Source organism: Burkholderia sp. MSHR3999 (assembly GCF_000833595.1).
Lineage (GTDB): Bacteria > Pseudomonadota > Gammaproteobacteria > Burkholderiales > Burkholderiaceae > Burkholderia > Burkholderia ubonensis.
On the sequence record NZ_JRFO01000001.1, the window covers coordinates 507,991 to 732,798 of the forward strand.

The window sequence follows — 224,808 nt, forward strand, 5'->3', positions numbered from 1 at the left end:
GTGCGCGTCGCGCTGCCGTAGATCGCGTCAGTGTCGAGGCGCGCGCCGGCCGCGACGAGCTGGCGCTGCAGGTAGCCAACGTCCGCGCCACGGTCGCCCAGGCGAAGGGTCTTATACATGGCGCCCCCACAGCTTGAACTGCAGCACGCGCGCGATCAGGGAGTCGCGCGGGTTGCCCCGGTGGAACAGCTCGACGACGTTGCCGCGCACGCCGTACACGGCGAGGCACAGGACCCCAGCCAGCACCGTGTCGGCGAGGCTCGCCGGCGGCAGCGTGCCGAACGCAGCGCGGATCGGCGCAGCGCCGGCGGCGACGGCCAACGCATAGGCCAGGCACGACGCGAGCGGCCGGTGCGCGCCGGCGCCGCGGCGGAACGTCACGAGGCGCAGCGCGAGCGCCGCGCACAGCAGCACGTAGACGGTCGTGAGCATCACTTTTCCCTCCCCTTGAACACGTTCAGCAGCCGGTCGGGCGCGTCGGCCTGGGCGATCAGCCACAGCAGCAGCTTCACGACGAGCGCGGAGGCGATCAGCGCGCCGATGCCGGCATGGACCTCGACGCGCGCCGGCAGCACGGCATCGAGCGCGGCCGCGAACAGCTCGGCGGTCAGGCAGCCAGCGACGAACGAGATCACGAAGAACGCGACGCGCTTCGGGATCGACGGGTCAGCCGCGGTCATCACGAACAGCAGGGAGCCGGCAAAGGCGCCCATGACGACGTTGGCGTCGACGCCGGGAAACAGCGACAGCGTTGCGACGCCGAGCGCCGCGACCGTCGCGGACGACGTGGAAATAGGTTCAGCCATCTTCAGTCCCATAACTGGAGCCGCTCGGCGCCGGATTGCGCCGCTTGCGGTACTTCGTCGGGCAGCTCGACGAGCAGCCCGTGAGGCAGGACCGGGCCGTATTGCGCCAGGTCCCGGTTGAGGTCGAGCACGGCCTCGACGACGCCGCGCGTGCGGCCGAGCACGCGCCAGCACAGCGCGTCGAGGGTTTCGCCCTGCAGCGCGCGGACCTCCATCAGATCAGCTCCACCGTTACGCGCGGCCGGCCGACGATGTCGCTGATTGCCCAGCGTGCATCGCGGCGCAGCTCGTCGCCCTGCGGCTCGAGCTCGTCGGCCCGACGCGCACCGTCGCCCGTCGTGTCGTAATCGCGGTACCGCTCGATGAGCGTCGCCTTCGCCAAGCAGTACACGGCGCGCCGGTAGTGCTGCAGCCGCACGCTTTCGTCGTCGAGCTGGTCGGCCGGCACGTCGGCGAGCCGCACGATGCCGGCATCGCGCCACGCCGCGCGGGCGCTGCGCAGCTCGTCGTTCACGCTCGCGACCGCGGCGAGCAGCTCGTGCCGCAGGCGGGCATCGGTGACGGAACCGTCGAGGCGCATCGTGTCGCGTGCATGCTCGAGCGACACGTCCGGGTAGAACGGATCGTTCTTGATCGGCTTGGCTGGTTCAGCTTCCGCCGGCGCGCGCGGCAGCGGCGGGGTCGAGACAAAGGACATGATCAGGTTTGTGTCGGTGATTGGTAGAGGCGGTGGACGGGGCTTTCGCGCGGACAGTGCCGGCTACGGCCCCGTGCCGCCTGGTGCGCGGGGTACGCTCGGTGTCAGCCATCGGAGCCGGACTGGCCCCCGCTGGCGGAGTTCTTCAGCTCGCGCTCGAGCCGCTCGATGTCCTTCTTCACGCCCACGTTCGCGAAGAGTTGCAATGCGCGGCGCAGGTGGTCGAGTGCGGTCGCGGGATACACGGCGGTGAGGCCGTAGCCGATCGCCTTGTGCAGCTTCGCGCGCACCTCGTCGGGCATGTCGGCCGCGGCCGTGAGCTGCTCGATGTCCATCAGCGGCTCGACCTGGATCGACTCGCCGGCCCGGTTCGCGCGCAGCGCCGCGTCGGCGAATTCCTCGACAAGCAGGCAGGGCGTGCTGCGCTTGAACTGGTCGGGCAGCGTGAGGCCGTGCCGCAGTGCATACGCGCCGATCTCGAGCGCGCCCTGGTAGTTGCCGACGTCGACGCGCCAGACCATGATCGTCATCAGCACGTCGTCCTGGGCGCCGGCCGCGCCGTCGAGCACGCCCGCGACCCACGCGTCGTATGCGGGCAGAAACTGCCGCTTCAGATCGGCCTTGCGCTCGAGCGACTCGACGGCCTTCAGCGCACGGCGGTGTTCGTCGAGCTGCGCGAGCATCAGCGTATATGCCGAGTCGTCGCGCAGCCCGCCGACACTCGCCGGCGCGCCGCGCGCGGCCGTCGCCGCGACGGTGCGCTGGAAGTGTTGGCGGAACGGGTTCGTCATGCGCCACCCTGCGGAGCGGGCGGGGCAGCGTCGACGAGCTGGATGTTCTCGACCACGCAGCCGGCGCCGTACTGCTCGATCACGTACGCATCGTTCGAGCTTTCATAGTTCTCGATACGGTCGCGCTCGGGCACTTCCTTCAGCGAGCGCCGGCGCGCGCTCGTTTGCCAGTAAATCGACAGGTTGTCCAGGCGCGTGACCATCAGCGCATGAGCTGGGAAGTACGGGACGCTGACGGCCGGCAGGTTGCCGACGCGCTTCTGCGAGACGACGATGTCGGTTGCGAGCGTTTCGGTCGACGGCTGCGCCTGGTTGATGAGCGGGAAATACTTGTCCTGGAGCAGCTCGCGGCCGCAGATCACGACGAGATTCGGGTCTTCGGCGTACCACGGGTCGAGGAACTCGTTGCGCGCGAGCGAAACGACAGCGTCGAGATTCTTGAATTCCTCGCCCTTGCCGATCTTCACGCCCGAGAACACGCGTTGCTTTGCGTTATTGCGGTACTGCTGCAGCCAGCCGATGTTCACGTCCTGAAGCAGCGGGTTCGCGGCGAGATCGGTATCGTCCGCAACCTTTACGCCGTTCCATCCGATCATGATGCGATCGAGTGCCTGGCGCACGACGATGGAATCGCGCAGGCGCGCCTGGAAGTCCGGGAACTTCGCCCACGCGTCGAGCTGCTGGTAGCGAATATGGTGGTCGTAGTTCGTCTTCTCGCAGCGGTATTTCTGGCTATCGAGTGCCGACAGGTCGCGCGTCTCGCGCGCTCGCTTGGTCGTATCGGTGCGGCTCGCGATAGGGCCGGTTACGCCAAGGCCGATCTTCTCGCCTTCCATTTCCTCGACGCCGTGGATGTTGATCCGGCCGAGGAATGCGCTCGACTCCTGAATCTTGGTTTCGAGCGTTTGCTGCACGCTCGGCGCGACCGAAAACTTCTTCGTCGCATCGCTGACGCCGTTCAGTTCCTGGATGCGGCCCAGGTACCGGTTGTACTGCTCGCGGGTGGTGTTCCGCATGGGTTCTCCGTCTATGGGAAAAGGGATGAGGGCGGGTTAGCAGTCGGTCTGCGCCGCGTTGTCGCTGCCCGTCGACGTCGGCCGCTGTTGCGTGCTGCTGTCGGTGCGCGACAGTTTCTGGACCAGCTCGCTGTGTCGCTTGTCGCCGTCCTGCTGCGCGCGCTTCAGCTCGTCGAAATTCGCGTTGTACTTTTCGAGCTGCTCGAGCACCTGGCTCTGGCTTTCCGCGAGCGCGACGACCGATTGCGAGAGGTCGGAAAAGCGCTGGTCGTCGGTCGCTTCCTTGCGGTTCAGGAGGCCGAGCACCTTCGAGAACAGCGACTTGCCTGCATCGTTCGTGCGCACCGCGTCTTCGTCCAGCTCGATGTCAGCCTCGACCGAAGCGCTGAACAGGTTTTCCGGGCGCTGCTTGCGCTTATCGAGCGCCTTGCTCTTCGCGCTGAACTCGAGCATTTCGGTGCCGAGGCTCGCCGGGTTGTCGGTGACGGCGAGGCCAACCAGGTACGCCTCACCGGTACCGGCGAAGTCCGGGTCGACCTCCATCGACGTGTAGACCTTCTGGCGCTGCTCGGTGGTCATTGCGATCAGGTCTTTCGTCGGCGAGAGCTGCGCGAGTAGGCGCGTTTTGCCATCCTGCTCGTCGGTCTTCAGCGCGATCACGTCGCCATATGCGCGGAATGCGCTGTCCGGATACATGCCGCGAATGTGTTCCATGTTGATTCGGGCGCCGTACTTCTTCGGATCGTAGTTGCTCGCCATTTGCTCGAGCATCTTGCGGTCGATCTTTCGGCCGTCCGTGGTCGCGCCTTCCGTCGCGATGCAGAAAAATTTCGTCTTCTTTGCGTCCTGTGCCATGTGCGAATCCGCTGTGAGGGGCTGTGTTCAGGGATTCCAGTGTCGGCAGTTCGAACCCACGTCGCAACGCATGTTGGTTGTGGACGCAACCGATACAACCGTATGCAGTAGGGCCTACGCGCGCGCGTCGGTAGCCTTGCTGCATGACTGCTCTTCCCATTGATTCATCCGACGTCGATCCGCGTCGGCGCGCTCGCGACCTGTACTGGCAGGGGTATCGCATCGCGCGTATCTCCGAAATGCTCGGCGAGAAGCCGGCCACGCTCTATAGCTGGAAGCGGCGCGACCGATGGGACGACACCGAGCCGGTCGATCGCGTCAACATGACGATCGAAGCGCAGTTGATCAAGCTGGTGACGAAGGAGGCGAAGGAAGGGCGCGACTACAAGGAGATCGACCTGCTGACGCGTCAGCTCGACCGGTTGAGGCCGCGCCCGGCGAACGATGCGAAGGTGAGCGAATCCGGGAGCGCGGGTGGCACGCGCCGATCGCGCGGCTCGGACGAGCGCAATGCGTTCAGCGACGAGCAGATCGAGAAGCTCAACGACGCGTTCCTCGAATCGATCTTCGAGTATCAGCGCGGCTGGTATCGCGCGGGCTTCAAGGAACGTATCCGCAACATCCTCAAGAGCCGCCAGATCGGCGCGACCTGGTACTTCGCGCGCGAGGCGCTGCTCGACGCGCTGAACACGGGCCGCAATCAGATTTTTCTGTCGGCCAGCAAGGCGCAGGCGCACGTGTTCCGGCAGTACATCGTCCAGTTCGCGAAGGACGCGGTCGGTGTCGAGCTGCGCGGCGATCCAATCGTGCTGCCGAACGGCGCGACGCTGTACTTCCTCGGCACCAACGCACGCACCGCGCAGAGCTATCACGGCAACCTGTATTTCGACGAGTACTTCTGGGTGCCGCGCTTCCAGGACCTGCGCAAGGTCGCGTCCGGCATGGCGATCCATTCGCAGTGGCGGCAGACCTATTTTTCGACGCCGTCGAGCCTGGCGCACGACGCCTATCCGTTCTGGTCCGGCGCGCTGTTCAACAAGGGCCGCCCGAAGGATCAGCGCGTGTCGCTCGATCTCTCGAATGCGGCCCTGGCGCCGGGCCGCGCGTGCGGCGACGGCCAGTGGCGGCAGATCGTGACCGTCGAGGACGCCGTGCGCGGCGGCTGCAACCTGTTCGACCTTGATCGCCTGAAGCTCGAATACAGCGCCGACGAATACGCGAACCTGCTGCTGTGCCAGTTCATCGACGATTCGCTGTCGGTGTTTCCGCTGTCGACGATGCAGTCATGCCTGGTCGACACCTGGGAAGTGTGGGACGACTACAAACCGCTGTACCTGCGCCCGTTTGGCGACGAAGAGGTATGGATCGGCTACGACCCGTCACGCACGCGCGATAGCGCCGGCTGCGTGGTGATTGCGCCGCCGAAGTATCCGGGCGGGAAATTCCGCGTGCTCGAGCGGTTCCAGTGGCACGGCTTGGACTTCGAAGCGCAGGCAGCTCAGATCGAGGCGCTGACCAGGCGCTACCGCGTCACCTACATCGGGATCGACACGACTGGCATGGGCCAGGGCGTCTACGAGCTGGTCACCAAGTTCTTTCCGGCCGCGACGCCGATCCGCTACTCGGTCGAGGTGAAAGCCATGTTGGTGATGAAGGCGCAGAACGTGATCCGCAAGGGCCGGCTGGAGTACGACGCCGGATGGACCGACCTGACCGCCTCGTTCATGGCGATCAAGAAAACGATCACGCCCAGCGGCCTGCAGGTGACGTACACGACAACGCGCTCGGAAGAGGCGAGCCACGGCGACCTGGCCTGGGCGTGCATGCACGCGCTTGCGAACGAGCCGCTCGAGGGGGCGACTGCCACCAATACCGGATTCATGGAGATTTTTTGATGTCACGCAAGTATCGACGCGGCGCTGGGCGCCGCACGCAGGACCGCGCCGAGCCGGCAGTGGAGTCGACCGCGGCGCCGGCGCCGCGCGCGGAAGTATTCTCGTTCGGCGATCCGATCGCCGTGCTCGACCGGCGCGAGCTGCTGGACTACGTTGAATGCATGCGCATGGGGAATTGGTACGAGCCGCCGCTGCCGCTGGATGGACTCGCGCGCTCGTTCCGGGCCGCGCCGCATCACAGCTCGGCCATCTACGTGAAGCGCAATATTCTCGTACAGGCATACATCGAGCATCCGTTGCTGTCGCGTGCCGACTTCAGCCGGTTCGTGCTCGAGTACCTGGTCTTCGCGAACAGCTACCTCGAACTGCGCACGAACCAGCTCGGCACGCCGATGGCGCTGAAATCCGCGCTTGCGAAATATACGCGGGTCGGCGTCGAGGCGGATCAATACTGGTTCGTGACGAACGTGCGCGAGCCGCACGCGTTTCCGAAGGGCGCCGTCTATCATCTGTTCGAGCCGGACCTGAACCAGGAGATCTACGGGCTGCCGGAATACATGTCGGCGCTGAACTCGACCTGGTTGAACGAGAGCGCGACGCTGTTCCGTCGGCGCTACTACAAGAACGGCAGCCATGCGGGCTTCATCCTGTACATGACCGATCCGGCCGACAAGCAGGAAGACGTCGACAACCTGCGCTCGGCGCTGAAGAACGCGAAGGGGCCCGGCAACTTCCGGAACCTGTTCATGTACGCGCCGAAGGGGAAGAAGGACGGCATCCAGCTCCTGCCGATCGGCGAGGTCGCGGCGAAGGACGAGTTCTGGAACATCAAGAAGGTGACGGTCGAGGATCAGCTCGCGGCGCACCGCGTGCCGCCGCAACTGATGGGGATCATTCCGTCGAACGCGGGCGGGTTCGGGGACGTGGAGAAGGCGGCCGGGGTGTTCAATGATCTCGAGATCGAGCCGTTGAAGGCGCGGCTTCGGGAGGTGAACGACTGGCTCGGGATCGAGGTCGTGCGGTTCAGAGACTTCGAGATGCCGAAGGGCTGACGCCGAGCGCACAACCGGCAAAACAAGCCGCCGGGCACTTCGGTGCCGGCGGCTTTTTTGCGACCGTCGTCTGTGCGCGACCGAGGCGGAATAGGGCGCATCAGGGCGGCCGCCGGCGGATGGCCGTCGACAGTTGGGCCGAAGCGCAGCAGGGCCGTGGCGGGCCGCCTGACGCGCCGGCGGGGCATTTTTGGGGCCGGACCGTGACAGAGGATGCTGATCGCGACCCCGCGCGCGCAGTTGTGACCCCGCCCCACCTGCCCGCAAAAGCGAGTGGTTTTTATGCATATATGCACCGGCTATCCGTGACCGGCCGGCGCGGGGTGCGCTGCGCTCGAGGGGGCGATTTCGCTATGCAGTTTTATGCGCCTTGTTTATGCAGTCTCACCAACCCTGACGATAGTGCACAACCCCACCTGCCCGGTGATGCGGCCAGGCACGTCAATTTAAATGCGCTCCGGTTTAATGTGTTCGATAATTTTTATTTGCTGGATGAATGATGGTAAATAAGCGGCGCAATAGTTTTTAAATCGATTGTTTGTGCTGTCAAAAATGACAGGGGGGGAATATTTATTTGCGTTCCGAGTGGTTTTTGTCTAACGTTATTGAGCGCTTCTCGTTGCGTGTTGCGCTGCAAGGAGGGGTGTTATTATTTAATTTTCAAGCGGAGAGGAACATGAGCGAAAGACATCCGGAAATCTCGGTTGAGTACACTCTTACCAGTATTGCGTCGATTGCGCCGGCTCAGAATTATCCAAATAATATTTTGATCTCAATCAATTCTAGCCCGCCGACGACGAGAAAATTTTTGATTGACACAACTAATGCAAGTAACTTCGAAACTATTCGCAACATTGTTCTCAAAATTTTCCCGTCGCTCCCTGCTGCCCAGGTTGTTACCTTCCATAGCACTGGAGCCATTACCCAAGAGGGGTATGGAATTATCGGCGGCGTAACTCTCACAAATACTGGGACTTAAGGTAGGGGATCCAGAGGGGCCAGGCCGTGTATCGCCTGGCGTTAGAATGCTTCGTTTATATCAACGCTCGCTGAAAAATAATCATCAAGAATGAAAGGAGAGTGAAGGTGGCTGTTATTCAATATGCTTGGTATGGTTACCACCAGCAAGTGATCAACGTTACTGCTGCGGTGGTGAAGCTGTTCAATAGTGGGCAAAGGTCATTTCCTGCTAGCAACTCGTATGGCGGTGACCCGTCAATAGGGAATGGTAAGACCCTTTTTATTTTATGGCTAGATAATGACAACGAATATTGCGGATTCACGAGTGAGGGCGATAAAACCCCAATTACGATCGGAAAATAGCTCGTCATCGGGAGGGCTGCCTGTCGTAATGTAAAAATCGGCGACTCGAGGATAGTGGTGGTGTCGCGAAGAGTTGCTAAATTGCACCCAAGCTCAATAGTAATCCGATTCGAATTGTGTTTCCGCACGCACCTCGGCCCTTTGGGGCCGAGTGTATTTTGATCATGTCGAACATTGCAGGGATGAGCGGGAACAGGCAATTGAACACCGGAGGGTGTCAGCGGTGCATCGCGGCTAGGAACCGCCAGATTGCCGAGCATGCAGAACCCCTAGTTGACCATTTCCCGGGTTGGGACGAGGAACGCGACCGCTAGGGTGAGCAATGTATTAGACAGCGTCTAATATCGACTGGAAGGCTGCAAAGAAAAAGGGCTTAGCATTGCTGCTAAGCCCTTGAATTTTTTGGTAGGCCGTACAGGACTTGAACCTGTGACCAACGGATTAAAAGTCCGCTGCTCTACCAACTGAGCTAACGACCCAAAGAAGGAAATTATAGCTTTAGGTTGCGAACCTGTCAACAACCCTGAACATCATTATTTGATGGTCTGCAGCTTGCCTTGTGCCGTCTGCGCCGCGCTCGTCCCGTTGTACTGCGATACGACCTGTTCGAAGGTCTTCTTCGCCGCCGCCTTCTGGCCTTGCTCGAGCTGGTTCGTGCCGATCGCGATGAGCGCGTCGGCTGCACGCGGATGCTGCGGGAACTTGCTCACGATGCCCTGCCACGTCGCCGTCGAGCCGCGGTAGTCGCGCAGCGCGTACTGCGCATTGCCGAGCCAGTACTGCGCGCTCGGCTGGTAGGGGCTCTGCGGATACTTCGCGATGAAGCTGCGAAACGACGCGGCGGCAGCCTTAAAGTTGCCGTCGCGGAACTGCTGCTGCGCCGCATTGAACGCATCCGTCTCGCCCGGCTGCACGGTGCCTTCGACACCGTCGACCGTCTTCTGCTCCGGCTCGAACTTCTTGAGCCGCGTATCGAGATCGGTGTAGTACTCCTTCTGCTGACGTTCCAGCGTCGTGAGGCGGTTCGTCAGATCCTCGTTCTCGCCGCGCAGCGTCGCGACCTGCTGGTTCAGCTGGTCGAGGCGGGCGGTCTGATCGAGGATCGTGCGTTGCGCGGCCGCGAGCTGGCCCGCAAGATTGTCGCTCTTGCTGCGCAGATCGAGCACGGCGCGACGCGCCTCGTTGTCGTCGAACATGCCGGCGTGCGCCGGCGCGGCCGACCACGCCGCGCCGACGACGCACAGGGCTGCGGCCACGCGCAGCCAGGATTCACGGTGCGTCATACAGCTAACCTTCCGTCACTTACTGTTGGTAGACGAGATCCGAGCGGCGGTTCTGCGCCCACGATGCCTCGTCGTGACCCGCTGCCTGCGGCTTTTCCTTGCCGAGGCTCACGGCTTCCATTTGCGAATCGGCGACGCCGAGCAGCGCCATCGCGCGGCGGACCGCTTCCGCACGCTTCTGGCCCAGCGCGAGGTTGTACTCGCTCGTGCCGCGTTCGTCGGTGTTGCCCTGGATCAGCACGTGACGCTGCGGATGGCTCTTCAGGTACTGCGCGTGTTGCTGCATCAGCGGCTGATACTCATCCTTCACCGAGTAGCTGTCGAAATCGAAGTAGATGCTGCGCTTCGCGAGCGGGCTGTTCGGGTCGTTCAGCGGATCGACCGTCACTTGCGCGACGTTCTCGGGGTTCGGCTGGGTGCTCATCGCACCGGCGTTGGCCTTCTCGTCGAGCTTCACGCCCGACTTGCATGCTGCCAGCGCGCCGACCATCATCACGGCCAGGGCCAGACGAACTTTTTTCGACATCATGGTTACTCTCCTTGTGGTCATTGCATGAAGGGTCCCCACGACGGCTCGCGTACGGAGCCGCCCTGGACGGACAGAATCTGCGGCGGCGCACTGCCGTCGGATGGGACGGCGGCCAGCACGTTGCGCCCGCCCGACTGGGTGGCGTACAGCAGGTACTGGCCGTTCGCCGCGAAGCTGGGCGACTCGTCATGGCTGGTATTCGTGATCGCGTTCGCCGCGCCCGTCTGCAGATCCTGAACATACAGCTTGAAGCCGCCGCCCGTGCGGGAGATGTAAGCGAGCAGCTTGCCGTCCGGGCTGACGCGCGGGCTCGTGTTGTAGCTGCCGGTGAAGGTCACGCGCTGAGCCGCACCGGCGCTTTCGCCCTGGGCGGGCATCCGGTAGATTTGCGGCGCGCCGCCGCGATCGCTCGTGAAGTAGATCCAGCGGCCGTCCGGCGAGTAGAACGGCTCGGTGTCGATCGAGTTGCTCTGGGTCAGCCGATGCAGGCCGCCGCCGTTCGCGTTGACCGCGTAGATCTGCGTGTTGCCCGTCAGCGACAGCGCGACCGACAGCGTCTGGCTGTCCGGCGACCACGCCGGCGCGCTGTTGTTGCCCTTCTGGTCGGAAACGATGTAGCGGCGGCCGGTCGGCAGGTCGTGGATGTAGACGATCGGCTTCTTGCGCTCGAACGATACATAGGCGACCTTCGTGCCGTTCGGCGACCACGCCGGCGAGATGATCGGCTCGGTGCTCGACAGCGCGATGCGCGGGTTCTGGCCGTCCGAATCGGAAATCTGCAGCTGGTAGCGGTTGCCGGACTTGATCACGTACGACAGGCGCGTCGCGAACACCCCGCGCGTGCCGAGCAGCTTCTGGTAGATGTAGTCGGCGATCTTGTGGCCGGCCGTGCGCAGCGTGCCGTCGTTCGCCGTCAGCGACAGGCCGCCGAGGCTTTGCTGCTTGACGGTGTCGTACAGGATGAAGTTGACCTTGTACTGGCCGCTCGCGTCGCGGTTCACGCTGCCGGCGACGAACGCATTCGCGCCCTTGGCCTTCCATGCGCCGAGGTCGACCGATGCGGTCTCGGGCACCGGCGTGCTGCCGGCGTCGATGTTGGTGAATTTGCCGCTGCGGGCGAGGTCCGCGCGGACGATCGACGTGACCTGCTGCGGCAGGCCCGCCTCATTCGCGAAATTCGCGGTGGCGATGGGGAACTGGGTCGAACCGACGCCGGTGATCAGCACGTTGACCTGCGCGTTAGCGGCGCTGCCCGCCGCAATCAGACACGAGGCCACGAGTGCCCTGAAACCTAGCTTCGTCATCAAACTCATGCTTCTTGCTTCCCGTATGACTTGTATCGCTGCGCAACCGCAGAGACAGTAAAAATACCCGATTCGTTCCCGTCCTACAGCGACGGCGGGAGTGTAAGCGCATTTCCGTTCACTCCGCCGCCTTGAAGGTAATCGTAATGTCCGATGGAGTACGACCGTTAGAATCGGGCGGCAACGGGACCGACGCCTGGATCGCACTGACCACGGCTTGATCCCACCCCGAATTTCCGCTCGAACGGCGGATCGATACGCTCAATACGTCGCCCGACGGCGTGCAGCGGATCGCGACGACGGTCGTCAGGCTGTCGCGCTCGCCGCCCCAGACGATGTGTGGCTTGACGCGACGCCGCACCTTGTCCGGATAGCCCGGGGACGCCGCGTTGCCGCCGGAGCCCGTGCCGGTGCCGCTCTTCGCGAGACCTTCGCCACCGCCTTCGCCGCCGCCCGCCAGGCCTTGCATCTGCGCGAGGCGCACACGCCGCTCCTGGTCGAGCTTCGCCTTCGACGCCGCATCGGCCTTCGCGCGGGCCGCCGCTTCAGCCTTCGCCTTGGCCGCGGCTTCGGCTTTCGTCTTCGCCGCCTGCTGCTGCGCCTCGAGCTTTGCCTGCTTCTGCTGCTCGAGCTTCTGCTGTTCCAGTTTTTGCTGCTCGGCGAGCTGCTTCTGCCTGAGCTTGTCAGCCTGCTTCTGCTTTTCCTGCTCGGCGGCCTTCTGCGCGGCGAGCGCGGCGGCCTGCCGGGCCGCCAGCTGCGCTCGCCTGGTCTGTTCTTCCTGTTCCGCCTTGAGTTGCTGCGCGCGGCGCTGCTGTTCGAGCAGCGCTTCGCGTGCGGCGGCTTCCTGCTGACGCTTCTTCTGCTGCAGCGCGATGTCCGCTTCCTCGTTCTTCACCGGGGGAGGGGGCGGGGCGACGCGGGCGGGCGGCGTCGGAGCAGGCTGCGGCGTCTGCATGTCGGGCACCGTCGTCCACAGCTCGGCCTCGGCGCCGGCCGGGGTGCTGTTCTGCCATTGCACGCCGTGATACAGGAACAGCGCGAGCAGCACGTGCATCAACGCCGCGAGCGCGAATGCGCGCCACGTGCCGCGCTCGCGCGGCGGCATCGGCGGGTAGGCGGTGCTGCGCGGGGGTTGCCGTTTCATTGCGATTTGACGAGGAGGCCGACGCGCTTGACGCCGCGCGCCTTCAGATCCGACATCACGGTCATGACTGCATCGTACTGCACGGTCTTGTCGGCCGCGATCACGACCGGCTGGTCAGGATGATCCGCCTGGCGGGCGACGATGAAGCTGTCGAGCTCGGCCTTCGTCATCGTGTCTTCCTGCGTCGCGCCCGAGTTGCCCTTGTACTTGACGCTCATCGTGCGGTCGGCCTTGATGTTGACGACGACGGGCGGCGTCTGCTCCTGCGGCGCGGCATTGCCGACGGTCGGCAGGTTGATGATCGACGGCGCGACGAGCGGTGCGGTGACCATGAAGATCACGAGCAGCACGAGCATCACGTCGATGTACGGCACGACGTTGATGTCGGCCATCGCGCGGCGCGAGCGGCCGCCGCGCATGCTGGATCGGATGGGGGTTCCGGCCATGTCGCGCTCCTTACTGGGCCTGGCGCTGCAGGATGTTCGAGAACTCTTCGATGAAGGTCTCGAAGCGGATCGCGAGGCGGTCGATGTCGTGCGCGTAGCGGTTGTAGGCGACGACGGCCGGAATCGCGGCGAACAGGCCGATCGCGGTGGCGACGAGCGCTTCGGCGATGCCCGGCGCGACGTTCGCGAGCGTCGCCTGCTGGACGTTCGCGAGGCCGCGGAACGAGTTCATGATCCCCCAGACCGTGCCGAACAGACCGATGTACGGGCTGACCGAGCCGACCGACGCGAGGAATGCCAGGTTCGCTTCGAGCACGTCCATCTCGCGCTGGAACGACGCGCGCATCGCACGCCGCGCGCCGTCGAGCACGAGGCCCGGGTCGCTGATGCGCTTTTCCTTCGCCTTCAGGAACTCGCGCATCCCCGACTCGAAGATCCGCTCGAGCGCGCCGATCGTGTGGCGGTTGTTCGCCGCGCTCTGATACAAGGCCTGCAGGTCGCCGCCCGACCAGAAATCCCGTTCGAAACGCTCGGTCTGCGCGCGTGCGCGGCGGATCGCGAACCACTTGCGGAAGATGAAGGTCCACGACATCAGCGACAGCAGCAGCAGCAGTCCCATCACGGCCTGGGCCAGGACGCTCGCATTGAGGACGAGGGAAATGATCGACAGGTCTTGAGAAGTGTTCATAGAGGTTTGAGTAACGTCCCTTCGGGGGCGCCCGGCCAAGGGGCCCGGCTAGGCGTCCCCGGCGCGGGCGAGGCGCTGCGCGCCGGCATGCCGCTGCCGCGCCTGACGCCGAATCATGCTTAGTATCGATTCAGGAAGGCAAGTTCATAGGCATTGTCTAAACGGGGCTCACGCGAGCCTCGTTGACAACACAGTGTGCCCGGCGTCGATGACGGGCCCGCGTTGCAGCGCGTCGAGCACCGCCGGCGGGATCGCCGCGGGGCGGATGCCCGTGCGGTCGACGCAACCGATGCGGATTTGCCCGGCGACGAGCAGCGTGTCGCCACGCCACGCTTCCTGCATGAATTCCACCGATGCGCGGCCAATCCGTCCGGGCCGGCTCGTGATCGCGAGCGTATCGTCGAGCCGCGCCGGCGCGCGATAGTCGAGCGCCGTGCTGCGGACGATGAAGATCGCGCCCGTTTCGTCGGCGAGGCGCCGCTGGTCGATGCCGCAGGCGCGCAGCCACTCGGTGCGCGCTCGCTCGAAGAATTTCAGGTAGTTGGCATAGAAGACGATGCCGCCTGCGTCGGTATCCTCGTAATACACGCGAACCGGCCAGGTGAAGCCGGAAGGCGCTTCCGGGGGGCGGGTAGGCTGAGTCATGGCGCGCATTTTACCGGAAGCGGGAAGGCCGCTTCGCAACCGATTCGTAACGGAATGTTCCGGGCCGCGAGCCGGCCGCCGGGGCGGCTCGCGGCGGACCGTCAGCCGCGATGGACGGTGAGGCCGGCCGGCGCCTGGGCGACCGGCATCATCTCGATCGTGTTGATGTTCACGTGCGCGGGACGCGTCGCGATCCAGTAGATCGTGTCGGCAATGTCCTCGGCCGTGAGCGGCTGGACGTTCGCGTACACGCCGGCCGCCTTCGCGTCGTCGCCGCGGAAGCGGACGTTCGAGAATTCGGTGCCGCCGCACAGGCCCGGCTCGATGTCGGTGACGCGCAGCGGCGTGCCGATCAGGTCGGCGCGCAGGTTCAGGCTGAATTGTCGGACGAAAGCCTTGGTCGCGCCGTAGACGTTGCCGCCCGGGTACGGGTAGGTGCCGGCAACCGAGCCGAGGTTGAAGATATGGCCGCGGCCGCGCGCGATCATGCCCGGAAGCAGCGCGTGCGTGACTGTCACGAGGCCCGAGCAGTTGGTGTCGATCATCGTCTGCCATTCGTCGAGGCTGGCCTTGTGGGCAGGCTCGACGCCGAGTGCGAGACCGGCGTTGTTGACGAGCACGTCGAGCGCGGCGAACTCGGCGGGAAGGGCGGCCGGCACGGCTTCGACGGCGGCGCGGTCGCGCACGTCGAGCTCGAGCGGCAGCAGTGCGTCGCCGAGCTCGGCCGCGAGCGCGTCGAGACGATCCTGGCGGCGCGCGGTCGCAACGACGCGGTGGCCGCCGTTGACGAAGGCACGGGCGATGGCGGCGCCGAAGCCGGCGGACGCGCCTGTGACGAACACGATCATTGCTGCTCCTGGTCGGTAGGGTAGCGGGTGGGGAACCTGCAAGCGTACTGAGATTGCCGCACCGCGGCAAGGCGCAAAGCTCAGCCGGCGCGGGTGGCGCACCTCTGTCCCCGTTTGTTTGCGGTGGCCGCCGCGCGGTTGCCTATTCATGACGCATCCAATAAACTAACGCGCTCATCACCCCTGCGTGACTGGCGATAGAACCCTCGGGTTCAAGGTGGAGCATCCCACCGTGAAGCGCAGGGCGCCGTTTTTGCCGTTCGCCTGGGCAGCCGTTGTGCGCCGTCGCGTGCATCGCCGGTGGCTGTCCCTGCCTCGCGTCATACGGATTCTTCCGCCACGTCGAGCTGGTGCCGCCAGCAGCGCAATGTACTCGGCCACCCCGGTCAACCTGTACACACTTAACGGAAACCGTATGTTTGACAGAGCCCAAAGCACCATTGCGAACGTCGATCCCGAAGTCTTTGCAGCGATCGAGCAGGAAAACCGCCGCCAGGAAGATCACATCGAGCTGATCGCGTCGGAAAACTACACGAGCCCGGCCGTGATGGCCGCACAGGGCTCGCAGCTCACGAACAAGTACGCCGAGGGCTACCCGGGCAAGCGCTACTACGGCGGCTGCGAATACGTCGACATCGTCGAGCAGCTCGCGATCGACCGCGTGAAGGAACTGTTCGGCGCCGAAGCCGCGAACGTCCAGCCGAACTCGGGCTCGCAGGCGAACCAGGGCGTGTTCTTCGCGATGCTCAAGCCGGGCGACACGATCATGGGCATGAGCCTCGCGCACGGCGGCCACCTGACGCACGGCTCGCCCGTGAACATGTCGGGCAAGTGGTTCAACGTCGTCAGCTACGGCCTGAACGAAAGCGAAGACATCGACTACGAAGCGGCCGAGCAGCTTGCGCAGGAGCACAAGCCGAAGCTGATCGTCGCGGGCGCGTCGGCGTTCGCGCTGAAGATCGACTTCGAGCGTCTCGCGAAGATCGCGAAGTCGGTCGGCGCGTACCTGATGGTCGACATGGCGCACTACGCGGGCTTGATCGCCGCGGGCGTCTACCCGAACCCGGTGCCGCACGCCGATTTCGTCACGACCACGACCCACAAGAGCCTGCGCGGCCCGCGCGGCGGCGTGATCCTGATGAAGGCCGAGTACGAGAAGCAGATCAACTCGGCGATCTTCCCGGGCATCCAGGGTGGCCCGCTGATGCACGTGATCGCCGCGAAGGCGGTCGCGTTCAAGGAAGCGCTGTCGCCGGAGTTCAAGGCGTACCAGCAGAAGGTGGTCGAGAACGCGCGCGTGCTGGCCGAGACGCTGGTCAAGCGCGGCCTGCGCATCGTGTCGGGCCGCACCGAAAGCCACGTGATGCTGGTCGACCTGCGTGCGAAGCACATCACGGGCAAGGCGGCGGAAGCCGCGCTCGGCGCCGCGCACATCACGGTCAACAAGAACGCGATCCCGAACGATCCGGAAAAGCCGTTCGTGACGAGCGGCATCCGTCTCGGCTCGCCGGCGATGACGACGCGCGGCTTCGGCACGGCCGAAGCGGAGCTGGTCGGCAACCTGATCGCCGACGTGCTCGACAACCCGGAAGATGCAGCGACGATCGAGCGCGTGCGCGCGCAAGTGGCCGACCTGACCAAGCGTTTCCCGGTCTATCGCTGATCGCTCATGCGCTGCCCGTTCTGCCGCAGCGACGACACGCAGGTGGTGGATTCGCGCGTGTCCGAAGACGGCGCCGCGATTCGCCGGCGCCGTCGCTGCTCGGCCTGCGACAAGCGTTTCACGACGTACGAGCGGGTCGAGTTGGCCCTGCCGGTCGTCGTGAAGAAGGACGGCAGCCGCACGGAATTCGACCGTCGCAAGATCGTCGCCAGCATGCAACTCGCGCTGCGCAAGCGGCCGGTTGCGGCTGACGCGATCGATGCGGCGGTCGCCCGCATCGAATATCAGCTGCTCGCGACAGGCGAGCGCGAAGTGCGTAGCGAGAAGCTCGGCGAACTCGTGATGAACGAATTGCGCGGCCTCGATACGATTGCCTATGTGCGCTTTGCATCGGTGTATCGCCGGTTCGAAGACGTGTCCGAATTTGCCGACGTGATCGAAGAGTTCCGTCGCGCCTCTCCGGCTGCCAAGCCCCCGCGTAAGCGCTGACGCGCCGCGTCGTTTCATCGCATTTCCTCCGGTTCGTTCACGCTGCGCCGATTGTGGCGGGCATCGCTGCGCGCCGCCAGCTGGCCGTTCGGCAGATGGCGCGCCAGCGTGCGCGCCGCTACAGTCGTCGCATGGCGTTGACGGAGGATGGCGATGTGGCGCAGCGGAGCAGTATGGAGGGCGGGGGGATTCACGCTCGTCGAACTGATGGTCGTGGTCGCGGTGCTGGCCGGGCTCGGCCTGTACGCGGCGCCTTCGTTCGAGCAGTGGCGAATGCGCGAGCGGGTCGACGCCCGCTCGCGCGCGTTGCTCGGCGCGCTGTCGTTCGCGCGGGCCGAAGCGGCGCGCCTCGGCGTGCGCGTCACGCTATGCCGGGCCGGGAACGACGGCGCCTGTGTACGTCCCGGCCAGCGCTGCGATGACGGTGAATGGTCGTGCGGCTGGCTCGTGAGCGGACATTTCGACGAGCGGGCGCAGGTGCTGCGGCGGTATCCGCGCGATCCGGACGTGATCGTCGAGGGCGTCGCGCACGAGCTGGCCTTTGCGCCGCCGGCCGGTCAGGCAATCGGCGGCATCCTGCGGTTCGAACTGCGCCCGCGCCGCAGCGCGCACGAGGCCGATGCGCCACGCGCGTCGCGTTGCGTGCGGATCGCGGCGGGCGGCCGGGCGCGCGTTGTCGCCGGTCGTTGCGGGGCGGCCTGATGAGCGCGCGGCACACGATGCGCGGCGCGTCGCTGATCGAGGCGGCGGTGGCGGTCGCGCTGCTCGCCGTCATGATGCTCGCAGTGGCCGGCGGCCAATTCGCGATGGCGCGTGCGCAGCACTCGACGATCTGGCGCGAACGTGCATTGTGGCTGGCCGATGCACGCATCGAAAGCGCGCGCGCGGCGCCCGGTGCCGATGCGGGCCTCGCGGCGCTGGCCGTCGCGTCGTTGCCGGATGGCGTGATGACGATCGACGGCGGGCCGGGTGGCGCCTGGCTCGCGACCGTCGGCTGGCGTGACGGCGATGCCGCGGGATGCGAAACGGTCGGCCGATCGGCGCGTTCGCCGTCATGCGTGCGGATCCCGTTCCGCGAGGTGCCGGCTAATGCATATTGATCGCCGCGCTCGTGCGCATACACTCCTCGAATTGCTGATTGCGATGTCGGTCGGCCTGCTCGTGCTCGCGGCAGTCGGCGCGCTGTATCACGCGCAGCGTGTCGGGCAACGCCGGGCCGACGATGCGTTCCGGATGCGCGACGCCGCAAGCACCGCATTGACGCTGATCGGCCAGCAGATTCAGATGGCGGGCTTTCAACCGCTCGACCTGTCGACGTCGCCGCTGCCGCCGCTGCCGCCGCTGTTCGGGTGCGCATCGGCTCGCGTGCGCGGCGAAGATGCCCAAGTGCGCTGCGAACCGGCACCTGCATCGTCCGACGCGCTGCTGGTTCGCTATGTCGGCGACGCAGTGTCGACGTGGCCGACGGCAAACGGCCAGGTATCGGATTGCCTGGGGCAGGGCGTCGGCGCGCCGGCGGACCGTCCGCTCGTGTCGAACCGCTTCGACGCCCACGTCAGCCCGACGACGGGCGAGCCCGAACTGTATTGCGAAGGGAACGGGCGCCTAGGGACCGCGCAGCCGGTCGTATCGGAAATCGACCAGCTGCGCCTGCGCTTTCTGCGACGTGGCGAGACGCGATTCGTCGATGCCCGCGCGATGCGCGCGGACGACTGGCGCAACGTGATTGCCGTGCATGTCTGCGTGCGGGCGCGTGGCGAACCGATGCGGGAGCGCGTCAGTCATGTCGATTGCGACGGCCATGCCGCCGTCGCGCCGGATCGCCGCGCGCGGTTGACGCTGCATCGCGTCGTGGCATTGAGGAATGCGTCGGCCGAGCGCGACGATCGCCAGACCGAGACGCGGCGCACATCCGGAGCATCGCGTTGAGCCGGGCCGAGCAACGGGCGATGGGGCACACGCGGCCTAAGCGCGTTTGCCGCGAGGCAGGGATGGCGCTGCCGGCCGTGGTCGCGGTCGGTGCGGCGATTGCGGCGCTGACGGGCACGTGGTTCGAATCCGCATTGACGGAGGCGCGCCGCACACGCGCGCTGTCGGACCGCCTGATCGCATTTCACGCGGCCGATGCTGCGCTTGCCGCGTGTGTCGAGCGCTTGCGTCAGGGCTCGGCGCCGTACCTGATCGCGGGCCTGTCGCATGCCGAGCCTGACGCCTGGCGGCGAATGCCCGCGCTGGACATGCCCGAAGCATTCACGCCGTTTGCCGCATGGCCGGTGGCCGCGCAGCCGGCGCGTTGCCTGATCGAGGCGTGGCACATCGCACGGCCCGCCGCCGGTCGTGCGTACCTCGTCACCGCGCGCGGCGTCGGCGCGCATGCGTCCACCTCCGTCTGGCTGCAGATGCAGGTCGTGATGCACGACGGCCGGATCGTCGCGCAGCGATGGCGGCGCGTCGCCGCGCAGCCCCGATGAGCATGGGGGCACGCATGCGTCGGCGGGCTGGATTCACGTTGCTCGAATTGATGATCGTGCTGGCGATCATCGCGGTGCTGGCCGGCGTGGCGGTTCCGTCATACCGTCAACAGGCCGCGCAGGCGCATCGCACGTCGGCCGTGACCGCGCTTTACCGGGCGGCGCAGTATCTCGAGACGCTCGACGGCGCACCGCCACCCACATTGCCGGACGCACTCGCGTATGCGCCGCCGGACGGGCGGGCCGTCTATCGGCTGGCGATCCGGCGCCCGGACGACGGCGCATTCGTGTCCTATGAACTCGACGCGCGTCCGCTCGACGACGGGCCGATGCGTGATGACCGCTGCGGGGCCTTCACGTTGCGCTCGGACGGGACGAAAGGCAATGTGCTGCCGGACGGCGCGCGTGAATGGGAGCCGACGTGCTGGGGCGTGCGATGACGTGACGCGACACGCATGTCGCCGCGCCGGCGCCGGGCATCGGCTGGCGCCGGCGCGAGCCGTGCGTCAGTCGTTGCCGGTCGTCTCGCCGTCGCTTCCTTCGCGCGATTGTTGGAAGAACCGGTAGATTTCCCACGCGGCAAAGCCGAGCGAACCCCACTTCAGCACCGGGCTCGCGCTCGCCCGCAGCAGCGAGCGCACGGGTTTCGCGAGCACCAGCGACACAAGCGAGCTCAGCATCGGATACTGGTTGACGAGGTTGCTGATGCTCGCGTTGAGGTTCTTCGCGGATTGCCCGAGCGAGCCGCCCGTGAGCCCGGGCGCCAGCAGCTTGAGCCAGCGGAAGTGGGTGACGGCCTGCCGTATTTCCGTGCCGGCCTCCGCGAGTTCCAGGCGCTCGACTTCGGAGCGCAGGATCAGCAGCTCCTTGCGGATCGCGCGGTTCTGTGCGGCATTCAAGCGCGATTGCGACGAAGCCGTGCGGTATCGGTTGCCTGTGGCGGGATGGCTCATGGCGCGTCGGCGAAGTAGATGAAGGAAACGAACGCGTGCGCGCTCACGACTTGCCGCGGAACAGTTCGCGGTCTTTCTCGAATTCGGCCAGCGTGGCTTCGAACACGAACGGCGCGTTGCGCAGGCTCGCACGCACCTTCAGTGCGCAGGCGGCGCCGGCGATCGCGTACAGCGCGGTGACCACCGCGAGCGATTGCCAGCGATAGGTATCCCAGAACGCGATCGCGACGAGCGCGGTCAGGCTGATGAGAGCCATCGTCGCCAGCATCATCGCGATGAGCCCGAGGAACAGCACGCCCATCAGGCGCTCTTTCTCCTCGGCGAGCTCGATGCCTGCGAGTTCGAGGCGCGTTTGCAGCAATCCGATCACCGAGCCGATGAGACGGCGCAACGGGCCCTGGCCGGATGACTGCGAGGTGGAGTCTGTCGTCATGAATGATGTGCTTGCGCGTGCAGAAAGCGGCTAAGACAAAGCCGACCGGCATGTCGCCAGTCTCGGCTTTGGCGCCCGCGAGCCGCGTCGGGCGGCCCGCCAGGCGGTTTGGCGCTGGCCGCGCGTTACTTGCGGTTGACCAGCAGGCCGATCAGCACGCCGACACCGGCCGCGATGCCGATCGACGTCCACGGGTGCTCATGCACATAGTCGTCGGTCGCGCGCGCGGCTTTCTTGCCTTTCTCGACCACGACGACCTGGACGTCGGTTGCCTTTTCCTTGGCCTGCTTCAGGCGCGACATCGCTTTCTCGCGCAGCTCGGCAGCGCGGTCGCCCGTGCTGCTCGCGGCTTGCTTGAGCAGGTCTTCGGCGTCCGCGAGAACGGTTTTGATATCCGACATCAGTTTCTCCTTGTTGATTTCCGACATTGCAACTCCCTTCATGCTGTCATGCTGCAGTTCATATCGTAGCGAAACGCCTGCTTGCTGGCGAGCCGGGATGATGCGGCGCGGTGGCGCAAGACAACATAGTAAACGATGTGTAATGTTCAAGGGGAGCGGCAAAACGGGCGGAAACGTTTCCCGACAAGGGCGCGCGCCGGACAAAAATGACAAAAATGTATGAATATCGAACGGAATAATCGTTCGCATGGCTGTCCGCTTCCCGTAAGCTACCCGACTGTCCCGCGCGAGTGGCGCGGGGTTCACCACGCATCGTTCAAGGAGAGAACAACATGGGTCTGCGTCTTGGCGACATCGCGCCGGATTTCGAACAGGATTCGAGCCTCGGCCGCATCAAGTTCCACGAGTGGCTGGGCAACGGCTGGGGCGTGCTGTTTTCCCATCCGGCGGACTACACGCCGGTGTGCACGACGGAACTCGGGCTGACCTCGAAGCTGAAGGGCGAATTCGAGAAGCGCAACGTGAAGGTGATCGCGCTGTCGGTCGACAGCGTCGAGTCGCACAAGGGCTGGATCAACGACATCAACGACACGCAGGCGACGGTCGTCGGCTTCCCGATCATCGCGGACGCGGATCGCAAGGTTTCCGCGCTGTACGACATGATCCACCCGAACGCGAACGAGACGCTCACCGTGCGCTCGCTGTTCGTGATCGATCCGAACAAGAAGGTGCGGCTCATCATCACCTATCCGGCGAGCACCGGGCGCAACTTCGACGAAGTGCTGCGCGTGATCGACTCGCTGCAGCTGACCGACAACTACAAGGTCGCGACGCCCGGCAACTGGAAGGACGGCGACGACGTGGTGATCGTCCCGTCGCTGCAGGATCCGGAAGAGTTGAAGCTGCGCTTCCCGAAGGGCTTCAACGCAGTGCGTCCGTATCTGCGTCTCACGCCGCAGCCGAACAAGTGAGCACGGCGCGCCGCATCGCGCGGCGCGTGCTCGCGGCTGCAGGCGGTCCGCCCGCCGGCTCACGGCGAACGCAACCGCTCCGCTCATGGACAAACGGCCTGCCCGGCATCGACGCCGGGCAGGCCGTTTCGTTTGCGACGCGCGGTGATGCGCGCGTCGGTCAGTCGTCTGGCGGGCGCGTTCAGAAGAACGCCTGGATGCCCGTCTGCGCGCGGCCGAGGATCAGCGCGTGGATGTCGTGCGTGCCTTCGTACGTGTTGACCACTTCGAGGTTCACGAGATGGCGCGCGACGCAGAACTCGTCCGAGATGCCGTTGCCGCCGAGCATGTCGCGCGCGAGCCGCGCGATGTCGAGCGCCTTGCCGCATGAGTTGCGCTTCATGATCGACGTGATCTCGACGGCCGCGGTGCCTTCGTCCTTCATGCGGCCGAGCCGCAGCACGCCTTGCAGGCCGAGGGTGATTTCGGTCTGCATGTCGGCGAGCTTCTTCTGGATCAGCTGGTTCGCGGCGAGCGGCCGGCCGAACTGCTTGCGGTCGAGCACGTACTGGCGCGCGGTATGCCAGCAGGCCTCGGCGGCGCCGAGCGCGCCCCAGGCGATCCCGTAGCGCGCCGAGTTCAGGCACGTGAACGGGCCGCGCAGGCCGCCGACGTGCGGCAGCCGGTTCTCCTCGGGAACGAACACGTCGTCGAGGACGATCTCGCCGGTGATCGACGCGCGCAGCCCGACCTTGCCGTGGATCACCGGCGCGGACAGGCCCTTCCAGCCCTTCTCGAGGATGAAGCCGCGGATCGTGTCGTGGCCGTCTTCCTCGAGCTTCGCCCAGACGACGAACACGTCTGCGATCGGCGAGTTCGTGATCCACATCTTCGAGCCGGACAGCGAATAGCCGCCGGACACCTTCTTCGCGCGCGTGATCATGCTGCCCGGATCGGAGCCGTGGTTCGGCTCGGTGAGGCCGAAGCAGCCGATCCATTCGCCGGTCGCGAGCTTCGGCAGGTATTGCTCCTTCTGCGCATCGGAGCCGAACTCGTAGATCGGCACCATCACGAGCGACGATTGCACCGACATCATCGACCGGTAGCCGGAATCGACGCGCTCGACCTCGCGCGCGATGAGGCCGTAGCTCACGTAATTGAGGCCGGGGCCGCCGTACTGCTCGGGGATCGTCGGCCCGAGCAGGCCGAGCTCGCCCATTTCACGGAAGATCCCGACGTCCGTGCGTTCGTGGCGGAACGCGTCGGTCACGCGCGGCGCGAGCTTGTCCTGCGCGTAGGCGCGCGCGGCGTCGCGCACCATCCGCTCGTCCTCGGTGAGCTGCTGGTCGAGCAGCAGCGGATCGTCCCAATGAAAAGTTGCAGCGCTCATCGTGTCATCTCCTGATCCCATGCCTATGGTTCGCTTGACTTGCGTTCCGCTGTGCGGAACAATGTTTTGCAAATCGACCTCAGTGTAGCACCGGATGACGCTTTCAACCATCGACGACCAACCGATCGACGAGCGCAAGTTCGTCGTCGCGCTCGCGCGCGGCCTGGACCTGCTGCGCGCGTTCCGGCCCGGCGAGACGATGCTCGGCAACCGCGATTTCGCCGAGCGCACCGGCCTGCCGAAGGCGACGGTGAACCGGCTCGCGTACACGCTGACGGTGCTCGGCTACCTGCGCTACGACGACACGCTCGGCAAATATGCGCTCGACGCGGGCGTGCTGTCGCTCGGCTTCGCGCTGCTGTCCGGCACAGGCACGCTGGACCTCGCGCGGCCGCACATGCAGGCGCTCGCGCGCGAGATCGGCGCGGCGGTGTCGCTCGGCTGCCGCGACGGGCTCGACATGATCTATCTGGAGACGATCCGCAGCGAGACCGCGCTGACGCTCGGGCTCGCGCCCGGTTCGCGGCTGTCGATGCTGACGAGCTCGATGGGGCGCGCGTATCTGGCGGTGCAGCCGGAGGACGTGCGGCGCGCGCTGTACGCGGAGCTGCACCGGGCGGCCGGCGCCGGGCCGGACGCCGACGCGCTCGTCGGCGCTGCGCAGCAGGCGGTGGCCGAGTTCGCGTCGGGCGGCTGCTGCTACTCGTTCCGCGCGTGGCACGCGGACGTCAACGCGGCGGCCGTGCCGTTTCGGGAGTCGCGCGAGGGGCGCTGGCTGATCCTGAGCTGCAGCGGGCCCGCGTCGTCGATGGGGGAGGACGTGTTCCGGTCGCAGGTGGGGCCGCGCCTGAAGGCGCTGGCGCAGCGGCTGGGGCAGCTTGCCTGATCGCGCGGTTCCGCAGGTGGCCGGAAATCGCGCGCCGGATGCCTCTGGCAGCCGCCGGTTGCACACACGGCGAACGGCGCTCATCATTGTTTCCCTGACGCCCGAATACGACGAGGTTCGCGATGTCACAACAGGAAACGCCGCCGGAAACGCTGGAAGGCGGCTGCGCGTGCGGCGCGATCCGCTACCGGATCACGCAAATCCCGACTGACGCCGGTTTCTGCCACTGCCGGCTCTGCCAGAAGACGACGGGGGCCGCGGTGCTCGCATCGGCGTCGCTGCCGATCGACGCATTCGCGTATCTGCGCGGCGAGCCGGTCGTCTATGCATCGAGCGCATGGGGCGAGCGGCGCTTCTGCGGCCGCTGCGGTACGCAGCTCGAATATCGGCTGATCGATGCGCCGAAGAAGGTGGAGATCAATTACGCGACGCTCGACGATCCGTCGAGGATTCGCCCGGTATGGCACATCTGGTACGCGAACCGGTTTCCCGGCATCGAGATCGGTGACGATCTGCCGAAGCACGACGACGGCGGCGAGGGCTGACGCACGCCGCCGCGCGGCCTCCACCCGTCATCCGCCGCCTCAGGCCGGCACCACCTTCGCGAACACCGGCCCCTGCATGAACCGCACGTCGTGCTGGCGCAGCAGCTCGCACTGCGTCTCGTCGACGACGCCGTCGAAGATCAGCGGAATCCGCACGCGCTGCGCATACCCGACGAGCGCCTTGACCATCCCGTCGCGCAACGCGATGCCCGCGTCCATCTTGATGTAGTCCGGCCGCGCCATGTCCGATTCGACCGCGAGGATGCGGCCTGGGTCGGGCAGCTTGTCCGCGACCCTGAAGCCATGGTGCTGGTAGCTGCGCGTCAGGTAGCCGAGGAAAGTCTTGTGCGCGACCGCGGCGGCCGGCAGCTCGATCACGACCCGCTCGGGCGGCAGCCCGAAGCGCTGCAGCACCGACGAGAAGTGCTTGCCGTGGTCGTATTTCACGCTCTTCAGCAGCCGCTCGTGCACGCGCAGGAACAGCAGCCCGTGGCGCTGCGCGCCGAAGAAGTTGATCGCGTGCAGCGCGCGCGACAGGCGGTCGAGCGCGACCAGCGCCTGGTCGTCCGCGGCCGAATCGAACGGATCGGGCGCGGTGCCCGTCGCCAGCGTCACCGCCTGGAAGCCGAGTTCGTCGCCGTAGCGCTCGATCGCGTCGGCGAACGACGTCGACTGCGGTGCGCCCGGCATCGTCACGTCGTAGATCGGCTCGTACGCGCTGTTCAGCGTCAGCTCGGGCAGGCGCGCGCACGCGGTGCCGCCGTCGGCGAGCGCAACGTGATCCCGCAGGAACGGCAACTGCCCGGCGCGGGTGACCAGCTCGGGAATGGTAGGCGGAATCATGGGGAAGTCAGCATGGAAAAACGGCGGCCGAACGGGCCGCCTCGTCACTCGATAGTAGCAGCGCGCGCCGCGCTCGGCTCGGCGATTCGCTCATATGGTTATCCCGCCGGCAGCCGTTGCTTAGGGTTTACGTTGTTTTCACTATGCGTAATTGGTTTTACTATTCGTAAATCCTGGGTTTGTCGCCGATCAAGAAAGTCAGCATTCGGGCGTCGTCGGACGATGCCCTGTCCCCGATTCAACAGGAAGCAAGGAGCGAGACGTGGCGGGTGAGACGAAATGGACGTCGCAGGCGGGCACGGTGTGGCCCGCGCGACAGGGTGGAGCGCACGGATGGCGACCATGAGCATCGATTACCAGACCCTGAAGTTTGCGTACCGGCCGCGCGCGGAGCGCGGCGCGGACAGCGACGCGGCGATTCATCCGGTGATCGTCGTCGGCGCGGGCCCGGTCGGCCTGTCCGCCGCGATCGACCTCGCGCAGCAGGGCGTGCCCGTCGTGCTGCTCGACGACGACGACACGCTGTCCACCGGCTCGCGCGCGATCTGCTTCGCGAAGCGCACGCTCGAGATCTTCGACCGGCTCGGCTGCGGCGAGCGCATCGTCGACAAGGGCGTGAGCTGGCACGTCGGCAAGGTGTTCCTGCAGGACGAGCAGCTCTATGCGTTCGACCTGCTGCCCGAGGCGGGGCATGCGCGTCCGGCGTTCATCAACCTGCAGCAGTACTACGTGGAAGGCTATCTGGCCGAGCGCGCGTTCGCGCTGCCGAATCTCGACATCCGCTGGAAGCACAAGGTGACGGGCCTCGTGCAGTCGGACGCGTGCGCGGAACTGACGGTCGAGACGCCGGAAGGCGTCGAGACGCTGCGTGCGCAGTACGTGATCGCGGCGGACGGCTCGCGCAGCCCGGTGCGCACGATGATGGGGCTCGAGAGCCACGGCCGCACGTTCAAGGACCGCTTCCTGATCGCCGACGTGAAGATGAAGGCGGAGTTTCCGACCGAGCGCTGGTTCTGGTTCGATCCGCCGTTCCACCGCAACCAGTCGGTGCTGCTGCACCGCCAGCCGGACAACGTGTGGCGCATCGACTTCCAGCTCGGCTGGGACGCCGATCCGGTCGCGGAGAAGCAGCCGGAGCGCGTGATCCCGCGCGTGCGCGCGCTGCTCGGCGCGGACGTCGAGTTCGAGCTGGAGTGGGTGAGCGTCTACACGTTCCGCTGCCAGCGGATGGATGCGTTCCGCCACGGCCGCGTGCTGTTCGCCGGCGACTCGGCGCATGGCGTGTCGCCGTTCGGCGCGCGCGGCGCGAACAGCGGCGTGCAGGACGCCGACAACCTCGCGTGGAAGCTGAAGCTCGTGCTCGACGGCCGCGCGCCCGAGCGCCTGCTCGACACGTATGCGAGCGAACGCGAGTTCGCCGCCGACGAGAACATTCGCAACTCGACGCGCTCGACCGACTTCATCACGCCGAAGAGCCCTGTGTCCCGCGTGTTCCGCGACGCGACGCTGAAGCTTGCGCGCGACTGCGAATTCGCGCGCAAGCTCGTCAACAGCGGGCGCCTGTCGGTGCCCGCGGTGCTCGCCGATTCGCCGCTGAACACGCCCGACCGCAAGGGCGACGCGTTCGCGGGCGCGATGCGTCCGGGCGCGGCGGCCGCCGACGCGCCGGTGCAGGCGCACGGCGCGGCCGGCTGGCTGCTGCGGCATCTGTGCGACGGCTTCACGGGCGTGCTGTTCGGCCTGCCCGGCGACGGCGCCGCGCTCGCGCAAGCGCTCGCCGGCCATGCGCTGCCGGTGAAGCCGGTGCTCGTCGTGCCGAAAGGCCAGGCGCGCGACGTGCCGGGCGTCGACGTCGTGGAGGACGTCGACGGGCTGGCCGCGGCGCGCTACGACGCGCAGCCCGGCACGTTCTACCTGCTGCGGCCCGACCAGCACGTGTGCGCGCGGATGCGCGCGCTCGACCGGCAGGCGGTGGGCGACGCGCTCGCGCGCGCGACCTGCGCGGCCTGACCGCCAACACGACATCGGAGACACCCGTTCATGCCTCACCATCTCGACACCCGCCTGCGCCTGGCCGATCCGGACGCGTTCTACGAAGCGCTGATCGACATGCATCGCGACCTGACCGACAGCGACAGCCAGCTCGTCAATGCGAAGCTGATCCTGCTGCTCGCGAACCAGATCGGCGACCTCGGCGTGCTGCGCGAAGCGATGGCGCTCGCGCGCCAGGGCGTGACGCCGCCCGCGCATCCGGCCGCGGAGGCCGTGCAATGAGCGCCGCGCCGGGCGCGGCACGCACGCTCGAAGTCGAGCGCCTGATCGACGACACCCATCGTCCCGCGTTTCACTGGATGCTGCTCGCGCTGTGCGGGCTGTGCCTCGTGATCGACGGCTTCGACGCGCAGGCGATGGGCTACGTCGCGCCGAGCGTGATCGCCGAGTGGGGCGTGCCGAAGCAGGCGCTCGGCCCGGTGTTCAGCGCGAGCCTGTTCGGGATGCTGCTCGGCGCGCTCGGCCTGTCGGTGCTGGCCGACCGGATCGGGCGGCGGCCGGTGCTGATCGGCGCGACGCTGTTCTTCGCGCTGACGATGCTCGCGACGCCGTTCGCGGGCTCGATCCCGGTGCTGATGGCGCTGCGCTTCGTCACGGGCCTCGGCCTCGGCTGCATCATGCCGAACGCGATGGCGCTCGTCGGCGAGTTCAGCCCGGCCGCGCATCGCGTGAAGCGGATGATGATCGTGTCGTGCGGCTTCACGCTCGGCGCGGCGCTCGGCGGCTTCATCAGCGCCGCGCTGATCCCGGCGCTCGGCTGGCGCGCGGTGTTCTTCGTCGGCGGCGCGGTGCCGCTCGTGCTCGCGGTCGCGATGGCCGCGCGGCTGCCGGAGTCGCTGCAGTTCCTGGTGCTGAAGGGCCGTGACGCGCAGGCGCGCGGCTGGCTCGCGCGCTTCGCGCCCGAAGCCGTCATCGATGCCGATACGCGCATCGTCGTGCGCGAGCAGGCGGCGCGCGGCGCGCCGGTCGCGGAACTGTTCCGCGACGGCCGGCTGCCGGTCACGCTGCTGTTGTGGTCGATCAGCTTCATGAACCTGATCGACCTGTATTTCCTGTCGAACTGGCTGCCGACCGTGATGCGCGACGCGGGCTACGCACCGGGTACCGCGGTGATCGTCGGCACCGTGCTGCAGACGGGCGGCGTGGTCGGCACGCTGTCGCTCGGCTGGTTCATCGAGCGCTACGGCTTCGTGCGCGTGCTGTTCGCGTGCTTCGCGTGCGCGGCGGCGTCGGTCGGGCTGATCGGCTCGGTCGCGCATGCGCTGCCGTGGCTGCTGCTCGTCGTGTTTGCGGGCGGCTTCTGCGTGGTCGGCGGCCAGCCGGCCGTCAACGCGCTCGCGGGCCAGTACTACCCGACGTCGCTACGCTCGACGGGCATCGGCTGGAGCCTCGGCATCGGCCGGATCGGCTCCGTGCTCGGGCCGCTCGTCGGCGGACACCTGATTGCGCTCAACTGGTCGAACGGCGCGCTGTTTCATGCCGCGGCGGTGCCGGTGCTGTGTTCGGCGCTGTTCGTGCTCGGCCTTGCCAATGTGACGCGGCGTCGCGGTGCCGAGACACCGCGCGCCGTCTGAATCGAAGGAGAACTGAAACGATGACGCTTGACCTGTCGAAACCGGCGAGTGCCGGCTACCTGAGCGGATTCGCGAACGAATTCGCGACCGAAGCGCTGCCGGGCGCGTTGCCGCACGGCCGCAATTCGCCGCAGCGCGCACCGTACGGGCTGTACGCGGAGCAGCTGTCCGGCACCGCGTTTACCGCGCCGCGCAGCCACAACCGCCGCTCGTGGCTGTACCGGATCCGGCCGGCGGCCGTGCACCGGCCGTTCGAGCCGTTCGCGGGCCCGCAGCGGCTCGTCGCGGAATTCGGCGATTCGCCGGACGTGCCGCCGACGCCGCCGAACCAGCTGCGCTGGGACCCGCTGCCGATGCCGGCCGAGCCGGTCGATTTCGTCGAAGGCTGGGTGACGATGGCGGGCAACGGCTCGGCCGCCGCGATGAACGGCTGCGCGATCCACCTGTACGCGGCGAACCGCTCGATGCAGGACCGCTTCTTCTACAACACCGACGGCGAGCTGCTGATCGTCCCGCAGCAGGGGCGCCTGTTCATCGCGACCGAATTCGGCCGGCTCGACGTCGAGCCGTTCGAGATCGCGGTGATCCCGCGCGGCGTGCGCTTCACGGTCGCGCTGCCGGACGGCGACGCGCGCGGCTACATCTGCGAGAACTTCGGCGCGCAGCTGCGCCTGCCGGACCTCGGGCCGATCGGCTCGAACGGCCTCGCGAACCCGCGCGATTTCGTCACCCCGCAGGCTGCCTACGAGGATCGCGAAGGCGCGTTCGAACTGGTCACGAAGCTGAACGGCCGCCTCTGGCGCGCGGACATCGGCCATTCGCCGCTCGACGTCGTCGCGTGGCACGGCAACTACGCGCCGTACAAATACGACCTGCGCCTGTTCAACACGATCGGCTCGATCAGCTACGACCATCCCGATCCGTCGATCTTCCTCGTGCTGCAGTCGCCGAGCGACACGCCGGGCGTCGACACGATCGACTTCGTGATCTTCCCGCCGCGCTGGCTCGCGGCCGAGGACACGTTCCGCCCGCCCTGGTTCCACCGCAACGTCGCGAGCGAATTCATGGGCCTCGTGCACGGCGCGTACGACGCGAAGGCCGAAGGCTTCGTGCCGGGCGGCGCGAGCCTGCACAACTGCATGTCGGGCCACGGCCCGGACGCGGAGACGTTCGAGAAGGCGTCCGCGAGCGATACGACGAAGCCGCACAAGGTCGACGACACGATGGCGTTCATGTTCGAGACCCGCACGCTGATCCGGCCGACGCGCTTCGCGCTCGACACCGCGCAGCTGCAGGCGAACTACTTCGAATGCTGGCAAGGCATCCAGAAACACTTCAATCCGGAGCAACGATGAGCATGTCCCCCGAACTGCGCGCGACGCTCGACCCGGCGCGCAAGAGCTGGGTCGAAGCGGCGAACGATCCCGCGTGCGACTTCCCGATCCAGAACCTGCCGTTCGGCATCTTCAGCGATGCGAAGCAAACGGCGCGGCGCGCGGGCGTCGCGCTCGGCGACCAGATCGTCGATCTCGCGGCGCTGGCGCGCGCGGGCCTCGTGACGCTGCCGGCCGGCGCCGGCGACGTGTTCGCGCAGCCGACGCTGAACGCGTTCATCGCGCTCGGCCGCGACGCATGGCGCGGCGTGCGCGTGCAATTGAGCGCGCTGTTCGCGCGCGATGCCGCGCGGCTGCGCGACGACGCGGCGCTGCGCGCGCAGGCGCTGGTGCCGCAGCGCGACGCGACGCTGCATCTACCGGTCGACATCCCCGGCTATACGGATTTCTATTCGTCGAAGGAGCATGCGACCAACGTCGGCTCGATGTTCCGTGATCCGAAGAACGCGCTGCTGCCGAACTGGTCGGAGATGCCGATCGGCTACAACGGCCGCGCATCGTCGGTGGTCGTGAGCGGCACGCCGGTGCGGCGCCCGAACGGGCAGCTCAAGCTGCCCGACCAGGAGCGTCCGGTATTCGGCGCGTGCCGCAAGCTCGACATCGAGCTGGAGACGGGCTTCATCGTCGGCAAGGGCAACGCGCTCGGCGAGCCGATCGCGTGCGAGGATGCCGAGGCGCACATCTTCGGGATGGTGCTGCTGAACGACTGGAGCGCGCGCGACATCCAGCAGTGGGAATACGTGCCGCTCGGGCCGTTCAATGCGAAGACGTTCGCGACGACGATCTCGCCGTGGATCGTCACGCTCGATGCGCTCGAGCCGTTCCGCACCGCGCAGCCCGAGCAGGCGCCGCAGCCGTTGCCGTATCTGCGGCACGCGGGCAAGCATGCGTTCGACATCGCGCTCGAAGTGACGATGCGCGCGGAAGGTGCGCAGGAAGCGACGACGATCTGCCGCACCAACTTCAAGCACATGTACTGGACGATGGCCCAGCAGCTCGCGCATCACACGGTTTCGGGCTGCAACACGCGGGTGGGCGACCTGATGGGCTCGGGCACGATCAGCGGGCCGACGAAGGATTCGTTCGGCAGCCTGCTCGAGCTGACGTGGAACGGCAAGGAGCCGGTCGCGCTGACGGGCGGCGGCAGCCGCGCGTTCATCGAGGACGGCGACGAGCTCACGCTCGCGGGCTGGTGCCAGGGCGACGGCTATCGCGTCGGCTTCGGTGCTTGCGTCGGCAAGATCCTGCCGGCGGCGAAGGGGTAATGCACGCGCGATGGCGGTTCGTCAGGCACGGACCGCCATCGGGCGCACCGCTAGACCGCGCGTTGCAGCGCGGCCCGGCGTTCCCACAGCGCCGCGCAGACGAACGCGGCGACGCTGGCAATCAGCACGCCGACCAGCGCGTTGCTGCCGAGCTGCTCCATCAGCGCGCCGGCCACGAGCGGGCCGCCGAAGCTCGCGGCACTCCACGACGCGGACACGAGCGAGCTCGCGGTGACGAGCGCGGCGCCCCGGAAACGCTCGCCGCACGCGACGAGCGACAGCGTGTAGATGCTGCCCGCCGCCGCGCCGAGCACGAACAGGAGCGGCCAGCACAGCCACGGATTCGTGATGACGAACGGCAGCAGCGGCAGGCCGGCGAGCACGATCCAGCCGGCGCCGAGATGCACGCGTTCGCGGCCGAGCTTGTCCGCGAGCCAGCCGATCGGGAACTGCATCGCGGTGTCGCCGAACAGCATGATCGACGCGAGCAGCACCGCGGTCCCGCTCGCGACGCCGCGATCCATCGCATAGAGCGGCAGCAGCGACAGCGCGAGCGTGTCGAACAGCGCGAAGAACCCGGTGCCGATGATGAGCGCGGGCATGCGCGGCAGCACGCTGCGCCAGTGATCGTGGCCAGCGTGATGCGCATCGTCGCCGGCGAGCGGTGCGCGGCGGATCGACGCGAGCGACGGTAGCGCGAGCAGGAACAGTGCGCCGCACAGCGCGAAGCGGATGCCGGTGAAGCCCGAAATCTGGCTGACGAGCACCGGGCCCGCCATCTGGAACAGCGTGAAATTGGTCGCGTAGATCGCGACGACGCGGCCGCGCGTCGAATCGTCGGCGAGCTGGTTGACCCATGCCTCGCCGATCGTGAACAGCAGCATCAGCGCGGCGCCGCACAGCACGCGCAGCACGCCCCAGACGACGAGGTTAGACGTGAACTGCATCACGGCGGTCGCCGCGGCGAGCAGCAGCACCGACGCGACGATCGCGCGGCGTGCGCCGAAGCGGCGCGCGAGCGCGGTGACGAACGGCACGATCGCGAGGCCGCCGCCGGCCTGCGCGGCCGTCAGCATGCCGACGACGTTGGCGCCGTGCCCGGCTTCGGTCAGCGCGAGTGCGGTGAGGGGAAGGGTGGCGCCGGTGCCCAGGCCGACGACCGCGACGCTCAGAATGAGCGCCAGGAAATCTCGATCAAGAATGGCTTTCATCGGCCGAGATGCTACACCGGCGGGCCACGACGGTCCATGAAGGCCGTCGGGCGCGCGGGGCGTTCGGTTCCTGTGCGGCGAAACCGCCTTTGCGTTACACGTATTCGGTCGGCGCGGCGACCGGGCGGCGTTCGAGCGATGCCGACCACAGCGTGAGCGCGAGCGCCGCGACCGCCATCGCGACGCCGACCCACGGCAGGCCGACGAGCGGAATGCCGGCGCCGATCGCCGTCCCGCCGAGCCATGCGCCCGTCGCGTTGCCGAGATTGAACGCGCCCTGGTTGAGCGTCGACGCGAGATTCGGCGCGTCGCTCGCGCGATCGACGATCAGGATCTGCAGCGGCGGCACGATCGCGAACGCGAGCATTCCCCACACGAAGATCGTCGCGAGCGCGGCGAACGGCACATGCATCGTGCCGGCGAACAGCGCGAGCACGACGCCGATCAGCGCGAGCGACGCGATCAGCGACGGCATCCGGCGCCAGTCGGCGAGCTTGCCGCCGAGCGTGCCGCCGACCGTCAGGCCGAGGCCGAACAGCAGCAGCACGCAGGTGACCTGGCGCGGCGAGAAGCCGGTGACGTCCTCGAGGATCGGCGTGATGTACGTGAACACGCTGAACAGGCTCGCGGACGCGAGCACGCTGATGCCGAGCACCATCAGCACCTGCGGGTGCTTCAGCACGCTGAATTCGCGGGTGATGCTGGTGTCGGGCATCGCCAGGTTCCTCGGCAGGCAGACCGCGAGCGCGGCGGCCGCGGCGACGCCGATGCCGGTCACCGCCCAGAACGTCGCGCGCCAGCCGAACGCCTGGCCGAGCGCGGTGCCGAGCGGCACGCCGAGCACGTTCGCGAGCGTGAGGCCGGTGAACATCAGCGCGATTGCCTGCGCGCGCCGGTTCGGCGCGACGAGGTTGCTCGCGACCACCGAGCCGATGCCGAAGAACGCGCCGTGGCAGAACGCGGTGACGACGCGCGCGGCCATCAGCACCGTGTAGCCGGGCGCGATCGCGCAGAACAGGTTGCCCGCGATGAACAGGCCGATCAGCCCCATCAGCGCGCGCTTGCGCGGCATCTTCGCGGTGACGACCGCGAGGATCGGCGCGCCGATCGTCACGCCGAGCGCGTAGCCCGACACGAGCATCCCGGCGGCCGGGATCGACACGCCGAGATCGCGCGCGACGTCGGGCAACAGGCCCATGATCACGAATTCGGTGGTACCGATTCCAAATGCGGCGACGGCAAGGGCGAAAAGAGGTAAAGGCATCGCGGTGGGCCCGGGAAAAGCCGCCGGGCGCGGGATGCGCGGGGCAGGCGGAGGGAGGACGTCAGCCGCGATTCTACTTCAGTGAAAACCCCTATGTTTGGGGCCGGAACGGTTGTTGCCGGCTTGCGACGGGAGGGCCGGCGGGGGTGTGGATAACCGGGGCGCAATTACACCGTCGACGCTGTGGGCGGACGCTCAGACGGCGTTTCGTGCCTGCGTGGCGAGTTTGCCCGATTCATCGGACGTTCCGGACGCTCCGGACTCGATCGATTCGCCGGTCTCGCCTGCCGCACCGTTCCAGCCATTCTCGGACACACACGCTTCGATCGGCATCCGCGCGGCCCAGCGCTCTTCCTCGAGCATCGGTTTTGCATAGAACGCATCGACGTGCCCGAGACACAGCACCGCGATCGGTTTCGCGCCGTCGGGCATCCCGAGCAGCGCGCGCAGCGCGTCGACGTCGAACAGCGACACCCAGCCCATCCCGAGCCCTTCCGCGCGGGCCGCGAGCCACATGTTCTGGATCGCGCACGCGGCGGACGCGAGGTCCATCTCCGGCAGCGTGCGGCGGCCGAAAACGTGACGTTCGCGGCCGTCGGCGAGCGCGACGACCAGCAGTTCCCCGCATTCGCGCACGCCTTCGACCTTGAGCCGCATGAATTCGTCCTGGCGCTCGCCGAGCGCGTCGGCGGTCGCGCGGCGCTCGGCTTCGACGAGCGCGTGGATGCGCGTGCGCAGCGCGGGATCGGTGATGCGGATGAAGCGCCACGGCTGCATGAAGCCGACGCTCGGCGCGTGGTGGGCCGCGCGCAGCAGCCGGGCGAGCGTGGCCGGATCGACGGGCGCCGACGTGAAATGGCGCATGTCGCGCCGCTCGAAGATGGCGCGGTAGACAGCGGCGATGGCGGGATCGTCGAAACGCATGGGTGGCAGGCAGTGGCAGGGATGACGTCGGCGCAACGATAGCAGACTGTGCGCGGGCGGCGTTACATGAGCGGGAGCGAAGTGCTGGATTGATGCCGATCGTGAAACGATCCGGCCGCGGCGCAACGAAACGGACAGGTGAACCCGGCCGGCGCGCCGTCTGCCGTCAGCGATTCGACGTCACCACGTTCTGCGGGGCCCCCGCATGCCACGCCTCGATGTTGAGCAGCGTCGTATGCGCGATCTCCGCGAGCGCCTCGCGCGTGAAGAACGCCTGGTGCGACGTGACGATCACGTTCGGGAACGTCAGCAGCCGCGCGAGCACGTCGTCCTGCAGCGGCTGGTCCGAGTGGTCCTCGAAGAACAGCCCGCTTTCCTCCTCGTACACGTCGAGCCCCAGGTGCCCGAGCTGGCCGCTCTTGAGCGCGTCGATCAGCGCCTGCGCGTCGACGAGCCCGCCGCGGCCGGTGTTGATCAGCATCGCGCCGTGCTTCATCTGCGCGAGCGTGCGCGCGTTGATCAGGTGATGCGTCGACGGCAGCAGCGGGCAGTGCAGGCTGACGATGTCGGCGTGGCGCAGCAGCTCGTCGAGCCCGACGTAGCGGGCGCCGAACGCGATCAGCTCGTCGTTGTACGGCGGCACCGAATGCGCGAGCACGTGCATCCCGAAGCCCATCATGATCTTCGCGAACACGCTGCCGATGATCCCGGTGCCGATCACGCCGACGGTCTTGCCGTGCAGGTCGAAGCCGAGCAGGCCGTTCAGCGAGAAGTCGCCTTCGCGCGTGCGCGCGACGGCGCGCGGCAGGCGGCGGTTGAGCGCGAGGATCAGCGCGACCGCGTGCTCGGCGACCGCATGCGGCGAATAGGCGGGAACCCGCACCACCGTGATGCCGAGGCGTTCGGCGGCGGCGAGGTCGACATGGTTGAAGCCTGCAGAGCGCAGCGCGATGAGCCGCGTGCCGCCGTCCGCGAGCCGTTCGAGCACCGCCGCGTCGACGGTGTCGTTGACGAACGGGCAGACCGCCTCATAGCCGTGCGCGAGGATCGCGGTTTCGGCGTCGAGGTGCGACGACTGGAAATGCAGCCGGTAGCCGAACTGCCGGTTGGCGGCAGTAAACGAATCGTCATCGTACTGCCGGCTGCTGAACAGGATTACGCGCACGCTGCACCTCCGGAGGCCGAGGTGCGCAGTTTACTTCACTGGAGGCCCGTGACGATGTCGGAGCGCTCCTGGGTGCGCGGGTCGCGCAGGAACACGTAGCTTGCGTGCGTGCGCGCCGCCTGGGTGCTGAAATGGTCGAGCGCGTGCTCGACGAAGCTGCGGGTGCGCGCGGGCACGAACTGGCGGTTCGGGTAGACGAGCGACAGTTGCGCGTCCGGATCGTCGATCCGGTAGCCGGGCAGCAGCCGCACGAGCGTGCCGCTGTCGAGCGCGTCGGCGACGACGTTTTCCGGCAGCACGGCGATGCCCGAGCCCGCGACGGTCGCCGCCTGCACGAGCGACAGCTGGTTGACCGTGTAGACGGGGCGCACCGTCACCGGATGAACCGCGTCGTCCGGGCCGACGAACCGCCACGCGGGCGCGTGCTGGTGCGGCGCGAGCGCGACCCAGTCGTGGCGCGGCAGGTCGTCGGGCACGAGCGGTTCGCCGCGCCGCTGCAGATAGGCCGGCGCAGCACACGCGACGAGCGTGTTCGGCGACAGCGCGTGGCCGATCAGCGCCGGGTTGCCGTCGAACCGGTTGCCGGTGACGATGCCGACGTCGTAGCCCGCGTCGAGCACGTCGAGCGGACCCTCGGCGACGGTGAGCTGCACGCGCACCTGCGGGTAGCGGCGCTGGAAACCGTTGACGAGCGGCGTGAGCGCGAGCGGCGACAGCGTGCCGGACGCGACGATGCGCAGCGTGCCGACCGGCTCGCGCACCGCGTGCACGACCGACGCTTCAAGGTGATCGAATTCCTCGAGCAGCGCCCGGCACCCGTCGAGGTAGCGTACGCCGGCCTCGGTGAGCGACAGGTTGCGCGTGGTGCGGTGGATCAGCCGCGTATTCAGATGACCTTCGAGCATTGCGATCGAACGCGTGACAAGCGCGTTCGATACGCCCAGTTGGTGTGCTGCGCGCCTGAAGCTTTGCTGTTCGGCGACGCAGACGAATACACGCATTGTCTGAATCTGGTTCATAGCTTGTGTATTTTATCGGCCCGGTTGATTGATTATGGTTGTGTTTTTGCGTTGCGCAAGTCTGAAAATCGTTGCTCAACCCTATTTCGACTTCACGTCGAAAAGAACGGTTTTCGATTGCGCCACCGATTGTTCATTACCTCGGCAATATTCGTCAACCTGAGAAAAGGGGCGGGTTGCATAAAATCGGCGTCGCGCGTATCGAAAAAGCGGCCGGTGCGCCAAAGTTCGGTACGTGATGCGCAGGCCTTTTCTTGATCGCGGGAAGCGGGGTGAATTGAAATTTCATTAATAATCAATGTGTTGCTTTTCGCATGCGCGCGCGGAATACGACATTGCAAGAATGTCAGGCCAAACTGCGCCGCAATAGTGTTTTTTTGGGTCGGGCCGTCTAAATGCACCAAAAATGGATGGGTGCAATTTTTGACGCAGCGCATTTTTTCGAATGGCGCGGCGCATGCGTGGGCGGCAAGTGTTCGGCAATTGCGTCGGTACACGCGAAAAATATCGCGCGCGCGGCACTGGCGGATGGAACCGATTCACCCGGATTCGGGTGCTCGTCGAATCGTTGGCCGATTCGGCGAGCGAATTGTGCGCCGGCCGTGCGCTTGACGACCTTATCCGGCGTCGGCGGCACGTATTTTGCTGATTTAATGCACGCTCCTCTTGCGCATCGCAGCGGAACGCGGAATCATCGATGAATTCGCCGCGGTGCGCGGCGACGATTCGCGCCTTTTCGTCCTTTATCCTGTTCCAGTCATGTCCATCGATTACTCGCCGATTCCCTGCCCCGTCGTCGTGCCGCTCGACGCGATCCTGCCCGAAGAACCGCTGCTGATGATGGGGGCCGGCCCGGTTCCGATCCCGGCCGCCGTCGCGAAGGCGAACACGATCGTGATCAACCACCTCGGCGCGACGATGGCGAAGATCATCGAGCAAGTGAAGGAGATGGCGCGCTACGTGTTCCAGACCCGCACGAAGTGGGTGCTCGGCGTCGCCGGCCCCGGCTCTGCCGCGATGGAAATGGCGATGTCCAACCTCGCGTGGCGCGGCACGCGCGTGCTGTCGATCCGGAATGGTTTCTTCAGCGCGCGGATGGCCGAGATGGCCACGCGCGTCGGCGCCGACGTCGCGGTGCTCGAGGTGCCCGACCGGGCCGTCGCGAGCCTCGACGAGATCGCCGACGCGATCGCGCGCGAGCGCCCGGAGATCGTCACGATCGTCCACGGCGAAACGTCCAACACCGTGTGGAACCGCGACCTGCGCGACATCGCGGCGCTCGCGAAGGCGGCGGGCGCGCTCGTCGTGGTCGACGCGGTCTGCACGCTGTCGACGATGCCGCTCGAGATGGACGCGTGGGGCATCGACGCGGTGATCACCGGCGGGCAGAAGGGCCTGTCGTCGATCCCCGGCGTGTCGCTGATCGCGTTTTCCGACGCCGCGTGGGAGCGGATGAAGAGCCGGCCCGAGCCGAACGCGCACTGGTGCCTCGACATGGCGCTCGCGGAGAATTTCTGGCACAACGCCGGCTATCACTACACCGCGCCGGTGTCGGGCGTGCTCGCGCTGCACGAGGCGCTGCGGCTCGTCTGCGCGGAGACGCTCGAAAGCCGCTTCGCGCGCCACCAGCGCTGCTCGCTCGCGCTGCAGGCGGGCATCGAGGCGATGGGGCTCAAGCTCTACGCGCCGGAGTCGTGCCGGCTCAATTCGGTGGTCGGCATCGAGACGCCCGAAGGCCTCACGCCGGGCATGATCTGCGGGCACATCTCGAAGCAGTACCAGGTCGAGATCTCCGGCTCGTTCGGCCTGCCGATCGTGCGGATCGGCCAGATGGGCGAGCAGTGCCGCGAGCACAACCTGTTCCGCACGCTGCACGCGTTCGGCCGCACGATGATCGATCTGAAGGTGCCGGTCGAGCTGCCCGCCGGCGTCGCGGCGCTCGAGCAGGAATTGTCGCGGCGCGGCGAGTAACGCAATGGGCCGCCGGGGCGGCCTCAGCCGCCCCGCATCGCCCGCCGGTACGTGTTCGGCGTCGTGCCGTGCGCGTCGCGGAAGCGGTGGCTGAAGTGGCCGGCGTTCGCATAGCCGCATGCCGCGGCGACCTGCGCGAGCGGCAGCGACGTCGTGCGCAGCAGCAGGCGCGCCCGCGCGAGCCGCTGCTCGGCGATCCACGCGTGCGGCGCGCGGCCGAACGACAGCCGGAACATTCGCGAGAAGTGGTATTCGGACAGCGCGGCGACCTCGGCCAGCTCGCCGAGCGTCAGCGGCTGCGTCAGGCAGGCGTCGATGTAGTCGCGCACGCGGCGGCGCACGGCGGGCGCGAGGCCGCCCTTGAACGGCGCGTCGGCGCGCATCGCGCTCTGTCCGCGCAGCAGCAGGCTCAGCACGTCGTGCGCGGTTTCGTTCGCGCGCAGCCGGCCGTCGACGTCGTCCCAGCTTTCCAGCGCGAGCGAACGGCACAGCGCCGCGACGCGCGCATCCTCGAAGTAGGTGCGGTCGGCGAGCTTCAGCTCGCGCGGCTCGCGGTCGAGCTCGCGGATCGCGCGCTGCGCGAAGTGCTCGGGCAGGAAATACAGGTGGACGAAGTGCATCTCGCCGCGCACCCACCAGCGCGATTCATGATCGCCCGGCAGCGCGCACAGCAGGCTCGGCGCGCCGTAGCGCGGCACCTTCTGCCGCTCGGTCCGGTAGCCGCCGTCGAGATAGCACGACAGCGTGTGATGCCCGGGCTGGTCGTAGATCGTCTCGGCCTCTTCGGTGATCCGCGTCCATTCGGCGATCGCCAGATGGTCGCCGAGCCACGCGAAGCGCTGGAGCGTCGCGTTCGCCTCCGCGAGCGTGCGGCACACCGACTGCAGGCCGAACGGCATCTCGCCGCCGGCGGCGGCAGCGGCTGCGGCGGCCGGTGACGGCACGGCGGGCGGGGCGGAAGGCGGGACACGCATGATGACGGAGTATAAGCGCGCCTGCGCCGGCCCGTTCCGCCGGACGGCAAAAGACCGCAATTCCGGACAATCGGCGCGCGCCGCGCGACGGCATAGTCGGAGCCCCCGCATTCGTTGCGCCTTTTGTCCCGGTTTCCGTCATGAATCTTTCGCTCTACATCCTCACCGTGCTGATCTGGGGCACGACCTGGATCGCAATCAAGTGGCAGCTCGGCAGCGTGCCGCCGCCCGTGTCGATCGCGTGGCGCTTCTGGATCGCGGCGGCGGTCATGTTCATGCTGCTGCGCGCGATGCGCCGGCCGATCCTGCCGCCGCGCGACGCGTGGCGCTACCTCGCCGCGCAGGGCTTCGCACTGTTCTGCCTGAACTTCCTGTGCTTCTACTACGCGGAGCGGGTCGTGCCGAGCGGGCTCGTCGCGGTGATCTTCTCGACCGCGCCGCTCCTGAACTCGATCAACGGCCGGCTGTTCATGGGCCGCCCGCTGCGGCCGTCCGCGGTGGCCGGCGCGCTGCTCGGCCTGACCGGCATCGCGTGCCTGTTCTGGCAGCAGATGGCGGGCCATCTGGACGACCACGCGACCTGGACCGGGCTCGCGATCGCATTCGCCGGCACGCTGTGCTTCTCGGCGGGCAACCTGCTGTCGAGCCGGATGCAGTCGATGGGGCTCCATCCGTTCGCGACCAACGGCTGGGCGATGCTGATCGGCGCGGCGATCCTGACCGTCGGCAGCGCCGCGGCCGGGCTGCCGTTCGCGCTCGACCCGAGCCCGCGCTATCTCGGCGCGCTCGTCTATCTGGCCGTGCCGGGCTCGGTGATCGGCTTCACCGCCTACCTGACCCTCGTCGGCCGCATCGGGCCGGAGCGGGCCGCCTATTGCACGGTGCTGTTCCCGATCGTCGCGCTGGCCGTGTCGACGGTGTTCGAGGGCTACCAGTGGTCGCCGCTGGCGGTGGCGGGCCTGCTGCTGGTGCTGGCCGGCAACCTGGTCGCGTTCGACCTGGCGCGGCGGCTGTTCCCGCGCATGGCGTGACGGCCGCCGCGCGCCGCGCGGGCCGGTTCCGGCCCGGCCGTCCGCTGTTCGCCTGCATCCGCGCACAAATAAAAAAAACCCCGCGTTCCGGAGAACGCGGGGGTTTTGTCATCGATGCGAGCGGGCAGTGCGGTCAGGCCGCCGCGCCGCTCCCCGCGACGCGCGCCTGCCGCTGGTACAGCAGCGCCGACAGCGCGACGCCGGCCGCCGACGCGAGCGCGGCGAACAGGAACACCTGCGGATAGCCGAACGCGCCGGCGACGTAGCCCGCGAGCGGCCCGGTGATGCCGAGCGACAGGTCGAGGAACACCGAATACGCGGACAGCGCCGCGCCGCGGCTCGCGGGCGGCACGAGCGCGACCGCCTCGACGCCGAGCGCGGGGAAGATCAGCGCGAAGCCGAAGCCGGTCAGCGCGGCGCCGACCAGCGCGACGTGCGGCACCGGCGCGAGCCACAGCAGCAGCAGCCCGGCGGCTTCGAACGCGAACGACACGATCGCGACGCGGAAGCCGCCGTAGGTCTTGATCGTGTTCGCGAACAGCAGGCGCGCGCCGATGAACAGCGTGCCGAACACGGTGAGCGACAGCGCGGCGTTCGGCCAGTGGCGCGCCGCGTAGTACAGCGTGACGAACGTCGCGATCGAGCCGAAGCCGGCCGAGCCGAGCGCGAGGCCGAGGCCGTGCGGCAGCACGCGGGTGAACACGCTCGCATACGACATCCGTTCGCCGTGCACGACCGGCACCGCGGCGATCAGGCGCGCGAGAGCGTAGCCGAGCGCGGCGAGCGCGATCACGATCACACCGATCAGCGCCGGGTTCAGCGCATGCGCGATCGCCACGCCGACCGGCGCGCCGAGCGCGAGCGCGCCGTAGGTCGCGATGCCGTTCCACGAGATCACCTTCGCGTTGTGCGCGATGCCGACGCGGCCGATCCCCCACAGGATCGCGCCGGTGCCGCACAGGCTCTCGCCGACGCCCAGCACGAGCCGGCTCGCGACCAGCAGCACGAGGCTCGCCGCGGGCCAGTGCGCGAGCAGCAGCGCGACGAGCAGCAGCACGCCGGACACGCCGCAGCCGATCAGCCCGCGCATGACCGTCTGCTTCGGGCCGAGCGTATCGGCGAAGCGCCCGGCGAGCGGCCGCGACGCGAGCGTCGCGAAATACTGGACGCTGATCGCCGCGCCCGCGACGATCGCCGAGAAGCCGAGTTCGTCGTGGACGAAGCCCGGCAACACCGCGAGCGGCAGGCCGATGGTCAGGTAGCAGATGAACGTGAAGCAGACGACGGAGACGATTTGCAGCGTGACGGCGAACCCGCTGCGCGGCGTTGAGGCGGAATCGGTGGACATGTGGGGTCGGAACTGATGAGCGAAACGGCACGGAAGGCGGCCGAAAACGGAATCGGGATTTTCCCATGGAACCGGTTTTCCCGCAGGCCCTTCATCCGTCCCCATGCGGCATATCGCCTCAGTTATATGGGCCGCATGCGTGATGGGCTATGGGTTGCGGAATTTGACGGTGATAGCGTTCAAACTGTCAGAGAAGACGACGGTCCACCGCATCGGCGCGGGCCGCCTTGCCCAACTTGAAGAACGTTACGAGACATGAGTGAGCCGATCCGTTTCTATCATCGTCACGCGATCCGCGAAGTCGGCGGCGCGGACGTCACCCGCACGGTGCTGCAGTACCTGCGCGAGGACGCGCATTGCACCGGCACCAAGGAAGGCTGCGCGGAAGGCGACTGCGGCGCGTGCACGGTCGTCGTCGGCGAGCTGACCGACGCGGGCACGGTCGCGTTCAAGGCCGTCAACGCGTGCATCCAGTTCCTGCCGACGCTCGACGGCCGTGCGCTCTTGACGGTCGAGGACCTGCGACGGCCGGACGGCTCGCTGCATCCGGTGCAGCAGGCGATGGTCGATTGCCACGGCTCGCAGTGCGGCTTCTGCACGCCCGGCTTCGTGATGTCGATGTGGGCGCTGTACGAGAAGCATGGCTTCGAGGGCGGCGGCAACGCGTGCGCGAAGGCGAAGGACGTGCCGACGCGCGCCGAGATCGCCGACGCGCTGACCGGCAACCTGTGCCGCTGCACCGGCTACCGGCCGATCGTCGACGCGGCGGTGCAGATGTTCGGTGCAGCCGGCGAAGGCGCGGCCGGCGAAGGTGCAGCCGGCGAAGGCGCCGCGCCGGTCGATACCGCCGCGCTCGCGCGCACGCTTGCGTCGCTGAAGCGCGACGGCACGTTCGACTACGAGATCGACGGCGCGCGCTTCGCCGCGCCGCGCACGCTCGACGCGCTCGCCGCGCTGAAGGTGGAGCGGCCGGACGCGCGGATTCTCGCGGGCAGCACCGACATCGGCCTGTGGGTCACGAAGCAGATGCGCCGGCTCGACGACCTGATCTACATCGGCCAGGTTGCCGAACTCCAGCGCATCGTGCACGGCGAGGACTGGATCGAGATCGGCGCGGGCGTGACCGTCGAGGACGGCTACGCGGCGCTCGCCGGCACCTATCCGGAACTGACCGAGATGTGGAAGCGCTTCGCGTCGCTGCCGATCCGCAACGCGGGCACGCTCGGCGGCAACGTCGCGAACGGCTCGCCGATCGGCGACGCGATGCCGGGGCTGATCGCGCTCGGCGCGCGCGTCGTGCTGCGCGGCGGCGACGTCGTCCGCGAGCTGCCGCTCGAGGCGCTCTATACGGGCTACCAGCAGAAGGACATGGCGCCGCACGAATTCGTCGTCGGCGTGAAGGTGCCGACCCGCCGCGGCGCGCGCGCGAACCTGCGGTTTCGCACCTACAAGCTGTCGAAGCGCTTCGATTCGGACATCTCGGCCGTGTGCGCGGCGTTCGCGTTCATCGCGGACGGCGACACGATCCGCGAGCCGCGCATCGCGTTCGGCGGGATGGCCGCGACGCCGAAGCGCGCGGCGCATGCGGAAAGCCTGCTCGACGGCGCGCCGTGGCACGAGGCCACCGCGCAGGCCGCGATGCAGGCGCTCGAACGCGACTACCAGCCGCTCACCGACATGCGCGCGACGAGCGCGTATCGTCTCGAAACCGCGAAGAACCTGATGTATCGCTTCTGGCTGGAGACGCGTGCGCACGACCCGCTGCCGCCGCAGGCGCTGAACGTGCGCGAGGTCGCCGCGGTTGCGGCGCGCGCCTGACGAGGGAGGGCACACGATGAACCAGCAAGCCGAAGCATTCCTGAACACCCTCGATCCGCAGACCGACTCAGCCCAGGTGCACGTGTCGCGTCCGCACGAATCTGCGCATCTGCACGTGAGCGGGCGCGCGACCTACACCGACGACATCCCGCTCGTCGCCGGCACGCTGCACGCGGCGCTCGGCCTTTCGGCGAAAGCGCACGCAAAGATCCTGTCGATGAACTTCGACGCGGTGCGCGCGACGCCCGGCGTCGTCGCCGTGTTCACCGCCGACGACATTCCCGGCGTCAACGACTGCGGCCCGATCATCCACGACGACCCGGTGCTCGCGAAGGGCGTCGTGCAGTTCGTCGGCCAGCCGATGTTCATCGTTGTCGCGACGTCGCACGAAACCGCGCGGCTCGCCGCGCGCCGCGCGAAGGTCGACTACGAAGAACTGCCCGCGATCCTCACCGCGCAGGACGCGCGCCGCGCGCAGTCCTACGTGATACCGCCACTGAAGCTCGCGCGCGGCGACGCGGCCGCGCATCTCGCCGCCGCGCCGCATCGCCATGCGGGCGGGATGAATCTCGGCGGCCAGGAGCAGTTCTACCTCGAAGGGCAGATCGCCTACGCGGTGCCGAAGGACGACGACGGCATGCACGTGTACTGCTCGACCCAGCACCCGAGCGAGATGCAGCACCTCGTCGCGCACGTGCTCGGCGTCGCGTCGCACAACGTGCTGGTCGAATGCCGGCGGATGGGCGGCGGGTTCGGCGGCAAGGAATCGCAGTCGGGCCTGTTCGCGTGCTGCGCGGCGCTCGCCGCGTGGAAGCTGCTGTGCCCGGTGAAGCTGCGTCCGGACCGCGACGACGACATGCTGATCACCGGCAAGCGGCACGACTTCCACTATCACTTCGACGTCGGCTACGACGACGACGGCCGCCTCGACGGCGTGGCGGTCGACATGACGTCGCGCTGCGGATTTTCGGCCGACCTGTCCGGGCCGGTGATGACGCGCGCCGTGTGCCACTTCGACAACGCGTACTGGCTGCCCGACGTGTCGATCGCCGGCTACTGCGGCAAGACCAACACGCAGTCGAACACCGCGTTCCGCGGCTTCGGCGGCCCGCAGGGCGCGTTCGCGATCGAGTACATCCTCGACGACGTCGCGCGCACGCTCGGCCGCGATCCGCTCGACGTGCGCTACGCGAACCTGTACGGCAAGACCGAGCGCAACGTGACGCCTTACGGGCAGACGATCGAGGACAACGTGCTGCCCGAGCTGCTCGCCGAGCTCGAGGCGACGAGCGGCTATCGTGCACGGCGCGCCGGCGTGCGCGAATTCAACGCGCGCAACCCGGTGCTGAAGAAAGGCATCGCGCTCACGCCGGTGAAGTTCGGCATCGCGTTCAACGTCACGCACTTCAACCAGGCGGGCGCGCTCGTCCACATCTACACCGACGGCTCGGTGCTCGTGAACCACGGCGGCACGGAGATGGGGCAGGGGCTCAACACGAAGGTCGCGCAGGTCGTCGCGCACGAGCTCGGCATCCGCTTCGAGCGGATTCGCGTGACGGCGACCGACACGAGCAAGGTCGCGAACACGTCGGCGACGGCCGCCTCCACCGGCTCGGACCTGAACGGCAAGGCCGCGCAGGATGCCGCGCGGCAGTTGCGCGAGCGGCTCGCGACGTTCGCCGCGAAGCATTACGGCGGCGGCGCGCTCGACGCGGCGGCCGTCAGGTTCGGCAACGATCGCGTATGGATCGGCGAGACCGGCGTGCCGTTCGGCGAGGTGATCGCGAAGGCGTATCTCGCGCGCGTGCAGCTGTGGTCCGACGGGTTCTATGCGACACCGAAGCTGCACTGGGACCAGGCGAAGCTGCAGGGCCGGCCGTTCTTCTACTACGCGTACGGCGCGGCCGTGTCGGAAGTCGTGATCGACACGCTGACGGGCGAGATGCGCACGCTGCGCGTCGACGCGCTGCACGACGTCGGCGCGTCGCTGAACCCGGCGCTCGACATCGGCCAGGTCGAGGGCGCGTTCATCCAGGGGATGGGCTGGCTCACGACCGAGGAGCTGTGGTGGAACGCGGGCGGCAAGCTGATGACGCATGCGCCGTCGACGTACAAGATCCCGACCGTCAACGACACGCCGCCCGAATTCAACGTGCGCCTGTTCGAGAACCGCAACGCCGAGGACAGCATCCACCGCTCGAAGGCGGTCGGCGAACCGCCGCTGCTGCTGCCGTTCTCGGTGTTCTTCGCGGTGCGCGACGCGGTCGCGGCGGTCGGCGACTATCGCGTGAATCCGCCGCTCGACGCGCCGGCGACGGGCGAGTCGATCCTGCGCGCGGTGCAGGCCGTGCGCGCGGCGCGAGGCTGAGATGACGTTCGCCAAGGGCACCGGCCGGCGCAACCGCGCCACGGGCGCGCCCCCGCCGATGCACGTCGTGCTGTTCGGCGCGGGGCACGTCGGCCACGCGCTCGCGACGCTGCTCGGCGCGCTGCCGTGCGTCGTGCAGTGGGTCGACACGCGCGACGAGCTGTTCCCGGACGAATGTCCGCCGAACGTGCAGCCCGAGCCGACCGACACGCCCGAGGCGCTCGTCGACGAAGCGCCGCCGGGCGCGTACTTCCTCGTGATGACGCACAACCATGCGCTCGATTTCGCGTTGGCGGAGCGGATCATGCGGCGGCGCGACTTCGCGTACTTCGGGATGATCGGCTCGCGCACGAAGCGGGTGAAGTTCGAGCGCCGGCTCGTCGCGCGCGGCGTCGAGCCGGCGCGGATGCGCGAGATGGTGTGCCCGATCGGCATCGCCGGGATCGTCGACAAGGCGCCCGGCTCGATCGCGGTGGCCGTCTGCGCGGAGCTGCTGCAGGCGCGCGCGGGCGTGCCGGTGGCGGACGTGAAGGCCGCGGCGTCGGGGCGCCCGGCGGACGACCTGTCCTGCGTGCGGTGACGGCGCGGCGACGCACGGCCGCGCGCTTTTGCCTACACTGACGAATCGCGCGGCGCGGGGCCGCGCCTTTCCGTGCAGGTGACCATGTCCGATTCCCAGGTATTTCTCGACGCGCTCGGCGCGAGCCTCGCGGCCATCGAGCGCTGGCTGTCCGGCGCCGACACCGCGCCTGCGGCACTCGACGCGCTGATGGCGTCGTTCGCGCCTGGCTTCACGATGATCCTGACCGACGGCCGCGCGCTCGACCACGACGGCACGCGCGCGCTGTTCGCGAAGCTGGCCGGCGCGAAGCCCGGGCTGCGCATCGGGTTATCGGAAACGCACGTGCTCGTGTCGGACGACCGCCACGCGGTCATCACCTATCTCGAAGCGCAGCACGCGGCGGCGGGCGAGCTGCCCGCGCGGCGCGCGACCGCGGTGTTCGAACGCGATGCGGCGGGCGCGGTGCGCTGGACCCATCTCCAGGAAACGTTCTGCACCGCGTGAACAGGCCCTGGCTCGCAGCCGCGCGGCGTCAGCGCTTGCGCGCGCCGCGCGCGGCGGTCAGCTCGTCCGACACGCTTTGCATCAGCGCGCGCAGCCACGCGATGTCGGTCGGTCGATCGGGCTGCGGATGCGTGAGCAGATAGCTGCGGATGCGCGGAAACGGCACCGGCGGCGCGACGACGACGAGCGGCAGCAGTTGCGCATAGTGCGTCGCGAAACGCCGCGTCGTCGTGAAGATCAGGTCCGATTGCAGCAGCACCTGCGGCACGAGCCCGAAGTACGGCAGCGTCGTCACGATCCGCCGCGCGAGGCCCGCGCGCGCGAGGCCGATCTCGATCGCGTTGCGCTTGGCGCCGGTGTAGGGCGTCGGCGCGAGATGCGCGGCGGCGGCGTAGGCGTCGCGCGTGAGCGGCGCCTGCGCGAGCGGATGGGAGTCCCGCATCAGGCAGACGACGGCGTCGGAGAACAGGTCGTCGCGCGCGAAGCGCGGGTCCGGCTTCGGCCAGTTGCCGATCACGAGATCGAGCGCGCCGGATTCGAGTGCGCCCGCGTGATCGAGCGTTGGATTCAGCGAATCGATTTCCAGATGCGCGTGCGGCGCCGCGTCGCGAAAGCGCGCGATCAGCGTCGGCATGAAGAAGTCGTTCAGGTAGTCGGGCGCGGCGATGCGGAACGTGCGGCGCGCGCTTTCCGGCGCGAACTCGCCGTGCGGCGTCGCGATGAAATCGACTTCGCGCAGCGCGCGCTGCGCGGCGTCGAGCAGCGACGCGCCGTATTCGGTCGGCACCATCCCGGACTTGCCGCGCACGAGGATCGGGTCGTTCAGCGTCTCGCGCAGCTTGCGCAGCGCGGTGCTGATCGCGGGCTGGGTCTGGTTGAGCCGCAGCGCGGCCTGCGTGACGCTGCGCTCGAGCAGCAGCGTGCGCAGCACGCGCACGAGCCAGATGTCGAGCGAGGCGGTACGGTCGTCGTCTTGCATGGATGGGGGATGGCGCGGGCGACGCGTAACCTTACCGCAGGCGCGCGCGCCCGTGCATCGTGACCGGTTGATGCCCGCTATTACGCACGGACACGCGCTTACGCGCGCCCCTTCGGCAGCGCGCTGATGCGCTTCACTTCGCGCGTCTCGAGCCAGGTTGGCGTGCGCGCGCAGTACAGCACCATCGGCAGCGCGTCCTCGCCCCAGAACAGCTGCCTGTTCATCCAGAACGTCGGCACGCCGAACACGCCGAGCGCGATCGCGTCGTCGATGTGGCGGCGCAACTGCGCGGCGGTTTCCTCGAATTCGATCAGCTGGTCGCCATGCCCGACGCCGACCCGCTCGCACAGCGCCGCGAAGCCGTCCGGCGTCGACGGGTCGTTGCCGTCGCGCCAGATGAAGCGGAACATCTCGCGCACCGTCGCGAGGTCGGCGCGCAGCGCGATCGCGAGGCGCAGCGCCTTGTCGGAATCGAACGGGTGCGCGGGCGGCATCTTGAAGCGGATGCCGAGCTGCTCCGCGCGAAACAGCGCATGCCGATACGTGAAGATGCGCTTGGCCGGCACGTCCGCGCTCGGGCGCTGGCCCCAGTGGCGCTGCAGGTCGTAAAGCGACACCGCGACCGGCGCGAACGGCACGTCCGGCCAACGTTCATACTGTTCGAGCAGCAGGTAGGAGAACGGCGAGACGAAATCGAAGAACCAGGCGGGCTGGGCGGTGTCGAGGCCGGTTGTCATGACGATCTCCAGAGGATGGGGCGGCCGGTGATCCGGCGGCCGGCGCGCGGCGCCTGGCGGCGGCCTCCATGTTACGCGGCGGCCGGCCGATGCGGCAATGATCGCGGATCGCGCGCTCAGACGGAACCCGGTGTCGCCCGGGGGGGCGCGCCGTCGCCGCCGGACGCGTGCGGCGCGTCGTGCGGGCGGCCGTGCGGATCGGCTTCGTGCGCGCTCAGCCGCTCGCGCACGAAGCCGATGTGCTCGCGCAGCACGTAGAACTGCCCGGCATACGCGAGCGGCATCTTCATCCGGTTCACCGAATCCTCGATGTCGTCGAGCCGGTCGAGCAGCTCGACGCGCTCGGCGGCCGTGTGCTCGCCGAGGGCGTTGCGCTCGAGCGCGATCAGCGCGCCGTACCAGCGGTAGATCCGCGAGCGCACGCGCCAGCCGTACAGCGCCGGCACGACCCGCAACCCGGGAATCAGCACGACGATGAGCGGCACGACGATCACGAGCAGCCGGTCGACGAGGCTCGCGACCCAGAACGGCAGCCGCCGGTACAGGAAGGTCTTGCCCGACTTGTAGTAGCGCGCCGCGTCGTCCGACAGCGGGAAGCTGCGCGTGAGCGCCGACGGGAATTCGCCCGCGTGCTGCAGGATCGTCGCGTGGCCGTGCACCTCGCGCGCGGCCTCGATCAGCAGGTCGGACAGCGCCGGGTGCAGCGAGTCGCGCGCGACCAGCTCGATCGTCGGCGCGACCGTGTGGATGTCGGCGGGCGGCAGGTTCCGGCCGAGATCGTAGACCCCTTCGGGCAGCGTGATCGCGGTCAGGTACGGGAAGCGGCGCGCATAGGCTTCCGCCTGCGTGAACGAGTACACGTGCACGCCCGGCGCGCGGAACAGCTTCGCCATCACCGGGATCTGCGTCGAGTCGCCGGACAGGAACGCCGCGTCGATCTTGCCGGCGAGCAGCGCCTCGGCGGCGTCCTCGCCGGCGATCGGCAGCAGCGCGGTCGTCCCGCCCGGCGCGATGCCGTTCATCTTCAGCAGCGCGAGGCTCAGCTCGCGCGCGCCGCTGCCTTCCGGGCCGAGCGCGAGCCGCTTGCCGTTGAAGTCCGACAGCCGCGCGACGATCGGGCCGCGGTACATGATCGCGAGCGGCACGTAGCCGATGCTGCCGAGCGCGACGAGGTGCTCGTCGCGCGTCTTCGGGCCGATGCCGCTCTGCACGAAGCCGACGTCCACCGTCGCCTTCGGGTTGGACAGCCGCTCGAGGTTCTGCGCGGAGCCTTCGGACGACTCCACGTCGAGCGTCACGCCGTTCTTCGCGAGGATCGCCTTGTACTTCTGCGCGGCGTTCCAGTAGGTGCTGCCGGGCGGCCCGGACGAGATCACCAGCGTGGACGGCGGCGCGGGCTGGATCATCCTGATCGCGAGCCAGACGGCGGCGACCGCGAGCAGCACGGTCGGCCCGACCGACAGCGCGAGGTCGCGCCACGACACCGCGACGAAGCGGGCGAGGATGCGGGGCGGCCGGCGAGGGCGCAGGAGTGGCTTCATGAACGGCGATAGGCGAGTGACGCACGCATGACGGATCGATGACGCGGACGCGTCATGGATCGCATGCATTCGCGGCGATGGTAACCGGATTCGCCGCGCATGCGCGAATTCGGCGCTTCCGGCGGGCCCGGCCGGCGCCGGCGCCGCGTCAAAAGCTTTGCGCTTCCGCGGGCGCTGGATTACATTGTGCGACGCAGCCACGCCCGACTTGCGCGACCCGGCACCCGACCAGACCGGGCGCGCCCGGCCGGCGGCTGCCCGGCCCGGCCGGCCCGCCTTCGCGTGCGCCGGCCGCCGGTTACGTCCCGCCTCTCTCGCATCGCCGTGGAAATCACCGGCTGTCCCGCCGCGCTCGCGCGTGCAGGCCGGCCGCCTTTGGGGGTAGTCGGCCGCACTGTGCGCGGCCGTTTTGATTCACTAGGAGATAGCATGAAGTCGATCGTGTCGAGAGCGTTGGGAGCGTTGGGGGTGGCCGCGGTGGCCGCGTGTCTGTCCGGCAGCGTCTACGCGCAGTCGAGCGAGCCGGCGGCGCCCGAAGCGCCCGCCGCCGCGAAGAGCGCATCGAAGGCCGCCGCGAAATCCGCGAAGCAGGCGAACCGCAAGCTCGGCTATGCGGTGCGCAAGGCGATTTCGAAGGAGAACGGCGTCGACGTCGCGAACATCGTCGTGCGTTCGAAGGGCGGGGCGATCACGCTCGAGGGCTCGGTGCCCGACGCCGCACAGATCGAGAAGGCCGAAGCCGCGGCCAAGGGCGTGCCGGGCGTCACGTCCGTCAGCAACAAGCTGAGCGTCCAGCCGCAATGACGCGGGGCGGCGCGTTCGCGCCGCTCGCGCTCGCATCCAGGCGGGCCTCGGAAATCCGGGGCCCGTTTTCGCTTGGAGTCCATCCGACATAACGAGAGAGAGGGCGACAATGACGAAGCTACGGTGGGGCAGGCGGGTCGGGTTCGGAGCGGCGCTGGCCGCCGTCGTGACGCTGTTCGGGGCCTGCAACGGCAACGAGACGCGCGACGGCAACCAGCTGCCCGGTTTCATCGCGGGCAGCGTGCGCACGACGGCCTACGACGGCGCGAGCGACGATCTGCTGACGGCCGGCCTCGGCAAGAGCGGCCTCGCGAGCGCCGCGCCGCCGGCGTTCGCGAACCCGGCCCGGCCGACGGCGGCCGAGCTGCGCCGCCTCGCGATCTGGTCGAACTACCGCGCGATCGTCGACATGAGCGCGAACGGCGGCTACGGCCGCTTCTGGGGGCCGAACGTCGATCTCGACGGCAACGACACGCTCGGCGAAGGCCGGATCGCCGGCACCGAATACCTCGCTTACTCCGACGACGGCAGCGGCCGCCGGAACGTCACGCTGCTCGTGCAGGTGCCGACCAGCTTCGACCCGGCGCAGCCGTGCATCGTCACCGCGACGTCGTCCGGCTCGCGCGGCGTGTATGGCGCGATCTCGGCCGCTGGCGAGTGGGGCCTGAAGCGCGGCTGCGCGGTCGCGTACAACGACAAGGGCGGCGGCAACGGCGCGCACGAGCTCGGCTCGGACACCGTCACGCTGATCGACGGCACGCTCGCGAACGCGGTGCTCGCCGGCAACGCGAGCTTCTTCACCGCGAACGTGTCGAGCGGCGAGCTGGCCGCGTACAACGCGCAGTTCCCGAACCGCTACGCGTTCAAGCACGCGCATTCGCAGCAGAACCCGGAACAGGACTGGGGGCGCGTGACGCTGCAGGCGGTCGAGTTCGCGTACTGGGCGCTCAACGAGCAGTTCGGACCGCTGATCGACGGCACGCGCCACGGCGTGCGCTATCGCCCCGGCGACATCACAACGATCGCCGCGTCGGTCAGCAACGGCGGCGGTTCGGCGCTCGCGGCGGCCGAGCAGGACACGCGCAACTGGATTACCGCGGTCGTGGTCGGGGAGCCGCAGATCAACGTGCGGCTGGCGCCGAATGCGGTGGTGCGGCAGGGCGGCGCCCCGGTGCCGTCGTTCGGGCGGCCGCTGGCCGACTACGCGACCTTCGCGAACCTGATGCAGCCGTGCGCGGCGGCGGCGTCCGCGCTGGCCGGCGCGCCGTATCTCACCGCGCTGCCGTCGGCCGTCACGCAGTCGATTCGCGCGCAGCGCTGCGCGACGCTGGCCGCGGCCGGGCTCGTCGCGGGCGCCGACCTGCAGAGCCAGGCCGCCGACGCGCTCGCGCAGCTGCACGCGGCCGGCTATCTCGCCGATTCCGACATGCTGCATGCGCCGATGTGGGATTCGCAGGCGATACCGGCGATCGCGGTGACCTACGCGAACGCGTACACGCGCTCGCGTGTCGTCGACAACCTGTGCAATTTCAGCTTCGCGACGACGAACGCGGCCACCGGCGCGGTGGCGCCGCCCGCCGCGTCGCCGATGCCGAGCGTGTTCGGCGCGGGCAACGGCGTGCCGCCGACCAACGGCATCAATCTCGTGTTCAACACGGGGCCCGCGAGCGGCGTCGACCATCGCCTCGCGACGCCGGACGCGAGCTTCGCGGGCGCGCTGTGCCTGCGCCAGCTGTGGACCAACGGGCAGCTGAACATGCCCGCGAACGTCGACGCGGTGCGCGTGAACGCGAACCTGCAGGGCAAGCCCGCGATCATCGTGCACGGCCGCAGCGATGCGCTCGTGCCAGTCAACCACGCGTCGCGCGCGTATGTCGCGCAGAACAGCATCAGCGAAGGCGGCCGCAGCCAGCTGGCGTTCTACGAGGTGACGAATGGTCAGCACTTCGACGCATTCCTGCCGGTCGCCGGCTTCGATACGCGCTTCGTGCCCGTGCATTACTACGACCTGCAGGCGCTGAACCTGATGTGGCGGCACCTGAAGAACGGCGCGCCGCTGCCGCCGTCGCAGGTGATCCGCACCGTGCCGCGCGGCGGCACGCCGGGCGCGGCGCCGGCGCTCACGACCGCGAACCTGCCGCCGATCTCGGCCGCGCCGGGCGGCAATGTGATCACGGTCGGCGCGGGGGCGATCGACGTGCCGTTCTGAACGCGCGCCGCCGCCCGCCCGAAGCCGGACGCGCGCGTCCGGCTTTTTTTTCGACCATGCACGGGAATCGCTTCCCGGATTCGATGCCCGGCGAAACGCCCGCGCCGTAACAAATTGTTACTTTACGGCTGAAAACCCGGAATTTATTATGCGCCGGTGTTTTCATTTAATTTAATAAATTATCCGGGACACATATTCCTTTCCTTTCGTTTATATAATCCTTTCGGTTTTATTAATTCGGCCCGGGCCGCGATTGAACGCAATTTTGCGATTGATCGGCGCTCCGCCGAGAGGGATTGCTCGCCCTTTCGCAGCAAAGCGGCCTTGTCCGGCCTGGCTTTGCGGGGTGAGGCTTTGCCTTCGATCTGCATGCGGTTCGCCACGGCCGGGAATCGGGCGTGAAATCGCGAGTGATTTTGAATTGCCGTTTTCAATGGAATTGATTCCATTGGGTGCTTGCTGAATATCGGGTGGGGTAAATCATGCCGGTCGATTTGCATCGAGCCGGTAAAAAACTCGGAGTGCGTCGCATAACGAATGCGCTCCTGGTGCGGAACGCCGGATCAAATCATCCTTTGCGTCCGGCGATATTTATCGTTCTGTTCGAGAGGCAATAATGACGACACTGAAGTCCTTGAAAGACGGTTTCGCGCTATTTGGAACGACGCTGAGCGGCCCGCTCGTCGCGGCCACGGCCGCCGCGCTGCTCGTCACGGGGTGCGGCGGCGACGACGGCGCGAGCCCGTCCGCCGCCGCAGCCGCGGCGGCCACGGCCGCGAATACGCCGGCGTCCGGCGCCGCGACGAACGCCGCGCCGGCCGACCAGCCGTTCGTCGACACCGACGTCTACGGCACCGGCCCCAACGACGCGGTGACCGACGCCACCGAAGGCGCGGCGGTCGTGCACCGGCAGGTGTCGATCGGCGGCAAGGTCGTCAAGTACACGGCTACCGCCGGCCACCTGACGACGATCGATCCGGTCACGTCGCAGCCGAACGCGAAGATGTTCTACGTCGCGTACACGCAGGACAATCCCGACCCGTCGAAGCCGCGCCCGGTCACGTTCTTCTACAACGGCGGCCCGGGCTCGTCGTCGGTCTACCTGCTGCTCGGCTCGTTCGGCCCGAAGCGGCTGCAGTCGTCGTTCCCGAACTTCACGCCGCCCGCGCCGTACAAGCTGCTCGACAACCCGGACAGCCTGCTCGACCGCTCCGACCTCGTGTTTATCAACCCGGTCGGCACCGGCTACTCGGCGGCGATCGCCCCGGCGAAGAACAAGGACTTCTGGGGCGTCGACCAGGACGCGCGCTCGATCGACCGCTTCATCCAGCGCTACCTGACCAAGTACTCGCGCTGGAACTCGCCGAAGTTCCTGTTCGGCGAGTCGTACGGCACCGCGCGCAGCGCGGTCGTGTCGTGGGCGCTGCATGAGGACGGCATCGAGCTGAACGGGATCACGCTGCAGTCGTCGATCCTCGACTACGCGAACGCGCTGTCCGCGGTCGGCACGTTCCCGACGCTTGCCGCCGATGCGTTCTACTGGAAGAAGTCGACGGTCACCCCGACGCCGACCGACCTCGACGCATACATGGTGCAGGCGCGCAACTACGCGGACAACGTGCTCGCGCCGATCGCGCAGGCGCCGAATCCGCAGGACGGCGGCTTCGTCAACGTGCGGCTGAACCTGAACCTGCAGACCGCGCAGCAGATGGGCTCGTACATCGGCACCGATCCGGTCTCGCTGATCCAGACCTTCGGCAACCCGGCGGCGCTCGGCAACGTGCCGTCGTCGAACGACAACCCGCCGTACACGTTCTTCCTGACGCTCGTGCCGGGCATCCAGATCGGCCAGTACGACGGCCGCGCGAACTACACGGGCAAGGGCATCGCGCCGTACATCCTGCCGAACTCGGGCGGCAACGATCCGTCGATCAACAACATCGGCGGCGCGTACACCGTGCTGTGGAACAGCTACCTGAACACCGACCTGAAGTACACGTCGACGTCGTCGTTCGTCGACCTGAACGACCAGGTGTTCAACAACTGGGACTTCAGCCATACGGACCCGACCGGCGCGAACCGCGGCGGCGGCAACACGCTGTACACGGCGGGCGACCTGGCGTCGTCGATGAGCCTGAACCCGGACCTGAAGGTGCTGTCCGCGAACGGCTACTTCGACGCGGTGACGCCGTTCCACCAGACCGAGCTGACGCTCGCGCAGATGCCGCTCGATCCGACGATCAAGGCGCAGAACCTGACGATCAAGAACTATCCGTCGGGCCACATGATCTACCTGAACGACGCGTCGCGGACCGCGCTGAAGGGCGATCTCGGCAACTTCTACGACGGCATCCTCGCGAACCGCGCGGCGTTGCAGCGCGTGCAGAAGCTGCAGATGCGCGCGCAGCAACTGCGCCAGCAGAAGCTGGAGCAACAGCAGCAGCTCCACTGAGCGCGGGCGGCGCACGCGCCGCCTGACGCGACGTAAAAAAACGCCGCCCGGTCACGAGCCGGGCGGCGTTCTTGATTGGAGCGGCGCGCGCGTGGCGCGCCTGCCGTCACGCGAGCACGAGCCGCAGGCCGACCGCGACGAGCGTCGAGGCGAGCAGGTTGCGCAGCAGGCGCTCGGGTGCGCGCGTCGACAGCACGCTGCCGATCACGATGCCGGGCAGCGAGCCGATCAACAGCGACAGCAGCATCGACCAGTCGACCGAGCCGAGCAGCCAGTGGCCCATGCCGGCGATGAGCGTGAGCGGGACCGCGTGCGCGATGTCGGAGCCGACGATGCGGGTCGTCGCGAGCGCCGGGTACAGCAGCAGGAGCACGGTCACGCCGATCGCGCCGGCGCCCACCGACGTCATCGACACCAGCACGCCCAGCACGGCGCCCGTCAGCACGGTCGACCACAGCGTGCGCGCCGGGCTCGGCGCGAGCGGGTTGCGCGCGGCGAGCGCCGCGAGCTGCGGGCGGAAGATCAGCGCGAGCGACGTGAGCAGCAGCGCGCCGCCGAGCACGAGCTGGATCAGCCGCGCGGCGGCGGGCGTGTGCATCCCGTACGTGTGCAGGATCCACAGCGTGACGGCCGACGCCGGGACGCTGCCCGCGGCGAGCCGGCCCGTGATGCGCCAGTCGACCGAGCCCTTGAGGCCGTGGACCAGCGTGCCGGTCGCCTTGGTCGCGGCCGCGTACAGCAGGTCGGTGCCGACCGCGGTCGCCGGGTGGACGCCGAACAGCAGCACGAGGATCGGCGTCATCAGCGAACCGCCGCCGACGCCCGTCAGGCCGACGAGGATGCCGACGAACAGGCCGGACAGGGAGTACAGCAGATCGATATGAGGAAGCGACATCGGCAGCAGGCGATTGGGTGGCGTTCGGCGGCGACGCGCGGCGGCGGCGCGCGCGTCAAAGTCCGACATTGTCGCAAAACTGGCGGGGCGGTGTACGACTGCGTTAAAAATCGGCCGCCCGGCCGCTTGCAGCCAATGCCCCGGATCAGTGCATCGCGCTGCCGACCCCGCTTCCTGCCAGGGCCTGCCGCCGGATGCGCAGCGCGAGGCCGATCAGCGCGGCCGCGGCCGCGAACACCGCGCCGAACGCGAACGCGACGTGATAACCGCCGTTCAGCGCGTCGAGCGGCGCGGCCTGGCTTGCGGCGAGCGCATCGGTGCGCGCGGCCGCGAGGCTCGCGAGCACGGCGAGCCCGAGCGCGCCGCCCATCATGAACGCGGTGTTGACGATGCCGGACGCGAGGCCCGAATCCGCGGGGTCGACGTCGCCCATCGCGGCGAGCAGCACCGGATTGAACGCGACGCCCGCGCCGACGCCGAGCAGCGCCATGCCGGGCAGCACGTGCCACACGAAGCCGCCGTCGACCGGCGCGCGCGCGAACAGCGCGAGGCCGCACGCGGCGAGCAGCAGGCCGGCGGCGATCGGGCCGCGAATCCCGAAGCGCATCACGATCCGCGCCGACAGCCCGAGCGAGAACGCGGCCATGATCAGGTTGGCCGGCAGGAACGCGAGGCCGACCTCGAGCGGGCGGTAGCCGAGCACGCGCTGCATGTACAGCGCGGACAGGAAGAACCACGCGAACATCGCGGCCGCCCACAGCACGCCGATCACGTTCGCGAGCGCGACGTTGCGCTTGGCGAACAGGGTGAGCGGCATCAGCGGGTGCGCGACGCGCGCCTCGATCGCGATGAACAGCGCGAGCAGCGCGGCGGCCGCGCCGACGAGCGCGACGGTCTGCGTCGACAGCCAGCCGGCCTCGTTGCCGTTGACGATCCCGTAGACGGCGAGCATCAGCGACGCGGTCACGGTGATGGCCCCCGCGACGTCGAGCCGCGCGTCGGCGGCCGGCGCGCGCGTGCGCGGCAGCAGCGCGGTGCACAGCGCGTAGACGGCGATGCCGATCGGCAGGTTGACGAGGAAGATCCAGTGCCACGACAGCGCGCTCGTCAGCAGCCCGCCGAGCAGCACGCCGATGCTGCCGCCGCCCGCGCAGACGAAGCCGTAGACGCCCATTGCGCGCGCCCGCTCGCCGGTCTCGGTGAACAGGTTCATGATCAGCGACAGCGACACCGCCGACACGATCGCGCCGCCGAACCCCTGCACCGCGCGCGCGGCGATCAGCAGCGCCTGCGACTGCGCGACGCCGCAGGCGAGCGACGCGAGCGTGAACACCGTGAGGCCGGCGAGGAACATGCGCCGGTGTCCGTACAGGTCGCCGAGCCGGCCGCCGAGCAGCAGGCAGCCGCCGAAGGTCAGCATGTATGCGTTGACGAACCAGACGAGCGCCGTCTCGCTGAAGTGCAGGTCGGCGCTGATCGACGGAAGGGCGACGTTCACGATCGTGTTGTCCAGCACGATCATCAGCACGCCGAGGCAGAGGACGATCAGCGTGTACCAGCGCTTCTCGCCGTGGATGCCGTGGGTCATGGGGAGGCGGCCTTTTTTAGTTATTTGAAAGGCAACATTCTAGACGCCGCACGGCGCGGCTTCCTGCCGGTTTCTGGCAGCAGTGAAGCGGACCGTTACGCCGTTACGCGCGCTGCGGCAGCGCGCAGCCGTCGGGGCCGCATGCGGCCGCGTCGTCGCCGCCGATCGCGACGATGCCGTCCTGCCACGCCTGCTCGAGCGCCTGCGCGAACACGTCGGCCGGCTGTGCGCCGGACACCGCGTAGCGCCCGCCGAACACGAACAGCGGCACGCCGCGGCCGCCGATCTGCTCGGCCCGCGCGACGTCGGCGTCGACTTCGCTCCGGTACGCGTCGCTGCGCAGCACCGCTTCGACCGCCGCGCGTTCGAGCCCCGCGTCCACCGCGAGATCGGCCAGCGCGCCGTGATCGAACAGCGCGCCGTGCTCGCTGAAGTACGCGCGATACAGCCGCTCGGTCAGCGCATGCGCGCGGCCGGTGGTTTCCGCGAGCTTCACGAGCCGGTGGCCGTCGAGCGTGTCGCCGACGAGCGTGCCGGGCAGGTCGTAGCGCAGCCCGACGCTTGCGGCCGCGTCGGTCACCTGCCGCAGCATCTGGTCGACCTGCGCGGGCGCCAGCCGATACTTGCCGGCGAGCATCGCCTCGACCGGCTCGACCGGCTGGCCGGGGAACAGCCGGTACGCGCGCAGCGCGACGTCCACGCGGTCCGCGTGCGCGAACGCGGCGAGCGCCTCGTCGAAACGGCGCTTGCCGATCCAGCACCACGGGCAGATCAGGTCGGACCAGATTTCGACGGTCAGCGTCGGGGGAAGCGCGGGGGAGGAGGCGGTCGGCATGGGATGGCGGTTCGGGAAAAAATGTAACCGCGACTATATCATTTTTTGCTTCGACGCCTATGCGTCGCCCTGCGTGTCCTTCAGATGCTTGAGATGCTTGTAGACCGTCGCGCGTCCCATCCCGAGCACGTTCGCGACGTAGTTCGCCGCGCTCTTGCCGCGGAACGCGCCTTCCGCGTAGAGCGCCTCGACGAGCTCGCGCCGATGCTCGCGCGTGAGCCCGTTCAGGCCGATCTGCCGCTCGCGCAGCCAGCCGTGCAGGAACGTGTTGATGCGCTCCTGCCAGTCGTCGCGGAACAGCTCGTCCGGCTGCGCGACGACACCTGCGCCCTTGATGAACAGGTCGAGCGTCGCCCGCACGTCGTCGAACACCGCGATGTTGAAGTTGATGCACATCATCCCGGCCGGATGCCCTTCGTCGTCGAACAGGATGTTGCTGACGCAGCGCATCCGCCGGCCGTCCCAGTTGAGCTTCTCGTACGGGCCGATCACGCGCTCGCGCGCCGAGTGGTCGATTTCCTCGAGCGCGGAGTCGTCGCCGACCTCGCGCTTCGACAGATTGTTCGCGAGGTACAGCACGGTCTGGTCGTGCAGGTCGTGAATCACGACTTCCGCGTAAGGGAAGAACAGCGTCGCGATGCCGTCGGCAAGCGGCGCGTAGCGGGACAGCAGCAGGTCTTTGACGGGAGATTTCTGCTTGCGCATCGGGATCGCACTTTAGGGTCTGTTTACATGTGGAACGTACATGCGATTGCGGGCATTTCCCTGGAATGGTTTTTCAATTTGGGGTTGCCACGAGAACGGCCGCTCGCCGCGTTGCGCTCCTTGGCGATAGTCCAGTATTCGCGGCGTCGCGCGCCTCGCGAACGGCCGTTCTCGTGGCAACGCATGTACGTTCCATATGTAAACAGACCCTGGGGTGAGCCGCGCCGGGCGAGCCGGCGGGCCGGCGGGCCGGCGGCCCGTCGCTCCGGCACGCCGACGCGCGGCCGCCGCGGCGGTTGCGCCATTGTATCGGGCTCGCGTGCGCGCGCTGCTCATGCGTGCGTCAGGTGCGTGTAGAGCGCGTGCGCGATCGCGACGTCCTCGAGACCGAGGCCGATCGAGCGGAAGAACGCATGGCGCGTGCGCGACGGCGCCGTGCACGCCCGACATGCGCCCGGTGATCGGGCCGGCGCCGCGGCACCCGCGCCTGTGGTTCGCGTTCGGCCATTGCCACCACGGGCTGACGCTCGGCCCCGCGACCGGCCGCCTGCTCGCCGAGATGATGACGGGCGCGCCGACCTACATCGATCCCCATCCTTATCGGCCGGCGCGCTTCGGCTGAGCGCGCGCTTGCGCCGCGCGGACACGATTTTTCATTCGGCTGTCGTCGATATCGATACTCGCGTGATTTTCAATCGTCTGCGTAATTCGCCGGAAAGATCTCGCGTAACAGTAATAAGCGATTCGGTACGAGGTGCGCTTTTTAAATGCATTTTCATAATTGCGGAATGGGCGATGGCCAGTCAATCGGATTGACATGCCGACGTCATGAAATGCATGTTCCGGATACGCTCGGAATGTACCGGAACACGTTACCCTGAGCTTCGCAAACGTTACGTTACATCCGCGTCCGTGGTGCCCGTTTCTTCATATCATTAATCGGGGTGCGCTGAATTTTCCTTAATGAAATCAATTGGCGCGGCGCTATTTCAATGCAATAGACGAGAAATGAAAACCTGATTTTCCCGATGGCATGCTTCGTGCAGTCCGTCCCGGTGCTTCATCAACGTAGTGCCAACCGAGACGAGGTTACGATGGGAAGAAACTTTAAATTGACGGGTGCGGCGCTGTCGGTAGCGACGGTGTTCGGGGTGTTGGCATCGGGGTCCGCGGCGGCCGGGTCGCTCGATGTGCTGTCGATTCCGCAGGTGATCGTCAATCCGCCGTCGAACGGCATGTCGGCGAGCATCACCGCGGCGGGTGCGACGCCGCTGGGATCGCTCAGCGTGACCGCGTCCGGGTCGGGCGCCATCCAGACGTCGCTCGGCGATCCGGCCGGCGCACTGGCCGGTGCGGCGAATACCGTGACGGGCGCGCTCGGTGGCAGCGGCGGCACGATGAATCCGCTGGCGCCGGTGCAAGGGGCAGTGAATCAGGTCGTGGGCACGCTGGGGAGCAACAATCCGGCTGGTGCGTTGAGCGGCGCGGTCGGCACGGTCACGGGCGCACTGGGCAACGTCGGCGGTGGATCGAACCTGCTGGCGCCGGTGCAAGGCGCGGTGAATCAGGTCGTAAGCACGCTGGGCAGCAACAATCCGGCGGGCGCACTGAGCGGCGCGTTGAATACAGCGACGGGCGCACTGGGCAGCGTCGGCGGCGGTTCTAACCCGCTGGCGCCGGTGCAGGGCGCAGTGAACCAGGCCGTCGGCACACTCGGCAGCGGCAACCCGGCCGGTGCGCTCGGCAACGCGGTGAACACGATCACCGGCGCGCTGGGCAATGTCGGCGGCGGCACGAACCCGCTCGCGCCGGTGCAGGGCGCGGTGACGCAGTTGGCCGGCACGCTCGGCGGCAATGATCCGGCAGCCGCGCTGGGCAACGCCGTGCACTCGCTGACCGGCGCGCTCGGCAACCTCGGCGGGTCCAATCCGCTGGCGCCGGTGCAAGGCGCGGTGACGCAGGTCGTCAACACGCTGTCCGGCGCGGGCGGCGGCAGCCCGATCGCGCCGATCACGAACCTCGTCAACGGGTTGCAGAACGCGCTACCGACCGGCGGCAATCCGGCCGGCGCGCTGAGCGGGGCGCTCGGTTCGGTAACGGGCGCACTCGGCAATCTCGGCGGCTCGAACCCGCTCGCGCCGGTGCAAGGCGCGGTGAGCCAGGTCGCGGGCGCGTTAGGCAGCGGCAACCCGGCCGGCGCGCTGAGCAACGCCGCGAGCACGGCAACAGCCGCACTCGGCAACGCGGTGAATTCGCTGACCGGCGCGCTGGGCAATCTGGGCGGCGGCGCCAATCCGCTGGCGCCGGTCCAGGGTGCGCTGAATCAGGTCGTGAGCACGCTCGGCGGCGGTAATCCTTCCGGCGCGCTGACGGGCGCATTGGGCAGCCTCGGCGGTGGCGCGAACCCGCTGGCGCCAGTTCAGGGTGTGTTGAATCAGGCTGTGGGCACCCTCGGCGGCACGAACCCGCTGGCCCCGGTCCAGGGCGCAGTAACCCAAGTGGTGAACACGCTGACCGGCGCGGCCGGCGGCAGCCCGATCGCGCCGGTCACGAATCTCGTGAACGGTCTGACGGGCGGCGGCAATCCTTCCGGCGCGCTGACCGGTGCGCTCGGCACGGCGACGGGCGCGTTGGGCAACGCGGGCGCACCGCTGTCGCAAGCGGCCGGCGCGCTGACGGGGGCACTCGCGAACGGCCCGGCGGCACTGTCGCAGGCGGGCGGCGCGCTCGCCGGCGCGGCCGGTTCGACGGCGGCGGCGGGCGGTGGCCTGATGGGCGCGGGCGCAGGTGCGGCCGGCAGCACGGCGGGTGCGATCGGCTCGGCGCTGACGACCGGCGCGACCGCGACGGCCACGGTCGTCAACTCGGCCGGCGCCGCAGTGGGCACGGCGCTCGGCTTGACGCCGAGCGTGTCGGTCACGCCGCACTCGGGCGGCGGCTCGGCGAACAACCCGCTGGCGCCGGTGTCGTCGCTGCTGACGACGCTGACGGGCGCACTGCCGAGATAGCACAGCGGAGACCCCGGGCAGCGGCGTGCATCGCCGTTGCCCGCTGGCGGTCAAGCGAGGCGGCACGACAGCGATGTCATGCCGCCTTTTCCATTCGACCCCGTTCGCGCACCCCCGCGAACCCGGCCGTCGCTCGCCGCTTCCACACATTTGTCGGGTCGCGACGGAATAATTGGCCGCGCTCGTCCGTTTATCTACCGAGTCACGGCGCGGCCGCGCGGCGGGATAATTTCCGCGATGGCGTCGATTCTCCGGTTTCGCGCCGGCCGCGTCCGCGCCCGGCGGCGCCGTGCGCGTCGCTATGCCATGCGAAGGAGAGCGGGAATGAAACGGATGCTGCTCGTCGCCGCGTTGACGATCGGGGCGGCGATGCCCGCCGCCGCGGAGCTGCCGCAGGTCAGCGGCGGGAAGCTGGTCGACGAAGACCGGATGACGCTGTACACGTTCGATCGCGACGCGCCGGGCAAGAGCCAGTGCGATAGCGCATGCGCGGCCAGCTGGCCGCCGGCGCTCGCCGATGCCTATGACAAGGCGTCGGGCGCATGGAGTCTCGTCAAGCGCGACGACGGCAAGATGCAATGGGCGTACAAGGGACACCCGCTGTACCGGTGGAAGATGGACGGCAAGCCGGGCGACGCGGGCGGCGACGGGATGGGCGGCATGTGGCACGTTGCGCGGCCGTGACGGCGCGCCGCTGCGCGAGGCGTCCGGATGAGCTACGAATCGGACCTGCTGGTGTGGCTGCCGCGCCTGACGCGGTATGCACGCGCGCTGACGGGCGACCCGGCCTGGGCCGACGATCTCGTGCAGGACACGCTCGAACGCGCGCTGAACAAGCCGCCGCGCGTCGACGGCAACCTGTGCGCGTGGCTGCTGACGCTGCTGCGTCACCGTTTCATCGACCAGTTGCGCGCGCGGCGCGAGATCGCGGTGGATGACGCGACCGCGCCCTGGCAGACGATGGCCGCGCCCGCGGGCGAGATCAGCGGGCTGCTGCTGCGCGACGTGCAGCGCGCGCTGTACCGGCTGCCCGTCGAGCAGCGCGAGGTGCTGCTGCTGGTGGCGCTCGAGGAGCTGAGCTACCAAGAGGCCGCGCAGGTGCTGGCGGTGCCGGTGGGCACCGTGATGTCGCGGCTGGCGCGGGCGCGCGAGCACATGCGCGCGCTGTTGTCGGACGACGCGTCGGCGAGCCGGCACGCCGCGCTACGGGTGATCAGGAAGACATGATGGACGATTCGCGCAAGCCCTCGAACGAACACGACGCGGACGCGTCGGCCCGGCTGCTGTCCGCGCTGCTGGACGGCGAGCTGTCCGGGCCGGAGCGGAGCGAGGTGCTCGAACGCCTGCAGGCGAATCACGAGGATGCCGAACGATTCGCGCATTACCGTGCGCAGCGCGCTGCGCTGCAAGCGCTGTTCCCGCTGCCCGGTGCGGCGCCGGTGCTGTTCGTGCAGCGCCGAGCATCGTGGCGTCGCGCCGTCGCGGCCGGCCTCGGCGGGCTCGCGGCCGGGCTGCTGCTCGGCCTCGCGCTGCATGCCGAATGGACGACGTTCGGCGGGACGCCGGCGTTTGCCGCGCGCGCGGACGTCGCGTACGCGGTGTACGCGATCGATCGCCAGCACCCGGTCGAGATCGGCGCGAGCGAGCCCGAGCGGCTCGCGGCGTGGCTGTCGGAACGCGTCGGCCAGCCGGTGCGTGCGCCGTCGCTCGCCGAATACGGCTACACGCTGATCGGCGGGCGGCTGCTGCCCGGCGTATCGGGGCCGGCCGCGCAGTTCATGTACCAGCGCGCGGACGGCGAGCGCGTGACGCTGTACGCGACCGTCTTCAGCGGGCGCAGCGTGGCGCCGCGCGCGCTCGTCGCCGACGGCCGCCGCACCTACTTCTGGTCGGATCGCGGGATGGGCTATGCGCTGTCCGGCCGCGGCGACGAGCCGCGCCTGCGCGAGATCGCGATGGAAGCGTGCGGCGCGCTCGGCGGCTCGACCAACGCGTGGAAGGGATGACGAGCCGCGTAGCGCGGAAACGGAGGATGCGATGTGGCGAGCGGCCCGAATCATCTTGCTTGCGCTGGCGGCCGGCGCGGCCGGCATGGGCGCCGCGCGCGCCGCCGACGATGCGCCGGTGCGCGTGCCGGTCGACGCCGACGGCGTGCAGCGGGTCGCGATCGTCGGCGGCAGCTACTTCTTTCACCCGAGCCACGTGATCGTGAAGGCCCGCGTCCCGGTCGAGCTGACGGTGTCGAAGGAGGCCGGGCTGACGCCGCACAGCTTCGCGATCGACGCGCCGCAGGCCGGCATCGCGGTGCGCACCGAGTTGTCGACCACGCCGAGGACCTTCCGCTTCACGCCGACGCAGGCGGGCCGCTTCGCCTACTATTGCACGCATCGGCTGCTGTTCCTCAAGAGCCACCGCGACCGCGGCATGGAGGGCGTGCTGGAGGTCGAGGGGGCGCCGTGATTGCCGGATGGCTGGCCGCCGCCGCGTTGCTTGGAGCGAGCATGACCGCAGACCCCGTGACCGTCGCGCAGACGCATTTCGAGCAGGCGAGCTCGTACCGGGCGACGATCCGTGCGTGGCCGCGGCAGGGCGAGCACACCGAGGTCCGCTACGCGTACCGGAAGCCCGGCTACGTCCGGATGGATTTCGTTGCGCCGCATCATGGCGCGGTGCTGGTCTACGATCCGGTCAGCCGCAAGGTGCGGGTGCGGCCGTTCGGCGCGCATCTGCCGCCGGCGCTGTCGCTGGCGCCGACCAATCCGCTCGTGCGAGACCCGAGCGGCCACCGGGTCGACCAGTCCGATGTCGGCGAGCTGCTGCGCAACGTGCGCGCGCTGCAGGAAGGCGGCGTGACCGTGCTGCAGGGCGAGGAGCCGGTCGGCGGCCGGACCGCGCTGCGCGTCACCGTCACCGGCGCGCCCGCGCATGCGGTGGCGGGCGTGCATCGCTACCAGCTATGGCTCGACGCCGAGGACGGCTTTCCGCTGAAGGTGGTCAGCTTCGCGGACGGCGACGGCCGGCCGCTCGAGACCGTCACGCTCGACGATGTCGAGATCGACGTCGCGTTCCCCGATCATTTCTTCGATCCCTGATATGCCGGAGGCGGCATGGCTGAGTACCGGTTCTCGACGACGTGGCGGGTGGACGCGCCGTTGGCGGCGGTCTGGAACGCGATCTACCAGGTCGACGTGTGGCCGGACTGGTGGAAGGGGGCGGAGCGGACCGTCGAGGTCGAATGCGGCGACCCGCACGGCGTCGGCGCGCTGCACCGGTACACATGGAAGGGCGCGCTGCCGTACCGGCTGAGCTTCGACATGCGCGTGCTGCGCGTCGAGCCGATGCGCGTGCTCGAAGGCCGCGCGAGCGGCGCGGTCGAGGGCGACGGCCGCTGGTCGTTCGCCGGCGATGCCGAGCGCACGATCGTTCGCTACGACTGGCACATCCGCACGCACGTGCGCTGGATGAACTGGCTCGCGCCGCTGGCCCGTCCGCTGTTCAAATGGAATCACGACGTCGTGATGCGCGAAGGCGCGCGCGGGCTCGCGCAACTGCTCGGCGCCTGCGTCGAGGCGGACGGCCGGTCGTTCGCGCCGGTCGCCGGCGCGTGCCGCGCATGCTGTGCGGACCCGCAGGGCGGGCCGGCGGGCCGCGGCTGACGCGCGGGGCCGAAGGCGCCGCGCGGGCTGTCAGCGGCGCGCCGGCCCTGTCGGCGAATCCCTACACGACGGCCCGCGAAAATATGACGTGAAGATCAGCGTTCGATGATTTGAATCCCGCCCGCCGTTGCCGATACTTTCCTCACAACAAACGTATTCCGTTTTTCGTCCGACGTGATCGAACCTGCCCCCGACGCGGGTGCCGATATCCCCACAACGGACGCCTCCGTGCCCGGTTCAGCGATCGAACGCTGCATGAGGCTTGAGTGGCTGGCTTCCTTCTTGTCGAACCAGCAGCTTGACATCCGGTATTCAAAACCACATGGAGACCATCATGAGCCGCGCAGCCCAGGACCTGATCGAATTGCAACGCCTCGCCCAGAGCGGCGCCGGCGCGTTGACCGAGCACCTTTTACGCGAACTGGCGAAGAGCCTCATCGCCGAGGGCGTGTCGGACGTGCGCGGCGGATGCTGAACGCCGGGTATGTCCGGCGGTGCGCGTGACGGCGCGCCGCTGGAGCAAAGACGAACGGCGGGCCGGCGATGCGCGCCGGTCACACGCGGCGACCCCGCCCAACGGAGAGAGACGTGAACCATAACAACGAGACGCCGGATTCGATTCGGGACATCAACCTGTCTTATCTGATGCTCGCGCAACGCCTGCTGCGAGACGATCGCGAGGCGGGCATGTTCCGGCTCGGCCTGTCGGCGCCGCTCGCCGAGCTGCTGTCGACGCTGACGCTCGCGCAGACGACGCGGCTTGCGACCAGCTGCTGTGCGGCCTCCAGTTCGGCGATCACGCGATGCATTGAATGATCCGCATGCCGCGCGTCAGCACGGCCGGGCGCATCCGTGCGCGGATGCCGTCTCCATTGGGCGATGCAAACTTCAGATCAATCCCCTGGTCAGCGCGTTCGGACACCCGTGCTTACCCGGTGTCCGACAGGGGGCGGATCGCCGGCGAGTTGACGCGGAGGCGCCGCGGCGAGTCTGGGGTTTTGTTGTAAGTCGATGTTTTTAAATCATATTTGTGGTGCTTGGCGGTGCGCTTCGGGTCGTTCGAAAGCGCGCAAAAATCGCGCGTCCCCCCTTCTTGAATTTGTCAAAACCCGTCCATATAATTAGCACTCGCTGCACGAGAGTGCTAACAATTTTCTGCCGGGCGTCCCGCCGGGCAGATTCCCAAGCGTTCTTCAATCTCAGTCAAGAGAGGAGTGAATATGAACCTTCGTCCTTTGCACGATCGCGTGATCGTCAAGCGCCTCGATCAGGAAACCAAGACCGCCTCGGGCATCGTGATCCCCGACGCAGCCGCTGAGAAGCCGGATCAAGGCGAAGTCCTGGCCATCGGCCCGGGCAAGCGCGACGACAAGGGCGCGCCGATCGCGCTCGACGTGAAGGTCGGCGATCGCGTCCTGTTCGGCAAGTACGCTGGCCAGACCGTCAAGGTCGACGGCCAGGAACTGCTGGTGATGCGCGAAGAAGACATCATGGCCGTGGTCAACGCCAAGTAAGCGTCCACTTACGGTACATATTCCCAAGAATCCAAGGAGTTAGAAGATGGCAGCTAAAGACGTCGTATTCGGCGATTCCGCCCGCTCGAAGATGGTCGAAGGCGTGAACATTCTCGCCAACGCAGTGAAGGTCACGCTGGGTCCGAAGGGCCGCAACGTGGTGCTCGAGCGCAGCTTCGGCGGCCCGACGGTCACCAAGGACGGTGTGTCGGTCGCGAAGGAAATCGAGCTGAAGGACAAGCTCCAGAACATGGGCGCGCAAATGGTCAAGGAAGTCGCTTCCAAGACCAGCGACAACGCAGGCGACGGCACGACGACGGCAACCGTCCTCGCGCAATCGATCGTCCGCGAAGGCATGAAGTACGTCGCATCGGGCATGAACCCGATGGACCTGAAGCGCGGCATCGACAAGGCCGTCGCAGCGGCAGTCGAAGAGCTGAAGAAGATCAGCAAGCCGTGCACGACGAACAAGGAAATCGCGCAAGTCGGCTCGATTTCGGCGAACAGCGATTCGTCGATCGGCGATCGCATCGCTGAAGCGATGGACAAGGTCGGCAAGGAAGGCGTGATCACCGTCGAAGACGGCAAGTCGCTGGCCGACGAGCTGGACGTCGTCGAAGGCATGCAATTCGACCGCGGCTACCTGTCGCCGTACTTCATCAACAACCCGGACAAGCAAGTCGCCGTCCTCGAGAACCCGTTCGTGCTGCTGCACGACAAGAAGGTCTCGAACATCCGCGATCTGCTGCCGGTGCTCGAGCAAGTCGCGAAGGCAGGCCGTCCGCTGCTGATCATCGCTGAAGACGTCGAAGGCGAAGCGCTCGCAACGCTGGTCGTCAACAACATCCGCGGCATCCTGAAGACCGTTGCCGTCAAGGCGCCGGGCTTCGGCGACCGTCGCAAGGCGATGCTGGAAGACATCGCGATCCTGACCGGCGGTCAGGTCATCGCGGAAGAAACCGGCCTCACGCTCGAGAAGGCAACGCTGGCAGAACTGGGCCAGGCGAAGCGCATCGAAGTGGGCAAGGAAAACACGACGATCATCGACGGCGCAGGCGAAGCCGTGAACATCGAAGCGCGCGTCAAGCAGATCCGCACGCAGATCGAAGAAGCGACGTCGGACTACGACCGTGAGAAGCTGCAAGAGCGCGTGGCGAAGCTGGCCGGCGGTGTTGCGGTGATCAAGGTCGGCGCTGCGACCGAAGTCGAAATGAAGGAAAAGAAGGCACGTGTCGAAGACGCGCTGCACGCAACCCGCGCTGCCGTTGAAGAAGGCATCGTCCCGGGCGGCGGCGTCGCGCTGATCCGTGCACGCACCGCGATCGCAGGCCTGACCGGCGTGAACGCCGACCAGAACGCCGGCATCAAGATCGTGCTGCGCGCGATGGAAGAGCCGCTGCGCCAGATCGTCACGAACGGTGGCGAAGAAGCGAGCGTCGTGGTCGCAGCGGTTGCTGCAGGCAAGGGCAACTACGGCTACAACGCAGCTACGGGCGAGTACGTCGACATGGTCGAAGCCGGCGTCGTCGACCCGACCAAGGTCACGCGCACCGCACTGCAGAACGCGGCATCGGTCGCAGGCCTGCTGCTGACGACGGACGCAGCTGTCGCGGAACTGCCGAAGGAAGAAGCGCCGATGCCGGGCGGCATGCCGGGCGGCATGGGCGGCATGGGCATGGACATGTAATCGACTTCGGTCGATGTGTCCGGAACGCGCGGCGACGCGCGTTCCAGCCAAAAAAAGACCCGCAGCGATGCGGGTCTTTTTTTGTTTGCGCCGTTCGCCGCAGCGGGTGCGGCGGCGTCGATCGACGACTAATCGACGACTCAATGCCGATGAGTCGTCCTCGGCAGCGAGTCCGGCGTCATCGCGGGCGGCGATGCATCCTCGTCGTTGCTGCGCGCCCAGAAGAACCGGTCCGGCAGATACGCGCCCATGCCCGGCCGGAACGCGTCGCGCACGGCCTGGTACAGGTATTCCTGCGCCTCGCGCACCGCTTCGGGCGGTTCCTGCCCGTTCGCGAGCAGCGCCGCGATCGCCGCGCCGAGCGTATCGGTGAGGCCCATCAGCCGGTGCGGCGTGCGATCCCACATGTCTTCGCGGATCTGGCCTTCCTCGCCGTACAGCGTATTGACGAGCCGGTGCGAGCCGGCTTCGGACGCGAGGATGTACTCGCAGCCCTGCGACAGCAGATGCGCCAGCGCGGCGTCGAGATTCGGCGCTTCCGCGTCGCCGTCCGGCTGCGCGAGCGCGATCAGCGTCGCATGGTCGGCGACCAGCAGCGTCGTCTGCGGCGCAAGCAGGTCGGCAATCGATTCGCGCAGGTCGTCGGCGGCAAGCACGTGCTCGTCGTCGAGCGTGAAATCGGGCGCGAGCACGAGCGGCACGCCGTCATAGTCGGCGACTACCTCGGCGATCGCGCTCACGACTTCCGCGCGCGTGGTCGCGCCGATCTTGAACGCGGCGACCGGCATGTCCTCGAGCAGCATGCGCGCCTGCGCGGCGACGACGTCGGGATCGAGGCCCGTCACCTCGTCGCAGGCAGCCGAGTCGCGCACGGTGTAGCCCGTCAGGACGGACACGCCGTGACAGCCCATGCTCGCCAGGGTCATCAGATCGGCTTGGAGGCCGGAGCCGCCGGTGGGATCGGACAAGCCGAAGGTAAGGACGATCGGAGGGGCGTTGCTGGACATGGACAAATGGGGCAAGAAAAAACGGTCAAGCGGGGCGGGCTGCACCAGCGTGGTGAGCCCTTCGCAGCCATTATGCGGCGGAAAACCGGCACGCAGAACGGATTTTTTAGCGCGACGCAACGAAGGCGTGCGCCTGGAGCGCGATCGCTAGGCAGTCCGGCCCCGACACGGTACCATCATGGCTCTCGAATTTACCGACCTTCCCTACGCGGCTTAAGATGGAATACAAGAGCTGGATGTGCCTGATTTGTGGCTGGATTTACGACGAAGAAGCCGGGCTGCCCGAAGAGGGCATCGCCCCGGGCACGCGCTGGGAAGACGTCCCGATCAACTGGACGTGTCCGGAATGCGGCGCGCGCAAGGAAGACTTCGAGATGGTCCAGATCTGACCGGGCCGTCGCCCTCAGGACATTCCGCTCCGGCCTCGGTGCCGCCGGCGCTTTGGCGCCGCGGCAACGCGAGCAGCTTGCCCATGACCAGCGCGAGTGCCCTCGATGTCCGATCCGGCGGTAATCCCCGTTATTGATGCACTGCCCAACCCGCGTGGCGGGGCGGTGCGGGCGGCCGACGCGTGGCTTGCGGCGGCCGAGGCGGCGTTCGACCGCCGCGACGATGCAGCCGCGCCGTTGTCCGCGGCTGCGGCCGTGCTCGCCGAGGCCGGCTGGCTGCCCGCCGCCCGCTTCGCGGGCCAGCTGGCGCAGGCCGCCGCGCTCGTCGCCACCGAGCCGACTTCCGCCGGATGCCGGGCCGCGCTGCGCGATTTCCGGGCCGCGGTCGCGCGGCACAACCTGCGCGAGCTCGCCTGCTCGCCGATCCTGTTCGACCACTTCCGCAAGCTGCGCGCGCAGAGCGCGGCGGACCTGCGCGTGCAGGTGCCGTACGACACGCTCGCGCTCGCCGGCCGCGCGGTGCCGCCCGCCTCGCTGCGCGTGCTGCCCGCCGCAGCCGTCGTGCGCACGCGCGCACGCTACGAGCAGGCGCTGCTCGCCGCGCTGCGGGCGCACCAGGTGCCGCCCGACGCGGCGCTCGATGCGCTCGACGCCTGCATGACCGAACTCGCCGCCGACGCGCCCTATGACTTCTGGCGGCTCGCGGCCGCGTGCCTGCGCGCGCTGCGTGCAAGCGGCGCGGGCGAGTTGAAACGCTTCCTCGCGCGCACCAACCTGCTGCTCGGCGAGCATGCGCAGGGCCGCCGGTCGGCACCGCCCGACCTCGTGCGCGAGACGGTGGCGCTGCTGTGGCGCGATTTCGCGCTGTTCGGCGCGGCGGCCGAGGACGTCGCGCTCGTCGACGTGCTGCACGACTACGGATTGACGGTCGACTGGCACGTGGCGGGCACGCCGGCGTCCGAAGCGCTGTGGGAAGCCGACGCCGCGCGCGCCGAGCAGGACGCGATCGCGGCGGCGCCGACCCGCGAACTCGGCGTCGTGACCGTCAACGCGCATGCTTACGAGGATTTCCTGCAGACCGCCGACGCGTCGATGGCCGACCTCGCGGCCGATCCGGCGGCGGCCGACGCGAGCGTTGCATGGCGCGCGGCCGAAGCCGCGTACCGCGTGGGCGCGGCGGCCTGTGCGCTCGGCCTTGGCCACACGGCGCTGCTGGCCGACGCGCTCGGCCTCGCGTGGCGCCGCGCCGCGCATGGCGTGCCGGCGGCCGAAGGCGGCCTCGCGGCGCATCGGCACGCGTCGGACATGCTGCGCGCGGCGCTGCTCAAGATCGCGGCCGGCGTGGCGCCGCCGGACCTGAGCGCGGCCGGTGAAGCCCTCGGCGCCGCGCTCGGCCGCACCGGGCACGGATGATGCGTGACGCGGGCGCCCGTGCCGTGCGCCCGGCGACGCGCTGCCGCCGGCTCCCGTGTGCATGTTAGAGTGCCGTGTGATCCGTGCGCGCCGTTGCCAGCGCGGCGCGGCGTTGCTTGTTGATCGCGGCCGCCAACAGGCCGCGGTGTCTTTGCTAAAATCCAAACCATGTCAAAGCCTTCCGATCGCATCAACCTTACCAACCAGTTCCTGATCGCCATGCCGAACATGGCCGATCCGACGTTCTCGGGAACGGTGGTCTACCTTTGCGATCACAGCGAGCGCGGCGCGCTCGGCCTCGTCATCAATCGTCCGACCGACATCGACCTCGAATCCCTGTTCAACCGCATCGACCTGAAGCTCGAGATCGAGCCGCTCTTGCACATCCCCGTGTATTTCGGCGGGCCGGTGCAGACGGAGCGCGGCTTCGTGCTGCACGAGCCGGTCGAGGGCGCGAACTACAACTCGTCGATGTCCGTCGAGGGCGGGCTGGAGATGACGACGTCGAAGGACGTGCTCGAGGCGGTCGCGACGGGCACGGGCCCGAAGCGCTTCCTGTTGACGCTCGGCCATGCGGGCTGGGGCGCGGGGCAGCTCGAGGAGGAAATCTCCCGCAACGGCTGGCTGACCGTCGCCGCCGATCCGCGGATCGTGTTCGACACGCCGGCCGAGGAGCGCTTCGAGGCCGCGCTCGGCCTGCTCGGCGTCAGCTCGTCGATGCTGTCCGGCGAAGCAGGGCACGCATGAACGGCACGAGCGCGCGTGACGCGACGCTCATGGCGTTCGACTACGGCGAGAAACGCATCGGCGTCGCGATCGGCAATGCGCTGACGCGCTCGGCCCGCGCGCTCGTCGTGATTCCCAACCTGAACCGCGAGCACCGCTTCAAGGCGGTCGGCGACCTGCTGGCCGAATGGCGGCCGGACGCGCTCGTCGTCGGCCTGCCGATGCATCCGGACGGCACGCCGCACGACATGACGCAGCAGGCGAAGCGTTTCGGCAACCAGCTGAACGGCCGCTTCGGCCTGCCGGTGACCTGGGTCGACGAGCGCTATTCGTCGGTCGAGGCCGAGGCCGCGCTGCGCGCGCGGGACGTCCGCGGCCGCGTGCGCGCCGGGATGCTCGATGCCGAGGCCGCGCGCGTCATCCTTCAACAGTATCTCGACCAATTGTCCGACCATGAGCACCATTGACGCCGAGGCGCTATACCGCGTCCTGCTGGACCAGATCCGCGACGCGTACGGCGCGGCCTTCGCCGATGCGGGCGGCCCCCGGCTCGCCGGCATCCACAGCGGCGGCGCGTGGCTGGCCGAGCGGCTCGCGCGCGATCTCGGCGCGCCCGGCTTCGGCGTGGTGAACGTCGCGCTGCACCGCGACGACTACGCGAAGAAGGGGCTGCACAGCCAGGCGAGCCCGACCGCGCTGCCGTTCGACGTCGACGGCGCGCGCATCGTGCTCGTCGACGACGTGCTGTACACGGGGCGCACCGTCCGCGCGGCGCTCAACGAGCTGTTCGACTACGGCCGTCCGGCCGCGGTCGAGCTGGCGGTGCTGGCGGACCGCGGCGGCCGCGAGCTGCCGGTTGCCGCGCGGTTCGCCGGCGGCGCGATCGGCGTGCCGGCCGACGCGACCCTCGTGCTCGCGCGCGGCGACGCGGCGCGGTTCACGCTGCGCGTCGAGGCGCACGGCGGCTGAGCGCCCCGAACCAGGATCCCGGGCCGCCGGTTCGCGCCGCGGCCCGTTTGCATACGTTGGACTCACGCACATCATGACCACCGACACGACTGGCCGCACCGGCAACCCCGCTGCGGCCGCGAGCCCCGAGCGATTCCGCTACGGCTTTCTGAAGGGCAACCCGCAGCTCACGAAAAACGGCGAGCTGAAGCACCTGCTGTCGATCGAAGGGCTGCCGCGCTCGATCGTCACGCACATCCTCGATACCGCCGAGCAGTTCGTCAGCGTGACGGATCGCGAAGTGAAGAAGGTGCCGCTGTTGCGCGGCAAGTCCGTGTTCAACCTGTTCTTCGAGAACTCGACGCGCACCCGCACGACCTTCGAGATCGCCGCGACGCGCCTGTCGGCCGACGTGCTGAACCTGAACATCAACGCGTCGTCGACGAGCAAGGGCGAGTCGCTGCTCGACACGATCAACAATCTGTCGGCGATGCATGCGGACCTGTTCGTCGTGCGTCATGCGTCGAGCGGCGCGCCGTACCTGATCGCCGAGCACTGCGCGCCGCACGTGCACGTGATCAACGCCGGCGACGGCCGCCACGCGCACCCGACGCAGGGCCTGCTCGACATGTACACGATCCGCCACTACAAGCGCGACTTCACGAAGCTGCGCGTGGCGATCGTCGGCGACATCCTGCACTCGCGCGTCGCGCGCTCGGACATCCACGCGCTGACCACGCTCGGCGTGCCGGAAGTGCGCGCGATCGGCCCGCGCACGCTGCTGCCGGGCGGGCTCGAGCAGATGGGCGTGCGCGTGTTCCACAACCTCGACGAGGGGCTCAGGGACGTCGACGTGATCATCATGCTGCGCCTCCAGAACGAGCGGATGAGCGGCGCGCTGCTGCCGTCCGCGCAGGAGTACTTCAAGACCTGGGGCCTGACGCCCGAGCGCCTCGCGCTCGCAGCGCCCGACGCGATCGTGATGCACCCCGGCCCGATGAACCGCGGCGTCGAGATCGACTCGCAGGTCGCGGACGGCCCGCAGTCGGTGATCCTCAATCAGGTCACGTTCGGCATCGCCGTGCGGATGGCGGTGATGGGCATCGTCGCCGGCAACAACGACTGAGCCCGCGCGTCGCGCACCCTTACACGCATTCAACGCATTCACAGACAGCGCATGAAGATTCATATCAAAGGCGGCACGCTGATCGACCCGGTCGCCGGTACCGAACGGCAGGCCGACGTGTTCGTCGCGGCCGGCAAGATCGCCTCGGTCGGCACGGCGCCGGCCGATTTCAACGCCGCGAAGACGATCGACGCAACCGGCATGATCGTCGCGCCCGGCCTCGTCGACCTGTGCGCGCGGCTGCGCGAGCCCGGCTACGAGCACAAGGCGACGCTCCAGTCCGAGATGGCCGCCGCCGTCGCGGGCGGCGTGACGAGCCTCGTGTGCCCGCCGGACACCGACCCCGTGCTCGACGAGCCGGGCCTCGTCGAGATGCTGAAATTCCGCGCGAGCAACCTGCGCCAGGCGAACGTCTATCCGCTCGGCGCGCTGACGGTCGGCCTCAAGGGCGAAGTGATCACCGAGATGGTCGCGCTGACCGAATCGGGCTGCGTCGGCTTCACGCACGCGAACGTGCCGGTGCGCGACACGCAGGTGCTGCTGCGCGCGCTGCAATACGCGAGCACCTACGGCTTCACTACGTGGCTGCGCCCGCTCGACGCGTTCATCGGCCGCGGCGGCGTCGCGGCAAGCGGCCCGCTCGCGTCGCGGCTCGGGCTGTCCGGCGTGCCGGTCGCGGCCGAGACGATCGCGCTGCACACGATCTTCGAGCTGATGCGCGTGACGGGCGCGCGCGTGCACCTCGCGCGGCTGTCGTCGGCAGCCGGCCTCGCGCTCGTGCGCGCGGCGAAGGCCGAAGGCTTGCCGGTGACGTGTGACGTCAGCGCGAATCACCTGCACCTGATCGACGTCGACATCGGCTATTTCGATTCGCAGTTCCGCCTCGATCCGCCGCTGCGCAGCGAACGCGACCGCGAGGCGATCCGCGCGGCGCTGGCCGACGGCACGATCGACGCGATCTGCTCCGACCATACGCCCGTCGACGACGACGAGAAGCTGCTGCCGTTCGGCGAGGCGACGCCCGGCGCGACCGGCCTCGAACTGCTGCTGTCGCTGACGGTGAAGTGGGCCGACGAGACGGGCACGCCGCTCGCGCAGGCGCTCAGGCGCATCACGTCCGCGCCTGCCGACGTGCTGAAGCTGCCGGCCGGCCGCGTGACCGAAGGCGGCGCGGCCGACCTGTGCGTGTTCGATCCGCGCGCGCACTGGCGCGTCGAGCCGCGCGGGCTGAAGAGCCAGGGCCACAACTCGCCGTTCCTCGGCTACGAACTGCCGGCCCGCGTGCGTGCGACGCTCGTCGCCGGGCAGATTGCGTTCGAGAACTGAATCGCCGGACTCGCGCCATGACAGCCCTTCGCAAGTTGCGCCTCGTCTTCCACCTGCTGCGCGGCATGGCGATCGTCGCGCTGCGCTTTCCGCGCCTCGCGCCCGCGCAACGCGTCGAGATGACCCGGCGCTGGTCCGTCAAGCTGCTGCGGATCTGCGGGATGCGTCTCGTGGTCCACAACGACGGCGCGCGCCTCGATTCGAGCGCGCTCGTCGTCGGCAACCACATTTCGTGGCTCGACATCTACGCGATCAACGCGTGGCGGCCGACGCCGTTCGTGTCGAAGGCGGAGGTGCGCCAGTGGCCGGTTGTCGGCTGGCTCGCGGCGCAGCTCGACACCGTGTTCCTGCAGCGCGAGAAGCGCACCGAGGCGATGCGGATCATGCACGAGATGGCCGAGCGCCTGCGCAACGGCGGGTTGATGTGCGTGTTTCCTGAAGGGACGACCTCCGACGGGCAGGGGCTGCTGCCGTTCCATGCGAACCTGTTCCAGGCCGCGGTGTCCGCCGGCTGCGCGGTGCAGCCGGTCTGCCTGATGTACGAGGATGCGAAGGGGCGCCAGTCGGTCGCGCCGGCGTACATCGGCGAGCTGTCGCTCGGCAAGTCGCTCGACATGGTGCTGAACGGCGGCCCGCTCGTCGCGCACCTGTACGTGTGCGATCCGATCGAGCCGGGCGGCGACCGGCGCGCGACGTCCGCGGCTGCGCGGGATGCGATCGCGGCGGCGCTCGACACGCTGCAGGCCGGCGTCGGCCGGCCCACGGCCGGTGCGCTCGAGCAGCTTGCCCGGGATGCCTACCCGGCGACCGAAGTCGGCGCCGGCGCGGCCGCCGACGGCGCGGCCGACGAGCCGGTGCCGGGCCGCGAAGGCTAGGGGCGGCGCGGGCTCGCTGTCCGCTTGCACGGGCGCCGTTGCGCCCGTGCGCTTACTCTCCCGGCGTGCGGCACGCCTCGCATTGCACCTGCGTGACCGTGCGTCCGGCCGGATCGGCCGTCAGGCGCACGGCTGACAGCTGATTTCCCCATACGCACCCCGAATCGAGCGCGATGACGTTGTCGCGCAGCATCAGGCCGAGCGCGGCCCAATGTCCAAACACGACCGTCACGTCTTCGGTGCGGCGGCCGGGCACGTCGAACCACGGCAGGTAGCCGGGCGGCGCGCTGGCGGGGCCGCCGCTCGTGCGGAACTCCATCGCGCCGTCCGGCGTGCAGAAGCGGATGCGCGTGAACGCGTTGAACGCGACGCGCATCCGGTCGCGTTTTTTCAGGTTCGGATGCCATTGGTTCGGATCGTTGCCGTACAGGTGCGAGAGCGTGTCGCGCCAGTCCGGCGCGCGCAGCGCGCGCTGCAGTTCGTCGGCGAGTTCCAGCGCGAGCGTGACGTCCCATTGCGGCAGGACGCCCGCGTGGACGAGCAGCATCCCGTGCTCGAAATGCGCGAACGGGCGATGGCGGACCCATTCCAGCAAGGCCTCGGCGTCGGGCGCGTCGAGGATCTCGCCGATCGTGTCGCCGGGGCGCTCGGTGCGGATGCCGGCCGAGACGGCGAGCAGGTGGAGGTCGTGGTTGCCTAGGACGACGGTGGCGCGGGGGCCGAGGTCGACGAGTTCACGGAGCGCCGCGAGAGACGCGGGACCGCGGTTGACGACGTCGCCGGCAATCCAGAACGGGGTGTCGGGTGGGGCGGCGAGCTTTTCCGTCAGCGAGAGGAAAGCCGAATGGCAGCCTTGGATGTCGCCGATGGCGATGGGGGGAGGGGGCATGGGGGTGGGTGGTTGCGAAGCTGGGCGGTTTGGTAGAAAAGAGAACTCTACAACGGGCGGGCAATCTTCATACCACTTCAACCATTTGATCTGACAGAATTTTTCCCGATGATGCAGGGCCGGAGCGTTGTATCAAGTTGTTAGCGGCATGGCTCTTGCTTTGCACGATTTCCTATAATTATCGTTTTCCTCGCAAAAAATTAGCATTTCGTGACTTTGTCGATCATGGCGACCGGTTAAAATCCGGGCCTGATGTGGCCCGGGCATTGCCACTTGCGATATGCCATGCGGCAAGCGCCCGGCTGGGCGTACCGCACATTTCTAGAGGGAGTCTCATGATCCTGGTTACGGGCGGTGCGGGTTTTATCGGCGCCAATTTCGTTCTCGACTGGCTGCACCACAGCGACGAACCCGTGCTCAACGTCGACAAGCTGACCTATGCGGGCAATCTGCGCACGCTGCAGTCGCTGGATGGTAATCCGAAGCACGTGTTCGCGCGCGTCGACATTTGCGACCGCGCTGCGCTCGATGCGCTGTTTGCAGAGCACGCGCCGCGCGCCGTCGTGCACTTCGCCGCCGAAAGCCATGTCGACCGCTCGATCCACGGCCCCGCCGATTTCGTGCAGACGAATGTCGTCGGCACGTTTACGCTGCTCGAAGCGGCGCGCGCGCATTGGAACGGCCTGAGCGACGCCGACAAGGCCGGGTTCCGCTTCCTGCACGTGTCGACCGACGAGGTATTCGGGTCGCTGTCCGCGGCCGATCCGCAATTCTCCGAAACGACGCCGTACGCGCCGAACAGCCCGTACTCCGCGACGAAGGCCGGCTCCGATCATCTCGTGCGCGCCTATCACCATACGTACGGCTTGCCGACGCTGACCACGAACTGCTCGAACAACTACGGCCCATATCAGTTTCCCGAGAAGCTGATTCCGCTGATGATTGCGAACGCGCTCGCGGGCAAGCCGCTGCCGATCTATGGCGACGGCCAGAACGTGCGTGACTGGCTGTACGTCGGAGATCACTGCAGCGCGATCCGCGAGGTGCTCGCGCGCGGCGTACCGGGCGAGACGTATAACGTCGGCGGCTGGAACGAGAAGAAGAACCTCGACGTCGTGCATACGCTGTGCGACCTGCTCGACGATGCGCGGCCGAAGGCGACGGGCTCGTATCGCGACCAGATTACCTACGTGAAGGATCGTCCCGGTCACGACCGCCGCTACGCGATCGACGCGCGCAAGCTCGAGCGCGAACTGGGCTGGAAGCCGGCGGAGACGTTCGAGACGGGGCTGGCGAAGACCGTGAGCTGGTATCTCGACAATCAGGCGTGGGTGGACGACGTCGTGTCGGGCGAATATCGCAAGTGGGTCGAGACGAATTACGCGCAACGTACTTGAGGGCATGGTCGATGGCACGTAAAGGCATCATTCTCGCGGGCGGCTCCGGCACGCGACTTTATCCAATCACGCATGTCGTATCGAAGCAGCTCCTGCCCGTATACGACAAGCCGATGATCTACTATCCGCTGTCCACGCTGATGGTGGCGGGGATTCGCGACGTACTCATCATTTCGACGCCGCAGGATACGCCGCGCTTCGAGGCGATGCTCGGCGACGGCAGCCAGTGGGGGATGAACATCCGTTACGCGGTGCAGCCGTCGCCGGACGGGCTCGCGCAGGCGTTCATCATCGGCAGGGATTTCGTCGGCAACGATCCGTCGGCGCTGATTCTCGGCGACAACATCTTCTACGGGCACGATCTCGCGAAGCAACTGGAGCGTGCGAACGCAAAGGAGTCGGGCGCTACGGTGTTCGCTTATCACGTGCAGGATCCCGAGCGTTACGGCGTCGTCGAATTCGACAAGGAATTTCGCGCGCTGTCGATCGAGGAGAAGCCGGCCGTGCCGCGCTCGAACTATGCGGTGACCGGCCTGTACTTCTACGACAACCGGGTGTGCGACATCGCCGCCGACATCAAGCCGTCCGCGCGCGGCGAGCTCGAGATCACCGACGTGAATTCGCGCTATCTCGCCGACTCCAAGCTCGACGTCGAGATCATGGGGCGCGGCTATGCATGGCTCGATACCGGTACGCATGATTCGCTGATCGATGCGGCGACGTTCATCGCTACGTTGCAGAAGCGGCAAGGGCTCGTCGTTGCATGCCCCGAAGAGATCGCCTATCGCAGGCGGTGGATTGATGCGGATCAGTTGCGCAAGCTTGCCGTGCCGCTGGCAAAGAACAGCTACGGGCGCTATCTCGAACACATTCTTTCGGATCAGGTCGCATGGCAATCCAAGTAACCGCGACGGCGCTGCCGGAAGTCAAGATCATCGAACCGAAGGTGTTCGGTGACGCGCGTGGGTATTTCTACGAGAGTTTCAACGCGCGTGAGTTTGCGGAGCAGGTTGCTCCGGGCGTCGAGTTCGTGCAGGACAATCACTCGCGGTCGGCGAGAGGTGTGCTGCGCGGGTTGCACTACCAGATCCGGCACGCGCAGGGCAAGCTCGTGCGTGTGGTGGAGGGTGAAGTATTCGACGTCGCGGTCGACATTCGCAAGAGTTCGCCGAATTTTGGCAAGTGGGTCGGTGTCGCGCTGTCGGCCGAGAACCATCGGCAGGTGTGGGTTCCTCCCGGTTTCGCGCACGGCTTCGTCGTGCTGTCCGAAGCTGCGCAGTTCCTGTACAAGACGAACGACTACTGGTATCCCGAGCACGAGCGCTGCATCGTGTGGAACGATCCGGAGATTGGGATCGATTGGCCGGTCGATGTGGAACCGTTGCTGGCTGCCAAAGATGCCGCAGGCGCACGATTAAGCGAAGCTGAGGTCTACGCTTGAGACAGGATACAAGCCGCGAGTCGACGATTCTCGTGACGGGTGTAACCGGCCAGGTCGGTTTCGAATTGTTGCGGACGCTCCAGGGACTCGGCCGCGTGGTGCCGTGCGACCGGTCGACGCTCGATCTTTACGATCTCGATCGTGTGCGTGCTTTCGTGCGGGACCTGAAGCCGTCCCTGATCGTGAATCCGGCCGCCTATACGGCGGTGGACAAGGCGGAGACCGAAGTCGAGTTGGCGCGTCGCGTGAATGTCGACGTGCCGCGCGTATTCGCGGAAGAAGCGGCGCGCAGCGGTGGCACGCTGATTCACTACTCGACCGATTATGTGTTCGACGGTACGAAAACAGACCCGTACGCGGAAACCGATGCGCCGAATCCACTGAACGTTTATGGCGCAACGAAGCTAGAAGGCGAGCGGGCAATCGCGGCGACGGGATGCGCACACCTGATCTTGCGGACGAGCTGGGTGTACGGCCGGCGCGGCAGGAATTTCCTGCTGACGATGCTGAAGCTTGGTGCCGAGCGCCCGGAATTGCGAGTCGTCGCGGATCAGATCGGCGCGCCGACCTGGGCCAAGACGATTGCCGCCGCGACATCGCACATCGTCGCGCAGAGCGCGGCGGCGAGCGATGCCGACTGGTGGGCGCGTCGTTCCGGCGTCCACCATTTGTCGGCGGCCGGCGCCACATCCTGGCACGGTTTTGCCGAAGCGATACTGGAGATCGCGATGGGGGCGCATGCGCCGAAGGTCGTGCCGATCGCGTCGATCGACTATCCGATGCCGGCGAAGCGGCCGGCCAACTCGAGAATGGCGCTGGGCAAGCTGGGCGAGGTGTTCGGCTTGCGGATGCCGGCTTGGGATGATGCGCTTCGACTTTGTCTGGATGAATAGCTTGAGCGACACGTTGCGAGCCGCCGCTTTCGGTCTCGCCGTGGTAAGCGAAGGGGGGCAACACCTGCGCGGCGCGGGCAATGGGGCTGGCGGAAGTCCTGCTTGCGTCCGGCAAAACACATGACCGGGCATTGTTGGATCAAGCCAAAAGACGACTCGAATCGTTCGCGTTCTTCGGCATCACGAAGCGGATGCGCGACTCCATGAGTCTTTTGGCGCACGCGCGCGGGTTTTTCCCGAATTTTTCCGTTCCCAGGTTGAATGCGTCGTCCAATCGATCGGGAGCGGCCGAATTGTCGGCGGGAGAGCTTGACGCGATTCATAAGCTGATCGTGCTGGACCGGGAGCTGTATGTTTGGGCCTGCCAATTGTTAGAGGAGCGCATTGGTGAGATGTTGCGTTCGCTATTGAGGGGGCGCTATCAGCAGTCGGAAATGCTGATCAAGAGGTCCTGGCATGAGCCAATTGCGGAGCAGGCGAAGGCGGACATCGAGCTGACGATGCTGCGTGCGCCGTCGCAGGCGGTCACGAATAAGCCGTTCTCAGTCGAGATCGGATTGTGCAACCGGTCCCGTACCTCCCGTACCAAATTGCCAATCGTATGCCGAATCCGGTGCCTGTCTCGTATCACTGGCTCAACGGAGAGGGGGCGCAGGTCACGGTGCGAACGCACCTGACTCCGTGCGTCTTTGATGCAGGGCGAGGAGCAGGATGTGCAGGTATCCGTAGTAGCACCGTCGGTCGCAGGGCGTTACGTTCTGCGAGTGACCTTGGTGCAGGAAGGCGTCGCTTGACAGGATGGCGGCGTTTCCGGGGCATTCGGTGATGTCGAACTCACCGTCAAGTAATGTCCAGCCGTCGAGAGTCCGTGGATTGGCCGCCGGATTTTCGCCCGTCAGGGAGGTGCGGAGGGTGCCCGGCAAGCTTGTCGGGGCGCTGCGCAGTGGGCCGTCTGGACTCCGTCTTTTCCAGACGGCGGCAGTTCGCCAGCTATAATTCTGTCCCAGCCAAGTTGGGACCGATCGGCTGATGCTCTTGCTGGCAGCGCACGTCGAATCAAGTGGCGAGAGCGTTCTTTCGTCGGTAGAAAACTAGATCTGGAGTGAAAGTGATGTTAATTCCCGTCATCCTGTCCGGTGGTGCTGGCACACGACTTTGGCCAGTCTCCCGTGAGGGGCATCCCAAACCGTTCATGAAGCTTGCTGATGGCGAGAGCTTGCTCCTGAAAACATATCGTCGGGCAGCTGCCGTGGTCGGCAACGATGCGGAATCGCAGCGCGGAGAGGTTCTGACGGTCACGAATCGCGACTACTATTTCATGAGCAAGGACGAGTTCGCGTGCGCGAAGCTCGGCGAACTTCAGTCCGGCGTGTTCATGCTCGAACCGACCGGGCGCAACACGGCACCTGCCGTGGCGATGGCGGCGCATCATGTCGTGGAAAAGTACGGGCGCAATGCGCTGATGCTGATTCTGGCAGCCGATCATCTTGTGCAGGATTTGCAAGGCTTTTCCGCGGCGGTCGCGAGTGCCGTCCAACTGGCGAATCAAGACAAGGTGGTGACTTTCGGCATCGTGCCGACCGGGCCGGACACCGGCTTCGGCTACATCGAGGCGGGGGAAAAAGTCGGCGAGGGCCGGGTGGCATTGCGTTTCGTCGAGAAGCCGGATGCCGCGAAGGCTGCCGAATACGTTTCCACGGGCAACTATCTTTGGAACTCGGGCATGTTCTGTTTCAAGGCGGGCGTCATCCTCGACGAGATGGCCCGTCACGCCCCGGACGTCGCGGCGGCGGCCGAGGCATGCTGGGCGTCGTTGCAGGCGGACAAGTCGACTGCACAGATGCTTGAGATTCCCGCCGAGTCGTTCCAGAAGATGCCCGACATCTCGATCGACTATGCGGTGATGGAGCGCTCGTCGAACGTGGCGGTGGTGCCGTCGAGTTTTGGCTGGAGCGATATCGGTTCGTGGGGCGCGGTGCGCGACCTGACCGCGCCGGACCAGGACAGCAACCGGGCCGTTGGCGAAGCGATCTTCGTCGATAGCCGGAACACCTACGTGCAGAGCCCGGATCGTGTCGTGGCGGCGGTTGGCGTCGCCGATCTGATGATCATCGATACGCCTGACGCATTGCTGGTCGCGAGTCCCGACCGCGCGCAGGACGTGAAGCAGGTCGTGGCCCGCCTGAAGAAGCAGGATCACGACGCGTACAAGCTGCATCGCACCGTGAGCCGTCCGTGGGGCACCTACACGGTGCTGGAAGAGGGGCCGCGGTTCAAGATCAAGCGCATCGAGGTCAAGCCGGGCGCGAGCTTGAGCCTGCAGATGCACCATCACCGTAGCGAGCACTGGATCGTCGTGTCCGGGATGGCCAAGGTTGTTAACGGCGATCAGGAAATCTTCGTTGGAACCAACGAGTCCACCTACATTCCTGCCGGTCACAAGCATCGCCTTGAGAATCCGGGCGTGCTGGACCTCGTGATGATCGAGGTGCAGAGCGGCGAGTACCTGGGGGAAGACGATATCGTTCGCTTCCAAGATGTGTACGGGCGGGCTTGATGCTGGGGATGCTGAAAGCCCTGTGGGCCTATCGCGGCTTCATCCTGGGAAGCGTCAAGCGGGAATTCCAGTCCAAGTATCGTAATTCTCTGCTGGGCGCGGCGTGGACCGTCCTCAATCCGCTCGCGATGATCGTCGTCTATACGGTGATTTTTTCGCGAGTCATGCATACGAGGCTGCCCGGCGTCGACAACAGCTTCGCATACAGCATTCACCTGTGCGCGGGCATGTTGCCGTGGGGCATGTTCGTGGAAGTCGTCAGTCGCGCGCAGAACTCGTTCATCGAAAACGCGAACCTGATCAAGAAGCTGAGCTTCCCGCGGCTCTGCCTGCCGGTGATCGTGGTTGCCAATTCGCTGGTCAATTTCTCTATAGTGTTCGGGTTGTTCGTTGCGTTCCTTGTGTTGACCGGTAACTTCCCCGGCATCGTGTTTCTCGCTGTCATTCCGTTGCTGATGCTGCTGACGCTATTCGCGATCGGTCTCGGGATCACGCTTGGCGTGCTCAACGTGTTCTTCCGTGACGTCGGGCAGTTCTTCAATATCGTGCTGAATTTCTGGTTCTGGCTGACGCCGATCGTCTATTCGATCGAGATCCTGCCCAAGCCGATCCAGGCTGGCATGCAGTTCAATCCGATGGCGTCGCTGATCCAGGCGTTCCAGGTCGTGATGATGCAGGGCCGGTGGCCGGACTGGTCGCAACTCTGGTTCGTCACGGCATTGGGCGTCGGCTGGTGCTTTCTCGGTTTCAGTCTGTTCCGCAGGCACGCGGGCGAAATGGTGGATGAACTCTGATGGGCACCATTACCGTTAGCAATCTGGGCAAGGCCTACAAGCAGTATCCGACGCGCTGGTCGCGTCTCGTCGAGTGGATGGACCCGCGCCGCAAGCAGCATCACACGCTGCACTGGGTGCTGCAGGATGTGAACTTCACGGTACGCGCCGGCGAGGCGCTGGGCATCATCGGCATCAACGGCGCGGGCAAGAGCACGCTGCTGAAGATGATCGTCGGGACCACGCAGCCGACGGTCGGCAGCGTGACGATGACTGGTCGCGTCGCCGCGCTGCTGGAACTCGGGATGGGCTTTCATCCGGACTTCACAGGGCGCCAGAACGTGATGATGGCCGGGCAACTGCTCGGCTATTCCGTCGACGAATTGTTGGCGCTGATGCCGGAAATCGAGGCGTTCGCCGAAATCGGCGAATACATCGACCAGCCGGTGCGCGTGTATTCGAGTGGCATGCAGGTGCGTCTTGCGTTCAGCGTCGCGACGGCCCGCCGGCCCGACGTGCTGATCGTCGACGAGGCGTTGTCGGTCGGCGATGCGTATTTCCAGCACAAGAGCTTTGATCGTATCCGCGAGTTTCGTACGCAAGGTACGACGCTTCTGATCGTCGCGCACGACAAGGCCGCGATCCAGGCCATCTGCGATCGCGCGATCCTGCTGAACGCAGGGCGGCTCGAGATGGAAGGGCCGCCCGAGGTGGTCATGGATTACTACAACGCGATGCTGGCCGATCGCAAGGATCACGGGATCCGTCAGGAAACGCTCGAGAGCGGGGCGGTGCAAACAGTGTCCGGCACGGGCGAAGCGGTGATTGATGCGGTCGATCTGCTGGATGAGTCGGGGCAGCCCATCGAGGTCGCTGGTGTCGGGCAGCCGGTGGCGCTGCGAGTCAAGGTTCGCTGTGTCGAAGCGATCCCCGAGCTGGTGGTCGGGTACATGATCAAGGATCGGCTCGGGCAGACAGTGTTCGGAACGAACACCTATCACCTGAAGCAGGTGCTGGTCGATCTCGATGCGGGTCAGTCCGTCGAGTTGTACTTTGAATTCACGGCCAACATCGGGGTGGGCAGTTATTCGGTCGCGGTGGCGTTGCACACGGGGGACGCCCATGTTGCGAACAACTACCAGTGGCGTGATCGCGCGCTGGTATTCAACGTCGTCAACAAGAAGATGGAAACTTTCGTCGGCGTAGCGTGGCTACAGACGACGGTGAGGAGCTTGCCGTAGTGGACAGTTTTTATCGCGCGTTTGAAGATCAGCATCGCGGTTCGAGGGAGCTGATCAAAGTCCGACTGGAGAAATACCTGCCGTTCATTACGCCGCTCGCGACGCTCTACCCGGGCGGGAAGACATTCGACCTGGGTTGCGGTCGCGGTGAATGGCTGGAGCTCATGGCGGAGGCGGGCTTTTCCCCCGTCGGGGTGGACCTAGATGCCGATATGCTGGAAGCGTGCCGCGAGCGCGGTCTGCCGGTATTTCAGGGTGACGCGATTGATTACCTTGCCGCGCTCGATTCGGACAGCCACGCGCTCGTTTCGGCCTTTCACGTTGTCGAGCACGTGTCCTTCGAACAGGTACGCAGGATCGTCAGCGAAGCGCTGCGCGTGCTGAAACCTGGTGGCCTGTTGATTCTCGAGACACCGAACCCGGAAAACATCGTCGTCGCAGGCTGCAATTTCTATCTGGACCCGAGTCACAAGCAGCCGATTCCGCCCGAGTTGCTGAGTTTCGTCGGCGAATATGCCGGATTTGCGCGTGTCAAGCGGGTTCGACTGCAGGAGGCGCCCGCATTGCAGGACGAGGGCGCGCGGATCCATCTGCTCGACGTGTTGGGCGGTGTCAGCCCGGATTACGCCATTGTTGCGCAGAAATCCTGCAACCAAGAAGAGGCTGCATCATTCGACGAAGCGTTCGATACCGACTACGGTCTGGCGCTGGCTGATCTTGCCGCCCGGTTCGAGCAAGGGGTGGCGCGGGAGCATGAGCGATCCGCCGAGCAGATCCGGACGACCCGCGACGAAGTGGCGCAGGTCCGCGGCGAACTGGGCCTGGTCCTCGACGAATTGAGGCGCGCCCGCAGCGAACTGGGGCAAGTCGTCGACGAGCTTGGGCGCGTCCGTGGCGAAGTGGGGCAAGTCCAGGGTGAACTGGGGAAGGTCCGCGGCGATCTTGGACGGGTCCAGGACGCGATTGGCGAGGTCCACGGCGAGCAGGGTCTGGTGCGCGGCGAATTGGGGCGCGTCCATGACGAAGCGCAGCACACTGCCCAGAAATTGCAGGCGGTCTACGACAGTACGTCGTGGCGTATCACTGCGCCGATGCGCAGTGTCGTAACGTATGCCCGCGACGCGAAAGGAGCCTGCAAATCCGGCGCGCGACGCGCGTTGTTCCGCGGCGTCGCATACGCCAATCGCAATCCGTGGCTGCGACGACTGGCTGTGCGAGTGTTGAGCAGGATGCCCGGCGTGAAGCAGCGACTCGTCCGGATTATCGTTGGTGCGCCCGCTCAACCGGTGCACAGAAAACCGGTCGACGATGATGGTTTGACGCCCCGCGCGCGCGAAGCGTTCATGGCATTGAAGTCTGCCCTCGCGCAAGAAAATGGGAATGCTGAATAATGCGTATCGTTGTTGACATGCAAGGGGCGCAGAGCCTCAACTCGCGCAACCGTGGCGTGGGGCGTTACACCGAGTCCATCGTCAAGGCGATGATTCGGAATCGCGGCAAACACGAAATCGTCCTTGCGCTGAACGGAGCGTTCGAGGAGTCCGCGTGGATTCTGCGCGAGCAGTTCGAAGCGATGCTGTCGCCGCGCGACATTCACGTCTGGCATGCAGCGGGGCCGGCTGCCTATGTCGATAAGGCCAACCTGTGGCGTCGCCAGTCAGGTGAACTGACTTATGAGGCATTTCTGACGAGCCTGCGGCCGGATTTCATTTATAGCGCCAGCTACTTCGAAGGCTTCGGCGACGATTCGATTACCAGCATTCACGCGCTTCAAGCGAACGTTCCGGTCGCGGTCACACTGTACGACCTGATTCCGTACCTCTATGCCAAGCCCTATCTGGAGAATCCCCTTTTTAAGGATTGGTATCTGGGGAAAATTGAGCATCTGCGACGTGCAGATTTGTGGCTTGCGATATCCGAATCGTCGCGCTCGGAGGGTATTAAACATCTCGATCTCTCGCCCGAGTGGTCCGTCAACATTTCCGCCGATGTCGACGCGTGGTTTCGGCCGGAACCAATTGCTTCCGAGCGCGAAGCGGCATTGCGAGACAAGTACGGGCTGACGAAACCGTTCGTGCTTTATACGGGCGGTATCGACCATCGCAAGAACGTCGAGGGCATGATTCGCGCGTTCGCTTTGTTGCCGCCCGCGTTGCGCGAGTCGCACCAGTTAGCGATTGTTTGCTCGATTCAGCTGACCAGCCATGAAGCGCTGGAGCGCTTGGCTCGACAGGTCGGGTTGAACGCAGACGATGTAGTGTGCACGGGGTTCGTGCCGGACGAGGACCTGCTGGCGCTTTACAACCTGTGCCGGTTGTTCGTCTTTCCTTCATGGCATGAGGGTTTCGGTTTGCCCGTGCTGGAGGCGATGCGCTGCGGCGCACCCGTGATCGGCGCGAATACGTCGAGCGTTCCGGAAGTGATTGGCTGGGAGGACGCGCTGTTCGATCCCAAATCCGATGAAGCGATTGCGCGCTACATGCAGCGCGGCTTGACGGACGAGGGCTATCGTCAGGCACTGATCGAACACGGGAAGCGCCAGGCCGGAAAGTTTTCGTGGGACCAAAGCGGGCGTTGCGCGCTCGACGCAATGGAGCGGCGGCTTGAGGCCTGGTTGGCCGAGCGGCGTGCGCAGGACGTTCCACCGCGGCGTCTCCGGCTGGCCTACGTGTCGCCGTTTCCACCGGCACGGACGGGTATTGCCGACTACAGCGCGGAACTGCTGCCGGAACTAGCGCGCTTTTACGATATCGACGTCATCGTCGACCCGGATGAAGCGAGAGAAATTCAGTCCGCGCAGCATGCGCATGTTTCGGTGAAAACGCCGGCGTGGCTGCGCAAACATGCGAACTCCTACGATCGGGTGCTCTATCACTTCGGGAATTCGTCGTTTCACCAATACATGTTTCCGCTGCTAGAGGCTGTACCGGGCGTGGTCGTGCTGCACGATTTCTTTCTGTCGGGCATTCTCGCGCACATGGCCATTCACGGAAATCGTCCCGATGTCTGGTCGAGGGCGCTGTATGGCGCGCACGGGTATGTCGGCCTGAAGGCCCGCCATCAGAAGGAGGACATCGCGGATGTCATCTGGGAGTATCCGTGCAGCCTGGGTGTGATTCAGAAGGGCCTGGGCCTGATTGTTCATTCGCCCAATTCGCTGCGACTGGCGCGGCATTGGTACGGCGGGGATACGTCCGACTGGACCGTGATTCCTCTCACGCGCGATGCGACTGCCGTGTCGAGCGGCGACGCTGCGCGTGACGCGCTGGGATTCGGCAAGAACGACTTTATGGTGTGCGCATTCGGTGGGCTGGGGCCGTCCAAGCTCAATCATCGCTTGCTGCATGCATGGAGCAGGTCGTCCCTCGCGCGCGATCCGGCCTGCCATCTGATCTTTGTCGGAGAAAACCAGCCGACCGAGTATGGCGAGGAACTCGCGCGCAGCATTCGGCAAATGGGCGAGAAAGCCACGGTCCACATTACCGGTTGGGCCGATGCACAAACGTTCCGCCAGTATCTGGCGGCGGTCGACGTCGGCGTCCAACTGAGGACGCTGTCGCGCGGCGAAACGTCGGCAGCGGTGCTGGACTGCATGAATTACGGCAAGGCGACGATCGTCAACGCGAACGGAAGCATGGCCGATCTGGACCGCGAGGCGGTTTGGATGCTGCCGGACGAGTTCACCGACGAGCAATTGGTCGATGCTTTGGAGACGTTGCGTTCGGATGCGCGGCGCCGGCAACGGATGGGCGCGCGCGCGCGGGAGATCATCGCGACCGATCATGCGCCCGACGTCTGTGCCGAACAGTATCGCGATGCTATCGAGCAGTTCTACCTTCGCACCGATGCGAATCCCGTCGTACTGTCTCGCGCAATCGCGCGTCGGGCCGGCCAGGCAAGCGACGACCAGTTGCGCGCGTGGGCGCTGACCGTGGCGAGGAATTTTGTGCCGCGCAACAACAAACGGCAGTTGCTGGTCGATATTTCCGAGCTTGTTCGGGTAGACGCGAGAAGCGGGATCCAGCGTGTGGTACGCAATCTGCTGAAGGAGTGGCTGGAATCCCCGCCCGACGGCTTCCGGGTCGAACCGGTTTATGCGACCACCAAAGATTCTTATCGCTATGCGCGTGATTTCACGATGCGGCTGATGGGATTCGAGGACGGCTGGCTGCAGGACGAGCCGATCGACTATGCGGCGGGAGATGTGTTCGTCGGTCTGGATCTGCAACCCCAGGTCGTACCCGCGCAGCGGGCGTTCTATCAGAGCCTGCGATTGCAGGGTGTCCAGGTCAAGTTTGTCGTCTACGATCTGTTGTGCGTGCTGCTTCCGCAGTACTTCGTTCCCGGCGCAGCGGACAGTTTTACGGGCTGGCTCGACGTCGTGGCGGAAAATGACGGAGCATTGTGCATTTCGAAGGCGGTGGCGGCCGATCTGTCGACGTGGCTCGATGCGCGTGCCCCGCAGCGGCCGCGCTCGTTTGAAGTCGACTGGTTCCATTTGGGTGCGGATATCGAGAATTTCTCGACTTCGTCGGAGATCCCGCGCGATGGCGATAAAGTGCTGCAACGCCTGCGCAGTGTCCCGACGTTTCTGATGGTCGGGACCCTGGAGCCGCGCAAGGGCCATGTCCAGGTGTTGGATGCGTTTGAGCGGCTCTGGTGCGAGAATCAGGACATCAATCTGGTGATCGTAGGCCGGCAGGGGTGGATGGTCGAGAATTTGGTCTCGAGGTTGCGGGGGCACACGGAGCAGGGGCGTCATCTGTTCTGGCTGGAAAGCGTCTCGGACGGTTATCTGGAGAAAATCTACGGGGCAAGTTCGTGCCTGATTGCGGCATCCTATGGTGAAGGCTTTGGTTTGCCGCTGATTGAAGCCGCGCAGCACGGATTGGCAATCATCGCACGCGATCTGCCAGTGTTTCGTGAAGTGGCCGGCGAGCATGCGTTTTATTTTTCCGCGCAGAAAGGGGGGGATTTGGCGGCAGAGATCAGGGCGTGGCTCGAGCTTCGAGCGGCGCAGCAGGAGCCCTCGTCTCGCGGTATGCCTTTTCTGACCTGGGCGCAGAGTGCTCGTCATTTGGCAAAAATTCTCTCGCGCAACGAAGCGTGTTCTTAAAGCAGGTCTATTATGTCTAACAAAACTTCCATCATTACCGGCATCACTGGCCAAGACGGCGCCTATCTCGCCGAGCTCTTGCTCGACAAGGGCTACACGGTCTACGGTACCTATCGCCGCACCAGCTCGGTGAATTTCTGGCGCATCGAAGAGCTCGGCATCGCCAAGCATCCGAACCTGCATCTGGTCGAATACGACCTGACCGACCTGTCGGCGAGCATCCGCCTGCTGCAGACGACCGGCGCGACCGAGGTCTACAACCTCGCCGCGCAAAGCTTTGTCGGCGTGTCGTTCGACCAGCCCGTCACCACCGCGGAAATCACCGGCATCGGTCCGCTGAACCTGCTCGAAGCGATCCGCATCGTCAATCCGAAGATCCGCTTCTACCAGGCGAGCACATCCGAAATGTTCGGCAAGGTGCAGGCGATCCCGCAGATCGAATCGACGCCGTTCTATCCGCGCAGCCCGTATGGCGTGGCGAAGCTGTATGCGCACTGGATCACGGTGAACTACCGCGAGAGCTACGACATCTTCGGCTGCAGCGGGATCCTGTTCAATCACGAGTCGCCGCTTCGCGGCCGCGAATTCGTCACGCGCAAGATCACCGACTCCGTCGCCAAGATCAAGCTCGGCCAGCTCGATGTGCTCGAACTGGGCAACATGGATGCGAAGCGTGACTGGGGCTTTGCGAAGGAATATGTCGAAGGCATGTGGCGCATGCTGCAGGCTGACGAGCCGGACACGTTCGTGCTGGCCACGAACCGTACCGAAACCGTGCGTGACTTCGTGCGCATGGCGTTCAAGGCGACCGGCGTCGACCTCGAGTTCAAGGGCAGCAACGAGCATGAAACTGCCGTCGATGTTGCAACCGGCAAGACGGTGGTCCGCGTCAATCCGAAGTTCCATCGCCCGGCCGAAGTCGATCTGCTGATCGGCAATCCGGAGAAGGCGAAGCAGAAGCTGGGCTGGGAGCCGAAGACGACGCTCGAGCAGCTGTGCGCGATGATGGTTGAAGCGGATTTGCGTCGAAATGAACGCGGCTTCTCGTTCTGATGCCCCGCGCGCCCTGGTGACGGGGCTTGGCGGCTTTACCGGCGACTATCTTGCACAGTCGTTGCGGGCGGCCGGCTATCGCGTGTTCGGCACGGCGCACGGTTCCGAGGCGACCCGGTCCGACATGTATCGGGTGGACTTGTGCGACCGGGCGGCGCTGGCGAAAGTCGTCGCGGACGTTCAACCGGACGTGGTCGCGCATCTCGCCGCGATCGCGTTCGTCGCGCACGGCGACGCCGACGCAATCTATCGCACTAACGTGGTCGGCACGCGCAACTTGCTGGAGGCGCTTGCGAACCTGGAGAACCGTCCGAAGGCCGTTCTGCTGGCCAGCAGCGCCAACATCTACGGCAACGCGGTAGTCGAGATCATTGACGAATCGGTCGAGCCGAATCCTGCGAACGACTACGCGGTCAGCAAGCTGGCGATGGAGTATATGGCGCGCCTGTGGCGCGACAAGCTGCCGATCGTCGTCGCGCGTCCGTTCAACTACACGGGCGTCGGACAGTCGCCGCAGTTTCTGCTGCCGAAGATCGTCGGCCATTTCCAGCGCGGCGAGCGCATGATTGAGCTCGGCAACATCGACGTCGAGCGCGATTTCTCCGACGTGCGCCGCGTGGCGGATGCGTATCGACGCCTGCTGCAGCTAGCGCCTGCCGGCGGCGTGTTCAACGTCTGCTCGGGCCGAGCGGTGTCGCTGAAGGCCGTGATCGCGATGATGGAGCATATTGCCGGCTACACGATCGAGGTGCGCGTCAACCCGGCATTCGTGCGTGCGAACGAAGTGCACCGATTGCAGGGCGACGGTGCGCGGCTGCAGGCCGCCGTCGGGCCGCTCGAGGATATTCCGCTGGAAAGCACGCTACGCTGGATGTTTGACGGAGGGCGTGGGTGAGAGTCGGTTTCGGCACGACTGCTCTGGTCCGGGGTAGTGCGCATGGCGGTGTCGACGGGATCGGTTCATATGCGCGCGAACTGGGGCGGGCGCTGTTGGAGCTGGGCGGGGTCGAACTGGTTCCCGCTGATTTTGACGCGACCGTCGGCGACGACTTGTCCGGGTGCCCGGCCACCAGTGAATTTCGGCCGGCACGAGGTCGCGACGGTGCTGGGCCCTGTGACACCGTGGACGTTAGTCGACGAGAAGGCGCTGCGCGCGGAGTGCATAGACATGTTTCATGTGACGGATTACCTGATTCCGAAACTGTCCGCGACACCCGTCATCGCGACGCTGATGGACGCCATCCCACTGCCGCACCCGGAATGGACGACGATTCGGCTGGCGGCGCCGCGCCGCTGGCCGTTGCGGTGCTCGGGAACCTGGGCCGGCCGTGTGATTTCGATCTCCGACTATTCGAAGCGGGAGATCGTCGAGCATTTCGGCATCGCTCCCGAGCGGATCTTCATCGTTCTACCGGGCGTGCATCCGCGCTTCTTCGAGCGGATCGATCGCGACGAGGTGTTGAAGTGGCTCGGCCTGCCGGCGTAATTCTTCCGGTGCGTCGGGACCCTGCAGCTGCGGAAGAATTTCAAGCGGGTGGTCGACGTCCAAGCGAGCTATGCCGGCGGCATGAGAATGATCGTCGAGCAACTTGGCAAGGCCGACGCGCTTCGCGAGGCCGGACCGGCGCGGAAAAGACGCTGGCCGTCTACGAAGCCGTTCTAGGCGGAACACGGCGTTCATGAGTCAATTCGCATCGAGGAGCACCGCGTGAAGTTGGGGGTGGATATCACCTGGATGGTGGGCAACTATCGCGGCATGGGGCGGTTCGCCCGGCAACTGGTGGCGCCGGTCGGCGCGTCGGTGCTGGGCTTGACCCCGCGCGGCGTGAACTCCGACGAATGGCGGTGCGTCAGCGAGGGGCGCGGCTTCTTCCCGTGGTGGGAGCAGGTCGAGCTGCCCCGCCTGTGTCGCGAGCAGAAGCTCGATTATTTGCTGTGTCCATACAACACAGGGCCGTTGCGATCCACGGGCAGCACACGGCTGATCGTGGTCGTCCACGATCTGATCTATATGAAGCCGTGGCGCGTGCTGCCGCCGGCGAGATCGCTGTATCAGACCGCCGGGCGTGTATACCGCCGCCATGTGGTGCCTCGGCTGGCGCGCCGGGCAGACGTCGTGCTGACCATCTCGCGGTTTACCCAGCGCGAGCTGGTGGAGAATCTCGGGCTACGCGAGGAGGACGTGCACGTCATTCCGAATGCGATTTCGGACGACTGGTTCGCCGCGCCGTTGAGCCAGGCTGAGCGCCAGCCGTACCTGTTCACGGTGGCGGGCGAAGTGCCGAGCAAGAACGTCGATCGTCTCCTGCAGGCCTTCGCGGTGGCTCGGCCCGCATTGGGCGACGATGCCCGGCTGAGGATCGCCGGGATAAAGTCTGAGCATCATGCGCATTTTCTCGGGAGGGCGGACGCGCTCGGGCTCTCGGATGTCGTCGAACTGCTCGGTTATGTTTCGCGGGAGGAACTGCGCGAGCAGTACCGGCATGCCCGCGCGTTCATCTTTGCTTCGCTATTCGAAGGGTTCGGGATTCCACTACTGGAAGCCATGGCGTCCGGCACGCCTGTCGCGTGCAGCAATACGACATCGATGCCCGAAATTGTCGGCGAGTGCGGTCTGCAGTTCGATCCCTATTCGGTGAAAGACATAGCGGCACAGATCCGCAGGGTATGGAGCGACGACAAGCGGTTCGATGTGGCGACCGGAGATGGGATGGCCCGTGCACGCACCTTCTCGGAATCCGCCGTGCGTCCGTCGATCGAGGATTTCTGGGCCCGTCTGTCATGAGTCAGGACAAGAAGAAGCTGCTGGTGCTGACCCCCCGGTTTCCGTACCCGGTGATCGGCGGTGACAAGTTGCGGATCTATCACCTCTGCAGGGTGCTGTCCCGCCATTACTCGCTGACGTTGCTGAGCCTGTGCGAAACCCCGGAAGAGATGCACGCCGAATTGCCTGACGATGGCGTGTTCGATCGGGTCGAACGAGTCTTTTTGTCCAGAACGCGTTCGTACCTCAATACATTGCTCGCGTTGCCTACCCGCACGCCGTTGCAGGTTGCGTACTATCGAAGCCGCGCGTTTGCTGCGGCCGTGTCCCGGCTGCTGCCGTCGCACGACGGTGCGTTCGTTCATCTGGTGCGCTGCGCCGAGTACGTGCGCAAATCCAACAAACCGCGCGTCCTGGAAATGACCGACGCGATCTCGCTCAACTACAGCCGCGTCAAACAGCTCAGGAAGGCGCGAGGGCTCAAGTCGCGCGTGTTCGGCATCGAGGCGAAACGTCTGCTTGACTACGAGCGCACGATCGTCGACGACTTTGATCTGTCGGTGCTAGTCTCGAAGACCGATCGCGACTACCTGTTTCCCGGCGAATCGGCGAAGAAGGTGCTGGTGTGCTCGAATGGCGTGGACCTGTCGGACCTGCCGTACGTGGCGCGTAGCATGGCGAGCCGCTTGCTGGTTTTCATCGGTGACATGCGGACGGTCCAGAACCAGGACATGTGCCACTACTTCGCCGAAGCGGTGCTGCCGTTGCTGCGCAAGCGTGCCGACTATCGCTTCCGGATCGTCGGTTCCATCGCGCCCGCGCTGGCTGAGCGATTCCGCGCGTACGACGGCGTCGAGGTGACCGGCCGGGTCGCGTCGGTCGCGCAAGCCGCGTCCGACGGGGCGATTGGCGTGTGCCCGATGCGGATCGGCGCAGGCGTGCAGAACAAGATTCTCGAGTACATGGCGCTCGGGCTGCCGGTCGTCACCACGTCGCTGGGGCACGAGGGCTTGGGCGCGAAGAGCGGGCAGGATCTGCTGATCGCGGATACGCCCGAGGCATTTGTCGAGCGTATCGAGTGGCTGGTTGCGCACGCATCGGCCGCAGTGGAAATGGCCGGCCATGCCCGGCAATTCGTCGAGCAGGAGCATGGCTGGAGCGAGATGACGCAGGCGCTGGTCGAGCGCATCGACGGCCTGCTGGCTGCCGGTCCGGCATGCCCCCCGGGCGTCTGTACGCCGCTGTGACGTATCAGCTTTTGTGATATCGAAAGCTGAACGTCTTGTGTCCGGTGGCTGGATCGGATTCGACGGGTTGTAAGAGGGGGCATGACTTGCAGGCCAGTTCGGCAGGACCCTAGAGGGGCTGCTGACCGACGGCTGCAGGAAATCTCGACCCAAAGGCGCGTATAATGTCGGCGCCAACTTGCGGGCCAACGGCGCGCGCCAACAACACGAGGTTCGGATGCAGATTGTTATTCCAATGTCGGGGTTCGGGGAGCGCTTTCGCCGCGCCGGCTATGACGTGCCAAAACCGCTCATCGAGATAGACGGCAAGCCGATTATCGGCCACGTTATCGATTTATTTCCGGGCGAGACGGACTTCATATTTATCTGCAATAAGGATCATCTTGCGAGTCCGGCGTACCGGATGGAGGCCATCCTTCGGGAGCTGGCTCCGTCCGGGCGAATCGTCGCGATCGATGCCCACAAGCTCGGGCCGATACACGCGGTTCTGATGGCTGCGGAGCATATCGACCGCTCCAAACCCGTAGTGGTCAATTACTGCGATTTCACTTGTTATTGGGACTGGCGGCATTTCAAGACATTTGTCGACGAGACGCAGTGCGACGGCGCCATTCCGGCCTACAAAGGGTTCCATCCGCATACACTCGGCACGACCAACTACGCGTATATGCGAGAGTCGGGCGGTTGGGTGGAAGAAATCCAGGAAAAGAAGCCCTACACGGACAACAGGATGGAAGAGTATGCGTCCAGCGGAACATACTACTTCCGCTCTGGGGAACTCATGCTGCGCGCCTTTGAGGAGACTGAAGCAAAGGGCAGGAGCGTTGGTGGGGAGTTCTACGTGAGCCTTGCGTACCTGTCATTGCTCGAGGCGCGGTGTCCTGTTGCTGTCTATCCGCTCCAGCATTTCATGCAGTGGGGGACACCCGAAGATGTAGCCGAGTACCGCATGTGGTCGACGGCGTTCGATCGACTTGCGGCGCCCCAGCCTGATGCCGCGACCCCTCGCGGTACTGTAATCGTTCCAATGGCGGGGCTCGGCGAGCGGTTTGCCCGGGAAGGCTATACCGAAACAAAGCCGCTCATCGAGGTATCGGGATTGCCGATGGTTGTTCAGGCGGCTCGCTCCCTGCCGCCGGCCGAGCAGTATGTATTCGTCATGCGTCGTGACATGCCGGGCGCCGAGGCGGTATCGGCAACATTGCGCGATGCTTTCCCCGGCGCGATCATCGAATTCGTCGAAGGCGTGACCGACGGGCAGGCATGTACGGCCTTGATTGGATTGCAGGCTGCGCAGCGTGAACTAGGCTGTGTGCCGGAGCCTGTGACCTTCGGCGCATGTGACTTCGGTGCGCTCTATGACGAGGTTCGGTTCGATGCATTGATCGACGGTCCCGACGCGGACGTTGTGGTTTGGGCTGTCAAGGGGCACGCCAATGCGATCCGTCATCCGGAAATGTTCGGCTGGCTCGGCGCCGAAGGCGAGCGTGTCACGCAGGTATCGGTCAAGGTGCCGCTCGGCGACCCACGGAACGATCCCATCGTGCTCGGCACGTTCACGTTCAAGCGAGCCGCCGATTTTGTTCGTTGCGTCGAGCACATGATGGCTCGCGAAGCCCGCGTCAAAGGTGAGTATTACCTCGATACCTGCATCGACGATGCAATGCAGCTCGGCATGAATTGCCGGTTGCTCGAAGTCGATTCGTACTTGTCTTGGGGAACCCCTAACGACTTGCGCACCTTCGAATATTGGCAGTCGTGCTTCTCGAAGTGGCAGGGGCATCGCTACATGATCGCATCGGATTTCCGCGTCCCACGTGCCGCCGTCGATTCGCTCAATCGGCGCTACGAGAAAACGGTACCTGCATGCAGCCGGTCGATGTCGTGATCAAACGTGAAGCCCTGATATTCCTGATCGTTGGTACGTTGACGGTTGGAATCGATTTTCTCAGCTATACGCTGCTGTTGCGCGTCGGCGTGCCGTACGCGTTCGCCAAAGCGACCGGATTCGTTGTCGGCACCGTGTTCGCGTATCTTGCCAACCGGCGATGGACATTTGGTCATCGGCAGCATGCTCCGGGCAGCGTGCTCCGGTTCGCGACGCTCTATATGCTCACGCTCGTTGCCAATGTATTGGTCAACCACTTCGTCTTGCTGATTGCCGTGGAAAAATCCTGGGCAGTACGGCTCGCTTTTCTCGCTGCGACAGGGGTTTCTACGGTGCTGAATTTTCTCGGTATGAGGTTCTTCGTATTTCGCGGCCAACTTATTCGTGAGGCATAGATGCAATTTTCTCTTGTCATCCCTTGCTACAACGAGGCCAGGAACCTGCCCCTGCTCATTGAGCGTTGCAAGAACCTTTGCGCATCGAGCGGTGTCGAGGTCGTGCTAGTCGATAACGGCTCCAGTGACGATTCGCCCGCCGTGCTTCGCACTTTGCTTGCCGGTACCACAGGGCTTCGTTCTGTACGCGTCGACGTTAACCAGGGTTATGGCTTTGGAATACTGAGCGGACTACGGGCTGCCAAAGGCGAAATCCTCGGGTGGACTCACGCAGACATGCAAACGGACCCTTGCGATGCCTTGGCGGGGCTCGCGCTGTTCGAGCGCCATGGCAACAATATCTTCGTTAAGGGGCGCCGATACGGACGGCCGATTGCTGACGTGGCGTTTACCGTCGGGATGAGCATCTTCGAAACATGTCTGTTGCGCAGACCATTGTGGGACATCAATGCGCAACCGACGATGTTTTCCCGCGCGTTCTTCGAGCGTCTTGAGAATCCACCAAGCGATTTCTCGCTAGATCTCTATGTGTACTACCAGGCGCGGGTCATGGGGCTCCCTGTGCATCGCTTCCCCGTCCGTTTTGGTGAGCGTGCTCATGGTGTCTCGCATTGGAATGTCAATTGGGCTGCCAAACGAAAATTCATTCGACGCACGATCGATTTCAGTCTGTCGATGCGCAAAGCGGGAAAGTAAATGAAGATCATCGCTCATCGGCGAAACACGATTGAGGCATTGCGGGCCACGCCCGAAAAGTATGGCATCGAGGTTGACATTCGCAGCGTCGCGGACCGGCTCGTGATCCATCACGATCCGTTCGTCGAAGGCGTGTCGTTCGAGGCTTGGCTTGCGCACTATCGTCACGGAACATTGATTCTGAACGTCAAGGAAGAGGGCCTCGAAGCGAAGCTCATCGACCTGATGCATGCGTTCTCAATTTTCGATTACTTCTTTCTCGATCAGTCGTTCCCGTTCCTGGTCAAGTGGGCACGGAATGGTGAGAAGCGCTGTGCCGTTCGGGTTTCGGAATTCGAATCAATCGAGACCGCGTTGTCGTTGGCCGGAATGGTCGAGTGGGTGTGGGTCGACTGCTTTACGAAGTTTCCGCTATCGACGGTCGATGGTGCTCGATTGCGGGAGGCCGGTTTCCGATTGTGTCTCGTTTCTCCTGAATTGCAGGGAAGAACCGACGAACATGAAATAACGAAGATGCAAGGGGAACTCGCAGATCGAGGGATTGCGATCGATGCGGTGTGTACCAAGCGCCCTGACCTGTGGGAAGGTTCATTCGCTTCATGAAGCCGATTTTTGCTAAGCCGACGTTTTGGATCGGACTACTGTTGCGAGTCGCGCTCGTTGCACTCGTGATTCCCCATGCGTCGCAGGTTTGGTACGTGCCGTTCATGGAAGTGACTTCTCGGCACCTATCATGGGATCCGTGGGCCGTCTTTATTCAGGCTGGTGGCGCCGAGCGTGCATTTCCGTACGGGTATGCGATGTGGATTGCTTTTTTGCCCCTGACATGGGCGGCGAATCTCGTCCATTTGCCGACGGCGGTGGCTTACGGCTGTACGCTGGTGTTGGCCGATATCGCGTTGCTGTTCACACTGCGTGCATTGTTCGAAGTAAAGGACCGGCTCCTGCTAGCGCTGTATTGGCTGTCTCCCGTCATCATCTTCGCCGTCTATTTTCTCGGTGCCAACGACCTCGTGCCCGTGGCGTTGTTGTGCAGTTCGCTTCTCGCACTTAGAGAGCGTAGGAATCGCCTTGCCGGCGCAATTTGCGGGGCGGCCGTCTCGGCAAAGCTGAGCATGCTGCTGGCTCTGCCGCTGATCGCGATCTACTTGTACCGCAATAAATCGATGCGCCGCCATGTCGCCGAGTTCGCACTTGGTCTAGCCGCTGCTTTGCTGCTTTTGGAGGTGCCGTTTTTTCTATCGAGCAACGCCGTTGCGATGCTGATTCATAACCCGGAGCTGGCAAAGGCCCGGGAATTTGCGCTCGGCATCGGCAACGATCGAACTCTGATCGTCTTACCGGTGGCGTATTTGTTGATGCTGTATTCGTGTTGGCGAATCAGACGCATCAGCTTCGATTTGTTGCATGTGCTGCTCGGCGTCGCGTTCTTCCTCGTATTGCTGATGACCCCTGCGGCGCCGGGTTGGTTCGTGTGGGTGATGCCGTTGCTCGTCTACTACCAGGCGATGTCGGCACGTGTATCGGTCGCGCTGGTTTCGGCGTTTTCGATTGCCTACATATTCACCGCGCTGTTGACGTCGCCGCCCCCGGTCATAATGGGTGCAACGCTGGAGCAGACGGCACACCTTGGCATGGATCTGCATGCGCATCCGCAGGCGATCAACATCGTCAACAGTGTCTTGATTGCGTTCGGCCTCATTCTGGTTTGGCGGATCTGGCGCGAGGCGGTGCGCCAGAACGACTACTTCAGATTGAGCCGCAAACCGGTCGTTATCGGCATCGCTGGAGATTCCGGCGCAGGAAAGGACACGCTTGTCGATTCCATTATTGGCTTGCTGGGGCAGCATTCTGTCGTGCGAGTATCGGGCGACGACTATCACCATTGGGATCGGCATAAGCCGATGTGGCAGGTAATGACGCACCTGAACCCCCGTGCGAACAATCTCGAGCGTTTTGGGGCCGACGTCCTGTCGCTTGCCAACGGAAGGTCCGTGCAAGCGAGGCACTACGACCACGCCAGTGGCAAGATGAGCAAGCCGCATACCGTCGCGAGCAACGATTTCGTCATTGCCAGCGGGCTGCACGCCCTCTATCAACCGCTTTTGCGGGAGCGCTACGATCTGACGATCTTCCTTGACATAGACGAAGGACTGCGACGGTATTTCAAGATTCAACGCGACGTGCACAAGCGGGGGCATAGCCTCGAAGCTGTTCTAGCGTCGATCGAGAAGCGAACTGGCGACGCCGAGCGTTTTGTTCATCCTCAAGCTGCACATGCGGATTTAGTGCTTTCGCTGCAACCGATCCACCCACGCATTCTGAAGGATCCGAGCGACGACAGGCCGCTCAGATTCAAGCTCGTCGTGAGCTCGCGGCATGGCCTGCACGAGCAATCGCTCGAGCGAATGCTTGTCGGAATTTGTGGGCTACATGTCGATACGGTGCTCGTCGGAGACGAGTCCACCGTCGAGATGACTATCGAAGGTGAAACGATCGCCGACGATGTGGCTATGGCCGCGCAGCATCTGATTCCGCGTGCGGCAGTCTTGCTGGACCAGCCGCCGCGCTGGGAGGACGGCATCGCGGGGCTGATGCAATTGATGGTCCTGTCGCATCTCACGCAGGCTTTACAGAAAAGACTTAAATGAAACTTCTCGACCCTACGCGCTTCGAGCGTCTTCCTGATGCGGTGCTCTTCGATACCGACAATACGCTTTACCCGTACGATCCAGCACATAAGGCTGCTATGGACGCCGTGCGGCAAAAGGCGATGAGTACGTTCTCGATCTCCAATGCGCAGTTCGAGGTGGCATACGGCGCGGCACGCAAGGAAGTCAAGCAGAGACTCAAACATCAGGCGAGTTCGCATAGCCGGCTTCTTTATTTTCAACGGATGCTCGAGATCATCGGCTTACGCTCCCAGGTCCTGCTCGCGCTGGATTTCGAGCAGACATACTGGCGGACGTTCTTGAGCCACGCGGAGCTATTCGATGGCGTGCTGGAGTTGCTCGACGATCTTCGTCTAGCAGGCATACCGACCGCCATCGTTACCGATCTGACCGCCCAGATCCAGTTCCGCAAGATGGTCTACTTTGGCCTTGATCAAAGCTTTGATTACATTGTAACGAGCGAAGAGGCCGGTTCGGACAAGCCCGATCCCGCGCCGTTCGAGATCGCGCTCGAGAAAATGAACCCAAAGGGCGATTGCATCTGGATGATCGGGGACAACCCGTTGAACGATATCAAAGGGGCGCGGGAGACTATCCGAGCCGTTACGATCCAAAAAATTCATGGGGGAGTTGCAATCGGAGAAGGCGATCAGCGTCCCGATGCGATCGTCCACGAATTCAAACAACTGAGTGCTTTGATCGGCAGCATTGCGCAAAGGTAAGCCGTCCATGAAGCTTCGTAACACCTTGACCCGTGCCAATATTTTCGCTTCGCTTCTCACGGCACTCGTCGCATGGATCAGCCTGGAGTTGTTTTTGTCGGGCAATTTGATATTGGGGCACTTTTCGCAATTCATGCTTCCGTCGGAGATGTTTGGGTTGCCGGCACAACTCCGCGACCACGGGCTAACGGCGTTTTTTCACATTGGGCACGGCGGCTGGGATGGCCAGTTCTATTACTCGATGTCGAACGACGTTCTTGCACTTCGCGATACGGTCGCTCATCTTGACAATCCGGCCTATCGATATCAGCGAATCGGCATTCCGTTGATCGCCAAGATTGCGTCGAAGCTGATGGGGCAGACGTGGGTCAGTCCACTGATCTATTACTCGACAAACCTCGGTCTGGTGCTGTTGGCGACATTGCTGGGTTCGCGTTGGTTTCAGCGGCGCGGACGGTCTCCTTATTTGATTTTGCTCTGGTCGCTTGCCGCGGGCGTACAGATCACGATCCTCAACGGGCTACCCGACGCTGGTGCCGACGCGCTGCTGATCCTGGCGTTGGTCTGTTGGTACGAGCGTCGTACCGCCCTATATGTGCTTGCGATGTCTTTTGCGGCATTGGCTCGTGAGGCATACGTTGTCATTCCCTTCTTTGCGGGCGCAGGAGCGGTGTTGGGGTGGGTGTTGAACCGAGAGACGGCTGCGCGTCCCAATCGCTTGCCAGTGATCGCGCACGCGCTTCCGGTTGCGGTGATGCTGGCCTGGCAAGTTTACATTCGATTACACATTGGCTCGCCGCAGGCGGGCGCAGTGTTGCTCACCTGGCCTTTTGTCGATGCCTTGCGCTATATATCCCTCGGATTGCACGGACTACATCCGGTCGTGGGAGGGAGGAATGGCCATCTCGAAGCGGTTGGACTTATTCTCCATTTGCTGCTGGTCATAACGACAGGGATAGCGATGCTCGTCGTACTCCGAGCGTGCTTGCGCAGCAAGGTCAAACATTACGAAGTTGCCGGCTTCGCATTAGGGTTTGGCGCCCTTTCGGTAATGTATCTCTGTTTGAATCACATTGTCGTGAACCACTTCAGCGGTTATTTCAAAGCGTCGGACATGTTCCTGTTCGCGCTGCCGTTCATGTTGGTTGTCGTCGATAAAGTTATCCCTCGTGCGCTAACCATCGCACTCACGGTGACAGCTGCCTTTTTCTTCTTCCTGTTCGTGCGGCATCGGCTTAACAATACGCATTGGATCGAGCCGTCCCCGTCCGCTCAGGCGTCCGTAATGGATCGCGCGGCCTGCCTTAGCTCGTTCGATGCACAAACGACGCCGCTAGCGATTACAGAGGTGGGCGGGGCAAGTTGGATTGCGAGGCTCCTCGGCCGGAAATTGATGCTCGTCGAAGTCAAGCTGACCAATCGGTCGAACGTGGCATTCAGCCCAACAAAAGGCGCAGGTTCCGTGAACGTCGGCTATCAGTGGCTCGACGAAAAGACGGGCAAGGTCGTCGTCGATGGCGCACGAGCCATGTTGAGCGATCAATTGCAGCCGGGGCAGAGCGCAATTCTCACGGTGGTCGTGGATAAACCCAAATCGCCGGGCGATTATAGACTGGTGATTTCGCCGGTGCAGGAGCTGTGCGCCTGGTTCTACCAGGTAAATAAGTCGAGCGCCTTCGACATTGTTGTCCACATGAGGTGATCCATGCACAAGGCTATATCCAATTTCAGTGCGGCGCTGGGGAGCGACGCGCTTCTCGTGCAAGGTGCCGGCGGCAACATCTCGTGGAAAGACGACGATACGCTTTGGATCAAGGCGTCGGGCACTTGGCTTGCCGATGCACGGCTGCGTGACATTTTCGTTCCCCTATCGCTTGCAACGGTGCGAACGCTCATGCTTGCCGGAGAAGAGAGCTTTATGAGTGCGGTTGTAGGGAATTCGACGGCACGCCCTTCAATCGAGACGTCGCTGCACGCTGTCTTGCCGCATCGCATTGTCGTACACGTCCATCCGGTTGACGTTCTCGCGATTTGCGCTCGCAAGAGAGGCGCTGAATTGCTTGCAAAGCGGTTGGGCGATTTGTCTTGGGCACTTGTTCCGTACGCCAAGCCAGGTGCGCAACTGACTGGTGCAGTATCGGAGGTCTGCGGGCAGTATCCAGCGGCCAATGTGCTGGTCTTGGCCAATCACGGACTAGTGGTCGGCGGCGATACGGTCGAGGAGGTCGATGTATTGCTTCGAAACGTATCAATGCGTTTGCGGCTTGAGCCGCGGACCGGGACCGGGTGCGACGCGGGTTTTGCGCGCCCGAGCGACGAGGTATGGGAACAGTACGGATATGTGCCCGCGGGCGCCTCTCACTGGCACACCATGGCGCAGGACAGAAACGTTCTCGAACTCGCACGCAATCATTGGGTGATGTACCCTGACCATGCCGTTTTTTTGGGCGCTGGCGCTACAATCATCCATCCTTCGATGTTGTACAAGGATGTCGAACGAGCTGTAGCCCATCGTCCGCCATGCGTCTTTGTCGAGGGACTAGGGGTGCTCGAGCGGCGCGATATGACGAAAGCGCAACGCGCGATGCTCCAGTGCTTTTATGACGTCGCGATGCGGATTGACGATGCGTCGGATGCTCAATCGCTGTCCGATGCCGACGTTTCGGATCTGCTGAACTGGGACGCCGAGAAATATCGTCAGCAAAACTCGCAATGACTTGTGCAGGCCACCGCCCATCGCACGAAAAGCGGGCATCGATATCGTGGAGCTCGCGGGTAGGAGTGTGCGGCGGTCCGCATTAGGGCCCGGTCGTACCCACGGGTCGAATGAAAGCAGCCAGATGATCAGGCTGCTCGATGAATCCCCGCCCCCAAGTTCCGCGTTGCCGTTGTTCAGCAGTTGAAGTTCCGAGGCCATTCGTTCGACTGTGTCGGGGGATAAGCTTGGCGTGTACCAGGTCAACGATCTGTTGTCGAAATTCCGGTGCATAGGGCGCTCGGTATTTGGACATGATCCGCACCTCCTTCCTGACAGGATAGATCGTGTTCACGAAAGCGGGTCATCTCCAGGATGTTGAAATAACTTCCGCCAACGTCATTGGAGCGGAAGTGGCAAACGTTGAAACAAGGAAACGGACAATACCGAGAGCGACGCAGTGCACGGAGTCCTTTCGCGTCTCGCGCGGGGAGACCCTGGGGGCGCCTAGCCGGTATACTCCGGGCTATTTGGCATTCAAGCGTCATTCAAGCATCGAATAGGCGCAGGCGCGCGTCCATGCGGTCGCGCGTCGCGCTAATGTGCGTTCTTCAACCGCTTTGTCTGGAACATCGCTGATGCATGTTGTGGTAACGGGGGCGAGCGGCTTTGTGGGCCGAGCCCTATGCCGTGCTCTGGTCGAAAACGGTCATCGAGTGACCGGCATCGTTCGCCGCACTGGCGCGGTGCCGGCCGGCGTCGAGGAGTGGGTGCATAGCGGTCCGGAATTCGCGGATATCGGGACACATTGGCCGGCCGCGCCCGGCGCGGTCGATTGCGTCGTGCATCTCGCCGCGCGCGTGCACGTGATGAAAGACTCCGCAGCGGATCCGGACGCCGCGTTTCGCGCGATGAACGTCGAGGGCACGTTGCGTGTCGCCGAAGCCGCGCATCGGCACGGCGTGCGCCGCATCGTGTTTGTCAGCAGCGTCAAGGCCATCGCCGAAACCGATGGCGGCCAGCCGTTGAGCGAAGACAGTGCGGCTCGCCCCGAGGGTCCCTACGGCCGTTCGAAGCGTGATGCGGAAGTGCTGCTTCGGAAGTTTGGCGATTCGACCGGCCTTGAGACTGTGATCGTTCGCCCGCCACTGGTGTACGGCCCCGAGGTTCGCGCGAACTTCCTGCGGATGATGGGCGCCGTTTGGCGCGGCATGCCGCTGCCGCTCGGCGCGATCACCGCGCGTCGCAGCGTCGTCAGCGTCGATAATCTTGCGGACGCGTTGCTGCGCTGCACGATCGATCCGCGCGCGGCGCACGAATGCTTTCACGTTGCCGACGACGATGCGCCTTCAGTTACCGGGCTGCTGCGGATGGTCGGCGACGCGCTGGGGCGGCCGGCGCGGCTCTTTCCGGTGCCGCTCGCCGCGCTCCGGCTGGCTGGTCGCCTGACCGGTCGCAGCACGGCCGTCGATCGCTTGACCGGCAGCCTGCAACTCGACACGAGTCGCATCCGTCGCGTGCTCGACTGGAAACCACCCTATACGACTCGCCAGGGTCTCGAAGCGACAGCTGCGTGGTATCGTTCGCGCGATACCCAGAACTAGCCGACATGCCTTTCCTGATATCCACGTGGCCCGCCGCGATCGCGCTGGCGCTGGCCGCCGCCGTCGCGTCGACGGCCATCTTGCGCGTGCTGCTCGCGACCGGCCTCGCGTGGCGGCTCGCCACCGACATTCCAAACGACCGTTCGCTCCATACGTTGCCGACGCCGCGCGTCGGCGGATGGGGTATCGTGCCTGTGTGCATCGTGGCGCTGCTGGCGCTCGCGCCGGGGCTGTGGCTGATCGCGGCTGCGGCAGCGGGGCTCGCCGCGATGTCACAGATCGACGACCGGCGCGGGCTGCCGGCCCGTGTGCGGTTCTCCGCGCACCTCGCGGCAGTCGTTGCGCTGATCGCCGTTTATCCTGCCGCTGCACCCTGGTGGGTGCTGGCCGGTGTGGGCTTCGTGATGGTCTGGCTGACGAACCTGTACAACTTCATGGACGGCGCCGACGGCCTCGCCGGCGGGATGGCGCTGTTCGGCTTCGGCGCATACGCGGTCGCGGCGCTGACCGGCGCGCATCCGTCCCCCGATCTCGCCGTGGCTGGCGCAGCCGTGGCTGGCGCGGCCTTCGGTTTCCTGCTGCTCAACTTCCACCCGGCGAGACTGTTTCTCGGGGACGCGGGCTCGATTCCGCTCGGTTTCCTGGCCGGCGCGCTCGGCTACTGGGGATGGCGCACCGGCGTCTGGCCGATCTGGTTTCCGGCGCTGGTGTTCTCGCCCTTTATTGCAGACGCATCAGTAACACTTTTGAGACGTCTGTTACGCGGCGAAAAGTTCTGGCAAGCGCACCGAGAGCACTATTATCAAAGGATGGTCCGATCGGGCGTAGGTCACGGTCGGACCGCTCTTTATTGGTACCTCATCATGCTCGCAGGCATAATTGTCGCCTTGTGGGCGAAGGGCCGCCCGGAACTGCAGCAATGGCTGTCATTCTTCGCATGGTACGGCGTCCTGGCATGTATCGGATTGGTGATCGACATGCGTTGGCGCCGGTTTCAGTCGGCCGCCAAAAACAATTCGTGAGGTTTCCCGCCGATGTTGCGATCCAAAGCATCGTGGCTGTCGCTAAGTGCTTTTCTGTTCGACCTGACGGCGGTTGTCGCCGCATGGTTGTTCGCTTATCTCGTCCGCTTCAACGGAAGCATTCCGCCGGATTTCATGAGCGGTGGCCTGACCGCGCTCATGTGGGTGTTACCGGTCTACGCGTTGATGTTCCATGCGTTCGGGCTCTATCGCGGCCTGTGGGTGTTCGCGAGCCTGCCTGACCTGATGCGCATCTCGAAGGCGGTGATCGGCGGTGGCGTGATCGTGATGATCGGCGCCGTGATGTTCCAGCCGTCGCCGATCATCCCGCGCTCGGTGCTGCTTGTGTCGCCGCTGATGCTGTTCCTGACGATGGGCGGCGCACGCGCGCTGTACCGCGCGACGAAGGAGTTCTACCTGTACGGCGGCCTCGTCGGGCAGGGCAAGCCGGTGCTCGTGCTGGGCGCCGGCACGGCCGGCGCGAACCTCGCGCGTGAACTGTCGCGTTCGGGCGAGTGGCGTCTGGTCGGCCTGCTCGACGACGACGTCACGAAGCAGGGCAGGGAAATCTATGGCTATAAGGTGCTCGGCTCGTTCAATGACCTGAAGCACTGGACCGACGCGCTGAAAGTCGAATACGCGATCATCGCGATTCCGTCGGCGTCGGTCGAAACGCAGCGCCGGGTTGCGACGCTGTGCGTACGCGCGGGCGTGAAGGCGATGGTGCTGCCGTCGCTGACCGCGCTGATGCCGGGGCAGGGCTTCCTGTCGCAGGTGCGCAATATCGACCTCGAAGACCTCCTCGGCCGCGACGCCGTGACGATAGACACCCCGCACGTCGAAGCCCTGCTGCACGGCCGCGTCGTGATGGTGACGGGCGCCGGCGGCTCGATCGGCTCGGAGCTGTGCCGGCAGATCCTGCGTTTCGCGCCTGCACAGGTCGTCGTATTCGACATCTCCGAATATGCGATCTATCGACTCACCGAGGAACTGCGTGAACGCTTCCCGGAGCAGCCGGTCGTGCCGATCATCGGCGATGCGAAGGATTCGCTGCTGCTCGACCAGGTGATGTCGCGCCACGCGCCGCACATCGTGTTCCATGCGGCCGCATACAAGCACGTGCCGCTGATGGAGGAGCACAACGCATGGCAGGCGCTCCGCAACAACGTGCTCGGCACGTACCGCGTCGCGCGCGCGGCGATTCGCCATGACGTCCGCCATTTCGTGCTGATCTCGACGGACAAGGCCGTCAACCCGACCAACGTGATGGGTGCGAGCAAGCGCCTGGCGGAAATGGCGTGCCAGGCGCTGCAGCAGACGAGCGGCCACACGCAGTTCGAGACCGTGCGCTTCGGCAACGTGCTCGGCAGCGCGGGCAGCGTGATCCCGAAGTTCCAGCAGCAGATCGCGAAGGGCGGGCCGGTGACGGTTACGCACCCGGAGATCACGCGCTTCTTCATGACGATTCCGGAAGCGTCGCAGCTCGTGCTGCAGGCGTCGAGCATGGGGCAGGGTGGCGAAATCTTCATTCTCGACATGGGCGAGCCCGTCAAGATCGTCGATCTCGCGCGCGACCTGATCCGCTTGTACGGGTTTTCCGAGGACCAGATCCGTATCGAGTTCACTGGGTTGCGCCCGGGTGAGAAGCTCTACGAGGAATTGCTTGCCGACGACGAGACGACGACCCGCACCCCGCACCCGAAACTCCGGATCGCGCGGGCCCGCGAGGTGCCGGACCACCTGCTCGACGAGCTGCTGCCGTGGCTGATGCAGCATCGCGTGCTCAGCGACGACGAGGTGCGGCGCGACCTGCGGCGCTGGGTGCCCGAGTATCAGTCGACCGTCGCGCCCGTGCTGCACAGCGTGCCGGTGCGTGCGGCGTCGAACGGCTAAATCCCGGACCCGCCGGTAGGCGGGACGCAGCAACAAAAAAGCGCCTCGTCAGGCGCTTAATAGGATGGTCAGCCCGATCCTCACCCAGCGGACTACGCTGAGTGAGGATTTTGTCCTTCTGGAGGGCCATCATGGACACGGTATCGCTAGTCGGCATCGATCTGGGCAAGCACTGCTTCCACCTGCATGCGCAAGACGCGTCAGGCAGGATGGTGTTCCGCAAGAAGCTCACGCGCAGCCAGATGTTCGCGCTGCTGGGCAATTTTCCGAGTTGTACCGTGGTCATGGAGGCCTGCGCCGGTGCTCACTGGATCGCCCGCCGACTTCAAGCGCTGGGCCACGAGGCCAAGCTAATTTCTCCCCACTTCGTCAAGCCGTTCCGGCAAGGCAACAAGAACGACTTCGCGGATGCGCAGGCGATCTGTGAAGCCGCTTCGCGCCCGAGCATGCGCTTCGTGAGTCCGCGTAACGAAGCGCAGCAGGTCGTATCAGCCTTGCACCGCGTGCGCGAGGCGCTGGTGCGGGAGCGCACCGGTACGATCAACCAGATTCACGCATTTCTGCTGGAGTTCGGTATCAGCCTGCCGCGTGGCATGGCGGTGATCCGCAGACTGCCGGCCGTACTGGAGACGCAAGCGTTGCCGCCCAGGCTGGTGGCCGTGCTCGAACGGCTGCAGGCGCATTTCAAGTATCTGGACGAGCAGATCGGCCAGCTCGAACACGAGCTGCTCACGCAATTGCACGAGGACGAGCGCAGCGAACGGCTGCTGGAGATTCCCGGCATCGGGCCAATCACCGCCAGCGTGTTGATGTCGGAATTGGGCGACGCCCATCAATATGGTTCGGCAAGGCAGTTTGCCGCTTCGATCGGTCTGGTGCCTCGACAGTACAGCACCGGCGGCAAACCAACGCTACTGGGCATCAGCAAGCGCGGCGACAAGGAACTGCGACGGCTGCTGGTGCAATGCGCGCGGGTCATCATGCTGGGTATCGAGCGCCGAACGGATTCCTTGGGCACCTGGGTCCGCAGCCTGTTGGCGCGACGGCACTCGAACGTAGTGGCTTGCGCGCTGGCCAATAAATTGGCGAGGATCGCGTGGGCCATCCTCGCCAAAGGGACACACTACAGAAGCGCGCCGGCGGCTCTTGCGGCCTGACGCTTCCGATCGCTTACGGCTTCAGTCGTCACACCTGGTTTTGCGACGCGAGATACGTGAAGGCATAAACGACTCAACGGCCGGGCAAGTAACCTGACAACAAAAACAGCATCTCGATGCTGAGCGCTTTTTGAGGTTTGCCCGGCGCGGCTCCCATCATGGGGCGGGATCATTCCCATCCGCGACCCCGGATAGATTCGAGCAAGTCCACTTTAGGTCAACACTGCCTCGCTTGCAAAAATCGGGCTGACCATAGATTTTTGTTGCAACCGGCAGGCCGCTCAATGGTGATGCCGCCGCACCTTCCTCACAACCATCCACCGCGGCGTTTTGAATCGCACGATGCTGATGTAGAGCCACACATAAGTCAGCGCGAACAGCACCACGAACGCAAACAGATGCACCGTATGCCGCCAGAACAGCGTCGCCGGAATCACCGCGACGAGGCAAAGCAGCCACAGATACGGCGACGTCAGCGAATTGCGCCGCGTCAGGTCGTGCGCGGTCTTCGCGCCGACCGCCCAGCGCATCAGGCGCTTGTAGACGAGCATGTGCAGGTGCACGCCGTCCGGAATCCCGGGCGACATCCCGCGCACGAACTTCTTCCGGTAGATCGAGAAGCAGGTCTCGAAGATCGGATACATGAACAGCAGCACCGGGTACCACGCGGACACTTCGCGGTTGCGCATCACCAGCAGGATCGCGAGTTCGGCGAGCATGAAGCCGATGAAATACGCGCCGCCGTCGCCGAGAAAGATCAGCCCGGCCGGGAAGTTCCACACGAAGAAGCCGAGCACCGCGCCCATCATGATGAACGACGCTGACATCACGACCGGGTCGCCGACCTGGAACGCGACGTACGCGAGCGACGCGAACATCATGAAGCTGACCATCGACGCGAGCCCGTTGAAGCCGTCGATGATATTGACCGCATTCGCGAGCGCCGCGACGGCCAGCACGGTCACGAACGCGGAAATCGCGACGTAGCCGAGCAGGAAATCGAGCGGCGGCACGCTGATGCGCTTGACCGCGATGCCCAGCAGCCAGAACGCGAGCGCGGCCGCGCCCATCGTGCACAGCAGCCGCGCGCGCGGCGACACGCGCTTGGTCAGGTCCTCGACGAGCCCCGACAGGAAGGCCGGCATCCCGCAACCGGCGATGCCGAGAATGCTGCCGGCGATCGTCGGATAGCGCCGGGACAGGATCAGCGCGGCAATGACGACGCCCGCGAGGATCCCGATCCCGCCGACGCGCGGCACGGGCCGCACGTGGAATTTCTGCACGCCGGCCAGATCGCTGTCGACCGAGAACTTCTCGTGCAGATGGGCGTAGCGCACGATGAAGAGCGTGACGAGCAGGGAAACGATGAAACCGGACGCGAAGCTGAGCATGGGATTGCTCGGAAATGGGACAGCGGATTATACAAAACCGTTCGGGTTGTTTTCCTGCCAGCGCCAGTGGTCGACGCACATTTCATCGAGGCCGAACTTCGCGCGCCAGCCGATGACGTCGGCGGCGGCCTGCGGGTTCGCGTAGCACTCGGCGACGTCGCCCGGACGGCGCGCGACGAGTTCGTACGGCACCGGCCGGCCGGACGCCTTCTCGAACGCGCGCACGACTTCCAGCACGCTGTAGCCCCGGCCCGTGCCGAGGTTCACGACGAAGCTCGCATCGCGCTTCACCAGCGCGTCGAGCGCCGCGATGTGCCCTTGCGCGAGATCGACGACGTGGATGTAGTCGCGCACGCCGGTGCCGTCCGGCGTCGGATAGTCGGAGCCGAACACGCGCAGCTTCGCCAGCTTGCCGACCGCGACCTGCGCGACATATGGCATCAGGTTGTTCGGGATGCCGGCCGGATCCTCGCCGATCAGGCCGCTCGCGTGCGCGCCGACGGGGTTGAAGTAGCGCAGCGTCGCGATCCGCCACGACGGGTCGGACAGCTCGAGATCGCGCAGCATCTGCTCGGCGATCAGCTTCGACTGGCCGTAAGGGTTGGTCGCCGACAGCGGGAACGATTCGTCGATCGGCGAGCGCTCCGGCACGCCGTAGACGGTTGCCGACGAACTGAACACGAACTGCTTCACGTTGCGCTCGCGCATCACCTTGAGCACCGTCAGCAGGCCGCCGATGTTGTTGCGGTAATACTCGAGCGGCTTCGCGACGGATTCGCCGACCGCCTTCAGCGCCGCGAAGTGAATGACGCCGGTGATCGGGTGCGCGTCGAACACCTTGCCGAGCGCCGCCTCGTCGCAGACGTCGACCTGATGGAACGCGGGCGTCTTGCCGGTGATCTGCGCGACGCGCCGCACGGACTCGGCCTTGCTGTTGACGAGGTTGTCGACGATGACGACGTCGTAGCCGTGATCGAGCAACTCGACCGCGGTGTGCGAGCCGATGTAGCCCGCACCGCCCGTCACGAGAATCGTTCCCTTCGTGGTCATGGTTTCTGTTCCTTCAGAGAGAGGCGCCCGTCAAGGCGCGTATGGTGATTGTGTAGCGTTCGACGACCTTCTGCTCGTCGAACTCGGCGACGACCTTCTGCCGGCCGCGCAGTCCCATCGCCGCGCGGCCGTCGGGGCCGAGCGCGATCATCTGCATGACGCGCTCGGCGAGGCTCGCGCTGTCTCGCGCCCGGCACAGCAGGCCGGTGTCGCCGTCGGCGACGACGTCGCGGCAGCCCGGCACGTCGGTCGCGACGATCGGGCGGCCCATCGCGGACGCCTCCATCAGCGTGCGCGGCACGCCTTCGCGGTACGACGGCAGCACGACGCAGTCGGCGGCGGCGATGTGCGGGCGCACGTCGTGCGCCTCGCCGAGGTATTCGACGACGCCTTCGCGCACCCACGCGTCGACGTCGTCGCGGCCGATCGCGCTCGGGTTGTCGACGCCGAGCGGGCCGAGCAGCTGGAAGCGCGCGCGCGGATGCTGCGCGCGCACGACGCGCGCGGCCTCGACGTATTCGCGCACGCCCTTGTCCCACAGCAGCCGGCCGATCAGGATGAACACCGGTGCGTCACCGGCCGGCAGCGGCGCGGGCGCGAACTCCTCGAGATCGACGCCTTCGCCGTGCAGGAGGCGCGCACGCTCGGGGTGCGCGAGCAGCCGTTCGTCGGAGAACGTCGCGAGGTCGTCGCGGTTGAGGAACCAGACCTCGCGCGGGAAGCGGAACGCGAACCGGTAGAGCCGCTTCGCGATGCTCGCCGCGCGGCTCTTCTGGATGAACACGTAGCCGAGCCCGGTCGTCACGGCGACCGACGGCACGCGCGCGAGCCATGCGGCGACGGAGCCGTAGATGTTCGGCTTGATCGTGTAGTGGAACACGAGATGCGGCCGCAGAGCACGGTAATGGCGATACAGCGCGGCGAGCGTGCCGAGATCCTCGCGCGGGCTCGTGCCCTTCGACGCGACGGAAAGCGGCACGTAGCGGCAGCCCATCTGTTCGAGCAGCGGCACCGTGCGGTCGTCGGGCGCGGCCACGATCACCTCGGCGCCGCGCGCGACGAGCGTGCGGATCAGCCCGTGGCGATACGTATAGATCGCCCAGGCCGTGTTGCAGACCAGCACGATGCGCAGCGGGGAAGAGGCAGCCATGAAAAAAACCAAAAAATAATGCGTCGAAAAAGCCGAATATGCGTCAAGCGGACGGCCGCGCGGCGAACAGCGTCTGCTTGATCCGCTGCAGCGTGCGGTACGGCGTCACGAAATGCAGCAGGTTCTTCGCGAGGCCGGCCCAGTCGTAAGGGTTCAGCGCGTTGAAATGGCGCAGCAGCAGCGCGAGCGTCGACATCAGCTGGCGGCGCCGCCTGGTCGCGCTGATCCCGCCTTCGTTGAGCTCGTAATAGAGCCCGAGCTCCGGCAGGTTCGCGCAATCGTAGCGTTGCATTAAGCGTAAAAAAAGGTCGAGATCCTCGGCGGCGCGGTACTTCGCGCGATAGTTGCCGACCTCGCGCACGGCGTCGACGCGCAGCATCACCGACGGATGCACGAGCGGCGAGCGCAGGAAGCGCGTGCGGCGCAGCGCGCGCGGATCGGCGGGCGGCGTCAGCATGAAGCGCGGCTCGCCGGCGCGCGACACGACCTGCGTCCACATGCCGACGCAGGCGACGCGCGGATGCGCGTCGAGGTACGCGCGCTGCTTCGCGAGCCGTCTGGGCGCGGCGAGATCGCCCGCGTCGATGCGGGCGGCATAGCGGAAGCCGCGCGCGGCGAGCGCGTCGATGCCGGCCTCGAGCGCGCGCTCGATGCCGCCGTTGCGCGGCATGCGCAGCACCTCGACCGTGAGGCCGGGCAGGTCCGGCACGGCCAGCGGCGGCGTGCTGCCGTCGTCGACGACCAGCACGTGCACCGGCGCGTCCTCGCGAAACGACTCAAGGGTCCGGACGACATCGTCGTGCGCGTTGTAGGCCGGCATCAGCACGGCCACGTCGCCGAGCGGGCCGGCATCGCGCGGCGCGGAAATAGGGGGCGTCATGGGCGCAGCTTGAAACGAATGTAATAAAAATTTACCGCGGCGGCGGCAAGATAGCCGCCTGCCAGCCCGACGAGCGCGCCGTACAGGCCGAGCCGCGGAATCGCGAGCAGGTTGACGAGCGCGGCGATCGCGAGCGCGAGCGCCCATTTCGCCAGCAGGACGAATTTTGCTTGATATTTGAGAACGATAAGATTGCCTATCGCCTCGATGCCGGCCGGCACGGACAGCCAGACGGCCCAGCGGAAGATGTCGACCGACGCTTCGTAGCCGGGCCCGAACACCTTGCCGATGATGAGCGGCGCGGCGGCATCGAGCACGAGCGCGCCGGCGGTCATCAGCGCGGCGGTCATCGCGATCAGCCGGACGATGTTGCGGCGCAGCCGCGCGACGTCCTGCACGCGGTAGACGAAGGCGGGCGCGATCGTCTGCGCGAGCATCAGCGCGAGCGTGATCCAGTTCTCGTTGAGCTGCTGCGCGGCCGCATAGCGGCCGAGATCGGCGAACGACACGTGGCGCTCGAGCATCAGGCGGTCGAGCTTGAGGAACAGGTACATGCAGATGAGGCCGAGCCAGAACACCGTGCCGGCGGTCGCGAAGTGCCTGAACGTCGGCCGGTCGACGTGCCAGCCGAGCGCGCCGCCGTTGCGCTGGCGGTAATACAGCAGCAGCGCGATGCCGATCGCGGCGGCTTCGAGCGCCCACAGCCATGCGAAGCGGGCGGGGCCGGCGGCGGCGCGCACGAGCAGCCAGACGAGGAGCGCCTTGACGAGCGCCGCGGCCATGCTGGTGACGAGCTGCGGCTTGCTGTACGTCATGCTCTGCAGCCACGCGTTGACGACGCCGACGAACGGCTCGCGGAACACCATCGTCACCGCGAGGCCGGCGAGCATCGCCCCGACGAGCGGGTCGAACGCGCCGGCGGCGATCGCGGCCCAGGTCGCGGCGAGCGCGGCGGCCGACACGGCGATGCGCAGCGCAAACGCGCTGCCGAGCACCGCGCCGAGCTGTCCGGCGCTGCGCTGCACGATGGTCGGAACGAGGATTTCCGCGCCGCACACCCAGGTGAGCGGCGCCAGCACGAGGAGCAGCGTATTCGCATACTGCCATTTGCCGAACACGTCCGGCCCGAAATAACGGGCCAGGAGGCCGCTGATCGCGATCGCGACGCCGATCTGCGTGAGCCGTTCGAGCCCCAGCCAGACGAGGTTCGCGACGGCTTTCGCGACGTCCGGGTTGGCGAGGCGCTTCAGCATGGCGCGCCGCGCCGGCGCGCGCGTCGGAAGGGCGCAACGGCGCCGGCAGGCGGGCGCGTTGCGGCGGCGGGACGGCTAGGCATTAAAATGGGCGGTATCCGCGTAATCAAAACGAGCGATTATAAGTTGGTTCGGGATCGCTCCCGCCATCGCGGCCCATCCGGGCAAGCCCCGGGCGCGAGGCCCGGCGCCGGCGACGAGGCGGCCAACGTTTTCCATGCAGGCAACCGAGAGTGAATCGATGATTTCCCAATCCATCTTCAAGGCATATGACATTCGCGGCGTGATCGGCAAGACGCTCGACGCCGACACGGCGCGCGCGATCGGCCGTGCGTTCGGCAGCGAAGTGCGCGCGCAGGGCGGCGACGCGGTCGTCGTCGCGCGCGACGGCCGGCTGTCGGGGCCCGAGCTCGTCGGGGCGCTTGCCGACGGCCTGCGTGCGGCGGGCGTCGACGTCGTCGACGTCGGCATGGTGCCGACCCCGGTCGGCTATTTCGCGGCCAGCGTGCCGCTCGCGCTGAAGGGCGGCGAGCGCCGCGTCGATTCGTGCATCGTCGTCACGGGCAGCCACAATCCGCCGGACTACAACGGCTTCAAGATGGTGCTGCGCGGCGGGGCGATCTACGGCGAGCAGATCCAGGCGCTGTACCGCCGCATCGTCGACGAGCGTTTCGAAACGGGCAGCGGCACCTACGAGCAGTTCGACGTCGCGGAGCAGTACATCGCCCGCATCGCCGGCGACGTCAAGCTCGCGCGGCCGATGAAGCTCGTCGTCGATGCCGGCAACGGCGTCGCCGGACCGCTCGCGACGCGCCTGTTCAAGGCGCTCGGCTGCGAGCTGGTCGAGCTGTACACCGACATCGACGGCACGTTCCCGAATCACCATCCGGACCCCGCTCACCCGGAAAACCTGCAGGACGTGATCCGCGCGCTGAAGGAAACCGACGCCGAGCTCGGCTTCGCGTTCGACGGCGACGGCGACCGCCTCGGCGTCGTCACGAAGGACGGCCAGATCATCTTCCCGGACCGCCAGCTGATGCTGTTCGCCGAGGAAGTGCTGTCGCGCAACCCGGGCGCGCAGATCATCTACGACGTGAAGTGCACGCGCCATCTCGCGCCGTGGGTGAAGGAGAAGGGCGGCGCGCCGCTGATGTGGAAGACCGGCCATTCGCTCGTGAAGGCGAAGCTGCGCGAGACCGGCGCGCCGCTCGCGGGCGAGATGAGCGGCCACGTGTTCTTCAAGGACCGCTGGTACGGCTTCGACGACGGCCTCTACACGGGCGCGCGCCTGCTCGAGATCGTCGCGAAGTCGGCCGACCCGAGCGCGCAGCTGAACGCGCTGCCGGACGCGATGTGCACGCCGGAGCTGCAGCTGTGGCTCGACGAGGGCGAGAACTTCCGCCTGATCGAGAAGCTGCAGAAGGAAGCGAAGTTCGACGGCGCGGACGAGGTCGTGACGATCGACGGCCTGCGCGTCGAGTATCCGGACGGCTTCGGTCTCGCGCGTTCGTCGAACACGACGCCCGTCGTCGTGCTGCGCTTCGAAGCCGAGACGCAGGACGGCCTCGCCCGCATCCAGGAAGACTTCCGCCGCGTGTTGACGGCCGCGAAGCCGGACGTGAAGCTGCCGTTCTGAACGCGGGCGGCGGCGCGTTCGCCGCTTCGCGTTTCCAGGGCCGCTCCCCCGAAAAGCGGCGCACGCGCAACGCGGGCGCCGCTTTTTGCCGGTCGGGGCGGCCGGGCGCGATAAAATCGCGTCTTTATGCCTGTCGCCGGCCGTCCGCCGGCGTTTTTTCAGCGTGCAAAAGATCCTGATCGTGCGCGTGTCGTCGCTGGGCGACGTCGTGCACAACATGCCGGTGATCGCCGATATCCGGCGGCGCCATCCCGATGCGCAGATCGACTGGCTCGTCGAGGAAAGCTTCGTCGACCTCGTGCGGCTCGTCGACGGCGTGCGCGACGTGCTGCCGTTCTCGCTGCGCCGCTGGCGCAAGAAGCCGTTCTCGGGCGCGACGTGGCGCGAAATCGGCGCGTTCCGCAAGCGGCTCGCCGCCGAGCGCTACGACCTCGTGATCGACTGCCAGGGGCTCATCAAGACCGCGTGGGTCGCGAGCTGGGCGCGCGGCCCGCTCGTCGGGCTCGGCAATCGCACCGACGGCGCCGGCTACGAGTGGCCGGTGCGTTTCTTCTACGACAAGCGCGTGCCGATCGAGCCGCGCACGCACGTCGTCGAGCGTTCGCGGCAGCTCGTCGCGGCCGCGCTCGGCGACCCGGCGCCGACGCCCGCCGAGCCGATCGACTTCGGCCTCGACACGCGCGCGGCGTCGCGCGCGGCGGCCGCGCTCGGGCTGAACCTGCCGGTGCCGTACGTGGTGTTCGTGCATGCGACGTCGCGCGCCGACAAGCAATGGCCGGACGCCGCGTGGATCGAGCTCGGCCAGTCGCTCGTGCGGCGCGGCGCGTCGCTCGTGCTGCCGTGGGGCAACGACGCGGAGCGCGCGACCAGCGAGCGGCTCGCGAAGGAGTTCGGCGCGGCGGCGATCGTGCCGCCGAAGCTGTCGCTGCCGGCGGTCGTCGGGCTGATCGACGGCGCGGCGGCCACCGTCGGGGTTGACACAGGTCTGGTTCACATCGCGGCCGCGCTGAAGCGCCCGACGGTCGAACTGTACAATTTCGCGACGGCCTGGCGGACCGGCGGCTACTGGTCGCCGAACGTCGCCAACCTGGGCACGGCGGGGCAGCCCCCGTCGATCGCGCAGGTGAAGTCGGCGCTCGCGGGCTTCGGTCTCCTGTAACCGCACGCATCCCAAGACCATGAGCGAATCCCAGATCATCGAAGTCTCGTCCGCCGACTGGCGCGGGCACAATCTGTCGGTGCCGCGCGAGCAACTGCTGGCCGCGGTCGAAGAAGGCAAGGTGCTGTATTTCCCGCACCTGCGCTTTGCGATCGAAGGCGGCGAGGAAGCGCTGCTCGATCCGGCGCTCGCCGATCCGAAACGCAAGAACATCAGCCTCGCGCCGAACGGCGGCGCGCTCGCCGGCGTGCTCGGCGACAGCGTCACGCAGTCGGCGGTGCGCGCGCTCGTCGCGCGCTTCCAGCAGCAGGCCGGCTCGCTCGTCGACGGCCTCTTTCCCGAATACCGCGGCAAGCTGCGCGTCGCGCCGACGAGCCTGCGCCTGATGCAGGTCGAGACGCGCCAGACGTCGTGGCGCAAGGACGACAGCCGGCTGCACGTCGACGCGTTCCCGTCGCGCCCGAACTACGGCGAGCGAATCCTGCGCGTGTTCACGAACGTCAATCCGGCCGGCGCGCCGCGCGTGTGGCGCGTCGGCGAGCCGTTCGAAGCCGTCGCGAAACGCTTCCTGCCGCGCATCCGGCCGCAGCTGCCGGGCTCCGCTTGGCTGCTGAACCTGCTGCACGTGACGAAGACGCCGCGCAGCGCATACGACCACCTGATGCTGAACCTGCACGACAGCATGAAGGCCGACCTCGACTACCAGAAGAACAGCCCGCAGGAGACGATGCCGTTTCCGCCGGGCAGCGTGTGGATCTGCTTCTCCGACCAGGCGTCGCACGCGGTGATGTCGGGCCAGTTCATGCTCGAGCAGACGTTCTTCCTGCCGGTCGACGCGATGGTCCGGCGCGATTGCGCGCCGCTCGGCATTCTCGAGCGCCTGACGGGCAGGGCGCTGGTTTGAACGCGCGCCGCAATCGAAGTCACGAGGTGGCCGCTTCATGCTGAGGGTGATCTATCGCGCGCTGTGGTGGCTCGTCGCGCCGCTGGCCGTCGTGCGCCTGGTCGTGCGCTCGCGCAAGGAGCGCGGCTACCGCGAGCATATCGGCGAGCGCTTCGGCTACGGGCCGGGCCGCGCGCCGGACGACCGCGCGCCGCTGATCTGGGTGCATGCGGTGTCGGTCGGCGAGACGCGCGCCGCACAGCCGCTGATCGACGCGCTGATGAAGGCGCGCCCGGACGCGCGCATCCTGCTCACGCACATGACGCCGAGCGGCCGTGCGACCGGCACGCAGATCTTCGGCGATCGCGTGCTGCGCTGCTACCTGCCGTACGACATGCCGGGCGCGGTGCGGCGCTTCCTGCGCGCATGGCGGCCGACGCTCGGCCTCGTGATGGAAACCGAGGTGTGGCCGACGCTGATCGACGAATGCCGCCGCGCGGATGTGCCGCTCGTGCTGACCAATGCGCGGATGTCCGCGCGGTCGTACAAGCGCGCGGCGAAGTTCGGCGCGGCGGCGCGCGACGTGTTCGGCGGCTTCTCGCGGGTGCTCGCGCAGAGCCCGGCCGATGCGGAGCGCCTGGGCGCGCTCGGCGCACGGCACGTGACGGTGCTCGGCAACCTGAAATTCGACATGACGACGCCGCCCGAACTCGCGGCGCGCGGGCATGCATGGCGCGACACGATCGGCGCGCGCCCGGTGTGGGTCGCGGCGAGCACGCGCGAGAACGAGGAAGCGCTGGTGCTGCAGGCGTTCGCGGCGGTGACGACACCCGGCGCGCTGCTGATTCTCGTGCCGCGTCATCCGCAGCGCTTCGGCGAAGTCGAGGCGCTCGTCGCGCGCAACGGGCTCAAGTGCGTGCGGCGTTCGGCATGGGCGGCGGATGCCGCCGCGCTCGCGGCGGGCCAGCCGGCGGCGGCGCGGTTGCCGGCCGACGTGTCGGTGCTGCTCGGCGATTCGATGGGCGAGCTGGGCGCGTACTACGCGGCGGCCGACGTCGCGTTCATCGGCGGCAGCCTGCTGCCGCTCGGCGGGCAGAACCTGATCGAAGCGTGCGCGGTCGGCGTGCCGGTGCTGATCGGGCCGCACGTGTTCAACTTCACGCAGGCGACCGCCGATGCGGTCGCGGCGGGCGCCGCGCAGCAGGTGCAGGACCCCGCGGATCTCGCCCGCGTGCTCGACGCGCTGTTCGCCGACAAGGCGCGGCGCATCGCGATGGGCGCGGCCGGCGCGGCGTTCGCGGCGCGCCATCGCGGCGCGACCGCGCGGACCGTCGACGTGCTGGCGGCGCTGCTGCCGGCCGCCGGGAACGGCGCGCCCGAGATGCAGGACGAGTAGGGCACGGCGCGGCGCGCTTTCGCTTCGGCGAGCGCGTGCCGCCGCCCTCGCTCAGATCTTCAGCAATCCGTTCTTCTCGATGAACGCGACGACGTCCGCGACGCCGTCGAGCGCCTTCAGGTTCGTCATCACGTACGGCCGTTCGCCGCGCATCTTCCTCGTGTCGGACGCCATCACGTCGAGGTTCGCGCCGACGAGCGGCGCGAGGTCGGTCTTGTTGATCACGAGCAGGTCCGACTTCGTGATGCCCGGCCCGCCCTTGCGCGGGATCTTCTCGCCGCCCGCGACATCGATCACGTAGATCGTCAGGTCCGACAGCTCGGGGCTGAACGTCGCCGCGAGATTGTCGCCGCCGGACTCGATAAAGACGATGTCCGCGTCCGGAAAGCGCGCGAGCATCCGGTCGACCGCTTCGAGGTTGATCGACGCGTCCTCGCGGATCGCGGTGTGCGGGCAGCCGCCCGTCTCGACGCCCATGATCCGTTCCTCGGGCAGCGCGCCCGCGACCGTCAGCAGGCGCTGATCTTCCTTCGTATAGATGTCGTTGGTGATCGCGACGAGGTCGTAGGTGTCGCGCATCGCCTTGCACAGCATTTCGAGCAGCGTGGTCTTGCCGGAGCCGACCGGGCCGCCGATGCCGACGCGCAGCGGCGGCAGCTTCTTCGTGCGGCGGGCGGACGGGGAGTAGGGTGCGTTCATGGCGGAGGCGTGTGGGTCAGGAGCGGAACAGCCGCGAATACTGGGTCTCGTGCCGCGCGGACAGGATGCCGAGCTGCGGCGCGAACGTGTTGATCCGGTCGGGCGGCGTCGCGAGCGCGCGCCGCACGGCCGCGTCGATCGCGCCGCGCAGCGCGACGATGATTTTCTGGCCGGCGAGCTGGCCGAGCGGCACCGCCTTCAGCGCGGCGGACGTCTGGTTCTCGACCCAGCCGAACGCATACGCGGCGAGCGTCGCGTCGGCGCGCGCGCCGTGTGCCGCCGCCGCATACGCGAACGCGGTCGGCAGCGCGATCGGCGTGATCGCAGCAAGCGTTTCGCGGCGCGCGGCGTCGCCCCATTCGAGCGACGTGCACAGCTGTGCGAGCGACCAGCCCATCTGTTCGGTCTCGCGGCGCAGCTCCGCCGATTCGCGGCTCGCGACGAACCATGCGTTTTCGCGGGCGAGCGCGTCGGCGTCGTGCGCATGCCAGCGCGCGAGCTGGTGCGCGAGAAACGGCAGCTCGCCGTGCGCGAGCACGTCGGCCAAGCCGCTCGCGATCCAGTCGCGCGCGCCGTCGGCGTCGCGGATCAGGTTCGCGTCGAGCGCCGCCTCGAGTCCCTGCGAATAGCTGAACGCGCCGATCGGCAGTGCGGGCGACGCGAGGTGCAGCAGCGCGACGAGTTCAGTGGTGTTCATGGCCGTGGCCGTGCGTGCATCCGGGACCATGCTGGTGATCGTGATCGTGATCGTGCGAATGCGAATGGCCGTGGTGCTCGCCGAACATCTGCTGCGCGAGCGCATAGTCTTCGGCGAAGGTCGCGTCGTGGCCGTGCCGGTGTCCGCCGCCGTATGCGCCGGCTTCCGGCTGGAACGGCGCGTCGACCTGCTCGACCTGCGTGCCGAGCCGGCGCAGCATGTCCGCGAGCACGGGATCGGCTTCGAGCAACAGGTAGCCGTCGCCGATCTCGACCGGCGTGTGGCGGTTGCCGAGGTGGTAGGCGGCGCGCATCAGCGTCAGCGGATCGGCCGCGCGCACGCGCAGCACGGTTTCGGGCGCGGCGGCGACGCGCACGAGCGCGCCGTCGTCGGCGACGAGCACGTCGCCGTCGCGCAGCACGGTGCCGCGCGGCAGCACGAGCGCGACGTCTTCGCCGGTGTCGAGCGTGGCCGCGAGGCGGCTCTTGCAGCGGGCGTCGTAGGCGAGCGTGAGCGTCGGCGCGCGCGCGACGAGCGACGCGGCAAGCTTCACGTTCGGGGCAATGCGTTTGTCGAGGGTGCGCATGGATCGGCAATGAATCGGAAATCGTCAGAACAGGAAATAGCGCTGCGCCATCGGTAGCACCGCGGCCGGCTCGCAGGTGAGGAGCTGGCCGTCGGCGATCACGTCGTAGGTTTCCGGATCGACGCTGATCGCGGGCCGCCACGCGTTGTGGATCATGTCGGCCTTCGTCACGTTGCGGCAGTTGCGCACCGGCACGATCCGCTTCGCGAGCCCGTAGCGCTCGGCGACACCGGCGTCGGCCGCCATCTGCGACACGAACGTCAGCGACGTGCGCGCGAGCGCGCCGCCGCGCGTCGCGAACATCTCGCGATAGTGGACGGGCTGCGGCGTCGGGATCGACGCGTTCGGGTCGCCCATCTGCGCCATCGCGATCATCCCGCCCTTCAGGATCATCGTCGGCTTGATGCCGAAGAACGCCGGCTCCCACAGCACGAGGTCGGCCCACTTGCCGGGCTCGATCGAGCCGACCTCGTGCGCGATGCCGTGCGTGAGCGCCGGGTTGATCGTGTATTTCGCGACGTAGCGCTTCGCGCGGAAGTTGTCGTGGCGCGCATTGTCCTCGGGCAGCGCGCCGCGCTGCACCTTCATCTTGTGCGCGGTCTGCCAGGTGCGGATGATCACCTCGCCGACGCGGCCCATCGCCTGCGAGTCGGACGACAGCATCGACAGCGCGCCGAGGTCGTGCAGGATGTCCTCGGCCGCGATCGTCTCGCGGCGAATGCGCGATTCGGCGAATGCGAGATCCTCGGCGATCGACGGATCGAGGTGATGGCACACCATCAGCATGTCGAGGTGCTCGTCGAGCGTGTTGATCGTGTACGGGCGCGTCGGGTTGGTCGACGACGGCAGCACGTTCGCCTCGCCGCACACCTTCAGGATGTCGGGCGCATGGCCGCCGCCCGCGCCTTCGGTGTGATACGTGTGGATCGTGCGGCCCTTGAACGCGGCGACCGTCGATTCGACGAAGCCGGCTTCATTCAGCGTGTCGGTGTGGATCGCGACCTGCGTGTCGGTGTCGTCCGCGACCGACAGGCAGTTGTCGATCGCGGCGGGCGTCGTGCCCCAGTCCTCGTGCAGCTTCAGCCCGATCGCGCCGGCGGCGATCTGCTCGACGAGCGGCTGCGGCAGGCTCGCGTTACCCTTGCCGAGAAAGCCGAGGTTGATCGGCCAGCCGTCGGCGGCCTGCAGCATCCGCTCCATGTGCCACGGGCCCGGCGTGCAGGTGGTCGCGTTGGTGCCGGTCGCGGGCCCGGTGCCGCCGCCGAGCATCGTCGTCACGCCGGACGCGAGCGCCTCGTCGATCTGCTGCGGGCTGATGAAGTGGATGTGCGTGTCGATGCCGCCCGCGGTCACGATCAGCCCTTCGCCGGCGATCACTTCGGTCGCCGCGCCGATCGCGATCGTCACGCCAGGCTGGATGTCGGGATTGCCGGCCTTGCCGATCGCGGCGATGCGGCCGTGCTTGATCGCGATGTCGGCCTTCACGATGCCCCAGTGATCGAGGATCACCGCGTTCGTGATCACCGTATCGGGCACGTCGGCGGCGACGCGCTGCGACTGGCCCATCCCGTCGCGGATCACCTTCCCGCCGCCGAACTTCACTTCCTCGCCGTAGATCGTGAAGTCGCGTTCGATCTCGATCAGCAGCTCGGTATCGGCGAGACGGATGCGGTCGCCCGTCGTCGGCCCGAACATCTCCGCATACGCGCGGCGGCTCAAGCGTAGTGTCATGTCTTGATGTTCCTGAAGAGCGGGGCGGCTTACAGCGGCCCCATCACCTTGCCCTGAAAGCCGTAGACGGCGCGTTCGCCGGCCAGCTCGACGAGCTCGACCGTGCGGGTCTGGCCCGGCTCGAAGCGCACCGCGGTGCCGGCCGCGATGTTGAGCCGGAAGCCGCGTGCGGCCGCGCGATCGAACGACAGCGCGTCGTTGACTTCGTGGAAGTGGTAGTGCGAGCCGACCTGCACCGGGCGGTCGCCGGTGTTCGCGACCGTCAGCGTGAGCGTCGCGCGGCCCGCGTTCAGTTCGTGCTCGCCGTCGTCGGTGAGGATTTCGCCGGGAATCATTCGGAGTGCCTCACGGAATCGGATGGTGGACCGTGACGAGCTTCGTGCCGTCGGGGAAGGTCGCTTCGACCTGGATGTCGGGGATCATCTCGGGCACGCCTTCCATCACGTCGTCGCGCGTGAGCAGCGTGGTGCCGTAGTGCATCACCTCGGCGACGGTCCTGCCGTCGCGCGCGGCTTCCATCAGCGCGGCGGTGATGAACGCGACCGCTTCCGGATAGTTGAGCTTGAGGCCGCGCGCACGGCGGCGCTCGGCCAGCAGCGCTGCCGTGAAGATCAGCAGCTTGTCTTTTTCGCGGGGAGTCAGTTTCATGAAGGCAAGCGTTCAGGAAAACGTAATTGTTTCTCGGTGCACTGCCGCCGTGCAGAAGCGCGATTTCATCGTAGCACCGCATCATCCGGCGTGCCGTGTGTATCGCATATGTAAGGAGCAAGCCGCGTGCCATGCACGCGGAACGGCGCCGGATGCGCGTTCGTGGTGCGCGGTGCATGCGCGGCGTGCACCGCCGGGCGCGGCGCTGCGCCGAAATGGGGCGTTCAGGCGGGCGGGGTCAGGTCTGCCAGAGCCGCAGCGGCTGCGCGGCGACGCCGTGCACGATCGGGCGCAGATGCAGCCAGCAGTCGACGAAGTGCCGTTGCAGCGCCTCCATCGACGTCGCGAGCGCGCGCACGAGCACGACGCCGGGCGTCACGCAGGTCGCGCCTGCGCGCAAGGTATCGTCGAACGGCATCCGTTCGGCGAGCGATTCCGCGAGCGCGGCGTCGCACGCGGCGCCGATCGCCCACAGCGTGCCGTAGACCGGGAAGCCCGCGAGCGCCTGCGGCGCGCCGCGCAGCGCGTCGTCGGCATCGAGCAGCGCGCGCTCGGTCCACAGCGGCCGGCCGGCGGCGTCGACGATGGCCGACGTCGACGCGACGCGGCCCGTCGTCCATGCTTCGCCGGCCGCCTGCCGGCCGAGCTGCGTCGCGTCCCAGCCGAGCGCGCTCGCGCCCGCGCCGAGCGTCAGCGTGAAGGCGAGCGACGCGTGCGCCGCGTCGAAGAGCAGGTTGTTCTGCGGCAGCCAGTCGAGCTTCGCGTTCTCGCCGAGCACGATGCCGATGCGCTGCGTCGCGTCGAGGCCGTTCGACTTGTACCACTTGGTCGCGCCGGGCGTCGTCAGCACCGCATGCGCGCCGTTGCCGAGCGCGATGTCGAGGTCGAGCCGGTCGCCGCCCGCGACGCCGCCCGGCGGATGGACGATCACCGCGTGGCAGATCGCGTCGCCTTCCGGATACAGCGGCCGCTGCACGCGCAGCGGGCCGTCGTGCAGGCGGTGGACGAGCGTCGTGCGCGCGCCGTGCCGCTCGAAGCCGAGTTCGAGACGGGCGCGCCAGGACTTGGCGACGGCGGGGCGGGACAGCGACACGTGGGAATCGGGGGCGGACATCGGCAGGCGGGGCACGGGAAACGGACGCGGGGAACGTGGATGCTACCGGAACAATAATCCATCTGCCGCACCCGCGATCCGGCGCCGCTGCTACACGGCGATCAACTCCCGCACGCCATTGCTTTCCATGTCCCGCGCCTCGCCGCCCGCGACGATCTCGCCGCGGCTCATCACCCAGTAATGGTCGGCGATCGAGCGCGCGAAGTCGTAGTACTGCTCGACGAGCAGCACCGTCATCTTCGTTTCGTCGACGAGCTGCCGCAGCGTGCGGCCGATGTCCTGGATGATCGACGGCTGGATCCCTTCGGTCGGCTCGTCGAGGATCAGCAACTGCGGTTCGCTCATCAGCGCGCGGCCGATCGCGAGCTGCTGCTGCTGGCCGCCCGACAGGTCGCCGCCGCGCCGCGCGCGCATGTCCTTCAGCACCGGAAACAGGTCGTAGATGCGGTCCGGCACTTTCGACGGCGCTTTCCGGCTCGCCGCGCCGACGAGCAGGTTTTCCTCGACGGTGAGCCGCGGAAAGATGTCGCGGCCCTGCGGCACATAGGCCAGCCCGGCCGCGACGCGTGCATACGGCGGCAGCGCGCCGAGCGGCGCGCCGCGCCACGCCACCGTGCCGCTCTTCGCGGCGACGACGCCCATCAGGCAGCGCAGCAGCGTCGTCTTGCCGACGCCGTTGCGGCCGAGCAGCACGGTCAGCTTGCCGTCGTCGGCGGAAAGCGTCACGTTGCGCAGGATATGGCTGCCGCCGTAATACTGGTTCAGCGAGTCGATCTTCAGCATCGCGTCATCGTCCGAGATAAGACTCGATCACCGCGTCGTCGCGCTTGACCTGATCGAGCGTGCCGTGCGCGAGCACCGCGCCTTCGGCCATCACCGTCACGCGCCCCGCGTCACCCGCGAGCGCCGCGACGAATTCCATGTCGTGCTCGACGACCATCATCGAGCAGGTGCCGCGCAGCGTGTTCAGCAGGTCCGCGAGCTCCATCGTCTCGTGATCGGTCATGCCCGCCGCGGGCTCGTCGAGCAGCAGCAGCGCGGGGCGCTGCATCAGCAGCATGCCGATCTCGAGCCGCTGCTTCTGCCCGTGCGACAGCTCGCCGGCCGCGCGGAACGCGTGCGCTTCGAGGCCGATCAGCGCGAGCGTCTCCTCGATCTTCGCCTGCGCGGCCTTGTCGAGCCGCGCACGCAGCGACGCGAGCCAGCCCTTGTCGGTCTGCATCGCGAGCTCGAGGTTTTCCCACACCGGGTGCTGCTCGAACACCGTCGGCTTCTGGAACTTGCGGCCGATGCCCGCGCGCGCGATCTCCGGCTCGCTCATCCGCGCGAGGTCGAGCGTCTGGCCGAGAAACACCTTGCCCGCGTCGGGACGCGTCTTGCCGGTGATCACGTCCATCATCGTCGTCTTGCCCGCGCCGTTCGGGCCGATCACGCAGCGCAGCTCGCCCGCGTCGATCGACAGCGACAGTTTCTTCAGCGCACGGAAGCCGTCGAAGCTCACTTCGATATCCTCGAGATAAAGGATCGTGCCGTGCGACGTGTCGATGCCGGGCGTCACGACGCGCCCCATCGACGCCGAGCCGCTGACCGCGAGCAGCTCGTCCTCGCTCGGCGGCGCGAACTGGTAGAGGGCGGTTCCGTTCATGCGCGTTTCCCCTTCGCGATGGCGGCTTCGACGAGCCCCATGATCCCGCGCGGCAGCAGCAGCGGCACGAGCACGAAGATCAGGCCGAGGAAGAACAGCCAGTATTCGGCGAAATACGCGGTGAAAAAGCTCTTTGCGCCGTTCACCGCGAACGCGCCGACGATCGGCCCGATCAGCGTGCCGCGTCCGCCGACGGCGACCCAGATCGCCATCTCGATCGAATTGCCCGGCGACATCTCGCCGGGGTTGATGATGCCGACCTGCGGCACGTACAACGCGCCCGCGATGCCGCACAGCACGGCCGACGCGGTCCACACGAACAGCTTGTACGCGAGCGGGCTGTAGCCGAGGAACATCAGCCGCGTCTCGCCGTCGCGCACCGCGGTGACGACGCGCCCGAGCTTGCTCGTGACGATCGCGCGCGCGGCGACGAACGCGAGCACGAGCGCAGCGAAGGTCAGCAGGAACAGCACCGTGCGCGTGCCGGGCGACGTGATCGGGAAGCCCGCGATGCGCTTGAAGTCGGTAAAGCCGTTGTTGCCGCCGAAGCCGGTCTCGTTGCGGTAGAACAGCAGCATCGCGGCGAACGTCAGCGCCTGCGTGATGATCGACAGGTACACGCCCTTCACGCGCGAGCGGAACGTGAAGAAGCCGAACACCCACGCGAGCATCGCGGGCACGAGCACGACCAGCAGCAGCGCGACCGCGAGATGCTGCGTGCCGCTCCAGTACCACGGCAACTGATGCCAGTCGAGAAACACCATGAAGTCGGGCAGGTCGCTGCCGTACTTGCCGTCGCGGCCGATCTCGCGCATCAGGTACATGCCGATCGCATAGCCGCCGAGCGCGAAGAACAGGCCGTGGCCGAGACTCAGGATGCCGCAGTAGCCCCACACGAGATCGAGCGCGAGCGCAGCGATCGCGTAGCACATCAGCTTGCCGGCGAGCGTCATCGCATACGCGGACAGGTGGAACGCGCTCGACTCGGGCGCGACGAGCGCGGCGAGCGGCACGCCGGCGCCGATCGCGATGCACAGCGCGACGAGCGCGAGCCATGCGCGGCGCGACAGCAGCGCGGGGCGCGGCGGCAGGCCGAGCGCGAACCCGGCCTGCACGCGCTCGGCGGCGGGCGGCGTGGCCGCGGCGGACGCGTTCGGCAACGAATCGGTCAATGCGGTCATGTCAGGCCTCCGCGCTGCGTCCCTTCAGGGCGAACATGCCCTGCGGACGTTTCTGGATGAACAGCACGATCATCACGAGCACCGCGATCTTCGCGAGCACCGCGCCCCAGAACGGCTCGATCGCCTTGCTGACGAGGCCGAGCCCGAAGCCGCCGAGCACGGTGCCGGCGATCTGCCCGACGCCGCCCAGCACGACGGCCATGAACGAATCGATGATGTAGTTCTGGCCGAGATCCGGGCCGACGTTGCCGATCTGCGACAGCGCGCAGCCGCCGAGGCCCGCGATGCCCGCGCCGAACGCGAACGCATACGCGTCGACGCGCGCGGTCTTCACGCCGACGCACGCGGCCATCCGGCGGTTCTGCGTGACCGCGCGCACGAACAGGCCGAGCCGCGTCTTCGTCAGCACGGCCCACGCGATGAACACCACCGCGAGCGCGAACGCGAGGATCACGAGCCGGTTGTACGGCAGGATCAGGTTCTGCATCACGGTCACGCCGCCGCTCATCCAAGACGGGTTCACGACCTGCACGTTCTGCGCGCCGAACAGCATCCGCATCGCCTGGATCAGGATCAGGCTCACGCCGAAGGTCGCGAGCAGCGTCTCGAGCGGGCGGCCGTACAGGTGCCGCAGTACGAGCCGCTCCAGCACGATGCCGACGAGCGCGGCAGCGGCGAACGACGCGGGCACCGCGACGAGCGGATACCAGTCGAACGCGGCCGGCGCGAAACGCTGCACCAGCGTCTGCACGACGTAGGTCGCATATGCGCCGATCATCAGGAATTCGCCGTGCGCCATGTTGATCACGCCGATCAGGCCGTAGGTGATCGCGAGGCCGAGCGCCGCGAGCAGCAGCACGCTGCCGAGCGACAGGCCCGCGAACAGGGTGCCGGCGATCTCGCCGCGGCGCTGCAATGCGTGCAGCGCGTCGAGCCCTTGCTGCGCGGCGTCGCGCACGCGCGCGTCCGGTTCCGTATAGCTGCCGTCGGCGTTCTTCGCGACGAGCGGGCGCAACTGCTCGATCATGTCGAGATCGCTGCGCGCGGCGACGAGCCGCACCGCGTCGAGACGCTTCGCCGGATCGGCATCGTGCAGCGCGGCGATCGCCCACAGCGCGTCGAGACGGCGCTTCAGCGACGGGTCGGTCTCGTTCGCGCGGGCGCGGTCGATCATCGGCTTCAGCGCGGGATCGGGCGACTTCAGCAGCGCGTCGATCGCGTCGCGCCGCGCCGCGACGTCCGGCGACGCGAGCGCGCGGCCCGACAGCGCGGCGGCGATCTTCGTGCGCAGCAGGTTGTTGAGCATCACCGGCTGCGCGTCGCCGGGCTGCGCGGCGGCTTGCGTCAGCGCGTCGTGCGCGGCGTCGCCGGTCTGGATCAGGATGCGGCCGTCGCCGGTCGCGAGCGCGTCGCCGGACGACAGCGCATCGAGCAGCGTCACGGCGTGCGGATCGGGGTCGGCGGCGAGCCATTCGATCGCGGCAGTCTTCGCGTCGAAGTCGTCGCCGGCGAGCGCGGCGGTGTCGGCGGCCGTCAGCGCGAAGGCCGCGCGCGGCGCGACGCCGGCGAGGGCGGTGCACGCAACGAGCGCGACGGCGGCGCGGCGGAGGAGTGTAGGCATCGGGAAGTCCTGGCAGACGTGGGGAAGAGGTCTCCTGCGGCGATGCCGGGGTGTCGGCGGGCGCGGTGACGGTTCGCGATCGCGGCCGAAGCCGGCGTGCCGCAACGGCGAACCGCCGTGACCGGGAGCGCCACGCGTTCGCGCGGCGCCCCTTGCCGCATCAGGCCAGCGCCGCGCGCTGCCGGCGCAGGAACGCCGGAATCGAGCTGACGACGTCCGGCTTGCCCTGGTTGCCCGCGATGAACGGGCTCCACGGCTGCGCGCGAATCGCGGTCTTGGTCTTCCACACGACGTTGAACTGCCCGTCGCCGCGGATCTCGCCGATCATCACCGGCTTGTGCAGGTGATGGTTGCCGTCCATCGTCAGCGTGAAGCCGGACGGCGCGGTGACGCTCTGGCCGATCATCGCGACGCGCACCTTGTCGACGTCGGTGCTCTTCGCCTTCTCGACTGCCTGCTTCCACATGTGGATGCCGACGAAGGTCGCTTCCATCGGGTCGTTGGTCACGCGCTTCGCGCCGCCGGGCAGGTTGTTCGCCTTCACCCACGCGGCGAACTGCTCCTTGAACTTCGTGTTCGACGGGTTCTTCACCGACATGAAGTAGTTCCACGCGGCGAGATGCCCGACGAGCGGCTTCGTGTCGATCCCGCGCAGCTCTTCCTCGCCGACCGAGAACGCGACGACCGGCACGTCGGTCGCCTTGATCCCCTGGTTGCCGAGCTCCTTGTAGAACGGCACGTTCGAGTCGCCGTTGATCGTCGAGATCACGGTCGTCTTGCCGCCTTGCGAGAAGTTCTTGATGTTCGCGACGATGGTCTGGTAATCGCTGTGGCCGAACGGCGTGTAGACCTCCTGAATGTCGGCCTCCTTCACGCCCTTCGATTTGAGGAACGCGCGCAGGATCTTGTTGGTCGTGCGCGGATACACGTAGTCGGTGCCGAGCAGGAAGAAGCGCTTCGCGCCGCCGCCTTCGGCGCTCATCAGGTACTCGACCGCGGGAATCGCCTGCTGGTTCGGCGCGGCGCCCGTGTAGAACACGTTGCGCGACATTTCCTCGCCCTCGTACTGCACCGGATAGTAGAGCAGGCCGTTCAGCTCCTCGAACACGGGCAGCACCGACTTGCGCGACACCGAGGTCCAGCAGCCGAACACGCACGCGACCTTGTCCTGCGTGAGGAGCTGCCGCGCCTTCTCGGCGAACAGCGGCCAGTTCGACGCGGGATCGACGACGACCGGCTCGAGCTTGCGGCCCAGCACGCCGCCGCTCTTGTTGATGTCGGCGATCGTCATCAGCGCGGTGTCCTTCAGCGACGTCTCGGAGATCGCCATCGTGCCGGACAGCGAATGCAGGATGCCGACCTTGATCGGGCCCGTGCCCGAATCGGCGGCGTGCGCGAACGGGCTCTTGCCTGCCAGCGCGAGCGCGCCGGCCATCGATCCGAACTTCAACAGACTGCGACGTTTCATCGGGTTCCCCTTGACGTGTTGGATGTGCGTGCGCCGCTGCGGCGCCGACCATCGGCATTACGCAAGGCATGTGCCAGCCGCGCGCATGCACGGCGGACGTGCGTCGCGCGGGCGGCGGCGCGGTGCGCGTGACGCGTCGTGCGGCACGAATGGCTCGTCGCGGTGCAGGCGCGCGGGCGCAAATGGTGCACGGTTGTGCTTCACCGTTGCGGTGCTTACACTCGGGTTTCGCATTGCTTCGCACCATGTCTTCGCACCACGCCGGCGCGCCCTGCCACCGCGCAGCCGCGCCGAACGATTCCACCGAGGAGCCGCCATGAGTCAGCAGCAAACGAACGCCCCCGATCTGTCCGCCTTCTGGATGCCGTTTACCGCCAACCGCCAGTTCAAGGATGCGCCGCGCCTGCTGGTATCGGCGAAGGGGATGTACTACACGTCGCACGACGGCCGGCGCATTCTCGACGGTACCGCCGGGCTCTGGTGCGTGAACGCCGGGCACGGGCGCGACGAGATCGTCGCGGCGGTGAAGGCGCAGGCCGAAGAGATGGATTTCGCGCCGACCTTCCAGATGGGCCATCCGAAGGCGTTCGAGGCGGCCACCCGGATCGCGCGCCATACGCCCGGCGACCTCAAGCACATCTTCTTCACGAACTCCGGCTCGGAAGCGGTCGATACCGCGCTGAAGATCGCGCTCGCGTATCACCGCGCGCGCGGCGAAGGGCAGCGCACCCGCTTCATCGGCCGCGAGCGCGGCTATCACGGCGTCGGCTTCGGCGGCATCTCGGTCGGCGGGATCGCGCCGAACCGCAAGGCGTTTTCGGGCGCGCTGCTGCCGTCGGTCGACCATCTGCCGCATACGCTGAACCTCAACGAAGCCGCGTTCTCGAAAGGGCAGCCCGCGTGGGGTGCGCACCTCGCCGACGAGCTCGAGCGGCTCGTCGCGCTGCACGACGCGTCGACGATCGCCGCGGTGATCGTCGAGCCGGTCGCCGGCTCGACGGGCGTGCTGATTCCGCCGAAGGGCTATCTCGAGCGCCTGCGCGAGCTGTGCGACCGGCACGGCATCCTGCTGATCTTCGACGAGGTGATCACCGGCTGGGGGCGCCTGGGCGCGCCGTTCGCCGCGCAGTTCTTCAACGTGACGCCCGACCTGCTGACGATGGCGAAGGGCACCAACAACGCGGCGGTGCCGATGGGCGCGGTCGCAGCGAGCGATGCGATCCACGACACGATCGTGAACGGCGCGCCGGCCGGCATCGAGCTGTTCCACGGCTATACGTATTCGGGGCATCCGCTCGCGGCCGCCGCCGCGTGCGCGACGATCGACCTGTACGAGCGCGAGAAGCTGTTCGACCGCGCCGCGCGGATGGCGCCGGTGTTCGAGCGCGAGATCCACACGCTGAAGGACGCGCCGCACGTGATCGACGTGCGCAATCTCGGCCTCGTCGGCGGCGTCGAGCTGAAGCCGCGCGACGGCAAGCCAGGCGCGCGCGCGTACGACGTGTTCGTCAGGTGCTACCAGAAGGGCGCGATGGTGCGCTATACGGGCGACATCCTCGCGTTCTCGCCGCCGCTCATCGTCGAGGAGGCGCAGATTGCCGAGCTGTTCGCGATCGTCGCGGAAGCACTGAAGGAAACGGAGTAGGGCGGAAAGAGAAACGGGCGCGCAGCGCGCGCCCGTCGGGCAATTCGTGCGGCCGGCCGGTCAGTCAGGTCAGTACCGCGGCACGGCCGGATCGACGTCGCGCGACCACGCGTCGATCCCGCCCTGCAGGTTGTAGAGCTTCGTGAAGCCGCGCGATTCGAGGAACATCGCGACCTGCGCGCTGCGCATCCCGTGATGGCACACGCAGACGATCTCGGCTTCGTCGTCCAGCTCCTCGCTGCGCGCGGGAATCTGCTGCATCGGGATCGACACGCTGCCCGCGATCTGCGCGGTCGCGATTTCCCACGGCTCGCGCACGTCGAGCACGACGGGCGCGGGGCGGGTCTTGTCGGCGAGCCAGTCCGCGAGCATCGCGGGCGTCAGGATCTGCATGATGGTGCTCAGAACTTGAAGCGCGACGGCTCGATCGCGTTGACGAGGTGGTCGACGTAGGTTTCGAACACGTCGGCGACGCGGTACTGCTTGTCGTCGATGCGCGTGATGACCTGCGCCTTCATCACCGGACGGCCGCCGACGAACGCCGACAGGCGGCCGCCGGTCTTGAGCTGCTCGAGCATCTCCTGCGGCACGACGGGCAGGCCGCCCGCGACGCAGATCACGTCGTACGGCGCCTTCGCCGGCCAGCCGCGCGAGCCGTCGCCGAGCACGACCTCGGCGTTCGTCACACCGTTGTTGCGCAGGTTGTCTTCCGCGAGCTTCGCGACCACCGGGTCGATCTCGACGGCCGTCACGTGTTGCGCGCGCGCCGCGAACAGCGCGGCCAGGTAACCCGAGCCCGCGCCGATCAGCAGCACGTTCTCGTGCTTCTTCACCGCGAGCTCCTGCAGCACGCGCGCCTCGACGCGCGGGAACAGCATCTTGTGACCGCCCGGCAGCGGCAGTTCGAGGTCGGCGAACGCCAGGTCGCGGTATGCGGCCGGGACGAAATTCTCGCGCTTGACGATCGACAGCAGGCCCAGAACTTCCAGATCCAGGACGTCCCATGGACGGATCTGCTGCTCGATCATGTTGAAACGCGCTTGTTCGATATTCATGGTGGTCATGCAGCCTGGTCGGCCGTCAGCGGAGATAGAAAAACTCGTCAATTGTACCAAACGGGACGGGCAGCCAGCCTTCAGAAGCCCTGCAATGCAGCTTATCGCTTGCTGTTCTTGATCTGTTCCTCGAATGCGAGGTCGAGCTTGCTGGCCTTGCGCGGTTTTTTGGGGCCAAGGTCGTCGACGAACTTGACGAATTCGTCGAGCGGCAACGGCTCGCAGCGTTTTTCGGCGGCGCCGCTCGAGCGGTCGACGAGATAGAACAGGCCGCCGGGCATCGCGACCGCCGCGAGGTGCGGGTTGCCGGAGCGGGTTTTCAGGCGTTCGACCGCGTGGGTCGCCTTGGTGGTGCGCATGGTGCGGGTTCTGCTGCGGACATGAGGCCCACACTGTATCAACAACCGGCCGCGCGTGCGCGGCCGGCGACCCGCTCAGACCGTGCGCGAGTAGCGCTGCTGCGGCGTGTGGGCGAGATACGCGTCGAACGCCATCGCGATGTTGCGCACGACCATCCGGCCGGCCGGATGGATCGTCAGGCGGTCGCCGGCGATGCTCAGCAGGGCGTCGCGCTCGAATTCGCGCAGCGCGTCCAGCTCGCGCGCGAAATGGTCGGCGAAGCGGATGCCGTGCGCGGCCTCGACGTGCGAGAACGGCAGTTCGAGGTTGCACATCAGCTGCGTGATCACGTCGCGGCGCAGCCGGTCGTCGGCGGTGAGCCGCACGCCGCGCGCGATGGGCAGCCGGCCCGCGTCGAGCGCCGCGCCGTATGCGGGCAGGTCCTTCGCGTTCTGCGCGTAGACGTCGCCGACCTTGCCGATCGACGACACGCCGATGCCGATCAGGTCGGTGTCCGCGCGCGTGCTGTAGCCCTGGAAATTGCGCTGCAGCGTGCCGTTTTGCTGGGCCGCCACCAGTTCGTCGCCCGGCCGCGCGAAGTGGTCCATGCCGATGTACACGTAGCCCGCCGCCGTCAGCATCTCGATCGCGAGCCCGAGCAGCGCGACGCGCGTCGCGGGCGGCGGCAGCGCGGCGTCGTCGATCTGCCGCTGCATCTTGAACAGGTGCGGCATGTGCGCGTAGCCGAACACCGACAGCCGGTCCGGCGCGAGCTCGATGATCGTCTCGAGCGTGCGGCCGAAGCTCGCCACAGTCTGGTGCGGCAGCCCGTAGATCAGGTCCACGCTGACCGACTGGTAGCCCGTCGTGCGCGCGGCGCTCAGCAGGTCGGCCGTCATCGCGAGCGGCTGGATGCGGTTGATCGCCTGCTGCACCGCCGGATCGAAATCCTGCACGCCGAGGCTCAGCCGGTTGAAGCCGATCGTGCGCAGGTGGACGAGCGTCGCCGGCGTGACCGTGCGCGGATCGATCTCGATCGAGAACTCGGCGTCGGCGTCCTGCGCCAGCGTGAAATGCTCGCGGGTCGCCGCCATCAGCTCGGCCGTCTCGTCGTCGGACAGGAAGGTCGGCGTGCCGCCGCCCCAGTGCAGCTGCGTGACCGGGCGCGCCGGGTCGAACAGCGCGGCCTGCAGCGCCATCTCGCGCTTGAGCTGGTCGAGATAAGGGCGCGCGCGGCGGCGGTTGCCGGTCGCGATCTTGTTGCAGCCGCAGTAGAAGCAGGCCGTGTTGCAGAACGGGATGTGGAAGTAGAGCGACAGCTCGCTCGACGACGCGCCCGGGTCGCCGGCCGCGCGCACGTAGTCGGCCGGGTCGAAGTCGTCGCGGAACTGCAGCGCCGTCGGGTACGACGTGTAGCGCGGCCCGTTCGCGCCGTACTTCGCGAGCAAATCGGGGCGGAACAAGGTGTCGGCTGAGCTCATCGCGGTCTCGCGCATTTAGATGCTTCCGAGTATATAAACGCGCGATTCGTCCGCATTGTGTAATAACGTCGCAGCCGGGGATGGCACAATGCGGGGTGCGGCGGCCGGCCTCGAGGCGCGGCGCCGCGTTGTTGCCGTCGTTCCGTTCGAGAGAGCCGAGTTGTCCGTCGAAATGCCCGTCCGCCCGGCGCCTGCCGAAATTCCGCCGCCCCATGCATGCCGCGAGGCTTGCGGCGCGTGCTGCATCGCGCCGTCGATTTCCAGCCCGATTCCGGGGATGCCCGGCGGCAAGCCGGCCGGAGTGCGCTGCGCGCAGCTCGGCGACGACCTGCGCTGCCGGATCTTCGGCCGGCCCGAGCGGCCCGCGTGCTGCTCGGGGCTGCAGCCGTCGGCCGAGATGTGCGGCGCGTCGCGCGCCGACGCGCTCGCGTGGCTCGCCCGGCTCGAAACCGCGACGCAGCCGTCACAGCCGCGCTGACATCGGCATGGGCCCCCCGATCGATCAGGCGCCCATTTCGGCAAGCATAGGAGATTCAGCATGACCGCCAGCCGCGCGCCCCGTCGGCGCCGCTTCCTCATCGCATGCACCGCCGCCATCGGCGTGTCGGCGTCGCTCGCCGCGTGCGCGTCGACGTTTCCGTTCATTCCCGACCACTACACGTTCTCGCGCGGCGACGCGCAGAAGGCGGTCGCGCGCAAGTTCCCGTACCAGAAGACCGTCGCGCAGGTGCTCGACGTGTCGCTCGCGAATCCGGTCGTCGGCCTGCTGCCGGACCAGAACCGCATCGCCGTGCAGGTCGACGCGCACGTCGTGAGCCCGTTCCTGCGCGCGCCGGTCAACGGCAAGTTCACCGTTTCCGGGCAGCTCGCGTACGACGCGCCGAGCCGCTCGGTCGTGATCAAGGCGCCGGCCGTCGACAACCTGACGCTCGACGGCGACGCGCAGATGTACGCGCAGCAGATCGGCGCAGCCGCCGGCATGATCGCCACCCAGTTGCTGACCGACTATCCGATCTACACGTTCAAGCCGGAACAGCTGCAATTCGCCGGCGTGAATTATGAACCCGGTACAATCACAATTCTTACAAACGGCATACGCGTGGCGATCGTCGAGAAGTGACGATGCACTGCGCGCGGCCGGGCGGGCCGCGGCGGGTGCGTGGCCCATTTCTTCGACCACTTCGAAACTGGGCCACGGATGGACTGGATACTGATCTGCAAGACACTGATCCTCGGCGTCGTCGAGGGGCTGACGGAATTCCTGCCGGTGTCGAGCACCGGCCACCTGATCGTCGCGGGCAGCTTCCTGAATTTCGACGATGCGCATGCGAAGACCTTCGACGTCGTGATCCAGTTCGGCGCGATCCTCGCCGTGTGCTGGGAGTATCGGCGCCGGATCGCGTCGGTCGTCGCCGGGCTGCCGAGCCGGCCCGACGCGCGGCGCTTCGCGCTCAACGTCGTGATCGCGACGATTCCCGCGGTCGCGCTCGGCCTGCTGTTCGAGAAGAAGATCAAGGCGGTGCTGTTTTCGCCGGTGCCGGTCGCGTTCGCGCTCGTCGTCGGCGGCGCGATCATCCTGCTGGCCGAGGCGCGGCAGCGCGAGCGCGGCGAGGCGCCGCGCGTGCAGTCGGTCGATGCGCTGACGCCGCTCGATGCGCTCAAGGTCGGCCTCGCGCAATGCTTCGCGCTGGTTCCGGGCATGTCGCGCTCGGGCTCGACGATCATCGGCGGGATGCTGTTCGGCCTCGACCGGCGCGTCGCGACCGAATTCTCGTTCTTCCTCGCGATTCCGATCATCTTCGGCGCGACGCTCTACGAAACCGTCAAGGACTGGCACGCGTTCACGGTCGATTCGATCGGGCTGTTCGCGCTGGGGCTCGCGGCGTCGTTCGTCAGCGCGTTCGCGTGCGTGCGCTGGCTGCTGCGCTACGTTGCGTCGCACGATTTCACCGCGTTCGCGTGGTACCGGATCGTGTTCGGCCTGTTCGTGCTGCTGGTCGGATACAGCGGCTGGCTGAACTGGGCGTGACGCGGGGCGGCGCAGTCTGGTCCTGACGCCTGACGCGCGGTTCGGCGAGCCCAATGACGGACGGCCCGGCCGGCAGATGCCGGTCGGGCCGTCGTTGCTCGTGTGGCTTGCGTGACGCGCTGTGCTCAGCCTGCGCGCTTGCGGAAGATCAGGTCCCAGACGCCGTGGCCGAGCCGGATCCCGCGCCGCTCGAATTTCGTCACCGGGCGGTAGTCGGGGCGGGGCGCGTAGCCGTCGGCGGTGTTCTCGAGCGACGGCTCGGCGCCGAGCACTTCGAGCATCTGTTCCGCGTAGTTCTGCCAGTCGGTTGCGCAATGCAAGTACGCGCCGGGCTTCAGGCGCGACGCGAGCAGCTTGACGAGCGGCGGCTGGATCAGCCGGCGCTTGTGATGCCGCGCCTTGTGCCACGGATCGGGGAAGAAGATGTGCACGCCGTCGAGGCTGTCCGGCGCGAGCATGTGCTCGAGCACTTCGACCGCGTCGTGCTGGATGATGCGGATGTTCGTCAGGTCCTGCTCGCCGATCAGCTTGAGCAGCGCGCCGACGCCCGGCTCGTGCACCTCGACGCCGAGGAAGTCGTCGTCCGGGCGGTGCGCGGCGATTTCGGCGGTCGATGCGCCCATCCCGAAGCCGATCTCGAGGATGCGCGGCGCGTTGCGGCCGAACACGGCGCTCCAGTCGGGCGTTTCCGGCGTGTACGGGACGACGAAGCGCGGGCCGAGATCGTCGAGCGCGCGGCGCTGGCCGGTCGACACGCGGCCGGCGCGGGTCACGAAGCTGCGGATGCGGCGGCGGTGCAGCGGATTGACCGCGTCGTCGCCGGCGGCGGCTTCGTCGGGGATGGCGTCGTCGTGCGGCGGCAGGCCGGCTTCGTTCGGGTCGTCGTGCATCATCGGTGACAGAGAAAGGCTCGGTTGCGGGCGAGGGCCCGTGGCGCGGTTGCCGCGCCGGCCGGACCGGCGCGCGGTACAAAAAAGCCGCCTTCGACGAGGCGGCTGACGCGCAGGCTGCGATGCAGCCGGAAAGTGGAGCGGGCGATGGGAATCGAACCCACGTCATCAGCTTGGGAAGCTGAGGTAATGGCCATTATACGACGCCCGCAGAACGGGTGATTCTACATGGAATTCGGTCGCGGTGGCAACGGGCGGTTTCGGGTTGGCGTGAAAAAGTATCCACATCCGGATGTTTTTGCTTGGATTGCTACTGTCGCCGCTGACGTGGCTGGCATGGCACCGCCGACCAGGTCATCCCTTAATGTAGTGGACGAACAGGGTGACGTCTTGCTGACTCGGATTGACACCCAGTCCGGAGCCCCTCTGAACGGCGAAATCATCGCCGGTGATTTGCTTCAGCAATCGGGCAAGTTCTTTGGCTGCAGGTAAAGCGGAAGGCGCATAGTAGAACACGGTCGAGCGCTGCGCGAAGAAAGACGGCCGCTCGGGGCCTGGATATGAGCTGGACGTTTCGTGCAGGCCATATCCAGCTTCATGCAGTTTTGCGTTCAAGTTGATTCTGACGTCATCGCTCATCCCGAGAGTCTGTAGGGCGACGAGGTAGTCGGACTTGAGCGGTGCCGATGTCGCAGTACTTATGGAGGATTGCGCATTTTTGATGAACGGTCTGTTCGTGTCGATGGTATGTACGACATCGGACTGCACCTGTTGCACAGTCGCTTTCAATTGGTTGTTCGCGTGCTCCAGCTTCACGAATCTCTCTTTAAAGGCTGGATCCGCCAGCTTGGCATTGGCGTCCGCGAGCGTTTTGACGAGTTCGTCATTCTTTTTCTGCAGATCGGTGATGGTTCCGTGCGCCATCTGCAATGAGTTGTCCGAGGCCTGAAGCCGTGCTTTCCATTTGAGCCCGATAAAGCTTCCTTCCACGAATCCTGCATTTGTCAATATTTCATTGAATTGCTGGGGAAAGACGATAAGCAGCGCTGCCAGCACGAACAGTGCAGCATCCCTGGACAAAGCGATGAGATCCTTGCTCACGGAGATGAATGTGGAGATGCGCTGCGATTTTTCAGTGACCATGGCTTTTCCGGGATATTCGATTGGAAGCGGCTGGATTGAACAGATATGCCGCGGCCTGGCTGCGAAGCAATCTGACGGTTGTCATGCTTGACATCACAATCGGCGAGGCGGTCCGGCGATTATCGTTTGACGATATGAATCCATTGATTTTTTTATCGATGAGGAAGTCCGTTTTTCGTTCAACTGCAACAGCTTTGGCTGCGGGGTAACATTCGCATCACGATCGGGCGATGCTTGCCAATAGTTGGAGCGCCACACAGTGCGCTACGCGCGCGTCATACGACAGCGCATTCGAGTCCATCGCGTTCACGACTCTCTTCTTCTTGTGACTGTCGGCGCTCGAGGCTCAAAAAGTCTCAGGGCCGACACGTCGACGTTTGAACCATAGGAGCCCCCCTTCGAAATGACAAGGTGAGACGTTGTGATTGAGCGTGGTTGCGCGCTCAGTTGCCCCGTCGCGCCGGAGCGACATCAACGCCTATTTCCTACTCTACATGCCTTAACGGGCACTGTGCGCTTAGTGCGCCGTTGTTTACAAGCTATTCTTTGCTAGGCGACGGTGAGAAATGGGGGCAAGATCTAGCGTCAATACTTTTCTTTTTCCCCGTGCCATCGGAATACCAAGGTGGCTATGTCGGGTCAACAATAACCCAACGCATCAGCCTGCTATGAGTGTAAAAATAGAACCAGATCTACCCGGAAAATCCGAAGCGAGCCAAATGTTATGGCTTGGTTCGGCGTATGCGAGTGCCGCTAAAGTCCTAGTGGAATCGATGGTCGAAGATAAGTTTGATAAAAATCATGAAAATGTGAGGGTAATTCTTCATCTTTGTAGGCATGCCCTTGAGCTTTTTCTAAAAGGGGCGATTGGCTTGAGTACCGGGGATATTCCTCGAAATACGCATCGACTTGCGTCGCTCTTTGAGCAATACAAAATTCTGTATCCCTCCGGAAAGTATCAATTTTCGTTCCCTTTTCCGGATCAGTTGTTTTTCACAGATGATATGTTTCCGGAAACAATCGAATCGTTTCATAGGGCGCACGATCAAAGATTTCGATATCCATCTGATTCTAAAGGTAATGTTTTTGATGGTTTCGAGATCTTTGATCTCAGTTCTCAAGCGGAAGTTATAGCGGATTTTTGGCAGAGGCTGCACCTTATTGGCACGGTCATAGCATGGGGTGATACCTTCGATGCTTAGGGTAATTTGTGAGGAGCATTACTTCCGGGAAATGCGGTACAGGTTGGTATTCTGTGCGGCAGTGTCGATGATCGATGCGCTAAAGGGAAGGTGGATATTGTTTACGGCGCTGCTTTGATGGGTATCTATATCGGCAGTTTCTTGATATTGGTGCTGGTATGAAAACTGGCATCGCCGCCAATCCCGCATGAACGGCGGTTCTTCGTGGATCGAGGAGAAAACGTGATGTGAGAACGCGCGTGATTAGTGGTTTTGATTAACGCGCTGGGGCTTGGGAAGCTGAGGTAATGGCCATTATACGACGCCCGCAGATCGGGTAGTTCTACAGGGTTTGACGTGCGGATGGCAAGCGGGCGGTTTACGGCGGTGGCAGCGAAACTGGCATGGCTGGATCATGGAGCGGTGGCATCGCCGAAAATGGTCGTCAAAGATCGGCCAAAAATGGTCCGTCAACGCAATTTGCTCGATGGGTTGAACCCCGCAAATAGCTGGGGCCATTCCGCCCGAGCCAGGGGGCAACGAGCTGGCAGCGCGCTTGCAGGCGAGTCGGTGTCGAAAATTGACGAGTCGGTGTCGGAAGCGTACAAGCCCCGGTAACGCTTCCGAACTAACGTGACGGACCACTTACCCGATCGTTTGGAGCTGACATGTCCGATTTCATCACCGTTTTGCGCGAAACCTGCCCGACGCCGGTCCTTGACGCGACCAAGTGGAAGCGCATCGGCGGCGATCCGCACACCGTGAACCTCAACGCTTACGTCTCCAAGGACGGCAGCAAGATCATGGGCACGTGGATCTGCACCCCGGGCAAGTTCGAGGTGAACTACGAGAAATGGGAGTTCTGCCACTTCCTCGACGGCTACTGCATCATCACGCTGGAAGGCGAGGACCCGGTGCACCTGAAAGCCGGCGATGTGTTCGTGATTGAACCCGGCATGAAAGGGACCTGGGAAGTGGTGGAGACGGTGCGCAAGTACTTCGTCTTCGCCTGAGCGGGCTTGTAGGTTCGGCCACGCATATCGTTGTCCGGATACCTTCCCGGTTCGCGGCCTCTGTCATTGCGGCCCTTGCATGTTGCAAGGGCCCATACACATCAAAACATCGTAACCGTGGCCGCGGTTAGCGTAGGAAGCAGCACCATGCGCATCACCGACATCCGCGAACACTCGATCCCGGTCTCCCGCTACACCGATCCGGCGATGCCGTCCGGCGGCCTGACGACGAGCGTCGTGGCCGTGGTCACCGACGTGTCGCGCAACGGCAAGCCGGTCACCGGCTACGGCTACGCGTCCGTCGGGCGCTTCGCGCAGGGCGGCCTCATCCGCGAGCGTTTCGCGCCACGCCTGTTGAACGCGCCCGACGCGGCGCTTGCCGACGAAGCCGGCACGAACCTCGACCCGTTCCGCGCATGGCAGGCGATGATGGCCGGCGAAAAGCCGGGCGGCCACGGCGAGCGGTGCGTCGCGGTCGGCGCGCTCGACATGGCGATCTGGGACGCCGCCGCGAAGATCGCCGGCCTGCCGTTGTATCGCTTCCTCGCCGACAGACTCGGACGAAAAGTCGCCGTTTCACCGCACGTGCGCGTCTACGCCGGCGGCGGCTATCGCTATCCGCACGACGATCTTGCGCGCCTGTCCGACGAGCTGCGGCGGATCGCCGACCTCGGCTACACGCACGCGAAGATCAAGATCGGCGGTGTCGATCCCGATCAGGACCGCGCGCGCATCGAAGCAGCCGCGGCGCAGTTGCCGAGCAGCCGGCATCTCGCCGTCGACGCGATGAACACCTACGACGCGCACACCAGCTGCGCCGCCGTCGCGATGCTCGCGCCGTTCGATCCGTGGTGGTTCGAGGACATCTGCGACCCGCTCGATTTCGCGCTGCAGGCGGACGTCGCCGCGCGCTACGATCCGCCGATCGCGGCAGGCGAGGCGTTGTTCTCGCTCGCGGAAGCGAAGTTGCTCGCTCTGCATGGCGGCTTGCGCAAGGACCGCGACGTCCTGGTATTCGATCCGGTCCACTGCTACGGCCTGCCGGGCTATCTGCAGATCGTCGGCCATTTCACCGCGCGTGGATGGCCACGCGACGCATTCTGGCCGCATGGCGGCCATCTGTTCTGCCTGCACGTCGTCGCCGCGCTGGGCTTGGGCGGTGCGGAAATCAACCCGTTCGCGTTTCGACCGTTTCGCGGACTGGCTGACGGCGCGATGGTCGCAGCCGGCCAGGCGTCCGTGCCGCAGGCGCCCGGTATCGGATTCGAGTTGCATCGAGAAACGTGGGCAGCATTCCGGACCGCATTCGGCGGCTGATCGAAGCGGTATGGGCGGGGTCAACGGATGCGAGCCGTGTCGGCCTCAATGACCGGTCAGCCGATCAGCGTCGCGAGCAGCGAGCCGGGGCCGGGCGCCATCCGGGCGATCGCGAAATCGTTGACGAACTGCGTGGCGGTCATCCAGTGATGGACGTCGGCGGCCTGACGCTGGAGATCGGCGATGATCGCCTGCCCGCCGCCGATCATCGCGAACGACAGCGGCGCGAACACGCCGCTACGCGCGCACGACCGCCACGCCCGCCGCCTCGATCGGCTTCGTCAGCGCGGCGTCGGTCGCTTCCTCGACGACGATCGTCTGCGCGAGCGCGAGCTCGCCGATCACGAACGGCGACGCCGCGTTGAGCTTGGACGACGACGCGAGCACGACCGTTTCCGCCGCGCGTCCCGCCAGCGCGCGCTTGATGCCCGCTTCCTCGAAATTGCCGGTGGTCAGCCCGGCCGCCGGATGAACGCCCGTCACGCCCATGAAATACAGGTCCGCATGCACGCGTGCGATCGCCTCCATCGCCGCCGCGCCGACCGTCACGATCGAATGCTTGAACAACTGGCCGCCGATCAGGATCACGTCGACCGACGGATGCGCGACGAGCGCGACGGCGACGCTCGGACTGTGCGTGACGATCGTTGCCCGCAGGTCCGCGGGCAGCTGGCTCACCAGCAGTGCCGACGTGGTGCCGCCGTCGACGATCACGACCTGCCCCGGCGCGATCATCCCGGCGGCGCGCCGCGCGATGCGGCGCTTCGCGGCCGATTCGAGATCCTGGCGCTGCGCGAACGGCGCGGTCGCGGGCGACGCGGGCAGCGCGCCGCCGTGGACCCGCTGCAGCAGGCCTTCCGCGGCGAGCTCGCGCAGGTCCCGACGCACGGTGTCTTCCGATACGCCGAAGGTCGCGCTCAACTCGCCGGCCAGCACCTGGCCGTCGCGGCGGAGCATGTCGAGGATGGCTTTCTTGCGTTGCGTCGTCAGCATGATTTGCACGAATTGTCTTGATATTGCACAAATGTGCACGTTACCATCAGCGCCGTCATCTGTCGAATGGAGGCTGTCATGGCTGCAACGCAGGACCGGGTGCGCATCGTCGATACCGTCGTGCTGTCGGACGACTGGTACGTGCTGAAGAAGGTGACGTTCGATTTCCGCCGCCGCGACGGCACCTGGCAGCGGCTCAGCCGGGAGACCTACGACCGCGGCAACGGCGCGACGATCCTGCTGCGCCACGCCGCGACCGGCAACGTGCTGCTGACGCGCCAGTTCCGGATGCCGGCGTTCGTGAACGGGCACGACGGGATGCTGGTCGAGACCGCGGCCGGCCTGCTCGACGACGCGACGCCGGAAGCGCGGATTCGCGCGGAAGCCGAGGAGGAGACCGGCTATCGCGTGCGCAACGTCCGCAAGGTGTTCGAGGCGTTCATGAGCCCGGGATCGGTCACGGAGAAGCTGCACTTCTTCGTCGGCGAATACGACGCGTCGCTGCGCACCGGCGACGGCGGCGGGCTGGCGGACGAAGGCGAGGACCTGGAAGTCGTCGAGATGCCGCTCGAGGCGGCGCTGCAGGCGATCGCGCGCGGCGAGATCGTCGACGGGAAGACGATCATGCTGCTGCAGTACGCGGCGTTGCAGGACGCGGCGGGAGGGAGCGAATGACGCCGCAACTCATCCTGGTGGCCGGCCCGTACCGCAGCGGCACCGGCGGCGACGCCGCCCGCATCGCCGCGAACCTCGCGCGGCTCGAGCAGGCGGCGCTGGCCGTCTATCGGCGCGGGCACGTGCCGCTGATCGCCGAATGGGTGTCGCTGCCGCTCGCCACGATGGCCGGGTCGAAGCAGGTCGGCGACGCGATCAGCGAGACGTTCCTGTATCCGGCCGCGCACCGGCTGCTGCACCGCTGCGACGCGGTGCTGCGGATCGACGGCGAATCGCGCGGCGCGGATGCCGACGTGGCGCTCGCGCGCCGTCTCGGCAAGCCGGTCTATCGCTCGCTCGACGACGTGCCGGCCGCGACGCCCGAAGCACGCGGCGACGGCGGCCCGTGACGCCACGGCGCAGGAGTCGCCACGCGCGGCGCGTCGGCGTATGATCGCGACGGCGCAAACCCTGCCGCCCCGCACCCGACCACCGAACCCTCATGCCGTCCCTCGATCCCGCCTGCGCCGGCGAACCGCCGCTGCCTGACTCCCTGATCGCCACCGCCGTTGCCGCGCTGTCCCGTGCCGATGCGCTGCTCGTCACGGCCGGCGCCGGCATCGGCGTCGATTCCGGCCTGCCGGACTTCCGCGGCACGGACGGCTTCTGGCGCGCGTATCCCGCGCTGCGCCACGAGCGCTTCGAATTCCACGAGATCGCCTCGCCGCAGGCGTTTCGCGCGCGGCCGCAACTCGCGTGGGGCTTCTACGGCCACCGCCTCGGGCTTTACCGGGCGACCGTCCCGCACGCGGGATTCGCGATCCTGCGCCGCTGGATCGACGCGATGCCGAACGGCGGCTTCGTGCTGACGAGCAACGTCGACGGGCAGTTCCAGAAGGCCGGCTTCGATCCGGCGCGGATCGTCGAGATCCACGGCTCGATCCACCGAATGCAGTGCCTGCGTTCGTGCACGGACGACACGTGGACGGCGGACCCGTTCACGCCGGTCGTCGACGAAGCGGCCTGCCGCCTCGTCGGCGACCTGCCGGCCTGTCCTCACTGCGGCGGCATCGCGCGGCCGAACATCCTGATGTTCGGCGACGCCGGCTGGATCGGCGCGCGCTACGACGCGCAGGAGCGCGCGCTGGAAGACTGGCTGGCCGGGGCCGGGCGCGTGGCCGTCGTCGAAGTCGGCGCGGGCACGGCGATTCCGACCGTGCGGCTGATCAGCGAACGGGTCGGCGCCGACGTGATCCGCATCAACGCGCGCGAAGCGCACGCGCGGCGCGCGGACGTGATCGGCCTGAAGGGCGGCGCGCTGGCGACCCTGACCGCGCTCGAGCGCGCGTGGCACGGCGGCTGACCTGCACCGCCCGCCGCCGGCTGCGCGCCTATGGCCGGGCGACGAGCGCCTGCACGAGCGACGGCGCGAGCGGCGAACCGAGGCCTGTCACGTAGTCGTAGCCGCCCGCGGCGGTGCAGATCGCGCCGCAACTGCCGTTGGCGCCGGTCGTCACGTCGTGATAATTGCTGCCGTAAGCGGCTTTCCCGGCCGCATACAGCGCGTCGTACGTGCCGCTCAGCCGTGCCTTGCCGGCCGCCGCGCGCAGCGAATTCGCAATCGCGACGAGCGCCGACCATTGCGGCGCGCCCGCGCTCGTGCCGCCGACCTGGAACCAGCCCGACTGCCCCTGATAGGTGACCGAATCGTAGACCGCGAACCCGCTGGACGGATTCGCGTCGTAGCTGACGTCAGGCACGCCGCGCTTGCCCGCGACCGGAATCGGCCACGCGGACTGTCCGGCGGGCTCGGCTTCGCCGCTGCTCACGCCGCCGCCGCTGCCGCTCCAGGCTGCCTCGCCGACATAGTTGCCGTACGGATCGGTGGACAGCGTCGTGCCGCCGACCGCGACCACGTACGGCGACGCCGCCGGGTATTCGGTGCCGGTGCCGCTGTCGCCGGACGACGCGACGAAGGTGACGCCCGGCGCGCCGAAGTGGCCGTCGAAGCCGGATTCGCCGCTGAACTCGTTGCCGCCGAAGCTCATCGACACGACCGACGCGCCGCGTTGCACCGCGACGTCGACCGCGGCCATCAGGTCGTTGAAGCTGGCCGACGCGGCCTCGACGAGCACGATCTTCGCCTTCGGCGCGATCGCGTGCACCCATTCGACGTCGAGCGCCATTTCGAGCGACCAGCCGGCGTCGCCCCGGGGCCGGCTGCCACGCGCGTACACCTTCGTGAAGCAGCCGTTGGACGTGGTGCAGGGAGGCAGCGAGAACGCGTTGCTGAACACGCCGAGATCGGATTCGATCCGCGGGTCGTCGTACGCGTCGACGATCGCGACGACCATGCCGTCGCCCTGGTTGGCGATCGCGTCGAAGCCGTATGCGTGGCGCGCGAGCGCGGGCGTGAGCCCGGCGACCGTGGCCGTGCTCGCGCGCGGCTTCGTGTGGAACGGCGGACGCGCAAACCCCTTCGGCGCGCGGTTGCCTTCGACGTAGGACGGCGGGCCGCCGCTTTCGGCGAACGCGACGGCCGACGTGAGCAGCGACATGCACAGCGCCGGAATCAACATGGACGACAGGCGGATATTCTTCATTTTCGAGTCTCCATGTCGAATGGAGTGGATGGGCGAATGAAGTCTAATAAATCGGCGGATTCAATTGCGTGAAATATCGGCGAAATTCGGGAATGTCTGATGAGGGAAAATACGTGGAGGGCCGAGGAGAGCGGCCCGTACGGGGCTGAAGCGAGAATTGTTCAATCGGGCTCGCGGTATTTGACGATCGGTCGTTAATCGATTTTTTAGAATGAATTTGTAATATCCAGCGTAATGCGCGGGAAAAGATGAATATCCGTCCGCGCGCACCCGAGGCATCATTCGGCAAACGCCGATCCGGCCCGTGCGCATTGCCGGCGCGGCGCGAATCCGCATACAGTTCAGCGTGTCCTGCAAGCGTCGCGCATCGGGCGTGGCGCCGCATCGTCAGCGAGGCATTTCCTTGTTCTATTCGATCGTCGCGATCTTCGTCGGGGCCGGGCTCGGCGCGCTGCTGCGCTGGTTCCTGAGCCTCGCGCTCAACGAATTCTTCCCCGAGGTGCCGCTCGGCACGCTCGCCGCGAACCTGATCGGCGGCTACGTGATCGGCGTCGCCGCCGTCGTGTTCACGATGCGCGCGGGATTGCCGCCCGAGTGGCGGCTGTTCGTGATCACCGGCTTCCTCGGCGGGCTGACGACGTTTTCGACGTATTCGGTCGAGGTGATGACGCACGCGCTGCAGGGCGAGTTCGGATGGGCGTTTGCGGTGGCTGCCCTACACTTGATGGGATCGTTCACGTTGACGGCCCTCGGCATGTGGACCGCGCGTGCGTGGCTGGCCGCGGCGTAAGCGCGGCCGGCATCGGAGGCGGCGATGGACAGGATTTTCTTGCGCTTCTACGTTCACGAGCAGCACCGCCTGCACTGGAAACCGCTGTGGGAATGGCTGCTCGAGGAAGGGCGGCGGATGGGCGTCGCGGGCGGGTCGGCGTTTCGCGCGATGGCTGGCTTCGGCGAGCACCGGGTGCTGCACGAGGACCGCTTCTTCGAACTGCAGGGGTCGCTGACGATCGAGGTCGAGTTCATCGTCACCGACGACGAGGCGCGGCGCCTGCTCGAGCGGCTCGGCCAGGAGAAAGTGCGGGCGTGCTACGCGATGATTCCGGCGCGCTTCGGCGTGATCGACACGCTCGGCGCGCCGGCGGCGCAGGGGCGGGAAGGCGCGTCTTAGATGCTGAACAGCATGAGCGCCGCGGCGGCGCGCGACACGATCATCAGCAGCACCTGCACGATCACGAACAGCAGGATCGGCGACAGGTCGAGGCCGCCGAGATTCGGGATCACGCGGCGCAGCGGATTGAGGAACGGCGCGGTCAGCTGGTAGAGGATCGGCATCGCCGGCGAGCGCGGGTTCAGCCACGACACCAGCGCCATCAGGATCGTCATCCAGATCACGAGATAGAGCACCCACTCCACGACGTGGAGCAGCGCGGCGACGACGATCGTCGGAATCAGCCCGAGCGGGTCGACGCCCGCGATCAAGACCAACAGCACCACGTATACGAGCGCCGTCAGCAGCGCGGCGACGATGCTCGCCCAGTCGATTCCGCGCACGCCGGAGATCACGCGGCGCAGCGGCAGCACCAGCCAGTTGGTCGCCTGCAGCACGGCCTGCGTGACGGGGTTGTACGGCGGCACGCGCACGGCTTGCATCCAGACGCGCAGGATCAGCGCGGCGCCGAACAGCGTGAAGAGGGTATTGAGCAGAAAACGGGCGATCTCGCCGAACATCGTTGGCTTCCTTTTTTATACGGTCGGGTAGCGTGCGGCCGCCAACGCCGGATGGCGGCGCATCGGCCGACACCTTATCACGCCTCGTCGTGCGACGGGGAGGGGCGCGCCGCCGCGCGCGCGAGCGACGCTTCCACGGCATCCGCGAGCGCAGGCAGGGCCGCGGGCGGGGCCGCGCGCTTCGCGGCGAGCGCGACGGCGCGGCGGGTCAGCAGCGCGTAGAGCGTCGCGTGATCGCCGCCACGCGCTTCCAGCAGCGCGAGCTGGCGTTCGACGACGCCGGTGTCGCCGCGCGACACGGGGCCCGAGAGCGCATTCGAGAGACCCTTGTCGCGCGCGGTCTCGATCGTGCGGGCCAGCATCGGCAGCAGCGCGCGCAGCGCGGCGTCCTCGTCGAAGCCGAGCGAGCGCCACAGCTCGACCGCTTCGGCGAGCCCGCACAGCGCGAAGCTCGCCGCATAGTGCGCGGCCGCGTGGTAAAGCATCCGGCCGCCCGCCGGGATCGACAGCGGATGGCAGCCGAGCGCGGCCGCGAGGCGCACGAGCGTCGCGTGCAGCGCGCCGTCGGCCTCGATCGTCACCGAGCAGCCGTCGATGCGGGTCAGGTCGGCGTCGCCGCCGCCGAACAGGTACAGCGGATGGAAGCCGCCCGTCGCTGCGCCTTGCCGTTTCGCCGGGTCCAGCAGGCCGACATCCGACGCGCCGCTGCAATGCACGAGCGCCTGCCGCGCGGCGCGCGACGCATCGAAGCGCAGGCCCGCGGCGCTCGCCGCGAGATGGTCGTCGGGGACGGTCAGGAAGATCAGGTCGGCCGCGTCGATGACTTCCTGCGGCGTCGCGACCGCGCGGCAGCCGTCGAGGCGTTCGGCGAGCGCGGCGGCGGAAGCCGGCGTACGGCTTGCCACCGCGACCACGGGAAAGCCGGCCTGCGCGAAACGCTGCGCGACGCAGCGCGCGAGGCGGCCGGCGCCGATGAAGCCGAGACGGGGCGTGACGGGGAGAGGCATGGCGGTCGACGAGGCAAAAAACGGGAAGCCGCCAGTATCGCAGGAATGGCGACGCGCTCGCGGCAGCCGCGTTTCAGCGCCACGCCGCGATCCGGCCCCGAGCGATGGCTTCGCGAACTGTCGGACTCTTGTCTCAAATTTGTAATCGTTGATTACGACGCTTCGCGCGCGGCGCGCACGGCGATCGGTAAGATTGACCTGACGAAACCGCTTCCGCTGTCCGGTCTGACGGATTGCCGCGATCGGCGGCGGCCTCCGGAGGCCCGTCGCGCCGCGCGGCGCGGGGCTCGCGCGCGGGCGCGATTGCAATTTGCAACAAATGCCCGACACGGGGATTCCGGGTTTTCGCTACATTGCATGCATGCGACGTGCATGCCCGCCGTTGCCGACAGGAGCGCCTGAAATGATCGCTCCAGCAGGAGAATCGAAGTGAAAAAGCTCGTTCCGTTCATCGCCGCCGCCGCGCTGGGCCTGGGTGCCGCAAGCGCCGCGCAGGCCCACGTGTCGATCGGGGTCGGCATCGGGATTCCGGTCGCGCCCGCGTATCCGGTCTATGCGGCGCCGCCGCCCGTCTATTACGCGCCGCCGCCTCCGCCTGTCTATTACGCACCGCCGCCGGTCTACTATCCGCCGCCCGCCGTGGTCGTCGGCGGCTACGGCGGCTACTATGGCCGCCCGTACTGGCGTCATCACGGCTACTACGGCCACGGCTACTGGCGTCGCTGATTGATTCCCGCGCGGCTCGACCGCGCGTGGTGAACGGCGCAGCGTCTCGTGACAGGACGCTGCGCCGTTTTTTGCTGGCGCGGCGCGCTGGGTCAGACCGCGTGGGCGATCAGGTCGCGATAGCCGCCGACGATCACGCTGTACGAGAAATACGCGAACAGCAGCGCCGACGCGACATGGCAGGCGCGCATCAGCCCCGCGCCCGCGCGCTTGCGGCCCTGGCTCGCGAGCGTGCACATGAAGAGGGTCCACGCGAGGCCGCCGAGGAAGAAGCCGGACAGGAACACTGACGCGGTCGCCGGCGTGGTCGCGCCGGCCTTCGCGATCAGTGCGCCGCCGACTGCCGCGAACCACAGGATCGCGCTCGGCGACGACATCGCGAGCAGCATCCCGCGCATGAAGCTGCGTCGCGCGCCCGCACGGGGCGGCGCCGTGTCGTCCGCGCCGTCGTCGCCTGGCGCCTTGGCCGGCGCCAGCGCTTCGCGCGCCATCTTCCACGTCAGGAACAGCAGCACCGCGCCGCCGCCGATCCACACCACCCAGCGCACCGCGTCGAACTGCAGCAGCACGGCCATCCCCGCGAGCGCGAGCGCCGCGTAGACGAGATCGCCGACGCACGAGCCGACGCCCAGCCAGAATCCCGGCCGGAAGCCGTGCGACAGCGTGAGCGACAGCATCGCGACGTTGACGAGGCCGATGTCGAGACACAGCGACAGCGACAGGAAGAATCCGTCGGACAGCATCGAGGCGGGTGGAAAGCTCATCGTTGTTCTTCTGGCGGTTTCGGGAGTCGGGCGGCGCGCGGCCTCACAGGCCGAGGTCGCGCCAGAGCTGATCGACGCGGGTCTTCACGGCCGCATCCATCTCGATCGGGCGGCCCCATTCGCGGGTCGTCTCGCCGGGCCACTTGTTGGTCGCGTCGAGCCCCATCTTCGAGCCGAGGCCGGCGACGGGCGACGCGAAATCCAGGTAGTCGATCGGCGTGCTGTCGACCATCACGGTGTCGCGCACCGGATCGACGCGCGTCGTGATCGCCCAGATCACTTCCTTCCAGTCGCGCACGTTCACGTCCTCGTCGACGACGACGATGAACTTCGTATACATGAACTGGCGCAGGAAGCTCCAGACGCCGAACATCACGCGCTTCGCATGGCCCGCGTAGCTCTTCTTCATCTGGACGATGGCCATCCGGTAGCTGCAGCCCTCGGGCGGCAGGTAGAAGTCGGTGATCTCCGCGAACTGCTTCTGCAGCAGCGGCACGAACACCTCGTTGAGCGCGACGCCGAGCACCGCGGGCTCGTCAGGCGGCTTGCCGGTGTAGGTCGAGTGATAGAGCGCGTCGCGGCGCATCGTGATGCGCTCGACCGTGAACACCGGGAACCACTCCTGCTCGTTGTAATAGCCGGTGTGGTCGCCGTACGGCCCTTCGAGCGCGTGCTCGTACGCGGCGGACGCGCTGTTCGCCGGGCGCGGCGGCGCGCCGGCGGGGGCGGGCCCGGGCGTGCCGTCCTGCGGATAGATGAAACCCTCCAGCACGATCTCCGCGCGCGCGGGCACCTGCAGCGCGTCGACGCCGGGCGTCAGGCACTTCGCGAGCTCGGTGCGGCTGCCGCGCAGCAGGCCCGCGAACTGGTATTCGGACAGCGAGTCGGGCACCGGCGTGACCGCGCCGAGCGTCGTGGCGGGGTCCGCGCCGAGCACGACGGCGACCGGATACGGCTTGCCGGGGTTGCGCAGCGCGAATTCGCGGAAGTCGAGGGCGCCGCCGCGATGCGCGAGCCAGCGCATGATCAGCTTGTTGCGGCCGATCAGCTGCTGGCGGTAGATGCCGAGGTTCTGGCGCGGCTTGTTCGGCCCGCGCGTGACCGTCAGGCCCCACGTGACGAGCGGGCCCGCATCGCCCGGCCAGCAGGTCTGGATCGGCAGCCTGGCGAGGTCGACGTCGTTGCCTTCCCAGACGATCTCCTGGCACGGCGGCGACGACACCGTCTTCGGCGCCATGTCCCACACGGCCTTCGCGAGCGACAGCAGCTTGCCGGCGTCCTTCAGGCTGCGCGGCGGATCGGGCTCCTTCAGCGCGGACAGCAGGCGCCCGAGGTCGCGCAGCGACGCGAGCGCGGCGTCGTCGCCCGCATCGACGCCCATGCCGAGCGCGACGCGCCGCGGCGTGCCGAACAGGTTGCCGAGCACCGGGAACGCGTAGCCGGGCGGCGCATCGAACAGCAGCGCGGGGCCGCCGGCGCGCAGCACGCGGTCGCACAGCTCGGTCATTTCGAGTACGGGCGACACCGGCTGCGTGATGCGCCGCAGTTCGCCGAGCGCCTCGAGGCGCTGGATGAAATCGCGTAAGTCTTTGTATTTCATGAACAAGGTCCGGGCCGCCCGCATGGTCGGGCGGCGATGGGCGGGCGCAGCGGCCGGCTGCGGCCCCGAATCGACCGACGATTTTACCCGGCCGGTCGCGCAACTGCCCGGCCGAGAAAAAAGTCGACGGCGCGCAAACCCCTTACGGCAAGGGGCTTGAGCTTCTGAAGGGGGCTTTATAATTACTTTTTGTTATGATTTTGACATTTTATAGTGTTGACGATCTATAAAACCCTGTTAGAATCCGCTGACATTGGTTGCAGGGTACAAGGCTTCAAGCCGCCAATCACCGATCCTTTGACGCAGCGCGTCACCGTCTGCCGAAACCTGCACGGCCTGTCCGACGGCTCTAGTCGTAGTCACAGCCAGCGCCTCCTGACGCTGGTTTTTTGCGTGAGTGCCACCGCGTTTGCCCGCCTTCATATGGATATGAAGGCGTCGGCCCTGTCTTGCCGTGGCCTCGAACGGTACTTATACCGTTTCTCCGATGCCTGCCGTCCAGACCAGACGTGCGGCGTCGTGATTCCGCGGCGCATTCTGTCTCGCCATCGAGCTGAGCGAGCCGCACGAATCATGTTCATGGGAGATCTGAATGAACGCTTGGTTATCGTGGCGTCCCAATGAGCAGCATGCACAAATCGTGCGCGATATGCTGCGTCGCGGGACGCGTGTCAGTCACCACTTATTCAGCGTCGTAGGCTGTCTCGCTGTTGCGATTGCGCTTGCCCTCTGGCTGCTGCCAACCGCGCGCGGCACGCTCGCCGCGAAGCTGATGCCGGTCGTGTCCGCGGCCGTGCAGGCCGGTCCGGCGCGTTTGCTGACCGGCCATCCGCTGCCGAATTTCGCGCCGGCCGGCGCGCAGCCGCAGCAGGACGACGGTCCGGAAACCGACGCGCTTGCGGTCGGTCTCGATGTCGCATCGGACGCTGTCGCGCAGAACGACGCGGCCGATGCGTCCCGCAACAGCCCGTCGCCCGTTACGCTCGCGAAGATGATCCCGGCCCAGCGCGTCGCCGCCGATGCGCGCGACGACCGCTCGCTCGCGTCGAACCGCCAGCAGGCGCTCGTCGCCACCTACCTGTCGCGCCGCTACCGCGTCGCGCAGGAGCCGGTCGGGCAACTCGTCAAGGCCGCGTTCCAGACCGGCCACGACATCGGCCTCGATCCGCTGCTGCTGCTGTCCGTGATGGCGATCGAGTCGGGCTTCAATCCGTATGCGGAGAGCGGCGTCGGCGCGAAGGGCCTGATGCAGGTGATGTCGAAGGTCCATTCCGACAAGTTCGAGTATTTCGGCGGCACCGACACCGCGCTGCAGCCGCTTGCCAACCTCCAGGTCGGCGCGCTCGTGCTGAAGGACTGCATCGCGCGCGGCGGCTCGCTCGCGAGCGGCCTGCGCCTGTACAACGGCTCGACGAACCCGGAGGACAACGCCTACGGCTCGAAGGTGATGGCCGAGCGCGGACGCCTGCGCGACGTCGCGCGCGGTCGCAGCGTGCCGATCAATGCGCCGCAGGCGCCGGCGAAGCCGATCGTCACCGCCGCGATGACGGCGGCGGGCGGTGCGAAGCGCGTCCACGCGACGCTCGAAGCGGCCCAGCCGCTGACGGCGAAGACGGCCGCGCCGAAGGCGCAGCAGCAGGACGATGCCAGCGTCGATACCGCGAAGCAGCCGCACGGCGATCACGCGGAGCTGGGCGCGTAACGCGAGCAGCATCCCCGCCGGAAACGAAAAAGCACCCACTGGGTGCTTTTTTCGTTTCTGCGTCGGCAAATAGCGGGTTTCTCGGCCGGGCTCGCCTTGACGTGCGCCGCCGCGCTTCGGCTCGCGCCCGCGCGGCGATGTGCGCGGCCGGTCAGCGCAGCCGGAACAGCGTCGCGAGCCGCTCGACCGCCTCCTCGAGGCGCGAGTAGGCGGTCGCATAAGACAGCCGGATATAGTCGCGCGGCGCATGGACGCCGAAGTCCATGCCCGGCACGAGCACGACGCCGGCATCGTGCAGCATCGCCTGCGTGAGCGCCGCGCTGTCGCCGGCCGCCGGATGCGCGACGCCGCCGCAATGGGCGTAGACATAGAACGCGCCGTCCGGCATCACGGGCACCGTGAAGCCGAGCTGCCCGAGCGCCGGCGCGATGAAGTCGCGGCGCCGCTTGAATTCGAGGCGGCGCGCTTCGTAGATGTCGAGCGTGGCCGGCTCGAAGCACGCAAGCGCCGCGTGCTGCGCGAGCGCGGACGGGCAGATGAACAGGTTCTGCGCGAGCTTCTCGAACGTGCCGACGAGCGCAGGCGGGACGACCAGCCAGCCGAGCCGCCAGCCGGTCATGCTGAAATACTTCGAGAAGCTGTTGACGGTGACCACGTCGTCGCCGAACGACAGCGCCGACACGGGCGGCGCGTCGTAGCTGAGCCCCTGGTAGATCTCGTCGACGATCGTGAAGCCGCCTCGGGCGCGCACCGCCTCGACGATCCGCTTCATCTCGTCGGGCTCGAGCGACGTGCCGGTCGGGTTCGACGGCGACGCGAGCAGCACGCCGCGCGTCCTGTCGCCCCATAGCCGCCGGACGTCGTCCGCGGTGAGCTGGAAGCGCGCGGCCGGACCGCTCGGCACGAGCACCGCGCGGCCTTCGGCCGCCGCGACGAAGTGCCGGTTGCACGGATACGACGGGTCGGGCATCAGCACCTCGTCGTCGCGCCCGACGAGCGCGAGGCACGCGAGCAGGAGTGCGGCGGAGGCGCCGGCGGTCACGACGATCCGCTCGGGGCTGACGGTGATGCCGTACGCGCGCGCATAGTGCGCGGCGATCGCCTCGCGCAGCGGCGCGATGCCGAGCGCGCTCGTATATTGCGTGACGCCCTGGCGCAGCGCCGCGGCGGCAGCCTCGACGACCGGCTCCGGCGCGGTGAAGTCCGGCTCGCCGATGCCCATGTGGATGACGTCGCGGCCGGCGGCTTCGAGCCGCTGCGCCTCTTTCATCAGTTCCATCACGTAGAACGGCTGGATCGCGTCGACGCGCGCTGCGAGCGTGACGAGCGAATCGGCGGTGGTATTCATCGGCGGGTCGGGGGAGGGGAGCGATAAAAAAAACGGGCGCATGCGCGCCCGTCGGAGGATCAGCCGTTGCGGCGCGCCTGCGTTTCGGCGGGGCGCAGCTTGGCGGCGAGCTTGTCGAGCACACCGTTCACGTACTTGTAGCCGTCGGAGCCGCCGAACGTCTTGGTCAGCTCGACCGCTTCATTGATGATCACGCGGTACGGCGTTTCGACGTGGTGCGTGAGCTCGAACGTCGCGATCAGCAGCACCGCCCGTTCGATCGGGGAGAGTTGGTCGATCGGACGGTCGAGGCACGGCGTGAGCGCTTCCGCGAGCGTTGCGTGCTCGCGGATCACGCCGTGCAGGATTGCGTCCAGCAGGTCCTTGTCGGCCTTGTCGTAACCCAGCGCGCCGCGCAGTTGCGCGTCGATCTCGCCTGAAGACGCGTTCGACAGCAGCCACTGATACAGGCCTTGCGTCGCCAGCTCGCGCGATTGTCGGCGGGCGCTCTTCTTCATGCGCGCTCCTCTTCGTCGTCTTCGTCCTCTTCTTCGTCTTCCTCGTCGCCGAGCTGGTCGAGCGCCATCGTCAGATTGGCCATCTCGACCGCGACGCGCGCCGCGTCACGACCCTTTTCGGTCATGCGCGCGACGGCCTGCTCGTCGGTGTCGGTCGTCAGCACCGCGTTCGCGATCGGCAGGTTGAAGTCGAGGCCGATGCGGGTGATGCCCGCGCCGCTCTCGTTCGACACGAGTTCGAAGTGGTAGGTCTCGCCGCGGATCACCGCGCCGAGCGCGATCAGCGCGTCGAACTGGCCGCTTTCCGCGAGCTTCTGCAGCGCGAGCGGGATTTCGAGCGCGCCCGGCACCGACACCAGCAGCACGTCTTCGCCGGAGACGCCGAGGCGCTCCAGCTCTTCGACGCACGCATCGGCGAGGCCGTTGCACACGGGCTCGTTGAAGCGGGATTGCACGATGCCGATACGCAGGCCGTCGCCTTCGAGATTCGGTTGGTATTGTCCGATTTCCATGATCTTTGTCCGTGGTGTGGATAAGCGGTTATAAGGCGAAAATGCCGTGACGGGTTACGCGTGCGGCGCCGAGCCGCAGGCCTTGGCTTCGCCGCCGGGCATCGGCACGAAGCCCGTGACTTCGAGGCCGTAGCCGGACATGCTGCCCAGTTTGCGCGGATTCGACAGCACCTGCATCTTGCCGACGCCGACATCGCGCAGGATCTGCGCGCCGATGCCGAACGTCTTGAAATCGACCGGCCGGCGCTTCAGCGCCGCGGCCTTCTCTTCTTCGTCGAACGCCTTGAAGACGTCGACCAGATGTTCCTTCGTGTCGCCGCAGTTGAGCAGCACGATCACGCCGTGGTCGCGTTGCGCGATCTCGCGCATCGCGGCGTCGAGCGTCCACGAGTGCGTCGAGGTGCCGGTCTCGAGCAGGTCGAGCACCGACAGCGGCTCGTGCACGCGCACCGGCGTGTCGACATCCGGCGACGGCGTGCCGCGCACCAGCGCGATGTGCGGCGAGCCGGTCGGCTGGTCGCGGTACAGCACCGCGCGGAACGTGCCGTGCGCGGTCTGCATCGTGCGCTCGGCGACGCGCTCGATGATCGACTCGGTGCGGCTGCGGTAGTGGATCAGGTCGGCGATCGTGCCGATCTTCAGCCCGTGTTCCTTCGCGAACTCGATCAGGTCGGGCAGGCGCGCCATCGTCCCGTCGTCCTTGATGATCTCGCAGATCACCGCGGCGGGCGTGAGGCCCGCGAGCGCGGTGAAATCGCAGCCGGCCTCGGTATGGCCCGCGCGCACGAGCACGCCGCCCGGCTGCGCCATGATCGGGAACACGTGGCCCGGCTGCACGATGTGCTCGGGGCGCACGTCGTGCGCGACCGCCGTCGCGATCGTATGCGCGCGGTCGGCCGCCGAGATGCCGGTCGTCACGCCTTCGGCCGCTTCGATGCTGACCGTGAAAGCGGTGCCGTATTGCGTGCCGTTGCGGTACGTCATCAGCGGCAGATGCAGCTGCTTGCAGCGTTCCTGCGTCAACGTCAGACAAATCAGGCCGCGGCCGTACCTGGCCATGAAGTTGATCGCTTCCGGCGTCACGAATTCGGCGGCGATCACGAGATCGCCTTCGTTTTCGCGATCTTCTTCGTCGACCAGGATCACCATCCGGCCGGCTTTCAGCTCGGCAATGATGTCGGGCGTGGAGGCGAGCGTCATAAGGGGGCGAGAAAGGAGAAAGTGCGTATTTTACGCCAGCCGGACCGGGTTTCGGCTGGCGCGGGCGGGGCCGGCCGCGGAACGGGTCCGGCACGGCCGCCGCGCCGCCCGGACCAGCGGCCGGGGCGCGTCACATGCGGCCGTCGCGGCCGCCGAGAAAATCGAGCTTGCCGAGTTCGACGCCGTTGTGGCGCAGGATGTCATACGCGGTCGTCACGTGGAAGAAGAAGTTGGGCAGCACGAAATTCAGCAGGTACGACTGGCCCGAGAATTCGAGCGGGCCGACGCGCATCTTGAGCACGATCTCGCGCGTTTCCGAGCCGTCGATCTGCGCCGCGTCGAAGCCGTTCAGGTAGTCGATCGTCTTCTGCAGGCGTGCGTGCAGCTCGTCGAACGTCTGCTCGACGTCCGGGTAGCTCGGGATCTCGACGCCCGCGAGCCGCGCGGCGCAGCCCTTCGCGGTGTCGGTCGCGATGTAGACCTGGCGCACGAGCGGCGCCATGTCCGGAAACAGCCGGGCGCCGATCAGCACCGACGGATCGATCTGCTTTTCGGCCGCGTGCGCCTGGGCTTTGCCGAGGATGTGCTGCAGGTTGGTCAGGCCGCGGATCAGGACAGGCACCGAGGCCTGGTACATCGAAATGGACATGGGCGTTTCCTCGAAGGGGACGATCGTGCGCGCGCCGGCGCGCGATGGCATGGTGCAGCGGGAGCGGTGCAATGGCCGCTGCAGCATCATAGCGCGCCGGCATCGCGCGTGCGCGACGCTGGCCGAACGGCCAGGGCCGGCGTGCGCAGGGCCGGACGGGCGAGTCGCGACCGGCAGTCCGTACCGGGTAGAATGCGCGCACCACCACCGCCTCGCCGGCGGACAGACCACAACGCCGGGCTGCGTATTGCCCGCGCCGACGGCCATCACGCCACCGGTTTCGCGCGCCGATGGCGGCGCGCGCGACGGCGCTTGGCGATTTCGATCGGATGCTCCCCGGACATGTCGACTCCCGCCGTTCTGCTGCTCGTCCTGCTGATCAATTGCGTCGCGACGTCGGCGGTGCTCGGCTCGCTGTGGCGCGCCGACGTGCCGGGCGTGCGCCGCTGGCTCGCGTCGCAGGCATTGCTCGCGATCGCGGTCGGCGCGCTGCTCGCCGCGCCGTCGTCCCCGATGGCCGTCCCGGTCGCCGTCGTGCCGTACGTGTGCGCGACGCTCGCGATCCTGCAGGGCTTCCGGCAATTCTTCGGCGTGCGGCCCGTGTATCGGACGGAGCTGGCCGCGGCCGCGCTGCTGGTCGCGGCGGTCGTCTGGTGTGCATGGGCTGGAGCGCCGTCGAACCTGCGCGTCGTACTTGTGTCCGTGATTGCCGTGTACGTCCGTGTCGCGATCGGCTGGCTCGCGTATCGCCGGCGGCCCGCGCACCGTCCGGCGTTCGCCTACGGCTTCGTGTGGGTGGTCGCGACTGCCGGCGCGATCGTCCAGTTCGCGCGCGGCGTCGCGTTCGCGCTCGGGCACGGCGGCGACGCGTCGCTGCTGCACGCGACGCCGTTGAACGTCGCGTTCGTCGCACTTGCCGTGCTGAGCCTGTCGTGCCTGTCGATGGGCGTCGTGATGCTGGCGCACGACCGCATCGCGGAACGCCTCGAGCGGCTTGCGACCGTCGACGGCCTGACGGGCGCGCTGATGCGCGGGGCCTTTCTCGAGCAGGCCGAACAGCGGTGCGGGCGCGCGGCGCGTGCCGGCTCGCCGCACTCGCTCGTCATCGTCGACCTCGACAACTTCAAGGCCATCAACGATCGCCACGGCCATGCGGCGGGCGACCAGGCGCTCGTGCATTTTGCGGCGGTGATGGCGGGGGGCATCCGGTCTCGCGACCTGTTCGGGCGGCTGGGCGGGGAGGAGTTCGCGGTGCTGTGCCCCGATACGCCCGCGGATGAAGCGGCGCGCGTGATCGATCGCCTGCGCGCATCGCTGGCGGGCGCCGCCGCCGGATCGACCCGTGGCGGCGTCAGGTTCACGTTCAGCGCGGGTGTCGCCGAGCGCGTTGCCGGCGAGCCGCTGTCGCAGTTGATGGCCCGGGCCGATGCCGCACTGTATGCGGCGAAGGCGGCAGGGCGCGACCGCGTGACCGTCGCCGCGCACGCGCAGCGCGCCGACGTGGCGGCCTGACGCGCGGCGGACGACGCCGGGTGAATCAGTCCTGCGGCGTGCCTGCCGAAGGCGACGTCGACAGCATCCGCTCGACGTAGCGCGCGATCATGTCGATTTCGAGATTCACCTGGCTGCCTGCCCGCAGGTGACGCAGCGTCGTGACCTCGACCGTATGCGGAATCAGGTTGATCGAGAACTCGCAGCCGTCGGCGCGGTCCGCAACCGAGTTCACGGTCAGGCTCACGCCGTTGACCGTGATCGAACCCTTGTACGCGAGATAGCGGCCGAGCTGGCGCGGCGCGACGATGCGCAGCTCGTGCGACTCGCCGACCGGCGCGAAGTGCGACACGGTGCCGAGCCCGTCCACGTGGCCCGACACGATGTGCCCGCCGAGCCGGTCGTGCGCGCGCAGCGCTTTCTCGAGATTGACGTCGCCCGGCTCCGCGAGGCCGACCGTGAGGTTCAGGCTCTCGCGCGACACTTCGACGTCGAACGCGTCGGCGGTCTTCTCGATCACCGTCATGCACGCGCCCTGGATCGCGATGCTGTCGCCGAGCGCGACGTCGGCGAGGTCGAGCCCGCCGGCTTTCACGGTCAGGCGCACGCCCGCGTCCGGCGATGAGCCGAGCGGCTTGATCGATTCGATGCGGCCGACGGCCGCGACAATTCCGGTAAACATCGTGACGATTCCGTTCAATGAGAGGCGGTGGGCGGCGCGAAGCGCGCCAGGATCCGCAGATCGTCGCCGATCCGCTCAATGCTGTGAAATGAGAGCCGCGCGCGCGCGTCGAGACTTGCCGGCGCGGCGAGATCGAACATGCCGGTCGCGTCGGCGCCGAGCAGGCTCGGCGCGAGGTAGACCAGCAGTTCGTCGACGCAGTGCTCGCGCAGCAGCGAGCCGTTCAGCTTGTGGCCCGCCTCGACGTGCAATTCGTTGATGCCGCGCGCGCCGAGCGCCGTCAGCATGCCCGGCAGGTCGACCTTGCCGTGCGCGTTCGGCAGCGGCACGATTTCCGCGCCGCGCGCCTTCAGCGCCGCCGCGCGCGCTTCGCCCGCGGCGTCGAGCCGGCCGCAGAAGATCAGGAGCGGCGCGCCTTCGAGCAGGCGCGCGTCGAGCGGCAGCTCGAGCCGGCTGTCGACCAGCACGCGCCGCGGCTGGCGCGGCGTGTCGATGCCGCGCACGGTCAGCTGCGGGTCGTCCTCGCGCACGGTGCCGATGCCGGTGAGGATCGCGCACGCGCGCGCGCGCCATGCATGGCCGTCGAGCCGCGCGTCGTCGCCGGTGATCCACTGGCTCTCGCCGGACGGCAGCGCGGTGCGGCCGTCGAGCGACGCGGCGGTCTTCATCCGCACCCACGGGCGGCCGCGCGTCATCCGCGACACGAAGCCGATGTTGAGTTCGCCCGCTTCATGCGCGAGCAGCCCGCAGCGCACGTCGATGCCCGCGTCGCGCAGCATCCCGAGGCCGCGCCCCGACACCTGCGGATTCGGGTCTTCCATCGCCGCGACGACCTTCGCGACGCGCGCGTCGATCAGCGCGTTCGCGCACGGCGGCGTGCGGCCGAAGTGGCTGCACGGCTCGAGCGTCACGTAGACGGTCGAGCCCGCGACATCGTGGCCGCGCGAACGCGCATCCTTCAGCGCCTGCACTTCCGCGTGGTCCTGGCCGGCCGGCTGCGTGAAGCCTTCGCCGATCACGTCGCCGTCCTTGACGATCACGCAGCCGACCCGCGGGTTCGGCGTCGTCGTGTACATGCCGCGCGCCGCGAGCGCGAGCGCGCGCTGCATGTGGGCGAAATCGGTATCCGAAAACATCCGCGCGGCCCCGGCTTACGCGGCCGCCAGCGCGGCGAACGCGCGGCGCGCGGCGCCGAGCGTCGCGTCGATCACCGCGTCGTCGTGCGTGCTCGATACGAACCCGGCTTCATACGCGGACGGCGCGAAATAGACGCCCTCGTCGAGCATCAGGTGGAAGAAGCGGTTGAAGCGCTCGATGTTGCTCTGCGTGACTTCGGCGAAGCTCGCCGGCACGCGCTCGGCGAAGTAGAGGCCGAACATCGCGCCGATCGAGTCGGCCGCGAACGGCACGCCGGCCGCGCGCGCCTCGGCGGCGAGGCCGTCGGCGAGGCGCTTGGTCTGCGCGGTGAGCGCGTCGTAGAAGCCGGGCGCCTGGATCAGCTGCAGCGTCTTCAGGCCCGCGGCGACCGCGATCGGGTTGCCCGACAGCGTGCCGGCCTGGTAGACGCCGCCGAGCGGCGCGAGGTGGGCCATGATGTCGCGGCGGCCGCCGAACGCGGCGGCCGGCATCCCGCCGCCGATCACCTTGCCGAGGCAGGTCAGGTCGGCCGTGATCCCGTAGTACGCCTGCGCGCCGCCGAGCGCGACGCGGAAGCCGCACATCACTTCGTCGAAGATCAGCACCGCGCCGTGCTTCGTGCACAGCGCGCGCAGCGCGTTCAGGAATTCCGGCGTGCCGCGCACGAGGTTCATGTTGCCGGCGACCGGCTCGACGATCACCGCGGCGATCTCGTCGCCGAACGCGGCGAACGCTTCCTCGAGCTTGGCGACGTTGTTGTATTCGAGCACGGTCGTGTGCTTCGCGATGTCGGCGGGCACGCCGGCCGACGTCGGGTTGCCGAACGTCAGGAGGCCCGAGCCGGCCTTCACGAGCAGGCTGTCCGCGTGGCCGTGGTAGCAGCCCTCGAACTTGACGATGCGGCTGCGACCCGTGAAGCCGCGCGCGAGGCGCAGCGCGCTCATCGTCGCCTCGGTGCCGCTCGACACCATCCGCACCTGCTCGATCGACGGCACGAGCTTGCAGATTTCCTCGGCGATCTCGATCTCGGCCTCGGTCGGCGCGCCGAACGAGAAGCCGTCGCCGAGCACCTTCTGCACGGCCGCGAGCACTTCGGGATGGACGTGGCCGACGATCATCGGGCCCCACGAGCCGATGTAGTCGATGTACTGCTTGCCGTCGGCATCCCAGAAGTACGGGCCTTGCGCGCGCGACACGAAGCGCGGCGTGCCGCCGACCGAGCGGAACGCGCGGACCGGCGAGTTGACGCCGCCGGGAATGGTTTGCTGCGCGCGTTCGAAGAGGATCTGATTGTTGGACATGAGCGAAACCTGCGAGAGAACGGCGCGGGCGGGCCGGTGCACGGGCCGCGGCGCCTGGGCGGAACGATCGTCCGATTGTACCGGAGACGCGCGCGGTGAGCCGGCGGGCGGCGTGCGGCCATTCGGCGCGTGGGGGATTGGGGCAACGGCCAAGGCCTGTTCACGCTAATAACGGGCTTGCGAACGTGCCTTGCCGGCCGTAGTGCAAGGAGGAAGGAGCGCCGTTTGGCCGAGCCAAACAAGCGACGCCCGACGCCGCAATACGGCCGGCAAGGCACGTTCCCGTGATTAAAAAATTCATTCCAGGGGCTGGCCGCCAGAAGGGCCGATCGCCGCGTCATGCTCCTTGCGAATACGCCCGGTATTCGCTTCGTCCCATTCCTCGCGCTCGGCCCTTCTGGCGGCCAGCGCAAGCCCGCTATTAGCGTGAACAGGCCTTAGCGCGCCGGCTTGCGCTTGCCGGTCAGCTCGGCCCAGCGCTTCTCGAGCGGGCCCTCGACCATCGGCTTGATCGACGTGCCGGAAGTCTGTGCGTCCCACGTCTGCACCGAGTACGGGTGCACGCGCAGCGCATCGCGCGGGATCGCGACTTCCTGGTGCGCGTCGACGAGCCAGTCGTAGACGAAGTCGATGCACAGGCGGTAGCCGCGCTTCGTCGACGGATCGGCCACCTCATACGGCGCGCGCGTCACGTAGCCGGAGCCGAACACGCCCTTGGGCTCCTTCGCGACCCGGTGCAGGAACACGCGGTCGCCCGGCAGGATGCCGCGCGCGAAGCCGCAGCCCCACACGTCGTGCACGGCCTCGCCGGCCTTCACGCGCGCGGCGACGTCGGGCAGCTCGGGCCAAGGCCATTTCTTGGGGCTCCAGATCAGCAGGAAAGCGGTCATCGGTTCGGTCGGGACGGGGATTGGTCAGACAAGGGAAGCAAGCTTAATCCAATCGGCGCGCGGCGGCGCACCGCGCGCGCGGGTTGGCGCCGAATCAGGTGGCCTGAAAAAGTTGCGCGTACAATCATGGGCTTGGCGGCGCCGCACCCGGCTGCCGCGCTTCCATCTTCACCGCCGCGCGCGCCCGATGCGCGCCGGCTCCTTTGCGGATTTCCATGCCTCACGTCGTCCGGCGCCGGCCCGATGCCCGGCTGATCCTGTTGCTCGGCGCGCTCGCCGCCTGCGGGCCGATCGCCACCGACATGTACCTGCCGAGCCTGCCGTCGATCGCGCAAGGCTTCTCCGTCAGCCCCGGCGCCGCGCAGCGCACGCTGACGAGCTTCATGGCCGGCTTCTCGATCGGCATGCTGCTGTACGGCCCGCTGTCCGACACCTGGGGCCGGCGCCCGGTGCTGCTAGGCGGCATCGCGCTGTTCACGCTCGCGAGCATCGGCTGCTTCGTGGCCGGCTCGATCGACATGCTGATCGTCGTGCGCTTCCTGCAGGCGCTCGGCGCCGGCGCGGCGTCGGTGCTCGCGCGGGCGATCGCGCGCGACGCGCACGAACCGACCGACGCGGCGAAGGTGCTGTCGATGGTGGCGATCGTCACCGCGGTCGGGCCGCTGCTCGCCCCCTTGCTCGGCGGACAGATCCTGCGCTTCGCCGGCTGGCGCGGCGTGTTCGTCGTGCTCGCGGCGTTCGGCGCGCTGTGCGCGGTGACCGCGTACCTGCGCGTGCCCGAGACCTGGCCGAAGGAGCGGCGCAAGAGCGCGGCGGTGCTCGCGTCGTTCGCGTCTTACGGACGCATCCTGTCCGATCCGGTCGCGTGGGGGCACATGCTGTGCGGCGGGATGGCGTTCGCGTCGATGTTCTCGTACATCACCGCGACGCCGTTCGTCTATATCGAGTACTTCCACGTGTCGCCGCAGCATTACGGGCTGCTGTTCGGCCTGAACGTGGTCGGCATCATGATCGGCAACTTCTCGAATACGCGGCTCGTCGGCCGGGTCGGCTCGCTGCGGCTCATCGCGGCGGCGTCGCTCGTGAGCTGCACCGCGTCGCTCGCGGTTGCGCTCGTCGCGCTGACGGGGTGGGGCGGGCTGTGGTCGATCGTGGTGTGCCTGTTCTTCGTCGTCGGTGTGGTCGGGATTCTGTCCGCGAACTGCACGACCGACCTGATGCACCGCTATCCGCACAACGCGGGCGCGTCGGCGGCCGTGTTCGGCGCGATGCAGCTCGCGCTCGGCGCGCTTGCGAGCGTTGCGATCGGCGCGCTCGCGGACGGCACGCCGTTCGCGATGGGCGTGACGATCGGCGTGACCGGCGTGCTGTGCTTCGTCGGGCGGACCCTGTTGCTGCGCTGGCATGGGCGGCCGGCGAGGGCGGGCGCCTGATTCACGGCCCCGGATAAAAAAACGCCACCGCGCGCGATGCGCCGGTGGCGTTTTTTCATGGAGCGGGCGATGCCGCCGCGCGCGTCAGTCCCGCGCGGCGTCCCGCGCCGCCGGCGACGCGCCGTGGCTCAGCCATTCGAGCACGTCGGCGGTTTCGTCGTCGTTCGCGCGCGCCTTCGCCTGCGCGACGGCCTCGGTCAGCTCCGCGTTCGGCGCCGCGCGGCGGATCGCGACGCCGACCGCGAGGATGTCGATCATCAGCAGATGCAGGATTCGCGAGATCATCGACAGCTGCGATTCGCGCATCTCGATGTGATCGGTCTCGAGCGCGACGGTCGCGCGCTTCGCGAGCGGCGTGTTGCTCGACGTGATCGCGATCACCTTCGCGCCGGCCTGCATCGCGACTTCGAGCACGCGCAGCAGCTCCGGCGCGCGGCCCGACTTCGACACCGCGACGATCACGTCGCCCTTGCCGAGCAGCGCGGCCGACGCGGCCTGCATGTACAGGTCGCCGTACGCGATGGTCGGAATCCCGAAGCGGAAGAACTTGTAGTGCGCGTCCTGCGCGACGATGTTCGAATTGCCGAGCCCGTAGAACTCGATGCGCCGTGCGCCGTTCAGGATCTCGATCGCGTTCTCGACGTGCTCGAAGTTCAGGTGCTCGCGCAGCTGCAGGATCGACGACACGGTGTTGTCGAGCACCTTCGCGCCGAAGTCGGTCGCGGTGTCGCCGAGATGCACCTGGCTGTGGCTCATCGGGATCGTGCCGGTGAGGCCCGTCGCGAGCTTCAGCTTGAAGTCGGACAGCCCCTGGCAGCCGAGCGAGCGGCAGAAGCGGATCACCGTCGGCTGGCTCACGTCGGCCTTGCGCGCGATGTCGACGATCGGGTCGTTGATGATCGAGCGCGGATGGTTCAGCGCGAGATCGGCGACGCGGCGCTCGGCCGGCGTGAGCGCGTCGCGCATCTGGCGGATCCGCTCGAACACGGCCGACGACGCGCCGCCCGAACGATTCGACAGCTGTTCCGCGAGGATCGCCGACACGCCGAGGAACGCCGGATATTCGGCGGTGATCAGGTAGGTCGGGATGTTCGCGAGATACGCTTCGAAGCGGCCCTTCGCCTCGAAGCGCGCGCGGAACGGCGAGCGCGTGAACAGCTCGCCGAGCTTCAGCGCGACCCCGCCGCCGATGTAGACGCCGCCGAGCGAGCCGAGCGTCACCGCGATGTTGCCGGCGAACGTGCCGAGGATCGAGCAGAAGCACTCGACCGTCTCGAGCGCGAGCGCGTCGCCCGCATGCGCGCGCTCGACGATCTCGGCGGTGTCGACGCTCGCCGCGACGCGCTTCTTGTCGCGCGCGGCGAGCGCGCGATAGACGATCTCGATGCCGGGCCCCGCGCACACGCGTTCGAACGATACGTGCGGAAACTTCTTGCGCGCGTACTGCAGCACGAGATCCTCGCGCTCGTCCTGCGGCGCGAACGACGCGTGGCCGCCCTCGCTGCCGAGCGCGATCCAGCGGTCGTCGGCCGGAATCAGCCCGGACACGCCGAGCCCGGTGCCGGGGCCGAGCAGCCCGATCACGCCGTTCTGGCGGCGCGTGCCGCCGCCGATCTGCACGCGCTGCGCATCGGTCAGGCCCGGCAGCGCCATCGCGAGCGCGGTGAAGTCGTTGACGACCAGCAGCGTGTCGAAGCCGAGCGCGCGGCGCGTCGCCTCGATCGAGAAGGTCCAGTCGTGGTTGGTCATCGTGACCTGGTCGCCGTCGACCGGGTTCGCGATCGCGATCGCCGCGTGGTTCACGCGGGCGATCTTCACGTCCTTCAGGTATTTGCGGATCGCGTCGGTGAGCGTCGGATACTCGGCGCCCGGGTAGACGCGAATCTGCGTGATCTCGCCCGGGCCGGTTTCCAGCGCGAAGCGCGCGTTGGTGCCGCCGACGTCCGCGAGCAGGCGCGGGCCGTCGGCATGCTGGCCCGCGGCGGCGACTTTACTTTGCGCACCAGTAGACATCGAGCTGGGTCCCCTTGTCGTTGGCCAGTTGCGAAATGGCGTTCTTCTGCGGCGACGAGGCGGCGGCCTCGAGCACCTCGCGTTTGCGGTTGCCCGCGATCAGCAGGAACAGCCGGTCGATGCGCTTGAGCGCATCGAGCGAAAAGCTCACGCGCGCATGCGGCGCGGCGCCCGGATGCACGGCGACGAACCGCTCGGCGGTCGTGATCGCATGGTCCCATTCGGGCGCGTCGGCGAAGATCGACGCGGTGTGGCCGTCCTCGCCCATGCCGAGCACCGCGACGTCGGGCAGGCGGTGCGCGGGGTTCGCGTTCAGCGCGGCGACGTGCGCGTCGAGCGCGGCGCCGGTGTCGACGAGCGGCAGGAACGTGGCGGGCGCGGCCGCATGCTGCAGCAGCGTGTCGCGCACGAGGCGCGCGTTGCTCGCGGCATCGTCTTCCGGCACCCAGCGGTCGTCGACCAGCGTGACGTCGACGCTGGCCCAGTCGAGCGCCGCGTGCGACAGCGTCTGCAGGAACGGGCGGGGGCTGGTGCCGCCGGACACCGCGAGCGTCGCGCGCGCGGGGCGGGCGAGCGCCGCGCGCAGCGCGTCGCCGACCGCCTGCGCGAGCGCGTCGCCTTGCGCTTCCTGGGTGTCGAAAGCGTGAATCTCGATCACATCTCCTCCGGACTGCTGTTGTCTGTTGAATCGTATGGTGTTTGGGTACGGCGGCGGGCGTCGCGTGCACAGCGCCCGCCCATTGCATCAGTTCTCTTCTTCGAGCCAGCAGGTGCCGTGCTGCGCGAGCATCGCGCTCGCCGCGGCCGGGCCCCACGTGCCGGCCGCATACGGCTTCGGCGGCTTCAGCGAGCGCGCCCATTCGTTCAGGATCGGCTCGACCCAGCGCCATGCGGCTTCCTGCTCGTCGCGGCGCACGAACAGCGCGAGGCGGCCGTTGATCACGTCGAGCAGGAGGCGCTGGTACGCCTCCATCTGGCCTTCCTTGAAGAACTGGTCGAACGCGAGGTCGAGGTGCACGCTCGCGAGGTTCATCCCTTCGCCGGGCTGCTTCGCGAGGCAGTACAGGCGAATCGTCTCGTTCGGCTGCAGGCGGATCACGAGGCGGTTCGCGCCGGGGCGCAGCGCGGTCGGCCCGAGTGCCGAGTGCGGCACCGGACGGAAGTTGACGACGATCTCCGCGACGCGGTCGGCGAGCCGCTTGCCGGTGCGCAGGAAGAACGGCACGCCGGCCCAGCGCCAGTTCTCGATCTCGGCCTTCAGCGCGACGAAGGTCTCGGTCTGGCTGTCGGGCTTCACGCCCGGCTCGGTCGCATAGGCCGGCACCTGCGCGCCCTTGATCACGCCCGCGTGATACTGGCCGCGCACCGCGACCTTGCCGATGTCGCGCGGATCGACGGGCTTCAGCGCACGCAGCACGCGCAGCTTCTCGTCGCGCACCGAATCGGAATCCATCGAGTGCGGCGGCTCCATCGCGACGATCGACAGCAGTTGCAGCAGGTGGTTCTGCACCATGTCGCGCAGCGCGCCGGTATTGTCGTAGAAATCGCCGCGCGCCTCGACGCCGAGCTCCTCGGCGATCGTGATCTGGATGCTCTCGACCCATTCGCGGCGCCACAGCGGCTCGAACAGCGCGTTGCCGAAGCGCAGCGCGAGCAGGTTCTGCACCGGCTCCTTGCCGAGGTAATGGTCGATCCGGTAGATCTGGTCTTCCGCGAAGATCTCGCCGACCGCGTCGTTGATCGCGTTCGACGAGCGCAGGTCGTAGCCGAGCGGCTTCTCGAGCACGATGCGCGCGCCCTGGTTCAGGCCGACCGACGCGAGCGCCTTGCAGATCGGCTCGAACAGCGACGGGCCCGTCGCGAGATAGAACACCCGGGTGCCGGGCAACGGGTCGACCGTGTCGCGCAGCAGTGCGTAATCTTCCGCGCGGCCGAGGTCGAGCTTCACGTACACGATGCGCTCGACGAAGCTTTTCCAGGCGGCCTCGTCGAACGCGCCGCGCGATGCCTTCGCCGCGTGCGGCTTCACATGTTCCTCGACCCACTCGAGATACTCGGCGAGATCAGCCGAGTGACGCGCGACCGCGACGATCCGGCCGCTCTGCGCCAGCATGTTCGCGCGGTGCGCCTCGAACAGCGCCGGGAGGATCTTGCGCATCGACAAATCGCCGGTGCCGCCGAAAAGTACGAAGGTAAAGCTGGAATCGGTATGCATGTGTCTCCGCCCGGGTTGGGGTGCTCTGAAGCGATCCGTAGTGCGATAAAAATATTTTTGACACTGAATTGTAGTTTAACTACAATCCGCCGCAAGGGGTAGCACCCGGACGAAGAAAAAATGAAGCGCGGTCGATGCAACAGCGCGTGCTTCGTCGCCGGGAGCACCATGTGCCGAATGTTATCGGACATTGATGACGCGCATCGTGCGCACGTCGTCGGCCCCGGGCTCGCGCCGCGTCGCGGCGGGCCAGAAACACAAGAGGAGACACGCCGTTGAATCTCAAGTCACGCTTTCTGTAAGAGCCCGGCCGGTCATCGGCCCCGTACGCGCGCAGCGTCTCGCGGCTCGATTTCCCCGTCGTCACCAAGAAGCCGGTTCCTGAAGGGAACCTCACGAGTTGATTCAGTCTGGAGGAGATAAGTAATGAAAGTTCGCGCGATCATGGGCGCGCTGTGCGCGGCAGGCCTGATGGCCGGCACCGCGGCGGCGCAGGCGGCCGAGAATGTGACGGTGCTGCACTGGTGGACCTCGGGCGGCGAATCGAAGGCCGTCGGCGTGCTGAAGGACGACCTGCAGAAGCAGGGCTACGTCTGGAAGGACTTCGCGGTCGCGGGCGGCGCGGGCGCCGCGGCGATGACCGCGCTGAAGACCAAGGTGATCAGCGGCGACGCGCCGTCGGCCGCGCAGATCAAGGGTCCGCTGATCCAGGACTGGGCCGAGCAGGGCGTGCTCGTCAACATCGACCAGGCAACCGGCGACTGGAAGCAGAACCTGCCGCCGGAAATCGACAAGATCATGAAGTACAAGGGCCACACCGTCGGCGCGCCGTTCTCGGTGCACCGCGTGAACTGGCTCTATATCAACAAGGCCGCGCTCGACAAGGTCGGCGCGAAGGCGCCGGCCACATGGCCCGAATTCTTCGCGGTCGCCGACAAGCTGAAGGCCGCGGGCATCCAGCCGATCGCGATGGGCGGCCAGCCGTGGCAGGACCTGACGCTGTGGGAAGACGTCGTGCTGTCGCAGGGCCCGGCGTTCTACAAGAAGGCGCTGGTCGATCTCGACCAGGCGACGCTGACGTCGCCGCAGATGCTCGACGTGTTCAACACCGTGCGCAAGATCCAGGGCTACTTCGACAGCGGCCGCAACGGCCGCGACTGGAACCTCGCGACCGCGATGGTCATCAACGGCAAGGCCGGCATGCAGTTCATGGGCGACTGGGCGAAGGGCGAGTTCGAGACCGCGGGCAAGAAGGCGGGCAAGGACTACATCTGCGCGCCGGTGCCGGGCACCGCGAACGCGTTTACGTTCAACGTCGATTCGTTCGTGTTCTTCCAGCAGAAGGGCCAGAGCGCCGCGACGCCGGGCCAGCTCGCGCTCGCGAAGACGATCATGACGCCGGACTTCCAGGAGCAGTTCAGCCTGCTGAAGGGCTCGGTGCCGGTGCGCCTCGGCGTGAAGATGGACAAGTTCGACGACTGCGCGAAGAAGTCGTATGCGGACGAGCAGACCGCGATCAAGTCGGGCGGCTTCGTGCCGTCGCTCGCGCACGGCATGGCGCAGGGCGACGCGACCGCCGGCGCGATCACCGACGTCGTGACGAAGTTCATGAACTCGCAGCAGGATTCGAAGAGCGCGGTCGCCGCGCTCGCGAAAGCCGCGAAGGTGAAGTAACGCACGCGACGAACGCCCGGCCTGCCTCGTTTCATCCGCCGGGCGTTCTTGCATGCGCAGCAAACGGGCCCGTCCGCCGGGCCCGCGCCGCACCCGACGCCGGCCGGATCGAGGCCGGCGTCACTCTCGTTCCAGGAGTCGAATCAAGTGGCTGCCCCTCTTAGCGGAAACGGATCCGGCGCTGCCGTCACGCGCACGTCGCCGATGTCGGCCTTCGCCGATCGCTGGATTCCGAAGCTGGTGCTCGCGCCCAGCGTGGCGATCGCCGTGGTGTTCATCTACGGCTTCATCCTGATTACCGGCTATCTGTCGCTGACCCGTTCGCGGCTGTTGCCGAACTACGAGTTCGACGGCTTCGGCCGCTACACGGACCTGTTCCAGAACGACGTGTGGTGGACCTCCGCCGCGAACCTCGGCTGGTTCGGCATTCCGTTCATCGCGATCTGCGTCGCGCTCGGTCTGTTCCTCGCGATCCTGCTCGACCAGAAGATCCGCAACGAAGGCGCGCTGCGCGCGATCTTCCTGTACCCGATGGCGCTGTCGTTCATCGTGACCGGCACCGCGTGGCAGTGGATCCTGAACCCGGGCCTCGGCCTCGAGAAGGTGATGCACGACTGGGGCTGGACGAGCTTCTCGTTCGGCTGGCTCGACGATCCGGACAAGGCGATCTTCTGCGTCGTGATCGCGGCCGTGTGGCAATCGACGGGCTTCGTGATGGCGCTGTTCCTCGCGGGCCTGCGCGGCGTCGACAGCGAGATCTTCAAGGCCGCGCAGGTCGACGGCGCGACGCTGCCGACCATCTATCGCAAGATCGTGATCCCGAGCATGCGCCCGGTGTTCTTCTCGGTGCTGCTGATCCTCTGCCACATCACGATCAAGACTTTCGACCTCGTCGTCGCGCTGACGGCGGGCGGGCCCGGCACGTCGTCGTCGCTGCCGGCGATGTTCATGTACACGTTTTCGTTCAACCGCGGCCAGCTCGGCCTCGGCGCCGCATCGTCGGTGATGATGCTCGCGACGGTGGTGGCGGTGCTCGTGCCGCTGATGTATATGGAATCGAGGAGCACCCGCAATGCAGCCTAAGATGCAAATCAGCCGGGCCGCGACAGGCCGGGCAGTGATCTACGCGGCGCTGATCCTGTTCGCGCTGTACTTCCTGTTCCCGATCTACGTGATGCTGTCGACGTCGTTCAAGGACCTCGACCAGCTGCGCACCGGCAACCTGCTGACGCCGCCGACGCACTGGACCCTCGAGCCGTGGGTGAAGGCGTGGAGCGGGGCCTGTACCGGCGTGCGCTGCGATGGCATGAAGCCGTTCTTCCTGAATTCGCTGCAGATGGTGATCCCGGCCGTGCTGATCTCGTCGCTGATCGGCGCGTTCAACGGCTACGTGCTCACGCACTGGCGCTTTCGCGGCGCGGACGCGCTGTTCACGATGATGCTGGTCGGCTGCTTCATCCCGTTCCAGGTGATCCTGCTGCCGATGGCGCGCCTGCAGGGGATGCTGGGCCTCGCGAATACGATTCCCGGCCTCGTGTTCGTGCACGTCGTGTACGGCATCGCGTTCACGACGATGTTCTTCCGCAACTTCTACGTGAGCGTGCCGGCCGAGCTCGTGAAGGCGGCGCGCATCGACGGCGCGGGCTTCTTCACGATCTTCACGAAGATCCTGCTGCCGGTGTCGCTGCCGATCTTCATGGTATGCCTGATCTGGCAGTTCACGCAGATCTGGAACGACTTCCTGTTCGGGATCGTGTTCTCCGGCGTCGACTCGATGCCGATCACGGTCGCGCTGAACAACCTCGTCAACACGTCGACGGGCGTGAAGGAATACAACGTCGACATGGCGGGCGCGATCATCGCCGCGCTGCCGACGCTGCTCGTCTACGTGATCGCCGGCCGCTACTTCGTGCGCGGCCTGACGGCGGGCGCGGTGAAGGGCTGAGCGCGGTTTCACACGAGACGACGAACCGGCCGCGCGACGCGCGGCGCATCGAAACGAACCCGACGCGGCGCGCGAGGCGCGCTGCTTGAGACAGAGGATTCACAGCATGGCAAGCCTTTCCATCCGTGACGTGTACAAGACCTACCCGAACGGGGTGCCGGTCCTGAAGGGTGTCGACATCGACATCGAGGACGGACAGTTCCTGATTCTCGTCGGCGGCTCGGGCTGCGGGAAGTCGACGCTGCTCAACATGATCGCCGGGCTCGAGACGGTCACGAGCGGCGAGATCCGGATCGACGGCAAGGTCGTCAACGACCTGTCGCCGAAGGACCGCGACATCGCGATGGTGTTCCAGTCGTATGCGCTTTATCCGTCGATGACGGTGCGCGAGAACATCTCGTTCGGCCTGAACATCCGCAAGGTGCCGAAGAGCGAGCAGCAGCAGATCGTCGATCGCGTGTCGCAGATGCTGCAGATCCAGCACCTGCTGGACCGCAAGCCGGGCCAGCTGTCGGGCGGCCAGCGCCAGCGCGTCGCAATGGGCCGCGCGCTTGCGCGCGACCCGGCGCTGTTCCTGTTCGACGAGCCGCTGTCGAACCTCGACGCGAAGCTGCGCATCGAGATGCGCGCGGAGATCAAGCTGCTGCACCAGCGCCTCGGCACGACGATCGTCTACGTCACGCACGACCAGATCGAGGCGATGACGCTCGGCGACCGCATCGCGGTGATGAAGGACGGCGTCGTCCAGCAGTTCGGCGCGCCGCAGGACATCTACGATTCGCCGTCGAACCTGTTCGTCGCGGGCTTCATCGGCGCGCCGCCGATGAACTTCATCAACGGCCGGCTGGTGGAGCAGGGCAGCGGCGTCGCGCTGGAGATCGACACGGGCGTCGCGCGCGGCGCGCTGAACCTGCCGTTCGACGCGGGCAAGCTGAAGGCGCACGTCGGCCGCGAGGTGATTCTCGGCCTGCGCCCGGAGCGCATCACCGACGTGCGCCACGCGCACAACGGCGACGCGTCGCACCTGCAGCCGCTCGACGTGCGCGTCGACGTGACCGAGCCGACCGGCCCGGATACGCACGTGTTCGCGCAGGTGAACGGCAAGCGCATCGTGAGCCGCGTGCACCCGGCCGCGAACCCGCAACCGGAGCAGACGCTGTCGCTGCTGTTCGACGTGTCGAAGGCGGTGCTGTTCGATCCGGCGTCGGAGGAGCGGATCGCGTGACGCGAATGAGCCGGGGCATCGACGACGTGTCTTGTTACGCCTTCGAATGGGAGGCGCGTCGATTGCCCGGTTTCAAGAGACACCCCCGAGTTCGACGCAGTTGTCAGGCCATTTTGCCCAGGTTCATATGGCCTGACGCGTTGAGCTCAAGGACTTGGCAGAGACAAAAAATACGATCCGATCGCGTGCAGTACCGGCATGAACAGGAGGCACGCGAACACGATCGGAAAATAAAACCTCGAGCGGCGCACCTTGGAAAACAAGCCGGCCACTGCGACGAGCAGGCAAAGAATCGCGAGTGTGCCAAACAGATCACTATCCGCGAGTACCGAAAATAAGGTACGCATGTTTGCTCCGCGGCTTACCGATTGAATGCTGCGAAATTCCAGCGATACAGCTGGAACTGTTTCAGAAAGTCCTTGACTTCCGCGCCCGTTGTCTCATTTCTGTAGTTCCAGCCATCCTCGCTTTGGGTGTAGCGGCCGTTTTCGACGCGCATGCCTGCGTAGCTGGCGCTTTGCGGGTCAGCACGATTCCGGCCGAATATCCGCACGATCGTTGTGAATGGGCGAACGATTACGCCGCTCGAATTGCCCTGCATGATCGAAATGGAAGATGGCGACGCGCTCATGACCAACTGGACGTGGTGCCCGGTACCTGCACGATCATTGGCCTGTACAAGTATGTCCCCGGGCAGGAGTGAGTCCGGAGTCTGAAGTCGTACGGTATTCGAGTCTGTTCGTCGCATGTCCGGTGCGCCGAAGGTCAACGAGACCATATCGGCGAAACCGTACATTGTCGAATCGTATCGTTGGTGCTCGGGTTCACCGTGGATCTCCATGTTCCGATAGCTTCGTACGCCCGTTGTCAGATTGACTGGCAGCCCGCGCGGCGATGCGAACTGGATGAGCAGCCGTAGCGCAAAATCCTCGCATGTGAACTGATTCGCGCGAATGTTCCCGTTGCGATCCCAGTACGTTTCCGTCTGAATCAGTCTTGCCAGTTGCGGGATTTCGCCTTGGTATTCGGCGATGTCGGCGTCAGTCCATTTGCGGACCGTTTTCCAGAATGTCTTGACGTTTTCCAGAATGTCTTGAATCTGACCGTGACAGGCTTCGGTGACGTGTCGCTCGTCGGCGTGGTTCTTCGCGCCTCGATCAGCTTGTATCGGTTGCCGTCAGGAGAAGTGTGAGTGCGTTCCGGCATGGCTACTCGGCGAGATAGATCTTGATGATTTCGACGTGCGGCATGGAGGCGAGTATGTGCGTTTGTCCATATGCGTCCGTTCTGCCGTATTCGAATGCTCCCGTATCACGTTGCAATGCGTAAGCGGCATTGCGTAGAGCGTTACCTGCAGCATCTCGAAGGACGAAGCGATCGTCATAGGCGGGCAGTGCAGTTGTCGCGCCGGCCTGCGTTGCAGCGGCCACGGTTCGCATTCCGGTGCCGCGCCCCGAGTTATCTATTTTCCATTTGCGCCCGTACTGGGAGATGACGCGAGGGGGGCGTTCACAACGGCATCGGACCCAATCCCCACTCAGGGCTTGAAGCCTTCCTCCGGAAGTGAAGTCGCGCATTCGCCCTTTGTCTGGAGAGCCGGGAGCCGCCTCGATCGTTCCGACGCTTTCGCAGGTGTTGCACCACGCCTGTTGTCCGAGGAACGCGATTCTCCGGCGTTTGCCGTCGTCACCCGTGATCGTTCCGCATTTACCTCCCTTGAGTACGTGGCCTCCGCTGTCCAACGGATCGTCTTCAACTACCGCATAAAGGATGTTCATGCCGCATTCCGTTCGCTTGCCGTCGTCGGGCGGAACGTAGCATGGCGCCATCGAGTCGCGAAAGGGATATGTAAAAGATTGTGTCTGATGGATCGCTTCAGTTTTGGATCGAGAGGCTGCATACGACAAGGGGCCGTTCAGCGGCGGCCCCTTGTGTACCAATGCGCTCAGTGCGGCAGCCGCACGTCGAACTTGAACGTGACGAGCCGCGCGACGAGGATGAAGCCGGTCGCCGTCAGCACGCTGTAGACCGAATCGACGTCCAGCCACATGAGCAGCAGGTAGAACCAGCAGCCGACGAACGCGCAGGTCGCGTACGGCCGCGAGTCGCGCAGGATCAGCGGGATGTCGTTGCACAGCACGTCGCGGATGATGCCGCCGACGACGCCCGTGATCACGCCCATCATCACCGCGATGAAGCGCGGCATCTCGGCGTCGAGCGCGATCGACGTGCCGGACACGCTGAAGATGCCGAGGCCGACCGCATCGGCGACGAGCAGCGTCCGTTCGGCCGACAGCCGCGACAGCATCCGCAGCACGAACGGCGCGCACAGCGACAGCGCGAAGATCACCAGCACGTAGTCGTCGTGCACGACCCAGTAGAACGGCCGGCGTTCGAGCAGGATGTCGCGCAGCGTGCCGCCGCCGAACGCCGTCGCGAGCGCGACGACGAACGTGCCGACCGAATCGAGCCGGTTCTTGCGCGCTTCGATGAAACCGGAGATCGCGAACGCGAGCGTCGCAATGGCCTCGAGTACCGTGATTGCGAGCGTCAGCCTAGGATGCGGCACGCGGCCCCCGCTCACCGGGCGCGGCCAGCGGCTGCAGCAGCACGAGCACCGCGCCCGCGCCGCCGTCGTGGCCGCGCGCCTCGCAGAATGCGATCACTTCCTCCTTCTGCACGAGCCACGCGCGCACCTTGCCCTTCAGCACCGGCTCCTTGCCGACCGAGCCGAGGCCCTTGCCGTGGATCACGCGCAGGCAGCGCAGCCCCTTCTTGCCGGACTCGCGGATGAACTCGGCGAGCGCGTCGCGCGCTTCGTCGCGGCGCATCCCGTGCAGGTCGATCTGCGCCTGGACGATCCACGCGCCGCTCCTCAGCTTGCGCACGACGTCGCGGCTCACGCCGGGGCGGTGGTAATAGAGCGACTCGTCGCTGTCGAGCAGCGTCTCGGGATCGAACTCGTCGGACAGCGTCGCGTTCAGCACCGCCTCCTCGTCGCGCTGCGTCTGCTTCGGCACGGGCGCGGGCGGCTCGCGGCCGGACGCGGCGCGCGGCGGCGCGTTGAGCGGCCGGATCGCGCCGATCTCGTTGCGGAACAGGTTCGCGTCGGCTTCGGCCTGGCGCGCGGCTTTCGCGGTTTCGACGCGATCGCGCTCGCGGCGCTCGGCTTCGCCCTTGAGCGCGGTGCGCAGCGCACCGAGGCCGGCGAGGCCCTGGCCGCGCAGCGCGGCGGGCTCGGGCGCCGGCGGCGCGACCGGGGCGGGTTGCTGGGGACGGGCGGCGGCCTGCCGCTTCGCGGGGTCGCTCGGATGGGGCTGGTTCTTCGCCATGATTCACACACGCAAGGCAAACGCGCGCGGGCGCGCGGGCATGAAAAAAGCCGCTGCGTCGGCAGCGGCTTTTCGTCAAGCGTGCGTCGCGGCAGCGGACGCCATTGTAGCGCCCGGCGCGCGCGGCTTACTTGTGGTCGTGCAGGCTTTCGAGGTAGCGCTGCGCGTCGAGCGCGGCCATGCAGCCGGTGCCCGCGCTGGTGATCGCCTGGCGGTAGATGTTGTCCTGGACGTCGCCCGCGGCGAACACCCCCGGCACGCTCGTCGACGTCGCGTTGCCCTGCAGGCCGCTCTTCGTCAGGATGTAGCCGTCCTTCATCTCGAGCTGGCCCTGGAAAATGTCCGTGTTCGGCTTGTGGCCGATCGCGACGAACAGGCCCTGCACCGCGAGGTCTTCCGTCGCGCCGGTCTGCACGTGCTTGATGCGCAGGCCCGTGACGCCCGAATCCTCGCCCGTCACTTCGTCGAGCACGTGGTTCCACTTGATCTCGACCTTGCCTTCCTTTTCCTTCTCGAGCAGGCGGTCGACGAGGATCGGCTCCGCGCGGAACTTGTCGCGGCGGTGGATCACGGTGACCTTGTTCGCGATGCCCGTCAGGTAGAGCGCCTCTTCGACCGCGGTGTTGCCGCCGCCGATGACCGCGACGTTCTGGCCGCGATAGAAGAAGCCGTCGCAGGTCGCGCAGGCCGACACGCCCTTGCCCATGAACGCCTCCTCGGACGGCAGGCCGAGGTACTGCGCCGACGCGCCGGTCGCGATGATCAGCGCGTCGCACGTGTATTCGCCGGCGTCGCCGATCAGGCGGATCGGCTTCTCGTGCAGCTTCGCGGTGTGGATGTGATCGAACAGGATCTCGGTGTTGAAGCGCTCGGCGTGCTCGAGGAAGCGCTGCATCAGTTCGGGACCCTGCACGCCCTTCGCGTCCGCCGGCCAGTTTTCGACGTCGGTCGTGGTCATCAGCTGGCCGCCCTGCGCGATGCCGGTGATCAGCACCGGGGACAGGTTGGCGCGCGCCGCGTAGACGGCAGCCGTATAGCCGGCGGGGCCGGAACCGAGAATCAGGACTTTGGCGTGTTTGGGCGTGGACATGTGCGAAATCCGTAAAAGGCGGCCGCGGCGGGCGGGGTGAGCGCGCCGGACGGTCGGGGTAGACCGGGATGCCACCGTAGATGGGTATCAGACGCGCATTATAAAGGCCCTGTTGTTGCGCTGCCGAACGAGAGTTTCAATCGAGGCGATAGCGTTCGGCGGGCGGGGGCGACGGGGCGGTCGCCGGCCGGCGCCCATGTAACCGTCATTTACACTTGGCGGCGCGGCGCAGCGTTTACAATAAGCGGGCTCGAACGATCGGCGGGCGCGCGGCGTGCGCGGCCCGTCTTCTCTATACGGATTCATGGCAAAAGCTCCTTATTCCGCTCAGGCACAGGCGTTGCCGCACCGGATGTCGAAGCTCCTCACGGAGATCCGCTGGATTCTCCAGGTCGCGCTGTGCGCATTTCTGGTGATGGCGCTGCTGAGCTACAGCCGGCGCGATCCGAGCTGGACGCACGCGGCGCAGGTCGATCACATCACCAACTGGGCGGGCCGCGTCGGCGCGTGGACCGCCGACATCGTGCTGCTGCTGTTCGGCCTGTCGGCCTATTGGCTGCTCGTGCCGCTCGGGCGCCGCATCAACGCCACCTACCGCCGCATCACCCGCCACGAAGCGTTGCCTGACGAGCCGGAGCGGCCGGTCGGCTGGCTGACCGAGGTATTCGCGTTCGTGCTCGTGCTGCTCGCGTGCGACGGCATCGAGGCGCTGCGGATGTGGTCGCTGAAGGTGCAGCTGCCGCGCGCGCCGGGCGGCGTCGTCGGCGAGGCGGTCGCGGGTGCGATGTCGCACGCGTTCGGCTTCACGGGCGGCACGCTGCTGCTCTTGATCGCGCTCGCGATCGGGCTGTCGCTGTATTTCCGTTTTTCGTGGCTGTCGGTCGCCGAGCGCGTCGGCGGCTCGATCCTGTCCGCCGTCAACGTCGCGAAGCTGCGCCGCGAGGCCGAGCGCGACCGCAAGCTCGGCGAGGCCGCGGCCGTGCGCCGCGAAGGCAAGGTCGAGGAAGAGCGCGTGCGCATCGAGGATCACGAGCCGGTGACGATCGTGCCGCCGGTCGTCACGCCGGTGAAGTCCGAGCGCGTCGAGAAGGAGCGCCAGGTGCCGCTCTTCACCGACCTGCCGGGCGATTCGACGCTGCCGCCGGTCTCGCTGCTCGACCCGGCGCCGAAGGCCCAGGAGGCGATCTCCGCCGACACGCTCGAATTCACGTCGCGGCTGATCGAGAAGAAGCTGAAGGATTTCGGCGTCGAGGCGAGCGTCGTCGCCGCGTATCCGGGCCCGGTCGTCACGCGCTACGAGATCGAGCCGGCCACCGGCGTCAAGGGCAGCCAGATCGTGAACCTCGCGAAGGATCTCGCGCGCTCGCTGTCGCTCGTGTCGATCCGCGTCGTCGAGACGATTCCCGGCAAGAACTACATGGCGCTCGAGCTGCCGAACCAGCGCCGCCAGACGGTGCACCTGTCGGAGATCATCGGCTCCGAGGTGTACGCGGCCGCGTCGTCGGCGCTCACGTTGAGCCTCGGCAAGGACATCGGCGGCAAGCCGGTGTGCGCCGATCTCGCGAAGATGCCGCACCTGCTGGTGGCCGGCACGACCGGCTCGGGCAAGTCGGTCGGGATCAACGCGATGATCCTGTCGCTGCTGTACAAGGCGACCGCCGACCAGGTGCGCCTGATCCTGATCGATCCGAAGATGCTCGAAATGAGCGTCTACGAAGGCATTCCGCATCTGCTGTGCCCGGTCGTCACCGACATGCGCCAGGCGGGCCACGCGCTCAACTGGACGGTCGCCGAGATGGAGCGGCGCTACAAGCTGATGAGCAAGCTCGGCGTGCGCAACCTCGCCGGCTACAACAACAAGATCGACGAGGCCGCGAAGCGCGAGGAGAAGCTCCCGAATCCGTTCAGCCTGACGCCGGACGACCCGGAGCCGCTCGGCCGGCTGCCGAACATCGTCGTCGTGATCGACGAGCTGGCCGACCTGATGATGGTCGTCGGCAAGAAGGTCGAGGAGCTGATCGCGCGGATCGCGCAGAAGGCGCGCGCGGCCGGCATCCACCTGATCCTCGCGACGCAGCGTCCGTCGGTCGACGTGATCACCGGCCTCATCAAGGCGAACGTGCCGACGCGCATTGCGTTTCAGGTGTCGTCGAAGATCGACTCGCGCACGATCCTCGACCAGATGGGCGCCGAATCGCTGCTCGGGATGGGCGACATGCTGTACCTGCCGCCGGGCACCGGGTTGCCGGTGCGCGTGCACGGCGCGTTTGTCGCCGACGACGAGGTGCACCGCGTCGTCGAGAAGCTCAAGGAGCAGGGCGAGCCGAACTACGTCGAAGGGCTGCTCGAGGGCGGCACCGTCGACGGCGACGAGGGCTCGGCCGGCGCGGGAACCGGCGAAGGCGGCGGCGAGTCTGATCCGCTGTACGACCAGGCGGTCGAGATCGTCATCAAGAACCGCCGCGCGTCGATCTCGCTCGTGCAGCGTCATCTGCGGATCGGCTACAACCGCGCGGCGCGGCTGCTCGAGCAGATGGAACAGTCGGGGCTCGTGTCGGCGATGTCGTCGAGCGGCAACCGCGAAATTCTTGTGCCGGCGCGCGACGCGGAATGAGTCCGCGGCGCACGCAGGCCACCCAGGGAGAAAACCGCATCATGCAGCAACATCCGTTCGCCCCTTCCCTTCGTTCGACGCGGCGCTGGCTCGGCGCGGCGCTCGCCGGCGCATCGCTGATGCTCGCGGCGACGCATGCGTTCGCGGGCGGCACCGAGCAACTGAAGGCCTTCGTGTCGCAGGTGCGTTCGGCGAAGGGCGAATTCACGCAGCAGATCGTCAAGGCGCCGGCGAAGGGCGCGAGCGCCGCGCAGGCAGCGCCGAAGCCCACCGACAATTCGAGCGGCACGTTCGTGTTCGCGCGTCCGGGCAAGTTCATCTGGACCTACCAGAAGCCGTACCAGCAGGTGCTGCAGGCCGACGGCGACAAGCTCTACGTGTACGACCGCGACCTGAACCAGGTCACCGAGCGCAAGCTGGCCGGCGCGCTGGGCGCGAGCCCGGCCGCGATCCTGTTCGGCAGCAACGACCTCGACAAGAACTACACGCTGCGCGACGCCGGCGAGAAGGGCGGCATCGAGTGGCTCGAGATGCTGCCGAAGGCGCAGGACACGCAGTTCCAGCGGATCGGCATCGGCTTCAGGAACGGCGCGCTCGCCGCGATGGAATTGCATGACGTGTTCGGCAACGTCACGCTGCTGACCTTCACGAACATCCAGACGAACCCGCCGCTGAAGTCGGATACGTTCAAGTTCGTCGTGCCGAAGGGCGCCGACGTGATCAACGGCTGACCGGCGCCGCGCGCCGCAGTTGCCGACGGGCCTGCCAGCGATGGCAGGCCCGTGTCGTTTGCGGGCGCGGGCACCAGGCGCGGGCACCGGGCGCGGCGGTCGTGTCGCGCGGCTGTCATAATGTCGGGTCCGGCGGCCGCGTTCGGTCGCCACTGTATGATGGGGAGCGAGGGTTCATGTCCGACCTGTTTCAAGTCGAACCGCGCCGGCCGCTCGCCGAGGCGCTGCGGCCGAAGACGCTCGCCGAGGTGATCGGCCAGACGCATTTGCTGGGCGAAGGCAAGCCGCTGCGGCTTGCCTTCGAATCGGGCAAGCCGCATTCGATGATCCTGTGGGGGCCGCCCGGCGTCGGCAAGACCACGCTCGCGCGGCTCACCGCGCTCGCGTTCGACTGCGAGTTCATCGCGCTGTCCGCGGTGCTGGGCGGCGTGAAGGACATTCGCGAGGCGATGGAGCAGGCGAAGGACACGCTCAACCGCACCGGCCGCCACACGATCCTGTTCGTCGACGAGATCCACCGTTTCAACAAGGGCCAGCAGGATGCGCTGCTGCCGTTCGTCGAGTCGGGGCTCGTGACCTTCATCGGCGCGACCACCGAGAACCCGAGCTTCGAGGTCAACTCGGCGCTGCTCTCGCGCGCGCGCAGGTCTACGTGCTGAAGTCGCTGACCGACGACGAGATGCGCCAGCTGCTCAAGCGCGCGCAGGAGATCGCGCTCGAAGGGCTCGCGTTCGACGACAAGGCGCTCGACACGCTGGTCGGCTACGCGGACGGCGATGCGCGGCGTTTCCTGAACCTGCTCGAGCAGGCGCAGACGGCGGCCACGTCGGCCGGCGTGACGACGATCGACGCGGATTTCGTCAGCAGCGCGATGACGCTGAACGCGCGCCGCTTCGACAAGGGCGGCGACAACTTCTACGACCAGATCTCGGCGCTGCACAAGTCGGTGCGCGGCTCGAGCCCGGACGGCGCGCTGTACTGGTTCTGCCGGATGATCGACGGCGGCGCGGACCCGAAGTATCTCGCGCGGCGGATCGTGCGGATGGCGTGGGAGGATATCGGCCTCGCCGATCCGCGCGCGATGCAGATGGCGAACGACGCGGCCGAGACCTACGAGCGGCTCGGCTCGCCGGAAGGCGAGCTCGCGCTGGGCCAGGCCGTGATCTATCTCGCGTGCGCGGCGAAGAGCAATGCGGGCTACAACGCGTTCAACCAGGCGATGGCGTTCGTGAAGCAGGACAAGTCGCGCGAGGTGCCGGTGCATCTGCGCAACGCGCCGACCAAGCTGATGAAGGAGCTCGGCTACGGCCACGCGTACCGCTACGCGCACGACGAGCCGAACGCGTATGCGGCCGGCGAGACGTACCTGCCGGACGGGATGCGCGAGCCGCGCTGGTACAAGCCGGTGCCGCGCGGGCTCGAATCGAAGATCGCCGACAAGCTCGCGTGGCTGCGCGAGCTCGACCGCGAGGCGGGCAAGAAGGACTAGGGTCTGTTTACATACGGAACGCACATGCGAATGCCCGAAATCGCTCGTAGGGCAAGGAGCAAGGAGCGCCGTTTGGCCGAGCCAAACAAGCGACGCGCGACGCCGCCATACGGGCGATTTCGGGCATTCCCGTGGAATGAAATTTAAGTTTGGGGTTGCCACGAGAACGGCCGCTCGCCGCGTTGCGCTCCTTGGCGATACGTCCAGTATTCGCGGCGTCGCACGCCTCGCGAGCGGCCGTTCTCGTGGCAACGCATGTGCGTTCCGTATGTAAACAGACCCTAGCGGAGCGCGGGCCGCTCAGCGCTTGCGAGCGGGCCGCTTCTTCCAGTAGTCGAACGGCTCCTGATGGCAGTCGATGTCGAGTTCGGCGACGCGCGTATGCAGGCTCGACTGCGCGTCGGCGATCGCGAGGTTGTAGATCGCGGGGCCGATCTCCTCGACGAAGAAATGCAGCAGCGCGCCGGCCTGGATGTTGCCGATCGGCTCGTCCATGTTTTCTGTGAAATAACGTTGCAGCGACGCGATCGCGCGGTCGCGTACGTCCTTGTCCAGTTCGATGGCCATCGGTTCTCGGGTCCCATGCGTGGCGGTTTGCCGGCGGGCGACATGCGGCCGGCGCCACGAGTCTGCCACGGCCGGCGCGGCGTGTTCCGGCGTTGTCCATCCGGCCGATGCGGGCACGGGCCCGCGGTGCGTTAGAATTCCCGTCTTACACAACGAATTTCCTGTCCTCCCATGCTCGACATCCAGTTGCTGCGCAAAGACCTCGACGGCGTCGCCAAGCGCCTCGCCGATCGCGGCTACACCCTCGACGTCGCCGCGTTTTCCGCGCTCGAAGCGGAACGCCGCGCGATCCAGACCCGCACCGAAGAGCTCCAGGCGCGCCGCAACAGCCTGTCGAAGCAGATCGGCGCGATGAAGGGGCGGGGCGAGGACACGTCGGCGGTGATGGCTGAAGTCGGCGGCATCGGCGACGAGATGAAGGCGTCGGAGGTGAAGCTCGGCGAGATCCAGGCGCGCCTGTCCGACCTGCTGCTGCTCATGCCGAACCTGCCGCACGACAGCGTGCCGGTCGGCAAGGACGAGAACGACAACGTCGAGGTGCGCCGCTGGGGCACGCCGCGCCAGTTCGACTTCGACGTGAAGGATCACGTCGACGTCGGCACGCCGCTCGGCCTCGATTTCGAGACCGGCGCGAAGCTCGCCGGTGCGCGCTTCACGATGCTGCGCGGCGCGATCGCGCGCCTGCACCGCGCGCTCGCGCAGTTCATGATCGACACGCACACGCTGCAGCACGGCTATACCGAGACGTATACGCCGTACATCGTGAACCCCGAGATCCTGTACGGCACCGGCCAGCTGCCGAAGTTCGCGGACGACATGTTCCGCGTCGAGAAGGGGGGGGCGGAGAACACCGTCACGCAATACCTGATCTCCACGTCGGAAATCTCGCTGACGAACACCGTGCGCGAGTCGATCGTCGAAGCGTCCGCGCTGCCGATCAAGCTGACCGCGCATTCGCCGTGCTTCCGTTCGGAGGCGGGCTCGTACGGCCGCGACACGCGCGGGATGATCCGCCAGCACCAGTTCGACAAGGTCGAGATGGTGCAGATCGTCGAGCCGGAAGCGTCGTATGCGGCGCTCGACGAGATGGTCGGCCATGCGGAAGCGATCCTGCAGAAGCTCGGCCTGCCGTACCGCGTGATCACGCTCTGCACCGGCGACATGGGCTTTTCGGCCGCGAAGACGTTTGACCTCGAAGTGTGGCTGCCCGCGCAGAACACGTATCGCGAGATCTCGAGCTGCTCGAACACCGAGGCGTTCCAGGCGCGCCGGATGCAGGCGCGGTTCCGCAACGCGCAGGGCAAGCCGGAGCTCGTGCATACGCTGAACGGTTCGGGCCTCGCGGTCGGCCGCACGCTGGTGGCCGTGCTCGAGAACTACCAGAACGCCGACGGTTCGGTCACGGTGCCTGAAGCGCTGCGCCCTTACATGGGTGGCGTGGAGCGGATCGACGCGCCTGCGCAGGCGTCGTGAGGTTGCCCTGCAACCTGCTTCCGAAGGCCTCGCAAAAAAATTTGCAAAAAAGGCTTGATCGCTTCGAAGAGATCGTCTTATAATCTTTTCTTTCCCGGAAACGACCAACCGGGGAAATGCAGTAAAGGAAGGAGAGGTGGCAGAGTGGTCGAATGTACCTGACTCGAAATCAGGCGTACGGTTTCCCCGTACCGTGGGTTCGAATCCCACCCTCTCCGCCAAAATACGAAGCCCCTTGATCCGGAAGGATCAAGGGGTTTTTCGTTTGTGTCGATCTGATCGCACGGTACTCCTTCCCTGATCGGCGCATGCGCAGTCGCACCGTAAAGAAGCAGGCACCATTCTCGTTTGACTCGGCGCCGCTCGGGAATGCTCGAAAGCTGAATGAATTCCTCGGGGACAAGTTCCGCATCAATGCGAATGGCTGGGCGACGATGTACCTGCTGCAGGACGCGACATCGCCGAGCTGTACTGCGCTCCGCTTCGCGAGGATATATGCGTCGAATTCCGAGTTCGTGTTGCTGGATGGACCCTTCATCCATGTGTTCACGCTCGAGAAGCATCGCTTCAGGGACGCGAGCAAGGGGTTCGATTGCGGGGCCGCGAGGTCCGACGTGGAGCGCCTGATCTGCGGCGATCCCAAGCTGCGGAAGATGGATGCCGACGTCAATCACGGATTTGTCCTGATGCAGACGAAATACTCGAAGGAAATCTCTTATCAGGATCCTGTCCGGATGGATCAGATCAAATGGGTTTCCGGCGTAAGAAACAAATGCACGACGGTGGATTGTCTGCTGAAGGCGTATTCGTCACGAATCAGCTATATCAAGGGCAAGGTGTCGGACAGTTACTCGTCGTATCCGAACGACGAGAACGATTGAGTCACGTGGTCGAGATCATGAAGGAATTCAAGCGCCTTGCAGTATTGATGATTCTGGTGTTTTCGTTGTCGAGCGTCGCTTTCGCGCAAGATCGATACCTGATGACCGGAGCCGCGCGATTCGAAAAAACGAAGGACGCTCATGCACTTCCATTTCCTGTGAATCCGATTGATTCGAGCGTGCTGACTCCGAGCGATGGCGTCGTGAAGCTTCGGTATGGTGGGCATGAATGCTCGGTCAAGATTCAGAGGCAGATGAATTTCTATTTCGATCCGGTCATTGCACACGCCTTTGGGTCGATTGATGCGTTCGAGACATTCCTGAGCGATAAATTTCATATGAATCGCGAGCCTATGAATGAAATCTATCTGCTTGGGGACGCGAATACGCCGCTTTGCTCGGGTTTGCGATTCGCGACGATTTACAAGTCGGCAGACGATCTCGTTCTGGCGAGCGGAGCGTGGATGTATGCGTTCCAGCGCGAGACGCATCCTCCCATGAACGCGGAACGGAGCTTTGATTGTTCGAAGGCCCGGACGACTGTCGAGCGTCTTGTTTGCGCCGATCCTGATCTCGTGAAGCTTGACGAGATGGTGAACCGTGGATTTGTCGCGATGCAACTGGTCGAGTCGAAGGAAATTTCGTATCAGGATCCGGTCAGGAAAGACCAGATCAACTGGATCAGAAACGTCAGGAACAAGTGCGTGAACAGCCCTTGCCTCACTGACGCATACCGTGCGCGCGTTCAATACATCAAGGGCCGGATATCCAGTGCCTACCCGTCTTATCCGGAAAAAGAGTCTGGGCAGGACGGCGGTTGAGCGATGGGTGAAAACAGCGCGTCGTTCCCGACCTGGGCCGGCGCGCGCAGGCCTTGCGGCGAACGCTGCCTGTTCGCAGTCCACCACCATCCAACCGAAGCGACAGCCAGTCGCCCCCACCCGTTCGTCCACTTGCACGCGAAGCAATGCCCCCGGCCAATCGCTTTCGTCTACTTTAAGCCGCCGGCTTGCCCGCCGTTAACAGGTTTCGACAAATAGGCGTCCGTGCCGCGACGCCGCTCCCTCTCTGTCGATCCAAGGTCCCATGAAGCTAAGTTACAAGATTCCCCTCGCGTTCGCCGTCGCGCTGCTGCTGATGTTCTCCGGCGCGCTGTACGGCATTCACATCCTCAATCGCTCGATCGACACGTTCACGAACGACGTGCAGACGAACGTCAACAACGAGCGACTCATCTCGGCGACGCTCGTGCAGTTCAAGCTGCAAGTCCAGGAGTGGAAGGACACGCTGCTGCGAGGCAAGCAAGCCGACAAGCTCGACAAGTACTGGAGCGCGTTCCAGACGCGCGAGCGCGCGGTCAACGCGCTCGCCGCGCAGCTCGACAAGCAATTGCCGGCCGGCGAAAGCCGCACGCTCGTCGAGCAGTTCATGCGCGCGCACGCGACGATGGGCGACGGCTACCGGCGCGGCTTCGACGCCTTCAAGGCCGCCGGCTTCGATCCGACGGCCGGCGATGCGGCAGTCGCGGGCGTCGACCGCGAACCGGCCGAGCTGCTCGAGCGGGCCGCGAAAACGATCGCCGACGAAAGCGCGGCGGTGTCCGAGCGCGCGGGGCGCGATGCGCAGCATGCGACGATCGCGAGCATCGTGCTGATGCTGGTCGTGCTGGTCGTCGCGATGATCGGCGCGTTCCTGTTCAGCCGCGCGATCCTGCGGCCGCTCGACGCGGCGGTCGCGTGCGCGAAGGCGGTCGCCGACGGCGACCTGACGCACGAGTTCTCCGTGGCCGGCCGCGACGAGATCGCCGACCTGCTGCGCGCGTTGCAGACGATGCAGGCAAGCCTGTCGGGCGTCGTGCTCGAGGTGCGCGCACACGCCGAGTCGGTCGCGACCGCGAGCGCGCAGATCGCATCCGGCAATCACGACCTGTCCGCGCGCACCGAGGCGCAGGCGGCGTCGCTCGAGGAAACCGCGGCGAGCATGGAGCAGTTGACGGGCGCCGTGCGGCAGTCGGCGGACCATGCGCAGCACGCGGCGCAGCTCGCGAACGAGGCGTCCGACATCGCGTCGGCCGGCGGCGGCGTGATGGCGCAGGCGGTCGAGACGATGAGCGGCATCGCCGACAGCTCGGCGAAGGTCGGCGAGATCATTTCGGTGATCGACGGGATCGCGTTCCAGACCAACATCCTCGCGCTGAACGCGGCGGTCGAGGCCGCGCGGGCGGGCGAGCAGGGGCGCGGGTTCGCGGTCGTCGCGGCCGAAGTGCGCACGCTCGCGCAGCGCAGCGCCGCCGCGGCGAAGGAAATCAAGGCGCTGATCGATCAGTCGACGCAGCGCGTCGACGCCGGCGCGGCGCTGATCGGCCGCGCGGGCGAATCGATTCGCGAGATCGTCGGCGCGGTGGAGCGGGTCACGACGATCGTCGGCGAAATTTCGTCGGCGTCGCAGGAGCAGAGCGGCGGCATCCATCAGGTCAACATCGCGGTCACGCAGATGGACGACGCGACGCAGCGCAACGCGGCGCTCGTCGAGCAGGCGTCGGCCGCGACGCAGGCGCTTGCCGAGCAGGCGGGGGCGCTGCGGCACGCGGTGGCGGTATTCAAGCTGCCGGAAACGGCGGCCTGAGCGGGCAGCGGCGGCGCGGCAAGCCGCACCGTCGCGCGCAACGCGTCGACGGAGGGGCTCAGGCCGCCGCGCTGTACTGCGCGAGAACCTTCTCGCGGATCGACGGCTTGATGTTCGATTGCGCCATGTTGCCGCCGTAGTGCGCGACGACGCGCGGGTTCATCACGCGGTACCAGAGCGGCGGGACGTACGCGAGCAGGATCATCGTCGCGTAGCCGGCCGGCAGCTGCGGCGCATCGTCGAAGTGGCGCAGCGCCTGGTACGAGCGGGTCGGATTCGCGTGATGGTCGGCGTGCCGCTGCAACTGATACAGGAACAGGTTCGTCACGACGTGATTGCTGTTCCATGAATGCTGCGGCGTGCAGCGCTCGTAGCGGCCGTTCGGCAGCTTCATGCGCCCGAGCCCGTAATGCTCGACGTAGTTCACGACTTCGAGCAGCGACGCGCCGTACACCGCCTGGATCAGCAGGAACGGGATCACCACCTTGCCGGCCAGCGCGATCGCGATGCCCCACACGACGACGGTCATCGCCCACGCATGCAGCACCTCGTTGCGCCACGTCCACGGCGACTTCCCGAGCCGCGCGAGGCGCGTTCGCTCCAGATGCCACGCGGAGCGGATGCTGCCGGTCACGGTGCGCGGCAGGAACGCCCAGAACGATTCGCCGTAGCGCGCGCTCGCCGGGTCGTCGGCGGTCGCGACTCGTACATGATGGCCGCGATTGTGTTCGACGAAGAAATGGCCGTAGGCGACCGGCGCGAGCGTGATCTTCGCGAGCCGGCGCTCGAAGCGGCTGGTCTTGTGGCCGAGCTCGTGCGCGGTGTTGATCGAGATGCCGGTGGCCGCGCCGACCGACAGCGCGAAGCCGACGTAGTCGTACCACGCGAGCGTGTGCGTGCCGACGATCCAGACGCCCACGAAGAACGCGACGTATTCGACGAGCGTCGCGAGATAGACGATGAGCCGGTAGTAGCGGTCCTTTTCCAGGCGGGGCACGACGTTCTCGGGAGGATTGTCGCGATCGTCGCCGATCAGCGTATCGAGGATCGGGATCACGCCGAACGCGAACAGCGGCCCGAACCACCAGAACACGTGGATGCCCGTCGACAGCGCAAGCTGGGCGGCGAGGATCGGCAGCGTGATCGTCAGCGCGCCGAGCAGCCACAGGTAACGCTTGCCATCCGACCAGCCCGCGGCCGGTCCGTCGGTCGTAGCCATCGTCTCCCTCCTTGCTTGCATCCGCTCGTTGGTCCGCGCCGCATGGGGCGTGCGCGGCGCCGGGTCGTGGCCCGGTTCTGCCTGTTATACGACCCGTGCGCGCACTTTTCCAAACCCCCGCGCTAGGCAGGACGCTCCAAACGGCGGGGTTCCGCCGGCGCATCCGGGGAAGGGCGGTCGCGCGCCGATTGAAACGGGGCGGCACATCGCGCGCGGCGCCGGCGAGGCCGTGCGATCGTCAGACGAAACCGCGACGGCGGCTGTGCGCACGCAGCGCGTGCGGGCCGCGCAACAAATGTTGCGATGCAATAAGAATCGCCGGCGCGAGGGGGCTTTCGTTTGATTTCCGGTCGTCGCTGCGACGCGCGGGCAGCGCGGCAGCGACGGCTTGCATGCCGTCCGCGCGCGTTTGGTCCCGTCCGCGAGGGGGGCGCGCCGGGCGCGGGCGAGCGGCGAGCCGGCGGCCAACGTGCGCGGCCGGGCGTGCAGCGGCGATGCTGCACCTGCACAGCAACGTGCGGGCGGCGGCGCCGGAGGGCGTCCGCAACGCCTGTTGCCTTTCGATTTGCGCCGGCATTTGAAAATAACGATTTGACTCATGCCCCGCTTTCGGTTGAAGCTTATAGCTTGCTGTCCGAAGGGGGCTGTGCCTGCATGAGTTCGACCTTGACCGTTCGTCGTATCGCTGCCGACCAGGGCAACGTGTATCGCGAACTCCGCGCCGCGTCGCTGCGTGAGCCCTACGCACCCGGCGAAGCGCCGGAGGCCGAATTGCTGAACGTCGATGCCGACGCGGCGGCGGCCATTGCCGCGCAGCGCGCGACGTCCGATCAGTCGACGACGTTCCTGCTTTACACGGAAGGCCATCCGGCCGGCATGATCGGCGCGTATTTCGACAACACGCCCGAGCGCCGCGCCTTCGTGAGCGAGCTGTGGGTCGCGCATGCGGTCCGTCATCTGCGCGGCGGGCTGCTGCTCGTCGACACCGCGAGCGCGTGGCTCGCCGAGCGCGGCGCGCAGGAAATCTATGCATGGATCGCCGACGCGAACCGCAACGCGGTCCGCTTCTACGAGCGTGCGGGCTTCGGCAATACCGGCGAGCATGCGCCGATCGCGCGCATGCCGGGCGCGATGAAGACGCTGTTCGTGTCGCAGGCGACGCACTGACCGACGGGCCGCGCCCGCGAGGCGGGCCCGGTCTCGGTCCCGCGCGCACGATTGCGGTTCTCCGGCAATTCGCGCGCATCGGCGCGCCTTCCCTCCCATCCGGGCCGCGGCGGCCCGACGCCCGATTCCCGGCACCAGCGGCGCGACGCCTGTTGCACGACGCCCAAAAATAATGGCTGGCCGCGTGGACGCCTGTAAAATACGCAAAAATTTTTTGCAGAGTGTCCATGTCGCTTAAAAAATCGCCATTCTTCGAGCTGCGCAGCGGTTCGGTCGATACGTTGCTGTTTACCGTAAAGACGACCGATCTCGACGCGCTGCGCACCGAGCTGGTCAAGCGCTTCGAAGCGACTCCCGAGTTTTTTGCCGACGACGTCGTTGTGATCGACGTCCGTCGTCTCGCGGAAGGCGAGCGCGTGGCGCTGGGTGACATCCGTCAGATGCTCAACGACGTGCGGATGCGCCCGGTGGGCGTCGTCGCGCTGGCGTCGCAGAGCTGGGCCGGCGAGGCGGGCCTGCCGCTGCTCGAGGCGCGCGACCGTCGCGTGCCGTTGGCGAAGGGCGCGGGCGACACGGACGCTGCGCCTGCCGTCGAGGCGGCGGCCGTTCCGGCCGCTGCGCCCGAGCCGGTGCAGCCGCAGGCCGGCGGCCAGACGCTCGTGGTCGATCGGCCGTTGCGCTCGGGGCAGCAGGTTTACGCGAAAGGAGACCTCGTGGTGCTCGCGCCGGTCAGTCACGGCGCCGAGATCATTGCAGAAGGCAATATCCACATTTACGCGCCGTTGCGCGGCCGCGCGTTGGCGGGCGTGCACGGCAATCACGACGCGCGCATTTTCTGCACGTGTCTGGAGCCGGAACTGATTTCGATTGCGGGTATCTATCGAACCACCGAGAACCCGCTGCCTGCCGACGTGCTGGGCAAAGCGGTGCAGATCCGGCTCGAAGAGGAAAAATTGATGATCGAACCGCTGCGCCTGACGTGAAGCACGCGGCGCACGCCGGATCGATCGGCTCTCATTGACGAACACAGGGTATAGGGGAAATGGCAAAAATCATCGTGGTGACTTCCGGCAAGGGCGGCGTGGGCAAGACGACGACGAGCGCGAGCTTCGCGTCCGGCATCGCGCTGCGCGGCCACAAGACGGCCGTGATCGACTTCGACGTCGGCCTGCGCAACCTCGATCTGATCATGGGCTGCGAGCGTCGCGTCGTGTACGACCTCGTGAACGTGATCCAGGGCGAAGCGAACCTGAACCAGGCGCTGATCAAGGACAAGAAGTGCGAGAACCTGTTCATCCTGCCGGCGTCGCAGACCCGCGACAAGGATGCGCTGACGCGCGACGGCGTCGAGAAGGTGCTGAACGACCTCGCCGCGATGGATTTCGAATACATCATCTGCGATTCGCCGGCGGGCATCGAGGCCGGTGCGCTGCACGCGATGTATTTCGCGGATGAAGCGCTGATCGTCACGAACCCGGAAGTGTCGTCGGTGCGCGACTCGGATCGCATTCTCGGCATCCTGTCGTCGAAGACCAAGCGCGCGACCGAAGGCAAGGATCCGATCAAGGAGCACCTGCTGATCACCCGCTACAGCCCGAAGCGCGTCAACGAAGGCGAGATGCTGTCGCTCGAGGACATCAGCGAGATCCTGCGCATCAAGCTGATCGGCGTGGTGCCGGAGTCGGAAGCGGTGCTGCACGCGTCGAACCAGGGCTTGCCGGCCGTGCACCTCGACGGCACCGACGTTGCCGAAGCGTACAAGGACATCGTTGGGCGCTTCCTCGGCGAGGACAAGCCGCTGCGCTTCACCGAATACCAGAAGCCGGGCCTGCTGCAGCGCCTCTTCGGCAGCAAGTAACGGAGGCCGCCCATGTCCATTCTGTCGTTTCTCCTCGGCGAGAAAAAGAAGTCCGCGTCGATCGCGAAGGAGCGCCTGCAGCTCATCATCGCGCACGAGCGGGTCGGCGGAAAGCCGCCGGCCGACTACCTGCCGGCACTGCAGAAGGAACTCGTCGCCGTGATCTCGAAGTACGTGCAGATTTCGAACGATGACATCCGCGTGAGCCTCGAGCGTCAGGACGATCTCGAGGTGCTCGAAGTGAAGATCGAGATTCCGCAAGCCTGACCCGCGTTGTTCCCGTTCCGCGCGGCGGCCCCTGCCCGCCGCGCGCGTCTTACGCCCTGTTGCACTTTCGGGCACGCCGTAATACGGCGCCTGTCGGCCGTAACCCCTGCTCCCGCATTGAACGAATACGCTCGCGTTGCTTGTTCAATCAGGAGGTTGTAATGGCTGTCTCATCGATTCGTCGCGTCGTTCTCGCATTCGCAGCCGTGGCTGCGGGCGCGTCCGCTGTTGCCGCACCGCTCGCCGCGCGCGCGGATGAAATTCTCGTCGCCACGCCGGTCGTCACCCGGCCGGGCGAAGTCGTCATCGCCGAGCCGGTCGCCGGGCGCGCGGAAGAGATCGTCGTCGTCGCGCCGAACGCGCCGCCGCCCGTCCGCTATGAAGTCGTGCCGGCCGCGCGGGTCGGCTACGTATGGGAGCGCGGCCACTGGCGCTGGGATCATGGCCAATACGTATGGATCGGCGGCCACTGGGAAACCGAGCGCATCGGCATGCACTGGGTGCCGGGCCATTGGGACCAGCGCGGTCCGAACTGGTTCTGGACGCGCGGGCACTGGGCGTAACGGAGGCGTGCGATGAAAAGAACCGTATTCGTGATCGCGCTCGTCGCCGTCACGCTCGCCGGCTGCGTCGTCGTGCCGGCCCGTCCCGTCTACTATCGGCCGGCGCCGGTGGTGATCTACTGAGCGTCGCGCGGTCCGGCTTGCGTCGCGGCGGGGTTCGCCGCGACGGCAGCCGGACCGGTGCCGGTCGCTTCGTCGCCGGCAAGCCCGTCGCCATTCTCGTCACGCAGCGTATCGAGCGGATCGGCAGGTGCGGCGGCCGCGTCCTGCGGCGCGACGACGCCGGACGTTGCCGGGGCCGGCGCCGTCGTGGCGGTGGCAGCCGCGGCCGGCGGTGCGAGATAGCGCTGCGCGAGCGTCTCGTACAGCGGCGGCACGAACAAGCGCGAGACGCGGCTCGAGATCAGCGCGGTGGCCATCAGCGAAATGACGAGTGCATGGCCGTTGATCATCTCCATCACGATCACGAACGACGTGATCGGCGATTGCGTGACCGCCGCGAGGTAGCCGACCATCGCGAGCGCGATCAGCACCGGCAGGCTCATGTTGCCGAACACGACGTGCAGCAGGTTGCCGAAACCCGCGCCGATCGACAGCGACGGCGCGAAGATGCCGCCCGGGATGCCGGGCAGGTAAGACGCGATCATCGACACCATCTTCAGGAACGGATACAGCACGGACAATTGCTCGCGCCCGTCGAGCAGGCCGCGCGCTTCCGCATAGCCGCTGCCGAACGTCGTGCCGCCCGACACGAGACCGACCGCGGCGATCACGAAGCCGCACAGCGCGGCGAACGCGATCGGCCGCTCGCGATACAGCGCGAGCAGCCGCGCCGGCAGCCAGCGGCCGGTATTGAGCAGCAGCCAGCAGAACAGCCCGCCGGCGACGCCGGTCACGACCGCGGCGACGAGCACCGCGACCGCGAGCAGCTTCGGGAAATGCGCGCCGGCGTCGATCGTGCCGAAATACGTGTAGTTGCCGTTCAGCCCGAGCGCGACCACGCCGGCGATGATGATCGCGGTGATCAGCACGCCGCTCGCGCGCGCGGAGAAGCTGCGCGTCAGCTCCTCGATCGCGAACACGACGCCGGCGAGCGGCGTGTTGAACGCGGCCGACAGACCGGCCGCCGCGCCCGCGAGCACGAGCTGGCGCTCGATCTGCGCGGTCGAGCGCGGATAGAAGCGCCGCAGGTTGAACATCAGCGCCGCGCCGACCTGCACGGTCGGCCCTTCGCGGCCGATCGTGAAGCCGCCGAGGATCGCGAAGAACGAAAGCAGGATCTTGCCGAACAGGATGCGCAGCGTCAGCAGCCGCGCGCCGAACGCGCCGGGGCGCGCGTGCAGCGTCGCGATCACCTGCGGGATGCCGCTGCCTTCCGCGCCGCGGAAGAAGCGGCGGGTCAGCCAGACCGAGCCGGCTGCGATCGCAGGGGTCAGCAGCAGCGGCAGCCAGGGCGCATGCTGCCGCAGCGTGCGGAAGGTGTCGTAGCCCCAATCGATCAGCCGCGCATAGAGCACGGCAGTCAGCCCGACGGCGATCGCGCCAAGCCAGAACACGCCGTACTGGCGCCACAGGCGCCGGGTGCGGCGGGTGAGGGCGGGAAACAATGGCTGGGAATGTTGCATCGGCGCGGCCGCTGGCAAAGGACCGATTATAAAAAAGGAACCCGCGCCGTGACGTGTTTAACAAGCCGTCACAATAAAGATACATTTTGTTACAAATGCAAGTTAATTGTAGCCCTCATGCCGTCCGGGCTTCACTAGTATCCCTAAATTCCCCGCTCTCGCATTTCGAACATAAACGTGAACCGCATCCTCATCGTGAAAGTGACGTCGCTCGGCGACGTCGTCCAGACCTTGCCGGTGGTCGCCGACCTTCATTGCGCGTTTCCGGGCGTGACGGTCGACTGGGCCGTCGACGAATCGTGTGCGGAGGTGGTGCGCTGGCATTCCGGCGTGAGCAACGTGTTGTGCGCGCCATTGCGGCGGTTCAAGAAGCTGCGCGGCGGCGCCGACCTGAAGGCGATCTGGGCCTCGATCAGCGCGTTGCGCGCGCACCGTTACGATGCGGTCATCGACCTGCACGGCGTCTACAAGAGCGCGATCATCTCGGCGCTGGCGCGCGCCGCGCGCCGGGTCGGCTACCAGACGCAGGATCTCGGCGAATCGGGCGCGCGCTTCGCGTATTCGGACCATTTCGGCCCGCGGCCCGCATGCGATGCCTGGCACGGGATGCGCGTGAGCGCGGGCGAGGCGTTCGGCTATGCGCCGCAGGGCGCCGCCGATTACGGGATCGTCGCGCCCGACGACGCGTGCCTGCCGGCCGCCGTGACCGACGACGGACCGTTCATGCTGATGTTCCATGCCACGTCGAACGACGACAAGCGATGGCCGATCGAGCGCTGGGCGGCGCTTGCGACGCGGATGATGGCGCGCGGCATGCGCGTGCTGCTGCCGTGGGGCTCGCCGGCCGAGCACGCGGTCGCTCAGGAGATCGCCGCGCGTGCGCCCGGGGCAACCGTGCTGCCCGCGATGTCGGTGCGTCAGCTCGGCGCGGCGATTGGCCGGGCCGCACTGGTGGTCGGCGTCGACACGGGCTTCGTCCACATGGCGCACGCGCTGCGGCGGCCGACCGTGATGATCTTCGTGGCCACGTCGCCCGAGCACTGCGGCATCGGCGGCGCGCCGCATGCCGTGTCGATCGGCAAGGTGGGCGCCGCGCCGTCGGTCGACGACGCGCTGCAGGCAATCGATTCGGTCGGTCCGGCTTTCGGCGTGCCGATGCACGCGCAGGCGGCGGCCTGAGCGGCCGCGCGCCGGTGCACGCTCAGGCGAGCAGCGCCTCGAACGCGAGCACGGCGGCAATGGCCGCCGCATTCGCGACGAGCGCCTCGAACACGATGCCGAGCCAGGTTTTCGGGCGGAAGCGCAGCGTGAGCAGCAAGGCGCCGCCCAGCGCGAGCGACAGGATCAGGACGAGGTCGGCATTGGCGAGGCGGATGCTCATGGGGGCGGCTCCGTGGCGATGGCGGCGCGGCAGGCGGCGCGCCCGCAATCGAGTATAGGCGGCGCCGGCCGCGGCACAAGCCGGGTTGCCACGCAGCGTCAGACGAGCGACGTGTCGCGCGTCTCGCGCATCAGCAGCACGCCGATCAGGCTGAGCGCCGCCGCGACGGACACATAGCCGCCGACCCACGACAGGCCGCCTTGCGCGGCAAGCAGCTGCGCGATGTACGGCGCGATCGACGCGCCGAGGATTCCGCCGAGGTTGTACGCGACGCCCGCGCCCGTGTAGCGGACGTTGGTCGGGAACAGTTCCGGCAGCAGCGCGCCCATCGGCGCGAACGTCACGCCCATCAGGAACAGCTCGAGCGTCAGGAACAGCGCAACGAGCGGCATCGAGCCGCTGCCGAGCAGCGGCGCCATCGTGAAACCCGACAGCAGCGCGGCGATCGCGCCCGCGATCAGCACCGGCCGGCGGCCGAAGCGATCCGACGCCCAGGCCGACAGCGGCGTCGCGAGCCCCATGAACACGACCGCGAGGCAGAGCAGGCCGAGGAAGCTCTGGCGCGGGATATGCAGTGTCGCGACGCCGTACGACAGCGAGAACACGGTCGAGATGTAGAACAGCGTGTAGCAGACGACCATCGCCAGCGCGCCGAGCAGCGTCGGCTGCCAGTGTTGCGTGACGAGCGTCGCGACCGGCACGCGCACGCGTTCGTTGCGCTCGAGCGCGGCCTGGAACGCGGGCGTCTCGGCGATCTTGAGCCGCACGTACAGGCCGAGCGCGACGAGCACCGCGCTCACGAGAAACGGAATGCGCCAGCCCCAGCTGCGGAACTGCGCGTCGGACAGCGACAGCGCGAGCGCGAAGAACAGCCCGTTCGACATCAGGAAGCCGACCGAGGGCCCAAGCTGCGGGAACATGCCGAACCAGCCGCGCTTGCCTCGCGGCGCGTGCTCGGTCGCGAGCAGCGCGGCGCCGCCCCATTCGCCGCCGAGGCCGATGCCCTGGCCGAAGCGCAGTACGCACAGCAGCACCGGCGCGAGCGTGCCGATCGCGTCGTAGCCGGGCACGAGGCCGATCGCGGTGGTGGATAGGCCCATCACGAGCAGCGACGCGACGAGCGTCGACTTGCGGCCGATGCGGTCGCCGAAATGACCGAACAGGAACGAGCCGATCGGCCGCGCGATGAACGCGATGCCGAACGTGACGAATGCGGAAAGCGCTTGCGCGGTCGCGGAGCCGTGCGGGAAGAACACCGGGCCGATCACGAGCGCGGCGGCGGTCGCGTACACGTAGAAATCGTAGAACTCGATCGCGGTGCCGATGAAGCTCGCGAACACGATGCGCTTGTGGCTGACGGCGCCGGCCGCATTGGTTGCGTGCGCAACGGCCGGTGGGGATGCGGACATGGATGTCTCCGTTTTTTGGTCTTGATGAACGCCCGGTGATGCGCGCGGCCACGCAGGCGGATGCCTGCCCGGACCGTCGAGCGGGAGAAGGTGGCGGCTGGATGCGCGCCGCGGCGCGGATCGTCGCCCGCCGGTCGACGCTGGAGACGGATAGTCGCCGCCGTGATCGGCTCGCCTGCCGGGTGAGGCGCGAGCTCGCGTGCGGCGTGATGGCCGCGGCGAATGCGGAAAATTATAGCCAGCGCTGCCGAGCGCCGGCAATCGCGCACGGCTTCAGTCGATCGTTTGCGCCTGCGCCGACGCGGTGCTCTGCAGCTGGAACTTGCCGTTGTCGTTAAAGAGCCAGCTTTCCATCAGTTCCACCTGGCCGTTGCCGTCGAGCAGTTTCGCGGGCGGCGGCGGCAGCGGCGCCGAACGCCGCAGCGACGCGAGCGCGAGCGACTCGGCCTCGCTGTCGCCGTTGCTGCGGTACACCGATGCGTGCACGAGCTGGCCGCTGCGATCGATCGTGAACGCGAGCACGACGAGCGAGCGCAGCATCGCCTGCGGCGTGCCGCGCAACACGCCGGACGGATTGCGTTCGGCGACGTGTTCGGCAACTTCGGTGCGGTACTGGGCGAGTGTGGCGCTGCGTATGACCGACGGGATCGTCAGGACCGCGCGCGGGGGCGGCGGCGTGATCGTGCAGGCAGCGAGCATGGCGACGGCGGCCGCGGCGGCAACACGCAACCGGACGACGCCTGACAGGGGGATGGCGAACATGGCGTGGCGCCGGGGAACACGATAGACAAATGATAGTCGCGCGATCCATCGCGCGACATCGGGACAAACGTATATCGCGCGGCGCGCGTGGTTGCGACGGCTGATGACGCGCGCCGCATCTGCGCCGTGCCTGTCGGCTGATCGTCAGGCGACGCGTGCCGGCCCGCTCAATACCCGTGCGTGACGAGCGACAGGACCGACAGGTCCGGATGCGTGCCGTCGACGATGCTCTTGCCGATATGCACGGCTTCGTGGACGGCCTCGTCAACGGTCGAGTAGCTTTCCTCGCCGTCCGCGTGGAACGGCACGGCGTGGCCGGGCAGCGCGGGATTCGCGCCCGGATGGCAGACATAGCCGGTGTAGGTGAAGCGCGTGTCGTTGCCCGGCATCGAGGTTGGCACGACGTGGATCTCGAAGCCTTCGTAGTAATCGACGTGGCGGATCGGAGTCGACTGTTCGGACATGGCGGTCTCCGTGTGCGGCGCGGGCGGGTAAGCCCGTGCGGCATCGAATGCGCGGCGGCGTTCGTGTCGCCGTTCTGATCCGAATTCTAGGCGATGGCGACGCAACGGGGCAGGCAGGGAATACCGCCACGCGTCGTGCCGCATGCCGTGCGGCGGCGCAAACAAAAACCCCGTCATTCAGGGAATGGACGGGGTTTGGCGAACCTTGCTGGCGGAAGCGGTGAGATTCGAACTCACGGACAGTTGCCCGTCGCTGGTTTTCAAGACCAGTGCCTTAAACCGCTCGGCCACGCTTCCACGAGGCGGCATTGTAACCGAAATGCCGCCCCTGTCGACCGGAGTTGGCACTTCAGTGCTTACTCCGGTCCCATGCTTCGCGGTCATGCTCAATCGTCGCGCAGGAACAGTTCCTGCAGGTCGTTGAGGAACCGCTGGCCGAGCGGTGTCGGCGCGATCTGCGCGAAATCGCGCGCGATCAGCCCGCGCCGTTCCGCTTCCTTGAGCGCCGGCTCGATCGTGCTCATCGGCAGCCCCGTGCGCTCGGCGAAGCTGTGCACCGCGAAGCCCTCGACGAGCCGCAGCGTGTTCAGCATGAACTCGAACGGCAGGTCGCGCGCGCCGACTTCGCGTTCCTCCTGCACCGGCGTGCCGGCCAGCGCATGCTCGATGAAGGTCGCCGGATGCTTGTAGCGCGCCTGCCGCAGGATGCGGTTCGGGAACGACAGCTTCGTGTGCGCGCCCGCGCCGATCCCGAGATAGTCGCCGAAGCGCCAGTAGTTCAGGTTGTGCTTGCACTGGTGATGCGGCTTCGCATACGCGGACACTTCATAGCGTTCGTAGCCGGCCTCGGCCGTGCGCGCATGAATCCACTCCTGCATGTCGGCGGACGCGTCGTCGTCGGGCACCACGGGCGGAAACTTCGCGAACAGCGTGTTCGGCTCGAGCGTCAGGTGATACAGCGACAGATGCGGCGGCGCGAACGACAGCGCGGTCTCGATGTCGGCGCGGCATTCGTCGAGCGTCTGGTTCGGCAGCGCGAACATCAGGTCGAGATTGAAGTTGTCGAACGTGTTCGCGGCGACCTCGACGGCCGCGCGCGCCTGCGCGGCGTCGTGGATGCGGCCGAGCGCCTTCAGGTGCGTCTCGTTGAAGCTCTGGATGCCGACCGACAGGCGATTCACGCCGCTCGCGCGGAACTGCGCGAACTTCGCGGCTTCGAAGGTGCCGGGATTGGCCTCGAGCGTGATTTCCGCATCCGCGTCGAGCGGCAGCAGCGCGCGCACGTCGGACAGCAGGCGGTCGAGGCCGGCTGCGGACAGCAGGCTCGGCGTGCCGCCGCCGATGAACACGGTATGCACCTGCCGACCCCACACGAGCGGCAGCGCGTGCTCGAGATCGGCGCGCAGCGCGTCGAGGTACTCGGTCTCCGGAAACCGCTCGCCTTTCCATTCGTGCGAGTTGAAATCGCAATACGGGCACTTGCGCACGCACCACGGGAAATGCACGTACAGCGCGAGCGGCGGCAGCGACGTCAGCCGCACCTGCCCGGGCGACGTGAAGGTCGCGACGACGCGCGCGCCGATGTCCGCGGCCTGGCTCATGGCGCCCCCCGCGAACGAATGTGAGCGTGGGGGCGGTTCATTCTCCCTCCGCAAGCCGCGCGAGCAGCGCCTTGAGCGCGAGCGCGCGATGGCTGAGCGCGTTCTTCACCGGCGGCTCGAGCTCGGCCGCCGTCGCGCCGAGCGACGGCAGGTAGAAATACGGGTCGTAGCCGAATCCGTGCGCGCCGCGCGGCGCGTCGACGATCTCGCCGTGCCAGCGGCCTTCGGTGAACAGCGGTTCCGGATCGTCGGCATGACGCACGAGCGCGAGCACGCAGCAGTAGTACGCGCGGCGGTCGGCGACGTCGCGCAGCTGGTTGACGAGATGCGCGTTGTTCGCCGCGTCGCCTTTCTCGAGCCCCGCGCGTTGCGCGTAGCGCGCCGAATAGACGCCCGGCGCGCCGCGCAGCGCGCGCACGCACAGCCCCGAATCGTCGGCGATCGCCGGCAGCCCGGTGAGCTGCGCGGCATGCCGCGCCTTCGTCAGCGCGTTCTCGATGAACGTGCGGTACGGTTCTTCCGCTTCGGGCACCGCGAGGTCGCCCTGCGGAATCACCTCGATGCCGACGGTCGAGAACATCGCCGTGAATTCGCGCAGCTTGCCCGCATTGTTCGACGCGAGCACGATGCGCGACAGCAGCGGCGTGATGCGATCGTCAGACATGGCTCACACCCAGCGCGTCCTTCTGCAGCCGCACGAGCTGGCCGATCCCGCTTTGCGCCAGGTCGAGCAGCGCGTTCATCTCGTCGCGCGAGAACGGCACGCCTTCCGCGGTGCCCTGGACTTCGACGAAGCCGCCCGCGCCCGTCATCACGACGTTCATGTCGGTGTCGCAGCGCGAATCTTCCGGGTAATCGAGATCGAGCACCGGGGTGCCCTCGAACACGCCGACCGAAATCGCGGCGACGTGGTCGGTGATCGGCGAGCGCGCGAGCTTGCCGGCGGCGATCAGCTTCGACACCGCATCGTGCGCGGCGACGAACGCGCCGGTGATGCTCGCAGTGCGCGTGCCGCCGTCGGCCTGGATCACGTCGCAGTCGATGTGGATCGTGCGCGGGCCGAGCGCCTCCAGGTCGAACACCGCGCGCAGCGCGCGGCCGATCAGGCGCTGAATTTCCTGCGTGCGGCCCGTCTGCTTGCCGCGCGCCGCTTCGCGATCGCTGCGCGTATGCGTCGCGCGCGGCAGCATGCCGTATTCGGCGGTCAGCCAGCCTTGCCCGCGGTCGCGCAGGAATTCGGGCACGCGCTCGGCGACGCTCGCCGTGCAGATCACCTTGGTGTCGCCGAATTCGACCAGCACGGAGCCTTCCGCGTGCTTCGTGTAGTGGCGCGTGAGGGCGACCTTGCGGAGTTCGTCGGCGCGGCGGCCGCTCGGCCGGGAAGTGGATTGCGTCATGAGGGAAAGATGGCAGGGAGGAAACCCTGATTTTAGCGCCGAACGGCGGCGGCGCCGGGCGGGGTGGCCGGCAAAAATGGGATAATGCGCGTTTCCCGCCCCGCGCTTGCGAATGCGCCGGGCGCCTCGACTTATCCCCGGCCCGCGAGGGCATTCAGACGGCGAGACGAACCATGATCTACAGCATGACGGGCTACGCGAGCGCGACACGCGAACTCGCAGCGGCGACGGGCAACGGCGGCACCAGCGTGTCGGTCGAATTGCGTACCGTGAACTCGCGTTTCCTCGACCTGAATTTCCGCATGCCCGACGACGTGCGCGCGTGCGAACCCGCGCTGCGCGAGATGCTGATGAACAAGCTGTCGCGCGGCAAGGTGGACGTGCGCATCAACCTGCAGCGCGGCGAGCAGAGTATCGGCGCGGGCGCGCTGAACCAGGCGGCGCTCGGCCAGCTCGCGGACCTCGAGCGCACGGTGCTCGAGTCGTTCCCGGGCGTCGGCCGCCTGCGCGCGGGCGAGATCCTGCGCTGGCCCGGCGTGATCGCCGAAAGCGGCGTGTCGGCCGACGCGATCCGCGACGCGGTGCTCGCGTGCGGCAAGGAAGCGATCAACGAGCTGGTCGTCGTGCGTTCGCGCGAAGGCGCGCAGCTCGCGGCGATGCTGCTGTCGAACGTCGCCGAGATGGAGGCGATCGTCGCGCGCATCACGCCGCTCGTGCCGGAGCTGATCGCGAAGCATCAGCAGAAGATCGTCGAGCGGCTGCAGGAAGCGCTCGGCATCGCGGCGCCGGAAGGCAGCGCGCCGATCGTGTCGCGCGAGGAAGCGGCGGAGCGCATCCGTCAGGAAGTGACGATGTACGGCATCCGGATCGACATCGCGGAGGAGCTGTCGCGGCTCACCGCGCACCTGAACGAAACGCGTCACGTGATCGAGAAGGGCGGCCGCGTCGGCAAGCGTCTCGACTTCATGATGCAGGAACTGAATCGCGAAGCGAACACGCTCGGCTCGAAAGCGGCGGCCAAGGAGCTGGCCGATGCGTCGATGGCGCTCAAGCTGCTGATCGAGCAGATGCGTGAGCAAGTGCAAAACCTGGAGTAACGCAACATGACCCAATCCACCCACGACGGCCACGCCGCGCATGCGCTGCACGGCGGCATCTATCCCGGCAACCTGTTCATGGTCGTCGCGCCGTCGGGCGCCGGCAAGTCCACGCTGGTGAACGCGCTGCTGTCGAAGGACACGGATATCTGCCTGTCGATCTCGTATACGACGCGCAAGCCGCGTCCGGGCGAGCAGGATGGCCAGCATTATCATTTCACGACCGTCGACGATTTCCGCGCGCGCCACGCCGCGCACGAATTCCTCGAGAGCGCGGAAGTGCACGGCAACTACTACGGCACCTCGCGCGTCTGGATCGAGGAGCAGATGAAGAACGGCCACGACGTGCTGCTCGAAATCGACTGGCAGGGCGCGCAGCAGGTGAAGAAGCAGTTCCGCAACGCGGTCGGCATCTTCATCCTGCCGCCGTCGCTCGACGCGCTCGAGGAGCGCCTGAAGAAGCGCGGCCAGGACGAGCCGAACGTGATCACGCGTCGCCTCCTCGCGGCCGGCAGCGAGATGGCGCACGCATCGGAAGCGGAGTACGTCGTGATCAACGAGAACTTCGATCGCGCGCTCGCCGAGCTCGAATGCATCGTCGCCGCGACGCGCCAGCGCTTCATTTCGCAGTACGCGCGACATACGGAGCTGTTCATCGAGCTCGGCATCCACCAGCCGCATGCGGAATGACGGCGAGGGTCGAGGGACATAAGGTAGAATAAGCACTATATTCAGAAGGAATTACCCAACATGGCTCGCATTACCGTCGAAGACTGCCTGAAGCAGATCCCGAACCGCTTCGAACTGGCGCTCGCCGCCACCTATCGCGCGCGGCAGCTCGCGCAAGGCCATACGCCGAAGATCGAAAGCCGCGACAAGCCGACGGTCGTCGCGCTGCGCGAGATCGCGGCCGGCCAGGTCGGCCTCGAGATGCTGAAGAAGGTGCCGGTCTAAGGCGCACCGCTTCACTCCAGCCATGTAGTCCACGCGCGCAACGATTGCTGACCGAGGAGGCGAATATGAGCACCACCCCATCGTCCGCCTCCGCGGATCCGACCACCGAAGTCACGGCACAATCGCCTGCGCGCCAGTACATCGACGCGGTCCTCGAACAGTCGTTCCGGCATCTGTTCGGGCCGACCGCCACACCGGAGCAGCCTCGCAAGCACGGCGTCGTTTCGATCGCGAAACTGACCGCCGCGCTTGCCGAGTACCTGGCGCCGGAAGAAATCAAAGAGGTCAAGGCGGCGTTCCACTTCAGCGACGAAGCCCACCTCGGTCAATATCGCCAGAGCGGCGAACCCTACATCACCCATCCTGTCGCCGTCGCGGAAATCTGCGCCGGCTGGAAGCTCGACGCGCAGGCGGTCATGGCCGCGCTGCTGCACGACGTGATGGAAGACCAGGGCGTGACCAAGAGCGAGCTGGCCGAGCGCTTCGGGCCGAAGGTCGCGGAGCTGGTCGACGGCCTGTCCAAGCTCGACAAGATGGAATTCCGCAGCCGCGAGGAAGCGCAGGCGGAAAACTTCCGCAAGATGCTGCTCGCGATGGCGCGCGACGTGCGGGTCATCCTCGTCAAGCTCGCCGACCGCCTGCACAACATGCGCACGCTCGGCGCGGTGCCGATGGAAAAGCGCCGCCGCGTCGCGCGCGAAACGCTCGACATCTACGCGCCGATCGCGCACCGGCTTGGTCTGAACAATACCTATCGCGAGCTGCAGGACATGAGCTTCGCGAACTTCAACCCGCATCGCTACGCGACGCTCGAGAAGGCCGTGAAGGCCGCGCGCGGCAATCGCCGCGAGGTGATCAGCAAGATCCTCGAGGCCGCGCAGCGTGCGATGGTCGACGCGAAGATCGACGCCGAGATCACCGGCCGCGAAAAGACGATCTACAGCATCTACCGGAAGATGCGCGACAAGCAGCTGTCGTTCTCGCAGGTGCTCGACGTATACGGCTTTCGCGTCGTCGTCGAGAATCCGCTCGACTGCTATACGTGCATCGGCGCGCTGCATGCGCTGTACAAGCCGGTGCCGGGCAAGTTCAAGGATTACATCGCGATCCCGAAGATCAACGGCTACCAGTCGCTGCACACGACGCTCGTCGGCCCGTTCGGCGCGCCGATCGAGTTCCAGGTGCGCACGCGCAAGATGCACGAGATCGCCGAGGCGGGCGTCGCCGCGCACTGGTTGTACAAGAACGGCGGCGCGGATCTCAACGACGTGCAGAAGCGCGCGCATCAATGGCTGAAGTCGCTGCTCGACATCCAGAGCGAGGCCGGCGATTCGAGCGAATTCCTCGAGCACGTGAAGATCGACCTGTTCCCGGATGCGGTCTACGTGTTCACGCCGAAGTCGAAGATCATGGCGCTGCCGCGCGGCGCGACGGCGCTCGACTTCGCGTATTCGATCCACAGCGATCTCGGCAACCAGTGCGTCGCCGTGAAGATCAACAACGAACTGCTGCCGCTGCGCACCGAGCTGAAGAGCGGCGACATCGTCGAGGTGATCACCGCGCCGTATTCGAAGCCGAACCCCGCATGGCTCGGCTTCGTGCGCACCGGCAAGGCGCGTTCGGCGATCCGTCACTACCTGAAGACGATGCGCCTGAACGAATCGGTGCAGCTCGGCGAGCGGCTCGTCGACCAGAGCCTGAAGGGCTACGGCCTCGCGCTCGCGGACGTCACGCCGGAAGTGTGGGAAAAGCTCGTGCAGTGGACGGGCAACAAGAGCCGCCAGGAAATCTTCGCGGACATCGGCCTCGGCCGCCGCGTCGCCGCGGTGATGGCCAAGCGCATCGAGGTGCTGATGAGCGGCCGCGATGCGGACGACGACCTGCCGAAGGCCGAGCGCCATGCCGCGCATCATGCGCCGCCGGTCGTGATCACCGGCACCGAAGGGATGTCGGTGCAGTTGTCCGCGTGCTGCCGGCCGATTCCGGGCGATGCGATCATGGGCTACATCGGCATCGGTCTGGGGATGGCGATTCATACGACCGATTGTCGCGTCGCGCAACGCATCCACCGGCGCGATCCGGGCCGCTGGATCGACGTCGAATGGGCGCCGCAGCCGGGGCGCCTCTTCGACGTCGCGGTAAAGGCGCTCGTGAAGAACACGAAGGGGATCTTCGCGCGCGTGGCGGCGGACATCACGTCGGCTGACGCGAACATCGTCCACATCGCGATGGACGAGGACCTCACGCATGAGTCGACGGTGCTGCGCTTCGTGATCCAGGTCAGCGATCGCGTCCACCTTGCGAACGTGATGCGGCGCGTGCGGACCAACCCGGACGTGATGCGGATCATGCGCGAGCGTTCGACCGACGACGGCGCGCATGCGCGTCACGACGGCGGGATGCGGATCGAGCGCGAGCGGCAGGATTACTGACGCACGGGTGCTTACGCAAGCAATGCGACGGCGGCCTCGGGCCGCCGTTCTTGTTTGTGCGTCGGCGATTTGATCCGGATTCGAATCGGCGGTGAGATCGAAGCAGGGAAGGAGCAAAGAAAAAGGGCCTTCCCGGAGGAAGGCCCTTCTGAAGTGGCGCGGCTGGCAGGATTCGAACCCACGACCCCTTGGTTCGTAGCCAAGTACTCTATCCAACTGAGCTACAGCCGCACGCAAAGCGGTACTACTTCAACTGTCGGAACCTTCTACGATGGGAAGGCCCCCAAAAAAATGGCGCGGCTGGCAGGATTCGAACCCACGACCCCTTGGTTCGTAGCCAAGTACTCTATCCAACTGAGCTACAGCCGCACGCAAAACGGTACTACTTCAAACTGACAGGGCCTTCGGTGCGGAAGGCCCTTGAATTGGGTGGCGCGGCTGGCAGGATTCGAACCCACGACCCCTTGGTTCGTAGCCAAGTACTCTATCCAACTGAGCTACAGCCGCACGCAGAAAAGGGATTATAGCAGGGTCGCGTAAAAAGGGAAGCCTTATTCGCAAATTGTTGGACATGGGCTTGCGGGCCGGTCCATCGTGTACCCTTGAAGTATCCGCAATCCACGTTTGAACATTGCATCATGAACAAGGCGTTTGTCAAAGAGTCGGACGGCGACGACGACGATCTCGACCAGGCCCAGACGGCGATCCCGGCAGGCTCGAAGAATTACATCACGCCCGCGGGGCACAAGCGCCTCAGGGACGAGCTGCTGAACCTGATCGACGCCGAGCGGCCCGAAGTCGTGCGGCTCGTGTCGTGGGCGGCGTCGAACGGCGACCGCTCCGAGAACGGCGACTACATCTACGGCAAGCGGCGGTTGCGCGAGATCGATCGGCGCATCCGTTTCCTCACGAAGCGGCTCGACATCGCCGAGGTGGTCGACGCGAGCCGGCAGGAGAACACCGACCAGGTGTTCTTCGGTGCGACCGTCGACTATGCGACGCCGGACGGCGAGGAACACACGATCACGATCGTCGGCATCGACGAGGTCGATCTCGACCACGGTCACGTGAGCTGGATCTCGCCCGTCGCGCGCGCGCGCTGCTGAAGGCGAAGATCGGCGACACCGTCACGCTGATGACGCCCGCCGGCCCGCAGCCGATCGACGTGCTCGACGTGCACTACCCGGAGCCGGGCACGGCTTGAACGCGTCTGCGCTGTCGTGCAACGAAAAAAGCGCCCCGGCTGGGGCGCTTCATCATCCTGCGGTGGCAAGCGTCCGGCGACGCTCCTCAGAAGCGGTGGCGCAGACCGGCCGTGACCGCGACCTGCTTGTTGTTCGATGAAGCCGTGCCGAGCCCATTGATATTCGCGCGGAGCGGCAGGCCATCCGAATTGACCTTCTGGTATTCGCCCTGCAGATAGACGTCGGTGCGCTTCGACAACGCGTAGGCGGCCTGCAGGTTGAATTGGTGCCATTTCGGCGACTGGCCGACGATGCGCCCGTCGGTGTACGTGTACGAGCCGGCGAGCGACAGTGCGGGCGTCAGCGCATAGCGGCCGTTGATTTCATAGTTGTTGAAGCGGGTGCCGCCGGACAGGCTCGTGATGCCGCCCGTCACGCCCGATTGGACGGCGTTGATCGCGACGCTGTCGGTCAGGCGCGTCTGCGTGAACACGAAGCCGGCCGTTGCCGGGCCGAACGAATAGTTCAGGCCCGCGCCCCAAGTGCGCTGACGGCTGGCCGCGAACGTCCAGTCGCCCGTGACTGCGCCGGGATCGCTGACTGCCTGCGCCAGTCCGTTCACGTTGTTGTTCAACTGCATGTACGCGGCCGCGACGTTGAAGCCCATGAAGCTGTACGACGCGCCGACGCTGTACGCGCGGTTGTTCGCGAAATTGCTCGAATTCGAGAATCCGTACAACGCGCCGAACTTCAGGCCGTTGTAGTCCGCGCTCTGGTATTTGACCGCGTTGTTGATCCGGAACGAGTTGTTCAGGTTGTCGTTGTCGAACGGGTGCGCGAACTGGGTGCCGCCATATTGCGTGCCGGTCAGCGACAGCGGGCCGAGATAATCGACGACGCTGTCGTACTGGCGGCCCAGCGTGACCGAACCGTACACGCTGTGCGAGAGCCCGACGAACGCCTGACGGCCGAATTCGCGGCCGTTCTGCTTGAGCGTGCCGTTATTGATGCCGAAGCCGTTTTCCAACGTGAAGATCGCTTTCAGGCCGCCGCCGAGATCCTCGGCGCCGCGCAGGCCCCAGCGACTGCCGTTGACCGAGCCGGTCGATTGCTGCCAGGCGCTGTGGCCGCCCTGGTTATTCGTGTAGGTGATGCCGGCGTCGATCAGGCCGTACAGCGTGACGCTGCTTTGTGCGTGCGCGGCGGTCGCGAACACGCCAGACAGTGCTGCAACAATCAGGGTCTTTTTCATTGATTTGTCTCCAAACCGGATGATGGGAAGCGAACCTGTTGCTGGCCCCGGCGTGGCGCGCGGTTTGCGCGCTGGCGCCGGACGGGCTTGATACCCTTTGTCTCAAAATTCAATTGCAGTGTAAGGAGCGGCTCCGAGCGGGGAGGGAGACACTTTAAGCAATACTGTATTTTGAATTTGGCAATGATGGGCGAGTGGCTCGAAAGCCCTGTCCATCAAGGGTTTGCTGCATTGCCGCGAGAACTCGGTGTGACACGTGAGCGCAGCGGGGCGTTGCGCGGCCGCGACAGGCGGCTATCCGGCGACGTCTATTGCACGAGCGTCATTATTGTCGCTTCGGCAATAGAGGTTTGTGCGGAGCATGGATAATGAAAGGATGTTATGTCGCTATACTGCGATCTCTGCTTTCCGAAGCAGACTTTTTCGTTGACGGAAAAGATCTCCAAACCTTTGTCGGCGCGACTTTCCAGTCGCGCTTTTTTTTCGTCCGTCGACTTCGCTATTGTTCGTACCAGCGGCGCCTGCGCCTGCGCGGCGGCGGCGCGTCCTTGGCTTCGGTGGGCGGCGGCGTGTACGTCCAGTCTTCCATCACGTAATGACGCGCATCGAGCGGCGACGCCAGCAGGTTCTGCCAGTGGTCGCCATGCCAGGTCGTATCGAATTCGGCCTCGCAAGGCTGTTCACGTGCAGGGTCGGCAAGGGCGCGGGACTTTCGGCGGACGTGGCCGAGCCGGCTCGCGAAGCGCTTGATTCCGTCCAGCCACATGGCTTTCTCCGTTGCGTCGGTGTGGCTTCAGCATCGCAACGTCGTTCGTGATTTGCAACCCGTAGAAATACCGAGCATTTTACCGATACGATTCGACCCCGGTAGGTTTTTCTCTGCGCGGATTATCGGTGAATCGTACCCGGTAACAATGACAGCGTTTGGTGCGAAATCCATTTGCAGAAGCGGATCAGGTACCGATTCCATTGGCAAATGGCGTCTTTTATAATGTGTCCAATAAAAATCCACTTGACGCACCAGGATTTTCCAATTTATAAAGTCAGCACTCCGTCCTCCGGGCGGCGTATGTAGCTGAAATCAGATGCGACGCTTCGGATTTCGGGAAACGGCTATAAAAATAGCTATTTTGATCAAATCGAGTGGGGAACGAAGGTATGGATACCGGTATCGTGAAATGGTTTAACGATGCTAAAGGTTTCGGTTTTATCACGTCAGACAATGGCGGTGAGGATCTGTTTGCGCACTTTTCCGAAATCAAGATGGATGGCTTCAAAACGCTGAAGGAAAATCAGCGTGTTTCCTTCGACGTGAAAGTCGGGCCGAAAGGCAAGCAGGCTGCGAATATCCAGGCGATCTGACGCGCCACGCATTGCCGATCACGTCCGAGCCCCCGCTTCGTCGGGGGCTTTTTGCTTTCAGGCGCGAAATCGGCGTGCATGGGCTCAGGCTGGCCGCGGACGGGCCTGCCGGTGCATACTCACGGAAGCGTCGCTTTCCTGTTCATTCATGTCCGATTCCCGTTCGACCGATCCCGCCTGCGAGCAACCGCTCGTCTTCGTCGACCTCGAAACCACCGGCGGCTCGTCCGCCGAGCACCGCATCACCGAAATCGGCGTGGTCGAAATCGGCCCGCTCGGCGTGTCGACGTGGACCTCGCTCGTCAATCCCGGGCAGCCGATTCCTCTGTTCATTCAGCAACTGACCGGTATTTCGGATGCGATGGTGCGCGATGCGCCGTCGTTCGCCTCGCTCGCGCCCGCGCTGTTCGAGCGGCTCGACGGCAAGCTGTTCGTCGCGCACAACGCCAGCTTCGACCGCGGATTCCTTCGCGCCGAGTTCGAGCGTATCGGGTTGGCATTCAATCCCGACGTGCTGTGCACCGTGCGCTTGTCGCGCGCGCTGTTTCCGCGCGAATCGCGGCACGGGCTCGACGCGCTGATACAGCGGCACGGACTCGTGCCGTCCGCGCGGCACCGGGCGCTCGCGGATGCCGACCTGCTGTGGCAGTTCTGGCGTCACCTGCATGAGACCGTGCCGCTCGAGCGGTTACGCGACCAGATCACCCGCACGACCCGCCATTTCCGTCTGGCGGGCGGACTGACCGAGGCGTGGCTCGACACCGCGCCGGCGGGATGCGGCGCCTATGCGTTGTTCGGCGAAGCGGACGAACCGCTCTATGTCGGGCGCAGCGTGCGGGTGCGGCAGCGGCTGCGCGCACTGCTGACCGGCGAGCGGCGCTCGTCGAAGGAACTGCGGCTCGCCCAGCAGGTGCGGCGCGTCGAGTGGCGGGAGACCGGTAACGAACTCGGCGCGATGCTCGCCGAAGCGCAGTGGGTCGCGCGGTTGCGTCCGACATTCAATCGTCGTCCGGCAGACGCGGCGCGCGCGGGTGCGGCGGCGCCGTGGCCGTTCGACGGTGCGGTCGCGTTCGAGGCGCACGGCGAGCGCCGGCTGTTCCACGTGATCGAAGGCTGGCGCTACCTCGGCGCGGTGGAGACGCTCGACGCAGCCGCGCGGCTGGCCGTCGACGAAGCGGCCGGGACGTTCGAGCCCTTTACCTATCGTCTGCTGCAGACGCACCTCGCGCGCGGCCTGCAACTGATTCCGCTGGCCGCATTCGCGCCTGCGGGTTAGGGCGCGGCGCGCGGATCACCGGCCCCGGCCTGACGGGTCAGCCGATCGCGCTTGCGCCGCCCGCCGCGCACACATGAGACAGCGCGGTGTTGAGCGCTTGTGCCTGGTTCGCGTCGTAGCGCGTCAGTGCCTTCCAGTTGGCGATGCTGCGCGCGAGCCGCATCTGGCAGTCGGGTGCGGCACGCAGCGGCTCGACCTGCGCTAGCCCGGTCAGCATCGCCTGCGTGAGCCGGTCGAGCTTCGGGCGTGTGCTGGTCGCGAGATCGGGCGGCGTGCCTTCGGGCGGCCGGGTCGCCCGCCACGTCGCGAACAGCGCGTTCTGCACGTCCTTGCTGGCCGTGATCTGATCCTCGAAGAACCGCCGGGCGAATGCCGGATCGATGCCGGCCTGCGTCGCGCGCTTCTCGACGGACGTGAGCAGCGCCGCTTCACGCGGGCGATCCTCGATCGGCTTGCCGTTCGCCCATTTCCAGCGCGCGACCGGTTCGGCGAGCGCGAGGCGCTGAGAGGCAAGTGCGACGAGATTGGTCAGCGCCGTATCGTCGCCGTCGGCGGCGGCGATGCGTGGCGAGGAGAAGAGGGCGAGGCCGAGTGCTGCCGCGGCGAGGCCGGCGCGAATTGCGTGCTTCATTGGAACGAGCGGAAACCGGGCGAGCCGGAAGTGGAAAAACAGAAGAATAGACGAAGACAGTCGCGCGGCGTGGCGACGCGACAGAAGAATCAGCGGACGAACTGATCCGGCACCGTCAGGTTGTTGCAACCCGGGTGCGATGCGTACGGCTGCGGGAACGCAGCGATGAACCCCACGATATCGGCTTGCGGCACGCGGCGGTTACAGAGCGGAACGCTCGTTCACTTCGGCGAGTACAGCTTGTGCTGCTCGTCGAAGAACGCCCGCACGTGCTCGGGCAGCTCGGCGAGGAACTCCACGCCAACGGGTTCCGGGTCCGGGCTCATCACTTGCTCCGGCGGCGGCATGCGGATCGGCTTTTCGTCCATGATCGTTTCTCCAACGGGTTCAATGATTATCAGCCTCGTGCTCAGATTTATGCCAGCAACGAATCGTTAGATTTTGTCTCTGTTGTATTCGCGGCACATGTGTTTACCCGCGCGCGCCGATACCCGCCATACGGTCTGCGGAATCGGCGATGGCCGGGCTGCTTGCTATACTTGCGCGCACTTTTTCCTGGACCGCGATGAAACGAACGACGCGATGGATCGGCCTCGTCTGGCTGGCGCTGGTACTGAACGTACTGTCGCCCGTCGTCGGCTACGCGCGCATGGCGTCGAGCGGGTCAGGGGGCCTCACGCTCGAACTGTGTAGCGCGGCAGGCGCCCGCCAGGTCGTGCTCACGCAGTCGGGCGACGATCGCAGCGCATCGTCGTTCGATCATGCGGGCGTGCCGCATTGCGTGTACTGCCCGGGCTTCGCCGCCAACGTCGCGCTCGGCGCAAGCCTGCCCGCGTTGCTGGGGTTCGTGCGGGCGTTCACGGTCCGCACGCCGGCCGCGTCTTTTCCCGTCGTCACGCGCAGGGGCATCCGTCTCGCCCAGCCGCGCGCACCGCCTGAAATCGTCCCGATCTGATTCCGCGCGCGCCTGACGGCGCGCTCCGCACGCGGCGCCGGCCGCGCGCCGCGCCGTTTCGTGCGCGCCGCGCCGCCGGCGTCCGGAGGCGTTCGATCACGTTTTCAGGAAACCTTCCATGTCATACATCGTTGCCGCGCGGCCGTCGCGCGGCCGGGTCGCGCTTGCCTGCGCGGCCGCTTTCGCATGGCCCGCCGCCTTTGCGGCGCAGCCGGACGGCGGGCGCGCCGACCCGATCCAGGCGCCGACCCCGCAGACAAGCCGCGCCGCCGTGCCGGCGCCGGCCGCAACCCCGCCCGCGCCGGCCGAGGCCGCGGCCGGCGACACGCTCACCGCCGTCAGCGTGACCGCGCAGCGGCAGCCCGTCGGCCCCGACACGCCGGCTGTCGTCGAATCGATCTCGCGCGACCGGATCGACGCGCACACCAACGTCAACACCGAGGACGCGCTGAAGTACGCGCCGAACCTGATGGTGCGCAAGCGCTACATCGGCGACCGCAACGCGGTGTTCGCGGGGCGTGACTTCAACGAGCTGCAGAGCGCGCGCGGGCTCGTCTATGCCGACGGCTTGTTGCTGTCGAACCTGCTCGGTTCGAGCTATGCGTACCCGCCGCGCTGGTCGCTGATCCCGCCCGACGACATCGCGCGGGTCGACGTGCTCTATGGCCCCTTTTCCGCGCAGTATCCGGGCAACGCGATCGGTTCGACCGTGCTGCTCACGACCCGTCGGCCGGAGCGGCTCGAGGCGTCGCTGTCGACGCAGTTCTTCACGCAGCGCTACCGCGACGGCTACGGGTTCGCCGACAGCTTGGGCGGCAACCACCAGACCGCGCGGATCGCGAACCGCGTCGGCCGGTTCTGGTTCGCGCTGTCGCTCGACCGCCTCGAAAACAACGGGCAGCCGATGCAGTATGCGAGCCCGAACGCGAGCTACAACCCGAAGCTCGGCCGCGCGGTGCCGGTCACCGGCGCCGCGACCGACGTCGGGCCGAACGGCAGGCCGCGCACCATCGTCGGCGCGCAGTCGATCGAGCGCACCGAGCAGATCAACGAGACGGTGCGGATGGGCTACGCGTTCACCGATCACGTCGACGCGACGCTCACGCTCGGCCACTGGGAGAACCACTACCGGCAGCACGGCGAGACCTTCCTGCGCGACGCGGCGGGCAATCCCGTGTACGGCGGCAACGTGTCGATCCGCGGGCAAAACATGACCGTTGCGCCGGGCGCGTTCGCGCCGCAGCGCGGCGACCAGGAGAACTGGCTGTACGCGCTCGGGTTGAACGCGCGGCTCGAGTCCGGCTGGCGGCTCTCCGGCATCGTGTCTGCGTACGACGTGTCGCGCGACGTGCTGCGCGCGGCGTCGACCGCGCAGGGCGGCCCGGGCACGCAGTTCCAGGGCGACGGCACCGGCTGGCGCACGCTCGACCTGAAGGCGGAAGCGCCGGAGGTGAAGGGACATACCTTCACGTTCGGCTATCACTACGACAACTATTTCCTGCGCAACGTCACATTCAACATGGCCGACTGGCAGGCCGGGCCGACCACGTCGCTCGCGAGCGTCTATCGCGGCGACACGCGCACGCAGGCGCTGTTCGCGCAGGATGCGTGGCGCTTCGCGCCGGGATGGCTCGCGACGCTCGGCCTGCGCTACGAGCGCTGGGACGCTTACGGCGGCGCGCTCGGCAACGCGAGCGGCACGTTCGGCTATGCGGATCGCAGCGCGGATGCGCTGTCGCCGAAGGTCGCGCTGCAGTGGGATGCGACCGACGTCTGGCGCTTGCGCCTGTCGTTCGCGACCGGCACGCGTTTTCCGACCGTCGGCGAGATGTTCCAGGGCTCGATCTCGAACAACGCGATCGTCAACAACAACCCGAACCTGCGGCCGGAAAAGGCGATCGACTGGGACTTCACGGCCGAGCGCGACGTCGGCGTCGGCGTCGTGCGCGCGAGCGTGTTCCAGAGCGACCTGCGCGATTCGATCTACAGCCAGACGACGGTGTCGGGCGCGTCGACGGTCACGAACACCTCGAACGTCGATCGCGTCCGCGTGCGCGGCGTCGAACTGGCGTTCAGCGGCCAGAACGTCGGGCTAAAAGGGCTCGACGTCGATGCGAACGTGTCGGCGAGCAATGCGCAGATCCTGTCCGACGCGGCGAATCCTGCATATGTCGGCTCGCGGTTTCCGCGCATTCCGCGCATGCGCGCGAATCTGCTCGCGTCGTACCGCTTCGACGAGCACTGGCTCGCGAGCGTCGGCGTCCGCTATTCCGGGCGTCAGTTCAACACGCTCGACAACAGCGACGTGAATCCGGGCGTCTACGGCGGCACCAGTTCGTTCACGGTCGTCGACCTGAAGGCGCGCTACCGCTTCGACCGGCACTGGGTCGCGTCGGTCGGCATCGACAACTTGACGGACCGCCGCTACTACGTGTTCCACCCGTATCCGGGCCGGACTTTCTTTGGAGAGCTGAAATGGTCGCTGTGAAATCGTTCGCGGCAGGCTGCGCGCTCTGGCTCGCGGCGCTGTCGGTCGCCGGCGCGCATGAGGCCGCGAAGCCCGCCGATCCGCATGCCGCACACATGGGCGCGCAGGCAGCGAGTGTGCCGCAGAAGCAGCCGCTCGCGACGGGCGCCGCGTTCGATGCGCGGCATCGGTTGTGGGTCGCGTGGGTGGAGGGCGAGCACGTGGTCGTCGCGCATTCCGACGACGCGGGCCGCACGCTGTCGGCGCCCGTCACCGTCAACGCGATGCCCGAGCCGATCTATACGAGCGCCGAGAATCGCCCGAAGCTCGCGCCGAGCCCGGATGGGCGCGCGATCTACGTATCGTGGTCGATGCCGCTCGACGCGCCGTACACGGGGATGGTGCGCTTCTCGCGCTCGCTCGACGGCGGCGCGACGTGGAGCGTGCCGATCACCGTGCACCGCGACCGGCAGATGATCACGCACCGCTTCGACATGATGGCGGTCGACCCGGCGGGCCGGATCTATCTGGCGTGGATCGACAAGCGCGACCTGGGCGCGGCGAAGGCGGCCGGGCAGGCATACGACGGCGCGGCCGTCTATTACGCAGTGTCACGCGACGGCGGCGCGTCGTTCGAGCCCGAGCGCAAGGTCGCCGACCACACGTGTGAATGCTGCCGGATCGCGATGGCGATCGATCCGGCTGGGCGCGTCGAGGCCGCGTGGCGCAACGTGTTCCCCGGCCAGATCCGCGATCACGCGCTCGCGGTGCTGCCCGCGTCGGCCGACGTAGCGGTCGCGCCGCGGCGCGCGACGTTCTCGAACTGGCACGTCGAGGCGTGTCCGGATCACGGTCCGGCGCTCGCGATCACGGCCGACGGCATGCGCCATCTCGCGTGGTTCGGCGTCGTCGACGGCCGCGCGGATGTGTTCTATTCGCGAATCGGCGCCGACGGGCAGCCGCTCGGTGCCGCCTGGGCGTTCGGCGCGCATCCGGCCGTGCCCGGCGAGCAGGCGTCGCATGCGGCGCTCGTCGCGCGTGGCGACGTCGTGTGGCTCGCGTGGAAGGCGTTCGACGGGGACACGATGCAGATCAAGCTGCGCCGCTCGGACGATCGCGGCGCGCACTGGTCCGACCCGCGCGTGATCGCGTCGACGTCGGGCGCGAGCGACAACCCGCAACTGCTCGACGACGCGGGGCGTGTCTATCTGTCGTGGCGCACGCGCAATGACGGTTATCGCCTGATCGCGGTGGAGGGTGGGCAATGAAGCGGCTGTTCGTGCTGGCGACCCTCGCGGTCTGGTGCATGTCGGCGCACGCGGGCGTGCTGCAGCCGCTGCGCGCCGCCGACGTCGCACGGCTGTTCGAGACCGCGCGCGAGCACCCGCTCGCGATCGAGATCTGGTCGCTCGACTGCGGCTACTGTCGCGAGAACGCCGCGCATCTCGTCGCGTGGCAGCGCCGTCACCCGGAGGTGCGCGTCGCGATGATCGCAATGGATGCGTACGACGAGAACGGCGCGGCGATCGAGCAGGCACTCGCGCAGATGAACGTGCCGTCGCAGGTCGCACAGTACGCGAACGCCGACGCGATGCCGGAACGCCTGCGCGCGACGCTCGATGCGGGATGGCGCGGAGAACTGCCGCGCACCGTGTGGATCGGCCGCGATGGCGCGCGCGACGCGCGCAGCGGACTGTTGACGCCTGCCGTGCTCGACGGCTGGCTGCGCGGGGCGGGGCGTCGTTGAGAGAAGGGCGCGCGGCATTCGCGCCGCGCGCCGGTGAAGCGCACGCGCGCCCGCAGGCGCGCGTAGAGTGACGTCGAGCGGGTCGTCAGGCTGCTCGCCTGAACAGCCGGATCACGAACAGCAGGATCACCGCGCCGACCACCGCGATGATCACGGAGCCGATAAAGCCGCTGCCGATATGGATGCCGAGCAACCCCGCGAGCCATCCGCCGATGACCGCGCCGACGATCCCGACGATGATGTCGACGATGAGCCCGAAGCCGCCGCCCTTGACGAGCACGCCGGCAAGCCAGCCGGCGATCGCGCCGATGATGAGCCACATTATCAAGCCATGAGTCATGGTGATCCTCTCCTGGTAACGAGTCGATATGACCGGACGTCATGCGGGAGCCGGCAACCCGGTATGGGTGGCACGTCGATCTCGCAGCGCCGCCCACGCAATGTAGCGCGATAGACGGGTCGGAATCGTTAAGTAATGTTATGCACCCCGATCCGGATTTTCCAAGGAATTTGTCAGCGCAAAGCAGTGCAGGTCGGGTGAAATGAGTCTGTAAGAAAGGAGGCGACGTGCGTACGGGCGCTTCTCGATTGGAAAGGAATGCGAAGCGATCGGCGGTGCGCGGACGATATCGGAGCGACTGAGCGGGGATCGTTAGCGGGCTGCGTTCGTTGCTTTTGTGGCATCGCAGCGGACGATGCTCCCGAATGCGGCGTTCGTCATCCAGATCAGGCCGTACGTCCCGTGTATGCCGGTGTTTCTCAGGCCGTAGAGGTCCAACGTCCATTCGGAAGCGCGCAGACCCCAGATCAGTGCGGCGTTGCTCGTCGCCGAGCCATCGACCGGGGCCGCCCATTTAGGCATGACATTCGAGGCAAAGAACGCCTTGTATGTTGTTCAAGGTGCCGTTCGCTGATTGGAGAGGGGGAGGCGACTTGTGTCGATGCCTGGAAAGTAAAAAGGGCCTAGCCTTGCGGCTAAGCCCTTGAATTACTTGGTGCCGGAGATAGGAGTCGAACCTACGACCTTCGCATTACGAATGCGCTGCTCTACCAACTGAGCTACACCGGCAGCAGAGAAATGAAATTATATGGTGGAATCTTCGATCTTGGCAATAGGTTTTGCGAAAAATTTTTCAGCTTTTTTCGGCTGCTTCGCACAACCCCTGTTTCGACAGGTCTTCCGATTTCATTTCACCGCGATGTGGCCCCGTAGAGCCGCATCGCGAGGCGCGATTGTACGTGCGTCTTGCCCGCACGTCCAGTGCTGCAGTGCAAATTAATTGCCTTCGGTGTGATACCTGGTCACGCGCTCGACTTCGTTCTTCGAGCCGAGGAACA

General features: G+C 66.7%; 222 protein-coding genes, 8 tRNA genes, 4 pseudogenes and 1 riboswitch (2 of these 235 cut by a window edge). Of the genes and pseudogenes, 125 read left to right on the forward strand and 109 right to left on the reverse strand.

The features are described from left to right. The 8 genes from KY49_RS02455 to KY49_RS02490 form a co-directional block, all read right to left on the reverse strand. Positions 1-119, reverse strand: partial view of an N-acetylmuramidase domain-containing protein gene (locus tag KY49_RS02455; RefSeq protein WP_042583228.1) — the beginning only. Its footprint begins 682 nt before the window's first position; the window shows 119 of its 801 coding nt (coding positions 1-119); it begins with the start codon at positions 117-119; its stop codon lies beyond the left edge, outside the window. Then, positions 112-432 (reverse strand): phage holin family protein, encoded by a 321-nt coding sequence (locus KY49_RS02460; RefSeq protein WP_042583229.1) that lies wholly within the window; start codon positions 430-432, stop codon positions 112-114. Before KY49_RS02460 ends, KY49_RS02455 begins: the two co-directional genes overlap by 8 nt. Beyond that, positions 432-806, reverse strand: coding sequence for a putative holin (locus KY49_RS02465; protein WP_042583230.1), 375 nt, complete (start codon positions 804-806; stop codon positions 432-434). Before KY49_RS02465 ends, KY49_RS02460 begins: the two co-directional genes overlap by 1 nt. Positions 807-808: 2 nt before the next feature. After that, positions 809-1,021 carry a tail protein X gene (locus tag KY49_RS02470; protein WP_042583231.1) on the reverse strand — a complete coding sequence of 71 codons (213 nt, stop codon included), beginning with the start codon at positions 1,019-1,021 and terminating at the stop codon, positions 809-811. After that, on the reverse strand, positions 1,021-1,503 hold the full coding sequence (locus tag KY49_RS02475; RefSeq protein WP_042583232.1) for a head completion/stabilization protein: 483 nt from the start codon (positions 1,501-1,503) through the stop codon (positions 1,021-1,023). Before KY49_RS02475 ends, KY49_RS02470 begins: the two co-directional genes overlap by 1 nt. Before the next feature lie 104 nt (positions 1,504-1,607). Then, positions 1,608-2,294: a phage terminase small subunit gene (locus tag KY49_RS02480; protein WP_042583233.1), complete on the reverse strand. Its 687-nt coding sequence runs from the start codon at positions 2,292-2,294 to the stop codon at positions 1,608-1,610. Beyond that, the gene (locus KY49_RS02485; protein ID WP_042583234.1) at positions 2,291-3,310 is read right to left on the reverse strand and encodes a phage major capsid protein, P2 family; all 1,020 of its coding nucleotides are present in this window, start codon (positions 3,308-3,310) and stop codon (positions 2,291-2,293) included. The genes KY49_RS02480 and KY49_RS02485 overlap by 4 nt, the downstream gene beginning before the upstream one ends. Positions 3,311-3,346: 36 nt before the next feature. Further along, entirely contained in the window at positions 3,347-4,165 is an 819-nt protein-coding gene (locus KY49_RS02490) for a GPO family capsid scaffolding protein (protein ID WP_042583235.1), read from the reverse strand. A gap of 143 nt (positions 4,166-4,308) precedes the next feature. Between KY49_RS02490 and KY49_RS02495 the strand changes: the two genes are divergently transcribed. The 4 genes from KY49_RS02495 (at position 4,309) to KY49_RS36800 (ending at position 8,435) form a co-directional block, all read left to right on the forward strand. Then, positions 4,309-6,060 carry a terminase ATPase subunit family protein gene (locus tag KY49_RS02495; protein ID WP_042583236.1) on the forward strand — a complete coding sequence of 584 codons (1,752 nt, stop codon included), beginning with the start codon at positions 4,309-4,311 and terminating at the stop codon, positions 6,058-6,060. Continuing rightward, entirely contained in the window at positions 6,060-7,112 is a 1,053-nt protein-coding gene (locus tag KY49_RS02500) for a phage portal protein (RefSeq protein WP_042583237.1), read from the forward strand. Before KY49_RS02495 ends, KY49_RS02500 begins: the two co-directional genes overlap by 1 nt. A 676-nt stretch (positions 7,113-7,788) precedes the next feature. After that, the gene (locus KY49_RS36795) at positions 7,789-8,091 is read left to right on the forward strand and encodes a hypothetical protein (protein ID WP_156162415.1); all 303 of its coding nucleotides are present in this window, start codon (positions 7,789-7,791) and stop codon (positions 8,089-8,091) included. A gap of 107 nt (positions 8,092-8,198) precedes the next feature. Continuing rightward, positions 8,199-8,435, forward strand: coding sequence for a hypothetical protein (locus tag KY49_RS36800; RefSeq protein ID WP_156162416.1), 237 nt, complete (start codon positions 8,199-8,201; stop codon positions 8,433-8,435). A gap of 403 nt (positions 8,436-8,838) precedes the next feature. Here KY49_RS36800 and KY49_RS02505 read toward each other — a convergent pair. From KY49_RS02505 to KY49_RS02545, 9 genes are all read right to left on the reverse strand, one after another. Continuing rightward, positions 8,839-8,914 (reverse strand) — tRNA-Lys (locus KY49_RS02505). A gap of 54 nt (positions 8,915-8,968) precedes the next feature. Beyond that, on the reverse strand, positions 8,969-9,718 hold the full coding sequence (gene ybgF / locus KY49_RS02510; RefSeq protein WP_042583238.1) for a tol-pal system protein YbgF: 750 nt from the start codon (positions 9,716-9,718) through the stop codon (positions 8,969-8,971). 19 nt (positions 9,719-9,737) lie between these two features. Then, a complete protein-coding gene (gene pal, locus KY49_RS02515) occupies positions 9,738-10,247 on the reverse strand; it encodes a peptidoglycan-associated lipoprotein Pal (RefSeq protein WP_010091485.1) in 510 nt (169 codons plus the stop codon). A gap of 17 nt (positions 10,248-10,264) precedes the next feature. After that, positions 10,265-11,560 (reverse strand): Tol-Pal system beta propeller repeat protein TolB, encoded by a 1,296-nt coding sequence (gene tolB, locus KY49_RS02520; protein ID WP_042583239.1) that lies wholly within the window; start codon positions 11,558-11,560, stop codon positions 10,265-10,267. Between the two features lie 109 nt (positions 11,561-11,669). Beyond that, entirely contained in the window at positions 11,670-12,695 is a 1,026-nt protein-coding gene (tolA, locus tag KY49_RS02525; RefSeq protein WP_042583240.1) for a cell envelope integrity protein TolA, read from the reverse strand. Then, positions 12,692-13,141 (reverse strand): protein TolR, encoded by a 450-nt coding sequence (tolR, locus tag KY49_RS02530; RefSeq protein ID WP_042583241.1) that lies wholly within the window; start codon positions 13,139-13,141, stop codon positions 12,692-12,694. The genes tolA and tolR overlap by 4 nt, the downstream gene beginning before the upstream one ends. Positions 13,142-13,151: 10 nt before the next feature. Beyond that, on the reverse strand, positions 13,152-13,829 hold the full coding sequence (gene tolQ, locus KY49_RS02535; protein WP_010091489.1) for a protein TolQ: 678 nt from the start codon (positions 13,827-13,829) through the stop codon (positions 13,152-13,154). A gap of 168 nt (positions 13,830-13,997) precedes the next feature. Continuing rightward, entirely contained in the window at positions 13,998-14,483 is a 486-nt protein-coding gene (gene ybgC / locus KY49_RS02540; RefSeq protein ID WP_042583242.1) for a tol-pal system-associated acyl-CoA thioesterase, read from the reverse strand. Positions 14,484-14,575: 92 nt separating this feature from the next. Next, complete coding sequence (locus KY49_RS02545) at positions 14,576-15,322, reverse strand: SDR family NAD(P)-dependent oxidoreductase (RefSeq protein ID WP_042583243.1); 747 nt, start codon at positions 15,320-15,322, stop codon at positions 14,576-14,578. A 177-nt stretch (positions 15,323-15,499) separates the two neighbouring features. After that, positions 15,500-15,599, forward strand: a riboswitch (ZMP/ZTP riboswitch). A 138-nt stretch (positions 15,600-15,737) separates the two neighbouring features. Between KY49_RS02545 and glyA the strand changes: the two genes are divergently transcribed. From glyA to KY49_RS02580, 7 genes are all read left to right on the forward strand, one after another. Beyond that, complete coding sequence (gene glyA / locus KY49_RS02550) at positions 15,738-16,985, forward strand: serine hydroxymethyltransferase (protein WP_042583244.1); 1,248 nt, start codon at positions 15,738-15,740, stop codon at positions 16,983-16,985. A 6-nt stretch (positions 16,986-16,991) separates the two neighbouring features. Then, on the forward strand, positions 16,992-17,474 hold the full coding sequence (gene nrdR, locus KY49_RS02555) for a transcriptional regulator NrdR (protein WP_010091494.1): 483 nt from the start codon (positions 16,992-16,994) through the stop codon (positions 17,472-17,474). 153 nt (positions 17,475-17,627) lie between these two features. After that, positions 17,628-18,176, forward strand: a complete 549-nt coding sequence (locus KY49_RS02560; RefSeq protein ID WP_059971065.1) for a GspH/FimT family pseudopilin — start codon at positions 17,628-17,630, stop codon at positions 18,174-18,176. Continuing rightward, positions 18,176-18,574, forward strand: a complete 399-nt coding sequence (locus tag KY49_RS02565) for a hypothetical protein (protein WP_082062321.1) — start codon at positions 18,176-18,178, stop codon at positions 18,572-18,574. Before KY49_RS02560 ends, KY49_RS02565 begins: the two co-directional genes overlap by 1 nt. Further along, positions 18,564-19,403, forward strand: a complete 840-nt coding sequence (locus KY49_RS02570; RefSeq protein WP_042583246.1) for a PilW family protein — start codon at positions 18,564-18,566, stop codon at positions 19,401-19,403. Before KY49_RS02565 ends, KY49_RS02570 begins: the two co-directional genes overlap by 11 nt. Before the next feature lie 62 nt (positions 19,404-19,465). Next, a complete protein-coding gene (locus KY49_RS02575) occupies positions 19,466-19,945 on the forward strand; it encodes a pilus assembly protein (protein WP_230380855.1) in 480 nt (159 codons plus the stop codon). A 14-nt stretch (positions 19,946-19,959) separates the two neighbouring features. Further along, positions 19,960-20,385 carry a type IV pilin protein gene (locus tag KY49_RS02580; RefSeq protein WP_042584519.1) on the forward strand — a complete coding sequence of 142 codons (426 nt, stop codon included), beginning with the start codon at positions 19,960-19,962 and terminating at the stop codon, positions 20,383-20,385. Between the two features lie 66 nt (positions 20,386-20,451). Here the strand turns inward: KY49_RS02580 and KY49_RS02585 are convergent, their stop codons facing one another. From KY49_RS02585 to KY49_RS02595, 3 genes are all read right to left on the reverse strand, one after another. Next, positions 20,452-20,898 carry a DUF3318 domain-containing protein gene (locus KY49_RS02585; RefSeq protein WP_042583248.1) on the reverse strand — a complete coding sequence of 149 codons (447 nt, stop codon included), beginning with the start codon at positions 20,896-20,898 and terminating at the stop codon, positions 20,452-20,454. Between the two features lie 43 nt (positions 20,899-20,941). After that, positions 20,942-21,331, reverse strand: a complete 390-nt coding sequence (locus KY49_RS02590) for a phage holin family protein (protein ID WP_042583249.1) — start codon at positions 21,329-21,331, stop codon at positions 20,942-20,944. A 125-nt stretch (positions 21,332-21,456) separates the two neighbouring features. Beyond that, complete coding sequence (locus tag KY49_RS02595; RefSeq protein WP_010091502.1) at positions 21,457-21,759, reverse strand: DUF883 family protein; 303 nt, start codon at positions 21,757-21,759, stop codon at positions 21,457-21,459. Between the two features lie 305 nt (positions 21,760-22,064). Between KY49_RS02595 and KY49_RS02600 the strand changes: the two genes are divergently transcribed. Continuing rightward, positions 22,065-22,703, forward strand: coding sequence for a peroxiredoxin (locus tag KY49_RS02600; RefSeq protein ID WP_042583250.1), 639 nt, complete (start codon positions 22,065-22,067; stop codon positions 22,701-22,703). Between the two features lie 181 nt (positions 22,704-22,884). Here KY49_RS02600 and KY49_RS02605 read toward each other — a convergent pair whose 3' ends face one another. Further along, positions 22,885-24,072, reverse strand: coding sequence for an acyl-CoA dehydrogenase (locus KY49_RS02605; RefSeq protein ID WP_042583251.1), 1,188 nt, complete (start codon positions 24,070-24,072; stop codon positions 22,885-22,887). 94 nt (positions 24,073-24,166) lie between these two features. Here KY49_RS02605 and KY49_RS02610 point away from each other — a divergent pair, with 94 nt between their 5' ends. Both KY49_RS02610 and KY49_RS02615 read left to right on the forward strand, forming a co-directional pair. Beyond that, positions 24,167-24,958: an IclR family transcriptional regulator gene (locus tag KY49_RS02610; RefSeq protein ID WP_042583252.1), complete on the forward strand. Its 792-nt coding sequence runs from the start codon at positions 24,167-24,169 to the stop codon at positions 24,956-24,958. 122 nt (positions 24,959-25,080) lie between these two features. Then, positions 25,081-25,503: a GFA family protein gene (locus tag KY49_RS02615; RefSeq protein ID WP_042583253.1), complete on the forward strand. Its 423-nt coding sequence runs from the start codon at positions 25,081-25,083 to the stop codon at positions 25,501-25,503. 39 nt (positions 25,504-25,542) lie between these two features. On the opposite strand, the gene KY49_RS02620 is transcribed toward KY49_RS02615, so the two are convergent. Beyond that, the gene (locus tag KY49_RS02620; protein WP_042583254.1) at positions 25,543-26,346 is read right to left on the reverse strand and encodes an EAL domain-containing protein; all 804 of its coding nucleotides are present in this window, start codon (positions 26,344-26,346) and stop codon (positions 25,543-25,545) included. Positions 26,347-26,688: 342 nt separating this feature from the next. Between KY49_RS02620 and KY49_RS02625 the strand changes: the two genes are divergently transcribed. The 5 genes from KY49_RS02625 to fahA are packed head-to-tail and all read left to right on the forward strand — an operon-like array spanning position 26,689 to position 32,631. Further along, positions 26,689-28,356, forward strand: coding sequence for an FAD-dependent oxidoreductase (locus KY49_RS02625; RefSeq protein WP_197083547.1), 1,668 nt, complete (start codon positions 26,689-26,691; stop codon positions 28,354-28,356). 30 nt (positions 28,357-28,386) lie between these two features. Continuing rightward, positions 28,387-28,620: a DUF2783 domain-containing protein gene (locus KY49_RS02630; protein ID WP_042583256.1), complete on the forward strand. Its 234-nt coding sequence runs from the start codon at positions 28,387-28,389 to the stop codon at positions 28,618-28,620. Beyond that, positions 28,617-29,972 carry an MFS transporter gene (locus KY49_RS02635; protein ID WP_042583257.1) on the forward strand — a complete coding sequence of 452 codons (1,356 nt, stop codon included), beginning with the start codon at positions 28,617-28,619 and terminating at the stop codon, positions 29,970-29,972. Before KY49_RS02630 ends, KY49_RS02635 begins: the two co-directional genes overlap by 4 nt. Before the next feature lie 20 nt (positions 29,973-29,992). After that, positions 29,993-31,327 carry a homogentisate 1,2-dioxygenase gene (hmgA, locus tag KY49_RS02640; protein ID WP_042583258.1) on the forward strand — a complete coding sequence of 445 codons (1,335 nt, stop codon included), beginning with the start codon at positions 29,993-29,995 and terminating at the stop codon, positions 31,325-31,327. Continuing rightward, entirely contained in the window at positions 31,324-32,631 is a 1,308-nt protein-coding gene (gene fahA / locus KY49_RS02645; RefSeq protein WP_042583259.1) for a fumarylacetoacetase, read from the forward strand. Before hmgA ends, fahA begins: the two co-directional genes overlap by 4 nt. Before the next feature lie 50 nt (positions 32,632-32,681). Here the strand turns inward: fahA and KY49_RS02650 are convergent, their stop codons facing one another. The 6 genes from KY49_RS02650 to KY49_RS38010 form a co-directional block, all read right to left on the reverse strand. Next, positions 32,682-33,842 carry an MFS transporter gene (locus KY49_RS02650; protein WP_042583260.1) on the reverse strand — a complete coding sequence of 387 codons (1,161 nt, stop codon included), beginning with the start codon at positions 33,840-33,842 and terminating at the stop codon, positions 32,682-32,684. 94 nt (positions 33,843-33,936) lie between these two features. Continuing rightward, positions 33,937-35,106: an MFS transporter gene (locus KY49_RS02655; RefSeq protein ID WP_042583261.1), complete on the reverse strand. Its 1,170-nt coding sequence runs from the start codon at positions 35,104-35,106 to the stop codon at positions 33,937-33,939. A 195-nt stretch (positions 35,107-35,301) separates the two neighbouring features. Then, entirely contained in the window at positions 35,302-36,030 is a 729-nt protein-coding gene (gene bluB, locus KY49_RS02660; protein WP_042583262.1) for a 5,6-dimethylbenzimidazole synthase, read from the reverse strand. A 166-nt stretch (positions 36,031-36,196) separates the two neighbouring features. Further along, positions 36,197-37,195: a 2-hydroxyacid dehydrogenase gene (locus KY49_RS02665; RefSeq protein WP_042583263.1), complete on the reverse strand. Its 999-nt coding sequence runs from the start codon at positions 37,193-37,195 to the stop codon at positions 36,197-36,199. Positions 37,196-37,230: 35 nt separating this feature from the next. Then, positions 37,231-38,214, reverse strand: coding sequence for a LysR family transcriptional regulator (locus KY49_RS02670; RefSeq protein ID WP_042583264.1), 984 nt, complete (start codon positions 38,212-38,214; stop codon positions 37,231-37,233). A 92-nt stretch (positions 38,215-38,306) separates the two neighbouring features. Beyond that, positions 38,307-38,711 (reverse strand): hypothetical protein, encoded by a 405-nt coding sequence (locus tag KY49_RS38010; RefSeq protein WP_197083548.1) that lies wholly within the window; start codon positions 38,709-38,711, stop codon positions 38,307-38,309. A 262-nt stretch (positions 38,712-38,973) separates the two neighbouring features. Here KY49_RS38010 and KY49_RS02675 point away from each other — a divergent pair, with 262 nt between their 5' ends. Beyond that, positions 38,974-40,185: a pyridoxal-phosphate-dependent aminotransferase family protein gene (locus KY49_RS02675; protein WP_042584520.1), complete on the forward strand. Its 1,212-nt coding sequence runs from the start codon at positions 38,974-38,976 to the stop codon at positions 40,183-40,185. 23 nt (positions 40,186-40,208) lie between these two features. On the opposite strand, the gene KY49_RS02680 is transcribed toward KY49_RS02675, so the two are convergent. Continuing rightward, positions 40,209-41,159, reverse strand: a complete 951-nt coding sequence (locus KY49_RS02680) for a helix-turn-helix domain-containing protein (RefSeq protein ID WP_088500822.1) — start codon at positions 41,157-41,159, stop codon at positions 40,209-40,211. 140 nt (positions 41,160-41,299) lie between these two features. Here KY49_RS02680 and KY49_RS02685 point away from each other — a divergent pair, with 140 nt between their 5' ends. Next, a complete protein-coding gene (locus tag KY49_RS02685) occupies positions 41,300-42,190 on the forward strand; it encodes a DMT family transporter (RefSeq protein WP_042583265.1) in 891 nt (296 codons plus the stop codon). A 133-nt stretch (positions 42,191-42,323) separates the two neighbouring features. Here the strand turns inward: KY49_RS02685 and KY49_RS02690 are convergent, their stop codons facing one another. Next, positions 42,324-43,538, reverse strand: coding sequence for an MFS transporter (locus KY49_RS02690; RefSeq protein ID WP_042583266.1), 1,215 nt, complete (start codon positions 43,536-43,538; stop codon positions 42,324-42,326). A 255-nt stretch (positions 43,539-43,793) separates the two neighbouring features. Between KY49_RS02690 and xdhA the strand changes: the two genes are divergently transcribed. The 4 genes from xdhA (at position 43,794) to KY49_RS02710 (ending at position 48,790) form a co-directional block, all read left to right on the forward strand. Further along, the gene (gene xdhA, locus KY49_RS02695; RefSeq protein ID WP_042583267.1) at positions 43,794-45,356 is read left to right on the forward strand and encodes a xanthine dehydrogenase small subunit; all 1,563 of its coding nucleotides are present in this window, start codon (positions 43,794-43,796) and stop codon (positions 45,354-45,356) included. Between the two features lie 16 nt (positions 45,357-45,372). Further along, the gene (gene xdhB, locus KY49_RS02700; RefSeq protein WP_042583268.1) at positions 45,373-47,724 is read left to right on the forward strand and encodes a xanthine dehydrogenase molybdopterin binding subunit; all 2,352 of its coding nucleotides are present in this window, start codon (positions 45,373-45,375) and stop codon (positions 47,722-47,724) included. Between the two features lies 1 nt (position 47,725). Further along, positions 47,726-48,304 (forward strand): xanthine dehydrogenase accessory protein XdhC, encoded by a 579-nt coding sequence (gene xdhC / locus KY49_RS02705; protein ID WP_042583269.1) that lies wholly within the window; start codon positions 47,726-47,728, stop codon positions 48,302-48,304. A gap of 84 nt (positions 48,305-48,388) precedes the next feature. Beyond that, positions 48,389-48,790: a nuclear transport factor 2 family protein gene (locus tag KY49_RS02710; RefSeq protein ID WP_042584522.1), complete on the forward strand. Its 402-nt coding sequence runs from the start codon at positions 48,389-48,391 to the stop codon at positions 48,788-48,790. 28 nt (positions 48,791-48,818) lie between these two features. On the opposite strand, the gene KY49_RS02715 is transcribed toward KY49_RS02710, so the two are convergent. The 3 genes from KY49_RS02715 to KY49_RS02725 all read right to left on the reverse strand — a co-directional run bounded on the left by KY49_RS02715 (position 48,819) and on the right by KY49_RS02725 (position 52,047). Further along, positions 48,819-49,769: a LysR family transcriptional regulator gene (locus KY49_RS02715; protein ID WP_042583270.1), complete on the reverse strand. Its 951-nt coding sequence runs from the start codon at positions 49,767-49,769 to the stop codon at positions 48,819-48,821. 98 nt (positions 49,770-49,867) lie between these two features. After that, positions 49,868-50,506 (reverse strand): DsbA family protein, encoded by a 639-nt coding sequence (locus tag KY49_RS02720; protein WP_042583271.1) that lies wholly within the window; start codon positions 50,504-50,506, stop codon positions 49,868-49,870. Between the two features lie 116 nt (positions 50,507-50,622). Next, complete coding sequence (locus tag KY49_RS02725) at positions 50,623-52,047, reverse strand: TAXI family TRAP transporter solute-binding subunit (protein ID WP_042584523.1); 1,425 nt, start codon at positions 52,045-52,047, stop codon at positions 50,623-50,625. A 429-nt stretch (positions 52,048-52,476) separates the two neighbouring features. On the opposite strand from KY49_RS02725, the gene KY49_RS02730 reads away from it, so the two are divergent. The 3 genes from KY49_RS02730 to KY49_RS02740 all read left to right on the forward strand — a co-directional run bounded on the left by KY49_RS02730 (position 52,477) and on the right by KY49_RS02740 (position 57,512). Beyond that, positions 52,477-52,851 carry a BON domain-containing protein gene (locus tag KY49_RS02730; RefSeq protein WP_029226428.1) on the forward strand — a complete coding sequence of 125 codons (375 nt, stop codon included), beginning with the start codon at positions 52,477-52,479 and terminating at the stop codon, positions 52,849-52,851. A gap of 109 nt (positions 52,852-52,960) precedes the next feature. Further along, the gene (locus KY49_RS02735; protein WP_042583272.1) at positions 52,961-55,060 is read left to right on the forward strand and encodes a D-(-)-3-hydroxybutyrate oligomer hydrolase; all 2,100 of its coding nucleotides are present in this window, start codon (positions 52,961-52,963) and stop codon (positions 55,058-55,060) included. 616 nt (positions 55,061-55,676) lie between these two features. Beyond that, positions 55,677-57,512: a S10 family peptidase gene (locus KY49_RS02740; protein WP_042583273.1), complete on the forward strand. Its 1,836-nt coding sequence runs from the start codon at positions 55,677-55,679 to the stop codon at positions 57,510-57,512. Between the two features lie 106 nt (positions 57,513-57,618). Here the strand turns inward: KY49_RS02740 and KY49_RS02745 are convergent, their stop codons facing one another. From KY49_RS02745 to KY49_RS02760, 4 genes are all read right to left on the reverse strand, one after another. Continuing rightward, positions 57,619-58,407, reverse strand: coding sequence for a sulfite exporter TauE/SafE family protein (locus KY49_RS02745; RefSeq protein ID WP_042584524.1), 789 nt, complete (start codon positions 58,405-58,407; stop codon positions 57,619-57,621). Between the two features lie 145 nt (positions 58,408-58,552). Beyond that, entirely contained in the window at positions 58,553-59,995 is a 1,443-nt protein-coding gene (locus tag KY49_RS02750) for a DHA2 family efflux MFS transporter permease subunit (RefSeq protein WP_042583274.1), read from the reverse strand. A 103-nt stretch (positions 59,996-60,098) separates the two neighbouring features. Next, positions 60,099-60,830: a DsbA family oxidoreductase gene (locus KY49_RS02755; protein WP_042583275.1), complete on the reverse strand. Its 732-nt coding sequence runs from the start codon at positions 60,828-60,830 to the stop codon at positions 60,099-60,101. Positions 60,831-60,887: 57 nt separating this feature from the next. Beyond that, positions 60,888-61,535: a helix-turn-helix transcriptional regulator gene (locus tag KY49_RS02760; protein WP_042583276.1), complete on the reverse strand. Its 648-nt coding sequence runs from the start codon at positions 61,533-61,535 to the stop codon at positions 60,888-60,890. A 334-nt stretch (positions 61,536-61,869) separates the two neighbouring features. Here KY49_RS02760 and KY49_RS35015 point away from each other — a divergent pair, with 334 nt between their 5' ends. The 12 genes and pseudogenes from KY49_RS35015 to groL all read left to right on the forward strand — a co-directional run bounded on the left by KY49_RS35015 (position 61,870) and on the right by groL (position 71,400). Next, positions 61,870-62,157 (forward strand): NAD(P)/FAD-dependent oxidoreductase, encoded by a 288-nt coding sequence (locus tag KY49_RS35015; RefSeq protein ID WP_139253374.1) that lies wholly within the window; start codon positions 61,870-61,872, stop codon positions 62,155-62,157. 472 nt (positions 62,158-62,629) lie between these two features. Beyond that, entirely contained in the window at positions 62,630-64,543 is a 1,914-nt protein-coding gene (locus KY49_RS02770; protein WP_042583278.1) for a beta strand repeat-containing protein, read from the forward strand. Positions 64,544-64,867: 324 nt separating this feature from the next. After that, on the forward strand, positions 64,868-65,227 hold the full coding sequence (locus KY49_RS02775; protein WP_042583279.1) for a COG4315 family predicted lipoprotein: 360 nt from the start codon (positions 64,868-64,870) through the stop codon (positions 65,225-65,227). 27 nt (positions 65,228-65,254) lie between these two features. Then, positions 65,255-65,770, forward strand: a complete 516-nt coding sequence (locus KY49_RS02780; RefSeq protein ID WP_010099052.1) for a sigma-70 family RNA polymerase sigma factor — start codon at positions 65,255-65,257, stop codon at positions 65,768-65,770. Beyond that, positions 65,767-66,549: an anti-sigma factor family protein gene (locus KY49_RS02785; protein WP_080422031.1), complete on the forward strand. Its 783-nt coding sequence runs from the start codon at positions 65,767-65,769 to the stop codon at positions 66,547-66,549. The genes KY49_RS02780 and KY49_RS02785 overlap by 4 nt, the downstream gene beginning before the upstream one ends. 31 nt (positions 66,550-66,580) lie before the next feature. After that, positions 66,581-67,003, forward strand: coding sequence for a quinol oxidase (locus KY49_RS02790; RefSeq protein WP_042583281.1), 423 nt, complete (start codon positions 66,581-66,583; stop codon positions 67,001-67,003). A gap of 41 nt (positions 67,004-67,044) precedes the next feature. Next, the gene (locus KY49_RS02795; RefSeq protein ID WP_442854602.1) at positions 67,045-67,635 is read left to right on the forward strand and encodes a LolA family protein; all 591 of its coding nucleotides are present in this window, start codon (positions 67,045-67,047) and stop codon (positions 67,633-67,635) included. Positions 67,636-67,650: 15 nt separating this feature from the next. Then, a complete protein-coding gene (locus tag KY49_RS02800; RefSeq protein WP_042583283.1) occupies positions 67,651-68,199 on the forward strand; it encodes an SRPBCC family protein in 549 nt (182 codons plus the stop codon). A 334-nt stretch (positions 68,200-68,533) separates the two neighbouring features. Beyond that, positions 68,534-68,674 (forward strand): hypothetical protein, encoded by a 141-nt coding sequence (locus tag KY49_RS36810; RefSeq protein ID WP_010099042.1) that lies wholly within the window; start codon positions 68,534-68,536, stop codon positions 68,672-68,674. Between the two features lie 170 nt (positions 68,675-68,844). Then, a pseudogene (locus KY49_RS35020) lies at positions 68,845-69,005 on the forward strand (flagellar transcriptional regulator FlhD); the annotation flags it as partial. A 414-nt stretch (positions 69,006-69,419) separates the two neighbouring features. Beyond that, the gene (gene groES, locus KY49_RS02810) at positions 69,420-69,713 is read left to right on the forward strand and encodes a co-chaperone GroES (protein ID WP_004186661.1); all 294 of its coding nucleotides are present in this window, start codon (positions 69,420-69,422) and stop codon (positions 69,711-69,713) included. 46 nt (positions 69,714-69,759) lie between these two features. Then, the gene (groL, locus tag KY49_RS02815) at positions 69,760-71,400 is read left to right on the forward strand and encodes a chaperonin GroEL (protein WP_042583284.1); all 1,641 of its coding nucleotides are present in this window, start codon (positions 69,760-69,762) and stop codon (positions 71,398-71,400) included. 140 nt (positions 71,401-71,540) lie between these two features. Here the strand turns inward: groL and KY49_RS02820 are convergent, their stop codons facing one another. Next, positions 71,541-72,407: a hydroxymethylpyrimidine/phosphomethylpyrimidine kinase gene (locus KY49_RS02820; protein WP_010099003.1), complete on the reverse strand. Its 867-nt coding sequence runs from the start codon at positions 72,405-72,407 to the stop codon at positions 71,541-71,543. 218 nt (positions 72,408-72,625) lie between these two features. Between KY49_RS02820 and KY49_RS02825 the strand changes: the two genes are divergently transcribed. The 8 genes from KY49_RS02825 to KY49_RS02860 all read left to right on the forward strand — a co-directional run bounded on the left by KY49_RS02825 (position 72,626) and on the right by KY49_RS02860 (position 79,210). Further along, positions 72,626-72,796 (forward strand): rubredoxin, encoded by a 171-nt coding sequence (locus KY49_RS02825; RefSeq protein WP_004186709.1) that lies wholly within the window; start codon positions 72,626-72,628, stop codon positions 72,794-72,796. A gap of 105 nt (positions 72,797-72,901) precedes the next feature. Further along, the gene (locus tag KY49_RS02830; RefSeq protein ID WP_042583285.1) at positions 72,902-74,209 is read left to right on the forward strand and encodes a hypothetical protein; all 1,308 of its coding nucleotides are present in this window, start codon (positions 72,902-72,904) and stop codon (positions 74,207-74,209) included. 168 nt (positions 74,210-74,377) lie between these two features. Next, positions 74,378-74,956 (forward strand): YqgE/AlgH family protein, encoded by a 579-nt coding sequence (locus tag KY49_RS02835; protein WP_010091563.1) that lies wholly within the window; start codon positions 74,378-74,380, stop codon positions 74,954-74,956. Beyond that, positions 74,953-75,402 carry a Holliday junction resolvase RuvX gene (gene ruvX, locus KY49_RS02840; RefSeq protein WP_042583286.1) on the forward strand — a complete coding sequence of 150 codons (450 nt, stop codon included), beginning with the start codon at positions 74,953-74,955 and terminating at the stop codon, positions 75,400-75,402. The genes KY49_RS02835 and ruvX overlap by 4 nt, the downstream gene beginning before the upstream one ends. Next, entirely contained in the window at positions 75,389-75,904 is a 516-nt protein-coding gene (gene pyrR, locus KY49_RS02845) for a bifunctional pyr operon transcriptional regulator/uracil phosphoribosyltransferase PyrR (protein ID WP_042583287.1), read from the forward strand. Before ruvX ends, pyrR begins: the two co-directional genes overlap by 14 nt. 73 nt (positions 75,905-75,977) lie before the next feature. Next, a complete protein-coding gene (locus tag KY49_RS02850; RefSeq protein ID WP_042583288.1) occupies positions 75,978-77,009 on the forward strand; it encodes an aspartate carbamoyltransferase catalytic subunit in 1,032 nt (343 codons plus the stop codon). A gap of 51 nt (positions 77,010-77,060) precedes the next feature. Then, a complete protein-coding gene (locus KY49_RS02855; RefSeq protein WP_010091568.1) occupies positions 77,061-78,335 on the forward strand; it encodes a dihydroorotase in 1,275 nt (424 codons plus the stop codon). 17 nt (positions 78,336-78,352) lie between these two features. Beyond that, positions 78,353-79,210 carry a lysophospholipid acyltransferase family protein gene (locus tag KY49_RS02860; protein ID WP_042583289.1) on the forward strand — a complete coding sequence of 286 codons (858 nt, stop codon included), beginning with the start codon at positions 78,353-78,355 and terminating at the stop codon, positions 79,208-79,210. Between the two features lie 52 nt (positions 79,211-79,262). On the opposite strand, the gene KY49_RS02865 is transcribed toward KY49_RS02860, so the two are convergent. Further along, positions 79,263-80,099 carry a symmetrical bis(5'-nucleosyl)-tetraphosphatase gene (locus tag KY49_RS02865; RefSeq protein WP_042583290.1) on the reverse strand — a complete coding sequence of 279 codons (837 nt, stop codon included), beginning with the start codon at positions 80,097-80,099 and terminating at the stop codon, positions 79,263-79,265. A 335-nt stretch (positions 80,100-80,434) separates the two neighbouring features. On the opposite strand from KY49_RS02865, the gene rfbB reads away from it, so the two are divergent. The 27 genes from rfbB (at position 80,435) to KY49_RS03000 (ending at position 113,325) form a co-directional block, all read left to right on the forward strand. Then, complete coding sequence (gene rfbB, locus KY49_RS02870) at positions 80,435-81,496, forward strand: dTDP-glucose 4,6-dehydratase (protein WP_042583291.1); 1,062 nt, start codon at positions 80,435-80,437, stop codon at positions 81,494-81,496. An 11-nt stretch (positions 81,497-81,507) separates the two neighbouring features. Then, a complete protein-coding gene (rfbA, locus tag KY49_RS02875; protein ID WP_042583292.1) occupies positions 81,508-82,401 on the forward strand; it encodes a glucose-1-phosphate thymidylyltransferase RfbA in 894 nt (297 codons plus the stop codon). Then, entirely contained in the window at positions 82,386-82,937 is a 552-nt protein-coding gene (gene rfbC / locus KY49_RS02880; protein ID WP_042583293.1) for a dTDP-4-dehydrorhamnose 3,5-epimerase, read from the forward strand. The genes rfbA and rfbC overlap by 16 nt, the downstream gene beginning before the upstream one ends. Then, positions 82,934-83,830, forward strand: a complete 897-nt coding sequence (gene rfbD, locus KY49_RS02885; RefSeq protein WP_042583294.1) for a dTDP-4-dehydrorhamnose reductase — start codon at positions 82,934-82,936, stop codon at positions 83,828-83,830. Before rfbC ends, rfbD begins: the two co-directional genes overlap by 4 nt. A gap of 80 nt (positions 83,831-83,910) precedes the next feature. Further along, positions 83,911-84,507: a hypothetical protein gene (locus KY49_RS02890; protein ID WP_042583295.1), complete on the forward strand. Its 597-nt coding sequence runs from the start codon at positions 83,911-83,913 to the stop codon at positions 84,505-84,507. 434 nt (positions 84,508-84,941) lie between these two features. Then, positions 84,942-86,387, forward strand: coding sequence for a mannose-1-phosphate guanylyltransferase/mannose-6-phosphate isomerase (locus KY49_RS02895; protein WP_042583296.1), 1,446 nt, complete (start codon positions 84,942-84,944; stop codon positions 86,385-86,387). Continuing rightward, a complete protein-coding gene (locus tag KY49_RS02900; protein ID WP_042583297.1) occupies positions 86,387-87,181 on the forward strand; it encodes an ABC transporter permease in 795 nt (264 codons plus the stop codon). The genes KY49_RS02895 and KY49_RS02900 overlap by 1 nt, the downstream gene beginning before the upstream one ends. Next, the gene (locus tag KY49_RS02905) at positions 87,181-88,401 is read left to right on the forward strand and encodes an ABC transporter ATP-binding protein (RefSeq protein WP_042583298.1); all 1,221 of its coding nucleotides are present in this window, start codon (positions 87,181-87,183) and stop codon (positions 88,399-88,401) included. Before KY49_RS02900 ends, KY49_RS02905 begins: the two co-directional genes overlap by 1 nt. Then, on the forward strand, positions 88,401-89,792 hold the full coding sequence (locus KY49_RS02910) for a class I SAM-dependent methyltransferase (RefSeq protein ID WP_052495638.1): 1,392 nt from the start codon (positions 88,401-88,403) through the stop codon (positions 89,790-89,792). Before KY49_RS02905 ends, KY49_RS02910 begins: the two co-directional genes overlap by 1 nt. Then, positions 89,792-93,517 carry a glycosyltransferase gene (locus KY49_RS02915; RefSeq protein ID WP_042583300.1) on the forward strand — a complete coding sequence of 1,242 codons (3,726 nt, stop codon included), beginning with the start codon at positions 89,792-89,794 and terminating at the stop codon, positions 93,515-93,517. Before KY49_RS02910 ends, KY49_RS02915 begins: the two co-directional genes overlap by 1 nt. Positions 93,518-93,529: 12 nt before the next feature. Then, the gene (gene gmd / locus KY49_RS02920) at positions 93,530-94,570 is read left to right on the forward strand and encodes a GDP-mannose 4,6-dehydratase (protein ID WP_042583301.1); all 1,041 of its coding nucleotides are present in this window, start codon (positions 93,530-93,532) and stop codon (positions 94,568-94,570) included. Further along, a complete protein-coding gene (locus tag KY49_RS02925; protein ID WP_042583302.1) occupies positions 94,548-95,465 on the forward strand; it encodes an NAD-dependent epimerase/dehydratase family protein in 918 nt (305 codons plus the stop codon). The genes gmd and KY49_RS02925 overlap by 23 nt, the downstream gene beginning before the upstream one ends. 42 nt (positions 95,466-95,507) lie before the next feature. Further along, positions 95,508-96,056: a glycosyltransferase gene (locus tag KY49_RS02930; RefSeq protein ID WP_231636335.1), complete on the forward strand. Its 549-nt coding sequence runs from the start codon at positions 95,508-95,510 to the stop codon at positions 96,054-96,056. Between the two features lie 222 nt (positions 96,057-96,278). Next, entirely contained in the window at positions 96,279-97,355 is a 1,077-nt protein-coding gene (locus KY49_RS02935; RefSeq protein ID WP_042583303.1) for a glycosyltransferase family 4 protein, read from the forward strand. Further along, complete coding sequence (locus KY49_RS02940; protein WP_042583304.1) at positions 97,352-98,581, forward strand: glycosyltransferase; 1,230 nt, start codon at positions 97,352-97,354, stop codon at positions 98,579-98,581. Before KY49_RS02935 ends, KY49_RS02940 begins: the two co-directional genes overlap by 4 nt. Positions 98,582-98,798: 217 nt before the next feature. Further along, on the forward strand, positions 98,799-100,469 hold the full coding sequence (locus KY49_RS02945) for an NTP transferase domain-containing protein (protein WP_042583305.1): 1,671 nt from the start codon (positions 98,799-98,801) through the stop codon (positions 100,467-100,469). Further along, complete coding sequence (locus KY49_RS02950) at positions 100,448-100,864, forward strand: GtrA family protein (protein ID WP_042583306.1); 417 nt, start codon at positions 100,448-100,450, stop codon at positions 100,862-100,864. Before KY49_RS02945 ends, KY49_RS02950 begins: the two co-directional genes overlap by 22 nt. After that, complete coding sequence (locus tag KY49_RS02955) at positions 100,865-101,560, forward strand: glycosyltransferase family 2 protein (RefSeq protein WP_042583307.1); 696 nt, start codon at positions 100,865-100,867, stop codon at positions 101,558-101,560. Further along, positions 101,561-102,163 (forward strand): phosphatidylinositol-specific phospholipase C/glycerophosphodiester phosphodiesterase family protein, encoded by a 603-nt coding sequence (locus KY49_RS02960; protein WP_042583308.1) that lies wholly within the window; start codon positions 101,561-101,563, stop codon positions 102,161-102,163. Beyond that, positions 102,160-104,211: a uridine kinase gene (locus KY49_RS02965; protein WP_042583309.1), complete on the forward strand. Its 2,052-nt coding sequence runs from the start codon at positions 102,160-102,162 to the stop codon at positions 104,209-104,211. Before KY49_RS02960 ends, KY49_RS02965 begins: the two co-directional genes overlap by 4 nt. Further along, positions 104,208-104,954, forward strand: coding sequence for an HAD family hydrolase (locus KY49_RS02970; protein ID WP_042583310.1), 747 nt, complete (start codon positions 104,208-104,210; stop codon positions 104,952-104,954). Before KY49_RS02965 ends, KY49_RS02970 begins: the two co-directional genes overlap by 4 nt. Positions 104,955-104,961: 7 nt before the next feature. Then, positions 104,962-106,656: a hypothetical protein gene (locus KY49_RS02975; protein WP_042583311.1), complete on the forward strand. Its 1,695-nt coding sequence runs from the start codon at positions 104,962-104,964 to the stop codon at positions 106,654-106,656. 3 nt (positions 106,657-106,659) lie between these two features. Then, complete coding sequence (locus tag KY49_RS02980) at positions 106,660-107,670, forward strand: class II aldolase/adducin family protein (RefSeq protein WP_042583312.1); 1,011 nt, start codon at positions 106,660-106,662, stop codon at positions 107,668-107,670. A 614-nt stretch (positions 107,671-108,284) separates the two neighbouring features. Next, positions 108,285-109,253: a UDP-glucose 4-epimerase family protein gene (locus KY49_RS02985; RefSeq protein ID WP_042584525.1), complete on the forward strand. Its 969-nt coding sequence runs from the start codon at positions 108,285-108,287 to the stop codon at positions 109,251-109,253. A 5-nt stretch (positions 109,254-109,258) separates the two neighbouring features. Further along, complete coding sequence (locus tag KY49_RS02990) at positions 109,259-110,275, forward strand: MraY family glycosyltransferase (RefSeq protein WP_042583313.1); 1,017 nt, start codon at positions 109,259-109,261, stop codon at positions 110,273-110,275. Between the two features lie 12 nt (positions 110,276-110,287). Next, a complete protein-coding gene (locus tag KY49_RS02995) occupies positions 110,288-112,168 on the forward strand; it encodes a polysaccharide biosynthesis protein (protein WP_042583314.1) in 1,881 nt (626 codons plus the stop codon). 131 nt (positions 112,169-112,299) lie between these two features. Then, entirely contained in the window at positions 112,300-113,325 is a 1,026-nt protein-coding gene (locus KY49_RS03000; protein WP_042584526.1) for an IS110 family transposase, read from the forward strand. 281 nt (positions 113,326-113,606) lie between these two features. Here the strand turns inward: KY49_RS03000 and KY49_RS03005 are convergent, their stop codons facing one another. The 5 genes from KY49_RS03005 to KY49_RS03025 are packed head-to-tail and all read right to left on the reverse strand — an operon-like array spanning position 113,607 to position 119,049. Continuing rightward, positions 113,607-114,716 carry an MraY family glycosyltransferase gene (locus KY49_RS03005; RefSeq protein ID WP_042583315.1) on the reverse strand — a complete coding sequence of 370 codons (1,110 nt, stop codon included), beginning with the start codon at positions 114,714-114,716 and terminating at the stop codon, positions 113,607-113,609. Between the two features lie 27 nt (positions 114,717-114,743). Further along, positions 114,744-115,766, reverse strand: a complete 1,023-nt coding sequence (gene galE, locus KY49_RS03010; protein ID WP_042583316.1) for a UDP-glucose 4-epimerase GalE — start codon at positions 115,764-115,766, stop codon at positions 114,744-114,746. A gap of 13 nt (positions 115,767-115,779) precedes the next feature. Next, on the reverse strand, positions 115,780-116,916 hold the full coding sequence (locus KY49_RS03015; RefSeq protein ID WP_042583317.1) for a glycosyltransferase family 4 protein: 1,137 nt from the start codon (positions 116,914-116,916) through the stop codon (positions 115,780-115,782). A 43-nt stretch (positions 116,917-116,959) separates the two neighbouring features. Beyond that, positions 116,960-117,796: a glycosyltransferase gene (locus tag KY49_RS03020; protein WP_042583318.1), complete on the reverse strand. Its 837-nt coding sequence runs from the start codon at positions 117,794-117,796 to the stop codon at positions 116,960-116,962. After that, positions 117,793-119,049 carry a lipopolysaccharide biosynthesis protein gene (locus KY49_RS03025; RefSeq protein ID WP_042583319.1) on the reverse strand — a complete coding sequence of 419 codons (1,257 nt, stop codon included), beginning with the start codon at positions 119,047-119,049 and terminating at the stop codon, positions 117,793-117,795. Before KY49_RS03025 ends, KY49_RS03020 begins: the two co-directional genes overlap by 4 nt. 241 nt (positions 119,050-119,290) lie before the next feature. On the opposite strand from KY49_RS03025, the gene KY49_RS03030 reads away from it, so the two are divergent. The 4 genes from KY49_RS03030 to waaA all read left to right on the forward strand — a co-directional run bounded on the left by KY49_RS03030 (position 119,291) and on the right by waaA (position 124,123). Next, positions 119,291-120,685: a phosphomannomutase/phosphoglucomutase gene (locus KY49_RS03030; protein WP_042583320.1), complete on the forward strand. Its 1,395-nt coding sequence runs from the start codon at positions 119,291-119,293 to the stop codon at positions 120,683-120,685. A gap of 85 nt (positions 120,686-120,770) precedes the next feature. Beyond that, positions 120,771-121,844 (forward strand): lipopolysaccharide heptosyltransferase I, encoded by a 1,074-nt coding sequence (gene waaC, locus KY49_RS03035; protein WP_370445459.1) that lies wholly within the window; start codon positions 120,771-120,773, stop codon positions 121,842-121,844. Positions 121,845-121,863: 19 nt separating this feature from the next. Continuing rightward, positions 121,864-122,748 (forward strand): Kdo hydroxylase family protein, encoded by an 885-nt coding sequence (locus KY49_RS03040; protein ID WP_010097011.1) that lies wholly within the window; start codon positions 121,864-121,866, stop codon positions 122,746-122,748. Positions 122,749-122,785: 37 nt separating this feature from the next. After that, positions 122,786-124,123, forward strand: coding sequence for a lipid IV(A) 3-deoxy-D-manno-octulosonic acid transferase (waaA, locus tag KY49_RS03045; protein ID WP_042583322.1), 1,338 nt, complete (start codon positions 122,786-122,788; stop codon positions 124,121-124,123). Between the two features lie 51 nt (positions 124,124-124,174). Here the strand turns inward: waaA and ureG are convergent, their stop codons facing one another. From ureG to urtA, 12 genes are all read right to left on the reverse strand, one after another. Beyond that, positions 124,175-124,822, reverse strand: coding sequence for an urease accessory protein UreG (gene ureG, locus KY49_RS03050; RefSeq protein WP_042583323.1), 648 nt, complete (start codon positions 124,820-124,822; stop codon positions 124,175-124,177). 16 nt (positions 124,823-124,838) lie between these two features. Further along, the gene (locus tag KY49_RS03055; protein WP_042584527.1) at positions 124,839-125,519 is read right to left on the reverse strand and encodes an urease accessory protein UreF; all 681 of its coding nucleotides are present in this window, start codon (positions 125,517-125,519) and stop codon (positions 124,839-124,841) included. Next, the gene (gene ureE, locus KY49_RS03060) at positions 125,506-126,105 is read right to left on the reverse strand and encodes an urease accessory protein UreE (RefSeq protein WP_042583324.1); all 600 of its coding nucleotides are present in this window, start codon (positions 126,103-126,105) and stop codon (positions 125,506-125,508) included. The genes KY49_RS03055 and ureE overlap by 14 nt, the downstream gene beginning before the upstream one ends. Before the next feature lie 24 nt (positions 126,106-126,129). Further along, a complete protein-coding gene (ureC, locus tag KY49_RS03065; protein WP_042583325.1) occupies positions 126,130-127,836 on the reverse strand; it encodes an urease subunit alpha in 1,707 nt (568 codons plus the stop codon). A gap of 29 nt (positions 127,837-127,865) precedes the next feature. After that, entirely contained in the window at positions 127,866-128,171 is a 306-nt protein-coding gene (locus KY49_RS03070) for an urease subunit beta (protein ID WP_042583326.1), read from the reverse strand. A gap of 10 nt (positions 128,172-128,181) precedes the next feature. Further along, positions 128,182-128,484, reverse strand: a complete 303-nt coding sequence (gene ureA / locus KY49_RS03075; RefSeq protein ID WP_010091605.1) for an urease subunit gamma — start codon at positions 128,482-128,484, stop codon at positions 128,182-128,184. Between the two features lie 238 nt (positions 128,485-128,722). After that, entirely contained in the window at positions 128,723-129,598 is an 876-nt protein-coding gene (locus KY49_RS03080) for an urease accessory protein UreD (protein WP_042583327.1), read from the reverse strand. 90 nt (positions 129,599-129,688) lie between these two features. Continuing rightward, complete coding sequence (gene urtE, locus KY49_RS03085; protein WP_042583328.1) at positions 129,689-130,381, reverse strand: urea ABC transporter ATP-binding subunit UrtE; 693 nt, start codon at positions 130,379-130,381, stop codon at positions 129,689-129,691. A gap of 4 nt (positions 130,382-130,385) precedes the next feature. Further along, positions 130,386-131,243, reverse strand: a complete 858-nt coding sequence (gene urtD / locus KY49_RS03090; protein WP_042583329.1) for an urea ABC transporter ATP-binding protein UrtD — start codon at positions 131,241-131,243, stop codon at positions 130,386-130,388. After that, the gene (gene urtC / locus KY49_RS03095) at positions 131,240-132,424 is read right to left on the reverse strand and encodes an urea ABC transporter permease subunit UrtC (protein WP_042583330.1); all 1,185 of its coding nucleotides are present in this window, start codon (positions 132,422-132,424) and stop codon (positions 131,240-131,242) included. The genes urtD and urtC overlap by 4 nt, the downstream gene beginning before the upstream one ends. A gap of 1 nt (position 132,425) precedes the next feature. After that, positions 132,426-134,045, reverse strand: coding sequence for an urea ABC transporter permease subunit UrtB (gene urtB / locus KY49_RS03100; protein WP_042583331.1), 1,620 nt, complete (start codon positions 134,043-134,045; stop codon positions 132,426-132,428). Between the two features lie 160 nt (positions 134,046-134,205). Beyond that, on the reverse strand, positions 134,206-135,513 hold the full coding sequence (gene urtA, locus KY49_RS03105) for an urea ABC transporter substrate-binding protein (RefSeq protein ID WP_042583332.1): 1,308 nt from the start codon (positions 135,511-135,513) through the stop codon (positions 134,206-134,208). Between the two features lie 316 nt (positions 135,514-135,829). Here urtA and KY49_RS03110 point away from each other — a divergent pair, with 316 nt between their 5' ends. Next, positions 135,830-137,158 (forward strand): aspartate aminotransferase family protein, encoded by a 1,329-nt coding sequence (locus KY49_RS03110; protein WP_042583333.1) that lies wholly within the window; start codon positions 135,830-135,832, stop codon positions 137,156-137,158. A 69-nt stretch (positions 137,159-137,227) separates the two neighbouring features. Here KY49_RS03110 and KY49_RS03115 read toward each other — a convergent pair whose 3' ends face one another. From KY49_RS03115 to hemN, 4 genes are all read right to left on the reverse strand, one after another. Continuing rightward, the gene (locus tag KY49_RS03115) at positions 137,228-137,551 is read right to left on the reverse strand and encodes a rhodanese-like domain-containing protein (protein ID WP_010091617.1); all 324 of its coding nucleotides are present in this window, start codon (positions 137,549-137,551) and stop codon (positions 137,228-137,230) included. A gap of 8 nt (positions 137,552-137,559) precedes the next feature. Next, positions 137,560-138,213, reverse strand: a complete 654-nt coding sequence (locus KY49_RS03120) for a protein-L-isoaspartate O-methyltransferase family protein (protein ID WP_042584528.1) — start codon at positions 138,211-138,213, stop codon at positions 137,560-137,562. Between the two features lie 101 nt (positions 138,214-138,314). Beyond that, positions 138,315-138,572, reverse strand: a complete 258-nt coding sequence (locus KY49_RS03125; RefSeq protein WP_010091619.1) for a hypothetical protein — start codon at positions 138,570-138,572, stop codon at positions 138,315-138,317. 75 nt (positions 138,573-138,647) lie between these two features. Beyond that, positions 138,648-140,033, reverse strand: a complete 1,386-nt coding sequence (gene hemN, locus KY49_RS03130; protein WP_042584529.1) for an oxygen-independent coproporphyrinogen III oxidase — start codon at positions 140,031-140,033, stop codon at positions 138,648-138,650. Between the two features lie 172 nt (positions 140,034-140,205). Between hemN and KY49_RS03135 the strand changes: the two genes are divergently transcribed. The 3 genes from KY49_RS03135 to KY49_RS03145 all read left to right on the forward strand — a co-directional run bounded on the left by KY49_RS03135 (position 140,206) and on the right by KY49_RS03145 (position 142,062). Beyond that, positions 140,206-140,511, forward strand: coding sequence for a YkgJ family cysteine cluster protein (locus KY49_RS03135; RefSeq protein WP_042584530.1), 306 nt, complete (start codon positions 140,206-140,208; stop codon positions 140,509-140,511). Between the two features lie 60 nt (positions 140,512-140,571). Continuing rightward, the gene (locus KY49_RS03140; protein WP_042583334.1) at positions 140,572-141,153 is read left to right on the forward strand and encodes a DUF1439 domain-containing protein; all 582 of its coding nucleotides are present in this window, start codon (positions 140,572-140,574) and stop codon (positions 141,151-141,153) included. 78 nt (positions 141,154-141,231) lie between these two features. Further along, a complete protein-coding gene (locus tag KY49_RS03145; RefSeq protein ID WP_042583335.1) occupies positions 141,232-142,062 on the forward strand; it encodes an undecaprenyl-diphosphate phosphatase in 831 nt (276 codons plus the stop codon). A gap of 125 nt (positions 142,063-142,187) precedes the next feature. Here the strand turns inward: KY49_RS03145 and trmB are convergent, their stop codons facing one another. From trmB to KY49_RS34400, 3 genes are all read right to left on the reverse strand, one after another. After that, on the reverse strand, positions 142,188-142,955 hold the full coding sequence (trmB, locus tag KY49_RS03150; RefSeq protein ID WP_042583336.1) for a tRNA (guanosine(46)-N7)-methyltransferase TrmB: 768 nt from the start codon (positions 142,953-142,955) through the stop codon (positions 142,188-142,190). A 133-nt stretch (positions 142,956-143,088) separates the two neighbouring features. Further along, a tRNA-Gly gene (locus tag KY49_RS03155) sits at positions 143,089-143,163 on the reverse strand. Positions 143,164-143,306: 143 nt separating this feature from the next. Then, positions 143,307-144,095, reverse strand: coding sequence for a hypothetical protein (locus KY49_RS34400; protein WP_052495602.1), 789 nt, complete (start codon positions 144,093-144,095; stop codon positions 143,307-143,309). A 668-nt stretch (positions 144,096-144,763) separates the two neighbouring features. On the opposite strand from KY49_RS34400, the gene KY49_RS36815 reads away from it, so the two are divergent. The 3 genes from KY49_RS36815 (at position 144,764) to KY49_RS03170 (ending at position 147,606) form a co-directional block, all read left to right on the forward strand. After that, complete coding sequence (locus KY49_RS36815; RefSeq protein ID WP_156162417.1) at positions 144,764-145,297, forward strand: hypothetical protein; 534 nt, start codon at positions 144,764-144,766, stop codon at positions 145,295-145,297. A 647-nt stretch (positions 145,298-145,944) separates the two neighbouring features. Further along, the gene (locus tag KY49_RS03165) at positions 145,945-146,289 is read left to right on the forward strand and encodes a cupin domain-containing protein (RefSeq protein WP_042583337.1); all 345 of its coding nucleotides are present in this window, start codon (positions 145,945-145,947) and stop codon (positions 146,287-146,289) included. A gap of 147 nt (positions 146,290-146,436) precedes the next feature. Beyond that, entirely contained in the window at positions 146,437-147,606 is a 1,170-nt protein-coding gene (locus KY49_RS03170) for an enolase C-terminal domain-like protein (protein ID WP_042583338.1), read from the forward strand. A 59-nt stretch (positions 147,607-147,665) separates the two neighbouring features. On the opposite strand, the pseudogene KY49_RS03175 reads toward KY49_RS03170, so the two are convergent. Both KY49_RS03175 and KY49_RS03180 read right to left on the reverse strand, forming a co-directional pair. Then, positions 147,666-147,839, reverse strand: a pseudogene (locus KY49_RS03175) (chromate transporter); the annotation flags it as partial. 4 nt (positions 147,840-147,843) lie between these two features. Continuing rightward, on the reverse strand, positions 147,844-148,599 hold the full coding sequence (locus tag KY49_RS03180; protein ID WP_042583339.1) for a DeoR/GlpR family DNA-binding transcription regulator: 756 nt from the start codon (positions 148,597-148,599) through the stop codon (positions 147,844-147,846). 78 nt (positions 148,600-148,677) lie between these two features. On the opposite strand from KY49_RS03180, the gene KY49_RS03185 reads away from it, so the two are divergent. The 3 genes from KY49_RS03185 (at position 148,678) to KY49_RS03195 (ending at position 150,616) form a co-directional block, all read left to right on the forward strand. Further along, positions 148,678-149,274 (forward strand): NUDIX domain-containing protein, encoded by a 597-nt coding sequence (locus tag KY49_RS03185; protein ID WP_042583340.1) that lies wholly within the window; start codon positions 148,678-148,680, stop codon positions 149,272-149,274. Next, positions 149,271-149,663 carry an NUDIX hydrolase gene (locus KY49_RS03190; protein ID WP_042583341.1) on the forward strand — a complete coding sequence of 131 codons (393 nt, stop codon included), beginning with the start codon at positions 149,271-149,273 and terminating at the stop codon, positions 149,661-149,663. Before KY49_RS03185 ends, KY49_RS03190 begins: the two co-directional genes overlap by 4 nt. A 92-nt stretch (positions 149,664-149,755) precedes the next feature. Then, positions 149,756-150,616 (forward strand): SIR2 family NAD-dependent protein deacylase, encoded by an 861-nt coding sequence (locus tag KY49_RS03195; protein WP_042583342.1) that lies wholly within the window; start codon positions 149,756-149,758, stop codon positions 150,614-150,616. A gap of 28 nt (positions 150,617-150,644) precedes the next feature. Here the strand turns inward: KY49_RS03195 and KY49_RS03200 are convergent, their stop codons facing one another. Further along, positions 150,645-151,856, reverse strand: a complete 1,212-nt coding sequence (locus tag KY49_RS03200) for a S53 family peptidase (protein ID WP_042583343.1) — start codon at positions 151,854-151,856, stop codon at positions 150,645-150,647. Positions 151,857-152,259: 403 nt separating this feature from the next. Here KY49_RS03200 and crcB point away from each other — a divergent pair, with 403 nt between their 5' ends. Continuing rightward, positions 152,260-152,646 carry a fluoride efflux transporter CrcB gene (gene crcB / locus KY49_RS03205; protein ID WP_042583344.1) on the forward strand — a complete coding sequence of 129 codons (387 nt, stop codon included), beginning with the start codon at positions 152,260-152,262 and terminating at the stop codon, positions 152,644-152,646. A gap of 24 nt (positions 152,647-152,670) precedes the next feature. Next, positions 152,671-153,027 (forward strand): DUF190 domain-containing protein, encoded by a 357-nt coding sequence (locus KY49_RS03210; protein WP_042583345.1) that lies wholly within the window; start codon positions 152,671-152,673, stop codon positions 153,025-153,027. On the opposite strand, the gene KY49_RS03215 is transcribed toward KY49_RS03210, so the two are convergent. Both KY49_RS03215 and KY49_RS03220 read right to left on the reverse strand, forming a co-directional pair. After that, positions 153,024-153,587: a YggT family protein gene (locus KY49_RS03215; protein ID WP_042583346.1), complete on the reverse strand. Its 564-nt coding sequence runs from the start codon at positions 153,585-153,587 to the stop codon at positions 153,024-153,026. The two genes, KY49_RS03210 and KY49_RS03215, sit on opposite strands and share 4 nt — an antisense overlap. A gap of 77 nt (positions 153,588-153,664) precedes the next feature. Next, positions 153,665-154,594, reverse strand: a complete 930-nt coding sequence (locus KY49_RS03220; protein ID WP_042583347.1) for a Rossmann-like and DUF2520 domain-containing protein — start codon at positions 154,592-154,594, stop codon at positions 153,665-153,667. 429 nt (positions 154,595-155,023) lie between these two features. Between KY49_RS03220 and KY49_RS03225 the strand changes: the two genes are divergently transcribed. Further along, a complete protein-coding gene (locus KY49_RS03225; protein WP_042583348.1) occupies positions 155,024-155,320 on the forward strand; it encodes a hypothetical protein in 297 nt (98 codons plus the stop codon). Between the two features lie 92 nt (positions 155,321-155,412). Here the strand turns inward: KY49_RS03225 and KY49_RS03230 are convergent, their stop codons facing one another. Together KY49_RS03230 and KY49_RS03235 are read right to left on the reverse strand one after the other, a co-directional pair. Beyond that, the gene (locus KY49_RS03230) at positions 155,413-156,084 is read right to left on the reverse strand and encodes a LysE family translocator (protein WP_042583349.1); all 672 of its coding nucleotides are present in this window, start codon (positions 156,082-156,084) and stop codon (positions 155,413-155,415) included. A gap of 43 nt (positions 156,085-156,127) precedes the next feature. Continuing rightward, positions 156,128-157,684, reverse strand: coding sequence for a UbiD family decarboxylase (locus tag KY49_RS03235; RefSeq protein WP_042583350.1), 1,557 nt, complete (start codon positions 157,682-157,684; stop codon positions 156,128-156,130). A gap of 213 nt (positions 157,685-157,897) precedes the next feature. Between KY49_RS03235 and KY49_RS36820 the strand changes: the two genes are divergently transcribed. After that, a complete protein-coding gene (locus KY49_RS36820) occupies positions 157,898-158,308 on the forward strand; it encodes a hypothetical protein (protein WP_143136309.1) in 411 nt (136 codons plus the stop codon). Next, positions 158,277-159,386, forward strand: coding sequence for a lytic transglycosylase domain-containing protein (locus tag KY49_RS03240; protein ID WP_042583351.1), 1,110 nt, complete (start codon positions 158,277-158,279; stop codon positions 159,384-159,386). Before KY49_RS36820 ends, KY49_RS03240 begins: the two co-directional genes overlap by 32 nt. Before the next feature lie 151 nt (positions 159,387-159,537). Here the strand turns inward: KY49_RS03240 and KY49_RS03245 are convergent, their stop codons facing one another. From KY49_RS03245 to KY49_RS03265, 5 genes are all read right to left on the reverse strand, one after another. Continuing rightward, positions 159,538-160,734 carry a pyridoxal phosphate-dependent aminotransferase gene (locus KY49_RS03245; RefSeq protein ID WP_042583352.1) on the reverse strand — a complete coding sequence of 399 codons (1,197 nt, stop codon included), beginning with the start codon at positions 160,732-160,734 and terminating at the stop codon, positions 159,538-159,540. A gap of 59 nt (positions 160,735-160,793) precedes the next feature. Continuing rightward, a complete protein-coding gene (nusB, locus tag KY49_RS03250; protein WP_010091646.1) occupies positions 160,794-161,231 on the reverse strand; it encodes a transcription antitermination factor NusB in 438 nt (145 codons plus the stop codon). Further along, complete coding sequence (gene ribH, locus KY49_RS03255) at positions 161,228-161,743, reverse strand: 6,7-dimethyl-8-ribityllumazine synthase (RefSeq protein ID WP_010091647.1); 516 nt, start codon at positions 161,741-161,743, stop codon at positions 161,228-161,230. Before ribH ends, nusB begins: the two co-directional genes overlap by 4 nt. Positions 161,744-161,797: 54 nt before the next feature. Further along, positions 161,798-162,943, reverse strand: a complete 1,146-nt coding sequence (ribBA, locus tag KY49_RS03260; RefSeq protein ID WP_042583353.1) for a bifunctional 3,4-dihydroxy-2-butanone-4-phosphate synthase/GTP cyclohydrolase II — start codon at positions 162,941-162,943, stop codon at positions 161,798-161,800. Positions 162,944-163,073: 130 nt separating this feature from the next. Beyond that, complete coding sequence (locus KY49_RS03265; RefSeq protein ID WP_042584533.1) at positions 163,074-163,592, reverse strand: DUF1993 domain-containing protein; 519 nt, start codon at positions 163,590-163,592, stop codon at positions 163,074-163,076. A 342-nt stretch (positions 163,593-163,934) separates the two neighbouring features. On the opposite strand from KY49_RS03265, the gene KY49_RS03270 reads away from it, so the two are divergent. Further along, positions 163,935-165,104: a GGDEF domain-containing protein gene (locus KY49_RS03270; protein WP_042583354.1), complete on the forward strand. Its 1,170-nt coding sequence runs from the start codon at positions 163,935-163,937 to the stop codon at positions 165,102-165,104. 25 nt (positions 165,105-165,129) lie between these two features. Here the strand turns inward: KY49_RS03270 and KY49_RS03275 are convergent, their stop codons facing one another. The 4 genes from KY49_RS03275 to KY49_RS03290 form a co-directional block, all read right to left on the reverse strand. Next, positions 165,130-165,765: a riboflavin synthase gene (locus tag KY49_RS03275; RefSeq protein WP_042584534.1), complete on the reverse strand. Its 636-nt coding sequence runs from the start codon at positions 165,763-165,765 to the stop codon at positions 165,130-165,132. A 14-nt stretch (positions 165,766-165,779) separates the two neighbouring features. Continuing rightward, positions 165,780-166,901, reverse strand: a complete 1,122-nt coding sequence (gene ribD / locus KY49_RS03280; RefSeq protein WP_042583355.1) for a bifunctional diaminohydroxyphosphoribosylaminopyrimidine deaminase/5-amino-6-(5-phosphoribosylamino)uracil reductase RibD — start codon at positions 166,899-166,901, stop codon at positions 165,780-165,782. Between the two features lie 15 nt (positions 166,902-166,916). Beyond that, positions 166,917-168,203: a glutamate-1-semialdehyde 2,1-aminomutase gene (gene hemL, locus KY49_RS03285; protein ID WP_042583356.1), complete on the reverse strand. Its 1,287-nt coding sequence runs from the start codon at positions 168,201-168,203 to the stop codon at positions 166,917-166,919. A gap of 437 nt (positions 168,204-168,640) precedes the next feature. Then, positions 168,641-169,093 carry a hypothetical protein gene (locus KY49_RS03290; RefSeq protein WP_042583357.1) on the reverse strand — a complete coding sequence of 151 codons (453 nt, stop codon included), beginning with the start codon at positions 169,091-169,093 and terminating at the stop codon, positions 168,641-168,643. A gap of 215 nt (positions 169,094-169,308) precedes the next feature. Between KY49_RS03290 and KY49_RS03295 the strand changes: the two genes are divergently transcribed. Next, positions 169,309-170,526: a Bcr/CflA family multidrug efflux MFS transporter gene (locus tag KY49_RS03295; RefSeq protein ID WP_010091652.1), complete on the forward strand. Its 1,218-nt coding sequence runs from the start codon at positions 169,309-169,311 to the stop codon at positions 170,524-170,526. Positions 170,527-170,610: 84 nt separating this feature from the next. On the opposite strand, the gene KY49_RS03300 is transcribed toward KY49_RS03295, so the two are convergent. From KY49_RS03300 to zwf, 3 genes are all read right to left on the reverse strand, one after another. Continuing rightward, the gene (locus tag KY49_RS03300; protein WP_042583358.1) at positions 170,611-172,539 is read right to left on the reverse strand and encodes a bifunctional transcriptional regulator/glucokinase; all 1,929 of its coding nucleotides are present in this window, start codon (positions 172,537-172,539) and stop codon (positions 170,611-170,613) included. Further along, a complete protein-coding gene (gene pgl, locus KY49_RS03305; RefSeq protein WP_042583359.1) occupies positions 172,517-173,197 on the reverse strand; it encodes a 6-phosphogluconolactonase in 681 nt (226 codons plus the stop codon). Before pgl ends, KY49_RS03300 begins: the two co-directional genes overlap by 23 nt. Positions 173,198-173,284: 87 nt before the next feature. Then, entirely contained in the window at positions 173,285-174,754 is a 1,470-nt protein-coding gene (zwf, locus tag KY49_RS03310) for a glucose-6-phosphate dehydrogenase (protein WP_042583360.1), read from the reverse strand. Between the two features lie 426 nt (positions 174,755-175,180). Here zwf and KY49_RS03315 point away from each other — a divergent pair, with 426 nt between their 5' ends. The 4 genes from KY49_RS03315 to KY49_RS03330 all read left to right on the forward strand — a co-directional run bounded on the left by KY49_RS03315 (position 175,181) and on the right by KY49_RS03330 (position 179,598). Further along, positions 175,181-176,428 (forward strand): ABC transporter substrate-binding protein, encoded by a 1,248-nt coding sequence (locus KY49_RS03315; RefSeq protein ID WP_042583361.1) that lies wholly within the window; start codon positions 175,181-175,183, stop codon positions 176,426-176,428. A 147-nt stretch (positions 176,429-176,575) separates the two neighbouring features. Beyond that, a complete protein-coding gene (locus KY49_RS03320) occupies positions 176,576-177,511 on the forward strand; it encodes a carbohydrate ABC transporter permease (protein WP_042583362.1) in 936 nt (311 codons plus the stop codon). After that, on the forward strand, positions 177,501-178,373 hold the full coding sequence (locus KY49_RS03325) for a carbohydrate ABC transporter permease (protein ID WP_042583363.1): 873 nt from the start codon (positions 177,501-177,503) through the stop codon (positions 178,371-178,373). Before KY49_RS03320 ends, KY49_RS03325 begins: the two co-directional genes overlap by 11 nt. 106 nt (positions 178,374-178,479) lie before the next feature. Continuing rightward, complete coding sequence (locus tag KY49_RS03330) at positions 178,480-179,598, forward strand: ABC transporter ATP-binding protein (protein ID WP_042583364.1); 1,119 nt, start codon at positions 178,480-178,482, stop codon at positions 179,596-179,598. A gap of 146 nt (positions 179,599-179,744) precedes the next feature. Here the strand turns inward: KY49_RS03330 and KY49_RS03335 are convergent, their stop codons facing one another. The 6 genes from KY49_RS03335 to trxB all read right to left on the reverse strand — a co-directional run bounded on the left by KY49_RS03335 (position 179,745) and on the right by trxB (position 184,020). Beyond that, positions 179,745-179,945, reverse strand: a complete 201-nt coding sequence (locus KY49_RS03335) for a hypothetical protein (protein WP_042583365.1) — start codon at positions 179,943-179,945, stop codon at positions 179,745-179,747. 14 nt (positions 179,946-179,959) lie between these two features. Next, positions 179,960-180,439: a hypothetical protein gene (locus KY49_RS36825; RefSeq protein WP_156162418.1), complete on the reverse strand. Its 480-nt coding sequence runs from the start codon at positions 180,437-180,439 to the stop codon at positions 179,960-179,962. Between the two features lie 367 nt (positions 180,440-180,806). Next, on the reverse strand, positions 180,807-181,376 hold the full coding sequence (locus tag KY49_RS36830; protein ID WP_156162419.1) for a PAAR domain-containing protein: 570 nt from the start codon (positions 181,374-181,376) through the stop codon (positions 180,807-180,809). A gap of 167 nt (positions 181,377-181,543) precedes the next feature. Continuing rightward, positions 181,544-182,167, reverse strand: coding sequence for a trimeric intracellular cation channel family protein (locus KY49_RS03345; protein WP_042584535.1), 624 nt, complete (start codon positions 182,165-182,167; stop codon positions 181,544-181,546). Then, positions 182,154-182,930, reverse strand: coding sequence for a Smr/MutS family protein (locus tag KY49_RS03350; RefSeq protein WP_042583367.1), 777 nt, complete (start codon positions 182,928-182,930; stop codon positions 182,154-182,156). The genes KY49_RS03345 and KY49_RS03350 overlap by 14 nt, the downstream gene beginning before the upstream one ends. A gap of 127 nt (positions 182,931-183,057) precedes the next feature. Further along, complete coding sequence (trxB, locus tag KY49_RS03355; RefSeq protein ID WP_042583368.1) at positions 183,058-184,020, reverse strand: thioredoxin-disulfide reductase; 963 nt, start codon at positions 184,018-184,020, stop codon at positions 183,058-183,060. A gap of 304 nt (positions 184,021-184,324) precedes the next feature. On the opposite strand from trxB, the gene KY49_RS03360 reads away from it, so the two are divergent. From KY49_RS03360 to KY49_RS03370, 3 genes and pseudogenes are all read left to right on the forward strand, one after another. Next, positions 184,325-186,634, forward strand: a complete 2,310-nt coding sequence (locus tag KY49_RS03360; RefSeq protein ID WP_042583369.1) for a DNA translocase FtsK — start codon at positions 184,325-184,327, stop codon at positions 186,632-186,634. 41 nt (positions 186,635-186,675) lie between these two features. Next, complete coding sequence (gene lolA, locus KY49_RS03365; RefSeq protein ID WP_042584536.1) at positions 186,676-187,365, forward strand: outer membrane lipoprotein chaperone LolA; 690 nt, start codon at positions 186,676-186,678, stop codon at positions 187,363-187,365. Between the two features lie 176 nt (positions 187,366-187,541). Then, positions 187,542-188,854 (forward strand): annotated as a pseudogene (locus tag KY49_RS03370) (replication-associated recombination protein A). 300 nt (positions 188,855-189,154) lie between these two features. Here KY49_RS03370 and KY49_RS03375 read toward each other — a convergent pair. Next, positions 189,155-189,421 carry a DUF2164 domain-containing protein gene (locus KY49_RS03375; protein ID WP_010091671.1) on the reverse strand — a complete coding sequence of 89 codons (267 nt, stop codon included), beginning with the start codon at positions 189,419-189,421 and terminating at the stop codon, positions 189,155-189,157. A 171-nt stretch (positions 189,422-189,592) separates the two neighbouring features. On the opposite strand from KY49_RS03375, the gene serS reads away from it, so the two are divergent. The 5 genes from serS to KY49_RS03400 all read left to right on the forward strand — a co-directional run bounded on the left by serS (position 189,593) and on the right by KY49_RS03400 (position 194,400). Then, positions 189,593-190,894 carry a serine--tRNA ligase gene (gene serS, locus KY49_RS03380; protein WP_042583370.1) on the forward strand — a complete coding sequence of 434 codons (1,302 nt, stop codon included), beginning with the start codon at positions 189,593-189,595 and terminating at the stop codon, positions 190,892-190,894. Positions 190,895-191,024: 130 nt separating this feature from the next. Beyond that, positions 191,025-191,115 (forward strand) — tRNA-Ser (locus KY49_RS03385). Positions 191,116-191,202: 87 nt separating this feature from the next. Next, on the forward strand, positions 191,203-191,775 hold the full coding sequence (locus KY49_RS03390; RefSeq protein ID WP_052495603.1) for a lysozyme inhibitor LprI family protein: 573 nt from the start codon (positions 191,203-191,205) through the stop codon (positions 191,773-191,775). A 17-nt stretch (positions 191,776-191,792) separates the two neighbouring features. Next, the gene (locus KY49_RS03395) at positions 191,793-192,596 is read left to right on the forward strand and encodes a lysozyme inhibitor LprI family protein (RefSeq protein ID WP_042584538.1); all 804 of its coding nucleotides are present in this window, start codon (positions 191,793-191,795) and stop codon (positions 192,594-192,596) included. A 265-nt stretch (positions 192,597-192,861) separates the two neighbouring features. Next, positions 192,862-194,400: a methyl-accepting chemotaxis protein gene (locus tag KY49_RS03400; RefSeq protein ID WP_042583371.1), complete on the forward strand. Its 1,539-nt coding sequence runs from the start codon at positions 192,862-192,864 to the stop codon at positions 194,398-194,400. A 58-nt stretch (positions 194,401-194,458) separates the two neighbouring features. Here KY49_RS03400 and KY49_RS03405 read toward each other — a convergent pair whose 3' ends face one another. Then, positions 194,459-195,619, reverse strand: a complete 1,161-nt coding sequence (locus tag KY49_RS03405; RefSeq protein WP_042583372.1) for an alkane 1-monooxygenase — start codon at positions 195,617-195,619, stop codon at positions 194,459-194,461. A gap of 654 nt (positions 195,620-196,273) precedes the next feature. Here KY49_RS03405 and KY49_RS03410 point away from each other — a divergent pair. The 5 genes from KY49_RS03410 (at position 196,274) to KY49_RS03430 (ending at position 199,474) form a co-directional block, all read left to right on the forward strand. Beyond that, a complete protein-coding gene (locus tag KY49_RS03410; RefSeq protein WP_042584539.1) occupies positions 196,274-196,786 on the forward strand; it encodes a GNAT family N-acetyltransferase in 513 nt (170 codons plus the stop codon). Positions 196,787-197,013: 227 nt separating this feature from the next. Further along, positions 197,014-197,769: a septum site-determining protein MinC gene (gene minC, locus KY49_RS03415; protein ID WP_042583373.1), complete on the forward strand. Its 756-nt coding sequence runs from the start codon at positions 197,014-197,016 to the stop codon at positions 197,767-197,769. A gap of 59 nt (positions 197,770-197,828) precedes the next feature. Next, on the forward strand, positions 197,829-198,644 hold the full coding sequence (minD, locus tag KY49_RS03420; RefSeq protein WP_010091675.1) for a septum site-determining protein MinD: 816 nt from the start codon (positions 197,829-197,831) through the stop codon (positions 198,642-198,644). Positions 198,645-198,656: 12 nt separating this feature from the next. Further along, positions 198,657-198,911, forward strand: coding sequence for a cell division topological specificity factor MinE (minE, locus tag KY49_RS03425; protein ID WP_010091676.1), 255 nt, complete (start codon positions 198,657-198,659; stop codon positions 198,909-198,911). Between the two features lie 161 nt (positions 198,912-199,072). Beyond that, positions 199,073-199,474 (forward strand): YXWGXW repeat-containing protein, encoded by a 402-nt coding sequence (locus KY49_RS03430; protein ID WP_042583374.1) that lies wholly within the window; start codon positions 199,073-199,075, stop codon positions 199,472-199,474. Positions 199,475-199,590: 116 nt separating this feature from the next. Here the strand turns inward: KY49_RS03430 and KY49_RS03440 are convergent, their stop codons facing one another. Beyond that, positions 199,591-201,099 carry a chloride channel protein gene (locus tag KY49_RS03440; RefSeq protein WP_042583375.1) on the reverse strand — a complete coding sequence of 503 codons (1,509 nt, stop codon included), beginning with the start codon at positions 201,097-201,099 and terminating at the stop codon, positions 199,591-199,593. Between the two features lie 177 nt (positions 201,100-201,276). On the opposite strand from KY49_RS03440, the gene waaC (KY49_RS03445) reads away from it, so the two are divergent. Further along, positions 201,277-202,278 carry a lipopolysaccharide heptosyltransferase I gene (waaC, locus tag KY49_RS03445; RefSeq protein ID WP_042583376.1) on the forward strand — a complete coding sequence of 334 codons (1,002 nt, stop codon included), beginning with the start codon at positions 201,277-201,279 and terminating at the stop codon, positions 202,276-202,278. 22 nt (positions 202,279-202,300) lie between these two features. On the opposite strand, the gene KY49_RS03450 is transcribed toward waaC (KY49_RS03445), so the two are convergent. The 8 genes from KY49_RS03450 to rph form a co-directional block, all read right to left on the reverse strand. Further along, positions 202,301-202,480: a hypothetical protein gene (locus KY49_RS03450; protein WP_010091682.1), complete on the reverse strand. Its 180-nt coding sequence runs from the start codon at positions 202,478-202,480 to the stop codon at positions 202,301-202,303. A 98-nt stretch (positions 202,481-202,578) separates the two neighbouring features. Further along, positions 202,579-203,889: an MFS transporter gene (locus tag KY49_RS03455; protein WP_042583377.1), complete on the reverse strand. Its 1,311-nt coding sequence runs from the start codon at positions 203,887-203,889 to the stop codon at positions 202,579-202,581. Between the two features lie 273 nt (positions 203,890-204,162). Continuing rightward, positions 204,163-204,651, reverse strand: coding sequence for a TonB family protein (locus tag KY49_RS03460; protein ID WP_042583378.1), 489 nt, complete (start codon positions 204,649-204,651; stop codon positions 204,163-204,165). Positions 204,652-204,818: 167 nt separating this feature from the next. Then, a complete protein-coding gene (locus KY49_RS03465) occupies positions 204,819-205,115 on the reverse strand; it encodes a hypothetical protein (protein ID WP_010091685.1) in 297 nt (98 codons plus the stop codon). Positions 205,116-205,324: 209 nt separating this feature from the next. Continuing rightward, positions 205,325-205,412: transfer RNA gene (locus tag KY49_RS03470), tRNA-Ser, on the reverse strand. An 89-nt stretch (positions 205,413-205,501) separates the two neighbouring features. Further along, entirely contained in the window at positions 205,502-206,716 is a 1,215-nt protein-coding gene (gene hemW, locus KY49_RS03475; RefSeq protein ID WP_042583379.1) for a radical SAM family heme chaperone HemW, read from the reverse strand. 37 nt (positions 206,717-206,753) lie between these two features. Next, positions 206,754-207,380 (reverse strand): RdgB/HAM1 family non-canonical purine NTP pyrophosphatase, encoded by a 627-nt coding sequence (gene rdgB / locus KY49_RS03480; RefSeq protein WP_042583380.1) that lies wholly within the window; start codon positions 207,378-207,380, stop codon positions 206,754-206,756. Beyond that, positions 207,373-208,113, reverse strand: coding sequence for a ribonuclease PH (gene rph / locus KY49_RS03485; protein WP_042583381.1), 741 nt, complete (start codon positions 208,111-208,113; stop codon positions 207,373-207,375). The genes rdgB and rph overlap by 8 nt, the downstream gene beginning before the upstream one ends. 173 nt (positions 208,114-208,286) lie before the next feature. Between rph and KY49_RS03490 the strand changes: the two genes are divergently transcribed. From KY49_RS03490 to KY49_RS03505, 4 genes are all read left to right on the forward strand, one after another. Then, the gene (locus KY49_RS03490; protein WP_010091689.1) at positions 208,287-209,210 is read left to right on the forward strand and encodes a YicC/YloC family endoribonuclease; all 924 of its coding nucleotides are present in this window, start codon (positions 208,287-208,289) and stop codon (positions 209,208-209,210) included. Positions 209,211-209,216: 6 nt separating this feature from the next. Next, the gene (gene gmk / locus KY49_RS03495) at positions 209,217-209,900 is read left to right on the forward strand and encodes a guanylate kinase (protein ID WP_042583382.1); all 684 of its coding nucleotides are present in this window, start codon (positions 209,217-209,219) and stop codon (positions 209,898-209,900) included. A 60-nt stretch (positions 209,901-209,960) separates the two neighbouring features. Beyond that, the gene (rpoZ, locus tag KY49_RS03500) at positions 209,961-210,164 is read left to right on the forward strand and encodes a DNA-directed RNA polymerase subunit omega (protein ID WP_006400783.1); all 204 of its coding nucleotides are present in this window, start codon (positions 209,961-209,963) and stop codon (positions 210,162-210,164) included. Between the two features lie 65 nt (positions 210,165-210,229). Beyond that, positions 210,230-212,596, forward strand: coding sequence for a RelA/SpoT family protein (locus KY49_RS03505; RefSeq protein WP_042584540.1), 2,367 nt, complete (start codon positions 210,230-210,232; stop codon positions 212,594-212,596). 154 nt (positions 212,597-212,750) lie between these two features. Here the strand turns inward: KY49_RS03505 and KY49_RS03510 are convergent. The 3 genes from KY49_RS03510 to KY49_RS03520 form a co-directional block, all read right to left on the reverse strand. After that, positions 212,751-212,827 (reverse strand) — tRNA-Arg (locus tag KY49_RS03510). Between the two features lie 61 nt (positions 212,828-212,888). Beyond that, positions 212,889-212,965, reverse strand: a tRNA-Arg gene (locus KY49_RS03515). Between the two features lie 61 nt (positions 212,966-213,026). After that, positions 213,027-213,103: transfer RNA gene (locus KY49_RS03520), tRNA-Arg, on the reverse strand. A gap of 131 nt (positions 213,104-213,234) precedes the next feature. On the opposite strand from KY49_RS03520, the pseudogene greB reads away from it, so the two are divergent. Next, positions 213,235-213,800: pseudogene (gene greB / locus KY49_RS03525) on the forward strand (transcription elongation factor GreB). Positions 213,801-213,886: 86 nt separating this feature from the next. On the opposite strand, the gene KY49_RS03530 reads toward greB, so the two are convergent. Continuing rightward, positions 213,887-215,032 carry a porin gene (locus KY49_RS03530; RefSeq protein WP_042583383.1) on the reverse strand — a complete coding sequence of 382 codons (1,146 nt, stop codon included), beginning with the start codon at positions 215,030-215,032 and terminating at the stop codon, positions 213,887-213,889. 499 nt (positions 215,033-215,531) lie between these two features. Further along, complete coding sequence (locus KY49_RS03535) at positions 215,532-215,798, reverse strand: hypothetical protein (protein ID WP_042583384.1); 267 nt, start codon at positions 215,796-215,798, stop codon at positions 215,532-215,534. Between the two features lie 392 nt (positions 215,799-216,190). On the opposite strand from KY49_RS03535, the gene KY49_RS03540 reads away from it, so the two are divergent. Further along, positions 216,191-216,394, forward strand: a complete 204-nt coding sequence (locus KY49_RS03540; protein WP_010091695.1) for a cold-shock protein — start codon at positions 216,191-216,193, stop codon at positions 216,392-216,394. Positions 216,395-216,542: 148 nt separating this feature from the next. Then, positions 216,543-217,670 carry an exonuclease domain-containing protein gene (locus KY49_RS03545; protein ID WP_042583385.1) on the forward strand — a complete coding sequence of 376 codons (1,128 nt, stop codon included), beginning with the start codon at positions 216,543-216,545 and terminating at the stop codon, positions 217,668-217,670. A gap of 37 nt (positions 217,671-217,707) precedes the next feature. Here KY49_RS03545 and KY49_RS03550 read toward each other — a convergent pair whose 3' ends face one another. Further along, entirely contained in the window at positions 217,708-218,301 is a 594-nt protein-coding gene (locus tag KY49_RS03550; RefSeq protein WP_042583386.1) for a chorismate mutase, read from the reverse strand. Between the two features lie 221 nt (positions 218,302-218,522). Then, entirely contained in the window at positions 218,523-218,669 is a 147-nt protein-coding gene (locus tag KY49_RS38015; RefSeq protein ID WP_010091699.1) for a hypothetical protein, read from the reverse strand. 197 nt (positions 218,670-218,866) lie between these two features. Between KY49_RS38015 and KY49_RS03555 the strand changes: the two genes are divergently transcribed. From KY49_RS03555 to KY49_RS03570, 4 genes are all read left to right on the forward strand, one after another. Continuing rightward, positions 218,867-219,256: a DUF2946 domain-containing protein gene (locus KY49_RS03555; RefSeq protein WP_042583387.1), complete on the forward strand. Its 390-nt coding sequence runs from the start codon at positions 218,867-218,869 to the stop codon at positions 219,254-219,256. A 118-nt stretch (positions 219,257-219,374) separates the two neighbouring features. Then, positions 219,375-221,744, forward strand: coding sequence for a TonB-dependent receptor (locus KY49_RS03560; RefSeq protein WP_042583388.1), 2,370 nt, complete (start codon positions 219,375-219,377; stop codon positions 221,742-221,744). After that, positions 221,732-222,991 carry a sialidase family protein gene (locus KY49_RS03565; RefSeq protein ID WP_042583389.1) on the forward strand — a complete coding sequence of 420 codons (1,260 nt, stop codon included), beginning with the start codon at positions 221,732-221,734 and terminating at the stop codon, positions 222,989-222,991. The genes KY49_RS03560 and KY49_RS03565 overlap by 13 nt, the downstream gene beginning before the upstream one ends. Beyond that, positions 222,988-223,470, forward strand: a complete 483-nt coding sequence (locus tag KY49_RS03570; protein WP_042583390.1) for a TlpA family protein disulfide reductase — start codon at positions 222,988-222,990, stop codon at positions 223,468-223,470. The genes KY49_RS03565 and KY49_RS03570 overlap by 4 nt, the downstream gene beginning before the upstream one ends. An 85-nt stretch (positions 223,471-223,555) precedes the next feature. Here the strand turns inward: KY49_RS03570 and KY49_RS03575 are convergent, their stop codons facing one another. From KY49_RS03575 to KY49_RS03590, 3 genes are all read right to left on the reverse strand, one after another. Continuing rightward, on the reverse strand, positions 223,556-223,810 hold the full coding sequence (locus tag KY49_RS03575) for a GlsB/YeaQ/YmgE family stress response membrane protein (protein WP_042583391.1): 255 nt from the start codon (positions 223,808-223,810) through the stop codon (positions 223,556-223,558). A gap of 653 nt (positions 223,811-224,463) precedes the next feature. Then, positions 224,464-224,539, reverse strand: a tRNA-Thr gene (locus KY49_RS03585). A gap of 207 nt (positions 224,540-224,746) precedes the next feature. Continuing rightward, on the reverse strand, positions 224,747-224,808 hold the 3' end of the coding sequence (locus KY49_RS03590; RefSeq protein WP_042583393.1) for a class 1 fructose-bisphosphatase. The gene runs 952 nt beyond the window's last position; only the last 62 of its 1,014 coding nucleotides appear in the window; its start codon lies beyond the right edge, outside the window; its stop codon occupies positions 224,747-224,749.

Coding starts and splice junctions, on each gene's coding strand:
- rdgB (WP_042583380.1), bottom strand. CDS start 207,380: ATGTCTGACGATCGCATCACGCCGCTGCTGTCGCGCATCGTGCTCGCG.
- bluB (WP_042583262.1), bottom strand. CDS start 36,030: ATGCGTTTCGACGATCCCGCCATCGCCGCTGTCTACCGCGCCATCTTC.
- KY49_RS03440 (WP_042583375.1), bottom strand. CDS start 201,099: ATGCAACATTCCCAGCCATTGTTTCCCGCCCTCACCCGCCGCACCCGG.
- KY49_RS02670 (WP_042583264.1), bottom strand. CDS start 38,214: ATGAACCAGATTCAGACAATGCGTGTATTCGTCTGCGTCGCCGAACAG.
- groES (WP_004186661.1), top strand. CDS start 69,420: ATGAACCTTCGTCCTTTGCACGATCGCGTGATCGTCAAGCGCCTCGAT.
- ureG (WP_042583323.1), bottom strand. CDS start 124,822: ATGAACGCACCCTACTCCCCGTCCGCCCGCCGCACGAAGAAGCTGCCG.
- KY49_RS03070 (WP_042583326.1), bottom strand. CDS start 128,171: ATGATTCCCGGCGAAATCCTCACCGACGACGGCGAGCACGAACTGAAC.
- KY49_RS02490 (WP_042583235.1), bottom strand. CDS start 4,165: ATGGCACAGGACGCAAAGAAGACGAAATTTTTCTGCATCGCGACGGAA.
- galE (WP_042583316.1), bottom strand. CDS start 115,766: ATGACCACGAAGGGAACGATTCTCGTGACGGGCGGTGCGGGCTACATC.
- KY49_RS02820 (WP_010099003.1), bottom strand. CDS start 72,407: ATGTCCAGCAACGCCCCTCCGATCGTCCTTACCTTCGGCTTGTCCGAT.
- KY49_RS02940 (WP_042583304.1), top strand. CDS start 97,352: ATGAGTCAGGACAAGAAGAAGCTGCTGGTGCTGACCCCCCGGTTTCCG.
- KY49_RS02800 (WP_042583283.1), top strand. CDS start 67,651: ATGGCTGAGTACCGGTTCTCGACGACGTGGCGGGTGGACGCGCCGTTG.
- KY49_RS03135 (WP_042584530.1), top strand. CDS start 140,206: ATGCCCGTCCGCCCGGCGCCTGCCGAAATTCCGCCGCCCCATGCATGC.
- KY49_RS03140 (WP_042583334.1), top strand. CDS start 140,572: ATGACCGCCAGCCGCGCGCCCCGTCGGCGCCGCTTCCTCATCGCATGC.
- KY49_RS03535 (WP_042583384.1), bottom strand. CDS start 215,798: ATGTGGCTGGACGGAATCAAGCGCTTCGCGAGCCGGCTCGGCCACGTC.
- KY49_RS38015 (WP_010091699.1), bottom strand. CDS start 218,669: ATGGACGAAAAGCCGATCCGCATGCCGCCGCCGGAGCAAGTGATGAGC.
- KY49_RS02570 (WP_042583246.1), top strand. CDS start 18,564: ATGCATATTGATCGCCGCGCTCGTGCGCATACACTCCTCGAATTGCTG.
- KY49_RS02545 (WP_042583243.1), bottom strand. CDS start 15,322: ATGATCGTGTTCGTCACAGGCGCGTCCGCCGGCTTCGGCGCCGCCATC.
- trmB (WP_042583336.1), bottom strand. CDS start 142,955: ATGATGCACGACGACCCGAACGAAGCCGGCCTGCCGCCGCACGACGAC.
- KY49_RS03265 (WP_042584533.1), bottom strand. CDS start 163,592: ATGTCCATTTCGATGTACCAGGCCTCGGTGCCTGTCCTGATCCGCGGC.
- rfbB (WP_042583291.1), top strand. CDS start 80,435: ATGATCCTGGTTACGGGCGGTGCGGGTTTTATCGGCGCCAATTTCGTT.
- KY49_RS03460 (WP_042583378.1), bottom strand. CDS start 204,651: ATGTTCGCCATCCCCCTGTCAGGCGTCGTCCGGTTGCGTGTTGCCGCC.
- KY49_RS02965 (WP_042583309.1), top strand. CDS start 102,160: ATGAAGCCGATTTTTGCTAAGCCGACGTTTTGGATCGGACTACTGTTG.
- serS (WP_042583370.1), top strand. CDS start 189,593: ATGCTCGACATCCAGTTGCTGCGCAAAGACCTCGACGGCGTCGCCAAG.
- KY49_RS03350 (WP_042583367.1), bottom strand. CDS start 182,930: ATGGCGAAGAACCAGCCCCATCCGAGCGACCCCGCGAAGCGGCAGGCC.
- KY49_RS02685 (WP_042583265.1), top strand. CDS start 41,300: ATGAATCTTTCGCTCTACATCCTCACCGTGCTGATCTGGGGCACGACC.
- tolQ (WP_010091489.1), bottom strand. CDS start 13,829: ATGAACACTTCTCAAGACCTGTCGATCATTTCCCTCGTCCTCAATGCG.
- nrdR (WP_010091494.1), top strand. CDS start 16,992: ATGCGCTGCCCGTTCTGCCGCAGCGACGACACGCAGGTGGTGGATTCG.
- hmgA (WP_042583258.1), top strand. CDS start 29,993: ATGACGCTTGACCTGTCGAAACCGGCGAGTGCCGGCTACCTGAGCGGA.
- KY49_RS02795 (WP_442854602.1), top strand. CDS start 67,045: ATGACCGCAGACCCCGTGACCGTCGCGCAGACGCATTTCGAGCAGGCG.
- trxB (WP_042583368.1), bottom strand. CDS start 184,020: ATGTCCACGCCCAAACACGCCAAAGTCCTGATTCTCGGTTCCGGCCCC.
- KY49_RS02980 (WP_042583312.1), top strand. CDS start 106,660: ATGCACAAGGCTATATCCAATTTCAGTGCGGCGCTGGGGAGCGACGCG.
- KY49_RS03005 (WP_042583315.1), bottom strand. CDS start 114,716: ATGCTCAGCTTCGCGTCCGGTTTCATCGTTTCCCTGCTCGTCACGCTC.
- KY49_RS02990 (WP_042583313.1), top strand. CDS start 109,259: ATGCCTTTCCTGATATCCACGTGGCCCGCCGCGATCGCGCTGGCGCTG.
- KY49_RS03270 (WP_042583354.1), top strand. CDS start 163,935: ATGTCGACTCCCGCCGTTCTGCTGCTCGTCCTGCTGATCAATTGCGTC.
- KY49_RS02850 (WP_042583288.1), top strand. CDS start 75,978: ATGACCACCGACACGACTGGCCGCACCGGCAACCCCGCTGCGGCCGCG.
- KY49_RS02970 (WP_042583310.1), top strand. CDS start 104,208: ATGAAACTTCTCGACCCTACGCGCTTCGAGCGTCTTCCTGATGCGGTG.
- ruvX (WP_042583286.1), top strand. CDS start 74,953: ATGAACGGCACGAGCGCGCGTGACGCGACGCTCATGGCGTTCGACTAC.
- KY49_RS03180 (WP_042583339.1), bottom strand. CDS start 148,599: ATGCTGACGACGCAACGCAAGAAAGCCATCCTCGACATGCTCCGCCGC.
- ybgC (WP_042583242.1), bottom strand. CDS start 14,483: ATGCGCGCCATGACTCAGCCTACCCGCCCCCCGGAAGCGCCTTCCGGC.
- KY49_RS02600 (WP_042583250.1), top strand. CDS start 22,065: ATGGGTCTGCGTCTTGGCGACATCGCGCCGGATTTCGAACAGGATTCG.
- minE (WP_010091676.1), top strand. CDS start 198,657: ATGTCCATTCTGTCGTTTCTCCTCGGCGAGAAAAAGAAGTCCGCGTCG.
- KY49_RS02590 (WP_042583249.1), bottom strand. CDS start 21,331: ATGACGACAGACTCCACCTCGCAGTCATCCGGCCAGGGCCCGTTGCGC.
- KY49_RS02580 (WP_042584519.1), top strand. CDS start 19,960: ATGCGTCGGCGGGCTGGATTCACGTTGCTCGAATTGATGATCGTGCTG.
- pal (WP_010091485.1), bottom strand. CDS start 10,247: ATGATGTCGAAAAAAGTTCGTCTGGCCCTGGCCGTGATGATGGTCGGC.
- ureC (WP_042583325.1), bottom strand. CDS start 127,836: ATGACACTACGCTTGAGCCGCCGCGCGTATGCGGAGATGTTCGGGCCG.
- rpoZ (WP_006400783.1), top strand. CDS start 209,961: ATGGCTCGCATTACCGTCGAAGACTGCCTGAAGCAGATCCCGAACCGC.
- KY49_RS03165 (WP_042583337.1), top strand. CDS start 145,945: ATGTCCGATTTCATCACCGTTTTGCGCGAAACCTGCCCGACGCCGGTC.
- KY49_RS02960 (WP_042583308.1), top strand. CDS start 101,561: ATGAAGATCATCGCTCATCGGCGAAACACGATTGAGGCATTGCGGGCC.
- tolB (WP_042583239.1), bottom strand. CDS start 11,560: ATGAGTTTGATGACGAAGCTAGGTTTCAGGGCACTCGTGGCCTCGTGT.
- KY49_RS02775 (WP_042583279.1), top strand. CDS start 64,868: ATGAAACGGATGCTGCTCGTCGCCGCGTTGACGATCGGGGCGGCGATG.
- KY49_RS03325 (WP_042583363.1), top strand. CDS start 177,501: ATGCAGCCTAAGATGCAAATCAGCCGGGCCGCGACAGGCCGGGCAGTG.
- KY49_RS02635 (WP_042583257.1), top strand. CDS start 28,617: ATGAGCGCCGCGCCGGGCGCGGCACGCACGCTCGAAGTCGAGCGCCTG.
- KY49_RS02710 (WP_042584522.1), top strand. CDS start 48,389: ATGTCCGATTCCCAGGTATTTCTCGACGCGCTCGGCGCGAGCCTCGCG.
- KY49_RS02610 (WP_042583252.1), top strand. CDS start 24,167: ATGACGCTTTCAACCATCGACGACCAACCGATCGACGAGCGCAAGTTC.
- KY49_RS02755 (WP_042583275.1), bottom strand. CDS start 60,830: ATGCCGACCGCCTCCTCCCCCGCGCTTCCCCCGACGCTGACCGTCGAA.
- KY49_RS03530 (WP_042583383.1), bottom strand. CDS start 215,032: ATGAAAAAGACCCTGATTGTTGCAGCACTGTCTGGCGTGTTCGCGACC.
- KY49_RS03080 (WP_042583327.1), bottom strand. CDS start 129,598: ATGTCCGCCCCCGATTCCCACGTGTCGCTGTCCCGCCCCGCCGTCGCC.
- KY49_RS03300 (WP_042583358.1), bottom strand. CDS start 172,539: ATGTCTACTGGTGCGCAAAGTAAAGTCGCCGCCGCGGGCCAGCATGCC.
- ureA (WP_010091605.1), bottom strand. CDS start 128,484: ATGAAACTGACTCCCCGCGAAAAAGACAAGCTGCTGATCTTCACGGCA.
- KY49_RS02735 (WP_042583272.1), top strand. CDS start 52,961: ATGACGAAGCTACGGTGGGGCAGGCGGGTCGGGTTCGGAGCGGCGCTG.
- KY49_RS03315 (WP_042583361.1), top strand. CDS start 175,181: ATGAAAGTTCGCGCGATCATGGGCGCGCTGTGCGCGGCAGGCCTGATG.
- waaA (WP_042583322.1), top strand. CDS start 122,786: ATGCTGAGGGTGATCTATCGCGCGCTGTGGTGGCTCGTCGCGCCGCTG.
- KY49_RS03040 (WP_010097011.1), top strand. CDS start 121,864: ATGAGCGAATCCCAGATCATCGAAGTCTCGTCCGCCGACTGGCGCGGG.
- gmd (WP_042583301.1), top strand. CDS start 93,530: ATGTCTAACAAAACTTCCATCATTACCGGCATCACTGGCCAAGACGGC.
- KY49_RS02915 (WP_042583300.1), top strand. CDS start 89,792: ATGCGTATCGTTGTTGACATGCAAGGGGCGCAGAGCCTCAACTCGCGC.
- KY49_RS02995 (WP_042583314.1), top strand. CDS start 110,288: ATGTTGCGATCCAAAGCATCGTGGCTGTCGCTAAGTGCTTTTCTGTTC.
- urtA (WP_042583332.1), bottom strand. CDS start 135,513: ATGAAACGTCGCAGTCTGTTGAAGTTCGGATCGATGGCCGGCGCGCTC.
- KY49_RS02565 (WP_082062321.1), top strand. CDS start 18,176: ATGAGCGCGCGGCACACGATGCGCGGCGCGTCGCTGATCGAGGCGGCG.
- KY49_RS03295 (WP_010091652.1), top strand. CDS start 169,309: ATGCCTCACGTCGTCCGGCGCCGGCCCGATGCCCGGCTGATCCTGTTG.
- ureE (WP_042583324.1), bottom strand. CDS start 126,105: ATGCGCACCCTCGACAAACGCATTGCCCCGAACGTGAAGCTTGCCGCG.
- KY49_RS03450 (WP_010091682.1), bottom strand. CDS start 202,480: ATGAGCATCCGCCTCGCCAATGCCGACCTCGTCCTGATCCTGTCGCTC.
- rph (WP_042583381.1), bottom strand. CDS start 208,113: ATGACGCAATCCACTTCCCGGCCGAGCGGCCGCCGCGCCGACGAACTC.
- minD (WP_010091675.1), top strand. CDS start 197,829: ATGGCAAAAATCATCGTGGTGACTTCCGGCAAGGGCGGCGTGGGCAAG.
- KY49_RS02725 (WP_042584523.1), bottom strand. CDS start 52,047: ATGAAGCCACTCCTGCGCCCTCGCCGGCCGCCCCGCATCCTCGCCCGC.
- KY49_RS02485 (WP_042583234.1), bottom strand. CDS start 3,310: ATGCGGAACACCACCCGCGAGCAGTACAACCGGTACCTGGGCCGCATC.
- KY49_RS02865 (WP_042583290.1), bottom strand. CDS start 80,099: ATGCCCCCTCCCCCCATCGCCATCGGCGACATCCAAGGCTGCCATTCG.
- KY49_RS02470 (WP_042583231.1), bottom strand. CDS start 1,021: ATGGAGGTCCGCGCGCTGCAGGGCGAAACCCTCGACGCGCTGTGCTGG.
- KY49_RS03125 (WP_010091619.1), bottom strand. CDS start 138,572: ATGCGCACCACCAAGGCGACCCACGCGGTCGAACGCCTGAAAACCCGC.
- KY49_RS35015 (WP_139253374.1), top strand. CDS start 61,870: ATGCGTGCGTCAGGTGCGTGTAGAGCGCGTGCGCGATCGCGACGTCCT.
- KY49_RS03030 (WP_042583320.1), top strand. CDS start 119,291: ATGATTTCCCAATCCATCTTCAAGGCATATGACATTCGCGGCGTGATC.
- KY49_RS02480 (WP_042583233.1), bottom strand. CDS start 2,294: ATGACGAACCCGTTCCGCCAACACTTCCAGCGCACCGTCGCGGCGACG.
- KY49_RS03000 (WP_042584526.1), top strand. CDS start 112,300: ATGGACACGGTATCGCTAGTCGGCATCGATCTGGGCAAGCACTGCTTC.
- KY49_RS02895 (WP_042583296.1), top strand. CDS start 84,942: ATGTTAATTCCCGTCATCCTGTCCGGTGGTGCTGGCACACGACTTTGG.
- ribD (WP_042583355.1), bottom strand. CDS start 166,901: ATGTTTTCGGATACCGATTTCGCCCACATGCAGCGCGCGCTCGCGCTC.
- KY49_RS03575 (WP_042583391.1), bottom strand. CDS start 223,810: ATGACTCATGGCTTGATAATGTGGCTCATCATCGGCGCGATCGCCGGC.
- KY49_RS02715 (WP_042583270.1), bottom strand. CDS start 49,769: ATGCAAGACGACGACCGTACCGCCTCGCTCGACATCTGGCTCGTGCGC.
- minC (WP_042583373.1), top strand. CDS start 197,014: ATGTCGCTTAAAAAATCGCCATTCTTCGAGCTGCGCAGCGGTTCGGTC.
- KY49_RS03375 (WP_010091671.1), bottom strand. CDS start 189,421: ATGGCCATCGAACTGGACAAGGACGTACGCGACCGCGCGATCGCGTCG.
- pyrR (WP_042583287.1), top strand. CDS start 75,389: ATGAGCACCATTGACGCCGAGGCGCTATACCGCGTCCTGCTGGACCAG.
- KY49_RS03275 (WP_042584534.1), bottom strand. CDS start 165,765: ATGTTTACCGGAATTGTCGCGGCCGTCGGCCGCATCGAATCGATCAAG.
- zwf (WP_042583360.1), bottom strand. CDS start 174,754: ATGCATACCGATTCCAGCTTTACCTTCGTACTTTTCGGCGGCACCGGC.
- KY49_RS02595 (WP_010091502.1), bottom strand. CDS start 21,759: ATGTCGGAAATCAACAAGGAGAAACTGATGTCGGATATCAAAACCGTT.
- KY49_RS03550 (WP_042583386.1), bottom strand. CDS start 218,301: ATGAAGCACGCAATTCGCGCCGGCCTCGCCGCGGCAGCACTCGGCCTC.
- KY49_RS02830 (WP_042583285.1), top strand. CDS start 72,902: ATGTCCGATCCGGCGGTAATCCCCGTTATTGATGCACTGCCCAACCCG.
- KY49_RS02825 (WP_004186709.1), top strand. CDS start 72,626: ATGGAATACAAGAGCTGGATGTGCCTGATTTGTGGCTGGATTTACGAC.
- KY49_RS02655 (WP_042583261.1), bottom strand. CDS start 35,106: ATGCCTTTACCTCTTTTCGCCCTTGCCGTCGCCGCATTTGGAATCGGT.
- KY49_RS03545 (WP_042583385.1), top strand. CDS start 216,543: ATGTCCGATTCCCGTTCGACCGATCCCGCCTGCGAGCAACCGCTCGTC.
- KY49_RS36795 (WP_156162415.1), top strand. CDS start 7,789: ATGAGCGAAAGACATCCGGAAATCTCGGTTGAGTACACTCTTACCAGT.
- KY49_RS02630 (WP_042583256.1), top strand. CDS start 28,387: ATGCCTCACCATCTCGACACCCGCCTGCGCCTGGCCGATCCGGACGCG.
- KY49_RS03195 (WP_042583342.1), top strand. CDS start 149,756: ATGCCGTCCCTCGATCCCGCCTGCGCCGGCGAACCGCCGCTGCCTGAC.
- KY49_RS03240 (WP_042583351.1), top strand. CDS start 158,277: ATGAACGCTTGGTTATCGTGGCGTCCCAATGAGCAGCATGCACAAATC.
- nusB (WP_010091646.1), bottom strand. CDS start 161,231: ATGAAGAAGAGCGCCCGCCGACAATCGCGCGAGCTGGCGACGCAAGGC.
- KY49_RS02475 (WP_042583232.1), bottom strand. CDS start 1,503: ATGTCCTTTGTCTCGACCCCGCCGCTGCCGCGCGCGCCGGCGGAAGCT.
- KY49_RS02740 (WP_042583273.1), top strand. CDS start 55,677: ATGACGACACTGAAGTCCTTGAAAGACGGTTTCGCGCTATTTGGAACG.
- KY49_RS03015 (WP_042583317.1), bottom strand. CDS start 116,916: ATGGCTGCCTCTTCCCCGCTGCGCATCGTGCTGGTCTGCAACACGGCC.
- KY49_RS03400 (WP_042583371.1), top strand. CDS start 192,862: ATGAAGCTAAGTTACAAGATTCCCCTCGCGTTCGCCGTCGCGCTGCTG.
- KY49_RS02500 (WP_042583237.1), top strand. CDS start 6,060: ATGTCACGCAAGTATCGACGCGGCGCTGGGCGCCGCACGCAGGACCGC.
- KY49_RS02495 (WP_042583236.1), top strand. CDS start 4,309: ATGACTGCTCTTCCCATTGATTCATCCGACGTCGATCCGCGTCGGCGC.
- KY49_RS03290 (WP_042583357.1), bottom strand. CDS start 169,093: ATGACCGCTTTCCTGCTGATCTGGAGCCCCAAGAAATGGCCTTGGCCC.
- KY49_RS03505 (WP_042584540.1), top strand. CDS start 210,230: ATGAGCACCACCCCATCGTCCGCCTCCGCGGATCCGACCACCGAAGTC.
- KY49_RS03115 (WP_010091617.1), bottom strand. CDS start 137,551: ATGCAGATCCTGACGCCCGCGATGCTCGCGGACTGGCTCGCCGACAAG.
- KY49_RS02945 (WP_042583305.1), top strand. CDS start 98,799: ATGCAGATTGTTATTCCAATGTCGGGGTTCGGGGAGCGCTTTCGCCGC.
- KY49_RS02890 (WP_042583295.1), top strand. CDS start 83,911: ATGGGGCTGGCGGAAGTCCTGCTTGCGTCCGGCAAAACACATGACCGG.
- KY49_RS02465 (WP_042583230.1), bottom strand. CDS start 806: ATGGCTGAACCTATTTCCACGTCGTCCGCGACGGTCGCGGCGCTCGGC.
- xdhC (WP_042583269.1), top strand. CDS start 47,726: ATGACGTTCGCCAAGGGCACCGGCCGGCGCAACCGCGCCACGGGCGCG.
- KY49_RS03405 (WP_042583372.1), bottom strand. CDS start 195,619: ATGGCTACGACCGACGGACCGGCCGCGGGCTGGTCGGATGGCAAGCGT.
- urtB (WP_042583331.1), bottom strand. CDS start 134,045: ATGCCTACACTCCTCCGCCGCGCCGCCGTCGCGCTCGTTGCGTGCACC.
- KY49_RS02955 (WP_042583307.1), top strand. CDS start 100,865: ATGCAATTTTCTCTTGTCATCCCTTGCTACAACGAGGCCAGGAACCTG.
- KY49_RS02620 (WP_042583254.1), bottom strand. CDS start 26,346: ATGATTCCGCCTACCATTCCCGAGCTGGTCACCCGCGCCGGGCAGTTG.
- KY49_RS02835 (WP_010091563.1), top strand. CDS start 74,378: ATGTCAAAGCCTTCCGATCGCATCAACCTTACCAACCAGTTCCTGATC.
- hemW (WP_042583379.1), bottom strand. CDS start 206,716: ATGAGCCAGGCCGCGGACATCGGCGCGCGCGTCGTCGCGACCTTCACG.
- KY49_RS02745 (WP_042584524.1), bottom strand. CDS start 58,407: ATGTCGCTTCCTCATATCGATCTGCTGTACTCCCTGTCCGGCCTGTTC.
- glyA (WP_042583244.1), top strand. CDS start 15,738: ATGTTTGACAGAGCCCAAAGCACCATTGCGAACGTCGATCCCGAAGTC.
- KY49_RS02585 (WP_042583248.1), bottom strand. CDS start 20,898: ATGAGCCATCCCGCCACAGGCAACCGATACCGCACGGCTTCGTCGCAA.
- KY49_RS02860 (WP_042583289.1), top strand. CDS start 78,353: ATGACAGCCCTTCGCAAGTTGCGCCTCGTCTTCCACCTGCTGCGCGGC.
- KY49_RS03230 (WP_042583349.1), bottom strand. CDS start 156,084: ATGAGCTTTCCACCCGCCTCGATGCTGTCCGACGGATTCTTCCTGTCG.
- KY49_RS03245 (WP_042583352.1), bottom strand. CDS start 160,734: ATGAATACCACCGCCGATTCGCTCGTCACGCTCGCAGCGCGCGTCGAC.
- KY49_RS03120 (WP_042584528.1), bottom strand. CDS start 138,213: ATGAATATCGAACAAGCGCGTTTCAACATGATCGAGCAGCAGATCCGT.
- KY49_RS36825 (WP_156162418.1), bottom strand. CDS start 180,439: ATGGAGATCCACGGTGAACCCGAGCACCAACGATACGATTCGACAATG.
- lolA (WP_042584536.1), top strand. CDS start 186,676: ATGCAGCAACATCCGTTCGCCCCTTCCCTTCGTTCGACGCGGCGCTGG.
- KY49_RS02560 (WP_059971065.1), top strand. CDS start 17,628: ATGTGGCGCAGCGGAGCAGTATGGAGGGCGGGGGGATTCACGCTCGTC.
- KY49_RS02720 (WP_042583271.1), bottom strand. CDS start 50,506: ATGACAACCGGCCTCGACACCGCCCAGCCCGCCTGGTTCTTCGATTTC.
- KY49_RS02460 (WP_042583229.1), bottom strand. CDS start 432: ATGCTCACGACCGTCTACGTGCTGCTGTGCGCGGCGCTCGCGCTGCGC.
- KY49_RS02650 (WP_042583260.1), bottom strand. CDS start 33,842: ATGAAAGCCATTCTTGATCGAGATTTCCTGGCGCTCATTCTGAGCGTC.
- KY49_RS02575 (WP_230380855.1), top strand. CDS start 19,466: ATGGCGCTGCCGGCCGTGGTCGCGGTCGGTGCGGCGATTGCGGCGCTG.
- KY49_RS02675 (WP_042584520.1), top strand. CDS start 38,974: ATGTCCATCGATTACTCGCCGATTCCCTGCCCCGTCGTCGTGCCGCTC.
- KY49_RS03220 (WP_042583347.1), bottom strand. CDS start 154,594: ATGCCTCTCCCCGTCACGCCCCGTCTCGGCTTCATCGGCGCCGGCCGC.
- rfbA (WP_042583292.1), top strand. CDS start 81,508: ATGGCACGTAAAGGCATCATTCTCGCGGGCGGCTCCGGCACGCGACTT.
- KY49_RS03190 (WP_042583341.1), top strand. CDS start 149,271: ATGACGCCGCAACTCATCCTGGTGGCCGGCCCGTACCGCAGCGGCACC.
- KY49_RS03410 (WP_042584539.1), top strand. CDS start 196,274: ATGAGTTCGACCTTGACCGTTCGTCGTATCGCTGCCGACCAGGGCAAC.
- ribBA (WP_042583353.1), bottom strand. CDS start 162,943: ATGACGCTCGCCTCCACGCCCGACATCATTGCCGAGCTGAAAGCCGGC.
- rfbC (WP_042583293.1), top strand. CDS start 82,386: ATGGCAATCCAAGTAACCGCGACGGCGCTGCCGGAAGTCAAGATCATC.
- KY49_RS02905 (WP_042583298.1), top strand. CDS start 87,181: ATGGGCACCATTACCGTTAGCAATCTGGGCAAGGCCTACAAGCAGTAT.
- KY49_RS03110 (WP_042583333.1), top strand. CDS start 135,830: ATGAGTCAGCAGCAAACGAACGCCCCCGATCTGTCCGCCTTCTGGATG.
- ybgF (WP_042583238.1), bottom strand. CDS start 9,718: ATGACGCACCGTGAATCCTGGCTGCGCGTGGCCGCAGCCCTGTGCGTC.
- KY49_RS03055 (WP_042584527.1), bottom strand. CDS start 125,519: ATGAACACCACTGAACTCGTCGCGCTGCTGCACCTCGCGTCGCCCGCA.
- KY49_RS36810 (WP_010099042.1), top strand. CDS start 68,534: ATGAGCCGCGCAGCCCAGGACCTGATCGAATTGCAACGCCTCGCCCAG.
- KY49_RS03360 (WP_042583369.1), top strand. CDS start 184,325: ATGGCAAAAGCTCCTTATTCCGCTCAGGCACAGGCGTTGCCGCACCGG.
- KY49_RS03565 (WP_042583389.1), top strand. CDS start 221,732: ATGGTCGCTGTGAAATCGTTCGCGGCAGGCTGCGCGCTCTGGCTCGCG.
- KY49_RS03185 (WP_042583340.1), top strand. CDS start 148,678: ATGGCTGCAACGCAGGACCGGGTGCGCATCGTCGATACCGTCGTGCTG.
- KY49_RS02925 (WP_042583302.1), top strand. CDS start 94,548: ATGAACGCGGCTTCTCGTTCTGATGCCCCGCGCGCCCTGGTGACGGGG.
- KY49_RS02760 (WP_042583276.1), bottom strand. CDS start 61,535: ATGCGCAAGCAGAAATCTCCCGTCAAAGACCTGCTGCTGTCCCGCTAC.
- KY49_RS02690 (WP_042583266.1), bottom strand. CDS start 43,538: ATGTCCACCGATTCCGCCTCAACGCCGCGCAGCGGGTTCGCCGTCACG.
- KY49_RS02930 (WP_231636335.1), top strand. CDS start 95,508: ATGGCGGTGTCGACGGGATCGGTTCATATGCGCGCGAACTGGGGCGGG.
- KY49_RS03200 (WP_042583343.1), bottom strand. CDS start 151,856: ATGAAGAATATCCGCCTGTCGTCCATGTTGATTCCGGCGCTGTGCATG.
- xdhB (WP_042583268.1), top strand. CDS start 45,373: ATGAACCAGCAAGCCGAAGCATTCCTGAACACCCTCGATCCGCAGACC.
- KY49_RS02950 (WP_042583306.1), top strand. CDS start 100,448: ATGCAGCCGGTCGATGTCGTGATCAAACGTGAAGCCCTGATATTCCTG.
- KY49_RS36830 (WP_156162419.1), bottom strand. CDS start 181,376: ATGAACATCCTTTATGCGGTAGTTGAAGACGATCCGTTGGACAGCGGA.
- KY49_RS02855 (WP_010091568.1), top strand. CDS start 77,061: ATGAAGATTCATATCAAAGGCGGCACGCTGATCGACCCGGTCGCCGGT.
- KY49_RS02730 (WP_029226428.1), top strand. CDS start 52,477: ATGAAGTCGATCGTGTCGAGAGCGTTGGGAGCGTTGGGGGTGGCCGCG.
- gmk (WP_042583382.1), top strand. CDS start 209,217: ATGACCCAATCCACCCACGACGGCCACGCCGCGCATGCGCTGCACGGC.
- KY49_RS03335 (WP_042583365.1), bottom strand. CDS start 179,945: ATGCGTACCTTATTTTCGGTACTCGCGGATAGTGATCTGTTTGGCACA.
- KY49_RS02780 (WP_010099052.1), top strand. CDS start 65,255: ATGAGCTACGAATCGGACCTGCTGGTGTGGCTGCCGCGCCTGACGCGG.
- KY49_RS03330 (WP_042583364.1), top strand. CDS start 178,480: ATGGCAAGCCTTTCCATCCGTGACGTGTACAAGACCTACCCGAACGGG.
- KY49_RS02790 (WP_042583281.1), top strand. CDS start 66,581: ATGTGGCGAGCGGCCCGAATCATCTTGCTTGCGCTGGCGGCCGGCGCG.
- KY49_RS02975 (WP_042583311.1), top strand. CDS start 104,962: ATGAAGCTTCGTAACACCTTGACCCGTGCCAATATTTTCGCTTCGCTT.
- urtC (WP_042583330.1), bottom strand. CDS start 132,424: ATGACCGCATTGACCGATTCGTTGCCGAACGCGTCCGCCGCGGCCACG.
- KY49_RS36815 (WP_156162417.1), top strand. CDS start 144,764: ATGAGTGTAAAAATAGAACCAGATCTACCCGGAAAATCCGAAGCGAGC.
- KY49_RS03170 (WP_042583338.1), top strand. CDS start 146,437: ATGCGCATCACCGACATCCGCGAACACTCGATCCCGGTCTCCCGCTAC.
- fahA (WP_042583259.1), top strand. CDS start 31,324: ATGAGCATGTCCCCCGAACTGCGCGCGACGCTCGACCCGGCGCGCAAG.
- KY49_RS03430 (WP_042583374.1), top strand. CDS start 199,073: ATGGCTGTCTCATCGATTCGTCGCGTCGTTCTCGCATTCGCAGCCGTG.
- KY49_RS02615 (WP_042583253.1), top strand. CDS start 25,081: ATGTCACAACAGGAAACGCCGCCGGAAACGCTGGAAGGCGGCTGCGCG.
- KY49_RS03215 (WP_042583346.1), bottom strand. CDS start 153,587: ATGTTCGGCGAGATCGCCCGTTTTCTGCTCAATACCCTCTTCACGCTG.
- KY49_RS34400 (WP_052495602.1), bottom strand. CDS start 144,095: ATGGTCACTGAAAAATCGCAGCGCATCTCCACATTCATCTCCGTGAGC.
- KY49_RS02750 (WP_042583274.1), bottom strand. CDS start 59,995: ATGACCCACGGCATCCACGGCGAGAAGCGCTGGTACACGCTGATCGTC.
- KY49_RS03235 (WP_042583350.1), bottom strand. CDS start 157,684: ATGAAATACAAAGACTTACGCGATTTCATCCAGCGCCTCGAGGCGCTC.
- KY49_RS03540 (WP_010091695.1), top strand. CDS start 216,191: ATGGATACCGGTATCGTGAAATGGTTTAACGATGCTAAAGGTTTCGGT.
- KY49_RS02680 (WP_088500822.1), bottom strand. CDS start 41,159: ATGCGTGTCCCGCCTTCCGCCCCGCCCGCCGTGCCGTCACCGGCCGCC.
- urtD (WP_042583329.1), bottom strand. CDS start 131,243: ATGAACGGAACCGCCCTCTACCAGTTCGCGCCGCCGAGCGAGGACGAG.
- KY49_RS02785 (WP_080422031.1), top strand. CDS start 65,767: ATGATGGACGATTCGCGCAAGCCCTCGAACGAACACGACGCGGACGCG.
- KY49_RS03390 (WP_052495603.1), top strand. CDS start 191,203: ATGCGCAGTCGCACCGTAAAGAAGCAGGCACCATTCTCGTTTGACTCG.
- urtE (WP_042583328.1), bottom strand. CDS start 130,381: ATGCTGAAGATCGACTCGCTGAACCAGTATTACGGCGGCAGCCATATC.
- KY49_RS03145 (WP_042583335.1), top strand. CDS start 141,232: ATGGACTGGATACTGATCTGCAAGACACTGATCCTCGGCGTCGTCGAG.
- KY49_RS03025 (WP_042583319.1), bottom strand. CDS start 119,049: ATGCTGAAGCGCCTCGCCAACCCGGACGTCGCGAAAGCCGTCGCGAAC.
- KY49_RS03465 (WP_010091685.1), bottom strand. CDS start 205,115: ATGTCCGAACAGTCGACTCCGATCCGCCACGTCGATTACTACGAAGGC.
- KY49_RS03020 (WP_042583318.1), bottom strand. CDS start 117,796: ATGACGCCCCCTATTTCCGCGCCGCGCGATGCCGGCCCGCTCGGCGAC.
- KY49_RS02770 (WP_042583278.1), top strand. CDS start 62,630: ATGGGAAGAAACTTTAAATTGACGGGTGCGGCGCTGTCGGTAGCGACG.
- xdhA (WP_042583267.1), top strand. CDS start 43,794: ATGAGTGAGCCGATCCGTTTCTATCATCGTCACGCGATCCGCGAAGTC.
- KY49_RS03560 (WP_042583388.1), top strand. CDS start 219,375: ATGTCATACATCGTTGCCGCGCGGCCGTCGCGCGGCCGGGTCGCGCTT.
- KY49_RS03570 (WP_042583390.1), top strand. CDS start 222,988: ATGAAGCGGCTGTTCGTGCTGGCGACCCTCGCGGTCTGGTGCATGTCG.
- KY49_RS03395 (WP_042584538.1), top strand. CDS start 191,793: ATGAAGGAATTCAAGCGCCTTGCAGTATTGATGATTCTGGTGTTTTCG.
- hemL (WP_042583356.1), bottom strand. CDS start 168,203: ATGTCCAACAATCAGATCCTCTTCGAACGCGCGCAGCAAACCATTCCC.
- KY49_RS02900 (WP_042583297.1), top strand. CDS start 86,387: ATGCTGGGGATGCTGAAAGCCCTGTGGGCCTATCGCGGCTTCATCCTG.
- tolA (WP_042583240.1), bottom strand. CDS start 12,695: ATGAAACGGCAACCCCCGCGCAGCACCGCCTACCCGCCGATGCCGCCG.
- KY49_RS03490 (WP_010091689.1), top strand. CDS start 208,287: ATGATCTACAGCATGACGGGCTACGCGAGCGCGACACGCGAACTCGCA.
- KY49_RS03210 (WP_042583345.1), top strand. CDS start 152,671: ATGGACAGGATTTTCTTGCGCTTCTACGTTCACGAGCAGCACCGCCTG.
- KY49_RS02625 (WP_197083547.1), top strand. CDS start 26,689: ATGAGCATCGATTACCAGACCCTGAAGTTTGCGTACCGGCCGCGCGCG.
- KY49_RS02605 (WP_042583251.1), bottom strand. CDS start 24,072: ATGAGCGCTGCAACTTTTCATTGGGACGATCCGCTGCTGCTCGACCAG.
- ribH (WP_010091647.1), bottom strand. CDS start 161,743: ATGGAAATCGGACAATACCAACCGAATCTCGAAGGCGACGGCCTGCGT.
- KY49_RS03555 (WP_042583387.1), top strand. CDS start 218,867: ATGAAACGAACGACGCGATGGATCGGCCTCGTCTGGCTGGCGCTGGTA.
- groL (WP_042583284.1), top strand. CDS start 69,760: ATGGCAGCTAAAGACGTCGTATTCGGCGATTCCGCCCGCTCGAAGATG.
- tolR (WP_042583241.1), bottom strand. CDS start 13,141: ATGGCCGGAACCCCCATCCGATCCAGCATGCGCGGCGGCCGCTCGCGC.
- hemN (WP_042584529.1), bottom strand. CDS start 140,033: ATGAGCTCAGCCGACACCTTGTTCCGCCCCGATTTGCTCGCGAAGTAC.
- KY49_RS03455 (WP_042583377.1), bottom strand. CDS start 203,889: ATGTCCGCATCCCCACCGGCCGTTGCGCACGCAACCAATGCGGCCGGC.